The 227320-nt window shown below is 69.7% G+C and carries 220 protein-coding genes, 1 tRNA gene and 1 riboswitch (1 of these 222 only partly in view); of the genes, 99 read left to right on the top strand and 122 right to left on the bottom strand.

Annotated elements, in window-relative coordinates:
- Both DO944_RS15945 and DO944_RS11285 read left to right on the top strand, forming a co-directional pair.
- On the top strand, positions 1 to 632 hold a 632-nt coding region (locus DO944_RS15945), incomplete at its 5' end, for an HNH endonuclease signature motif containing protein (protein ID WP_258524690.1).
- Positions 633 to 739: 107 nt separating this feature from the next.
- Positions 740 to 1543, top strand: a complete 804-nt coding sequence (locus tag DO944_RS11285; RefSeq protein WP_378719934.1) for a lysophospholipid acyltransferase family protein — start codon at positions 740 to 742, stop codon at positions 1541 to 1543.
- Between the two features lie 9 nt (positions 1544 to 1552).
- Here DO944_RS11285 and DO944_RS11290 read toward each other — a convergent pair whose 3' ends face one another.
- Positions 1553 to 2032 carry an OsmC family protein gene (locus tag DO944_RS11290; protein ID WP_112617254.1) on the bottom strand — a complete coding sequence of 160 codons (480 nt, stop codon included), beginning with the start codon at positions 2030 to 2032 and terminating at the stop codon, positions 1553 to 1555.
- A gap of 52 nt (positions 2033 to 2084) precedes the next feature.
- Here DO944_RS11290 and DO944_RS11295 point away from each other — a divergent pair, with 52 nt between their 5' ends.
- Together DO944_RS11295 and ald are read left to right on the top strand one after the other, a co-directional pair.
- Complete coding sequence (locus DO944_RS11295; RefSeq protein ID WP_112617255.1) at positions 2085 to 3074, top strand: asparaginase; 990 nt, start codon at positions 2085 to 2087, stop codon at positions 3072 to 3074.
- A 34-nt stretch (positions 3075 to 3108) separates the two neighbouring features.
- Complete coding sequence (ald, locus tag DO944_RS11300) at positions 3109 to 4224, top strand: alanine dehydrogenase (RefSeq protein ID WP_112617256.1); 1116 nt, start codon at positions 3109 to 3111, stop codon at positions 4222 to 4224.
- Here the strand turns inward: ald and DO944_RS11305 are convergent.
- The 17 genes from DO944_RS11305 to prmC all read right to left on the bottom strand — a co-directional run bounded on the left by DO944_RS11305 (position 4190) and on the right by prmC (position 20864).
- A complete protein-coding gene (locus DO944_RS11305; RefSeq protein ID WP_112617257.1) occupies positions 4190 to 6931 on the bottom strand; it encodes an FtsK/SpoIIIE domain-containing protein in 2742 nt (913 codons plus the stop codon). The genes ald and DO944_RS11305 overlap by 35 nt on opposite strands.
- Positions 6932 to 6998: 67 nt before the next feature.
- Positions 6999 to 7799, bottom strand: a complete 801-nt coding sequence (locus DO944_RS11310; RefSeq protein WP_112617258.1) for a PP2C family serine/threonine-protein phosphatase — start codon at positions 7797 to 7799, stop codon at positions 6999 to 7001.
- A 72-nt stretch (positions 7800 to 7871) separates the two neighbouring features.
- On the bottom strand, positions 7872 to 8855 hold the full coding sequence (locus tag DO944_RS11315) for an aldo/keto reductase (RefSeq protein WP_112617259.1): 984 nt from the start codon (positions 8853 to 8855) through the stop codon (positions 7872 to 7874).
- Positions 8856 to 8939: 84 nt separating this feature from the next.
- On the bottom strand, positions 8940 to 9671 hold the full coding sequence (locus tag DO944_RS11320; protein WP_112617260.1) for a large exoprotein: 732 nt from the start codon (positions 9669 to 9671) through the stop codon (positions 8940 to 8942).
- Between the two features lie 113 nt (positions 9672 to 9784).
- Complete coding sequence (locus tag DO944_RS11325; RefSeq protein ID WP_112617261.1) at positions 9785 to 10537, bottom strand: YaaA family protein; 753 nt, start codon at positions 10535 to 10537, stop codon at positions 9785 to 9787.
- A 69-nt stretch (positions 10538 to 10606) separates the two neighbouring features.
- Complete coding sequence (locus tag DO944_RS11330; RefSeq protein WP_023955192.1) at positions 10607 to 10864, bottom strand: F0F1 ATP synthase subunit epsilon; 258 nt, start codon at positions 10862 to 10864, stop codon at positions 10607 to 10609.
- Between the two features lies 1 nt (position 10865).
- Positions 10866 to 12311, bottom strand: a complete 1446-nt coding sequence (atpD, locus tag DO944_RS11335; protein ID WP_091502862.1) for a F0F1 ATP synthase subunit beta — start codon at positions 12309 to 12311, stop codon at positions 10866 to 10868.
- 21 nt (positions 12312 to 12332) lie between these two features.
- The gene (locus DO944_RS11340; protein ID WP_112617262.1) at positions 12333 to 13235 is read right to left on the bottom strand and encodes a F0F1 ATP synthase subunit gamma; all 903 of its coding nucleotides are present in this window, start codon (positions 13233 to 13235) and stop codon (positions 12333 to 12335) included.
- A gap of 21 nt (positions 13236 to 13256) precedes the next feature.
- A complete protein-coding gene (gene atpA, locus DO944_RS11345; RefSeq protein WP_023955198.1) occupies positions 13257 to 14897 on the bottom strand; it encodes a F0F1 ATP synthase subunit alpha in 1641 nt (546 codons plus the stop codon).
- 73 nt (positions 14898 to 14970) lie between these two features.
- Entirely contained in the window at positions 14971 to 15759 is a 789-nt protein-coding gene (locus tag DO944_RS11350) for a F0F1 ATP synthase subunit delta (protein WP_112617263.1), read from the bottom strand.
- A complete protein-coding gene (locus tag DO944_RS11355) occupies positions 15759 to 16310 on the bottom strand; it encodes a F0F1 ATP synthase subunit B (RefSeq protein ID WP_112617572.1) in 552 nt (183 codons plus the stop codon). Before DO944_RS11355 ends, DO944_RS11350 begins: the two co-directional genes overlap by 1 nt.
- A 31-nt stretch (positions 16311 to 16341) precedes the next feature.
- On the bottom strand, positions 16342 to 16581 hold the full coding sequence (gene atpE, locus DO944_RS11360; RefSeq protein ID WP_091502856.1) for a F0F1 ATP synthase subunit C: 240 nt from the start codon (positions 16579 to 16581) through the stop codon (positions 16342 to 16344).
- Between the two features lie 43 nt (positions 16582 to 16624).
- Positions 16625 to 17401 carry a F0F1 ATP synthase subunit A gene (gene atpB, locus DO944_RS11365; protein WP_309300110.1) on the bottom strand — a complete coding sequence of 259 codons (777 nt, stop codon included), beginning with the start codon at positions 17399 to 17401 and terminating at the stop codon, positions 16625 to 16627.
- 182 nt (positions 17402 to 17583) lie between these two features.
- The gene (locus DO944_RS11370; RefSeq protein ID WP_112617265.1) at positions 17584 to 18042 is read right to left on the bottom strand and encodes a hypothetical protein; all 459 of its coding nucleotides are present in this window, start codon (positions 18040 to 18042) and stop codon (positions 17584 to 17586) included.
- Complete coding sequence (locus DO944_RS11375) at positions 18039 to 19190, bottom strand: MraY family glycosyltransferase (RefSeq protein ID WP_112617266.1); 1152 nt, start codon at positions 19188 to 19190, stop codon at positions 18039 to 18041. Before DO944_RS11375 ends, DO944_RS11370 begins: the two co-directional genes overlap by 4 nt.
- Positions 19187 to 19948, bottom strand: coding sequence for an L-threonylcarbamoyladenylate synthase (locus tag DO944_RS11380; RefSeq protein ID WP_112617267.1), 762 nt, complete (start codon positions 19946 to 19948; stop codon positions 19187 to 19189). The genes DO944_RS11375 and DO944_RS11380 overlap by 4 nt, the downstream gene beginning before the upstream one ends.
- A gap of 34 nt (positions 19949 to 19982) precedes the next feature.
- The gene (gene prmC, locus DO944_RS11385; RefSeq protein WP_112617268.1) at positions 19983 to 20864 is read right to left on the bottom strand and encodes a peptide chain release factor N(5)-glutamine methyltransferase; all 882 of its coding nucleotides are present in this window, start codon (positions 20862 to 20864) and stop codon (positions 19983 to 19985) included.
- Between the two features lie 126 nt (positions 20865 to 20990).
- Between prmC and cysK the strand changes: the two genes are divergently transcribed.
- Positions 20991 to 21944, top strand: coding sequence for a cysteine synthase A (cysK, locus tag DO944_RS11390; RefSeq protein ID WP_112617269.1), 954 nt, complete (start codon positions 20991 to 20993; stop codon positions 21942 to 21944).
- Positions 21944 to 22516 carry a serine O-acetyltransferase EpsC gene (gene epsC / locus DO944_RS11395; protein ID WP_112617270.1) on the top strand — a complete coding sequence of 191 codons (573 nt, stop codon included), beginning with the start codon at positions 21944 to 21946 and terminating at the stop codon, positions 22514 to 22516. Before cysK ends, epsC begins: the two co-directional genes overlap by 1 nt.
- Before the next feature lie 44 nt (positions 22517 to 22560).
- On the opposite strand, the gene prfA is transcribed toward epsC, so the two are convergent.
- The 7 genes from prfA to DO944_RS11430 all read right to left on the bottom strand — a co-directional run bounded on the left by prfA (position 22561) and on the right by DO944_RS11430 (position 31383).
- Positions 22561 to 23637, bottom strand: coding sequence for a peptide chain release factor 1 (gene prfA, locus DO944_RS11400; protein WP_112617271.1), 1077 nt, complete (start codon positions 23635 to 23637; stop codon positions 22561 to 22563).
- A gap of 2 nt (positions 23638 to 23639) precedes the next feature.
- Positions 23640 to 25769, bottom strand: a complete 2130-nt coding sequence (gene rho, locus DO944_RS11405; RefSeq protein WP_112617272.1) for a transcription termination factor Rho — start codon at positions 25767 to 25769, stop codon at positions 23640 to 23642.
- Positions 25770 to 25921: 152 nt separating this feature from the next.
- Positions 25922 to 26851, bottom strand: a complete 930-nt coding sequence (thrB, locus tag DO944_RS11410; protein ID WP_112617273.1) for a homoserine kinase — start codon at positions 26849 to 26851, stop codon at positions 25922 to 25924.
- Positions 26848 to 27933, bottom strand: coding sequence for a threonine synthase (gene thrC / locus DO944_RS11415; RefSeq protein ID WP_112617274.1), 1086 nt, complete (start codon positions 27931 to 27933; stop codon positions 26848 to 26850). The genes thrB and thrC overlap by 4 nt, the downstream gene beginning before the upstream one ends.
- A 1-nt stretch (position 27934) precedes the next feature.
- Positions 27935 to 29254, bottom strand: a complete 1320-nt coding sequence (locus DO944_RS11420) for a homoserine dehydrogenase (protein WP_112617275.1) — start codon at positions 29252 to 29254, stop codon at positions 27935 to 27937.
- Positions 29251 to 30660, bottom strand: a complete 1410-nt coding sequence (gene lysA / locus DO944_RS11425) for a diaminopimelate decarboxylase (RefSeq protein ID WP_112617276.1) — start codon at positions 30658 to 30660, stop codon at positions 29251 to 29253. The genes DO944_RS11420 and lysA overlap by 4 nt, the downstream gene beginning before the upstream one ends.
- A gap of 129 nt (positions 30661 to 30789) precedes the next feature.
- On the bottom strand, positions 30790 to 31383 hold the full coding sequence (locus DO944_RS11430; protein WP_112617573.1) for a YdeI family protein: 594 nt from the start codon (positions 31381 to 31383) through the stop codon (positions 30790 to 30792).
- A gap of 35 nt (positions 31384 to 31418) precedes the next feature.
- On the opposite strand from DO944_RS11430, the gene DO944_RS11435 reads away from it, so the two are divergent.
- Positions 31419 to 31934, top strand: a complete 516-nt coding sequence (locus DO944_RS11435) for a hypothetical protein (RefSeq protein WP_112617277.1) — start codon at positions 31419 to 31421, stop codon at positions 31932 to 31934.
- A 32-nt stretch (positions 31935 to 31966) separates the two neighbouring features.
- Here DO944_RS11435 and DO944_RS11440 read toward each other — a convergent pair whose 3' ends face one another.
- Genes DO944_RS11440 through DO944_RS11450 form a run of 3 tightly spaced genes read right to left on the bottom strand, consistent with a single transcriptional unit; the run spans position 31967 to position 35342 of the window.
- On the bottom strand, positions 31967 to 32782 hold the full coding sequence (locus tag DO944_RS11440; RefSeq protein WP_112617574.1) for a DUF2993 domain-containing protein: 816 nt from the start codon (positions 32780 to 32782) through the stop codon (positions 31967 to 31969).
- Between the two features lie 5 nt (positions 32783 to 32787).
- Positions 32788 to 34455 carry an arginine--tRNA ligase gene (locus tag DO944_RS11445; protein WP_112617278.1) on the bottom strand — a complete coding sequence of 556 codons (1668 nt, stop codon included), beginning with the start codon at positions 34453 to 34455 and terminating at the stop codon, positions 32788 to 32790.
- A 59-nt stretch (positions 34456 to 34514) separates the two neighbouring features.
- Positions 34515 to 35342, bottom strand: a complete 828-nt coding sequence (locus tag DO944_RS11450) for a transglutaminase family protein (protein ID WP_112617279.1) — start codon at positions 35340 to 35342, stop codon at positions 34515 to 34517.
- Positions 35343 to 35446: 104 nt separating this feature from the next.
- Here DO944_RS11450 and DO944_RS11455 point away from each other — a divergent pair, with 104 nt between their 5' ends.
- Together DO944_RS11455 and DO944_RS11460 are read left to right on the top strand one after the other, a co-directional pair.
- Positions 35447 to 35854, top strand: a complete 408-nt coding sequence (locus tag DO944_RS11455) for a RidA family protein (RefSeq protein ID WP_112617280.1) — start codon at positions 35447 to 35449, stop codon at positions 35852 to 35854.
- Positions 35855 to 35929: 75 nt separating this feature from the next.
- On the top strand, positions 35930 to 36736 hold the full coding sequence (locus DO944_RS11460; RefSeq protein ID WP_258524692.1) for an SGNH/GDSL hydrolase family protein: 807 nt from the start codon (positions 35930 to 35932) through the stop codon (positions 36734 to 36736).
- Between the two features lie 17 nt (positions 36737 to 36753).
- Here DO944_RS11460 and DO944_RS11465 read toward each other — a convergent pair whose 3' ends face one another.
- The 4 genes from DO944_RS11465 to DO944_RS11480 are packed head-to-tail and all read right to left on the bottom strand — an operon-like array spanning position 36754 to position 38505.
- A complete protein-coding gene (locus DO944_RS11465) occupies positions 36754 to 37137 on the bottom strand; it encodes a nuclear transport factor 2 family protein (protein ID WP_112617282.1) in 384 nt (127 codons plus the stop codon).
- The gene (locus DO944_RS11470; RefSeq protein ID WP_112617283.1) at positions 37134 to 37733 is read right to left on the bottom strand and encodes an N-acetyltransferase; all 600 of its coding nucleotides are present in this window, start codon (positions 37731 to 37733) and stop codon (positions 37134 to 37136) included. Before DO944_RS11470 ends, DO944_RS11465 begins: the two co-directional genes overlap by 4 nt.
- Positions 37730 to 38083, bottom strand: coding sequence for a transcriptional regulator (locus tag DO944_RS11475; protein WP_112617284.1), 354 nt, complete (start codon positions 38081 to 38083; stop codon positions 37730 to 37732). Before DO944_RS11475 ends, DO944_RS11470 begins: the two co-directional genes overlap by 4 nt.
- Positions 38080 to 38505: a hypothetical protein gene (locus DO944_RS11480; protein ID WP_181574223.1), complete on the bottom strand. Its 426-nt coding sequence runs from the start codon at positions 38503 to 38505 to the stop codon at positions 38080 to 38082. Before DO944_RS11480 ends, DO944_RS11475 begins: the two co-directional genes overlap by 4 nt.
- A gap of 88 nt (positions 38506 to 38593) precedes the next feature.
- Between DO944_RS11480 and DO944_RS11485 the strand changes: the two genes are divergently transcribed.
- A tRNA-Arg gene (locus DO944_RS11485) sits at positions 38594 to 38669 on the top strand.
- A gap of 77 nt (positions 38670 to 38746) precedes the next feature.
- Here DO944_RS11485 and DO944_RS11490 read toward each other — a convergent pair.
- From DO944_RS11490 to DO944_RS11505, 4 genes are all read right to left on the bottom strand, one after another.
- Positions 38747 to 39532: an NAD(P)H-dependent oxidoreductase gene (locus DO944_RS11490; RefSeq protein ID WP_112617285.1), complete on the bottom strand. Its 786-nt coding sequence runs from the start codon at positions 39530 to 39532 to the stop codon at positions 38747 to 38749.
- Positions 39529 to 40128 (bottom strand): TetR/AcrR family transcriptional regulator, encoded by a 600-nt coding sequence (locus DO944_RS11495; protein ID WP_220118339.1) that lies wholly within the window; start codon positions 40126 to 40128, stop codon positions 39529 to 39531. The genes DO944_RS11490 and DO944_RS11495 overlap by 4 nt, the downstream gene beginning before the upstream one ends.
- Before the next feature lie 134 nt (positions 40129 to 40262).
- The gene (locus tag DO944_RS11500; RefSeq protein WP_112617286.1) at positions 40263 to 41291 is read right to left on the bottom strand and encodes a CNNM domain-containing protein; all 1029 of its coding nucleotides are present in this window, start codon (positions 41289 to 41291) and stop codon (positions 40263 to 40265) included.
- Positions 41288 to 42715, bottom strand: a complete 1428-nt coding sequence (locus DO944_RS11505) for a hemolysin family protein (protein WP_112617287.1) — start codon at positions 42713 to 42715, stop codon at positions 41288 to 41290. Before DO944_RS11505 ends, DO944_RS11500 begins: the two co-directional genes overlap by 4 nt.
- Before the next feature lie 244 nt (positions 42716 to 42959).
- On the opposite strand from DO944_RS11505, the gene DO944_RS15680 reads away from it, so the two are divergent.
- Positions 42960 to 43562, top strand: coding sequence for a TetR/AcrR family transcriptional regulator (locus tag DO944_RS15680; protein ID WP_162815464.1), 603 nt, complete (start codon positions 42960 to 42962; stop codon positions 43560 to 43562).
- An 18-nt stretch (positions 43563 to 43580) separates the two neighbouring features.
- Here DO944_RS15680 and DO944_RS11515 read toward each other — a convergent pair whose 3' ends face one another.
- Positions 43581 to 44735, bottom strand: a complete 1155-nt coding sequence (locus DO944_RS11515) for a hypothetical protein (RefSeq protein WP_112617576.1) — start codon at positions 44733 to 44735, stop codon at positions 43581 to 43583.
- A gap of 105 nt (positions 44736 to 44840) precedes the next feature.
- On the opposite strand from DO944_RS11515, the gene DO944_RS15565 reads away from it, so the two are divergent.
- Together DO944_RS15565 and DO944_RS11520 are read left to right on the top strand one after the other, a co-directional pair.
- Positions 44841 to 45029: a hypothetical protein gene (locus tag DO944_RS15565; protein WP_146752037.1), complete on the top strand. Its 189-nt coding sequence runs from the start codon at positions 44841 to 44843 to the stop codon at positions 45027 to 45029.
- 70 nt (positions 45030 to 45099) lie between these two features.
- The gene (locus DO944_RS11520) at positions 45100 to 45612 is read left to right on the top strand and encodes a hypothetical protein (protein ID WP_112617288.1); all 513 of its coding nucleotides are present in this window, start codon (positions 45100 to 45102) and stop codon (positions 45610 to 45612) included.
- 87 nt (positions 45613 to 45699) lie between these two features.
- Here the strand turns inward: DO944_RS11520 and DO944_RS11525 are convergent, their stop codons facing one another.
- The 3 genes from DO944_RS11525 to DO944_RS11535 are packed head-to-tail and all read right to left on the bottom strand — an operon-like array spanning position 45700 to position 46688.
- On the bottom strand, positions 45700 to 45912 hold the full coding sequence (locus DO944_RS11525) for a hypothetical protein (protein WP_112617289.1): 213 nt from the start codon (positions 45910 to 45912) through the stop codon (positions 45700 to 45702).
- 42 nt (positions 45913 to 45954) lie between these two features.
- On the bottom strand, positions 45955 to 46305 hold the full coding sequence (locus tag DO944_RS11530; RefSeq protein WP_112617290.1) for a peptide ABC transporter permease: 351 nt from the start codon (positions 46303 to 46305) through the stop codon (positions 45955 to 45957).
- Positions 46302 to 46688 (bottom strand): hypothetical protein, encoded by a 387-nt coding sequence (locus DO944_RS11535; RefSeq protein ID WP_112617291.1) that lies wholly within the window; start codon positions 46686 to 46688, stop codon positions 46302 to 46304. The genes DO944_RS11530 and DO944_RS11535 overlap by 4 nt, the downstream gene beginning before the upstream one ends.
- Positions 46689 to 46807: 119 nt before the next feature.
- Between DO944_RS11535 and DO944_RS11540 the strand changes: the two genes are divergently transcribed.
- Entirely contained in the window at positions 46808 to 47320 is a 513-nt protein-coding gene (locus DO944_RS11540; RefSeq protein WP_112617292.1) for a MarR family winged helix-turn-helix transcriptional regulator, read from the top strand.
- Between the two features lie 4 nt (positions 47321 to 47324).
- Here the strand turns inward: DO944_RS11540 and DO944_RS11545 are convergent, their stop codons facing one another.
- On the bottom strand, positions 47325 to 48125 hold the full coding sequence (locus DO944_RS11545) for an Fpg/Nei family DNA glycosylase (RefSeq protein WP_112617293.1): 801 nt from the start codon (positions 48123 to 48125) through the stop codon (positions 47325 to 47327).
- Positions 48126 to 48242: 117 nt separating this feature from the next.
- Here DO944_RS11545 and DO944_RS11550 point away from each other — a divergent pair, with 117 nt between their 5' ends.
- Positions 48243 to 49079, top strand: a complete 837-nt coding sequence (locus DO944_RS11550; protein ID WP_112617294.1) for an alpha/beta fold hydrolase — start codon at positions 48243 to 48245, stop codon at positions 49077 to 49079.
- Positions 49080 to 49154: 75 nt separating this feature from the next.
- On the opposite strand, the gene DO944_RS11555 is transcribed toward DO944_RS11550, so the two are convergent.
- Positions 49155 to 49637, bottom strand: coding sequence for a pyridoxamine 5'-phosphate oxidase family protein (locus DO944_RS11555; protein WP_023955273.1), 483 nt, complete (start codon positions 49635 to 49637; stop codon positions 49155 to 49157).
- Positions 49638 to 49750: 113 nt separating this feature from the next.
- The gene (locus DO944_RS11560) at positions 49751 to 49942 is read right to left on the bottom strand and encodes a hypothetical protein (RefSeq protein ID WP_064955634.1); all 192 of its coding nucleotides are present in this window, start codon (positions 49940 to 49942) and stop codon (positions 49751 to 49753) included.
- A 159-nt stretch (positions 49943 to 50101) separates the two neighbouring features.
- Here DO944_RS11560 and DO944_RS11565 point away from each other — a divergent pair, with 159 nt between their 5' ends.
- Positions 50102 to 50281 carry a hypothetical protein gene (locus tag DO944_RS11565; RefSeq protein WP_112617295.1) on the top strand — a complete coding sequence of 60 codons (180 nt, stop codon included), beginning with the start codon at positions 50102 to 50104 and terminating at the stop codon, positions 50279 to 50281.
- Here DO944_RS11565 and DO944_RS11570 read toward each other — a convergent pair.
- The 5 genes from DO944_RS11570 to DO944_RS11590 form a co-directional block, all read right to left on the bottom strand.
- On the bottom strand, positions 50213 to 50626 hold the full coding sequence (locus DO944_RS11570) for a multidrug efflux SMR transporter (RefSeq protein ID WP_112617296.1): 414 nt from the start codon (positions 50624 to 50626) through the stop codon (positions 50213 to 50215). The genes DO944_RS11565 and DO944_RS11570 overlap by 69 nt on opposite strands.
- A gap of 1 nt (position 50627) precedes the next feature.
- The gene (locus DO944_RS11575; protein ID WP_112617297.1) at positions 50628 to 50942 is read right to left on the bottom strand and encodes a multidrug efflux SMR transporter; all 315 of its coding nucleotides are present in this window, start codon (positions 50940 to 50942) and stop codon (positions 50628 to 50630) included.
- A 10-nt stretch (positions 50943 to 50952) separates the two neighbouring features.
- A riboswitch (guanidine-III (ykkC-III) riboswitch) is annotated at positions 50953 to 51017 on the bottom strand.
- 19 nt (positions 51018 to 51036) lie between these two features.
- A complete protein-coding gene (locus tag DO944_RS11580; RefSeq protein WP_258524693.1) occupies positions 51037 to 51894 on the bottom strand; it encodes a CPBP family intramembrane glutamic endopeptidase in 858 nt (285 codons plus the stop codon).
- A gap of 15 nt (positions 51895 to 51909) precedes the next feature.
- The gene (trmB, locus tag DO944_RS11585) at positions 51910 to 52659 is read right to left on the bottom strand and encodes a tRNA (guanosine(46)-N7)-methyltransferase TrmB (RefSeq protein ID WP_112617298.1); all 750 of its coding nucleotides are present in this window, start codon (positions 52657 to 52659) and stop codon (positions 51910 to 51912) included.
- A 49-nt stretch (positions 52660 to 52708) separates the two neighbouring features.
- Positions 52709 to 53542: a DUF3097 domain-containing protein gene (locus DO944_RS11590; RefSeq protein WP_112617299.1), complete on the bottom strand. Its 834-nt coding sequence runs from the start codon at positions 53540 to 53542 to the stop codon at positions 52709 to 52711.
- Between the two features lie 181 nt (positions 53543 to 53723).
- Here DO944_RS11590 and DO944_RS11595 point away from each other — a divergent pair, with 181 nt between their 5' ends.
- From DO944_RS11595 to DO944_RS11610, 4 genes are all read left to right on the top strand, one after another.
- Entirely contained in the window at positions 53724 to 55751 is a 2028-nt protein-coding gene (locus DO944_RS11595) for a TPM domain-containing protein (RefSeq protein ID WP_112617300.1), read from the top strand.
- Between the two features lie 41 nt (positions 55752 to 55792).
- On the top strand, positions 55793 to 56527 hold the full coding sequence (locus DO944_RS11600) for a PspA/IM30 family protein (RefSeq protein WP_112617301.1): 735 nt from the start codon (positions 55793 to 55795) through the stop codon (positions 56525 to 56527).
- Between the two features lie 84 nt (positions 56528 to 56611).
- Positions 56612 to 57451, top strand: coding sequence for an arginase family protein (locus DO944_RS11605; protein ID WP_112617302.1), 840 nt, complete (start codon positions 56612 to 56614; stop codon positions 57449 to 57451).
- A gap of 11 nt (positions 57452 to 57462) precedes the next feature.
- Positions 57463 to 57912, top strand: coding sequence for a Fe-S oxidoreductase (locus DO944_RS11610; protein ID WP_112617578.1), 450 nt, complete (start codon positions 57463 to 57465; stop codon positions 57910 to 57912).
- A 6-nt stretch (positions 57913 to 57918) separates the two neighbouring features.
- Here DO944_RS11610 and DO944_RS11615 read toward each other — a convergent pair whose 3' ends face one another.
- From DO944_RS11615 to DO944_RS11625, 3 genes are all read right to left on the bottom strand, one after another.
- Positions 57919 to 58380 (bottom strand): SIP domain-containing protein, encoded by a 462-nt coding sequence (locus DO944_RS11615; RefSeq protein WP_112617303.1) that lies wholly within the window; start codon positions 58378 to 58380, stop codon positions 57919 to 57921.
- Between the two features lie 70 nt (positions 58381 to 58450).
- A complete protein-coding gene (locus DO944_RS11620; RefSeq protein ID WP_112617304.1) occupies positions 58451 to 59173 on the bottom strand; it encodes a tyrosine-protein phosphatase in 723 nt (240 codons plus the stop codon).
- A complete protein-coding gene (locus DO944_RS11625) occupies positions 59170 to 59646 on the bottom strand; it encodes a carboxymuconolactone decarboxylase family protein (RefSeq protein WP_112617305.1) in 477 nt (158 codons plus the stop codon). The genes DO944_RS11620 and DO944_RS11625 overlap by 4 nt, the downstream gene beginning before the upstream one ends.
- A gap of 53 nt (positions 59647 to 59699) precedes the next feature.
- On the opposite strand from DO944_RS11625, the gene DO944_RS11630 reads away from it, so the two are divergent.
- From DO944_RS11630 to DO944_RS11665, 8 genes are all read left to right on the top strand, one after another.
- Complete coding sequence (locus DO944_RS11630) at positions 59700 to 60647, top strand: alpha/beta fold hydrolase (protein WP_112617306.1); 948 nt, start codon at positions 59700 to 59702, stop codon at positions 60645 to 60647.
- 180 nt (positions 60648 to 60827) lie between these two features.
- Complete coding sequence (locus DO944_RS11635; RefSeq protein WP_112617307.1) at positions 60828 to 62339, top strand: ABC transporter substrate-binding protein; 1512 nt, start codon at positions 60828 to 60830, stop codon at positions 62337 to 62339.
- Complete coding sequence (locus tag DO944_RS11640) at positions 62336 to 63286, top strand: ABC transporter permease (protein ID WP_112617308.1); 951 nt, start codon at positions 62336 to 62338, stop codon at positions 63284 to 63286. The genes DO944_RS11635 and DO944_RS11640 overlap by 4 nt, the downstream gene beginning before the upstream one ends.
- On the top strand, positions 63283 to 64164 hold the full coding sequence (locus tag DO944_RS11645) for an ABC transporter permease (protein ID WP_112617309.1): 882 nt from the start codon (positions 63283 to 63285) through the stop codon (positions 64162 to 64164). The genes DO944_RS11640 and DO944_RS11645 overlap by 4 nt, the downstream gene beginning before the upstream one ends.
- Positions 64161 to 64943: an ABC transporter ATP-binding protein gene (locus DO944_RS11650; RefSeq protein WP_112617310.1), complete on the top strand. Its 783-nt coding sequence runs from the start codon at positions 64161 to 64163 to the stop codon at positions 64941 to 64943. Before DO944_RS11645 ends, DO944_RS11650 begins: the two co-directional genes overlap by 4 nt.
- Positions 64940 to 65749 carry an ABC transporter ATP-binding protein gene (locus DO944_RS11655; protein WP_112617311.1) on the top strand — a complete coding sequence of 270 codons (810 nt, stop codon included), beginning with the start codon at positions 64940 to 64942 and terminating at the stop codon, positions 65747 to 65749. Before DO944_RS11650 ends, DO944_RS11655 begins: the two co-directional genes overlap by 4 nt.
- A 48-nt stretch (positions 65750 to 65797) precedes the next feature.
- The gene (locus tag DO944_RS11660) at positions 65798 to 66850 is read left to right on the top strand and encodes a M4 family metallopeptidase (protein ID WP_112617312.1); all 1053 of its coding nucleotides are present in this window, start codon (positions 65798 to 65800) and stop codon (positions 66848 to 66850) included.
- Positions 66843 to 67196: a protealysin inhibitor emfourin gene (locus DO944_RS11665; RefSeq protein WP_112617313.1), complete on the top strand. Its 354-nt coding sequence runs from the start codon at positions 66843 to 66845 to the stop codon at positions 67194 to 67196. Before DO944_RS11660 ends, DO944_RS11665 begins: the two co-directional genes overlap by 8 nt.
- A 4-nt stretch (positions 67197 to 67200) precedes the next feature.
- On the opposite strand, the gene DO944_RS11670 is transcribed toward DO944_RS11665, so the two are convergent.
- Together DO944_RS11670 and DO944_RS11675 are read right to left on the bottom strand one after the other, a co-directional pair.
- A complete protein-coding gene (locus DO944_RS11670) occupies positions 67201 to 67827 on the bottom strand; it encodes a GNAT family N-acetyltransferase (protein WP_112617314.1) in 627 nt (208 codons plus the stop codon).
- 47 nt (positions 67828 to 67874) lie between these two features.
- Positions 67875 to 68573, bottom strand: coding sequence for a uracil-DNA glycosylase (locus DO944_RS11675; RefSeq protein WP_112617315.1), 699 nt, complete (start codon positions 68571 to 68573; stop codon positions 67875 to 67877).
- Positions 68574 to 68612: 39 nt separating this feature from the next.
- Here DO944_RS11675 and DO944_RS11680 point away from each other — a divergent pair, with 39 nt between their 5' ends.
- Positions 68613 to 70106, top strand: a complete 1494-nt coding sequence (locus tag DO944_RS11680) for an MFS transporter (protein WP_258524694.1) — start codon at positions 68613 to 68615, stop codon at positions 70104 to 70106.
- Between the two features lie 18 nt (positions 70107 to 70124).
- Here the strand turns inward: DO944_RS11680 and DO944_RS11685 are convergent, their stop codons facing one another.
- Complete coding sequence (locus tag DO944_RS11685) at positions 70125 to 70910, bottom strand: SDR family oxidoreductase (RefSeq protein WP_181574224.1); 786 nt, start codon at positions 70908 to 70910, stop codon at positions 70125 to 70127.
- A gap of 120 nt (positions 70911 to 71030) precedes the next feature.
- Between DO944_RS11685 and DO944_RS11690 the strand changes: the two genes are divergently transcribed.
- Positions 71031 to 72353 carry a bifunctional o-acetylhomoserine/o-acetylserine sulfhydrylase gene (locus DO944_RS11690; RefSeq protein WP_112617317.1) on the top strand — a complete coding sequence of 441 codons (1323 nt, stop codon included), beginning with the start codon at positions 71031 to 71033 and terminating at the stop codon, positions 72351 to 72353.
- Positions 72354 to 72431: 78 nt separating this feature from the next.
- On the opposite strand, the gene DO944_RS11695 is transcribed toward DO944_RS11690, so the two are convergent.
- Positions 72432 to 73463, bottom strand: a complete 1032-nt coding sequence (locus tag DO944_RS11695) for a TerC family protein (RefSeq protein ID WP_112617318.1) — start codon at positions 73461 to 73463, stop codon at positions 72432 to 72434.
- 180 nt (positions 73464 to 73643) lie between these two features.
- Here DO944_RS11695 and DO944_RS11700 point away from each other — a divergent pair, with 180 nt between their 5' ends.
- Together DO944_RS11700 and DO944_RS11705 are read left to right on the top strand one after the other, a co-directional pair.
- A complete protein-coding gene (locus tag DO944_RS11700) occupies positions 73644 to 74660 on the top strand; it encodes a DUF2332 domain-containing protein (RefSeq protein ID WP_112617319.1) in 1017 nt (338 codons plus the stop codon).
- A 45-nt stretch (positions 74661 to 74705) separates the two neighbouring features.
- Entirely contained in the window at positions 74706 to 75908 is a 1203-nt protein-coding gene (locus DO944_RS11705; protein ID WP_112617320.1) for a homoserine O-acetyltransferase, read from the top strand.
- Positions 75909 to 75912: 4 nt separating this feature from the next.
- Here DO944_RS11705 and DO944_RS11710 read toward each other — a convergent pair whose 3' ends face one another.
- The 4 genes from DO944_RS11710 to DO944_RS11725 are packed head-to-tail and all read right to left on the bottom strand — an operon-like array spanning position 75913 to position 79624.
- Positions 75913 to 77169: an MFS transporter gene (locus DO944_RS11710; RefSeq protein WP_258524696.1), complete on the bottom strand. Its 1257-nt coding sequence runs from the start codon at positions 77167 to 77169 to the stop codon at positions 75913 to 75915.
- Positions 77166 to 77510, bottom strand: a complete 345-nt coding sequence (locus tag DO944_RS11715) for a thiamine-binding protein (protein WP_112617321.1) — start codon at positions 77508 to 77510, stop codon at positions 77166 to 77168. Before DO944_RS11715 ends, DO944_RS11710 begins: the two co-directional genes overlap by 4 nt.
- Before the next feature lie 14 nt (positions 77511 to 77524).
- The gene (locus tag DO944_RS11720; RefSeq protein ID WP_258524697.1) at positions 77525 to 78730 is read right to left on the bottom strand and encodes a DUF2029 domain-containing protein; all 1206 of its coding nucleotides are present in this window, start codon (positions 78728 to 78730) and stop codon (positions 77525 to 77527) included.
- Between the two features lie 42 nt (positions 78731 to 78772).
- Entirely contained in the window at positions 78773 to 79624 is an 852-nt protein-coding gene (locus tag DO944_RS11725; protein ID WP_112617322.1) for an ADP/ATP-dependent (S)-NAD(P)H-hydrate dehydratase, read from the bottom strand.
- A gap of 35 nt (positions 79625 to 79659) precedes the next feature.
- Here DO944_RS11725 and DO944_RS11730 point away from each other — a divergent pair, with 35 nt between their 5' ends.
- Complete coding sequence (locus tag DO944_RS11730; RefSeq protein ID WP_112617323.1) at positions 79660 to 80727, top strand: NADH:flavin oxidoreductase/NADH oxidase; 1068 nt, start codon at positions 79660 to 79662, stop codon at positions 80725 to 80727.
- A gap of 24 nt (positions 80728 to 80751) precedes the next feature.
- Here the strand turns inward: DO944_RS11730 and DO944_RS11735 are convergent, their stop codons facing one another.
- Both DO944_RS11735 and DO944_RS11740 read right to left on the bottom strand, forming a co-directional pair.
- Positions 80752 to 81810 carry a hemolysin family protein gene (locus DO944_RS11735; RefSeq protein WP_112617324.1) on the bottom strand — a complete coding sequence of 353 codons (1059 nt, stop codon included), beginning with the start codon at positions 81808 to 81810 and terminating at the stop codon, positions 80752 to 80754.
- Positions 81807 to 83174, bottom strand: a complete 1368-nt coding sequence (locus tag DO944_RS11740) for a hemolysin family protein (protein ID WP_112617325.1) — start codon at positions 83172 to 83174, stop codon at positions 81807 to 81809. Before DO944_RS11740 ends, DO944_RS11735 begins: the two co-directional genes overlap by 4 nt.
- A 141-nt stretch (positions 83175 to 83315) precedes the next feature.
- Here DO944_RS11740 and DO944_RS15950 point away from each other — a divergent pair, with 141 nt between their 5' ends.
- Positions 83316 to 84386 (top strand): hypothetical protein, encoded by a 1071-nt coding sequence (locus DO944_RS15950; protein WP_258524699.1) that lies wholly within the window; start codon positions 83316 to 83318, stop codon positions 84384 to 84386.
- A 117-nt stretch (positions 84387 to 84503) separates the two neighbouring features.
- Here DO944_RS15950 and DO944_RS11750 read toward each other — a convergent pair whose 3' ends face one another.
- Entirely contained in the window at positions 84504 to 85961 is a 1458-nt protein-coding gene (locus DO944_RS11750) for a GuaB1 family IMP dehydrogenase-related protein (RefSeq protein ID WP_112617326.1), read from the bottom strand.
- A 198-nt stretch (positions 85962 to 86159) separates the two neighbouring features.
- Here DO944_RS11750 and DO944_RS11755 point away from each other — a divergent pair, with 198 nt between their 5' ends.
- A complete protein-coding gene (locus DO944_RS11755) occupies positions 86160 to 89879 on the top strand; it encodes a multifunctional oxoglutarate decarboxylase/oxoglutarate dehydrogenase thiamine pyrophosphate-binding subunit/dihydrolipoyllysine-residue succinyltransferase subunit (RefSeq protein ID WP_181574225.1) in 3720 nt (1239 codons plus the stop codon).
- A gap of 91 nt (positions 89880 to 89970) precedes the next feature.
- Here the strand turns inward: DO944_RS11755 and DO944_RS11760 are convergent, their stop codons facing one another.
- Positions 89971 to 90219 carry a zf-HC2 domain-containing protein gene (locus DO944_RS11760; protein WP_112617327.1) on the bottom strand — a complete coding sequence of 83 codons (249 nt, stop codon included), beginning with the start codon at positions 90217 to 90219 and terminating at the stop codon, positions 89971 to 89973.
- Positions 90216 to 90869, bottom strand: a complete 654-nt coding sequence (locus DO944_RS11765; protein WP_378719613.1) for a sigma-70 family RNA polymerase sigma factor — start codon at positions 90867 to 90869, stop codon at positions 90216 to 90218. Before DO944_RS11765 ends, DO944_RS11760 begins: the two co-directional genes overlap by 4 nt.
- A 67-nt stretch (positions 90870 to 90936) precedes the next feature.
- Between DO944_RS11765 and aroA the strand changes: the two genes are divergently transcribed.
- The 3 genes from aroA to bcp are packed head-to-tail and all read left to right on the top strand — an operon-like array spanning position 90937 to position 93820.
- Positions 90937 to 92280, top strand: a complete 1344-nt coding sequence (gene aroA / locus DO944_RS11770; RefSeq protein WP_112617328.1) for a 3-phosphoshikimate 1-carboxyvinyltransferase — start codon at positions 90937 to 90939, stop codon at positions 92278 to 92280.
- Positions 92277 to 93356: a ribosome small subunit-dependent GTPase A gene (gene rsgA, locus DO944_RS11775; RefSeq protein ID WP_112617329.1), complete on the top strand. Its 1080-nt coding sequence runs from the start codon at positions 92277 to 92279 to the stop codon at positions 93354 to 93356. The genes aroA and rsgA overlap by 4 nt, the downstream gene beginning before the upstream one ends.
- Entirely contained in the window at positions 93353 to 93820 is a 468-nt protein-coding gene (gene bcp, locus DO944_RS11780; RefSeq protein WP_112617330.1) for a thioredoxin-dependent thiol peroxidase, read from the top strand. The genes rsgA and bcp overlap by 4 nt, the downstream gene beginning before the upstream one ends.
- A 13-nt stretch (positions 93821 to 93833) precedes the next feature.
- Here the strand turns inward: bcp and DO944_RS11785 are convergent, their stop codons facing one another.
- Positions 93834 to 94220, bottom strand: coding sequence for a histidine kinase (locus tag DO944_RS11785; RefSeq protein WP_112617331.1), 387 nt, complete (start codon positions 94218 to 94220; stop codon positions 93834 to 93836).
- A 221-nt stretch (positions 94221 to 94441) separates the two neighbouring features.
- Here DO944_RS11785 and DO944_RS11790 point away from each other — a divergent pair, with 221 nt between their 5' ends.
- Positions 94442 to 94690 (top strand): WhiB family transcriptional regulator, encoded by a 249-nt coding sequence (locus DO944_RS11790; protein ID WP_023955350.1) that lies wholly within the window; start codon positions 94442 to 94444, stop codon positions 94688 to 94690.
- Positions 94691 to 94760: 70 nt separating this feature from the next.
- On the opposite strand, the gene DO944_RS11795 is transcribed toward DO944_RS11790, so the two are convergent.
- From DO944_RS11795 to DO944_RS11805, 3 genes are read right to left on the bottom strand one after another with little or no spacing between them, the layout of a single operon-like run.
- A complete protein-coding gene (locus tag DO944_RS11795) occupies positions 94761 to 96254 on the bottom strand; it encodes a sensor histidine kinase (protein WP_112617585.1) in 1494 nt (497 codons plus the stop codon).
- 9 nt (positions 96255 to 96263) lie between these two features.
- Positions 96264 to 97523: a hypothetical protein gene (locus DO944_RS11800; protein ID WP_112617332.1), complete on the bottom strand. Its 1260-nt coding sequence runs from the start codon at positions 97521 to 97523 to the stop codon at positions 96264 to 96266.
- Positions 97523 to 98149 carry an SAF domain-containing protein gene (locus tag DO944_RS11805; RefSeq protein WP_112617333.1) on the bottom strand — a complete coding sequence of 209 codons (627 nt, stop codon included), beginning with the start codon at positions 98147 to 98149 and terminating at the stop codon, positions 97523 to 97525. Before DO944_RS11805 ends, DO944_RS11800 begins: the two co-directional genes overlap by 1 nt.
- A gap of 98 nt (positions 98150 to 98247) precedes the next feature.
- On the opposite strand from DO944_RS11805, the gene DO944_RS11810 reads away from it, so the two are divergent.
- Positions 98248 to 98520 carry a helix-turn-helix domain-containing protein gene (locus DO944_RS11810; protein WP_112617334.1) on the top strand — a complete coding sequence of 91 codons (273 nt, stop codon included), beginning with the start codon at positions 98248 to 98250 and terminating at the stop codon, positions 98518 to 98520.
- A gap of 4 nt (positions 98521 to 98524) precedes the next feature.
- On the opposite strand, the gene DO944_RS11815 is transcribed toward DO944_RS11810, so the two are convergent.
- Positions 98525 to 99106 (bottom strand): hypothetical protein, encoded by a 582-nt coding sequence (locus DO944_RS11815; protein ID WP_112617335.1) that lies wholly within the window; start codon positions 99104 to 99106, stop codon positions 98525 to 98527.
- 141 nt (positions 99107 to 99247) lie between these two features.
- Here DO944_RS11815 and DO944_RS11820 point away from each other — a divergent pair, with 141 nt between their 5' ends.
- The gene (locus DO944_RS11820; protein ID WP_181574226.1) at positions 99248 to 99679 is read left to right on the top strand and encodes an Rv3235 family protein; all 432 of its coding nucleotides are present in this window, start codon (positions 99248 to 99250) and stop codon (positions 99677 to 99679) included.
- Between the two features lie 4 nt (positions 99680 to 99683).
- Here DO944_RS11820 and DO944_RS11825 read toward each other — a convergent pair whose 3' ends face one another.
- Positions 99684 to 100907, bottom strand: coding sequence for a pyridoxal phosphate-dependent aminotransferase (locus tag DO944_RS11825; protein ID WP_112617337.1), 1224 nt, complete (start codon positions 100905 to 100907; stop codon positions 99684 to 99686).
- A 60-nt stretch (positions 100908 to 100967) separates the two neighbouring features.
- Positions 100968 to 103757 (bottom strand): preprotein translocase subunit SecA, encoded by a 2790-nt coding sequence (gene secA, locus DO944_RS11830; RefSeq protein ID WP_112617338.1) that lies wholly within the window; start codon positions 103755 to 103757, stop codon positions 100968 to 100970.
- A gap of 160 nt (positions 103758 to 103917) precedes the next feature.
- On the opposite strand from secA, the gene DO944_RS11835 reads away from it, so the two are divergent.
- The gene (locus DO944_RS11835; protein WP_112617339.1) at positions 103918 to 105243 is read left to right on the top strand and encodes a hypothetical protein; all 1326 of its coding nucleotides are present in this window, start codon (positions 103918 to 103920) and stop codon (positions 105241 to 105243) included.
- A 72-nt stretch (positions 105244 to 105315) separates the two neighbouring features.
- Here the strand turns inward: DO944_RS11835 and hpf are convergent, their stop codons facing one another.
- The 5 genes from hpf to mtrA form a co-directional block, all read right to left on the bottom strand.
- On the bottom strand, positions 105316 to 105978 hold the full coding sequence (gene hpf, locus DO944_RS11840; RefSeq protein WP_112617340.1) for a ribosome hibernation-promoting factor, HPF/YfiA family: 663 nt from the start codon (positions 105976 to 105978) through the stop codon (positions 105316 to 105318).
- 93 nt (positions 105979 to 106071) lie between these two features.
- Entirely contained in the window at positions 106072 to 106737 is a 666-nt protein-coding gene (locus DO944_RS11845) for a ComF family protein (RefSeq protein WP_258524705.1), read from the bottom strand.
- Between the two features lie 89 nt (positions 106738 to 106826).
- Complete coding sequence (locus DO944_RS11850; RefSeq protein WP_112617341.1) at positions 106827 to 108500, bottom strand: LpqB family beta-propeller domain-containing protein; 1674 nt, start codon at positions 108498 to 108500, stop codon at positions 106827 to 106829.
- Positions 108500 to 110170 carry an MtrAB system histidine kinase MtrB gene (gene mtrB / locus DO944_RS11855; protein WP_112617342.1) on the bottom strand — a complete coding sequence of 557 codons (1671 nt, stop codon included), beginning with the start codon at positions 110168 to 110170 and terminating at the stop codon, positions 108500 to 108502. Before mtrB ends, DO944_RS11850 begins: the two co-directional genes overlap by 1 nt.
- Positions 110171 to 110177: 7 nt before the next feature.
- Positions 110178 to 110858 (bottom strand): MtrAB system response regulator MtrA, encoded by a 681-nt coding sequence (gene mtrA / locus DO944_RS11860; protein WP_112617343.1) that lies wholly within the window; start codon positions 110856 to 110858, stop codon positions 110178 to 110180.
- A gap of 142 nt (positions 110859 to 111000) precedes the next feature.
- Between mtrA and DO944_RS11865 the strand changes: the two genes are divergently transcribed.
- The 5 genes from DO944_RS11865 to DO944_RS11885 are packed head-to-tail and all read left to right on the top strand — an operon-like array spanning position 111001 to position 116316.
- Positions 111001 to 112251, top strand: coding sequence for a glycerophosphoryl diester phosphodiesterase membrane domain-containing protein (locus DO944_RS11865; protein WP_112617344.1), 1251 nt, complete (start codon positions 111001 to 111003; stop codon positions 112249 to 112251).
- Complete coding sequence (locus DO944_RS11870) at positions 112248 to 112880, top strand: DUF4129 domain-containing protein (RefSeq protein ID WP_112617345.1); 633 nt, start codon at positions 112248 to 112250, stop codon at positions 112878 to 112880. The genes DO944_RS11865 and DO944_RS11870 overlap by 4 nt, the downstream gene beginning before the upstream one ends.
- The gene (locus DO944_RS11875) at positions 112877 to 114046 is read left to right on the top strand and encodes a DUF4350 domain-containing protein (protein WP_112617346.1); all 1170 of its coding nucleotides are present in this window, start codon (positions 112877 to 112879) and stop codon (positions 114044 to 114046) included. Before DO944_RS11870 ends, DO944_RS11875 begins: the two co-directional genes overlap by 4 nt.
- Positions 114043 to 115008 carry a MoxR family ATPase gene (locus DO944_RS11880; protein ID WP_112617347.1) on the top strand — a complete coding sequence of 322 codons (966 nt, stop codon included), beginning with the start codon at positions 114043 to 114045 and terminating at the stop codon, positions 115006 to 115008. The genes DO944_RS11875 and DO944_RS11880 overlap by 4 nt, the downstream gene beginning before the upstream one ends.
- Before the next feature lie 6 nt (positions 115009 to 115014).
- A complete protein-coding gene (locus DO944_RS11885) occupies positions 115015 to 116316 on the top strand; it encodes a DUF58 domain-containing protein (protein WP_112617348.1) in 1302 nt (433 codons plus the stop codon).
- A 265-nt stretch (positions 116317 to 116581) separates the two neighbouring features.
- Here the strand turns inward: DO944_RS11885 and katG are convergent, their stop codons facing one another.
- Genes katG through DO944_RS11900 form a run of 3 tightly spaced genes read right to left on the bottom strand, consistent with a single transcriptional unit; the run spans position 116582 to position 120460 of the window.
- Positions 116582 to 118927: a catalase/peroxidase HPI gene (gene katG, locus DO944_RS11890; RefSeq protein WP_112617349.1), complete on the bottom strand. Its 2346-nt coding sequence runs from the start codon at positions 118925 to 118927 to the stop codon at positions 116582 to 116584.
- Between the two features lie 40 nt (positions 118928 to 118967).
- Positions 118968 to 119405, bottom strand: a complete 438-nt coding sequence (locus DO944_RS11895) for a Fur family transcriptional regulator (protein WP_112617350.1) — start codon at positions 119403 to 119405, stop codon at positions 118968 to 118970.
- A gap of 59 nt (positions 119406 to 119464) precedes the next feature.
- Complete coding sequence (locus DO944_RS11900; protein WP_112617351.1) at positions 119465 to 120460, bottom strand: stage II sporulation protein M; 996 nt, start codon at positions 120458 to 120460, stop codon at positions 119465 to 119467.
- 16 nt (positions 120461 to 120476) lie between these two features.
- Here DO944_RS11900 and DO944_RS11905 point away from each other — a divergent pair, with 16 nt between their 5' ends.
- The gene (locus DO944_RS11905) at positions 120477 to 121337 is read left to right on the top strand and encodes an RDD family protein (RefSeq protein WP_112617352.1); all 861 of its coding nucleotides are present in this window, start codon (positions 120477 to 120479) and stop codon (positions 121335 to 121337) included.
- Here DO944_RS11905 and DO944_RS11910 read toward each other — a convergent pair.
- Positions 121309 to 121515, bottom strand: coding sequence for a DUF3499 family protein (locus DO944_RS11910; protein ID WP_036305938.1), 207 nt, complete (start codon positions 121513 to 121515; stop codon positions 121309 to 121311). The genes DO944_RS11905 and DO944_RS11910 overlap by 29 nt on opposite strands.
- A gap of 80 nt (positions 121516 to 121595) precedes the next feature.
- Here DO944_RS11910 and DO944_RS11915 point away from each other — a divergent pair, with 80 nt between their 5' ends.
- Positions 121596 to 122036, top strand: a complete 441-nt coding sequence (locus tag DO944_RS11915; RefSeq protein WP_023955399.1) for a metallopeptidase family protein — start codon at positions 121596 to 121598, stop codon at positions 122034 to 122036.
- A gap of 7 nt (positions 122037 to 122043) precedes the next feature.
- On the opposite strand, the gene DO944_RS11920 is transcribed toward DO944_RS11915, so the two are convergent.
- The 4 genes from DO944_RS11920 to manA all read right to left on the bottom strand — a co-directional run bounded on the left by DO944_RS11920 (position 122044) and on the right by manA (position 127999).
- Positions 122044 to 123435 carry a DUF5719 family protein gene (locus DO944_RS11920; protein ID WP_112617354.1) on the bottom strand — a complete coding sequence of 464 codons (1392 nt, stop codon included), beginning with the start codon at positions 123433 to 123435 and terminating at the stop codon, positions 122044 to 122046.
- Positions 123432 to 126272 (bottom strand): glycosyltransferase family 2 protein, encoded by a 2841-nt coding sequence (locus DO944_RS11925; protein ID WP_112617355.1) that lies wholly within the window; start codon positions 126270 to 126272, stop codon positions 123432 to 123434. Before DO944_RS11925 ends, DO944_RS11920 begins: the two co-directional genes overlap by 4 nt.
- Positions 126273 to 126361: 89 nt before the next feature.
- Positions 126362 to 126682: a WhiB family transcriptional regulator gene (locus DO944_RS11930; RefSeq protein WP_023955405.1), complete on the bottom strand. Its 321-nt coding sequence runs from the start codon at positions 126680 to 126682 to the stop codon at positions 126362 to 126364.
- Between the two features lie 147 nt (positions 126683 to 126829).
- Positions 126830 to 127999, bottom strand: coding sequence for a mannose-6-phosphate isomerase, class I (gene manA, locus DO944_RS11935; RefSeq protein ID WP_112617356.1), 1170 nt, complete (start codon positions 127997 to 127999; stop codon positions 126830 to 126832).
- A gap of 71 nt (positions 128000 to 128070) precedes the next feature.
- Here manA and DO944_RS11940 point away from each other — a divergent pair, with 71 nt between their 5' ends.
- Genes DO944_RS11940 through DO944_RS11960 form a run of 5 tightly spaced genes read left to right on the top strand, consistent with a single transcriptional unit; the run spans position 128071 to position 135231 of the window.
- Positions 128071 to 129495, top strand: a complete 1425-nt coding sequence (locus DO944_RS11940) for an O-antigen ligase (protein WP_112617357.1) — start codon at positions 128071 to 128073, stop codon at positions 129493 to 129495.
- A gap of 35 nt (positions 129496 to 129530) precedes the next feature.
- The gene (locus DO944_RS11945; protein WP_112617358.1) at positions 129531 to 130979 is read left to right on the top strand and encodes an O-antigen ligase; all 1449 of its coding nucleotides are present in this window, start codon (positions 129531 to 129533) and stop codon (positions 130977 to 130979) included.
- A complete protein-coding gene (locus DO944_RS11950; RefSeq protein WP_258524706.1) occupies positions 130976 to 132322 on the top strand; it encodes an O-antigen ligase in 1347 nt (448 codons plus the stop codon). The genes DO944_RS11945 and DO944_RS11950 overlap by 4 nt, the downstream gene beginning before the upstream one ends.
- Positions 132323 to 132332: 10 nt before the next feature.
- Entirely contained in the window at positions 132333 to 133304 is a 972-nt protein-coding gene (locus DO944_RS11955; protein WP_258524707.1) for a glycosyltransferase, read from the top strand.
- Between the two features lie 13 nt (positions 133305 to 133317).
- A complete protein-coding gene (locus DO944_RS11960; RefSeq protein ID WP_112617360.1) occupies positions 133318 to 135231 on the top strand; it encodes a glycosyltransferase in 1914 nt (637 codons plus the stop codon).
- A gap of 3 nt (positions 135232 to 135234) precedes the next feature.
- Here the strand turns inward: DO944_RS11960 and DO944_RS11965 are convergent, their stop codons facing one another.
- From DO944_RS11965 to glf, 7 genes are all read right to left on the bottom strand, one after another.
- On the bottom strand, positions 135235 to 135978 hold the full coding sequence (locus tag DO944_RS11965; RefSeq protein ID WP_112617361.1) for an ABC transporter ATP-binding protein: 744 nt from the start codon (positions 135976 to 135978) through the stop codon (positions 135235 to 135237).
- Positions 135978 to 136769 carry an ABC transporter permease gene (locus tag DO944_RS11970; protein ID WP_112617362.1) on the bottom strand — a complete coding sequence of 264 codons (792 nt, stop codon included), beginning with the start codon at positions 136767 to 136769 and terminating at the stop codon, positions 135978 to 135980. Before DO944_RS11970 ends, DO944_RS11965 begins: the two co-directional genes overlap by 1 nt.
- A gap of 108 nt (positions 136770 to 136877) precedes the next feature.
- Positions 136878 to 138101 carry a glycosyltransferase family 2 protein gene (locus tag DO944_RS11975; protein ID WP_112617363.1) on the bottom strand — a complete coding sequence of 408 codons (1224 nt, stop codon included), beginning with the start codon at positions 138099 to 138101 and terminating at the stop codon, positions 136878 to 136880.
- Positions 138102 to 138150: 49 nt separating this feature from the next.
- Positions 138151 to 139380 carry an ABC transporter ATP-binding protein gene (locus DO944_RS11980; RefSeq protein WP_112617364.1) on the bottom strand — a complete coding sequence of 410 codons (1230 nt, stop codon included), beginning with the start codon at positions 139378 to 139380 and terminating at the stop codon, positions 138151 to 138153.
- Positions 139380 to 140285 carry an ABC transporter permease gene (locus DO944_RS11985; protein ID WP_112617365.1) on the bottom strand — a complete coding sequence of 302 codons (906 nt, stop codon included), beginning with the start codon at positions 140283 to 140285 and terminating at the stop codon, positions 139380 to 139382. The genes DO944_RS11980 and DO944_RS11985 overlap by 1 nt, the downstream gene beginning before the upstream one ends.
- Positions 140286 to 140365: 80 nt before the next feature.
- Positions 140366 to 142408, bottom strand: coding sequence for an acyltransferase family protein (locus DO944_RS11990; protein ID WP_181574227.1), 2043 nt, complete (start codon positions 142406 to 142408; stop codon positions 140366 to 140368).
- A 7-nt stretch (positions 142409 to 142415) separates the two neighbouring features.
- Positions 142416 to 143552 carry a UDP-galactopyranose mutase gene (gene glf, locus DO944_RS11995; RefSeq protein ID WP_112617367.1) on the bottom strand — a complete coding sequence of 379 codons (1137 nt, stop codon included), beginning with the start codon at positions 143550 to 143552 and terminating at the stop codon, positions 142416 to 142418.
- A gap of 166 nt (positions 143553 to 143718) precedes the next feature.
- Between glf and DO944_RS15685 the strand changes: the two genes are divergently transcribed.
- The 10 genes from DO944_RS15685 to DO944_RS12040 are packed head-to-tail and all read left to right on the top strand — an operon-like array spanning position 143719 to position 155856.
- Positions 143719 to 145635 (top strand): DUF6541 family protein, encoded by a 1917-nt coding sequence (locus DO944_RS15685; protein WP_181574228.1) that lies wholly within the window; start codon positions 143719 to 143721, stop codon positions 145633 to 145635.
- A gap of 2 nt (positions 145636 to 145637) precedes the next feature.
- Positions 145638 to 146834, top strand: coding sequence for a glycosyltransferase family 4 protein (locus DO944_RS12000; protein WP_181574229.1), 1197 nt, complete (start codon positions 145638 to 145640; stop codon positions 146832 to 146834).
- Positions 146831 to 148030, top strand: a complete 1200-nt coding sequence (locus DO944_RS12005) for a glycosyltransferase family 2 protein (protein ID WP_258524708.1) — start codon at positions 146831 to 146833, stop codon at positions 148028 to 148030. Before DO944_RS12000 ends, DO944_RS12005 begins: the two co-directional genes overlap by 4 nt.
- A gap of 6 nt (positions 148031 to 148036) precedes the next feature.
- Positions 148037 to 149170, top strand: a complete 1134-nt coding sequence (locus DO944_RS12010) for a glycosyltransferase family 1 protein (RefSeq protein WP_112617369.1) — start codon at positions 148037 to 148039, stop codon at positions 149168 to 149170.
- On the top strand, positions 149163 to 150401 hold the full coding sequence (locus DO944_RS12015) for a lipopolysaccharide biosynthesis protein (RefSeq protein WP_146752038.1): 1239 nt from the start codon (positions 149163 to 149165) through the stop codon (positions 150399 to 150401). Before DO944_RS12010 ends, DO944_RS12015 begins: the two co-directional genes overlap by 8 nt.
- Positions 150398 to 151297: a glycosyltransferase family 2 protein gene (locus DO944_RS12020; RefSeq protein ID WP_112617371.1), complete on the top strand. Its 900-nt coding sequence runs from the start codon at positions 150398 to 150400 to the stop codon at positions 151295 to 151297. The genes DO944_RS12015 and DO944_RS12020 overlap by 4 nt, the downstream gene beginning before the upstream one ends.
- A gap of 32 nt (positions 151298 to 151329) precedes the next feature.
- Positions 151330 to 152199 carry a glucose-1-phosphate thymidylyltransferase RfbA gene (rfbA, locus tag DO944_RS12025; protein WP_112617372.1) on the top strand — a complete coding sequence of 290 codons (870 nt, stop codon included), beginning with the start codon at positions 151330 to 151332 and terminating at the stop codon, positions 152197 to 152199.
- A complete protein-coding gene (locus tag DO944_RS12030) occupies positions 152196 to 154442 on the top strand; it encodes a glycosyltransferase (RefSeq protein ID WP_112617373.1) in 2247 nt (748 codons plus the stop codon). Before rfbA ends, DO944_RS12030 begins: the two co-directional genes overlap by 4 nt.
- An 18-nt stretch (positions 154443 to 154460) precedes the next feature.
- Entirely contained in the window at positions 154461 to 154901 is a 441-nt protein-coding gene (locus tag DO944_RS12035) for a GtrA family protein (protein ID WP_181574230.1), read from the top strand.
- 10 nt (positions 154902 to 154911) lie between these two features.
- A complete protein-coding gene (locus DO944_RS12040; protein WP_181574231.1) occupies positions 154912 to 155856 on the top strand; it encodes a glycosyltransferase family 2 protein in 945 nt (314 codons plus the stop codon).
- Positions 155857 to 155917: 61 nt separating this feature from the next.
- On the opposite strand, the gene DO944_RS12045 is transcribed toward DO944_RS12040, so the two are convergent.
- From DO944_RS12045 to DO944_RS12065, 5 genes are read right to left on the bottom strand one after another with little or no spacing between them, the layout of a single operon-like run.
- The gene (locus tag DO944_RS12045) at positions 155918 to 156934 is read right to left on the bottom strand and encodes a Gfo/Idh/MocA family protein (protein ID WP_112617376.1); all 1017 of its coding nucleotides are present in this window, start codon (positions 156932 to 156934) and stop codon (positions 155918 to 155920) included.
- Positions 156931 to 158028: a DegT/DnrJ/EryC1/StrS aminotransferase family protein gene (locus DO944_RS12050; RefSeq protein WP_112617377.1), complete on the bottom strand. Its 1098-nt coding sequence runs from the start codon at positions 158026 to 158028 to the stop codon at positions 156931 to 156933. The genes DO944_RS12045 and DO944_RS12050 overlap by 4 nt, the downstream gene beginning before the upstream one ends.
- A complete protein-coding gene (locus DO944_RS12055; RefSeq protein WP_112617378.1) occupies positions 158021 to 158644 on the bottom strand; it encodes an acyltransferase in 624 nt (207 codons plus the stop codon). Before DO944_RS12055 ends, DO944_RS12050 begins: the two co-directional genes overlap by 8 nt.
- A 58-nt stretch (positions 158645 to 158702) precedes the next feature.
- On the bottom strand, positions 158703 to 160637 hold the full coding sequence (locus tag DO944_RS12060; protein WP_181574232.1) for a rhamnan synthesis F family protein: 1935 nt from the start codon (positions 160635 to 160637) through the stop codon (positions 158703 to 158705).
- Positions 160634 to 162556, bottom strand: a complete 1923-nt coding sequence (locus tag DO944_RS12065; RefSeq protein WP_112617379.1) for a rhamnan synthesis F family protein — start codon at positions 162554 to 162556, stop codon at positions 160634 to 160636. The genes DO944_RS12060 and DO944_RS12065 overlap by 4 nt, the downstream gene beginning before the upstream one ends.
- Before the next feature lie 227 nt (positions 162557 to 162783).
- Here DO944_RS12065 and rfbB point away from each other — a divergent pair, with 227 nt between their 5' ends.
- Together rfbB and DO944_RS12075 are read left to right on the top strand one after the other, a co-directional pair.
- A complete protein-coding gene (gene rfbB / locus DO944_RS12070) occupies positions 162784 to 163782 on the top strand; it encodes a dTDP-glucose 4,6-dehydratase (protein WP_112617380.1) in 999 nt (332 codons plus the stop codon).
- A 3-nt stretch (positions 163783 to 163785) separates the two neighbouring features.
- Positions 163786 to 165198: a bifunctional dTDP-4-dehydrorhamnose 3,5-epimerase family protein/NAD(P)-dependent oxidoreductase gene (locus DO944_RS12075; RefSeq protein ID WP_112617381.1), complete on the top strand. Its 1413-nt coding sequence runs from the start codon at positions 163786 to 163788 to the stop codon at positions 165196 to 165198.
- 47 nt (positions 165199 to 165245) lie between these two features.
- Here the strand turns inward: DO944_RS12075 and DO944_RS12080 are convergent, their stop codons facing one another.
- From DO944_RS12080 to DO944_RS12125, 10 genes are all read right to left on the bottom strand, one after another.
- On the bottom strand, positions 165246 to 167294 hold the full coding sequence (locus DO944_RS12080; RefSeq protein ID WP_112617382.1) for a hypothetical protein: 2049 nt from the start codon (positions 167292 to 167294) through the stop codon (positions 165246 to 165248).
- A gap of 89 nt (positions 167295 to 167383) precedes the next feature.
- A complete protein-coding gene (locus DO944_RS12085; RefSeq protein WP_112617383.1) occupies positions 167384 to 169756 on the bottom strand; it encodes a VCBS repeat-containing protein in 2373 nt (790 codons plus the stop codon).
- Positions 169753 to 170286 carry a hypothetical protein gene (locus DO944_RS12090; RefSeq protein ID WP_146752040.1) on the bottom strand — a complete coding sequence of 178 codons (534 nt, stop codon included), beginning with the start codon at positions 170284 to 170286 and terminating at the stop codon, positions 169753 to 169755. Before DO944_RS12090 ends, DO944_RS12085 begins: the two co-directional genes overlap by 4 nt.
- Positions 170287 to 170360: 74 nt before the next feature.
- The gene (locus DO944_RS12095; protein ID WP_112617385.1) at positions 170361 to 171293 is read right to left on the bottom strand and encodes a glycosyltransferase family A protein; all 933 of its coding nucleotides are present in this window, start codon (positions 171291 to 171293) and stop codon (positions 170361 to 170363) included.
- 35 nt (positions 171294 to 171328) lie between these two features.
- Entirely contained in the window at positions 171329 to 172414 is a 1086-nt protein-coding gene (locus DO944_RS12100) for a glycosyltransferase (protein WP_112617386.1), read from the bottom strand.
- A 3-nt stretch (positions 172415 to 172417) separates the two neighbouring features.
- Positions 172418 to 173860, bottom strand: a complete 1443-nt coding sequence (locus DO944_RS12105; RefSeq protein WP_112617387.1) for an LCP family protein — start codon at positions 173858 to 173860, stop codon at positions 172418 to 172420.
- Positions 173857 to 174324, bottom strand: a complete 468-nt coding sequence (purE, locus tag DO944_RS12110) for a 5-(carboxyamino)imidazole ribonucleotide mutase (RefSeq protein WP_112617590.1) — start codon at positions 174322 to 174324, stop codon at positions 173857 to 173859. Before purE ends, DO944_RS12105 begins: the two co-directional genes overlap by 4 nt.
- 111 nt (positions 174325 to 174435) lie before the next feature.
- On the bottom strand, positions 174436 to 175563 hold the full coding sequence (locus DO944_RS12115) for a 5-(carboxyamino)imidazole ribonucleotide synthase (protein WP_112617388.1): 1128 nt from the start codon (positions 175561 to 175563) through the stop codon (positions 174436 to 174438).
- Positions 175564 to 175639: 76 nt separating this feature from the next.
- A complete protein-coding gene (locus tag DO944_RS12120; RefSeq protein ID WP_112617389.1) occupies positions 175640 to 176194 on the bottom strand; it encodes a PH domain-containing protein in 555 nt (184 codons plus the stop codon).
- A 62-nt stretch (positions 176195 to 176256) separates the two neighbouring features.
- Positions 176257 to 177045 carry a biotin--[acetyl-CoA-carboxylase] ligase gene (locus tag DO944_RS12125; RefSeq protein ID WP_112617390.1) on the bottom strand — a complete coding sequence of 263 codons (789 nt, stop codon included), beginning with the start codon at positions 177043 to 177045 and terminating at the stop codon, positions 176257 to 176259.
- 129 nt (positions 177046 to 177174) lie between these two features.
- Here DO944_RS12125 and DO944_RS12130 point away from each other — a divergent pair, with 129 nt between their 5' ends.
- Both DO944_RS12130 and DO944_RS12135 read left to right on the top strand, forming a co-directional pair.
- A complete protein-coding gene (locus DO944_RS12130; RefSeq protein ID WP_181574233.1) occupies positions 177175 to 178764 on the top strand; it encodes an acyl-CoA carboxylase subunit beta in 1590 nt (529 codons plus the stop codon).
- On the top strand, positions 178761 to 179012 hold the full coding sequence (locus DO944_RS12135; protein WP_181574234.1) for an acyl-CoA carboxylase subunit epsilon: 252 nt from the start codon (positions 178761 to 178763) through the stop codon (positions 179010 to 179012). Before DO944_RS12130 ends, DO944_RS12135 begins: the two co-directional genes overlap by 4 nt.
- 201 nt (positions 179013 to 179213) lie before the next feature.
- Here the strand turns inward: DO944_RS12135 and DO944_RS12140 are convergent, their stop codons facing one another.
- From DO944_RS12140 to DO944_RS12155, 4 genes are read right to left on the bottom strand one after another with little or no spacing between them, the layout of a single operon-like run.
- Positions 179214 to 180290, bottom strand: a complete 1077-nt coding sequence (locus tag DO944_RS12140) for a hypothetical protein (RefSeq protein ID WP_112617392.1) — start codon at positions 180288 to 180290, stop codon at positions 179214 to 179216.
- The gene (locus tag DO944_RS12145) at positions 180287 to 181525 is read right to left on the bottom strand and encodes a sensor histidine kinase (RefSeq protein WP_258524709.1); all 1239 of its coding nucleotides are present in this window, start codon (positions 181523 to 181525) and stop codon (positions 180287 to 180289) included. The genes DO944_RS12140 and DO944_RS12145 overlap by 4 nt, the downstream gene beginning before the upstream one ends.
- Positions 181515 to 182171, bottom strand: coding sequence for a response regulator transcription factor (locus DO944_RS12150; RefSeq protein ID WP_112617393.1), 657 nt, complete (start codon positions 182169 to 182171; stop codon positions 181515 to 181517). Before DO944_RS12150 ends, DO944_RS12145 begins: the two co-directional genes overlap by 11 nt.
- Before the next feature lie 9 nt (positions 182172 to 182180).
- A complete protein-coding gene (locus tag DO944_RS12155) occupies positions 182181 to 183473 on the bottom strand; it encodes a class I SAM-dependent RNA methyltransferase (RefSeq protein WP_112617394.1) in 1293 nt (430 codons plus the stop codon).
- A gap of 44 nt (positions 183474 to 183517) precedes the next feature.
- Between DO944_RS12155 and DO944_RS12160 the strand changes: the two genes are divergently transcribed.
- The 3 genes from DO944_RS12160 to DO944_RS12170 all read left to right on the top strand — a co-directional run bounded on the left by DO944_RS12160 (position 183518) and on the right by DO944_RS12170 (position 186508).
- Entirely contained in the window at positions 183518 to 184174 is a 657-nt protein-coding gene (locus DO944_RS12160) for a nucleoside triphosphate pyrophosphatase (protein ID WP_112617593.1), read from the top strand.
- A gap of 98 nt (positions 184175 to 184272) precedes the next feature.
- Positions 184273 to 186039: a biotin carboxylase N-terminal domain-containing protein gene (locus DO944_RS12165; RefSeq protein ID WP_112617395.1), complete on the top strand. Its 1767-nt coding sequence runs from the start codon at positions 184273 to 184275 to the stop codon at positions 186037 to 186039.
- A 16-nt stretch (positions 186040 to 186055) separates the two neighbouring features.
- Complete coding sequence (locus tag DO944_RS12170) at positions 186056 to 186508, top strand: hypothetical protein (protein ID WP_112617396.1); 453 nt, start codon at positions 186056 to 186058, stop codon at positions 186506 to 186508.
- Positions 186509 to 186617: 109 nt separating this feature from the next.
- On the opposite strand, the gene DO944_RS12175 is transcribed toward DO944_RS12170, so the two are convergent.
- A complete protein-coding gene (locus tag DO944_RS12175; protein WP_112617397.1) occupies positions 186618 to 188081 on the bottom strand; it encodes an NAD(P)H-quinone dehydrogenase in 1464 nt (487 codons plus the stop codon).
- A 68-nt stretch (positions 188082 to 188149) separates the two neighbouring features.
- On the opposite strand from DO944_RS12175, the gene DO944_RS12180 reads away from it, so the two are divergent.
- The 3 genes from DO944_RS12180 (at position 188150) to DO944_RS12190 (ending at position 191430) form a co-directional block, all read left to right on the top strand.
- Positions 188150 to 188983: a purine-nucleoside phosphorylase gene (locus tag DO944_RS12180; RefSeq protein WP_112617398.1), complete on the top strand. Its 834-nt coding sequence runs from the start codon at positions 188150 to 188152 to the stop codon at positions 188981 to 188983.
- A gap of 80 nt (positions 188984 to 189063) precedes the next feature.
- Complete coding sequence (locus DO944_RS12185) at positions 189064 to 190710, top strand: phospho-sugar mutase (protein ID WP_112617594.1); 1647 nt, start codon at positions 189064 to 189066, stop codon at positions 190708 to 190710.
- Between the two features lie 150 nt (positions 190711 to 190860).
- Positions 190861 to 191430 (top strand): GNAT family N-acetyltransferase, encoded by a 570-nt coding sequence (locus DO944_RS12190; RefSeq protein WP_112617399.1) that lies wholly within the window; start codon positions 190861 to 190863, stop codon positions 191428 to 191430.
- A 10-nt stretch (positions 191431 to 191440) separates the two neighbouring features.
- Here the strand turns inward: DO944_RS12190 and DO944_RS12195 are convergent, their stop codons facing one another.
- Entirely contained in the window at positions 191441 to 193360 is a 1920-nt protein-coding gene (locus tag DO944_RS12195; protein ID WP_112617400.1) for a transcription antiterminator, read from the bottom strand.
- A gap of 107 nt (positions 193361 to 193467) precedes the next feature.
- On the opposite strand from DO944_RS12195, the gene DO944_RS12200 reads away from it, so the two are divergent.
- The 8 genes from DO944_RS12200 to DO944_RS12235 all read left to right on the top strand — a co-directional run bounded on the left by DO944_RS12200 (position 193468) and on the right by DO944_RS12235 (position 200923).
- Positions 193468 to 193821, top strand: coding sequence for a PTS sugar transporter subunit IIB (locus tag DO944_RS12200; protein WP_112617401.1), 354 nt, complete (start codon positions 193468 to 193470; stop codon positions 193819 to 193821).
- Positions 193818 to 194090, top strand: a complete 273-nt coding sequence (locus DO944_RS12205) for an HPr family phosphocarrier protein (protein ID WP_023955516.1) — start codon at positions 193818 to 193820, stop codon at positions 194088 to 194090. Before DO944_RS12200 ends, DO944_RS12205 begins: the two co-directional genes overlap by 4 nt.
- A 50-nt stretch (positions 194091 to 194140) precedes the next feature.
- Positions 194141 to 195796, top strand: a complete 1656-nt coding sequence (ptsP, locus tag DO944_RS12210) for a phosphoenolpyruvate--protein phosphotransferase (protein ID WP_112617402.1) — start codon at positions 194141 to 194143, stop codon at positions 195794 to 195796.
- 48 nt (positions 195797 to 195844) lie between these two features.
- A complete protein-coding gene (locus DO944_RS12215; protein WP_112617403.1) occupies positions 195845 to 197428 on the top strand; it encodes a PTS mannitol transporter subunit IICB in 1584 nt (527 codons plus the stop codon).
- An 86-nt stretch (positions 197429 to 197514) separates the two neighbouring features.
- Positions 197515 to 197952, top strand: coding sequence for a PTS sugar transporter subunit IIA (locus DO944_RS12220; protein ID WP_112617404.1), 438 nt, complete (start codon positions 197515 to 197517; stop codon positions 197950 to 197952).
- Positions 197949 to 199115 carry a mannitol-1-phosphate 5-dehydrogenase gene (locus DO944_RS12225; protein WP_112617405.1) on the top strand — a complete coding sequence of 389 codons (1167 nt, stop codon included), beginning with the start codon at positions 197949 to 197951 and terminating at the stop codon, positions 199113 to 199115. Before DO944_RS12220 ends, DO944_RS12225 begins: the two co-directional genes overlap by 4 nt.
- Positions 199112 to 199912, top strand: coding sequence for an alpha/beta hydrolase (locus DO944_RS12230; protein WP_112617406.1), 801 nt, complete (start codon positions 199112 to 199114; stop codon positions 199910 to 199912). The genes DO944_RS12225 and DO944_RS12230 overlap by 4 nt, the downstream gene beginning before the upstream one ends.
- Before the next feature lie 207 nt (positions 199913 to 200119).
- Complete coding sequence (locus DO944_RS12235) at positions 200120 to 200923, top strand: endonuclease domain-containing protein (protein ID WP_112617407.1); 804 nt, start codon at positions 200120 to 200122, stop codon at positions 200921 to 200923.
- Between the two features lie 81 nt (positions 200924 to 201004).
- Here the strand turns inward: DO944_RS12235 and DO944_RS12240 are convergent, their stop codons facing one another.
- The 8 genes from DO944_RS12240 to DO944_RS12275 all read right to left on the bottom strand — a co-directional run bounded on the left by DO944_RS12240 (position 201005) and on the right by DO944_RS12275 (position 210455).
- The gene (locus DO944_RS12240; protein ID WP_112617408.1) at positions 201005 to 202120 is read right to left on the bottom strand and encodes an adenosine deaminase; all 1116 of its coding nucleotides are present in this window, start codon (positions 202118 to 202120) and stop codon (positions 201005 to 201007) included.
- A gap of 55 nt (positions 202121 to 202175) precedes the next feature.
- Positions 202176 to 203486: a thymidine phosphorylase gene (locus DO944_RS12245; RefSeq protein WP_112617409.1), complete on the bottom strand. Its 1311-nt coding sequence runs from the start codon at positions 203484 to 203486 to the stop codon at positions 202176 to 202178.
- A complete protein-coding gene (locus tag DO944_RS12250; RefSeq protein WP_023955526.1) occupies positions 203483 to 203884 on the bottom strand; it encodes a cytidine deaminase in 402 nt (133 codons plus the stop codon). The genes DO944_RS12245 and DO944_RS12250 overlap by 4 nt, the downstream gene beginning before the upstream one ends.
- A 7-nt stretch (positions 203885 to 203891) precedes the next feature.
- Positions 203892 to 205169 carry an ABC transporter permease gene (locus tag DO944_RS12255; RefSeq protein WP_112617410.1) on the bottom strand — a complete coding sequence of 426 codons (1278 nt, stop codon included), beginning with the start codon at positions 205167 to 205169 and terminating at the stop codon, positions 203892 to 203894.
- Positions 205169 to 206503, bottom strand: coding sequence for an ABC transporter permease (locus DO944_RS12260; protein ID WP_112617411.1), 1335 nt, complete (start codon positions 206501 to 206503; stop codon positions 205169 to 205171). Before DO944_RS12260 ends, DO944_RS12255 begins: the two co-directional genes overlap by 1 nt.
- Positions 206500 to 208014: an ABC transporter ATP-binding protein gene (locus DO944_RS12265; protein ID WP_112617412.1), complete on the bottom strand. Its 1515-nt coding sequence runs from the start codon at positions 208012 to 208014 to the stop codon at positions 206500 to 206502. The genes DO944_RS12260 and DO944_RS12265 overlap by 4 nt, the downstream gene beginning before the upstream one ends.
- Positions 208015 to 208099: 85 nt before the next feature.
- Positions 208100 to 209212, bottom strand: coding sequence for a BMP family protein (locus DO944_RS12270; RefSeq protein WP_112617413.1), 1113 nt, complete (start codon positions 209210 to 209212; stop codon positions 208100 to 208102).
- A gap of 127 nt (positions 209213 to 209339) precedes the next feature.
- On the bottom strand, positions 209340 to 210455 hold the full coding sequence (locus DO944_RS12275) for a mannose-1-phosphate guanylyltransferase (RefSeq protein ID WP_112617414.1): 1116 nt from the start codon (positions 210453 to 210455) through the stop codon (positions 209340 to 209342).
- A 189-nt stretch (positions 210456 to 210644) separates the two neighbouring features.
- Between DO944_RS12275 and sdhC the strand changes: the two genes are divergently transcribed.
- The 17 genes from sdhC (at position 210645) to DO944_RS12360 (ending at position 226285) form a co-directional block, all read left to right on the top strand.
- Positions 210645 to 211079, top strand: coding sequence for a succinate dehydrogenase, cytochrome b556 subunit (sdhC, locus tag DO944_RS12280; RefSeq protein ID WP_023955538.1), 435 nt, complete (start codon positions 210645 to 210647; stop codon positions 211077 to 211079).
- Positions 211079 to 211522: a succinate dehydrogenase hydrophobic membrane anchor subunit gene (locus DO944_RS12285; RefSeq protein ID WP_112617415.1), complete on the top strand. Its 444-nt coding sequence runs from the start codon at positions 211079 to 211081 to the stop codon at positions 211520 to 211522. Before sdhC ends, DO944_RS12285 begins: the two co-directional genes overlap by 1 nt.
- A 46-nt stretch (positions 211523 to 211568) precedes the next feature.
- Positions 211569 to 213395: a succinate dehydrogenase flavoprotein subunit gene (gene sdhA, locus DO944_RS12290; protein WP_112617416.1), complete on the top strand. Its 1827-nt coding sequence runs from the start codon at positions 211569 to 211571 to the stop codon at positions 213393 to 213395.
- Positions 213395 to 214165 carry a succinate dehydrogenase iron-sulfur subunit gene (locus DO944_RS12295; protein ID WP_094260201.1) on the top strand — a complete coding sequence of 257 codons (771 nt, stop codon included), beginning with the start codon at positions 213395 to 213397 and terminating at the stop codon, positions 214163 to 214165. Before sdhA ends, DO944_RS12295 begins: the two co-directional genes overlap by 1 nt.
- A 57-nt stretch (positions 214166 to 214222) precedes the next feature.
- Complete coding sequence (locus DO944_RS12300; protein WP_112617417.1) at positions 214223 to 215383, top strand: YihY/virulence factor BrkB family protein; 1161 nt, start codon at positions 214223 to 214225, stop codon at positions 215381 to 215383.
- Positions 215384 to 215416: 33 nt separating this feature from the next.
- Positions 215417 to 216256, top strand: coding sequence for an exodeoxyribonuclease III (locus DO944_RS12305; RefSeq protein WP_112617418.1), 840 nt, complete (start codon positions 215417 to 215419; stop codon positions 216254 to 216256).
- 50 nt (positions 216257 to 216306) lie between these two features.
- Positions 216307 to 217311, top strand: coding sequence for a tryptophan--tRNA ligase (gene trpS / locus DO944_RS12310; protein ID WP_112617419.1), 1005 nt, complete (start codon positions 216307 to 216309; stop codon positions 217309 to 217311).
- Positions 217304 to 217834 (top strand): hypothetical protein, encoded by a 531-nt coding sequence (locus DO944_RS12315; RefSeq protein ID WP_258524710.1) that lies wholly within the window; start codon positions 217304 to 217306, stop codon positions 217832 to 217834. Before trpS ends, DO944_RS12315 begins: the two co-directional genes overlap by 8 nt.
- A gap of 31 nt (positions 217835 to 217865) precedes the next feature.
- Positions 217866 to 218429, top strand: a complete 564-nt coding sequence (locus DO944_RS12320) for a GNAT family N-acetyltransferase (protein WP_112617420.1) — start codon at positions 217866 to 217868, stop codon at positions 218427 to 218429.
- Between the two features lie 74 nt (positions 218430 to 218503).
- Complete coding sequence (locus tag DO944_RS12325; protein WP_112617421.1) at positions 218504 to 219367, top strand: Fpg/Nei family DNA glycosylase; 864 nt, start codon at positions 218504 to 218506, stop codon at positions 219365 to 219367.
- A gap of 260 nt (positions 219368 to 219627) precedes the next feature.
- Positions 219628 to 220710 (top strand): bifunctional diaminohydroxyphosphoribosylaminopyrimidine deaminase/5-amino-6-(5-phosphoribosylamino)uracil reductase RibD, encoded by a 1083-nt coding sequence (gene ribD, locus DO944_RS12330; protein WP_112617422.1) that lies wholly within the window; start codon positions 219628 to 219630, stop codon positions 220708 to 220710.
- Positions 220710 to 221342, top strand: a complete 633-nt coding sequence (locus DO944_RS12335; protein WP_112617423.1) for a riboflavin synthase — start codon at positions 220710 to 220712, stop codon at positions 221340 to 221342. Before ribD ends, DO944_RS12335 begins: the two co-directional genes overlap by 1 nt.
- Positions 221339 to 222658, top strand: a complete 1320-nt coding sequence (ribA, locus tag DO944_RS12340; RefSeq protein WP_112617424.1) for a GTP cyclohydrolase II — start codon at positions 221339 to 221341, stop codon at positions 222656 to 222658. Before DO944_RS12335 ends, ribA begins: the two co-directional genes overlap by 4 nt.
- Positions 222655 to 223128, top strand: a complete 474-nt coding sequence (gene ribH / locus DO944_RS12345; RefSeq protein ID WP_112617425.1) for a 6,7-dimethyl-8-ribityllumazine synthase — start codon at positions 222655 to 222657, stop codon at positions 223126 to 223128. Before ribA ends, ribH begins: the two co-directional genes overlap by 4 nt.
- Positions 223129 to 223168: 40 nt before the next feature.
- Positions 223169 to 223519 (top strand): Fe-S protein, encoded by a 351-nt coding sequence (locus DO944_RS12350; RefSeq protein WP_112617426.1) that lies wholly within the window; start codon positions 223169 to 223171, stop codon positions 223517 to 223519.
- A 220-nt stretch (positions 223520 to 223739) separates the two neighbouring features.
- The gene (locus DO944_RS12355; RefSeq protein WP_112617427.1) at positions 223740 to 225182 is read left to right on the top strand and encodes an MFS transporter; all 1443 of its coding nucleotides are present in this window, start codon (positions 223740 to 223742) and stop codon (positions 225180 to 225182) included.
- A gap of 122 nt (positions 225183 to 225304) precedes the next feature.
- Positions 225305 to 226285: an NADP-dependent oxidoreductase gene (locus tag DO944_RS12360; RefSeq protein ID WP_112617428.1), complete on the top strand. Its 981-nt coding sequence runs from the start codon at positions 225305 to 225307 to the stop codon at positions 226283 to 226285.
- Between the two features lie 22 nt (positions 226286 to 226307).
- Here DO944_RS12360 and DO944_RS12365 read toward each other — a convergent pair whose 3' ends face one another.
- Together DO944_RS12365 and DO944_RS12370 are read right to left on the bottom strand one after the other, a co-directional pair.
- A complete protein-coding gene (locus tag DO944_RS12365) occupies positions 226308 to 227135 on the bottom strand; it encodes an ABC transporter permease (RefSeq protein WP_112617429.1) in 828 nt (275 codons plus the stop codon).
- Positions 227132 to 227320: the final stretch of an ABC transporter permease gene (locus tag DO944_RS12370; RefSeq protein ID WP_112617430.1), read on the bottom strand. The gene runs 672 nt beyond the window's last position; 189 of the gene's 861 nt are visible here — the last part of the coding sequence; the start codon falls outside the window, past its right edge — the gene reads right to left on this strand; it ends in the stop codon at positions 227132 to 227134. Before DO944_RS12370 ends, DO944_RS12365 begins: the two co-directional genes overlap by 4 nt.

Raw genomic sequence — 227320 nt, forward strand, 5'->3', positions numbered from 1 at the left:
GGGATGCGCGAACGATCGACCAGGTCCGCGCCGACGTGTTCTCCGACCTCCTCCTCGCTGCGTCGCCGGCGCTCGACCCGACCGGCACCGGTGACGGCGACGGAACGCTCGGGGCGATCCGGGCACACGTGCAGGTGGCCGTGTCGGCACTCACGCTGATGGGTCAAGATGAAGGGCCCGCGGATCTGGCGGGACGCTCGCCCATCGACGCCGCCACCGCACGCGAACTCGCGGGCAACGCAACCTCCTGGGACCGGCTGCTCACCCACCCCGTCACCGGAACCGTCCTCGAATGCGACAGCTACCGGCCCACCGCGGCGATGGTGCGGCTGCTGCGGGCACGGGACCGGCAGTGCCGGTTCCCCGGATGCCGGCAACCGACCATCCGCTGCGAACTCGACCACACCGTCGCCGCATCCGACGGCGGTGTAACCCATGTCTGCAACCTCGCCAACCTCTGCAAGAGACACCACGACGTCAAACACCACACCCGATGGCATGTCCGACAACTCCCGGGCGGAAGGCTGATCTGGACATCACCGACGGGGCGGATCTACCGCGAAGACGCACCACCACCGCTCGTCGCATTCACCATCACCGACCCACCCGATCCCGGGGCCCCGCCATTCTGACGAGTCCACCCTTCGACGCGCGCTCCGCGAGTTCGGCGCGCGCGCTCGGCGGGTGCGCGCGCTGGGGCAACATGTCCACGGAGTTATGCGTTCCGCAGTAGCCTCGTCTGGTGAACGCTGACGCAACCGAGCCGCAGTCCGGCGAGCCCGGCGAGCACGAAGAAGCCGCAGCCGCCGTCGAAGCCGTCCCCGGAATCGGTCTCACCTACGTGATCGGCCGCTGGGTGCTCGCACCGCTGGCGCGCATGCTCTACCGCCCGCGCATCGAGGGCCGCGAGAACTTCCCTCGCAAGGGCGCCGTCATCCTCGCGAGCAACCATCTCTCGTTCATCGACTCCTTCGTCATCCCGATGGCCTCGCCGCGTCCGGTGCGGTTCCTCGCGAAGTCGAGCTACTTCGACGGCACCGGTTTCCGCGGGTGGCTCTCGCGCGAGTTCTTCTACGCCGCCGGCGCGTTCCCGGTCCGGCGCGGTGCCGGCCAGGCTGCGCTGGATGCCCTGGATCAGCAGAAGAAGATGCTCGACGCGGGATGGTCGACGGCTCTCTACCCGGAAGGCACGCGGTCACTCGACGGCCGCCTGTACAAGGGCCGCACCGGGGTCGCCTTCCTGGCTCTGCAGACCGGCGCACCGGTCATCCCCGTCGGACTGATCGGCACGAGCGAGATCATGCCCGTCGGCGCGAAGTTCCCGCGGTTGCGCCCACGCGTCACCGTTCGATTCGGCGAGCCGCTCGACCTCAGCCACCACGGGTCGGCGGATTCCGGTCGCGCGCGCCGCAATGCCACCGACGAGATCATGGCCGCGATCCACGCCCTGTCGGGTCAGGAGCTCGCCGGCGCCTACAACGAGGCCCCGCCGCAGAACGCCGTCGAACGGATCAAGCAGGCCCTGCCCCACGAGCGCCGCTGACGCAGCGAATCATCCCTCGCCCGACACGACGATCGTCGGCTCGTGCCGGACCGGGAAGTTCACCGAGTTCGCGATGAAGCACCATTCGTTCGCCTGCGCGTGCGCCGCGATGGCTGCTTCGCGCATCGACTCCTCAGCGACGACGACGCGGGGCCGCAGAACGACCTCCGTGAACGCACCGCCGCCACGCCCGTCTTCGCGCATCATCCCGGTGGCGTCGTCCGTGTACTCGACGACGACGACGCCGGTCGTCACGCAGGCGTGCAGATACGACAGCAGGTGGCACTCGGAGAGCGCCGAGAGCAGAAGATCCTCCGGATTCCACCGGCTCGGGTCTCCGCGGAAGGGCTTGTCGCTCGACGCGGCGAGGGGCGGCTTGCCCTCGATGCTCAACGTCACGGCCCGGTCATAGTCCCGGTAGCCGCTCGTCCCGGTGCCGCGGTTGCCGGTCCACTCAGCCCGCACGGAGTAGTGATGCTCACCCAACATGCGGACAGTCTGGCACGCGGCATCGCGGGGTCCGCGACGGTAGGCTGTCGGGGTGCCGCAGACCTTCGCCGTTCCCGCCGCTGTCGAGCTCGCGGTCGTCGAGCGCAGCGGTTTCATCGAGTCGCGACATGCCGGTGCAGCGGTCGTCCTGGGCGCCGACGGCGCCCCGATCCGCACCCTCGGCGACGTCGACGCCCCGATCCTGCCGCGCTCGACGCTCAAGCCCCTCCAAGCCCTCGCCAGCCTGACCGCCGGGGCCTCTCTCGAGGGTGAGCGACTCGGCCTGGCGACGGCCAGCCACTCCGGCACCGACCGGCATGTCTCCGTCGTCCGCGGCATCCTCAACGACGTCGGGCTGGGCGAGGACGACCTCGGCTGCCCTCCCGCCTGGCCGGGCGACACCGCGACGCGCGACGAGATGGTCCGCGAGCTCGGCTCCCCCACCCGCATCCGGATGAACTGCTCCGGCAAGCACGCCGCGATGCTGGCTGCCTGCGTCGCGAGCGGATGGGACACCACCACCTACCTCGACCCCGACCACCCGCTTCAGGTTCACACCCGCGAGGTCATCGAGCGACTCACCGGCACCAAGGCGTCGGCGATGGCGATCGACGGCTGCGGCGCCCCCGTCTACGCGATGAGCCTCATCGCGCTCGGACGCGCTATCCAGCGCATCGGCACCGCGAGCGAGCGGTCGCCCTTCGCGCTGCACCGCATGGCCGGCGCCCTCGTCCGGGCCGTTCGCGAGAATCCGTGGACGATCGACGGCCCCGGCCGGCCCGACACCGTCGCGATCGAGCGCCTCGGCGTCTTCGCGAAGACCGGTGCCGAGGGTGTGCTCGTGATGGTGGCCCCCGACGGGACCACCGTGGCGCTGAAGGTGCTCGACGGCAACGGGAGAGCCGCGACGGCGATCGCACTCACGCTCCTCGTGAAGGCCGGTGCGCTGGAAGCGGCGCCGGTGGCCCGCGTGATCTCTCATCTTCCGCTGACCGTGCTCGGCGGCGGACAGAACGTCGGCATCATCCGGCCGACGGTGTAGCGGCTCCTCACGAGGGAGCGCAGAAAGGACTGCCATGCGCATCAGCGTTCCCACCGAGGTCAAGAACAACGAGTACCGCGTCGCCCTCACCCCGGCAGGCGTGCACGACCTGGTCGTCGCAGGCCATGAGGTCTTCGTCCAGCGCGGGGCCGGCGAAGGATCGTCGCTTCCCGACTCCGAGTACGCCGACGCCGGCGCGGTGCTCCTCGACGACCCCGACGAGGTCTGGGCACGCGCGGAGCTGCTGCTGAAGGTCAAGGAGCCGATCGCGAGCGAGTACCACCGATTCCGCGACGACCTCGTGCTGTTCACCTACCTGCATCTTGCAGCCGACCGTCCGCTCACCGACCGGCTCCTGGAAAGCGGCATGACCGCCATCGCCTACGAGACGGTGCAGCTGCCCGGCGGGGGCCTGCCGCTCCTCGCCCCGATGAGCGAAGTGGCCGGCCGCCTCGCCCCGATGGTGGGAGCCTCAACCTTGCTGCGCTCCGCCGGGGGCCTCGGACTGCTGATGTCCGGCGTTCCCGGAACCCGGCCCGCCGCGGTGACGGTCATCGGCGGCGGGGTCGCCGGGGCCAACGCGGCGTACATCGCGGCGGGTCTCGGGTCGGACGTCACGATCTTCGACACCAACATCCAGCGTCTCCGCTTCCTCGACGATCACTTCCAGGGGCGCGTCAAGACCGCGGCATCCAACCCGCTCGATCTCGAACGCGCGGTCGTGGCATCCGATCTCGTGATCGGCTCGGTGCTCATCCCGGGGGCGAAGGCTCCCAAACTGGTGCGCAACGAGACCGTCGCACGGATGCGGCCGGGCTCGGTGCTCGTCGACATCGCGGTCGACCAGGGAGGCTGCTTCGAGGACACGCGACCGACGACCCACGCCGACCCGACTTTCCGCGTGCACGACACCGTGTTCTACTGCGTCGCCAACATGCCGGGCGCCGTGCCGAACACCTCGACATCGGCGCTCACCAACGCGACGCTGCCCTACGTCCGGCAGATCGCCCGCCACGGCTGGCGCGCCGCCCTGCGGGCAGACGGCGCCCTGGCGGCCGGCTTGAACACCGCCGGAGGCCACGTCGTCAACGCCGGCGTCGCGGCGGCGCACGGCATCACCGCGGGGTCGTTGGATGACGCGCTGAGCTGAGGGGCAGCACCACCCGCCGGACCCGATCCGTCCGCGTATCGATGACCCAGGCGCGGCCGCGCCCGGGAGCGGCGTACGGCAGAAGATCTCTGTTGCCGGTCAGAAGCCGCACCTCCCCCGCGCACGAGGCATCGATGACGAGCTGGCATCGGGTCTGCGCGGCGGCCGCCGCTGCGCGCCACCGACCGATCCAGGCGTCCGGGGTGCCCCAAATCACCCTCCTCGACCGCAGCGACGTCGTCTGCTCCACGGTCGCGATCTCGAAGCCCCGACGATTCCAATGCTCCAGCGCGGCATGCGTGGCGGCGGTGGGCGGCGCGACGAACGCCGTGGCGTGGCGCGGCTCGAACACGTCGGGCGGCCGGGCCCGCTCCCGCGCGGGGTCGAACGCTCCGGCGTCCGCGAACTGCACGAGTATGCCGCGCCACCTCCCGCGGCCCGCTGGGGCCGTCGGGTCATGGTGAGCCCCCTCACCGCCGAAGGCGACATGCTCCGACCGGGACACGGCGGCGAGCACGGCGCGATCGGGAAGCTGGTCGAGGATCCTGCCGACGGCGCCGGTCATCCGCTGTGCAGAGCAGATGAACTGGACGCCACGCGACCGCGAGTCGCGCGCCACACGTTCCAGGATCGCCGCGGCGGCGGCGCTGTAGTCATCCGGCAGCCTCGCCAGCACACGGTCGAGATCGTCGACGACGATGAGCCACCCCGGCGGGATGTCGTCGAACCCGACGATGACGTCCCACGCGGCCTCGAGATCGTCGGGCAGCCAGCACACCCGATCGTGGGGCACCTGGGCAGCGATGGTCCGGAGCACCGTCGTGCGCCCGGCTCCGGCTCGTCCGAGCACCGCCACTCCCGGCGCTCCAGGGTCCAGCGTCACCGCACGTTGACGCTGCGCATCCGGCTCGTCGGCCAGACCGAGCACCACGGACCCCTCGCCCCGCAGGTCGGCGAGCGCGACGCGATCCGGCAAGGGCGGCAACCAGGGTCGACGCGCGGGGGCCGCACCCGCCGCGGCTCGCGCGATCGACTCGATGGCCGGCAACGGGCACCGGCTCACCCGGATCACGTGCGGATGGACATCAGCCGGACGCATCACCAGCGCGGTCCCGCGCTCGTCGCGACCGCCGGGAAGCATGGCGGCGTCGCCCGAACCGAGCACGGCGCGCGAATCCGCGACGTCGGTCACGCGAAGCGCGACCCGCAACGGTGCGTTCGCGAGCACCGCCTCACGGAAGCCCGCAGCACGCTGGGTCGCGAGCACGAGGTGCATCCCGAGTGCGCGGCCTCGAGCGGCGATGTCGGCGAAGACATCGTGCATCGCGGGGTGTGTCGAGGTGAGCGCGGCGTATTCGTCGACGACGACGACCAATCGCGGCAGAGCGTCCGGCACATCCGCGATGTCGCGGGCCCGGAGGCCGGCGAGAACGCGCTCGCGACGGCGCACCTCCGCGGTGAGGCTCTCGATCGCGCGCACCGCGTTGCGCTCGTCGAGATCCGTCACGACGCCGGTCACGTGGGGCAGCGACGCGAGGGCATCGAAAGCCCGACCTCCCTTGAAGTCGATGAGCAGGAAGTTCACCCGCTCGGGCGGCAGACTCCGCGCGAGCGCGGCGATCCACGTCACGAGCAGTTCGCTCTTGCCGCTGCCCGTGACCCCCACCACGACGGCGTGCGGCCCGTCGTCGACCAGGTCGATCGCCAGCGGGCCGTCGGGCCCCGCCCCGAGGACGGCAGCGAGGCCGGCCCCTCCGACGACGGGGAGATCATCGAATGACGGAGGTGCCGCCGCGTCACCACCCATCGCCTCCGCGCGCTCCCGCAGCAGGGCGGTCACCGCAGCAGCCTGCTCCCGTCCGAGCGGCTCCGGACGGATCGGCCGCGACGAACCGCTGTACGCGAGCACCGCCGCGTCGGCGTCCCCCACGCGGAGCACGGCCGCACACTGCGGCGGCGGTGCACCGGAGCCCGCGGAGACGATGACGATGTCGGCATCGGCAGGCGGCACCCCGGTCCCCCACCACAGGCGCCGGCCGCCCGGAGTCGATGCGTGCGGGAGGTCACGGGCCCAGTCCTCAGCGGCGCCGACCACCCACACCTCACCGGGCGGGTGGACGAGGCAGGTCTGCATCACGAGAGCGCGCGCGATCGCCGCGGCCGCCGCAGCCGGTCCGACGACGGCTACTCCTGCAGTCAGTGGGATCGTGACCGGTGCATCTCGGAGCACCGCTGCGGCGTGCCGGAGCTCCGGCGTCGGCTCGCCCTCGATCCGCACACACGACCGCGCATCGCCCGCTCCCATCACGAGCACATCGCGTACCGCCCTCGGGCGCCACAGCTCGTCGGGGTCGTCGAGCAGCCACGCGACATCCGGCGTGGCACGCCAGAGCTCCGCGCGCTCGAGCGCGTGCCGCTCGTCGACCTCGAGGCGCGCTCTGTTCATGCCCGTCGCTGCGTGCTTCGCGGCCCGCCGCCGCTCCCGCCGCGCGACGCGTGCAGAATCGAGCATGGTGGCGGTGGTTACGAGAGGACCGAGCGCAGCGAACCAGAGCACTGTCGGCGAGCCGGTCACCTGCCACAGGATCACCGCCCCGGCGATGGGGACCACCACCGCCCACAGCGGAAAGGATGATCGCCGCGCCTGCGTCTGCGTCAGCGACGTGGACAGCCGGATGGGGTCGTCGAGTCGGGCTGAGGAGTGCACGCACCTCAGTCAAGCGATAACGAGACGCCGCCGAAGAGGCGCCACGGCCCGCGGTGGAGGATCGGGCTCAGCCCTGGTTCGGGGAGGAGTCGTCGTTCGAAGCACGCACGTGCGCGTCGAGCACGATGACCGTGACGTTGTCACGGCCCCCGTTCTCCAGCGCCGCCGTCATCATCGCCGACACGGCCGCCGCAGGATCGGCGTTCTCGAGCAGGAAGTGCAGGATGCCGTAGTCGGTGAGCTCTTTCGTGAGCCCGTCGCTGCAGATCACGAAGCGATCGCCATCGACGACATCGAGGCGAACGTAGTCGGGGGTGACTCCGTCGCTCGGTCCGACCGCGCGGGTGATGACGTTCCCGTAGGGGTGCTGCTCCGCCTCTTCGGGGCTGAGCCGGCCAGCCGCCACGAGCTCCTGCACCACGGAGTGATCCGTCGTGACCTGGGCGATCGCCTGGTCGCGCAACAGGTACACCCGCGAGTCGCCGATGTTCAACGTCGTCCACTGCGGTTCGCCGTCGACGATGTCGAGGTACACGCCGGTGACGGTCGTTCCCGTTCCGTCATCCGTCGTCTCGGGGTGATCCGCGATGTCTCCGACGGCGCGCTCGAGGGCCTCTTCGATGTCTTCGGGAGTCACCACTCCGCGCTCGGCGACACGACGGAGCCGGTCGACGGCGCTCGCGCTCGCGATCTCGCCGCCGATATGTCCGCCCATGCCGTCTGCGACGATGAACAGCGGATACTGCGCGAGGACGGCGTCCTGGTTGCTGTCGCGGCGGCGTCCGGTGTCGGTCGCGGCGGCCCACCGGAGTTCGATCGCACCGGACGGGACGTCCACGATCCGGGATTGGGTCGTGGGGTCGGGCACGCTGTCACTCTTCTTTCGTCGACGGATGGGCGTGTCACACTCTAGTGGACGCACCCGCTGAGCGTGATTTCTTCACCCCGCGGCGGGGTCGGATGGCAGCGGGAAGAGCGCGTCGATCGCGGCCAGCTCGGCAGCATCGGGGTGCCACGCCGAGGCGGCTGCCGCATTCGAGTGAACCTGCTCGGGTGAGGTCGCGCCGGCGATCACGCTGCTCAGGGCCGGCTGCGCCAGGAGCCAGCCGAAGGTCGCCTGCACCATCGTGATGCCGCGCTCGTCGCAGAAGGTCCGGTACGCCTCGATGGCGTCCCAGGGAGCGTTCTCCCACAGATGACGCCGTTCCCTCGCGACCCGCGAGTCGGCGGGGATGTGGTCGCGGGTGAACTTCCCGGTGAGCAAGCCGTTGTGCAGCGGGAAGTACGGCAGGAAACCCCTCCCGAAATGCCGAACGGCCGGCAGGACCTCACGCTCGGCGGCGCGTGCGAGCAGGCTGTAATGGTTCTGCGCGGAGACGAACGGCACATCACCGCGTGCACGCGCCACGGCCTCGGCCTCGGCGATCTGCCAACCCGCGAAGTTGGAGTGTCCGATGTAGCGGACCTTGCCCTCCCGTACGAGCTCCGACAGCGCGTCGAGCGTCTCTTCGATAGGCGTCTCGGGGTCGGGGGTGTGCAGCTGGTAGAGGTCGATCCAGTCGGTCTGCAGGCGCTCGAGCGAGGCCTCCACCGCACGTCGGATGTAGGCGCGAGATCCTTTCGCGCCCGGCAGCCCGAGGTCCACGGCGCTGTGACCGAACTTCGTGGCGACCACGACGCGGTCGCGACGTCCCCGCAGGGCCTCACCCATCAGCGTCTCGGACAGACCGGGCTCGCCGCCGTAGATGTCGGCGGTGTCGAAGAAGGTGATGCCGGCGTCGAAAGCGGCGTCGAGCACCGCGACCGTGCCGTCGAGAGTCTGCGTGGGAGTTCCCCGCCGCCCGAAGTTGTTGCATCCCAGCCCGACGGCCGAGACGAGCAGGCCGGAGGTTCCGAGTCGGCGGGTGTGCACTGCGTCGTCCATCCCTCCACGCTAGACCCGAATCCGTGGGGTCGGCGCCCACTACGGCGAGGAACCCCCGTCATGCGACGAGGGTTCCTCGGGTGTTCACTGCCGCGGGGCGTCCGGCGCGGGGGGCTCGGTGGTCGGAGGCGTCACGGGCGGCTGTGCCGCCGGCGGCGGGTAGGCACCAGCCGGGGGCGCCGGCGGCGTGGCCGGCGGCGGGTACGAACCCGCCGGCGGAGCGGCGGGAGCGGAGGAAGATGCATAGCCGGCACCGGTGGAGCCGTACGCGCCCGGTGCGGGTGCCGCGCCGCCGTCGGGCTGGACCGGGATGCCCTGCCAGACCGTCGTGTCGCGCAGGAACGAGGTGCGCCACGGCGAGGGCTGCACGTGGGGGTTCCACGGCGAGCTCGAGAACGCGGCGATACCGAGCCAGATCAGCCCGCCGATGCCGGGGATGATGTACAGCAGCACGAGCGGCCAGTCCTTGCCGAGCTTCTGACCGACGCGAACGCTGGCCAGAGCCAGCGCGACGATCGCGAGGTAGCTGAAGATGAACCCGATGGCCGGGATGTTGCTCAGCACCGCCGTCGCGACGAGCGCGCCCAGCATGACCCAGGGAGAGATGTCACCGAGCTTCGCGAAGACCATCTCGCGGTAGACCGGAACCCAGGCGCGCCATTTTCCCTGCACGCCGGCCTTCTCGAAGATCTTCATGTAGAAGAACGAGCTGATGATGTAGCCCGCGAGCACGATGATCAGGATGATGGGAAGAATCAGCAGGATGAGGGCGAGGAAAGCGCCCGCGCCCGCACCATCGTCGTAGTAACCCGACATGTACGACCTCCTCAGTCGCGACCCGGCGCGAAGCGCTCGCGCCGTGGGTCGCCGCTCATGCTAGCGAAACACCGGACCCGGCGTGCGACCTCGACAGCACCGGGCATGGGGCATCAGACGACGAGCTCGAGCTCGGACGATCCAGCCGTCTCGCGCAGCACCCATCCGTGTGACGCGGCCCACGCGAGAAGGTCGTCTCGAGAGCTCACGGTCGCAGCCGAACGGGCGAGCGAACGCGTGAACTCGCCCTTCGCGTGCTTGTTGAAGTGGTTGAGGGCGCGCACTGTTCCGTCGGCGCCGGCGGAGACCACGCGGACGAACGCGGAGGGCATCGCCGCGGGGACCGGAGCCAGGGCCACGTAGGCCTCCGAGCGCAGATCGAGCACGAACGGCGCCCCGGTCTCCGTCAAGGCGGCCGAGCTCGCCGCAGCCCAATGCCGGCGGAGCGGCGCGATGCCCGGAAGCGCCGTGCCCGCCGCCAGCCGATACGCCGGGATGGGATCGAGCGCGGCGACAGGACCGAAGGGCGCCGACTGAATGAGCACATGCTCGCCGAGCCAGCCCCGCGCCCCGGCGTCGAGCGCGGCCGCATCGAGAGCATCGAAGAGGACGCCGGTGTACCGGTCGACGGCGGGCATCGTCGGAGAGGTCATGAGCGCGGAGTTCACCGCCACCTCGCCCAGCTGACGCGCGCTGAGCTTGAGCACCCGCGCCGCGGCGTCCGGATCCGCCGACAACGCGACGAGCGCGTCCACGGCCGCGCGGCGCTCCGACGCCAGCTGCGGCAGGGCCAGGGCGTCGATGTCGAGCGGCGCACCGGTACCCCCGGCGCGTTTGGTCTCGGACGGCGGCAGCAGGAGCAGCATCCGGAAATCTCCCTTCAACGCGAGAGACCGCACCCCGGAGGGTGCGGTCTCTCGTAGACGCAGTGCGGGTCAGGCCAGCGCGGCGTTACCCGCCACGATGGTGAGCTCGTCGCCCTCCATCGACAGGAAGCCGTCCTGCGCATTGGCGACGATCTTCTCGCCGCCGGGCTGCGTGATACGCACCTGACCTTCGGCGAGGATCGCGAGCACCGGCTCGTGACCCGCCATGAAGCCGATCTCGCCCTCGACGGTCTTGGCCACGACGAGGGACGCCTCGCCCGACCAGACCTCCGCCTCGGCGGAGACGAGCGTGACCGTCAGAGCCATGTCAGCTGTTCTCCTTCTGGATCTTCGCCCACTTCTCTTCGACGTCGCCGATACCGCCGACGTTGAAGAAGGCCTGCTCGGCCACGTGGTCGAAGTCGCCCTTGACGATCGCGTCGAACGACTCGATGGTCTCCTTGATCGGGACCGTAGAGCCCTCGACGCCGGTGAACTTCTTCGCCATGTAGGTGTTCTGCGAGAGGAACTGCTGGATGCGGCGTGCACGCGACACGACGATCTTGTCCTCTTCGGAGAGCTCGTCGACACCGAGGATCGCGATGATCTCCTGCAGCTCCTTGTTCTTCTGCAGGATCTGCTTCACGGCGGTGGCCACGCGGTAGTGGTCCTCACCGATGTAGCGCGGGTCGAGGATGCGGCTCGTCGAGCTCAGCGGGTCGACGGCCGGGTACAGACCCTTCGACGCGATCTCGCGCGAGAGCTCGGTCGTGGCGTCGAGGTGCGCGAAGGTCGTCGCCGGGGCCGGGTCGGTGTAGTCGTCGGCGGGGACGTAGATCGCCTGCAGCGAGGTGATCGAGTGACCGCGCGTCGAGGTGATGCGCTCCTGGAGAACACCCATCTCGTCGGCGAGGTTGGGCTGGTAGCCCACGGCCGAGGGCATACGGCCCAGCAGCGTCGAGACCTCGGAACCGGCCTGCGTGAAGCGGAAGATGTTGTCGATGAAGAGCAGCACGTCCTGCTTCTGCACGTCGCGGAAGTACTCCGCCATCGTCAGGGCCGACAGGGCGACGCGCAGACGCGTCCCCGGCGGCTCGTCCATCTGGCCGAAGACGAGGGCGGTCTTGTCGAAGACGCCCGCCTCCTCCATCTCGTGGATGAGGTCGTTGCCCTCACGGGTGCGCTCACCGACACCGGCGAACACCGACACACCACCGTGGTCCTGCGCGACGCGCTGGATCATCTCCTGGATGAGGACGGTCTTGCCGACGCCGGCACCACCGAAGAGGCCGATCTTTCCACCCTGGACGTACGGGGTGAGGAGGTCGATGACCTTGATGCCGGTCTCGAACATCTGGGTCTTCGACTCGAGCTGGTCGAAGCTCGGCGCCTGGCGGTGGATGCCCCAGCGCTCGGTGACCTCGACGGTCTCGCCCTCGGCGGCGTTGAGAACGTCGCCCGTGACGTTGAAGACCTTGCCCTTGGTGACGTCGCCGACGGGGACCGTGATGGGGCCGCCGGTGTCGCGCACCTCCTGGCCGCGGACCATGCCGTCGGTCGGCTTCAGCGAGATGGCGCGCACGAGGTCGTCGCCGAGGTGCTGAGCGACCTCGAGGGTGATCTCGGTCGACTCGCCGTCGATCGTGATCGTGGTCTTCAGCGCGTTGTAGATGTCGGGAATCGAGTCGTGCGGGAACTCGATGTCGACGACGGGGCCGGTGACGCGCGCAACGCGGCCGACGACCGACGTGGCTTCGGCAGTGACGGTAGTCATGTCTGTCTCTTTCGGTTGGTCTTACTTGCCCGACGCCAGAGCGTCGGCGCCGCCGACGATCTCGGCGATCTGCTGAGTGATCTCGGCCTGGCGAGCGTTGTTGCGCAGGCGGGTGTAGTCGGTGATGAGCTTGTCGGCGTTGTCGCTCGCCGACTTCATCGCCTTCTGCGTCGCGGCGTGCTTCGCGGCGGACGACTGGAGCAGCGCGTTGAACACGCGGCTCTGAACGTACACCGGCAGCAGCGCGTCGAGCACCGTCTCGGGGTCGGGCTCGAACTCGTACAGCGGATAGACCGGAGCCTGGTCCGCCGTCGCCGCATCGGCCTCGACGACTTCGAGGGGCAGCAGACGGACTGATTCAGGCGTCTGCGTCATCATGCTGACGAAACGGTTGTACACGAGGTGGATCTCGTCGACGCCCCCGTCTTCGCCGCCCTGAGCGTAGGCGTCGAGGAGAGCCCCGGCGACCTGCTCGGCCGTGCTGAAGTGCGGCGTGTCGGTGTCACCCGTCCACTCGCCCGCAGCCCGCATCCGGCGGAACTGGAAATACCCGACGGCCTTGCGACCGATGAGGTAGTAGTCCACTTCCTTGCCCTGCGACCGCAGCAGCTCGGCCAGCTCGAGACCCTCGCGGAGGATCTGCGAGTTGAACGCGCCGGCGAGGCCGCGGTCGGAGGCGAAGATGACGACCGCGGAACGACGGATCGTCTCGCGCTCGGTCGTCAGCGGGTGCTCGACGTCGGAGTGGGTCGCCACCGCGGAGACGGCACGCGTCACAGCTCGCGCGAAGGGAGAGGATGCGCGGACGCGTCCCATCGCCTTCTGAATGCGCGAAGCCGCGATGAGCTCCATCGCCTTCGTGATCTTCTTGGTCGTCTGAGCAGAACTGATCTTCTGCTTGTAGACCCGGAGTTGTGCGCCCATAAGTGTGTGTCGTCCTCCGCGTCAGCCGCGGCGGCCCTTGACGATCTGCTCCTGGTTCACGTCGTCGGCCTCGGCGGCAGCGGTCTCCTCGTGGCCCGGCTTGTTGATGGCCTGGCCCTTTCCGCCCTGGAACTCGAGCACGAACTCGTCGACGACCTTCTCGAGCTCGGCGACGGTGTCATCGCCCAGCACGTTCGTCTCACGCAGCGTGTCGAGGATCGACGTGTTGCGCTTGAGGTAGTCGAGCAGCTCGCGCTCGAAGGTCAGGACGTCCTCGACCTCGATCGTGTCGAGCTTGCCGTTGGTGCCGGCCCAGATCGAGACGACCTGCTCCTCGACGGGGTACGGCGAGTACTGCGGCTGCTTGAGCAGCTCGGTCAGACGCGCACCGCGAGCCAGCTGACGACGCGACGCGGCGTCGAGGTCCGACGCGAACATCGCGAACGCCTCGAGCGAGCGGTACTGAGCGAGCTCGAGCTTCAGCGTTCCCGAGACCTTCTTGATCGACTTGACCTGAGCGTCACCGCCGACGCGCGACACCGAGATGCCCACGTCGACCGCCGGACGCTGGTTGGCGTTGAACAGGTCGGACTGCAGGAAGATCTGGCCGTCGGTGATCGAGATCACGTTGGTCGGGATGTACGCCGAGACGTCGTTGGCCTTGGTCTCGATGATGGGCAGACCCGTCATCGATCCGGCACCCAGGTCGTCGGAGAGCTTCGCGCAACGCTCGAGCAGACGCGAGTGCAGGTAGAAGACGTCACCGGGGTACGCCTCGCGGCCCGGCGGACGGCGCAGCAGCAGCGAGACCGCACGGTAGGCCTCGGCCTGCTTCGACAGGTCGTCGAAGATGATCAGGACGTGCTTGCCCTCGTACATCCAGTGCTGGCCGATGGCCGAGCCGGTGTACGGAGCGAGGTACTTGAAGCCGGCGGGGTCGGATGCGGGAGCCGCGACGATCGTCGTGTACTCCATGGCACCGGCGTCCTCGAGCGCGCCCTTCACCGAAGCGATGGTCGAGCCCTTCTGGCCGATCGCGACGTAGATGCAGCGGACCTGCTTGTTGACGTCGCCCGACTCCCAGTTGGCCTTCTGGTTGATGATCGTGTCGATCGCGATGGCCGTCTTGCCGGTCTGGCGGTCGCCGATGATCAGCTGACGCTGACCGCGGCCGACGGGGATCATGGCGTCGATGGCCTTGATGCCGGTCTGCATCGGCTCGTGGACCGACTTGCGCTGCATGACGCCGGGCGCCTGCAGCTCGAGCGCGCGACGACCGGTCGTGGCGATCTCGCCGAGACCGTCGATCGGGTTGCCGAGCGGGTCCACGACGCGGCCGAGGTAACCCTCGCCGACGCCGACGGAGAGCACCTCGCCGGTGCGGGTGACCTTCTGGCCCGCCTCGATGCCGGCGAAGTCGCCGAGGATGACGACACCGATCTCGTGCTCGTCGAGGTTCTGCGCGAGACCCTCCACGCCGTTGTCGAAGCGGACGAGCTCGTTCGCCATGACGCCGGGCAGTCCCTCGACGTGGGCGATGCCGTCGGCCGCGTCGACGACGGTGCCGACCTCGGTCGCGGCGGCCCCGGTGGGCTCGTACGCGGCGACGAAGTCTTTCAGCGCGTCACGGATGACATCCGGGCTGATGGACAGTTCTGCCATGGTGTTCCTTCGGTCCTGAGTCTGAGGGTCCGGATGCATCCGGCCGGTGCGCCCCTGCGGGCGGTGAGGTGGGTCAGCCCGCCAGTCGCTGGCGGAGATCGGAGAGGCGAGAGGCGACGGTCGCGTCGATCACGTCGTCGCCGATCTCGATGCGCAGCCCCCCGACGACCGCGGGGTCGACGACGAGGTTGAGCGCGACGGGCGTGCCGTAGCGGTTCGAGAGGGTCTCGGCGAGGCGGGCGCGCTGCTGATCGCTGAGAGCGGTCGCCGTGCGAACGCTCGCGACGACGCGGCCGCGCTGGTCCGAGACGATGCGGATCGCCCGCTCGAGCAGCTGCCGCACACGGCGCTCACGCGGACGCTGCACGATCGACGAAGCGATGAGACGCGTTGCTGCACCGAAACGCCCGTCGAGAAGGCGCTCGATGAGAGCCCCCTTGGCCGAGGCCTCCCCCAGCCTGCTGCCGAGAGCGAGCTCGAGCTCGGGGTTCGCCGACACCGTGTGCAGCACACCGAACAGCTCGTTCTCGAGATCGCCCTGATCGGCGACGGCGGCGGCGCGGATCGCCAGTTCCTCGACGGCGTCGACGAAGTCGTCGACCGAGGACCAGCGCTGCGCGACGGCTGTGCGCAGCAGCGACACGGTCTGCGCCGCGAAGGCCGGACCGAACACGTCGCCGACGACCTTGTCGCGAGCCTGCGGCGAAGCCGCGTTGTCCGTCAGCGCGCCGCTCAGCTGCGGCGAGTCCGCCAGAGCCCGCGCGGCGACGAACAGCTCACCGGACACGTCGAGCGTGAGCCCGGGGGTCTCGGCGATGGCCGCCGTCGTCGCGACGAGTGCCTGAGTGGTCGCGCTGCCCATCAGTTCGACGCCTTCTCAGAGGCCTCGAGCTCGCTGAGGAAGCGGTCGACGACGGCCTGCGCCTTCTGGTCGTCGGACAGGGTCTCGCCGATGACGCCGCCGGCCAGGTCGAGAGCGAGCGTGCCGACCTCGCTGCGCAGCGAGACCACGGCAGCCTGGCGCTCGGCCTCGATCTGCGTGTGCGCGGCAGCGGTGAGACGCTCGGCCTCGGCCGATGCGTTCTGCTTCGCCTCGCTGACGATCTTGCGACCGTCCTCGCGGGCGGCGTCGCGGATCTCACCGGCCTCCTTGCGGGCCTCGGCCAGCTGAGCGGTGTACTCCTCGAGCGCTGCCTCCGCCTTGCGCTGCGCCTCGTCAGCCTTGGCGATGTTGCCCTCGATGGCCGCGCTGCGCGCGTCGAGCACCGTGGTGACACGGGGCAGCGCGTAGAAGACGACGACGAGAACGATGATGACGAAGCAGACGCCCGACCAGATGATGTCGTAGTAGGCGGGCAGCAGCGGGTTGCCGGAGCCCTCTTCGGCGGCGACGGTGAGCAGTGCGTCGACCATCATGCCTCCCTCTTGGTGAATGACGAGCGGATCAGAGCGCGTTGAAGATGAACGGCGTGGCGATGCCGATCAGCGCGAGGATCTCGATGAGGCCGATACCGATGAACATCGTCACCTGGAGGCGACCGGCGAGCTCGGGCTGACGGGCCGTCGACTCGATGGTCTTGCCGATCATGATGCCGAGGCCGATGGCCGGACCGATGGCGGCGAGGCCGTAGCCGACGGTTGCGATGTTTCCGGTGACGGCGGCAAGGATCGTCGTAGCGTCCACTGGATTTTTCCTTTCGTAGGGCGAGCAGCCGGGTGGCTGATCGTCAGTGCTCTTCGGCGACAGCGAGCTGGATGTAGACCGCGGTCAGGATGGTGAAGATGTATGCCTGCAGGGCGGCAACGAAGATCTCGAACAGGGTGAAGGCGAAACCCATCGCGAGGGTACCGGCCGACAGGATCGAGAACCAGTTGAAGCTCATCAGGAAGAACTGGGTGGCTGCGAAGAACAGCACGAGCATGAGGTGGCCGACCATCATGTTGGCGAGCAGTCGCAGGAACAGCGAGAAGGGCCGCGCGACGAAGATCGAGATGAGCTCGATCAGGGCGATCAGCGGCACGATCACGATCGGCACACCGCTCGGCACGAGCGAGTTCTTCAGGAAGCGGCCGAGGCCGTGCTTCTTGAGGCCGGCGTAGACGAAGACGACGTATGCGACCAGCGCGAACATCAGCGGCGCGCCCGCGACCGCGGTGCCCGCGATGTTGAGGAACGGGATGATGCCCGTGAGGTTCAGGAAGAGGATCCCGAAGAACAGCGACGTCAGGATCGGAAGGAACCGCTTGCCGTCCTTCTCGCCCAGGACCTGATAGGCGACCTGCTCGCGCACGAAGCCGAAGCCCAGCTCGAGCACGCTCTGGAAGCGTCCCGGCACCACGGTCATGCGCCGTGCGCCGATCACGAGGATGAGCACCAGCACCGCGGTCGCGATCAACTGCACCATCGAGATCCGCGTGAACGCGAACGGAGTGCCTTCGAAGAGCAGGACCTCAGGGAAGAAGTCGCTGATGGAGGGCGGGTGGAATTCGTTGTCGGCCGCCATGGCGATCATTGCCGCTTGAGTCAACGGGTTGGCTCCAGCTTCTCGTGCCAGCGTGAACCAGCTCGGTAAGTATGAGAAGAGATCTCCACGGGGCCTCAGCGTCGCCGCTGCCCACCATCCGTGAAGTGCTGTGTCAGCCTATCAAACAACCGGGCACTGCCCGTCATCCGAATGCCTGGACGTCAGACTTCGGGGTTCGTCTCCGGCAGCGTCGTGTCCGACACGTGCGGCAGTCGCATCCGCGCCATCACGACGAGATCGACGGTGATCGCGCCGATCGCCGCAGCCACCAGGGCGAAGAAGAACATCGGCGACACGATCCACTCGATGCGGCTGATGACCAGGAGCGCCACGAGCACGAGGGCGAACTTGACCACCCAGCCGCCCATCACGATGCCGAAGTAGATCGGCAGGAACGTGTCCTGCCCGTACCACCGGTTGGCGATCAGGATGCTGAGCGCGGTGAGTGCGGGGAAGATGACTCCCACCGCCGCACCGATCACTCCGCTCCACGCACCCTCGGGTCCGGCGACGACCGCGCCCGCGACGGCGGCGACGACAGCGACGACGGCACCGACGATGAGGCCCCAGGTGAGCGCGGCACGCAGGATCGGCGTGCTCGAGAGGGTCTTCTGATTCATGAGTTCTCCACGGGTGAGGCATCCCGCGCGGACCGGGCGGGGATCAGGGTGACGACGAGGCACGCGGCGACGCCGAGGATGAGGAAGCCGAGGCCGAAGAGGTAGTCCCCCGGCCAGGCGGCTGTCGTGCCGATGTACATCAGCAGCACCGAGAGGCTGACGACCGTGGTCCAGGCGTAGAAGATCAGGACGGCGTCGCGGTCGCTGTGACCCATGTCGAGCATGCGGTGATGGAGATGCTTGCGGTCGGGCGAGAACGGCGACTTGCCCCGGGACATGCGGCGGATGACCGCCATCCCGAAGTCGAGCAGCGGCAGGAGGACCACGACGACCGGCAGCAGGATGGGGATGAACGCACCCAGCAGCTGCGAGCGGCCGAACACGTCGTTGTCACCCGTGGCCGGGACGAGGGTGCCCGTGACGAGGATGGCCGAGCAGCTCATGAGCAACCCGATCATGAGCGCTCCGGAGTCGCCCATGAACAGCTTCGCAGGGTTCCAGTTCAGCGGCAGGAAGCCCGCGCAGACCCCGAGCAGCACCACGGCGAGGAAGGAGGCGAGGTTCGCGTAGCTGCTCGCACCGAAGTCGCGACCGAGCAGGTAGGTGTAAGTGAAGAACACCCCGTTCGCGATCAGTGCCACGCCCGCCACGAGGCCGTCGAGACCGTCGATGAAGTTGACGGCGTTCATCACGACGACGATCGAGAAGACCGTGATCGTGAAGCTCGCGGCGCTCGAGACGACAGTCTGCCCGCCGAGCGGGATCGTGTACATCTGCACGCCCCCGAACCCGACCACGATCGCTGCGGCGCCGAACTGCGCGCCGAGCTTGATGAGCCAGTCGAGGTCCCACAGGTCGTCGGCGACGCCGACGACGACGATGAGGGCGGTCGCCGCCAGGATGGCCCAGATGGGCTCGGGTCTGGCCCAGAAGATCGAGAAGAAGGGAATCTGCGACGAAGTCAGGATGACGGCGGTGGCGCCGAGGAACATCCCGACGCCGCCGAGCCTCGGTGTCGGTGTCTTGTGGACGTCGCGCTCGCGGATCTCCGGATAGAGCTTGTAGCGCAGACTCACCCTCAGCACGAGCCAGGTCAGCCCGAAGGTGACGAGGGCCGTGACCACGAAGGTGGCCAGGTAGAGCCTCACGCGACGCTGCCGCCGGCGGTCTCTCCGCCGGTGACACCGGCCGAGCCCGACTCCATGGGCGTGCGATTCGCCGCCTCGGCATGCTCCGGCTCGACGTCGGGCTCGAGCAGGTCGCCGAGGACGTCGCGCAGAGCCTCACGTGTGACCGCCCCGTCACGCAGCACCCGCACCGGGGCGGGGTCGGGGCCGACGAGGGGCGTCGCGTCGATGATCGTCGATGCGACGCCGGTCGCCGCGGGGCCGCCGTCGAGATAGACCGACACGCTGTCGCCCAGCATCCGCACCGCGTCGTCGATCGTGACGGCGGCGTTCATCTTGGTGAGGTTCGCACTCGAGACCGCCAAGGGGCCGCACTCCTCCAGGAGCTCCAGGGCGAACCTGTCGGCGGGCATGCGCACGGCGACGGTCCCTCGGGTCTCCCCCAGATCCCACGACAGCGACGGCTGTGCCGGGAGGACGATCGTCAGGCCGCCGGGCCAGAAGGCCTCGACGAGCCGTTCGACGGGCTCGGGGACCTCGGCCACGAGCGCGCGCATCGTCGCGATGCCGGCGACGAGCACCGGGGGCGGCGACTGACGACCCCGTCCCTTCGCGGCGAGCAGCTTGGCGACGGCCGAGGCACTGAAGGCGTCGGCGGCGACACCGTAGACGGTGTCGGTGGGCAGGACGATGAGATCGCCGCGACCGATGGCCTGGCGCGCCTGGCGCATGCCGGGGAGGACCTGGGTCTCGTCGCGGCAGTCGAAAACGGGAGACATGACCGCTCCAGTGTACGGCGGACCCCGGCCGCACTCAGGAGCGGACGGCCGTCGTGGTGCGGTCGCGCATCGTGAGGTCGGGATGCGTCGCGGTCGCCGACCACCCGTCGGAGGCCAGGATGCCGCGGATCGCGGCCCCCTGCAGCTCGCCATGCTCGATGACGATGCTGCCCCCGGGGTGCACCAGGCGGAGCCCGACGCGCGACAGGGTCCGCACGACGTCCAGGCCGTCCGCGCCGCCGTAGAGCGCCGCCGGCGGGTCCCACAGCCGCACTTCGGGATCGCGCGGGATCGCGTCGTCGGGCACGTACGGCGGGTTCGACACGAGCACCGAGACGGTGCCGTCGAGCTCCGGGAACGCGCGCTCGAGGTCGATGAAGGCGAGGCGGGCGTTCGGAGCCCCGACGAGGGCGAAGTTCTCCTTCGTCCAGATGAACGCGTCGACGGAGTTCTCGGCGGCGTAGACGCGTGCGTGCGGCACCTCTGTCGCCAGTGCCAGGGCGATCGCTCCCGAACCGGTGCCCAGGTCGACCGCGACAGGCTCGGGGCCGGCCGCCGCGCGCAGCAGGTCGATCGCGATCTGAGCGACCGACTCCGTCTCGGGGCGCGGCACGAACACACCGGGGCCGACGCGAAGCTCGAGGTGGCGGAACGGCGCGATGCCGGTCAGATGCTGCAGGGGCTCGCGCGACGCGCGACGCGCGACCAGTTCGGCCAGTCGCGCGGCATCCTCGGCGCCGATCGCATCGCCGCGGAAGACGGCGGCCGACAGCTCGCCGCGGCCGACTCCCAGGACGTGTGCGGCGAGGAGCTCGGCGTCGACCTGCGGGGTCGGGACGAAGGCGGCCTCGAGCTCGGCGGTCGCGGCACGCAGGACCTCGGTCAGGGTCGGTGCGGGAAGGGGCGCGGTGCTCATGGCGCCGACAAGCCTAATCACGAGTGCGGATTCGTCACATTCGGCTCCCGTGGCGAAGGGCGACAATAGGCTGGGGCGACGATCCCGCCGCGACGCGGCATCCGCTCGAAAACCCGAAAGGCAGACATGTCCGACCCGGTCACTCACGGCATCCACCCCGACATCACCACCGCGTACGGCAACACGCCTCTCGTGCGGTTGAACCGCGTCAGCGAGGGCCTGCCGGGCACGGTTCTCGCGAAGCTCGAGTTCTACAACCCCGCGTCATCCGTCAAGGACCGTCTCGGCATCGCCATCGTCGATGCGGCCGAGAAGGCCGGTGCCCTGCAGCCCGGCGGCACGATCGTCGAGGGCACGAGCGGCAACACCGGCATCGCCCTGGCGATGGTCGGCGCGGCGCGGGGCTACCGCGTCATCCTCACGATGCCTTCCTCCATGTCGATCGAGCGTCGCCTCCTGCTCAAGGCCTACGGCGCCGAGCTCGTGCTCACCGACCCGTCGCTGGGCATGAAGGGCGCCGTGTCGGAGGCGGAGAAGATCGCCGCCGAGACGCCGGGCGCCGTCCTCGCGAAGCAGTTCGCCAACGAGGCCAACCCCGACATCCACCGCCGCACGACCGCGGAGGAGATCCTTCGCGACACCGATGGCCAGGTGGGCTACTTCGTCGCCGGCATCGGCACGGGCGGCACCATCACCGGCGTCGGCCAGGTGCTCAAGGAGCGCGTCGCCGATGTGAAGGTCGTCGCGGTCGAGCCGAAGGACTCGCCCCTCCTGACGGAGGGAAAGCCCGGCCCCCACAAGATCCAGGGCATCGGGCCCAACTTCATCCCGCCGATCCTCGACCAGGGCGTCATCGACGAGGTGCAGGACGTCACCTTCGACGACGCTGTCCGCGTCGCGCGCGAGGTGGCGCGGAAGGAGGGCATCCTCGTCGGCATCTCGTCGGGAGCCGCCGTCTGGGCCGCGCTCCAGGTCGCGGCACGTCCCGAGTCCGAGGGCAAGAACATCGTCGTGATCATCCCCTCGTTCGGTGAGCGCTACCTCTCGACCCCGCTGTTCGAGGACCTGCGCGAAGACTGATGGGAACGCTCCGAGCACGCATCCGCGAAGACCTGGCCGCCGCGAAGCTCCGCGATCCCGCGGCTCGCAGCGGCATCGAGATCGCGCTGCTGTACCCGGGGCTGCACGCGGTCTGGTCGTACCGCATCACGCATCGGCTGTGGCTCCGGCGCGCGCGATTCCTCGCGCGCGCCGGGTCGCAGCTGACCCGCTGGCTCACGGGGATCGAGATCCACCCGGGGGCGCGCATCGGCCGCCGGTTCTTCATCGACCACGGCATGGGCGTCGTGATCGGCGAGACCGCCGTCATCGGTGACGACGTCATGCTCTACCACGGGGTCACCCTCGGCGGCCGCACCCGTCATGCCGGCAAGCGGCATCCCACCCTCCAGGACGGCGTCGCCGTCGGCGCCGGCGCGAAGATCCTCGGTCCGATCACGATCGGCGCGCGAAGCGTCGTCGGCGCCAATGCGGTCGTCACGAAGGATGCCCCGGCCGACTCGGTGCTCGTCGGCGTCCCCGCCCGGCCGCGTGCCCGCCGCGAGGGCGAGGACACCCGCGCCGTCCTGACCGCCCCCGAGTACCACATCTGACTCCCCTCCCCTGTCCGCCCTGTCGACGGGAGGAGGAACGGGGCTCAGTCGTCGGCAAGAGCCGCGAGGCGGGCCTCTTCGTCGGCGGCGATGCAGCTGTCGATGACCGGCGCGAGGGCGCCGTCCATCACCTGATCGAGGTTGTACGCCTTGTACCCGGTCCGATGATCGGCGATCCGGTTCTCGGGGAAGTTGTACGTGCGGATGCGCTCGGACCGGTCCATCCCGCGGATCTGCGAGCGTCGGGCGTCGGATGCCGCGGCATCCCGCTCCTCCTGCTGCTTCGCGAGCAGCCGGGCGCGCAGTACGCGCATGCCGGCCTCGCGGTTCTGCAGCTGGCTCTTCTCGTTCTGCATCGAGACGACGATGCCCGTCGGCACGTGGGTGATGCGGACGGCCGAGTCGGTCGTGTTGACCGACTGCCCGCCCGGGCCGGACGAACGGAAGACGTCGATCTTCAGGTCGTTCGGGTCGATGGTGATCTCTTCGGGCTCATCGACCTCGGGGAACACGAGCACGCCGGTCGTCGAGGTGTGGATGCGCCCCTGCGACTCGGTGGCCGGCACACGCTGCACGCGGTGCACCCCGCCCTCGTACTTCAGGTGGGCCCACACCCCCTGCGACGGGTCGGACGACGAGCCCTTGATGGCGACCTGGACGTCCTTATACCCGCCGAGGTCGGACTCGTTGCGCTCGAGCAGCTCGGTCTTCCATCCGCGCGAGGCGGCGTACTGCATGTACATCCGCAGCAGGTCGGCGGCGAAGAGAGCGGACTCCGCTCCCCCTTCGCCCTGCTTGATCTCCATGATGACGTCGCGGGCGTCGTCGGGATCGCGCGGGATGAGCAGACGGCGAAGCCGCTCCTGCGCCTCGCGCAGCCCCTCCTCGAGCGCGGGCACCTCCGCGGCGAAGGCCTCGTCCTCGCGGGCGAGCTCGCGAGCCGCCGCGAGATCGTCGGATGCCGCGACCCACGCGTCGTGAGCCGCGACGATCCGCGACAGCTCGGCGTACCGCCGGTTCACGCGCTTCGCGCGCGCAGCGTCGGCGTGCACCGCGGGGTCGGAGAGCTCCTCCTGAACCGCGCGGTGCTCGTCGAGCAGCCCCCGGACCGACTCGAACACGATCAGCGGATGCTGTTGTCGTGCCCGCCGGAGTGCGTGGTCGGCGCCGGGATCGACTTCTGCATCTGCACGAGGAACTCGACGTTGGACTGCGTCTCCTTGAGCTTGTCGAGGATGACGCCCAGCGCGTGCTGCTGGTCGAGACCCGCGAGCGCACGTCGCAGCTTCCACGTGATCTTGACCTCGTCGGCGGAGAGGAGCATCTCTTCACGTCGCGTCGAGGAGGCGTTGACGTCGACGGCGGGGAAGATGCGCTTGTCGGCCAGCTGACGCGACAGGCGCAGCTCGCTGTTGCCCGTGCCCTTGAACTCTTCGAAGATGACCTCGTCCATCTTGGAGCCGGTCTCCACCAGCGCCGTCGCGAGAATCGTGAGCGAGCCGCCGTTCTCGATGTTGCGCGCTGCACCGAAGAAGCGCTTCGGCGGGTACAGCGCCGAAGCGTCGACACCACCGGTCAGGACGCGGCCCGACGTCGGGGCCGACAGGTTGTAGGCGCGACCGAGGCGCGTGATCGAGTCGAGCAGCACGACCACGTCGCGGCCGAGCTCGACGAGACGCTTGGCGCGCTCGATCGCGAGCTCGGCGACGGTCGTGTGGTCCTCGGCGGGACGGTCGAAGGTCGAGGCGATGACCTCGCCCTTCACCGTGCGCTGCATGTCGGTGACCTCTTCGGGCCGCTCGTCGACCAGCACGACCATGAGGTGGACCTCGGGGTTGTTCTGCGCGATCGCGCCGGCGATCTGCTGCAGCACGATCGTCTTGCCGGCCTTGGGCGGTGCGACGATGAGACCGCGCTGGCCCTTGCCGATGGGAGCGACGAGGTCGATGATGCGCTGGGTCAGCTTCTCGGGGCCGGTCTCGAGGCGCAGACGCTCCTGCGGGTACAGCGGCGTCAGCTTGCCGAACTCGACCCGGTCGGCGGCGTCCTCGACGGACAGGCCGTTGATCGAGTCGACCTTGACCAGCGCGTTGTACTTCTGACGGCTCGACTGCTCGCCCTCGCGCGGCTGCTTGATCGCGCCGACGACCGCGTCACCCTTGCGCAGGTTGTACTTCTTCACCTGTCCGAGCGAGACGTAGACATCCTGCGTACCGGGGAGGTAGCCGGTCGTGCGCACGAAGGCGTAGTTGTCGAGCACGTCGAGCACGCCGGCGATCGGGATGAGGACGTCGTCCTCGTTGATCTCGGTCTCGAACTCGTCGCCGCTGCCCTGGCCGCGGCGCTTGTTGCGCTGACGGCCCCGACCGTTCTGTCCCGAGGCGTCGTCATCATCGGCGGCGTTGTTGTTGCCGCCCTGGCCGTTGCCACCCTGGTTCTGGTTGCCGCCCTGGTTCTGGCCGGCCTGGCCCTGGCTGCCCTGCGCGTTGTCCTTGTTGCGGTTGCGGTTGCGGCTGCGCGAACGGCTGCGCGAACGGCCGGTCGACTCGCCTTCGCCCTCGCCGGAGTCGGACTTCGACGAGTCGTCGGAGGAGGCGTCGGCGTCCGGCGCCTGCTCGGCGGGAGCGTCGACGGCACCCTCCGCAGACGGAGCGTCAGCGGATTCGGTGGCCGCATCGCCCGCGGGGGCTGCTTCAGCCTCGGCCTCGGCCTCCTTCTTGGCATTGCGTCCGCGGCCACGGCCTCGCGCCGGCTTCTTCGGCGCCTCCGCGGGCTCCGCCTCGACGGCCTCCGCCGTGGCGTCAGACGCGCTCTCATCCGCGGCCGGCTGCGCGTCGGCGGCGACGGCGTCGGCTGCGGGAGCATCGGCGGTGGCCGGCGCATCGGTGGCGGCGGAGAGCTCCGCTGCTGCCTCGGAGGCGGCGGCCGGGGTCTCGTCAGCGGCCGCCGCAGGCGCGGCATCCGTGCTCTTCGCGCGACGGGGTGCTCGCTTGCGCGGCGCCTTCGCCGGCTTCTCGGCGGGCTCAGCCGCCTCAGCGGGCTCGGCCACCTCGGCGGGGGCGGCCACCTCGGCGGGCGCCTGCTCGACGGGCGCCTCTTCGACGGGGGCGGCCTCCTCAGCGGGGGCAGCGTCCTCGACGGGGGCGGCCTCCTCAGCGGGCGTCTCGACGACGGCATCCTGCTGCTCGGTCGCCTCTTCGGCTGGGGCGTCGACGGTCTCGTCGATCGTCGGGTTCTCGGAGTTGGACTCCACGAGTGCTCCTCTTAAACGGTGGATATGACAGAACCGCGTCCAGCGCCGTCCACGGCGGGCGCCATCCACCTGCCACACGCGTCCGGCCGACGGCACGGGGTATGGATCAGGGGTGTTCGCGGTGATTCGCAGAATTGCGACGGAGGCTCAGATCACAAAGGTGTGGAACCCTCCGTATGGTCCCTCACCATACCACCGCGCACATCGACCGCCAGCATCCGCGCGTCCCACGGGGTGTCTGTGGTATGCGCGGCCACCTCGGCGGCCGCAAGACGCTGCCCCGGCCCGTCGGCGAGGACCAGGACGCTGGGGCCGGCACCCGACACGACCGCCGCGAACCCCTCGGCACGCAGAGCCCGGACGAGCTTGTCGGTCTCGACCATCGCCTGGGCGCGATACGACTGATGGAGCTTGTCCTCGGTGGCCGCGAACAGCAGGTCAGGGCTCTGCGTGAGAGCCGCGACGAGCAGCGCCGAACGCGAGAGATTGAAGATCGCGTCTTCGCGCGTGACCTGCAGAGGGTCGAACCCCCGCGCCACCGAGGTCGACATCGTGAAGTCGGGCACGAACACCAGCGGCGCGACGCCGCGGTGCACGAGCAGCTTCTTGTGCTGCGGGCCGTGCTCGTCGACCCAGGCGATCGTGAGGCCGCCGAACAGGGCCGGCGCGACGTTGTCCGGGTGGCCCTCGAGCTCTGTCGCGAGGCGCAGCAGCGCGTCGGCACCGATCTCCACGTCGCCCGCGAGGAGGCCCTTCGCCGCGAGGAGTCCCGATACGACTGCGGCGCCCGACGAGCCCATCCCCCGCCCGTGCGGGATCGCGTTGACCGCTTCGAGGCGCACGCCGGGCATCGTCCGCCCGAACGCCTCGTACGCGTAGGCCATCGCCCGCACGACGAGGTGCGAGGCGTCCGTCGGGACGTCGGCGGCTCCCTCGCCGGAGACGGTGATCTCGAGGCCGGGTGCCGGCAGCTCCGTGACGATCAGTTCGTCGTAGACGCTGAGCGCGAGACCCAGGGTGTCGAAGCCGGGACCGAGGTTGGCGCTGGTCGCGGGAACACGCACCTGAACCGAGCGGGTCATGCCGTCGCCTCCGGCGCGAGATCGAGCACGGATGCCACTTCCGACGTCGCCGCGTCGACGACGATCGGCTCGGCCTGAGTGCCGTCCGCGTTGCGGAGGGCCCATTGCGGGTCCTTCAGGCCGTGACCGGTGACGGTCAGCACGACGGTCGAGCCCGCGGGGATGACGCCCGCCTCGGCCCGGTCGAGCAGGCCGGCGACGGTGATCGCGGACGCGGGTTCGACGAACACGCCGGCCGTGCTCGCGAGGAGCTTCTGCGCCGCGAGGATGCGGTCGTCGTCGATGGCGCCGAACCAGCCCTGCGTCGCGTCACGGGCCTCGAGGGCGAGGTGCCACGAGGCCGGGTTGCCGATGCGGATCGCGGTCGCGATGGTGTCGGGGTCTCTCACGACCTCGCCGCGGACGAGCGGCGCCGATCCGGCGGCCTGGAAGCCGAACATTCGCGGAACGCGCGTCGCCGCCCCGCGGGCCGCCTCCTCGCGGTAGCCGCGAGCATGGGCCGTGTAGTTGCCGGCGTTGCCGACGGGCACGAAGTGGAAGTCCGGCGCGTCGCCCAGCTGCGACACGATCTCGTACGCCGCGGTCTTCTGCCCGTCGATGCGATCGGGATTGACGGAGTTGACCAGGTGCACCGGATAGTGATCGGCCAGTTCGCGCGCGATCTCGAGGCAATCGTCGAAGTTGCCGCGGATCTGGATGAGACGGCCGCCGTGCGCGACCGCCTGACTCAGCTTGCCCATCGCGATTTTGCCCTCGGGGACGAGGACGGCAGCTGTGATGCCGGCGTGGGCGGCGTAGGCCGCAGCGGAGGCCGACGTGTTGCCCGTCGAGGCGCAGATGACGGCCTTCGCCCCGTGCTCGACGGCGCGCGAGAGCGCGACCGTCATCCCGCGGTCCTTGAACGACCCCGTCGGGTTCATGCCCTCGAACTTCACCCAGACGTCGGCGCTGGTGCGCCGCGAGAGCTCGCGAGCGGGCACGAGCGGCGTACCGCCCTCGCCGAGCGTCACGATCGTCGACGATTCGGTGACGTCGAGACGGTCGGCGAACTCGCGCAGGACCCCCTGCCACACGTGTGCCATGTCAGTCTCCCTCGACCCGGAGCACCGAGACGACGCGCTTGACGACGCCGCTCTCGCCGAGCGAGGCGACAGCGTCGCTGAGGTCCTGCTCGCGGGCGGTGTGCGTGCCGATGACCAGGCGGGCCGTCTGCACGTCGCCGTCGGCGACGATCGTCTGCTCGAGCGTCGCCACCGAGACGTTGCCGTCGCTGAGCAGCCCCGCCACCGCGGCGAGGACGCCCGAGCGGTCGTCGACCTCGAGGGTGATCTGGTAGCGCGTGGTGACGTGACCGATCGGGACGACCGGCAGGTTCGCCCGCGTCGACTCCCCCACGCCCACACCGCCCGCGATGTGGCGGCGGGCCGCCGATACAACGTCGCCCAGCACAGCCGACGCGGTCTGCACCCCGCCCGCGCCCGCGCCGTAGAACATGAGGTCGCCGGCGGCCTCCGCCTGGACGAACACGGCGTTGTTGGCTCCGTGCACGCTCGCGAGCGGGTGCTCGCGCGGCACGAGCGCGGGGTAGACGCGCACCGAGATCGTCTCGCCCGACGGCGACACCTCGGCATCGGCGAGGCGCTCGCACACGGCGAGGAGCTTGATGACGTAGCCGGCCTTGCGCGCGGCGTCCATCATGTCGGCGTCGATCTGGGTGATGCCCTCGCGGTGGACCGCATTCAGCGGCACGGCGGTGTGGAAGGCGAGCGACGCGAGGATCGCGGCCTTCTGGGCAGCGTCGTACCCCTCGACATCGGCGGTCGGGTCGGCCTCGGCGTACCCGAGCGCCTGCGCGTCGGCCAAGACGTCGGCGAAGTCCGATCCCTCGCGGTCCATGCGATCGAGGATGTAGTTCGTCGTTCCGTTGACGATGCCCATGATGCGCTGCACCCGGTCGCCGGCGAGCGAGTCGCGCAGCGGGCGGATGATCGGGATGGCGCCGGCGGCCGCGGCCTCGTAGTAGATCGACGCGCCCACCTGGTCGGCCGCTTCGAACAGCTCGGGTCCGTGCGTGGCGAGCAGCGCCTTGTTCGCCGTGACGATGTCGGCTCCGGCGCCGATGGCCTTCAGGATGCTCGTGCGCGCGGGCTCGATCCCGCCCATCAGCTCGATGACGATGTCGGAGCCGACGAGGAGCGGCTCAGGATCGGTGGTCAGCAGCTCGCGCGGCAGCTCGACGTCTCGCGGCGCGTCGATGTCGCGCACCGAGATGCCGACGAGGTCGAGGGCGGCTCCGGCGCGATCGGCCAGTTCGTCTCCGTGCTTGAGCAACAGCGCGGCGACCTGCGAGCCGACGGCGCCGGCTCCGAGCAGGGCCACGCGCAGGCGGCGGTAGTCCGTCATTCGGCTCCTTCTGTGGGGATGCCCGCGTCGCGGGCGAGCAGGTCGTCGATCGTCTCGCCGCGGACGATCACCCGGGCTACGCCGTTCGAGACGGCGACGACGGGCGGGCGCGGGACGTAGTTGTAGTTGCTGGCGAGCGAGTAGCAGTAGGCACCCGTCGCCGGGACAGCCAGCAGATCGCCCGGAGTGACGTCGGCGGGCAGGTATTCGGCGTCGACGACGATGTCGCCCGATTCGCAGTGCCGACCCACGACACGCGAGAGCGCGGCGGGCGCGTCGCTGCGACGGTTCGCGACTCGTGCCGAATAGGCCGCGCCGTACAGGGCGGGCCGTGCGTTGTCGCTCATGCCGCCGTCGACGCTGACGTACAGGCGCTCGAGCTCGTCGCTGACGCGGACCGGCTTGGTGGTGCCGACCTCGTACAGGGTCACCCCGGCGCGGCCGACGATGGCCCGACCGGGCTCGAAGGCGAGCATCGGCAGCGGGATGCCGTGGGCCTCGCACTCGCGAGCGACGGCCGCGACGATGCCGTCGGCCAGCTCTTCGATCGGGGTCGGGTCGTCGACGCTCGTATAGGCGATGCCGAAGCCGCCGCCGAGATTGAGCACCGGAACCTCGCCGCCGCCGAGAAGGCGGGCGTGGACGGCCACGAGCCGTGACGCCGACTCGGCGAAGCCCGCCGTACCGAAGATCTGCGATCCGATGTGGCAGTGGAGCCCCACGAAACGCAGCGAGGGCAGCTCGCGGATGCGAGCGACCACGGCCTCGGCATCCGTGAGCGCGAAGCCGAACTTCTGGTCCTCGTGGGCCGTCGCGAGGAAGTCGTGGGTCTCGGCGTGCACGCCGCTGTTGACCCGGACCAGCACGGGCTGGACCGCCCCGCGTGCGGCGGCGATCTCGGCGAGCCGGTCGATCTCGACGAGGCTGTCGACGATGATGGACCCGACTCCGAGTTCGACGGCGCGCGCGAGCTCGAGGCGCGACTTGTTGTTGCCGTGCAGTCCGATGCGCGCCGGATCCGCTCCCGCAGCCAGGGCGACGGCGAGCTCACCGCCGGTCGCGACGTCGACCGCGAGCCCTTCCGCCGTCACCCAGCGCACGATCTCGGTGCTCAAGAACGCCTTGCCTGCGTAGTACACCCGAGCGCTCGTGCCGTGGCGTGCGGCGGCGTCGTCGAATGCCTGACGGACGCGACGCGCCTGCGCCACGACGGCATCCTGGTCGAGCACGTAGAGCGGCGTGCCGAACTGCGCGGCGAGGTCGGTGGTCGCGATGCCGCCGATGGCCAGCGCACCGAGGTCGTCGCGCTCGGCGCGGGGCGGCCAGACGGCTTCGACCAGCTCGTTGACGTCAGCGGGAGGGAGCAGCCATTCCGGTACGGCAGGGCGGACGTCGGACGCGGACACGGGAACACCAATCGGGAGAGACGCTGACCGTCCGGCAGACGGGGCCGCGACGGTGCCGCCAGTCTAGGACACCCGCCGCGCGGGCTCCGCCGGTGTGACCGCCCGCGACAGACGCGGCCGTGAGCCCGCTCACGAGAGCGACGAGGGCGCGTCCTCCTCCGCGAGCCGGGCGACGGCCCGGCGGATCCGCGCGGCCCGCGCAGCATCCGACGGCGCGCTCAGGACGGGGTGCAGGACGGAGTACCGCTCGGCGGCGCGAAGCGCGGCGAACCGGCGGGATGCCGCGGGCGAGGCCGCGAGCGCAGCCTCGAGGTCGGCCGGCACCGCGGCCCCGGCCTGGCCTGCGTAAGCGCGTTCCCAGCGCCCGTCGGCCTGCGCACGCTCGACCTCCATCCGGCCGCGGGGACGCATGCGCCCCTCCGCGACCAGCCGCTCGATGATCCCCACATTGCGGAGCGACCAGATCGAACGGGCGCGGCGCGGTGTGAAGAGCTGCAGGAAGGTGGAGTCGTCTCGGGAGTTGCGCCGCCCGTCGATCCAGCCGCTGCAGAGCGCCTCGTCGAGCGCCTCGGCGTACGTCAGCGACGTCGGGTCCGTCACGTTCTTCTTCGCAAGCACCAGCCGCACACCGTCGGAGTCGGACTCGTGCGCGTCGAGCCAGGCTCGCCACGCGGCCGCGTCCGCGACGACGAGAAGAGGCGGGCCGCCGGCATCCGCTGTCATGAGCACCCCACGCTTGTAGCCTGGCGCAGGAGGCGATGATGGGCAATGACACGCACGAACCGGCCGGACTCGATGAGCGCATCGGGGCGCTGAAGGAACGCATCTACGCCACCGTCACCGGTCTGGCGATCCTGGCGGGACTCTTGACCGCCGAGCACGTCACGGTCACCGAGTCGATCTTCGCCCTCGCGGTCGGCATCTTCGCGATCGCGGCCGCCGGCTTCGTCGCCGAAGTCATCGCCCATCAGATCGGGCATCGCCAGTTCCCGAGCGCACGAGAGCTGGCGGTCATGGCGCGCACGGCCGTGGTCGCCCTCGGAACCGCGTCGCTCCCGCTGCTCGCGCTGCTGCTCGCCCTGCTCGACCTCATCGACCTCGACACGGCGCTGATGATCGGGATCATCGCCGACGCGGCGGTGCTGGTCGGCGTCGTGCTGCTCGCCAGTGCACGCACGGGCCTGACCGCGCTGCAGCGCCTGGTCGCATCCGCGCTGCTGCTCGGGCTGGTCGCGGCGGTCGCCGTCGCGCTTCTCCTCGCTCACGGCCACTGAGCCGGGGCAGGCGTCCGGGTGGGGCGGCCGGCTCAGGCGCAGGTGCCGTCGGCCTGAAGCGCCGGATCGCGGATGATCGCTCCGTCGACATCGACCTCGGCCACCAGCGCGCCGGGTTCCACGCGCACCTCGCGCAGCGTCAGCCCGGCGGGAAGGCGATCGCGGATGCAGATCGGGTAGTCGCGCAGCACGCCGTCGGCGACTGAGCCGAATCGCTGGCGAAGATCGTCGCCGGTCAGCGCCGCGCCACCGAGCCGGACAGCAGTGGGCGTCAGGACGATGTCGCCGTCTGCAGCGCTCGGCGTCAGGTCGAGCCCGAGCGGAACCGAGAGGGCGAACAGCGGCATCTCGACGTCGACCGTCACGTTCGGCGGATCCAGCGTGACCCCCGCGCCTGAGACGCCGGAGACCTGCGATAGCAGGGTCTCGAGCTGGTCCTCCGCGAAGACCACCGTCGCCTCCGCCGATCCGATGTCGCCTCCGTCGGCTCGAATGGGAACATCGGTCGCGCGCACCGACACGTCGGCCACGACGTCGCCGAGCGGGATCCCGTCGCTCGCCACATCGAGACGGTCGAGCCGGCCCCCGATGACCTGGGGCAGCACCGGCTCGTCGAAACCGACGTCGATCTGCTGGTCCTCGGGCAGTGCGAGCCGGGTGATCACCTGCTCGCGCACGGTGTTCGTGAGGATGCTGCGCGTGATGCTCTCAGCGACGAACCACGCGGCGATCGCAAGGCCGACGACCACGACGAGAGCGATGATCCACGGCAGCGCCCGGCGCCGTCGCTTCGGCGGCACCGGGGCCGCCTCGGGCAGCGGGAGGGTGGGCTGCGTGGCACCGCTCACGTCGGTCACATCCGTTCGGGGGCGCTGACGCCCAGGAGGTCGAGCCCGTTGCGCAGCACCTGGCCGGTGGCGTCGTTGAGCCAGAGGCGAGTGCGGTGGAGGTCGGTGACCTCTTCGTCTCCGAGCGGCGTGACACGGCAGGTGTCGTACCAGCGGTGGTAGAGGCTCGCGAGCTCCTCGAGGTAGCGGGCGACCCGGTGCGGCTCGCGCAGTTCGGCGGCGAATGCCACGATGCGCGGGAACTCCTGGAGCGCGCCGAGCAGAGCCGACTCGGTCTCGTGGTCGAGCAGTTCCGGGGCGAAGGCGTCGCGGGTGACGCCGGAGTCCGCGGCGTTGCGCGCGACGTTGTGCGTGCGGGCGTGCGCGTACTGCACGTAGAACACGGGGTTGTCGTTCGTGCGCTTCTGCAGGATCTCGGGATCGAGGGTCAGCGGCGAGTCGGCGGGGTAACGCGCGAGCGAGTAGCGCAGCGCGTCGGTCCCGAGCCAGTCGCGCAGGTCGTCGAGCTCGATGATGTTGCCCGCACGCTTGGACAGACGCGCACCGTTGACCGAGACGAGCTGGCCGATCAGCACCTCGATGTCCTTCTCGGGGTCGTCACCGGCCGCGCCTGCGAGGGCCTTCAGACGGTGGACGTAGCCGTGGTGATCAGCGCCCAGCAGGTAGATCTTGTGCGCGAAACCGCGGTCGCCCTTGTTCAGGTAGTAGGCGGCATCGGCGGCGAAGTAGGTGTACTCGCCGTTGGAACGACGGATGACGCGGTCCTTGTCGTCACCGAAGTCGGTCGTCCGCACCCAGACGGCGTCGTCCTGATCGAAGACGTGTCCCTGCGCACGCAGCCGGTCCACGGCCTGGTCGACGAGACTCGGTCCGCCGTCGGCGGGGGTCGCGTGCAGCAGCCGCTCGCTGAAGAAGACGTCGAAGTGCACGTTGAACTTCTCGAGCGAGTCCTTGAGGTCGGCCATCTGGAGCTCGTAGCCGAGGTCGAGAGCGACCTGCTCCTGCTCCTCGGGGGCGAGGGTCAGCAGATCCGGGCGCGCCGACAGCACCCGCTGGGCGAGGTCGTCGATGTACGCGCCGGGGTAGCCGTCCTCGGGCGTGGGCTCTCCCTTGGCGCTCGCGAGCACGGAGCGGCCGAACCGCTGCATCTGCGCTCCCGCGTCGTTGATGTAGAACTCGCGGACGAGCTCGGCCCCACTGGCGAGCAGGAGACGGGCGATCGCGTCGCCGAGCGCCGCCCAGCGCGTGTGCCCGATGTGCATCGGACCGGTGGGGTTCGCGCTCACGAACTCGAGATTGATCGAGTTTCCGGCCTGGCTGTCGTTGCGGCCGAACGCGGCCCCCGCCTCGACGATCTCGCGGGCGAGCGCGCCGGCGGCGGCGGCATCCAGGCGGATGTTGATGAACCCGGGGCCGGCGACCTCGACGGATGCCACACCCGGCGTCTCGGCGAGCGCCGCGGCGATCTCGGCGGCGAACTCACGCGGGTTCGCACCGACACGCTTGGCCAGCTTCATCGCCGCGTTGGACGCCCAGTCGCCGTGGTCCCGGTTCTTGGGGCGCTCGAACACGAAGTCGGCGGCGGTGAGACCATCGCTCGAGCCGGGGCGTCGCGCCTCGGCGAGCGGGGCGACGACGGACAGGAGGGCTTCGGCAAGAGCATCGGGATTCATAGCCCTCCGATTCTAGGCGGGCGGCCACGGGCCCGATGCTGAACGTCTCGCGGACGGCATCACGCGAGGGTGATGAAAGCCTCGTGATCGTCTCGGGCGGGATCGTCGACGGCGGCGTCTCCCCCGGCGACCTCGGCATCGACGCGCAGATGCGTGAGCGCGACGTTGCCGCCGTAGTAGCTGAGGAACGCGCAGTCGGCGGCGTCCCGGCCGGTCGCAATCCGGACGAGACCGCGGCGGTTCGACAGCCGGGTCGCGTCGATGACGTGCCAGGCCCCGTCGACGTACGCCTCGGCGACCGCGTGGAAATCCATCGGGCGCAGCCCCGGTGCGTAGCAGGCCGCATAGCGCGCGGGAACGTCCATCGCGCGCAGCAGCGCGATGACGAGGTGGGCGTAGTCGCGGCACACCCCCTGTCCGGTCGCGAGGGTCGTGACCGCGGAGTCGGTGCCGAGGCTGAGACCCGGCGCGTAGGTCGTGTTCGTGGCCACGAAGTCGCTGATGGCCGAGACCAGTTCGCGCCCCTGCAGGCCGCGGAACTGCCGACGCGCGTGCGCGAACACCTCGTCGGACTGCGCATAGCGACTCGGCCGCAGGTACGCGATGGTCTCGAGCTCGCTGGTCGGCGCCGGGGCGGCGGAGCCGTCGACGACCGCCCGGTAGCGGACCGCGATCGTCCCTGCCTCGCCCGAGACGCGGTGGATACGCGTGCCCGCGGGAGACGCGGGCGGGTCGACGATCTCGGAGACGGACAGCGAGCGGCCGGCGAGCGTGACGCTCAGCTCTTCGTTGCGGAAAGACGCCGCGCGCGACGCGGCGATCTGCAGGATGACGTCGACGGGACCGGTCAGCTGGAGGTCGAGTTCGGCCGTCAGGATGCGCTGCACCGGGTAATCCTCGCACGCAGCGAAGCGCCGTCGGGCCGCTCCCGGCGGTGATCGGATCGGCCGCGATGAGAGGCTGGTGGTCGGCCATGATACGAGGAGCCCTCATGTCGCAGACCGTCACCCTCATCCGCGCGTCATCCCTCTCGGATGCCGCTGAGTACGCGTACGCCGCCACCGCGCCCGCCGACGCGCGCCTCATCTTCCTGGCCGGTTCGTGCCCGCTCGCCGCCGACGGGTCGACGGTCGGCGTCGGCGACTACGCCGCCCAGGCGGCATCCTGCATCGAGAATATGAAGGTCGCCCTGGCGGCCGCCGGCGCGGGGATCGAGAACGTCATCAGCACGCGTGTGCTCGTCGCGTCGAGCTCGCAGGCCGACCTCGTCACCGCCTGGGAGGTGGTGCGCGACGCCTTCGGAGACCACGACGTGCCCAGCACGCTGATGGGCGTGACGGTGCTCGGCTACGACGATCAGCTCGTCGAGATCGAAGCCGTCGCCGCCGTCCGCGACTGAGGGGTCAGGCCTCGGGCCGCGCGGTCTTGCCACGCAGGCGTCCCGGCACCCCATCCGATGACGTACCCTCAGCGTGTGCAGACCCGAATCGCCCGACCCCGCCGCAGAACCGTGTGGGCTGTCTCGGCGATCTCGGCCGCCGTCGTCGCGCTGGCGCTGACGGCGTTACTGCGCCCCTGGGCGGCGCCGACGGCGGCGCCGGTGGCGGCCGGACCCGGCGCGGTCGCGAGGATCGAGGCGCCGCCGCTCGCGCTTCCCACGGGGGCTCGCGTTCTGATCTTCGGCGACTCGTGGACCTACGGCTCCGCGGCATCCGATCCGACCCTCGGATACGCCTATGTCGTCGCCCAGCGAACCGGGTGGACGACGATCGTGGACGGCGTCCGCGGCAGCGGCTACCTCAAGCCGGGCATCGACGGTCCCTCGTTCGGCGAGCGAATCGCCGCGCTCGACCCCGCACTCGATCCCGACCTCGTGATCATCCAGGGGTCGATCAACGACCGCAAGCAAGGTGCCGCCGGGTACCGCGACGCCGTGAACGCGGCGTGGGACGATCTCGCGGCGACCTACCCCGAAGCGCGCATCGTCGTGCTGGGCCCCGCACCGCAGGTGCTCCCGGTCGAGAGTGAGACGGCCCGCATCGACCGGGATCTCGCCGAGCTCGCCGGCGCCCGCGGCTGGTGGTACCTCTCCCCCATCGCCGAGGGTTGGATCACCGACGCCAACTACAGCGACGTCATCGACACCAGTGCCACGGGGCGCGACCACCCATCGACAGCGGGGCACGCGTATCTCGCCGATCGCCTCGCAGCCGACGTCGCGGCGATCACGGATGCACCGGCCGTCGCCGCCGAGCCCGTTCCCGAGCCGCTCGTCCCCTGACCCGCTGGTCTCGCCGCCTAAGCGCCGCTGTGGGGCGAAGGCCCCGCGCTGAGGTGCTCGTGCACGAGGCGCCAGCCCGAGCCGGTGCGGTGGAAGACGTTGGTCGCCCGACCGCGACCGCTTCGCGCCTGTCCGTCGATGTGTCCGCTCCACCGATACGTGTAGACGGCCACCGCCGCGTCGGCGGCATCGACGACCCACTCGACGTCCTCCGCCCCGTAGACCTCATCGGGAATGAGCGCCCACGTCCGCTCGAAGTAAGCACGGACCGCCGCGAGGCCGACGCAGGTGGCATCGCCGAAGTAGTACACGGCGCTCGGATCGAGCACCTGTTCGACCTCGTGGAAGTCGTGCGTGTTGGTCGCGGCGATGTAGCGCGCGAACGTCTCGAAAGCGGTCATGCCCTGGTCCTTTCGTTCATCGCAGCGGCGTGGTCGACGACGAGGCTCATGCTCCATACCGGTGGCGCGTCCGGCGGTTCGACTCGCGAGACGACCGAGAAGCCGTGTCGTTCGTAGAGCCGCACATTGCGCTCGTCCGACGTGTCGAGCGCGAAGCGGTCGGCGCCCCGCCGCGCGCCCTCGGCCAACGCGAACCGAATGAGGTCGGATGCGAGACCTTGCCCCTGACGGGCGGGCACGACGCCGACCGTCTCGATCCGCCACGAGTCCGGCTCGGACGGCGTGTCAGCGGTGTCGCCGAGCCGTCCGAGCCGGTCGCCGTGCAGCTGGAAGATGCGATCGACGACGACCGGTGCCAGGTCCGGCACATCCGGCGGGAGCACGGCGATCACTCCGTCAGCGGGCCCCGTGACCCCGACCAAGCCGTGGGCGTGCGCGTGCCGCAGGTAGACGAGCTGCAGCTCACGGAGCCGCCACGCGTAGTCATCGTCGGGGATGACATGGCGTGTCCACGCGTAATGCTCGAACGCCTCCGCGAGAGCGTCGGCGGCGGCATCCAGTTCGTTCTCGGCGGCGAGACGAGTGCGAGGTGTCATGCGGGTGCGTCCTTGGGTTGCTTGCGGTCGGATGCCGGTGCTGTCGGCGTCGCCGACCCGGATTCGACGATCGCCTGCAGCGTCGCCAGGTGACGGGCGAACGCCTCGCGACCCGCATCGGTGATGCCGACCCACGTCCGCGTCCGCCGGCCGACGGCCTCTTTCCGCACCTCGACGAGCCCCGCGTCGGCCAGCACGGTGAGCGTCTGCGACAGGGTCGAGTCGCTCACCTCGAGCAGGTCGGCGAGGAAGCGGAAGTCGACGTCCTCGAGATTGCAGAGGGCAGCCAGCAGCGAGAACCGCACGGGCGAGTGGATGAGGGCGTCGATGTCCTTGCGCGGGTGACTCATCGGCGTGAGCTCGGGAAGAGGCAGGCGAGGATCGGAGAGATCGACACGACTCCCGCGAGAACCCACCACCACGGCGACGAGAGCTGGAGCAGTTGGAGCGCCGGGTCGAGCATCAGCGTGTAGAGCGCGAACCAGGTCGCGACCGCGATCCCCATGTTCCGCAGTCCGTTGCGGGGCACCGACCGCTGGTAGCGGAACGCGATGGTCCAGATACAGAGCGTGGCGAGGAGGAAGGGTGCGAAGGCCTTCCAGTAGCCGACGCCGGCGACGTCGATCGACAGGGTGAACGCGAGCGCGTACGCGGCCTGCGCCACGACGAAGATCCGGAACCAGCGCGTCGCGCGACGCGCATCCCTCTCGGCCTTCGCCCCGACGGCGACCATGCGGGCTGCGTCATCGTATGCGAAGCTGTTTTGCGCCATGCAATGACTTTAACAGTTGTAAAGCTAATGCTGCCACCTCTCCCGCGGTCGTTCCGGTCGCCTCCGCGGTGATAGTCTCGATCGGCACGCCTCCGTAGCTCAGGGGATAGAGCGTTGGTTTCCGGTACCAAAGGTCGCAGGTTCGATTCCTGTCGGGGGCACCAGTGAGCAGAAGGGCAGTCGAGGATTCGACTGCCCTTCTGTGTACCCAGAGGTGTACCCATCGTGGGCACGGGCGGGTTCAGTCGGCGAGGTGGATGCCGAAATCGGTCCTGCCCGGATGGATGTCGCTGCGGAGCGACCGGGTGCCGCGGTAATCACCGTCGCGGAGCGCCCGGTATCGGCGCGGCGTCTCGCTGTCGAGCCCGGCGACGCGGGCACGCAGGCGCTCGGCCTCGCGGTCGACGCCCGCGGCATCCAGCCCGTCGGCGTCGTAGACGACGTGAAGGTCGAGGGTTTCGATCCCGACGTACCAGAGCGCGCCGTGCGTCAGCGGGAACAGGAGCGAGTCGAGGTCGCCGCTGATTCCGCGCTCCCCGATCGAGCGCTCGTCCTCTCCCACCGTCACGACGACGAGCGCACGCCGGCCGGCCAGCCCGCCGTCGCCGTAGCGCCGCGGGACACCGAGCTCCGGGTCCATGTCGCCATAGGCGAAGCCGTTGGTGAGCACGCGGTCGATCCACCCCTTGAGGATCGCGGGCGGCCCGTACCACCACAGCGGGAACTGCAGCACGAGCAGCTCCGCAGCGGCGAGCTTGCGCTGTTCCTCGAGCACATCGTCCGGGAAGGGGACGCGGCCGTACTCGCCTCCGGCAAGGCCCGACACCCGCCCGATCGTCACGTCGAGCTCGCTGTCGGGGAACACCGGATTGAACCGCTGCGCGTACAGATCGGATGTCTCGACACTGCGCGTTCGCGACAGCTCGGCGACCCCGTCACGGAAGAGCCGGGCGTTGAGAGAGGTCGATCGCGGATGGGCGAGCACCCAGTGGGCGACGCCCGCCGTGGGCTCGTGCGAGATGGTCATGATTCCTCCGGTTCGGTGGCTGATGTCACGAGGGCGCGCAGGGCGCGCGTGAGAGTGGAGCGCGCGGCCGCGGGACTCACGCGTTCGTCCAGCGCCGCCCGCGAGAGTGCGTCGCCGGCACCGACGAGAGCCTGCGCGCCGGCGTCATCGAGACGAACGCCGCACGAGGCGAGCACGTCGTCGCACAACGCGAGGTAGGCGCCTTCCGCCTCGCGCCGCACCTCGACGAGCATCGCGGATCCATCGAGCGCCGAGACGACGTCCGCCAGCTCGCGCCCCTCGGCCAGCGAGCAGTCGATGTAGGCTCCCGCGACGGCGCGGCACACGGCATCGAGCGCGAGCGGCTCGTCGGCGAGCGCCGCGGTGAGAGCCGCCCGCTGCTGCTCCTCGAACTCCCGGTAGAGCTCGGCCAGGGCGCCCGCGCGATCGCCGAAGTGGTCGTACACGACGGGCTTGGTCACCCCCGCGCGCTCGGCGAGCCGACCCAGCGTGAACTCGTCGGTCCCGCGCTCGCGGATCAGCTCGCGAGCGACCGCCAGCAGCTGCGCGCGCCGCTCGCGCCGCGGCATCCGCCGCTGTCGCGCACCGTCGCTCATCACGCCTCCCGCTAAGTTACTACCAGTAGCTTAGCGGGAGTCTCGGCACGATGGGCGCTCACCTGGCAGTTCCCGCCGCCACATCGAGCGGGATGGGGCGGGACCTGCCAACTGAACGAGCTCGCGCCGTCGGGTCAACTCGCGGGCGCCACCAACTCCGCCTCAGCGGCGCCAGGCAGCACCTCGCGCAGCAGGTCGTCCAGTGTGACGACGCCGAGCAGCCGGTCACCGTCGACGACTGTCGCGAGCTGCACGTGTCCGCGGCGCATACGCGCGAGCGCGTCGTAAGCCGACGCATCGGGCGCGAGCACGAGCGCGTCACGGGCGATCTCGAGCGCCGGCGTCTCGGGAGCCACCGCGAGCGTGTCGCGAACGTGCGCGACGCGGCTCGAAGGCCCCTCCCCCACGAGGATGCGCAGGTGCGCGGAGGATGCGGCGGCCGCCTGCACATCGGCGGCACTGGCCGTCGCCGGCACCGCGGTGGGCACTCGGTCGGTACGGACAATGTCGCCGACCGTCAGCGACCCGAGGGCGATGGCGCGTGCGATCGGCTCGGAGTACTGCTCCTCGAGCGTTCCCGCGGCGCGCGAGTGCGCGACGATCTCGCGGATGGTGTCGGCGTCCTGACCGCCTGCGGCAGCCTTCTCGACGGGCTCGACACCCGAGGCCTTCACGAGCCGGTTGGCGATGTGATTGATCCACAGCAGGAAGGGACGCAGCGGCCAGGTCAGCGCACGGGCGGTGATGCCCGTCGCCTTCGCGGCCACCTCGGGGTGGGCGATTGCCCACGACTTGGGCGCCATCTCGCCGATGACGAGGTGCAGGAACGTCACCACGATGAGCGCCAGCATGAACGCGATGATGTCGGCGAGCACGTAAGGAAGTCCCCACTGCTCGAACACCGGAGCGAGCGCGTAGTCGATCGCGGGCTTGGTGATGGCACCGAGCAGGAACGTGCACGCCGTGATGCCGAGCTGGGCGAACGCGAGCATGACGGTCAGCTCGTTGACGCCGCGGAGAGCGGCACGCGCCGACGCGCTGCGGTCGGCCTCCTCTTCCAGGCGGTGGCGCCGAGCCGCGAGCAGCGCGAACTCAACGATGACGAAGAACGCGCTCGCCAGGATGAGCGCGATCGTGATGATCGTGACGACCCACCAGCTCATCGGGTGACCTCCTCGGTCGCGCCAGCCGCGACGACGGCATCGACGCCGACCTCGGGGCCGGCTTCAACGGCATCCAGATCCACCTCGTGCAGACGCACGACGAGCTCGGAGGGCACGAGACGGGCGACCTCGGCGACCTCGACATCCAGCCAGCGCTGCATCCGCAGCCCCTGCACCGTCTCGGACGCCCGCTCGGGCAGGTCGATGCGCACGACCGCGCCCTCGGGCGGCAGGTCACCGTGCTCGCTGATGATGAGACCTGCGATAGTCTCGGCGTCGTCGCGCGGCAGGTCGAAGCCGATCAGGCGCTCGACCTCGTCGAGATGGACGTCGCCGGGCAGACGCCAATGGTCCTCGCCGACGTTCACGATCTCGTGGACCTCGAGGTCGTGTTCGTCGGAGATCTCGCCGATGACCTCCTCGGTCAGATCCTCGATGGTGAGGATGCCGTCGAAGTTGCCGTACTCGTCGACGACGCAGGCGAGCTCGTTGCGCGTCTGCCGCATGCGGTCGAGGGCGACCGGCAGCTGCATCGTCGTCGGCAGCACCACCGCCTCGCGCATCATCGTCGAGACGGGCGCGTCGTCGTCGTGGCGGCCGCGGAGCAGGTCGATGAGCTCGACGACACCGACCGGGTCGTCCTCCTCGCCGATGACGGGATAGCGGGTGTGGCCGGTCGCCATGAGCGCGCGCACCTCTCCGACGGTCGTGTCGGGCGAGATCGAGTCGATGCGCGAGCGCGGGACCATCGCGTGCTCGACGTCGCGCTGCGGGAAGTCGAGGATGCGGTCGATGATCATCGACAGATCGTCGGGCAGATCGCCGCTCGCGCGGGACTCCTCGATGATCGCTTCGAGGTCGCGCGCGGTCGCGCTCTCGTCGACGTCTTCGAGCGGCTCGATGCGCAGCAGCCGCAGCAGGGCGTTCGCGGCGACATCGAACACCGTGATGAGCCAGCCGAAGAGCAACAGGTAGATGCGGGTCGGAACCGCGAGGGCGCGGGCCAGGGGCTCCGGGCTGGCGATGGCGAGGTTCTTGGGATACAGCTCGCCGAAGATCATCGTCACGATGGTGGCCAGCAGCAGCGCGCCCACCGTTCCGATGAGCACCGAGACAGCCGGATCGATGCCGACGCCGCCCAGCAGCGTGCCGATGGACTCGCCGATGAGGGGCTCCGCGACGTAACCGATCAGCAGACCGGTGACCGTGATGCCGAGCTGCGCGCCCGAGAGCATGAACGACGTGCGCTTGGTGATCGCGAGCACACGTGCCGCCTGGGCATCGCCCTTCTCGGCACGGGCGGCCATGCGCGACCGGTCGACGGACATGTACGCGAACTCCTGCGCGACGAAGAAGCCGCAGGCGGCGATGATCGCCAGTGTCAGCAGGATTCCCAACAGCAGCGTCAGGACTGCTTCGATCATTCGGATTCACCCCCTCTCTCAGCGAGGGGGTACGAAGATCGACCCTCCTGGTCGGTGGAGGAATGGCGATTGCTCACGGGTGTTCTTTCTCGATAGGGCACGGGTGGGCACTCACAGGATAGCGGGCCGTCGGCGAGACCGGGCCGAGGCCTGCGCGGCACGGGGCACCGGAACCCGCGCCGAACGATCCGCACCACGAAGCGTCGCGGGCATGCGCGAAGAGGCCGCAGCTACAGTGACGGGCATGTCCGGGAAAAGGGTCGGTCGCCCGCGCGTCGAGGACATCACCGAGGAACTTCTCCGGGAAGGCGAGCGGGTCCTCGCCGAGGAGGGCTTCTGCGCTCTCACGGTCGACGGCCTCGTGAGCCGGGCCGGGTCGACGCGCCCCACCTTCTATCGGCGGTTTCGAAGCACGGCCCACCTCGCCGTCGCCGTCTTGTCTCGCCGATTCGAACCGGGGCCGCTGCCCGATACCGGCTCGCTTGCCGGCGACCTTCGGGCGGTCCAGCGGGAGGGGATCGCTGTGCTCTCCGATCCGGTCGCTCGAAACAGCGTGGTCGACCTTGTGGGGGTCGCAAGGGCGGACGAAGATCTCTCGGCGCTGCTCGACGCGGAGTTCATCCGCCCGCGCCGCGCCCGCGTGAAGCAGGTGATCGATGCCGCCTTCGCGCGACGAGAGACCGAGCCCCCGGACGTGGATGCCGATCAGGTCTACGACATGCTGATGGGCCCCCTCATCACACGCATGTTCTTGCCGCCGTACGCCCCGCCCGACGACGCTCTCGCCGAGAGCAGCGTTCGTTCCGCGCTCACTCGGCTCGGGTCGGACGACCTCGCCCGCCCGTGAGTCGCGCCGGCCTGGGGGTCAGTCGCGGGTGAGCCCGCTGCCGTCAGCCGACATCCGGAACGACGCGGTCTCGTAGTCGTCCTCGAGTGAGAAGTTGATCTCGATGGGCCCCGACTTCTCTCCGGATGACACCGCTTCGGCGCCACCCCACGTGCGCATGACCGTCGCCCCCGCGTCATCGACGGGGAGCCCGCTCTGGGACGCAGCCTCTTCCATGGCCGGAAGAATGCCTGCAAGATCGACGTCTTCCCATGAGAACGCTTCCGTGGCCGACTTCGGTTGAATCGACACGGCGCCGGAATGCTCCACCTGACCGCCGCGGTACATCCACCTGTCGGTATGCGTGGTGCCGGCGGTGACGGGAGCCTCGACGATGACGAATTCCGGGGTGACGTAGATCGAGCTCACGCGGTCGTGGCCGATCTCGCGTTCGAGGGCGGCCTGGGCCTGGGCGAGCGGCCCGGGCTGACGCATGTCGACGTGCGCCCTGCCGTCGAGCACCGCCTCGACGGTCTGTGCCACGGCCTCCCGATAGGGCGCGACGACAGCGACGGCCACCGCGACGGCGACAGCCGTGAACACGAGCAGGCGCAGCGGCCGGCCGCGTCTGCCCACGCCGATCAGCGGCCCCTTGCGGCGCCCGCCGGAGATGCGGGTGTGGCTCGCGATGGGGACGAACCCAACCGACGACCGATCGGGGACCGTGAGGTTGCGGACCTCAGACGGTGAGAGCTCACCGTCGACGAAGGCGACCTCGGGTCCGCCGTCGAGAAGGATGGCGACCTGGCGCTGAACTCCGGGCTGGAACGCGGGAAGCTCCGTCAGGGCGACGACGGTGCGCAGAGTGGTCGCGTACGCCTCCCCCTGGATCGGCCGCACGGTCAGGTCGATCTCGCACAACGGCTGATCGTTGATCTGGGTACCGGTCTGCCGGATCGCATCGACGCGGGCGAGGCCGAGCCGCCGCGAGTCGAGAGCGCGACGGAGATCGTCCTTCGATACCGCCACTCCCCCGGCCATCGATCGGCCGATGAGGATGAACGTCCCGCTGATGATCGCGACCGGAAGCGCGATGCTGATGATCGCCCAGCCGGCATCCGGCGGTCCGACGTACTCGACCACCGCGCCACCGAGGAGCGCGCCGACAGCTGCGAAGAAGATCAGGCGGAGCACCATCCGACCCTATCGGCGGGGCGCGAGCCGCGGAGAAACGTCCCAGCGGCGGGAGGGGGGAGACCGAACCTCGGCAGGATCTCAGCCTCCTGTTAGGTTCTTCTCGTGTCGACGGACGAGAACGAGACCCCGCGAGCGCTCAGCCGCCGGGCGGTGCTGCTCGGATCCGTCGCGGCTGGCTCTTTGGTGCTCGCCTCTGCGACGCCCGCCCGAGCCCTGACCTACAGCGTGAAGACGCCTGCCGAGCATGCCGCGCGCGGAGGAGCGCGACGGCGTGATCGCGCGCTGGCCTGACATCTGGCAGTACGAGGGAGACAGCTTCCGCGTGCCCGCAAGCGTCGAGAACTGAGAACGAGGAGTACCCATGACCGGCATCGTCCTTCGGCGTCGCATCAGCGTGCCAGCCATCCTCGCATTCGCGCTGCTCACCGCGGGGTGCGCCACCCCGGGCATCGGCGGCGCGGCAGCACCCTCGCCATCGCCGACCCCGAGCGAGACCCTGTCACCGACGACTCAGCCGGAACCGTCCGCGAAGCCGGACTCGACGACGCCCCCGGTCTCCTCGCCGGCACCGTCCCTGTCGACATCCGATCTGCTCGATGCGTGCCTCGTCGCGGTCAGAGACGGAAACGCTCCGGCGTCCGAGCAACTCGATCGTTCCACGGTCGAGAGCGGTAGTGCCCGATCCGCGCTCCGCCCGGATGGCCTCTGGTACGTCGTCGTCCCCGTCACCGATCCCACGGTCGATGCGCCGCTCGAATACGCGTGCCTGCTGAACGCCGACATGACCGTCGATGCGAGCTGGGGTCGAATCGCCCCGGACGCGGATGACTTCGATCAGTGGTCCACGGCTACGGAGCCTGCTGACGGCTTGTGACTCTGTGAACGTCGCGTCGTCCAGGCAAGAGCACCCCGGTTGACGCGAAAATGCCCGGAGAGCAGGTCTCCGGGCACATCGATCGGGTCAGGACTTCTCGTCTTCTTCCGGTTCGAAAGTCGAGGCGGTTCCGGTGTGTCCGGCCGCGACGCCGTCCGGGTTGCTCGGGATGGTGCCGTCCTTGCCGAGACCTCCCGGCTCGCGCGTACCGTCGCCGTCGGTGTCGGCCGTGGAGACCTCGACGTCGGGTCCCTCGTACGCGTTCTCGTCGGTGTCACGACGGGTGTCATCGTTGCTCATGGCGTTCTCCTTCTCTTCGGCGACGGCCGATGCCGTCCGGTCTCAGATGAACGGAGCCAGTGCTCCGGCGGTCAGGGCGAGTGCACCGGCGACAGCGCCCGAGGCGGTGGCCGTCATCCGCAGATGACGACGTGCGCGGGACTTCCGGGCCCGGTTTCCCGGCGCCTCGGTCGTCAGAAGCGAGTGCTGCGCTTCCTTCAGCGTCGCGAAGCGGCCGATGGGAGTGGCCTGACCGTCGAACGCGATGAAGTGCCCATCGGGAGAGGTGTCGACGGATCCGACGAACTCGCCGTCGGTGGAGGCGACGTAGAAACCGGGGGCGACCGTCGACCAGGTGATCGTGCGCGCAGTGAGGATGCGCGGCGCTTCGGGGGCGCGCTCGAGCAGGCTCATGCTGCGGTCGCCAGCTCGCTCGGAGTGGCCGCGATGGTCTCGGCAGCGGCGGGAGCAGCGGCGATCGGTGTCGCCGGAGCGACGTCGAACTCCGCGAAGTCGACGACGAGGCCGGTCGACGAGGTCGCCGCGCGTGCCATCTCGGTCAGGAGCGCCGAGTCGAGCTTCTCCATCTCCGCCCCGCCGAAGACGAAGCGAAGCGGGATCGCGGGCTGCAGCCAGATGGTCTGACGTCCCGCGGCGATGTCGGCGCCGTGACGCCAGGTGAGCGTGAAGCTCTCGGAGCGACGGAGCTTCGTCGCGGTCAGCACCTTGAGGTGCGCGAGCAGGCGGTCCGGGATCTCGATCGACTCGGTCGCGTTGCCGTAGAACAGCTGGCCCATTGTTGCTCCTCACAGATGCTGGATGACTTGTTCGGAACGCTACTAGGTGGACAAGTATCTCGTCAAGTTAGATATCTGGTAAGGTAAAACTCACCGGCCACGAACGCGGAGGTGTGCAAATGAGCGGCTTCTTCTACAACGACGAGCGTCAGCGCGCGACCAGCGCGCTCGAAGCGTTGCGCCTTTACCAGGCAGCCGAGGCGGCGATGCGACGCCGCACGCGCGAGTCGATGTCGATGGGCGAGAACGAGCTGCTGGTCATCCGGCAGCTCCTGCGCGCGCAGTCGCGCAACGTTCCCGTGAAGCCGGGCGACGTCGCGAAATACCTCGGCATCTCGTCGGCCAGCACGACGAGCCTCCTCGACCGCCTCGAGTCCGCCGGCTACCTCCGTCGCGTGCCGCATCCGAGCGACCGGCGCAGCGTCTACCTCGAACCGACGGAACGCGCAGACGACGAGGTCCGTTCCACGCTGTCGGCCATGCACGACCGTATGCATCAGGTGGCCGACGAGACCACACCCGAGGCGACCGCGGCCGTGATCGACTTTCTCTCGCGGATGCAGGATGCGGTCGACTCCGTCGAGCCGGCGCCGAGTCTGCAGCGCCAGCGCGGAGCAGCGCCCACCGGCTGATCCGTCAGCTTCGACGCGGCTGGCAGGCGGGGCACCACCACGTGCGTCGTCGTTCCGGATCACCCGCGACCTCGGCCCGCACGAGGATGCGGGTCCCGCACCTGAGGCACGGTTTGCCGGCGCGGCCGGCCACCCAATGCGAGATCCCCCGGCGCGCGGCGCCGGTGGTCACCTGATACATGCCGGGCGCAGTCGCCGAGAGGCGCAGAGCGCGCGCGGCACGTGCGACGAGCGACTCGATGTCAGCGGCGGCGATGGGGTCGAACGGGTGGACGCCCGAGAGGAAGGCCAGTTCGTTCACCCAGAGGTTGCCCAGACCCGCCATGTTGCGCTGGTCGAGCAGAGCGCCGACGAACGTGCGATCCGGACGGGCGCCGAGCCGCCGAACGGCCTCGGCGGCATCCCAGTCGTCGCGCAGCGGGTCCGGCCCCAGGTGACCGAGCGCCGTCGCGACGCCGTTCGCGCGCAGCAGTTCGACGACGGGCATGTCGATGCCCCACAGCGTCGCGCCGTCGTCCAACTCGGCTCGCACACGCACGGCCGGCTGCACGCGCACGGGAACGACGCGCCCCGAACGGGTGACCGTCCACGACCCCTGCATCAGAAGATGCGTGTGGAGTGCGAAACCGGGATCGAGCCAGGTGATCAGATGTTTGCCCCGGGTCTCGAGCCCCGCGATCCGCCAACCGGCCAGAGATGTCCCGGCCGCCGGGCCGGAGCGCAGCTCTCCGGACGAGATCGTCCGACCCACAACCTGAGGCCGGAGCCGGGCTGCCATGCGGAAGACGCTGTCACCTTCCGGCACGGGCTCCCCCGGACATCATGCGGACCTCATTCCTCCAGTCTGCCGCGGGCGCCTAGCCTCAGCTCCGGGAACCGTCAACTGCTCGAAAAACGCCTCGGATGCGATGACGATGTGGTCATGACTGAGATCACCGCACACAAGGGCCTCTTCAACGACATCGAGCTGCACGTCGACGACACCGGCGGATCGGGTCGCCCGGTCGTGCTGATTCACGGTTGGCCGCTGTCGGCCGAATCATGGTCCGAGCAGATCCCCGCGCTCACCGCCGCCGGGTACCGCGTCGTCGCCTACGACCGCCGCGGCTTCGGTCGCAGCGACAAGCCGCGCTCCGGCTACGACTACAACACGTTCGCTCAGGATCTCGCATCCGTCCTCGACACTCTCGACCTGCGCGACGTGACGCTGGTCGGCTTCTCGATGGGAGGCGGCGAGGTCGCCCGCTACATCGCGAACCACGGTCAGGATCGGCTGCGGAGCGTCGTGTTCGCCGCCGCGGTGCCGCCGTACCTGGCGCAGACGACCGACAACCCCGAGGGTCCGCTCACGCAGGAGGCCGCCGAGGAGATGGAGAACGGCCTCCGCGCGGATGAAGCGACCTTCTACGACGGCTTCACGACCGGCTTCTTCTCCGTCGACGGCGAGCTCAAGGTCACGGAGGAGCAGCGCCAGGAGGCACTCGCGCTCGCGCGCCAGGCCGACCACCACGCGGCACTGAAGTCGATGGAGGCGTGGGCGACGACCGACTTCCGCCGCGATCTGGCCGCGGTGACCGTGCCCGCGCTGATCATCCACGGCGACGGCGACGGCACCGTCCCCTTCGAAGGCTCGGGCAAGCGAACCCATGAGCAGCTTCCGGGCAGCGAGCTGGCGCTCATCGAAGATGCGCCTCACGGCCTCAACGTGAGCCACGCCCGCGAGTTCAACGACGCCCTGCTCGCCTTCCTCGCGAAGTAGGACTGCTCCGCACGACGACGATGGGCCGTCCCGCAGCAGCGGCGACGGCCCATCGTGGCGTAGAGGCCCGAAGGCTCAGAGGTCCAGCTTCTCGTTGCGGCCCTCGTAGGTCTCACCGGTGATCTTCGACTTGATCAGGCCGATGGCGGTCGCGATGCGTCCGCCGGCGCTGCTCCAGTACTCCCCCGAGATCGCGTCGACCCGCAGCAGCGTGATGCGAGGGTCGTCCGGGCCGTCGGGGAACCAGGCCTCGAGAGTGCTCGACCAGTAGTGTTCGAGGCGAGCGCGGTCGTCGACGATGGTCGCCTCACCGGCGAGCGAGACCCACGCGTCGTCCTTGCTGAGGGCGACCCCGACGGCGGGCCGCGAGGCCACGTGCGTCGCGACGGACGATCCGCGGTCGACGACGAACCAGAGGTCTCCGTCGAACTCGGCCTCCTGCACCGTCAGCGGGCGCGCTGTGAGCTTCCCCGATTCGTCGACCGTCGTCACCATGGCGAACCGGAACTCGGGCAGCAGCTCCGCCAGGATCGCGCGGGGGTCTTCGTTGTCACTCATCGTTTCTCCTTCGATCTGGCGTGGTCGTCATCCGTGGGTCCAGGCTCGCACCGGGACCAGCCCTCGGTCGCCGTCTTGACAGCCGACTCGATGCGCGACAGTCGCGCGACCCCTCAACCGCCCGAGGGGTTGTCGAGCGGCTGACCGTCGCCATCGGTCGTCGTGTCGGCATCTCCGCCATGGCCCTCCGGTGCGGGCTCGTCGGGGGCCGCGCTCGGAGCCCCCGGAAAGGCCGATGCCCCGCCTGTGGCGGTTCCGGTCTCGATGTCGTCGCCGGGGATGTCGGGACGCTCTCGGTCGCTCATGTGTTCGTCCTCTCGTCGTTGCGTGACCGCGACGCTACGCACCGAGCCGGCGCGGACCGAGGGTATTGACACACGTGAGGCACGGATCATCCCGCAGGGGGATGCTTCTCAGCCGATCGACCGACGCGACGCAGGGCCACCGCTTCGTAGCGTCGAACTGTGACCGCCGCTCCCCTCTCTCCCCTCGACCGCATCCACCTCGCCGCCGGCCGCGGTCGCGCCCTGCTCGGCTCGATCCTGGGCAACATCGCCATCCTCGGCATCATCGCCCTAGCCGCGCTCGTCGTGCCGATCGCCGCCGCTCTCGTCTTCGGTCCCGCGCTCCTCGCTCGGCTGTGACCCCCGCGCCGCAGTCCTGCTCGTGGCCGGAACGAGCTTCAAGCCGATGACAGCGACCACGATGCCGGCGATGAAGACCACCTTGCCCGGAGCGAACGCCTCAGCGCCCGTCGCGATCGACCAGGTTACGGTCAGCGCCGCACCCACCCCCACCCAGACCGCGTAGGCCGTACCGATCGGAATGTGCTTCATCGCGCGTCCGAGCCCGAGCATGCTGAGCAGCAGACCGATGGCGAACACGACACTCGGCACGGGGTGGCGTAGCCCGTCCGATTCGCCCAGGGCCGTCGCCCAGACAGCCTCGCAGACCGCGCTGGCGAGCAGGATCGTCCATGCACGCGTCATGTCAGCTCACCACCTTGAGGCCGACGACGCAGGCGACCAGGAGCAGAAGCAGGACGATGCGCGCGGTCGACGCGCGCTCGCGACGGGTGACCATCGCCCACACGACAGTGAGCGTCGCTCCGACGCCGACCCAGACGGCGTAGGCGGTGCCGGTCGGCAGCTCGGTCATCGCGTATGCGAGGCCTGCCATGCTCGCGGCGAGCGCGACGACGAAGAGCGACGCGGGCCGTTTGCGGCGGAATCCCTCGGATGCCGCGAGCGCGGCAGCCCATACCGCCTCGAGGACGCCGGCTGCGATCAGGATCACCCATGCCATGACAGACCTGTCCGAGTCAGTCTTGTCCGTTGCGGGTACTGCTCCCTCGTCCGCGGGCCCCGCGTCGGGCCCCGCGACCCAGCGTAGCCGCGGGTCAGGGCGCCGGGACGAGGAACAGCGCGTCGAGGAGACCCGGATTGTGCGCGTGGACGAGCACGCCGAAGACGACCGCGTCGAAGAGAAGGTGCACCGTCACGACGTAGGTGAGCGACCGCGTACGCAGGAAGATGTAGCCCTGCAGGAGCGCGAACGGGATGGTCAGCACGGGTCCCCAGGCGCGGTACCCGAGCTCCCAGAGGAATGAGACGAACACGATCATCTGCAGGACGTTGGCCGAGACATCGGCGAAGTGCCGCCGCAGCAGCGCGAAGCAGGTGCAGATGAAGAACAGCTCGTCCCAGATGCCCACGGCGCCGACGCCGACGAAGAGGCGCGCGATGAGGTCGGGGGTGTCGACGACGGGCCAGTTCGTGTAGACGCCCGAGGTGATGAAGTAGAAGGGCAGGATCAGCCAGCCGAGCACGAGGACCGCGGCGAGCCAGACCCACTGGAAGGTGGTCCAGCGCCCTCCGCCGCGCCAGGGGAAGCGAATGGCGTGATCGCGATACACGAAGCGCGAGACGAGGTACGGCAGCAGCACCGCCCCGCCCAGCGCGAGGGTGAAGCGCAGCATCGCGAGGTTGTCGAGCTCGGCCTTCAGGTCGATGAGGCTCACGACGACGAGACCGAGGGCGATCAGGGAGAGATCGCGCGCCAGCGAGGGCCGCGTCTCCTCACCCACCCGCCAGCGGTCGACGCCGAGAGCCGAGATGAGCCCCAGGATCAGCAGCGTCCACCCGAGCCAGGGCTGCAGCACCACGAAGAACGCTGGCGCCGCCAGACAGACCAGAAGGGCGGGCACGGTGCTCGCCGAGACGACGGGGCGGGCAGCCAGTCCCGGGTGCGTCTTCACGGCGTCCGTCCTCCGTCAGACCGCGTCGGTGCGGCGATAGGCGAGATCGCGGATGTCGCGCCCCTTGGCGATGCCCTTCCGCTCGAACGCCGTCATCACGCGACCCTCGAAGCGCGGCGCCCAGTCGTCCTCGAAGTCCGGGACGAAGCCCGCGGCATCCCCCATCACCTCGCGCATCTGGCGCGCGTAGTCCTCCCAGTCGGTCGCGAGTCGGAGCACGCCGCCGGGCTTGAGCGCCCGCGCCGCCAGCGGCGTGAAGTCGGGCGAGATGAGGCGCCGCTTCGTGTGACGCGTCTTGTGCCACGGGTCGGAGAAGAAGATCCAGAGCTCGTCGACGGATGCCGCGGGCAGCAGGTGTTCGAGCACCTCGGGCGCGTTCGCCTCGACGAGGCGGAGGTTCCGGACGCCCGCACGATCGGCGTCGAGCATGGTGCGGGCGAGCCCCGCCCGGAACACCTCGACTGCCAGGAAGTCCGTCTCCGGCGCGGCCTGCGCAGCCGCGACGATCGCGTGCCCCTGGCCCGAGCCGATCTCGACCACGAGCGGCGCGCTGCGACCGAACAGCGCGGCGGGGTCGACCTCCGAGCCCGGCCGGACGCTCAGCACAGCCTGATCCCGTTCGACGGGGACGTTGTAGAAGTCGCCGAGCTGGTTCCAGGCGCGCTCCTGTCCGTCGCTCATCCGCCCGCTGCGGCGGGCGAACGACACGGGCCGCTCGCGGTAGCGGGGTTCGTCACCGGTGTCGGGCGCGTCGGTCTGCGGCATGAGTCCAGGGTATCGAGCGACGGGAGGTGCGCCGAGCGGACCTGGGGCGTCAGGCCGTGACGAAATCGATGAGCTCCTCGACCCGGCCCAGCAGCGCAGGATCCAGATCGCGGTACGTCCGAACCGATCCGAGAATGCGCTGCCAGGCATGCGCGATGTCGGCCTGGTCCTCGGCGGGCCAGCCGAGCGCCCGGCAGACGCCGGTCTTCCACTCGATGCCGCGCGGCACCTGCGGCCACGCGCGGATGCCGACGGCCTCGGGGCGCACGCACTGCCAGACGTCGATGTGGGGGTGCCCGACGATCCTGAGGTGGGCACCGTGCGGACCACGCAGGATCTGCTCCGCGATGCGGCTCTCCTTCGAGCCCGCGACCAGATGGTCCACGAGCACCCCGTAGCGACGCTCGGGAGAGGGCGGCTCGTCTCGGAGGAGGTCCTCCAGCAGGTCGATCCCCTGCAGGTACTCGACCACGACGCCCTCGACGCGGAGGTCGGCGCCCCAGACCTTCTCGACGAGTTCGGCGTCGTGTCGTCCTTCGACCAGGATGCGCGACGCGCGTGCCACGCGCGCCCGTTGCTGCGGCGCGACGAACGACCCCGAAGCGGTACGCAGCCGACCCGCGGGCTGTGCGGCCTTCGGAGCGACGAGCTTGACGGGCTCGCCGTCGACGAGGAAGCCGCCCCCGAGCGGGAACAGACGCACCTTGCCGAGGCGGTCCTCGAGTTCCACGTTCCCGCCGCGGACTGCCACGACCGCTCCGCAGTAGCCGTCGGCCGCCACCTCGACGACGAGATCGGGATCGGCGGGCACCTCCGGCACCACCTTGCGTCCGGCATCGCGCCATCCGGCTGCGAGCACATCGGTGCCGTATCTGTCGTCCATGGTTCCTCCCGCCTCGCGCCCCGTCGGGCCGCGGGTCAGCGTAACCGCGGCCGTTCCCGTCGCCGGGTATCCGCGCCGCGATTCCGCTGGCCGCTGATTCACAGTCCCGGCATAGGCTCAGGCACGACGCCCTCAATAGAGTGGAGACGAGGCCGGTCCTCCGACCTCGGAAGGGGAACGGATGCGCGTGCTCCGAGCGGTGACGCTCTCGATCCTGGCGAGCCTGATGTTCGTCGCGGGCGGCTCCGCCGCGGCCTGGGCGACCGACCCGGTCGACCTCGGCTCGGGACGCGTCGTCGATCAGGCCGATGCACTGACATCGGGCGAAGAGCGTGCCGTGGACGAGAGGCTCACCGCGCTGAGCTCGGAGGCGGGCATCGACCTGTGGGTCGTTTACGTCGACGCGTTCACCAGCCCGTCCGATACCGAGGGCTGGGCCAACGCGGTCGCCGAACGCGGCGGCCTCGGCGTGAACCAGTACGTGCTGGCGATCGCGACCGAGCAGCGCAACTTCTACCTGTCGGGCGACACCAACGGCCCCGTCGACGGCGAGACGCTCGGCGACATCGAGACGCGCGACATCCTTCCGGAACTGCGGTCGGAGGACTGGGGCGGCGCCGCGTTCGCCGCCGCCGGCGGACTCGCGGCGGCGGTCGGTGGATCCGGCGGCGGATCCGGCGGCGCGACGGGCGGCTCGGGCATCTCGGGCCTGACGATCGTCCTCGGAATCCTCGCGGTCGGTGCCGTGATCGCCGTCATCGTCGTCCTGGTGCGCCGTCGTCGGGCGGGCGCCGGCACCGGCTCCGCCCGTGGCGCGGCCGCCGAGCCGATCGAGGAGCTCGCCCGGCGCTCCGCCAGCGCGCTCGTGGCAGCCGACGACGCCATCCGGACGAGCGAGCAGGAGCTCGGCTTCGCGACGGCGCAGTTCGGCGACGAGGCGGCAGCCGCTTTCGCCGAGACCCTGGCGCAGGCACGCCGGGACCTCGACGAGGCGTTCACGCTGCAGCAGCGCCTCGACGACGATCAGCCCGACACCGAGGCGGACGTCCGCGCGATCCACACCCGCATCCTCGAGCTGTGCGCGCACGCCGACTCCGAGCTCGACGCGCGCGCCGAGGAGTTCGACCGTCTGCGCGACCTCGAGCAGAACGCACCCGAAGCGCTCGTTCGCATCCAGCAGGAACGCGGCGCCGCCGGAACCGGGCTCGACGGGGCGGTCGCCTCTCTCGAGCGGCTTCGATCGGAGTACGCCCCCGAGGAACTCGCGACCATCGGCGACAACCCCGAGCAGGTGCGCAGCCGCCTCGACTACGCCGACGAGCAGCTCGCGACGGCGCAGCGTGCGATCGCCGCGGGCGACGGCGCTGCGGCGGCCGTGTCATTGCGTGCCGCCGAAGGAGCCGTCGCGCAGGCCGCTCAGCTGGAGGCCGCGGTCGAGAAGGTCGCCGCGGATCTCGCCACCGCCGAGCGCGACGCTGCGGCGCTCATCACGGACCTCGAACAGGACGTTGCGGCAGCGGTCGGCGTACCCGACCCCGACGGCACGCTCGCCGCGGTCGCCTCCGCCACCCGGCAGCACATCGACGCCGCGCGCTCCCAGCTGACCGGCGAGCACCGTCGCCCGCAGGCCGCGCTGTCCACGCTGCTGGGCGCGAACTCGGCGATCGACGCCGCGCTGGCCGGCGCCCGGGATGCCGCGCAGCGAGCCGCCCGCGCGCGACAGACGCTCGAACAGCAGCTGCAGCAGGCCCGGGCGCAGGTATCGGCCGCCGAGGATTACATCGGCACGCGACGCGGAGCCGTCGGTGCGACGGCCCGCACGCGAGTCGCCGAAGCTCGCGCGTCGCTCGACCGGGCGGAGGCGACCGCGCAGATCGACCCCGAGCGCGCGCTGGCCGACGCGACGCGTGCGACGCAGCTGAGCGGACTCGCGATCGACGCGGCACGCACCGATGTCGGCGGCTTCGCAACCGGCTCCCCCGGCTCGAACTCGAACGGCATGATGGGTGCCATGATCGGCGGCATGGTGCTGAACTCGCTCCTCGGGGGCGGGTCGTCCGGACGCCGCTCGTCGGGCTTCGGCGGCAGCGGCTTCGGCGGCGGCTTCAGCGGCTCGCGCGGCGGGTTCGGCGGCGGTTCACGCGGTCGCAGCGGCGGCGGCGGGTTCGGCGGCGGCGGCCGCTCTCGGCGCGGCGGCGGCCGCTTCTGACGACTTCTCCCTCTTCCCGACCACCCACGAAAGGAACCCCGATGGCAAAGCAGTCCATCTTCGGTCGCATCTCGACGCTCGTGAAGGCGAACATCAACGCCCTCCTCGACCAGGCCGAGGACCCGCAGAAGATGCTCGACCAGCTCGTGCGGGACTACACCAACTCGATCGCCGACGCGGAGTCGGCGATCGCCGAGACGATCGGCAACCTGCGCCTTCTCGAACGCGACCACCAGGAAGACGTCCAGGCCGCGGCCGAGTGGGGCAACAAGGCCCTCGCCGCGAGCCGGAAGGCCGACGAGCTGCGCGCGGTGGGCAACACCGCCGACGCCGACAAGTTCGACAACCTCGCGAAGGTCGCGCTGCAGCGTCAGATCAGCGAGGAGAACGAGGCCCGGACCATCGCGCCGACGATCGCGACCCAGACCGAGGTCGTCGAGAAGCTCAAGGACGGCCTCAACGGCATGAAGGTCAAGCTCGACCAGCTCCGCGCGAAGCGCTCCGAGCTGCTCGCGCGCGCCAAGACGGCCGAGGCGCAGAACCGCGTCCACGACGCCGTCAAGTCGATCGACGTGCTCGACCCGACGAGCGAGCTCGGACGCTTCGAGGACAAGGTCCGCCGCCAGGAGGCTCTCGCCGCCGGCAAGCAGGAGCTCGCCGCCTCGAGCCTGGACGCGCAGTTCGAGAGCCTCGAGGACGTGGGCCAGCTCACCGAGGTGGAGGCGCGACTCGCCGCGCTGAAGACGGGCGGAGCCGCCGGCGCCATCGAGCGCTGAATGCCGATGTCGACGCCCGGGCCGGCGCTGCCACCCGGGCGTCGACGCTCGACCCGCTGAGAACGCCCGACGAAGGACGAAGGAATGACCCGATTCATCGTGGTCCCGCAATGGCAGGGCTCGCCCTCGACCCGGTCGATGACGCTGATCGACGGTGCTGACGCGATCGCGGGCGACCTCCCGCGCAGCGCGACCGTCCGGGTCGATGTGCCCGTCGAGGCCGGCGAGGCGCTCGGCAGCGGCATCCGGCGGTTCAGCTCGCTCCAGCGCACTCGAGACCTGGTCACGGCCGCGCTCACCGACGCCGACGGCGCCGCGGACGGCGCGAGCCCGAGCGGTCACGTGCTGGTCGTCGGCGGCGACTGCGGAGTGGCCGTGCCGGCGATCACGCACGCGGCCGCGCTGCATCCGGACATGGCCGTCGTCTGGTTCGACGCGCACGCCGACCTGCATACCCCCGAATCGTCCGCCTCGGGTGCGTTCGCGGGGATGGCCCTGCGCGCGGTGTTCGAGACGACCCCGTTGTCAACGGATGCCGCGGTGCCCGCCGATCGCATCGTCCTTGCGGGCGCCCGCGAGTTCGACGATGCAGAGACCGATGCGGTGAAGATCGCGGGTCTGACGCATCTCGGCGTTGACGACCTGGCCGATCCCGCCCGTCTGGCCGACGCGGTCGCTGCCACCGGCGCCGGCTCGGTCTACGTCCACGTCGATCTCGACGTCCTCGACCCCGCGGCGATCACGGGCGTGAGCGCGGCCGTCCCGTTCGGGCTCGACATCCCGACCCTCACCAACGCGATCGGCATCCTGCGCGGGCGGTTCTCGCTCGCCGGGGCGTCCGTGTCCGGGTTCGCTCCGCCGCACCCGGAGGCCGTCGTGGACGACATGGGCTCCGTGCTCCGGGTCGTCGGAGCGCTGGCGTGAGCGGCGTCCGGATGCCGCCCGGCGGATGGCGGCAGCGAGCCGACGCGGCGGTCGCGCGAGGCGCGGCGGTGGACCGGCTCATCCCCCGGATGCTGCTGGACTCCCCCATCAGCGAGTTCGGCGCCCGGGCGGGCACCGCCTTCGGCTTCGTCTGGGGCACGCTGTGGTCGACCGGCCGCGTCGAACGACGTCAGGGGCTGTGGGTCTTCCGCGGGATGCCGGAATGGACGTTCGGCCGCGGGGGCGTCTGCGTCGGGTCGTGCTTCCTCACCGGCGACCGTGAACCGAGCGAGCGGATCCTCACGCACGAGGCCGTGCACGCTCGGCAGTGGCGGCGATACGGACTGCTCATGCCGTTGCTCTACCTGATCGCGGGCCGCGATCCCCTGCGCAACCGATTCGAGATAGACGCGGGACTGGCCGACGGCAACTACATCCCACGGCGCGCCGAGAGCCGCTGACGGACCTCAGCGGGCGGTCGCGAGCCCGAAGCGCTCGGGCGTGTGGATCGACGCGGCGGTCATTCCGCAGCGCGCGGTGAGGTGATCGACGATGTCGGCCGTTCCGAGGAACCCGCCCAGCAGGTGCACGCGCGTCGCCTTCGCGGCATCTGTGCACAGCATCTCGTCGGCCCACGCGGTGACGGCGCGAGAGAGCGCCTCGCCCGACCCGCAGCCCCGGCCGGAACCCGGAGCACCGGTTCGGCGTGAACGGTCGAGCCAGGTCACGACCATGCGGGCCGGCGCCGACACGGTGCCGATCCAGGCGGCGTCGGGCACCTCGATGAAGACCCGGCCGGTCGAGCACAGCGGCAGGGTGGCGAGGAGCGCCTCGAGCTCGGTGAGCGAGTGCTCGTCGGCCGTCACCAGGTGCTGCACCCGGACGTGCTTCGAGGCGCGGCAGGCGGCGGCGCTGTGGAGCTCGGTCATGATGACTCCACTATACCCGCGGTGTAGGCATGCCTTACCTACGTAGCCGAACCGGATGGCCCCCAAAGTCTCACATCAGGATGATGCGGCGCAGCTCGGCGAGCTCGTCGTCGGCGAGTCCCTGCGACCGCAGGTAGTCGGCCGGGGAACCGAAACGCTCGCGCAGGTCGGCCAGGAGCGCGCGCATCACCGGCGCGGGCGACCGCGTGGCCAGGTCGACCAGCTGCGGGGCGTCGGGATGGTGCGCGCGGAGATACGCGAGGATGGGCGCGTTACGCTCGGCCGGCAGCAACGTCTCCGTGCGGGCGTAGTCGTCGACGACGGCATCCTCGTCCACTCCCGCTGCCGCGAGGATCATCGCGATCGTCACTCCGGTGCGGTCCTTGCCGATCGTGCAGTGCACGAGCACCGGCTGATCGGCGATGACCCCGCGGACGACCTCGAGCACTCGCGGAGCCGAGTCGTCGACGAGCGAGCGATACATCGACTCGAGCGACATATCGGCGCGGAACAGCGAGGCGACCGACCCCAGGAACAGCGGCACCCGCTGGGTCTCGATGGAGAGATCTCCGAGGGCCGTGGGCTCGGAGCGCACCTCGTCGTCGTCGCGCAGGTCGATGATGCGACGCAGCCCGAGCTCGCCGAGAGCGCGGCGCCCGGCGTCGTCGACGCGGAAGAGGTTGCCCGAACGGTAGAGCACGCCCGACCGGGTCGAGGTGCTTCCCGCCCGCAGCCCGCCGGTGTCGCGGAAGTTCAAGGCTCCCGGCACCGACAGCGATGCCGCGCCGCTCATCCGGCGGGACGCGGGAGCGGCGGCACGGGGTACCGGCCCGCGATCGTCAGGCGATTGAACGCGTTGATCGAGATGAATAGCCAGCTCAGCGCGACGTACTCCGCCTCGGAGAAGACCCCGCCCACACGGTCGTACAGCTCGTCCGAGACGCCCTCGTCGGCGATGTGCACATACGCCTCGGCGAGCTCGAGAGCCGTACGCTCGCGGTCGTCGAAGACCCCCGACTCGCGCCACGTGGCGAGCTGGGCGATCTCGTCGGCCGTCACGCCGGCGGCCACCGCCCGCCCCACATGCACGCGCACGCAGTACGCGCAGCCGTTGAGCTGCGAGCTGTGGACGAGCGCGAGCTCTTTCAGACGCTCGTCGATGCCGGCATCCTGCGCGATGGTCCCGACCGTGCGGGCGAACGCGTCGAGCGCGTCGTAGGCCGGACGAGCCGCCTTGGCGAGATGGATGCGCCGCTCCGGATTCATGCGTCAACCCTATCCACCGCACTCCCCCGTCGCGCGAGAATGGTCCCTCCCCGATGCGAAGGATCACCGTGCACGACGACACGTTCGACGAGTTCTCGTTCCTGCCCGTCCAGGCCGCCGAGGCCGGCGTTCCGACACCCGCGGCCGAGCGGCTGTTCACCTTCGCCCCTGACGGGCGACCGGTCAGCGCGCTCCGACTCGGCGACGGCGAGCCCGAGGTCACCCTTCTCCACGGGGCCGGCCTCAACGCCCATACGTGGGATCGCACCGTCCTCGCGCTCGGGCGGCCGGCGCTGGCGATCGACCTGCCGGGACACGGTGACTCCGCGTGGCGCGACGACGCCGACTACACGGGACGGACGCTCGCGGTCGACATCGCTCCGGCGCTCGCGCAGTGGACGACGACGCCGCAGGTCGTGGTCGGGCAGTCGCTCGGCGGCCTCACGGCCGCGGCGCTCGCTGCTACGCACCCCGAGCTCGTGCGTGCCCTCGTGATCGTCGACATCGCGCCCGGGCTCGACCCCGCCGGAGCGGCGTCGCAGATCCGGCGGTTCTTCGCCGGACCGACGAGCTGGGCCTCCCGCGCGGAGATGGTCGAGCGTGCACTGTCGTTCGGCCTCGGCGGAGACCGCACCGCGGCCGAGCGCGGCGTCTTCCTCAACTCGCGCGTGCGCGACGACGGCCGCGTGGAGTGGAAGCACCACTTCGCACGCATCGCCAACGGACTCGCCGCCGACCCCGGCGCCGCGGCCGCGGCATCCGAGCGGCAGGATGCGCTGGCGCCCGCCCTCGCGGCATCCGGCTGGGATGACTTCGCCGCCGTGGCGGCGCCCATCACGCTCGTACGCGGCACACGGGGCTATCTGACCGACGCCGACGTCGATCGGTTCGGCGAGCGCCTTCCCGCAGCGCGCATCGTCACGGTGGAATCGGGCCACAACGTGCAGGAGGAGCTCCCGACCGAGCTCGCCCGCATCATCCGCGACGCCGCCACCGCCTGACTCCGCTGAGCCTGCGCACGGCCCGCTCTCGATGAAATAGGGAGTCGCCGTGCGACGCTGGACGTCGGTGAATGCGTCTCGCGGTCGTGGCGGACCCTAGGCTGTATGCCGCACTGAGTTCGCGGACGCGCATCGGACAGCAACGATGCCACCGCCCTTGCGAAAGGAACCCTCCTCCACATGCTCCGCCGCACCACCGTGACCGCCACCGCGCTGCTGGCCGCAAGCACGCTCCTCCTCGCCGGCTGCACCGGGTCGACCGAGCCCGGTCCGTCCGCCACCATGGGCGTCCCCGATCCCGACGCCAGCGTCAACATCCGCCTCGTGCTCGAGCCCTCGAACCTCGACATCCGGCAGACCGCGGGCATCTCGCTCGAGCAGATCCTGATCGACAACGTGTATCAGGGGCTTGTCGCCCGCACGATCGATGGTGAGGTCGTCGACGGGCTCGCGTCATCTCACGAGGTATCCGCGGACGGGCTGACGTACACGTTCACCCTCCGCGAGGGGATCGTCTTCCATGATGGGCAGCCGCTTACCCCGCAGGATGTCGTGTGGTCGCTGACGACGCACCGTGACACGGCCGAGTTCGCCGACTCGGAACGCCTCGCGAATGTCGCATCCATCACCGCCGACGGCCAGACCATCACCCTCATCCTCAACCAGCCTGACTCGTCGTTGCTGTGGAATCTGACAGGCCGCGCGGGCCTGATCATGAAAGAGGGCGACACGGTCGACTACAGCACGAAGGCCAACGGAACGGGGCCCTATCGGTTGGGCGATTGGCGCCAGGGCGCGAGCCTGACCCTCGAACGCAACGACGCCTATTGGGGTGACGCAGCCAAGGTCGCCGAGGTCTCGTTCGTTTTCATCCCCGACACCCAGGCCGCCATCAACGCCGCCCTAACCGGCGAGGTCGACGTTCTCACTGGATTCGACGCGAACCTCGCCGAGCAGGTCGAAGCCAACGGTGATTTCGTCGTCGACACGGGCGTCTCAACGGGCAAGAGCGTGCTCGCGATGAACAGCACGACCGGTCCCCTGGCCGACGTGCGCGTTCGTGAGGCGATCCGCTCGGCGATCGACCACGATGCCATCGTCGAGGCGGTTGGCGCGGGCCAGACGTTGTTCGGTCCGATTCCCGAGCTCGACCCCGGCTATGAAGATCTGTCCGACGTCGTGTCATACGACCCCGAAGCGGCTCGCGCCCTGCTCAGCGACGCGGGAGTTTCCGACCTGTCGCTGACTCTGACGATCCCGTCGGATTACGGGACGACGGTCCCCCAGATCCTGGTCTCCAACTTCAACGACGTCGGGATCGACCTCAGGGTCAACCCCGTCGACTTCGGCACCTGGCTCAGCGACGTGTACACGAATAAGGACTACGAGCTCAGCGTCGTCAACCACGCCGAGCCGCGCGACTTCGAGAACTGGGCGAACCCAGACTATTACTTCACCTACGACAACGCCGAGGTGCAGGATCTCTACGCGCAGTCGCTGCTCGCAACGGACGAGCAGTCTGCCGATGACCTCTTGAAGAAGGCTGCGCGGATCGTGTCCGAGGACCACGCCGCCGATTGGCTCTACAACTGGGCTTCGGTGGTCGCGGTCGCCACGAACGTCTCGGGCATGCCCATCGACAACGTGAACGCCCGCATCAACCTCGCCGAGATCGCCAAGAGCGACGGGTGATCCGTTACGCGCTGACGCGACTGGCCCTGCTGTTGCTGGGTCTGGTCGTCGCCAGCGTGCTGATCTTCGTGACGTTGCGGGTTCTGCCCGGCGATGTCGCGCAGCAGATCGCCGGAACCAACTCCACGCCGGAGCAGGTCGCGGCGCTGCGTGAGCGCCTCGGCCTCGACGTGCCGTTGCCGGAGCAGTATCTCGAGTGGATGTCGGGGCTGCTGCGCGGCGACCTCGGCACGTCGCTGGTGACGGGCTCGCCCGTCGCGGCGGAGCTCGCCGCCAAGGCTCAGGTCACCGTCCCCCTCGGGCTGATGTCGATGGTGGTGGCGCTGATCATCGCACTCCCGTTCGGTGTGATGGCAGCCATCCGTCGCGGCCGCGCCGACGGCACGGCGCTCTCGTTCGGCGCGCAGGCGATCGCCGCCGTACCCGTGGTCTGGGCGGGCATGATGCTGGTCGTCGTGTTCGCGATCTGGCTTGGCTGGCTGCCCGCGCAGGGCTTCCCGCGCGGCGGGTGGGGCGACCCGGCGCGGGCCTTCGCCGCACTGATCCTTCCCGCGGTCACCATCGGCGTCGTCGAGGGCGCGATGCTGATGCGGTTCGTCCGCAGCGCCACGCTCTCGGCGATGGGGCAGGATTTCGTCCGCACCGCAGCTGCCAAGGGACTCACGCGCCGTGCCGCGCTGCTTCGCCACGGCCTGCCGACGGTCGGCCTGTCGATCATCAGCGTCCTGGGCCTGCAGGTCGCGGGCATCGTCGTGGGAGCGGTCGTGATCGAGCAGCTGTTCACCCTGCCGGGTATCGGCCGGATGCTGGTCTCGGATGTCGGCCTGCGCGATCTGCCGAAGGTCCAGGGCGAGCTCCTCGCGCTCACGGCGGTCGTTCTCGTCGTCGGTTTCATCGTCGACCTCGTGCATCGCGGTCTGGATCCGAGACAGCGGGAGGCCTCATGAACGACCGGATGCCGTGGCTGCGGCGACTGTGGTCGCTTCCTGCCGGCCGTTTCGGGCTCATCGTGGTCGTCACCATCGGGGTCGTGGCCGCGGTCTCGCTCGTCTGGACCCCGTTCGACCCCCAGCGGGTGGACATCCCGGCGCGGTGGAGCCCGCCGAGCTGGCCGCATCTGCTCGGCACCGACGCGTCGGGTCGCGACATCCTCTCACTGCTGATCGCGGGGGCGCGCACGACGGTCCTCGTCGCCGCAGGCGCGGGCGTCGTCGCCACGCTGATCGGCATCGCACTCGCCTGCCTCGGCGCGCTCACCCGCCGCTGGACCCGCGAGATCGTCGCAGTGCTCGTCGACATCCTGATCGCCTTTCCCGTGCTGCTGATCGCGATGATGATCTCGGCGGTGTGGGGCGGCTCGCTGTGGGTCGTCGTCATCTCCGTCGGCATCGGCTTCGGCGTCAACATCGCGCGCGTCACCCGGCCAGAGCTGCGCCGCACGCTGCACAGCGACTTCGTGCTCGCGGCGCGCGCCAACGGCCTCACACCGTCGCAGATCGCCCTGCGCCACCTGCTCCCCAACGTCGCGCCCGTCTTCATCGTGCAGCTGTCGTGGGGCATGGCGGTCGCGGTCCTCGCCGAGGCGGGCCTGAGCTACCTCGGTTTCGGCGCTCCCCCCACGCAGCCCTCGTGGGGGCTGCTGCTGAGCGAGCTGCAGACGTACCTGACGGCGCATCCGCTGAGCGTCGTGTGGCCGGGGCTCGCGATCACGATCACCGTGCTGGGACTCAATCTTCTCGGCGACGGTCTGCGTGAGGCGACCGACCCGACGCTCGCCCGACGCCGCTCCCCCGCCGCATCGCACACGCCGGCGGTGGTCGCATGAGTCTCGAGGTCGAGGGCCTGTCTATCGTGCTCGACGGCCGCCGCGTAGTCGACGACGTGTCGTTCGGCGTCGCCGACGGCGCGCGGGTCGGGCTCATCGGGGAATCGGGGTCGGGCAAGTCGCTGACCGCCCTGGCTGTGCTCGGGCTGCTTCCCGACGGCGCCGAGGTCGAGGGCAGCATCCGGTGGAACGGGCGGGAGTTGATCGGCCTGCCGGACCGCGAGCTGGCCGCTCTCCGCGGCGACCAGATCGGCATCGTCTTCCAGGAGCCTCAGACCGCGCTGAACCCGCTGCGGACGGTGGGCCGGCAGGTCGCGGAGCCCCTGCGCATCCACGGCCGCGCCGGCCGGCGTGAGGCTCTCGCACGAGCTCAGGCCGACGCTGATCGGGTGCGGCTGCCCGAGGGCGCGCTGCGCCGCTACCCGCATCAGCTCTCGGGCGGCCAGCGCCAGCGGGTGGCGATCGCCATGGCCCTGGCCGCTCGGCCGCGCCTGCTCATCGCCGACGAGCCGACGACCGCGCTCGACGTGACGATCCAGGCCGAGATCCTCTCGCTCCTGGGAGAGTTGGTCGAGAACGACGGGATGTCGCTGCTGTTCATCACCCACGACCTCGCCGTGCTGTCACAGGTCGCGTCGGAGGCGGTCGTGCTCGAGCATGGTCGCGTCGTCGAGGCCGGCACGGTCGCCGATCTGCTCACCGCTCCGCAGTCGGAGGTCACCCGTGGCCTGCTGCGCGACGCGACGGCCACGGTGTGGCGGCCGGAGGGAGACGTATGACCGGCGAGGTGCTCATCTCGGCGCGCGGCCTGAGCAAGCGCTATCGGGTGCGCGCCGGCGGTGCGGGTGCGCCACGACGCGAGACCGTCGCGCTCGACGACGTGGACGTCGATGCCCGCTCGGGCTCGGCGCTGGGGATCATCGGCGAATCGGGGTCGGGCAAGTCGACGCTCGTGCGGCTCCTCCTGGGGCTCGACACGCCCTCGACGGGAACGGTGACGATCGACGGGCGTCCCGTGGACGCCCGCGCGTCGGCTCGCAGCCTGCACTGGCTCCGCCGACGCACCGGCATCGTCTTCCAGGACCCTTACGCCTCGCTCGATCCCCGCATGAGCGTCGGCCGCATCATCGCTGAGCCCCTGTGGGCGCTCGACATTCCCGGCGACCGCCGCGCGCGCGTCCACGAGGTGCTGTCGGACGTCGGATTGGATGCCGACGCGGCGGAGCGCTACCCGCACGAGTTCTCGGGGGGTCAGCGCCAGCGCATCGCGCTCGCCCGCGCGATCGCGCACCGCCCGGCGATCCTCGTCGGCGACGAGCCGCTGTCGGCGCTCGACGTGACGGTGCGGGCGCAGATCCTCGAGGTCTTGCGCCGTCTGCGTGCGGAACAGGGGATGACGCTGCTGCTGGTCTCGCATGACATCGGCGTCGTCCAGAACCTCTGCGACGAGGTCATCGTGATGACCGAGGGACGCATCGTCGAGGAGGGCCCCACCGAGAAGGTGCTGCTCCAGCCGCAGGCGGCCTACACGCGTCGCCTCCTCGCCTCGGTGCCCGTGATCGACCCGCATCGCGCGCAGGACTGAACGTCCCCTTCCTCACCCGGTGTCGGTGACCGCCGCTACCGTAAGGCCATGCGCGCGATCATCCCCCCGTACCTCCTCGCCCGCGTCGCCTCCGCTCGCGAGCCCCACCTCGCGCGGGCCGCGGTCGCCGCGAGGACCACCCTCGCCGCGCGTCCGTCCGATCTGGCCGGACGTTCGCAGCTGCGTCTCTCCGCCGAGCCGGGCGGCACTCTCGTCGCCGAGCGCATCGCCGCAGCCGACCGGGCCGTATCCGACGCGCAGGGCCGCGAAGAGCTTCCGGGCGTCCTCGTCCGCCGCGAAGACGACCCGCCCACCGGCAATCGCGCGGTCGACGAGGCCTTCGACGGGCTCGGCGCGACGTTCTCGTTCTTCCGCGACGCCTACGGCCGCGATTCGCTCGACGGGCGAGGCGGTGTGCTCGCGGCCACCGTCCACTACGGCGAGGCGTACGACAACGCGTTCTGGAACGGCGAGCGCATGGTCTTCGGCGACGGCGACGGCGAGGTTTTCACCGGGTTCACCGGGTCGCTGACCGTCATCGCCCACGAGCTGGCCCACGGCATCACCGAGTTCTCGGGAGGCCTGACGTACGCGGGTCAGTCCGGCGCTCTCAACGAGTCGCTGTCCGATGTGTTCGGCGCGCTCACCGAGCAGCACCGACTCGGCCAGAGCGCCGAGCAGGCGTCGTGGCTCATCGGCGCGGGCATATTCACGGATGCCGTCCAGGGGCGCGCCCTCCGGTCGCTGGCCGAACCCGGGTCGGCCTACGACGACGATGTTCTCGGACGCGACCCGCAGCCCGGGCACATGCGCGACTACGTCGTGACGACCAGCGACAACGGCGGGGTTCACATCAACTCGGGCATTCCCAACCGAGCGTTCCACCTCGTCGCAGCGCGGCTGGGCGGCTACGCCTGGGAACGCGCGGGACTCATCTGGTATCGCACACTCACCTCGGGAGCGCTCTCCCCCGATTCCGACTTCGCTGCCTTCGCCGCCGCCACGATCGCCCAGGCCGTCGACGAGTACGGTGAGGAGACGGAGGAGGTCGCCGCCGTGCGTGCCGGATGGCAGGGCGTCGGCGTGCTGGAGGATGCCTGACACCCGTGACGACGGTTCCGCGGCGCAGCTGCGGATCGTCGTGGAGCGCACCGGCGGTTTCGCCGGCCTGACCAGGACGTGGCGCGTCGAGCCGGCTCCGGCTGACCGCGACGGGTGGCGCGAGCTGGTGGGGCGGTGCCCCTGGCAGGAGATCGACGCGTCGGCGCCGGCCGGCAAGACCGGATCGGTCGGGGCCGACCGCTTCCACTGGCGGATCGCGGTCACCGATAGCGAGACGACGCGTCAGGCAGAGTTGAACGACGACCTCGACGAACCGTGGCGTTCGCTCGTCGAGGCCGTCCGGGCCGGACGCTCGGCCACGCCGGGGGCCGTTGCCGAGGAGTGACGCCTCAGCCGGACTTCTGAGTGAAAAGCCCGCGCAGCCCCTTCTTCGGCTGCTCCAGCGACTTCTGCAAGTAGATCGTGCCCAGCCACCGGCCGAACTTGTGACCCACGCGCCCCATCCGGCCGACCTCGACGAACCCGAAACGCTCGTGCAGGGCGATCGACGCCTCGGCGCCCTTGTCGCTCACGACCGCGACGATCTCGCGCAGTCCCAGCTGCTGGCATGCGTCGATGAGTGCCTCGAGCAGCGCACGCCCGAGGCCCTTCCCGGTGGCCGCCTGACCGAGGTAGATGGACGTTTCGGCGGTGTAGCGGAATCCGGTCTTGCCGTTCCACGGCGACGCGAGTGCGTATCCCAGGATCTGCCCCGTCGGCGATACCGCGACGAGGAACGGCAGCTTGAGCTTCGTCAGATAGTCGTACTTCTCACGCCACTGCGCGAGCGACCACTTCTTCTCGTCGAAGGTCACGACCGAGTTGGTGACGTAGTAGTTGTAGATCTCACGGATGTCGGGAAGGTCGCCGGGCTGCGCCGGTCGGATCTCGTACGAGAAGGGCCGTTCGGCTTCGGCCGGACGGCGCAGGTGCCGCGGCAGGCGTCGGCGGTCGCGGTTGGAGTCCTCCTCGAGCATGCAGCAACTCTACGGCGCAGACGTTTCGCGCCGATGACGACGGCGGTTCAGGCCTCCGGAATGCGCCAGTCGATCGGCTCGCCACCCCGCGCGACGAGCAGTTCGTTCACGCGCGAGAAGGGGCGCGACCCGAAGAAGCCACGGTTCGCCGAGAGCGGTGAGGGATGCGGCGACGCCACGATCGCCGTGTCGCCGAGCAGCGGCCGCAGGGTCGCGGCATCCTTCCCCCAGAGAACCGCCACGAGGGGGCGCTCCCGCGCTACCAGCGTGCGGATGGCGTGCTCCGTCACGCGTTCCCAGCCCCACCCCCGGTGGGACGCCGGTGCCCCGGGGGCGACCGTCAGCACACGGTTCAGCAGCAGCACGCCCTGATCGCTCCAGGCGGAGAGGTCGCCGTGCGGCGCGGGGGCGATGCCGAGGTCCGACTCGAGCTCCCGGTAGATGTTGCCCAGGCTGCGCGGCAGCGGTCGCACATCGGCGTCGACGGCGAACGACAGGCCGATCGGGTGGCCCGGGGTCGGGTAGGGATCCTGTCCGACGATCAGGACGCGGACGTCGGCCATCGGCCGTTGGAAGGCGCGCAGCACGCGGTCGCCCGCCGGCAGGTACCCGCGACCGGCGGCGGTCTCGGCACGCAGCCGATCGCCGAGCGCGGCGATGTCGGCCGCGACGGGCTGCAGCTCCTCGGCCCAGTCGGGTGCCACCAGTCCGTCGGCGGCCAGGTCGGTGAGGGAGCGCGGCGTCACTCTCCCAGGGTAGGCCGGTCGTGCCGGTATGCTCGCCCCGTGTCGACGACGCTGCGCACCTCCGCTCTGGGCGTCACCGCGGGTCTGATCGGGTGGTTCATCCTGGTCGAGATCGTCAGCGGCATCCTGCAGGGCTATTACGTTCCGCTCTTCAGCGACATCGTCGCCGAGCTCGGGATCCACGACTCGGACGTGAACTGGTTCGAGGCGGCGCAGCTCCTGCTCTCAGCGCTCGTCGTACCGGTGCTGGCCAAGCTCGGCGACATGTACGGGCACAAGAAGATCCTGCTGGTCGCAGCCGTCCTGACCGCCGCGGCGACCTGGTGGCTCGCGTTCGCGGCATCCTTCTGGACCTTCCTCATCGCCTGGGCGCTGCAGGGCTTCTACGTCGTCTGGCTCCCCCTCGAGATCGCGCTCATCTTCGAACGGGGCAGGCGGCAGAGCCGGGGCGTCTCGCTCACCCGGCGCGCGGCGGGGCTCCTGGTCGTCGGGCTTCAGGCCGGCGCGATCATGGGCGCATTGGCCGCGGGCCGGATCTACGCCGCCACAGCCGGCGACATGACGGTGACGCTGATCGTGCCGGCGGTGGCGGTGACCCTCGTCGCGATCGTCATCTGGCTCTGGGTGCCCGAGTCGAAGCCGGAGCCGGGCCGGCGGCAGCTGGACTCACGTGGCTTCGTGCTCCTCGCGGTCTCGTTGCTGTTCGTCACCAGCGCCCTGACGTTCCTCCGCTTGAACGGCCCCGCGGCCTTCTGGGTGTGGGCGCTGCTCCTCGCGGGAATCGTGGGATTCGTCGTCTTCGGACGGTTCGAACTGCGCCAGCCCGACCCCGCCGTCGATGTCCGGATGCTCGCGCGCCCGGAGATGTGGCCGGTACAGGCCACCGCGTTCCTCGTCGGCATCAGTCTGCTCGGAGCCCAGGGCCCGCTGTCGACCTATGCGGGTACCGACCCCGCGCTCGGTTACGGTCTCGGGCTCGACGCCACCGACCGGTCGAACATCATCGGGGTCTACCTCGTGTCGCTCATCGTCGGCGCCGTACTGTTCGCCGTCACGTCTCGCCGCGCGAGCCCCCGGGTCGTCCTCATCGGCGCGGCACTGCTCGTCGGCATCGGGTACGCCCTCTTCCTGCCGTTCCACCAGGAGCTCTGGCAGGTTCTGCTCAACCTCTGCATCGCCGGCTTGGGCTGCGGCGCGCTCGTCGGCGCGATGCCGGCAGCAGCGGCAGCGGCCGCCCCGCGCGGGCAGACCGGAGTGGCGTCGGCCATGACCAACACGACCAAGACCATCGGCGGAACGTTCTCCTCGGCGATCTTCGGTGTCGTGCTGGCCGCCGGCGCGGGTGTCGTCGCGAGCGAGACCGCCGCCTCCCTCGGCGGTTACCTCACGGTGTGGGCCATCTGCGCCGCCGGCGGCTTCGTCGCAGCGGTCCTGCTGTTCGTGGTGCCTCGCGTGGCGTTCGCCGACGCCGAGGATGCCGCTCCCCAGCCCGCGGGCGACACGGACGGAACCGTCATCCAACCCCACGGCTGAGAAGACTCATCCCGCCTGTCAGGCTTCCGTCGCCCGCGGACGCAACGGTCCCCGCGCCAGCAGGTGCTGCGCGGACTGCGCGACGGGACGCATCGTCACGAGGTCGAGGTTGACGTGCCCCGGCGCGTTCAGCGCGTACGCGACGACATCCGCCACGTCTTCGGCGACGAGAGGCTGCTCGACGCCCTCGTACAGGCGGTCCGCCGCTTCCTGGTCGCCGCCGAGACGGTTCAGCGTGAACTCCTCGGTGCGCACCATGCCGGGCGCGATCTCGACCACGCGGATCGGCTCGCCGTTCAGCTCCAGCCGCAGCGCGTGGACGAGCATCGACTCCCCCGCCTTCGCCGCGTTGTAGCCGGCGCCTCCCGGGTAGGCCGTCTGAGCGGCGGTCGAGGTGACGTAGACGGTGTCGGCATGGCCGGAGCCCGCCGCGACGGCGCGTCGCAGCAGCGGGAGGAGAGCCGCGGTCAGCCGCTGCGCCGACAGGACGTTCGCCTCGAACATCCACTGCCAGTCCTCGGCCGCGCCGTCTTCGACGCGGTCGGTGCCGCGGGCACCGCCGGCGACGTGGACGATGGCGTGGACATCGCCGGAGGCGGCGAGGTGCTCGGTGAGGGCGGCGACGTCCCCCTCGCGGGTCAGATCCGCGGCGAATGAGGCGGAGCCGACCTCGGCGTCGAGCGCCTCGAGGCGCTCCGCCCGCCGGGCGACGCCGACGACCTCCCACGCCGACGCCCGCAGCGCGCGGACGACCGCCTCGCCGATTCCCGAACTCGCACCGGTGACCACTGCACGTCGCGTCATGCTCCCACCGTAGCCGTCAGGTTACGCAGCGTGTCCCGCGCATTGTCGGGCATACCCGGTTTCCGTACGCTCGACCCAGGCCGGCGACCGTCGCCGCTTCCCGACCCGATGGAGCCACGCATGTCCGCATCCGAGAACTGGCGCTTCGAGACGAAGCAGATCCACACCGGAGCCGCACCGGACCCGGTCACCAAGGCACGGGCGACGCCGATCTACCAGACGACCTCGTACGTGTTCGACAACTCCGACCACGCCGCGAACCTGTTCTCGCTCGCGGAGTTCGGCAACATCTACACGCGCATCCAGAACCCCACGCAGGATGTCGTCGAGCAGCGCCTCGCCGCACTCGAGGGTGGCACCGGCGCCCTCCTCGTCGCGTCGGGTCAGGCCGCCGAGACGTTCGCGATCCTCAACATCGCCGAAGCCGGAGACCACTTCGTCGCCTCGAGCTCGATCTACGGCGGCACCTACAACCTGTTCAAGTACACGCTCGCCAAGCTCGGCATCGAGGTCACGTTCGTCGAGAACCAGGACGACCTCGAGGAGTGGCGCCGCGCGGTGCGCCCCAACACCAAGCTGTTCTTCGCCGAGACGATCGGCAACCCGCAGATCAACGTCCTCGACATCCGCGGCGTCTCCGACGTCGCCCACGAGGCCGGCGTGCCGCTGATCGTCGACAACACGATCGCCACGCCCTACCTCATCCGTCCCTTCGAGCACGGCGCCGACATCGTCGTGCACTCCGCCACCAAGTTCCTCGGCGGCCACGGCACGGTCATCGGCGGCGTCATCGTCGACGGCGGCAGCTTCCCCTGGACGGAGCACTCCGAGCGCTTCCCGGGGCTCACGACGCCCGACCCCTCGTACCACGGCGCCGTCTACACGCAGGCTGTCGGCGACGGCCTCGCCTACGTCATCAAGGCCCGCGTCCAGCTGCTGCGCGACCTCGGCGCGGCGATCTCACCCCAGAGCGCATGGCTGCTCATCCAGGGCATCGAGACGCTCTCCCTGCGCATCGAGCGCCACGTGCAGAACGCACAGGAGATCGCCGAGTGGCTCGAGAACCACGACGACATCGCCTCGGTCAACTACTCGGGCCTGCCGACCTCGCCCTGGTACGCCGCCGCCAACCGCTACGCGCCGAAGGGCGTCGGGGCGGTGCTGTCGTTCGAGCTGAAGGGCGGCGTCGCCGCGGGACGGGCGTTCGTCGACTCTCTGCAGCTGTTCAGCCACCTCGCGAACATCGGTGACGTGCGGTCGCTCGTCATCCACCCCGCGTCGACGACGCACTCGCAGCTGACCCCGGAGCAGCAGCTCACGACGGGCGTCACCCCCGGCCTCGTCCGCCTGTCCGTGGGGCTGGAGAACATCGACGACCTCAAGGCCGACCTCGAGCAGGCCCTCGCGACCGCGCGCAACGTCGCCGAAGCGGCGCGCGCCTGATCGTTCCTCCTCAGAACGACCGGATGCCCCGGACCACCGCGAGCGGTGGGGCCGGGGCATCCGTCGTTTGCGGCGCCGTCAGTCGGCGTCGGTGGCCGTCGTGATCTGCTCGCCCTGAACCTGCTCGCGATCGTTCTTCGCCTTGTCCCCGCGCGTCTTGGCGAGGCTCGCGACGGTGGCGACCGCGACGGTAGCGGCGATGAACAGCAGCGAGAACCAGATCGGGATCTCGGGAACCCACAACAGCGGCTCGCCGCCGTTGATGAAGGGCAGCTCGTTGACGTGGAGCGCGTGGAACACGAGCTTCACGCCGATGAAGGCGAGGATGACCGCCAGGCCCTGCGCGAGGTAGACCAGACGCTCCAGCAGACCGCCGATGAGGAAGAACAGCTGGCGCAGGCCCATCAGGGCGAAGGCGTTCGCCGTGAAGACGATGTAGGCCTCGTTGGTCAGACCGTAGATCGCCGGGATCGAGTCGACCGCGAAGACGAGGTCGATGAAGCCGATCGCGATGATGACGAGGAGCATCGGCGTGACGAAGCGCTTGCCGTCCTTCTGCACCGTCAGCTTGTCGCTGTTGTACTCGTCGGTCACGGGAAGGTGGCGGCGGACGAACGTCATGAACTTGCCGTTGGCCGGGTCGGAGTCACCGTGCGAGAACGCCTGACGGTAGGCGAGGAAGAGCAGCAGCGCACCGAAGATGTAGAAGATCCATGAGAAGTTGTCGATGAGCGCCGCGCCGATGGCGATGAACGCGCCGCGCATGATGAGCGCGATCACGATGCCGATCATCAGCACCTTCTGCTGGTACTTCTTCGGCACCGCGAAGCCGGTCATGATGATCAGGAAGACGAAGAGGTTGTCGATCGACAGGGCCTTCTCGGTCAGGTAACCGGCGAAGTACTCGCCCGCGAACACCCAGCCCCAGCCCGGCACGAAGCCGATGACCACGCCGAAGATGAGCGCGAGGCCGATGTAGAACGCCGACCAGCGCGCCGATTCGGCGATCGTCGGCTCGTGCGGAGTGCGCACGTGCGCGAAGAACTCGTACACGAAGAAGGCGATGGTCACCGCGATGGTGATGATCCACACGAGCGGAGTGATGTCCACGAAGGCTCCAAGGGGTCGACAGTAGCGAACGGCCAGGTCTCCTTCATCCCCGGAGGGACCGGCGTCCCGGAATCCGACGTCGGATCCGTAATGACGAGAGCGCCGCAGGCGGAAGTACTCCCCTTGCTTCGCGGTATCTTACGCGACGATCGTGACGCTCAGCGCATCTACCCTGAAGCGATGGACGCCGACACCTCCCGCCGCTACCATGCGTTCGCCGACTGGGCCCGGGGCAGCTCGCCGCTCTACGCCGAATGGGCCGAGGGCATCGCCGGCGACGACGAGCTCACCGAGCGGATCGCGCTCCTGGGCGAGCGGCGCGGCCAGCCGAATCTCGTCTTCGCCGCGGCGCGATGGGCCGGCTGCGGACTCGGGCCGTTCGCCGCTTGGCGCGAGCGGCTGATCTCGGAGTGGGACCGGGTCGCCGCCATCACCGCGGAGCGCCGCACGCAGACCAACGAGGTCGGACGCTGCGCCACCCTCCTGCCTCTCCTCTCCCGCATCGACGGACCGATCGCTCTCCTCGAGACCGGCACAGCCGCGGGCCTCTGCCTCTATCCCGACCGGTACGCGTACGAGTACGCGTCGCCCGGCGGCGAGCCGCTGCCGGCGATCGTTCCTGAGGGGTCGGATGCCGCCCATCGCCCGCTGTTGCGCTGCCGCATCGACGACCCCGGCGCCGTGCCCGAGTCCCTTCCCGACATCGTCTGGCGCGCCGGCATCGACCTCGCCCCGATCGACGTGCGCGACGCCGGCGCGATCGCCTGGCTCGAGACGCTCATCTGGCCCGGCCCCGTCCATGACGAGCGCATCGGGCGACTCCGCGCTGCCGTCGAGGTGGCGCGGGCCGACCCACCGCACATCGTCGCCGGCGACATCCTCGAACTCCTTCCCGAGGTCGCAGCCGAGAGCCCGCCCGAGGCGACGCTCGTGGTCTTCCACAGCGCGGTGCTCCTCTACCTCGATGCCGACGAACGTCGCCGCTTCGCCGACCTCGTGAGCGCGCTCGGCGAACGGGTGAACCGCCGCGTCGTCTGGATCTCGAACGAGACGGTGGGCACCCTGCCGGAGATCGACGGACGGATGCCGCACGGCGTCGACCCCACCGGCAGCTTCGTCCAGACGATCGACGGAATGCCCGTCGCACTCGCGGGCCAGCACGGCGCGACCTACGAGGTGTCTCCGTTCCGGTCGTGACGTAACACGCGAGCAGCGTGCGCCACGACCCGGGAGAATGGCGACATGGACTGGCAGACCTCCGAGGACACGGTGCCGAGCGCGCCGATCACGGAGGCCGATGCGCGCCTGCTGCGCGGACGCCCGCCCGCCACGGGCGCCTGGCGCGACGGCGACCCTGTCGGCCATCGGAGCTTCGGTGCGTTCGGTCCGCTCATCACCGAGAGCGGCGAGCAGCTGCCGAGCTTCCGCCTCGCCTACGAGACGTGGGGCGAGCTCTCACCCGAACGCGACAACGCCGTGCTCGTGCTCCACGCCCTCACCGGCGACAGCCACCTGCGCGGCGAGGCAAGCCCGGGGCACCCGACGGCCGGCTGGTGGGAGGACATCGTCGGTCCCGGTCTGGCGATCGACACCGACCGCTGGTTCGTGGTCGCCCCGAACATGCTGGGCGGCTGCCAGGGGTCGACGGGCCCCTCGTCGATCTCGTCCGACGGCTACGAATGGGCGGCTCGGTTCCCGTACCTCACGATCCGCGATCAGGTCGCCGCGCAGGTCCGGCTGGCCGACGCCCTCGGGATCGAGGTGTGGGCCGCGGTCGTGGGCGGATCGATGGGCGGCATGCACGCGCTCGAGTGGGGTATCGGGCACCCCGACCGCCTGGAGCGACTCGCGATCCTCGCCGCCCCGCCCGTGAACACCGCCGACCAGATCGCGCTGAACTCGGTCCAGCTCGAAGCCATCCGCATCGACCCCAGGTTCCAGGACGGCGAGTACTACGACGCGGCAGACGGCGACGGCCCGCACCGCGGTCTCGCGCTCGCGCGCCGCATGGCTCTGCTGAACTACCGCAGCCCGACCGAGCTGAACCTGCGCTTCCAGCGCACGTGGCAGTCAGGCAAGAGCCCGCTCGGTCTCGGCGGACGCTTCGCGGTGGAGAGCTACCTCGACTTCCACGGCAACAAGTTCACGCGACGCTTCGACGCGAACAGCTACATCACGCTCGTCGAGGCGATGAACTCGCACGACGTCGGCCGTGACCGCGGCGGGATCGACGACGCCCTGGCACGCGTCACCGCGCGCACCCTCGTGCTGGGCATCGACTCCGACCGGCTGTTCCCCGTCGAGGGCCAGCACCGCATCGCCCGCGGCATCCGATCGACGATCGACGAGGCGGCGGTGGTGATCTCGAGCGATTTCGGGCACGACGCCTTCCTGATCGAGACGCCCATCGTCGGCGCTCACCTGCGACGGCTGCTCGAAAGCTGACGTCTCAGCGTGTCGGCGCAGGCGCGTCGGATCGGTCGGTCAGCGAAGACGAGCGACGCCGGGCGCGCGCCTCGACGGCGAAGCTCGCGCACGCGACCCCGAACCCGGCGAGGGCGAGGACGACCCCTACCCAGACCGGCGCGACGAACCCGAGTCCGGCGGCGATGACGACTCCGCCCAGTGCCGCACCCAACGCGTTGCCCATGTTGAGCGCCGAGTGGTTGAGCGCCGCCGCGATCGACTGGTTGTCGCCCGCGACATCCATCAGCCGCGTCTGGATGGTCGGGCTCAACGCCGACGAGAAGAACCCGACCAGGAAGACGAACAGGCCGACCGCCACGATCCAGCCGGCCGTCAGTGCGAGCAGCGCTTGAACCGCCGCAAGAGCGAGCAGGCCGCCCAGAAGGCTGCGCCGCAGATCGTGGTCGGCGAGCCTGCCTCCGACGAGGTTCCCGACGGTCATGCCGAGACCGGCGACGACGAGCACGATCGGCACCGCCCACTGCGGTGAGCCGGCCGCCTCGGTGACGAGGGTCGCGACGTAGCTGTAGACCGCGAAGAAGCCGCCGAAGCCGATCGCCCCGATGCCGAGCGCGAACCACACCTGGCCGATGCCGAAGACCCGCAGTTCGGCGCGCAGGGTGCGCGACGGCTCCCCTGCGTGATGCGGGACGGTCAGTGCGATCGCCACGGTGGCCAGCGCGAAGATCGCCGCGACGACGAGGAACGCGGCCCGCCAACCGAACTGCTGGCCGAGGAAGGTGCCGAGCGGAACACCCACGACGTTGGCGATCGTGAGGCCGGTCAGCACGAACGCGACGCCCTGCGCACGCTTGCCCGGACCCAGGACGTCGGCGGCGACGAGAGCGCCGATGCCGAAGTAGGCACCGTGTGGCAGGGCCGCGAGGAACCGGGATGCCGCGACGAGCTCGAACGTCGGCAGCACGAGCGTCAGCGCGTTGCCGAGGGTGAGGGCGAGGGCGAGGAAGACCATGACCCGGTGCCGCGGGTACTTCGCCACGACTCCTGCGATGGTCGGCGCCCCCACGACGACGCCGGCGGCGTAGAGCGTGATGAGCCACCCCGCCTGGGCGATCGCGGCTTCCGGATCGCTCGCGTAGACGGAGGGCAGCAGCTCGCCGGCGATCTCCGGCAGAAGGCCCATGACGACGAACTCCGTCATCCCGATGCCGAAGCTGCCGATCGCGAGCGAGAGCAGGGCCCGGCGGGCGGTCGGGCGAGGAATGGCGGGCGTCGTCACTCCGGGAGCGTAGCGCCGCGCTCCCCCTCATGTCGAATCGATTCGAGCGCGCCCTCGAGCCGCTCGATCTTGCCGTCGAGCTCGCCGCTGTAGCCCGGCCGGATGTCGGCCTTGAGCACGAGCGATACGCGCGACCCGAACGGCATGACCGCCTCGGTCGCGTGCTTGACGACGGCCATCACCTCGTCCCACTCCCCCTCGACCTCGGTGAACATCGACGTGGTGCGGTGCGGCAGGCCGGATGCCCGCACGACGGCCACGGCTGCGGCGACGGCATCGTGCACCGAGCCGTCGGGATTGCTGCCGGTGCCGCTGGGAGCGACGGAGAAGGCGATGAGCATGATGGACCTCCGGATCAGGCGGGGATGGATGTCGGCGTCCGGACCGGCACCCGGACGAGGCGCACCACTATCCAGACACCCAGGACGATGAGCAGGGCGTTGCGCACGGTGAGGATGCCGACGCCGAGGGGATGCGCCGCGAGGACCTCGCCGTAGAACACCGGGTAAACGAGCTGGGTGAGCGCGCTGAGCACGAGGACGAGGATCGCCGGTCGCACCCAGGCGCGGCGCGCGACGACCAGTCCGAGCACGACGGGCGGGACGAGCCAGCACAGGTACTGCGGCGAACCGACCTTGTTGAGCACGATGAAGACGGTGACGATCGCGAGCGCCGCGACGGGCAGAAGGTCGCGCACCGCAGCGCCACGGCGCACCTTGAGGGCGGCGACGGCCGCCACGGCCCCCACTCCGATCACGAGGATCGGAGTCATCGCCGCGATGACCGGATCGATGTCGGTGCCGGTCACCTGGAACGTCAGGATCTCGGTCGAGTAGTAGACGAAGAAGCCCGGGACGCCGAGCATCTGCCCCCACAGGTAGAACATGCTCACGGGCGCCTCGACCTGAAGACCGCGCCCCGTCTGATCTCCGATGAACCCGAGCGCATGGTCGAGGCCACCGGCGGCGACGACGGCCGCGAGCGTCGCGACCGAGACGACGAGCCCGGCACCGACGAGCGCCCACCGCCGCCGGATCGCGATGACCGCGGCGGCGATGATCGCCGCGGGCCAGACCTTGATCCATGTCGCCACGGCCAGCAGGATGCCGGCCAACCAGGGCCGTCCGCGAAGCCACAGGCCGCCCATGACGGCGAGCGCGACGGTGACGGCGTCGAGCCGGTAGAGGCCGACCGGGCCGAGGAGCAGGATCGCCGCGAGCCAGAACCATGCCGCCGTCACACGTCCGCGTGACCGCGCGCGGCCCACGAGGACCGCGAAGGCGACGGCGTCCAGAGCCGTGACGAAGATGGCCCAACCCACCGTGTAGCCGGCTATCCACGCGAACCCGTGGGCGAGCACGAGCGGGACGAGGGCGAGCTGCGGGTACACCCAGTCTTCGTCGATCCCCACGATGCCCTCACCGGCGAGCGCTCGCTGCGACCAGGGTTCGTAGACGAGGTAGACATCCCCCATCGGCTGATTCGGGAGCACGAATCCGAGCACCGAGACCACGACGTGGACGAGCGCGAACGCGACCCACAGCGTTCCCCGTCTCGACACCGTCACATCCTACGGTGAGGCCGTCGCGGCCCACCGGTGGTGTCAGCGGGCGGCCGGGTCGCCGCCGGAGAGCAGCACGTCGATCACGGCGGGCACGGCCTCCGCGACGTCCAGCGCCGTGATGGGACCGGGACCGGCACCGCGACCGGCATGTCCGTGGATGTACGCCGCCGCCGCGGCCAGCGGTGCCAGCGCCGCGGCATCCAGATCGTGCTGCGCACCCCGGGCCGCCACGACCGCACCCAGGATGCCGCCGAGCACGTCACCGGTGCCCGCGGTGGCGAGCCACCCGGTGCCGGCCCGCACGACGGCGGTCCATCCGTCGGGGGCCGCGACGACGGTCTCGGCCCCCTTGAGCAGCACGGCGATGCCCGCCGCGGCCGCAGTCTCGCGGGCGGCCTCGATGCGGTCGGTCAGTGACGTCGGCGTCACGTCGTCGAGGCCGAGCAGCCCGCGCAGGCGCGCGTGCTCGCTCTGGTGCGGCGTGACGACGAGCGGGGCGGTCGCGCCCGGGACCAGGTCGAGGGCCCCAGCGTCGACGACGACGGGGAGGTCGCCCTGCAGCAGCTCCCCCAGCCGTGCGGTCTCGGCTGCGGGCCGGGTCGCGGCATCCGTCCCCGATCCGATCAGCCACGCCTGCACGCGTCCGGGCGCGGTCACGGTCTCGGGTCGGCGCTGCAGCACGAGGTCGGCCGGACGCTCCGGGCCGAGGTAGCGGACCATCCCGATGCCGGTCCGCCACGCGGCCTCGACACCGAGCACGGCGGCTCCCGGATACTCCTGCGATCCGGTTCGCACACCGAGCACCCCGCGGGAATACTTGTGGTCGTCGGCAGTTGGCTTGCGCAGGAGCGCGACCGTGTCGCGCGCATCCCATTCGTGGATCTCGACCATGGCGCCACCCTATCGGCGCCCCGAAGGAGCCCGGCGTGAGCCAGTTGTTCAGCCCCCTGACCATCCGAACCGTCGAGGTGCGCAACCGCCTCTGGGTCGCCCCCATGTGCCAGTACTCGGCCCGGGACGGCATGCCGAACGACTGGCATCACGTCCACCTCGCGCAGTTCGCCTCGGGCGGCGCCGGACTCGTGATGGCCGAGGCGACCGCGGTCGTGCCCGAGGGACGCATCACCCCCGAAGACACCGGCATCTGGAACGACGAGCAGCGCGACGCCTGGCGCCCCATCGTGACGGCGATCCACGACCGCGGTGCCGTGGCCGCGATCCAGCTCGCGCACGCGGGCCGCAAGGCGTCGACCTACTCGCCGTTCGCCGCCGAGCGTGGGACCGTGCCGGAGGCGGAGGGCGGCTGGCAGGCACTCGCCCCCTCGGCCGTCGCCTTCGACGGCTACGCCCGGCCCGACGAGCTCGAGCGTTCTGAGATCGACGCCCTCGTGACCGCGTTCGCCGATGGGGCACGCCGTTCACGCGAAGCCGGCTTCGACGTGCTCGAGATCCACGCGGCCCACGGCTATCTGCTGCACGAGTTCCTGTCGCCGTTGTCGAACCAGCGCACCGATGAGTACGGCGGCTCGCTCGAGAACCGCGCCCGGCTCCTGCTGCTCATCGTCGAGGCGGTTCGCGCCGCCGCTCCCGACGCCCCGCTGTTCGTGCGCTTCTCGGCGACCGACTGGGCCGAGGGCGGCTGGGATGTCGCCGAGACGGCGACGGTCTCGGCCTGGGCTCACGAGCGCGGCGCCGACCTCATCGACGTCTCGAGCGGCGGCCTCGTCGCGCACCAGCGCATCACGACGGGCCCCGGCTACCAGGTGCCGTTCGCTCGCGAGATCCGCAGGACGACCGGCCTGCCGGTCAGCGCGGTCGGCGAGATCACGACCGGCGCGCAGGCCGAGGAGATCCTCGCCGCCGAGGACGCCGACGCGATCATGGCCGGCCGCGAGTGGCTGCGCGACCCCCACTTCGGGCTCCGCGCGGCCGACGAGCTGGGCGAGGACGCCTCGGTCTGGCCGCCGCAGTACGTCCGCGCGCGGCGTCGCTGAGCGAGCGTCGTCACCCGGCCAGGCTCAGGCCCAGCGAGGTGCGCGGCGCGTGGCGTCGTGCACCTCGCCGATGAGCTCCTCGATGATGTCCTCGAGAAAGAGCACCGCGGTCGTCCGCCCCTCGGCATCCCGAACCTGGGCGAGGTGACGGCTCGATCGGCGCATCAGAGCGAGCGCGTCCTCGAGATCGGTCGTCTCGGCGACCGGCACCATGAGATGGATGCGCTTGGACTTGATCGGACGCGATGCCGCGCCGTCGGCATCCTCTGCCTCCCGCAGCACGTCCTTGAGGTGCACGTACCCGACCGGCTGATCGGTGTCATCGACGATGACGTAGCGCGAGAAGCCGTGCCGCGCGACGGCGCGCTCGACGTCCTCGGGGGTCGCGGTCTCGGGCAGCGTGACCAGTTCGCCGAACGGCACGGCGACATCCGCCGCCTTCTTGTCGGTGAACTCCACGACGGCCGCGACCGTTCCCGATGCATCGTCGAGCACGCCCTCGATGCGGGACGTCGCAACGATGGTCGCGACCTCGTCGAGCGTGTAGGTCGAGGTCGCCTCGTCCTTCGGTTCGACCCGGAACAGGCGCACCGCATGGTTGGCGATCCAGTTCAGGGCCACGATGATCGGGTAGAAGAGCCGCGAGACCCAGCGCAGGGGCGTGGCCAGCAGCAGCACGGCACGGTCGGGCAGCGAGAAGGCCAGGTTCTTCGGAACCATCTCGCCGAACACGACGTGCAAGTACGACACGACGATGAGCGCCACGGCGAAGGCGACGACATCGACGACGGCCTCGCCCCACCCGGTGAGCCCGAGCGGCACGGCCAGCAGGTGGTGGATCGCCGGCTCGGAGACGTTCAGGATCACCAGCGAGCAGATCGTGATGCCCAGCTGGCACGTCGCGAGCATGAGGGTCGCGTGCTCCATCGCCCACAGCGCGGTCTTCGCCGAGCGCGACCCCTTGTCGGCGAGGGGCTCGATCTGCGATCGGCGCGCGGAGATGACGGCGAACTCGCTCGCGACGAAGAACGCGTTGAAGGCCAGCAGCACGACGAGCCAGGCCAGTCCCGCCCAGTCGTTCATCGACGATCACCGTCCTCGCGGCGCGGCGCCGGTCGCATCGGCTCGACCGGGGACGCGGTCGGTGCCTCCTCGGGCACCGGGGTGGGCTCGAAACGCACGCGGTCGACCCGCCTGCCGTCCATCCGCTGCACGGTGAGCGTGCCGTCCTCGATCTCGACGGTGTCGCCGACGACCGGGATGCGCTCCAGCACACTCATCACGAACCCTCCGACGGTGTCGTAGACGTCGCCCTCGGGAACCCGGATGCCGGTGCGGTCGAGCACCTCGTCGGGACGCAGCTCCGCGGGGAAGACGATGCCGCCGGCGACCCTCAGCACCCCGGCGCGGTTGCGATCGTGCTCGTCGAGCACCTCGCCGACGATCTCCTCCACGAGATCCTCGAGCGTCACGACACCGGCGGTGCCGCCGTACTCGTCCACGACGATGGCCATCTGATACCCCCGGGCGCGCAGTTCGCTGAGCACGGCGTCGAGGTGCACGGCCTCGGGCACCCGCAGCGGCTCCTCCGCGATGGCGGCGGCGGGGACGTCTGCGCGGCGCTCGCGCGGGACGCTGACCGCCTGCTTGACGTGGACGATTCCGGTGATGTCGTCCATCGAGTCACCGAAAACCGGGAACCGGCTGTGGCCCGTGCGCCGCGCGAGCTGGATGACGTCCTCGACGCTGTCGCCCGCAGCGACCGCGTGCAGGCTCGGGCGCGGCGTCATGACGTCGGCCGTGGTCAGCCGAGCGAAGGTGAGCGAACGGTCCAGCAGCGATGCGGTGTCCTTCTCGAGCACGCCCGCGCTCGCGGACCGGCGCACGAGGCTCGACAGCTCCTCCGCCGAACGGGCCCCCGACAGCTCCTCCTTGGGCTCGACGCCCATCGAGCGGAGCACTCCGTTCGCGCTGCCGTTGAGCACCGTGACGGCCGGCCGGAACACGGTCGTGAAGAGGGTCTGGAACGGGATGACGAGCTTCGCCGTCTGACGAGGGATCGCCAGAGCGAAGTTCTTCGGGACGAGCTCGCCGAGGATCATCGAGAAGATCGTCGCGATCGACACGCCCACGACGGCGGCGACGGGCCGCGACACGGTCTCGGCCCAGCCCCACGCCTCGAAGACCGGCGACAGCAGGTTCGAGATCGCCGGCTCCATCGTGTAACCGGTGAGCAGCGTCGTCAGCGTGATGCCGAGCTGCGCGCTCGACAGATGCGTCGAGGTGATCCGCAGCGCCGCGATCGTCATCGAGAGGCGCGATTCGCCCGCCGCCTGGCGGGCCTCGAGGTCCGCGCGATCGAGATTGACGAGCGCGAACTCACTCGCGACGAACAGACCGGTGCCGACGGTCAGCAGGAGCCCCACGCCCAGCATGATGAAATCCATCAGGCGTCACCCCCGATCGGTCGGGGTCGGCGGGGCGAGGGTCGGCAACTAGGAGGGTCGTCCATCGTGCGCCCGATCTTACGCCTGTCCTCCGCTCGCTTGGGTCGCACTTCCGAGCGTCAGGCGCGGTTCGAGCCGCGCTTGACCTCGAGAACTGCGCTTCACATCGGTTCCTCCCCCGGTCGCCTCGGGATGCCGGAGTGCACGGGGACGGATGCCGCGGGCTCGGCGCGCGACCTGCCGGAGCACGCTTTCCGCATGAGCTGGGTGATCCGACCACCGCTGGACGTCGTCTTCCGCCGACGCGAGGCGGATGAGGCCACCGCGCGGCTCCTCGATCGAGCCCGCCGAACCGGGGCCGCGTCTCCCATCGCACGGGGGTCGTATGCCGCGTCCGAGGCTTGGGCGACGCTGAACCCGAGCGACGCCCACGCGCAACGCGTGTGGGAGGCTGCGGCTCGCCTGCGACCCGGCACGGTCTTCTCGCATCACGCGGCCGCTGCGGTACTCGGAATCGATCTGATCGACGCGTGGCCTCGAGCGATCGACGTGACCACTGCCACCTCTGCGGGGTCGTCCGGCGTCATCCGCCGCCATCATCGTCCGCTGGAGAGGGACGAGGTGATGCCGTGGGGGGAACATTTCCTGACCACGCCCGCGCGCACGGTCGTCGACCTCGCCTCGGTTCTGCCCTTCGTCGGCGGCGTGGTCGCCGCGGACCAGGCACTGTGGCAGCGGCGCCCGAGCGGCGCGCTCTGCACCCGACACGAGCTGGAAGCGGCGGCATCCCGATACCGCGGGCGGGCGCATGCCCGCGTCGCGGCCGTGAGCACGTTCGCCACCGGTCTCTCCGACAGCGTTCGCGAATCGGAGAGCCGCGTTCTGATCGACCGGCTGGGTTTTCCCACACCGACACTGCAGCAGCGCTTCGTCCTGCCCGACGGACGCGACGCGTTCGCCGACTTCTGGTGGCCCGACCACGACCACATCGGCGAGTTCGACGGCACCGGCAAGTATCTCGACCCGGTGATGCGGCGGGGCCGCACCCCCGAGCAAGCGCTCATCGCCGAGAAGGATCGGGGCGACGCGCTGCGGCGCCAGGTTCGGGCGCTCTCACGGTGGCGCGCCCCGCACCTCCGCAGCCCCCGGCTGTTGTACGACATCCTGCGCACCGACGGGCTCCCCTCCACCCGTCCTCGCCCCGGGCGGTGACCCACACGCCGCGGCGGCCTTGCCATCGGGCGCACTTTCGGTCATCGGTCGCAGTATGAACCGCGTGCTATCTGGCGAACTGCGCCCAAAGCACAGTCGACGCGTGGGCGGCGAGCTCTACCAGCTGACGGGAAGCGCCTTGCCCTCTTCGTAGCCGGCGGCCGACTGGAGGCCGACCGTCGCGCGCTCATGGAACTCTGCCACCGTCGCGGCTCCCGCGTAGGTGAACGACGAGCGCACACCCGAAGTGATCATGTCGAGCAGATCCTCGACGCCCGGGCGCAGCGGGTCGAGGTAGATCCGCGACGACGAGATGCCCTCGGCGAACAACTCCTTGCGGGCTCGCTCGTAGGCGTCGAGGCGCCCGAACCGGCCGACGACGGCCTTCGTCGAAGCCATGCCCCACGACTCCTTGAACGCACGCCCCTCGTCGTCGAGCTGGACCTCGCCGGGCGACTCGATCGTGCCCGCGAACCAGGAGCCGATCATGACGGACGCCGCGCCCGCGGCGAGCGCAAGCGCCACGTCCCGGGGATAGCGGACTCCCCCGTCGGCCCAGACGTGCGCCCCGCGCTCCGCCGCCGCCTGCGCGGTCTCGAGCACGGCGGAGAACTGCGGCCGCCCGACGGCCGTCATCATGCGCGTCGTGCACATCGCGCCCGGGCCGACGCCGACCTTGAGGATCGTGGCTCCCGCCTCGACGAGGTCTGCGACGCCGTCAGCCGTGACGATGTTCCCCGCGACGATCGGCAGACCGAGATCGAGCGCCGCGACCTCGCGCAGCGCGCGCAGCATCCCCTCCTGGTGCCCGTGGGCGGTGTCGACGACGAGCACATCGACGCCCGCGGCGGCGAGCGCCCGCGCCTTGGCCGCCGCGTCGCCGTTGATCCCGATCGCTGCCGCGACGATGAGACGCCCGTCGCCGTCGACGGCCGGGCGGTAGATCGCGGTGCGCAGCGCACTGCGACGCGACAGCGTGCCGACGAGCGCACCCTGATGGAGCATCGCGACGACCGGTACATCGGCCGCGTCGATGAGGTCGAAGGCGGCGCGAGGACCGGAGACGTCATCGGCGTCGATCGCGGTCGCACGGTCGCGTACGAGGTCGCCCAGGCGGGCGTCCGGCAGGGCGGTGGCCAGGCGGGCCGCGGGAACGATCCCGGTGATGTCGTCGATACGCAGCGTCGGCGCCGACGGGTCCGCGACCACGATGCCGTGTCCGTCCAGCGCGGGAAGGATGCGGGATGCCTCGGCGACCGTGGCATCCGGTGAGAGCACGATGGGGGTGTCCCATGCGACCGGCTGGTCCTTGACCCACCGGATGGCGGCGTCGAGGTCCTGCAGCGGCATGTCCTGCGGCAGCACGCCGAGTCCGCCGCGGCGGGCGAGCGTGGCGGCCAGACGCGGGCCGGTGACGGAGTTCATGTTCGCCGAGACGATCGGCAGCGTGGCCGCCGTGCCGTCGCCGGGGGCGAGGTCGACATCGAGCCGACTCGTGATCGCCGATCGGCGGGGCACGAGGAAGACGTCGGAGTACGTCAGGTCGACCGTGGGCTCAGCACCGGAGAAACGCATGCTCCATACGCTACGCCGCGGACCCGACAGACAGCCGGGCGTGCGGCGAGAGGGCCGGGCGGGCTCCATCACGATGCGATACCACGGGTGTCGCCGCGGCATCCGGCCGGTTGATCTGGGCTACCCTAGGAGACTGTGCGCGGCGGCGGACGACCGCCGTGAGAACCGATCTTCACCGATGAAAGCAGGCGATCTGCCGTGTCCAGCCAGGCGACCGGAATCGGAACCTCGAACGACGGCGAGTTCGGGGCGAACGAATGGCTCGTCGCGGAACTGTACGAACAGTTCCGCGAAGACAAGAACTCGGTGGACAAGGAGTGGTGGCCGACGCTCGAGGCCTACGCCGCTCACGTGAACGGCGGCGCTTCCCAGCCCGCCGGGTCCGCCCCGGCGCAGCCCGCCGGCACCGCTCCCGCGCAACCCGCCCCCGCGCAGCCCGCGGCGGCGTCGCACCCCGTGACGGCCCCCGTGCCGACGGTCGGCTCGCAGCCGGTCGCTCGCACGACGGCTCGGCCCGCCGCCGCGCAGCCGGTGCCCGCGCAGGCCCCGACGACCCCCGCCGCCGAGGTCGAGCAGCGCGAGGATGTCGTCACCCCGCTGCGCGGCATGCCGAAGACCCTCGCGGCGAACATGGACGACTCGCTCACGGTGCCCACCGCGACGAGTGTGCGCACCATCCCCGCCAAGCTGATGATCGACAACCGCATCGTCATCAACAACCACATGTCGCGCACGCGCGGCGGCAAGATCAGCTTCACCCACCTCATCGGCTGGGCGCTCATCCAGGCGCTCAAGGCCTTCCCGAGCCAGAACGTCTCGTACGCAGAGGTCGACGGCAAGCCGTCGGTCATCGCGCACGCGCACGTCGGCCTCGGCATCGCGATCGACCTCCCCAAGCCCGACGGCACGCGCGCGCTCATGGTGCCGAGCATCAAGCGCGCCGAGTCGCTCAGCTTCGGCGAGTACCTGGCCGCCTACGAAGACCTGGTCAGCCGCGCTCGCAAGAACAAGCTCACCGCTGCCGACTTCCAGGGCACGACGATCTCGCTGACCAACCCCGGCGGCATCGGCACGGTGCACTCGGTTCCGCGACTCATGCGCGGCCAGGGAAGCATCATCGGCGCCGGCGCGCTCGACTACCCGGCCGAGTTCCAGGGCTCGAGCGAGAAGACGCTCGTCAACCTCGGCATCGGCAAGACCATCACTCTCACCAGCACCTACGACCACCGGGTCATCCAGGGTGCCGGCTCGGGCGAGTTCCTCAAGACCGTCCACGAGCTGCTGATCGGCAAGAACGGCTTCTACGACGAGATCTTCGCCGCCCTGCGCATCCCCTACGCGCCCATCCAGTGGTCGACCGACATCAACGTCGACCTCGCCGAGCGCGTCGACAAGACGGCCCGCGTGCAGGAGCTCATCAACTCGTACCGGGTGCGCGGCCACCTCATGGCCGACATCGACCCGCTCGAGTACCGCCAGCGCACGCACCCCGACCTCGAGATCGAGCAGCACGGCTTGACCTTCTGGGACCTCGACCGCGAGTTCGTCACCGGCGGGTTCGGCAGCAAGCGCGTCATGAAGCTCCGCGAGATCCTCGGCGTTCTGCGCGACTCGTACTGCCGCACGATCGGCATCGAGTACATGCACATCCAGGATCCCGACCAGCGCAAGTGGTTCCAGGACAACGTCGAGGTCAAGTACCAGAAGCCCGGCCACGACGAGCAGCTCCGCATCCTCGGCAAGCTGAACCAGGCCGAGGCATTCGAGACCTTCCTGCAGACGAAGTTTGTGGGGCAGAAGCGGTTCAGCCTCGAGGGCGGCGAGTCGCTGATCCCGCTGCTCGACGAGGTGCTCCAGGGCGCGGCGCGCACCGGGCTCGAGGGCGCCGCCATCGGCATGGCCCACCGCGGCCGCCTCAACGTCCTGACCAACATCGCCGGCAAGACCTACGGCCAGGTCTTCCGCGAGTTCGAGGGCTCCGTCGCGATCGGTTCGAAGAGCGGCTCGGGCGACGTGAAGTACCACCTCGGCACCGAGGGCACCTTCGTCGGCGATGAGGGCGACGAACTGCCGGTGTACCTCGCCGCGAACCCGTCGCACCTCGAGACCGTCGACGGCGTTCTCGAGGGCATCGTGCGCGCCAAGCAGGACCGCGGCCCGATCGGCTCGTTCTCGTGGCTGCCGATCCTCGTCCACGGCGACGCCGCGTTCGCCGGTCAGGGCGTCGTCGTCGAGACGCTGCAGATGTCGCAGCTGCGCGGGTATCGGACCGGCGGCACGGTTCACGTCGTGGTCAACAACCAGGTCGGCTTCACGACGCTCCCCCTCGACGCCCGCAGCTCGGTCTACGCGACGGACGTGGCCAAGACCATCCAGGCGCCGATCTTCCACGTCAACGGCGACGACCCCGAGGCCGTCGTCCACGTCGCGCAGCTCGCGTTCCGCTACCGCCAGGAGTTCAAGCGCGACGTCGTGATCGACCTCGTCTGCTACCGCCGTCGCGGTCACAACGAGGGCGACGATCCGTCGATGACCCAGCCCCTCATGACGAACCTCATCGAGGCCAAGCGCTCGGTCCGCCGGCTCTACACCGAGTCGCTGGTCGGACGCGGCGACATCACCGAGGAAGAGTACGAGCAGGCCAAGCGCGACTTCCAGGACCGCCTCGAGGTCGCGTTCGCCGAGACGCACGCCGCCGAGACCGGCGCGTCCGGCCCGGTGGGCCTGTCGGGACCGATCGATCAGGCCGTCGGCGCCCCCGAGACGACGGGTGTCGGTGAAGACGTCATCCATCAGATCGGCGACGCGTTCGTCAACGCCCCCGAGAACTTCACGGTGCACGGCAAGCTCAAGCAGCTGCTCGACAAGCGCCACGATATGAGCCGCAACGGCAACATCGACTGGGCGATGGGCGAGCTCTTCGCGTTCGGCTCGCTGCTCATGGAGGGCACGAACGTCCGCCTCGCCGGTCAGGACGCACGTCGCGGAACGTTCGTGCAGCGTCACGCCGTCCTCCACGACCGCTCGAACGGCCAGGAGTGGCTGCCGCTCGCGAACCTGTCCGAGAACCAGGGCCGCTTCTACGTCTACGACTCGCTGCTGAGCGAGTACGCGGCCATGGCGTTCGAGTACGGCTATTCGGTAGAGCGCGCGGACTCGCTCGTGCTCTGGGAGGCCCAGTTCGGCGACTTCGCCAACGGCGCGCAGTCGGTCATCGACGAGTTCATCTCGTCGGCCGAGCAGAAGTGGGCCCAGCAGTCGGGCGTCGTCCTGCTGCTCCCCCACGGCTACGAGGGCCAGGGACCGGATCACTCGTCGGCCCGCATCGAGCGCTACCTGCAGATGTGCGCGCAGGACAACATGACGGTCGCACGGCCCTCCACGCCCGCGTCGTACTTCCACCTGCTGCGCCGCCAGGCCTACGCACGTCCGCGCCGCCCCCTCGTGGTGTTCACGCCGAAGGCGATGCTGCGCCTGCGCGGTGCGACGAGCCCGGTCGAGGACTTCCAGCGCGGCAAGTTCGAGCCCGTGATCGACGACAGCGCGATCACCGACAAGAGCGCGGTCAAGCGTGTGCTGCTGCACTCGGGCAAGATCCACTGGGACCTGAAGTCCGAGCTCGACAAGAAGCCGAACCCGGCAATCGCGCTCGTGCGTCTCGAGCAGTTCTACCCGGCACCGATCGACGAGCTGAACGCGGTCCTCGCGGGCTACCCGAACGCCGAGGTCGTGTGGGTCCAGGACGAGCCCGAGAACCAGGGCGCTTGGCCGTTCATCGCGCTCGAAGCCGCCGCCAAGCTCGACGGCCGCTCGGTGCGCGGCATCACGCGTCCCGCAGCGGCGTCGACGGCGACCGGCTCGCCGAAGGTCCACGCCGTGGAGCAGGCGAAGCTCATCGAGCAGGCGCTCACGCTTTGAGCCAGCGGTAGCGAAAGGGGCGGACGTGCGAACGTCCGCCCCTTTCTGCTCTCACGGTCGAGCTCAGGCCGTCATCGGGCGCGGAGCGCGCTCACGCGTGAGCGGCCTCCTGGGCCTCCCGCAGACGCGCCAGAACCTGGTCGCGCAGCTCTTCGGGGGCCGATTCCCGGCACGCTCGGGCGACGACCTCGGTGAGCGTGCGCGACACCAGGGCCTCGTCGCGACAAGCCGGGCATGACTCGAGGTGCTCCCGGATGTCGGCGTGCTCGGTCTTGCAGACCTCGTTGCGCAGGTACTCTTCCAGATCGCGTCGCGCCTTCTCGCAGCCGCAGTCACTCATTTCTTGCTCCTCGTGGGGGGCATCTCGATGCCCCGCTCCTTCGCATAGTCGGCCAGCAGGTCACGCAACAGGCGTCTGCCACGGTGCAGACGGCTCATGACCGTGCCGATCGGGGTTTTCATGATGTCGGCGATTTCCTGGTAGGCGAAGCCCTCGACGTCCGCGAGGTACACCGCCAACCGGAAATCCTCGGGGATCGACTGCAGCGCGTCCTTGACCGCGGACGCCGGCATGTGGTCGATCGCTTCAGCCTCGGCGGAGCGGCTCCGGGATGCGGTGGTGGATTCCGCTCCTCCCAGCTGCCAGTCCTCGAGGTCGTCGATGGTGCCCTGGTAGGGCTCCCGCTGCTTCTTGCGGTAGGTGTTGATGTAGGTGTTGGTCAGGATCCGGTACAGCCACGCCTTGAGGTTGGTCCCCTGCGTGAAGGACGACCACGAGGCGAACGCCTTGACGAACGTCTCTTGCACGAGGTCCGCTGCGTCAGCGGGATTGCGGGTCATCCGCATGGCGGCGGCGTAAAGCTGGTCCATGAACGGGAGCGCCTGCTCCTCGAACTGGGCGCTCGGATCGGTGACCGCTTGCTCTTCCATCAGCGGCCAGTCTACGTGGGCGTCCCACGGCGCGACCGCAGGATCGGCGAGTGCGATCATGGGCTCCTCTCACTCGGTAGGACCAACGACCTCGACAGCACGAGGGCGTTCGATACTGTGGAAACCCATGAGCACAGCCGCGTATTCCCCCCGTCCCGCCGACGTCGGCGCGCCGTGGCGCGCGCCCGTCGCCGATGCCCCCGTCCGAGCCGAGGTCGCCGTGCCCGGATCGAAGTCGCTCACCAATCGCGAGCTGGTGCTCTCGGCCCTCGCCGAGACCCCCTCCCGCCTGATCGCGCCGCTGCATTCCGACGATTCCGCGCGCATGATCGACGCGCTGCGAGCTCTCGGCGCCCAGATCGAAGCCGTGCCCGGCGAGGGCCGTTTCGGCCCCGACCTCGTCGTGACGCCGCTCGGGGCGGAACCGGCCGATGCCGTGGTCGACTGCGGGCAAGCCGGCACCGTCATGCGCTTCGTCACTCCCCTCGCCGGACTCGCGCGCGGCGAGGTCACCGTCACGGCCCACGAGAGCGCCCTGCACCGACCCATGGCGGAGATGATCCGGAGCCTCCGCGAGCTCGGCGTCGACATCGACGACGGCGGCCGGTGGACGCTGCCGTTCCTCGTGCACGGGCACGGCCACGTTCGCGGCGGCGAGGTCACGATCGACGCCAGCGCCTCGAGCCAGTTCGTCTCGGGGCTCCTGCTGGCGGCGCCCCGGTTCGATGTTGGGCTCCGCCTCGTGCACGACGGTCACCGCCTGCCGAGCCTGCCGCACATCGACATGACGGTCGAGGCCCTCGGCCACCGCGGCGTGAACGTCGAGCGTCCGAGCGACAGCGAGTGGCTCGTCCCCGCCGGTCCGCTCCGCGGCAAAGAGCTCACGATCGAGCCCGACCTGTCCAACGCGGCCCCCTTCCTGGCCGCGGCCGCGCTGACCGGCGGACGGGTGACCATCCCGCACTGGCCCGTGCACTCGACCCAGCCGGGTGCGCTGCTCGTCGACATCCTGACCGAGATGGGCGCCCGCGTGACGCGACGCAGCGGTGTTCTCGCGGTCTCCGGAACCGGCGAGCTGCGCGGCGTCGACCTCGACCTGTCGGCGGCGAGCGAGCTGACCCCGTCGCTCTTCGCGCTCGCGGCGTTCGCCGACTCGCCGAGCACACTGCACGGCATCGGCCACATCCGCGGCCATGAGACCGACCGCATCGCCGCTCTCGTGGGCAACCTCCGAGCGCTCGGCGGCTCGGCCGAAGAGCTCGAGGACGGCATCCGCATCACGCCCACGCCGCTGCGCGGCGGGCTCTGGCGGGCGCACCACGACCACCGGATGGCGACGGCGGGGGCGATCATCGGCCTGCGCGTCCCGGGCGTCGAGGTCGATGACATCGGCACGACCGCGAAGACGATGCCCGAGTTCCCCCAGTTGTGGGCAGAGATGCTCGGATCCGACGCGCAGGTCGCCGGGTGAGCTGGCTCGGCGGCGACGACGACTTCGACGAGGAGTACGACGAGTCCGACATCCGGATGCGTCCGAACCCGAAGGCGAATCGGCCGCGCACCAAGCGGCGACCCGCCCACAGTGACGCCCAGGTGGCGCGCGTGGTGGGTGTCGACCGCGGCCGCTACACCGTGCTCATCGACGAGGACGGCGACGACGAGCACACCACGCTCGCGGTGCGCGCTCGCGAGCTGCGGAAGCAGCCCATCGTCAGCGGCGACCGGGCACGCGTGGTCGGGGACGTGTCGGGAGACGAAGGCACTCTCGGACGCATCGTCGGCATCGAACCACGCACGACGCTGCTTCGCCGCAGCGCCGACGACACCGACCAGGTGGAGCGGATCGTCGTGGCCAACGCCGATCAGATGGTCATCGTCGTCGCCGCAGCCGACCCTGAGCCCCGCCCGCGCCTGGTCGACCGCTACCTCATCGCGGCGCTCGACGCCGGCATCCATCCCCTGCTCGTGGTGACCAAGACCGATCTCGCCGACCCGGCCGCGTTCCTCGCGCATTTCGAGGGGGTGGACGACCTCGAAGTGCTCACGAGCGGGCGGGGACGGATGCCGGTCGACGAGCTCGGCGCGAAGCTCGTGGGCCACGCCACGGTGTTCGTCGGTCACTCCGGCGTCGGCAAGTCCACCCTCGTGAACGCCCTGGTGCCGACAGCCGCACGGGCGACCGGACACGTCAACGAAGTCACCGGTCGAGGTCGCCACACGTCGAGCTCGACGGTATCGCTTCGTTATCTCGGCCCCGAGGGGCGCGGTTGGGTCATCGACACGCCCGGGGTCCGCTCGTTCGGCCTCGGGCACGTCGACCCCGCCAACATCCTCGCCGCGTTCACCGACCTCGCCGCTGTCGCCGAGGAGTGCCCGCGGGGCTGCACGCATCTTCCCGATGCGCCCGACTGCGCGATCGTCGAGGCGGTCGGGCAGGGCCGGCTGGGAGAACGTGGCCCGGCGCGACTCGACTCGCTTCAGCGCCTGCTCGGCACCTTCTCGGCCGGGGTCGACCCGGCGGTTCGCCGTTCTAGGCTGGAATCATGACGCGTCTGCAACCGGGCGACCTCGCCCCCGAATTCTCCCTCGATGACCAGGACGGCTCGACGCTCTCGCTGTCGGACCTGCGCGGACGCCGCACGGTCGTGTTCTTCTACCCGGCGGCCATGACTCCCGGCTGCACGCGGGAAGCCTGCGATTTCCGCGACAGCGTCGAGTCGCTGCGCGCAGCGGGCATCGAGGTCATCGGAATCTCGCGCGATGACGAGGCGAAGCTGCGCCGTTTCCGCGAGCAGGAGCAGCTCACTTATCCGCTTCTCAGCGATCCCGACCACGCCGTGCACGAGGCGTACGGCGCATGGGGCGAGAAGATGAACTACGGCAAGACCGTCGAAGGCGTCATCCGATCCACCTTCGTCATCGACGCCGACGGCCGGATCGAGCACGCGCTCTACAACGTCAAGGCGACGGGTCACGTCGCGCGAGTCCGCGCGCTGCTCGGTCTCGACTGAGAGCCTCGACGACTCAGGCGTCGCCGCGGCCGCGTGCTGCACGCCGGGTCGCGGCCACCAGCAGTATGAAGCCGACCGCGCCCGGCACCGCGATGAGCACAGCGGTGCCGGCGTCGGCGTACTGACCCGTGGCAGCGCCGAGGGCGACCGCCAGGATCAGGAGCTGCGCGACGATGCCGCCCGAACGGCCCCACGACACCCGGCGCCAGACCGACACGGCGAATGCTGCGAGGGCTACGGCACCGATGGCGGTCAGCACGATGAGGGCGACGGAGCTGGGAACGTCGATGGTGTCGCCGCCGACCAGCGCGACGATCTCCCAGCCGACGACCGCGAGCAACGCGACGGCTTCTGCGGCGAGCACGGCTCCCGCGAGACGTTCGACAGCAGTGGGGGCCATGGCATCCGACCTTCGATCAGAGCCGCGCGATACCGGTATTCACGGCCCGGCGGCGAGCAAATCCGCAGTTCACCCTTGATTCATCTGTCCGGGCTATGGGACGATAGATCAAGCCGTGTGCTCCCACAGCGAAGTGGGGCGAGCATCCGCTCGCACACTTAACCAGGGTACCGGACTACCCGAGTCCGGCCCGACAGAATCACCACCCCAAGGAGCACCACATGGATTGGCGCGACAAGTCTGCCTGCCTGACCGTCGACCCCGAACTCTTCTTCCCCGTCGGCAACACGGGCCCTGCCGTCGACCAGATCGAGAAGGCGAAGGCCGTCTGCGCCCGCTGCACCGTGACGGAGATCTGCCTGCAGTACGCCCTCGAGACCGGCCAGGACTCGGGCGTCTGGGGCGGCCTGTCCGAGGACGAGCGTCGCGCACTGAAGCGCCGCGCTGCACGCGCTCGCCGCGCGTCCTGACCCACTCCCCGACCCCGCTGCCGACACGTCGGCGCGGGGTCCGCGCGTTGACGGGGACCCCGCGACGCGCTCAGCCCGCGTCGCGCTCGATGTAGCGCAACGGGATCTCGATGGTCACCTCGGTTCCGCTGCCGACGAGCGTGTGCCAGTCGATCGTGCCGCTGAGCTCGCCCTGGATCAGAGTGCGGACGATCTGCGTGCCGAGGCCGCGCCCGACCTGCCCCTCCGGCAAGCCGCTGCCGGAATCGCGCACCTTCACCTCGAGGCGCTCCGCGGAACGCTCCGCGACGATCTCGACATCGCCCTCCGTGCCCGCGAGCCCATGCTCGACGGCATTCGTGACGAGTTCGGTGAGCGCGAGCGCGAGCGGTGTCGCGTACTCGCTCGGCAGGGTGCCGAAGCGCCCCGACGACCGCGTGCGAGCGCGGGTGTTCGGCGCGGCCGCCACCTCGGCGACGAGCTTGAGGACGCGCGCGAACACCTCGTCGAAGTCGACGTTCTGTGCCAGCCCCTCCGACAGGGTGTCGTGCACCACCGCGATCGCCGACACCCGGCGCATCGCCTGGGTGAGAGCGTCGCGCGCCTCCTCGGAGTGCGTCCGGCGGGCCTGGATACGCAGCAGCGAGGCGACGGTCTGCAGGTTGTTCTTCACGCGATGGTGGATCTCGCGGATCGTCGCGTCCTTCGTGATGAGCTCCTGCTCCTGGTGCCGGATCTCACTGACGTCGCGGCATAGGACGATCGCGCCGATGCGGGTGCCGTGGTCGCGCAGCGGGATGGTGCGCAGCGACACCGTGACGCCGCGGGCCTCGATGTCGGCGCGCCAGGGTGCACGGCCGGCCATCACGATCGGCAGCGACTCGTCGAACTCGCGCTTGCTGGGAAGGATCGCCGTTGCCACCTCGATCAGCGGCTCGCCCTCGAGCTCGTCCTCGAAGCCCAACCGGTTGAAGGCCGAGAGAGCGTTCGGGCTGGCGAAGGTGGTCATGCCGTCGACATCGAGCCGGATGAGCCCGTCGGATGCGCGCGGAGCGCCGCGACGCGGAGCCGTCGGGGCGTTCAGATCGGGGAAGTCGGACGAGGCGACCATCCCGAACAGGTCGTCGGCGCAGTCGTTGAACGTGATCTGCTGACGCGAGGGAGTCCGTGCCTCGCCGAGGTTCGTGTGTCGTGTGAGGACACCGACCACGTGCGCGGCGCGCCCCTCGGTCGCCCGTTCCCGGACGATCGGCACCGCGCGCACGCGGGTGGGCGTCTCCTCGAACCAGTCGGGCGAGGCCGAGTCGACGATGCGCGCCTGGGTGAAGGCATCCTTCACCTGCGTGCGCCACTGCGGGCGCACGCGATCGCCGACGATGTCGCGATAGAAGAGGGTCGCGGCTCCCCCGGGCCGGGTGTGCGCGACGGCGATGAACGAGTCGTCCGCGGTAGGCACCCAGATGACGATGTCGGCGAAGGCGAGATCGGCCAGCAGCTGACCGTCACCGGCGAGGCGGTGGAGCCACTCGACATCGGCGTCGGTGGACAGTCCTTGAGCATGGACGAGATCGCTGAGGGTCGACACCATCCCAGACTAGGGGGCCGATCCCGCCGACGCGGCGTGCGCCGTCACACGATGGCGGCGCGACGCCGCGACCGCGCGCATCGGGGGCGAGATCGCTTCGCCGACGAGTCGGCGGACGGCTGCCGGGATGGGGCCCCGGCCGTTCCCCTCGCCGACGGGCCGGGCCGCCAGCAGAGCCGCATCGGTGGCGCGCGGGTCCCACGGGACGAACCAGCATCGCTCGATCCCGGCGTACCGCTCGAAGCTGCGGCGGATCTGGCCTCGTGGATCGATCCCGAGCGGGCCGCCCCGGAGCTTGTTGACGACGACGTGGACGGGCACGGCCCCGACGGTCGCGCGCAGCTCGGGGTAAGCCCGCAGGAACCGCGAGAGCCCCACGGGGTCGGCGGCAGCGACCGCGACGACCAGGTCGGCCGACTCGAGCGCGGCGAGGGTCGCGGCATTGCGCCGGGGCCCGTCGAGATCGCTGACGATCGCCTCATCCCGTTCGAGCGATGCCGAGACGTCGACGACGACATCGTCGACCCAGTCACGACAGGTCTCGAGGACGCGCGTGACACGCTCGAACCCGAGTTCCGGCCAGCGCGCCGGCCGGTTGATGCCGACGAGGACATCGACGGCGCCCGCAGGCTCCGCGATGCGAGCCAGTTCCGCCGGTGTCAGTTCGCCGCGCGACGCACGTCGGCACGCGCCGGCCAGGCCCGGCCCCTCGTCGGGAACGCCCAGCGCGAAGGCGACGGCGGGCGCGTGTGCGTCCGCGTCCGCGAGCGCGACGCTGCGCCCATCGCGCGCCGTCTCGCGAGCGATCTCGATCGACATCGTCGTGCGACCGGGCGCGCCCGAGGCGCCCCACACGACGATCACCCTCCCCCGCGACCGAACGGGCGGAGTCGATGCGGGAACGGCGGTTACGGCGTCCAAGGCATCAGTGGTCGAATCGACGACCGCGACCCCGACGATCTCGGCCGCTCGATGCTCGGCCGCGCCCCGGCTCCACGCGACGATCCTGGTCGCAGTGCGGTCGCACAACTCGACGACGTCGCGCGTGAGCCACGAACGGGATGCTGCGAGAAGGAGCACGTCCGCGCCTGCGATCACGGCAGCGGTACCGGATAGCTCGCGCGCCTGTGGAGCGGACCATGCGAAGGTCGCGTCGTGCGCCGCGGCGGCCACATCCTCGGGCGCGAGCGCGGTGACCTCGGTGAAACCTCCGGCGCGCAGTCGCTCGGTGAACGGCGCGGCATCGGGAATCGCCACGACGATACGCATCAGCGCGTCCCGCCCGCGGCCGGGATCACCGACACCGCGTCACCGGCCGCGACAGCGGCGAGCGCGGCCGAGACGTCCGTGCGCGCCACCACCAGCTCCACAGCGGCGGAACGTTGCTGTGCCATGAGCCCGTCGCCGGCCTGCACGGCGCGCACCGTGGCTTCTCGGACGAGGATGCGCGGCTCGCCGAAGACCCCTCGCTCGCGCTGCGGCGCACTCCACACCTCGACGCGGGTCCCCGGCGACACGGAGCCGGGCACGGCACCGGCTGTCTGCACGACGACGGTCGTCACCTCGACGTCGTCCGGTGATGCGACTGCGGCGCGCGGCACGAACTCGCCGGCGGGGATCGTCCGCGTCGCGACACCGCCCGGCTCGAGCGCACCCGGTGCGGCATAGATGTCGTCAGCCGATCCGAGCGCCACCTCCACGACGCGCAGATCGGCAGCCTCGACGGTCTCGCCGACGACGATGGTCCGCGCCGCGGTCAGGACCGCCGACGTCTGCCGCGCCGCTGACACCACGGCCCAGACCCCCGCGACGGAGATCGACACGAGGACGACGCCGATGATGACGCGCGCGTCGGCGCGACGGATGCGGTTACGGAACGAGGTACGTGCGACCATGCCACCATCGTGGGCGAGGCGGTGCCACGGGCGTGCTGGTTGTCCACAGGGCTGTCAAGAGCCGAGCGGGCGAACATTCGCCCGCGGATAATGGGACCATGCCCGCCACGCCCGACAGCGCGCGCTTCCTGACGCCTTCCCAGGTCGCGGAGATGCTGCAGATCGAGGTCGACGAAGTGGTCGCGCTCGCCGTCGAGGGTCGTCTCGTCGGAGCGAAGGTCGGAACACCGCCCCGCTGGCGGATCGAGTCGTCCAGCGTCGAGGACTACCTCGACGCGCAAGTCGAAGACGCCCGCCGCGCCGCCCTGTGGCAGCAGTCGCAGGTCGCCAGCTTCCCCGAGCTGTGGGGACGGCGGAACCGCAGCGACTGACTTCTCAGCCGTGGCCGCTCTGCAGGTGCAGGACCCGCAGAGCCGAGTAGACGACCATCCGGTGCCCCGTGACAGCGCTCGGTCGCCGCGGCTCAGCTGCGTCGTGCAGCGCGAGATCGAGGTGGTCGGCGCCCGCGCGATCGATCGTCCCCGCCCAGGTCTTTCCGCCGGCGACCACGATGTGCACGGGGACGCGACGGCGCGCCAGGTCACGCAGCACGAACCCGAGCGTCATCCGTTCCGACAGCGCCGAGCCGCGTCCCGCGGGACGCGCGCTGCGGAGCAGATCAGGTTCCGCGAGGACGACCGACGACGCAGCGGTGAAGGGCACGACGGCGGCACCGGGGCCGTCCGCGCGGTCCAGGCCCGCCCAGTCGGCTCCCACCCCCGTCAGGCGGCCGCGGATCGGATCACCGGCGTCCACATCGACGGTCACCTCTGCGCCGATCGATTCCTGAAGCCGCTCGCGCAGAGTCAGCCGCGAGAGTCGCAACCGCTCGGCCTCGGTGTCGAGCGCCGCTCGCTCGGCCTCCCACTCGGAGTCGAGCTGGTGTTCGAGATCCTCGAAGAACCGCTGCCATCGCACCCCGTGAGGCTAGCGGTGACGCGGCGCACCCCGAGGGCGCTCTCCACAGGTTGGAGGATTCTCATCCGGCCAGATTCGGCGGTGTGCTGTACTCGTCGGCGTTGACACAGCCGATGGAAGGAGGTGCGTGCGATGACGTCGATGAGCGCGAACCAACCCCGCCGGTACCCCCGCATCGGGTCCTCGCTCGACGTCGCCGAGTACTTCGCAGCGCAGCCGACGTCGACGGCAGATCTGCCCGATCCCGAGCCGCTGATCCGCAACCTGACCCGCGGGGTCCTCGAGGTGCTGGCGGGAGTGCGCGAGGTCGAGCAGCTCGCTCGGTGGCTGAGCGAGGACTCTTTCCGCGTTCTCGTCACGCGCGCGAATCTCGCGGCGCGTGCGCGCAGTGCCCGACAGGTGACGCCGGCGCGGCCCGTCCACTCGATCGTCTCGGTCCGCACGTGCGAGCCGGCGGACGGCGTCGTCGAGGGCACGGTGGTCGTCACCACCCCGCATCGGACGCGGGCCGTCGCGCTCCGGCTCGAAGGCCTCGACGGGCGGTGGCGCGCGACGTCGCTCGCCCTGCTGTGACGGGCTACTGCTTGTACGACGAGAGGAAGTTGCCCAGCCGCTCGATCGCCTCGGTCAGCACGCGCGCCTCGGGCAGCGTGACGATGCGCAGGTGATCCGGATCGGGCCAGTTGAAGCCGGTTCCCTGCACCAGCAGCACGTGTTCCGCGACGAGGAAGTCGTAGACGAGCTTGCCGTCGTCATGGATGTCGTAGACCTCGGGGTCGAGGCGCGGGAAGGCGTACAGCGCACCCTCGGGCTTGTGACAGGTCACGCCGGGGATGCTCTCGAGACCCTTCCATGCGGCATCCCGCTGCTCGTGCAACCGCCCCGACGGGGCGATGAGCACCTCGATCGACTGCACGCCCGACAGCGCCGCCTGGACCGCGAACTGCGCCGGCACGTTCGGGCACAGCCGCGTGGATGCGAGCAGCTGGATGCCCTCGAGGAAGCCCTTCGCGTGCGCCTTGGGCCCGGTGATGACGAGCCAGCCCGACCGGTATCCGGCGACGCGGTACGTCTTGGAGAGGCCGTTGAAGGTCAGGCAGAGGAGATCGGGAGCGAGCGTCGCCAGCGGGATGTGGGTCGCCTCGTCGTAGAGGATCCGGTCGTAGATCTCGTCTGAGAGCAGAAGGAGCGAGTTCTCACGGGCGATCTGCACGATGCCTTCGAGTACCTCGCGGCTGTAGACCGCACCCGTGGGGTTGTTCGGGTTGATGACGACGATCGCCTTCGTCTGCGGGGTCACCTTCGAGCGGATGTCGTCGAGGTCGGGCTCCCAGCCCTGTGTCGCGTCGCACAGGTAGTGCACGGGCTTGCCGCCGCCGAGGCTCGTCATGGCGGTCCACAGCGGATAATCGGGCGCTGGGATCAGCACCTCGTCGCCCTCGTCGAGGAGAGCCTGCATCGTCATCGTGATGAGCTCGGAGACGCCGTTCCCGAGGTAGACATCGTCGGGATCGACGTGCGGGAACCCGGGAACCTCCTCGTACCGCGAGACGACGGCGCGCCGCGCGGAGAGGATGCCGCGGCTGTCGCTGTAGCCGTGCGCGTTGGGCACCGACTCGATCATGTCGCGGACGATCTGGAAGGGGGCCTCGAACCCGAAGATGGCGGGGTTACCGGTGTTGAGCTTGAGCACCCTGTGGCCGTCGGCCTCGAGTCGGTCGGCCTCGGCCAGGGCGCTGCCGCGAATCTCGTACAGGACGTCCTTGAGCTTCGATGACTGATCGAGGATTCGGCGGTTCATCCGATCAGGATATCCGGGGGTCGAGCGGGCCGATCGACGATGCGTGGCCCGCTCGCCGGATCACTTCTTCTTTCCTGCGGCGCGTCGTGCGGCGCGGTTGCCCGCGTCGCCGGCGTCCTCGGCCGTGCCTGTCTTCTGGCCGAACGCGCCGCGCGGTGCGTCGGCGGGCGCCTCCTGCTCCGCGGCGTGCTGACGGGCCTTCGCCGTGGCGCTCTTCTGCACCTGACCGCGGTCGTTGCGTACCTCGACCTCGCCCGATCCGGTGTCGCTCGGGGCGGAGTATTCGAGCTTCTGCGTCTCGACGGGCGTCGGGGTGAGCCCCTTGGCGTCGACCTCGCCGCTCTCGGCGGAGCGCACCTCGACCTCGAGGTTGTAGAGGAAGCCGACCGACTCCTCCTTGATCTGGCTCATCATCGACTGGAACATCTCGTAGCCTTCGCGCTGATACTCGATGAGCGGGTCGCGCTGAGCCATGGCCCGCAGGCCGATGCCGTCCTTGAGGTAGTCCATCTCGTAGAGGTGGTCGCGCCAGCGGCGGTCGAGCACCTGCAGCACGACGCGCCGCTCGAGCTCACGCATAGCGGGTTCGCCGAGCGCCTCCTCGCGGTTCTGGTAGGCGATCTTCGCGTCGGAGAGCAGCTCCCGCTTGAGCACCTCGGCGGTGATCCGCCCCTTGTTCCCCGCTTCCGCGACGACCTCGTCGATCGTGACACCCACGGGGTAGAGCGTCTTCAGCTCGGTCCACAGAGCGTCGAAGTCCCAGCTCTCGGTGTGGCCCGACGACGTGTGGTCGTCGATGACGGCACTGATGGCGTCTTCGATGAAGTGCTGCACGCGCTCCGACAGGTCGTCGCCGTGGAGCACCTGGCGGCGGTCGGCGTAGATCGCCTCACGCTGACGGTTGAGCACGTCGTCGTACTTGAGGACGTTCTTGCGGATCTCGGCGTTGCGCGCCTCGACCTGCGCCTGCGCGCTCTTGATCGCCCGCGAGACCATCGACGACTCGATCGCGACGTCCTCGGGGAAATTCGTCCGCGCGAGGATCGCCTCGGCCGCGCCCGACTGGAACAGACGCATCAGGTCGTCCGTCAGCGACAGGTAGAACCGGCTCTCACCGGGGTCGCCCTGACGGCCCGAACGACCGCGCAGCTGGTTGTCGATTCGGCGCGACTCGTGACGCTCCGTGCCGAGGACGTACAGACCACCGGCTGCGACGACCTTCTCGGCCTCTTCGGCGACGGTCTCGCGGACCGACGCGAAGACCTCGTCCCACGCGGCCTCGTACTCCTCCGGGGTCTCGACGGGGTCGAGCCCGCGCGACTTCATCTCCTGGACGGCGAGGAACTCCGCGTTGCCGCCGAGCATGACGTCGGTACCGCGACCGGCCATGTTGGTCGCGACCGTGACGGCACCCAGGCGGCCGGCGCGAGCGACGACCTCGGCCTCACGGGCGTGGTTCTTGGCGTTGAGGACCTCGTGCTTGACGCCCTTCTTCGCGAGCAGGCGCGAGAGGTACTCGCTCTTCTCGACGCTCGTCGTGCCCACGAGCACCGGCTGACCCGTCGCGTGACGCTCGACGATGTCCTCGACTACCTGCGCGAACTTCGCGGTCTCGTTCTTATAGACGAGATCGGGCTGGTCCTTGCGGATCATCGGCTTGTTCGTCGGGATCGGGACGACGCCGAGCTTGTAGGTCGACATGAACTCGGCCGCCTCGGTCTCGGCGGTACCGGTCATGCCCGAGAGCTTGTCGTAGAGGCGGAAGTAGTTCTGCAGCGTGACGGTGGCCAGCGTCTGGTTCTCGGCCTTGACCGGAACGCCTTCCTTCGCCTCGATGGCCTGGTGGATGCCCTCGTTGTAGCGACGGCCGACGAGGATACGACCCGTGTGCTCGTCGACGATCATGACCTCGCCGTTCATCACGACGTAATCGGTGTCGCGCTTGAACAGGGCACGCGCCTTGATCGAGTTGTTCAGGAACGAGATGAGCGGGGTGTTCGCCGACTCGTAGAGGTTGTCGATGCCGAGGTAGTCCTCGACCTTCTCGATACCGGGCTCGAGCACTCCGACGGTGCGCTTCTTCTCGTCGACCTCGTAGTCGACACCCGGTTCGAGGGTGAGGGCGACGCGCGCGAACTCCACGAACCAGCGGTTCGCCTCCCCCGACGACGGCCCCGAGATGATGAGCGGGGTCCGGGCCTCGTCGATGAGGATGGAGTCGACCTCGTCGACGACCGCGAAGAAGTGGCCGCGCTGCACGAGGTCTTCGCGGCGCCACGCCATGTTGTCGCGCAGGTAGTCGAACCCGAACTCGTTGTTGGTGCCGTACGTGATGTCGGCCGCGTACTGCTCACGTCGGACCTCGGGGGTCTGACCCGAGACGATCGTCCCCGTCGTCATGCCGAGCGCGCGATAGACGCGACCCATGAGCTCGGACTGGTACGAGGCGAGGAAGTCGTTGACGGTGATGACGTGGACGCCCTTGCCCGCGATGGCGTTCAGGTAGGCCGCGAAGGTGGCCGTCAGCGTCTTGCCCTCACCGGTCTTCATCTCGGCGATGTTCCCGAGGTGGAGGGCCGCACCGCCCATGACCTGCACGTCGTAGGGGCGCTGACCCAGCGTGCGCTTGGCGGCCTCGCGGACCGCGGCGAACGCCTCCGGCATCAGCCGGTCGAGCGTCTCGCCGGCCTCGTGACGCGTGCGGAGCTCGGCGGTCTCGTTCCGCAGCTCGTCGTCGGTGAGGCGGGCGTAGTCCTCTTCGAGCGCGCCCACGGCCTTGACGATCTGCTGCAGGCGGCGCAGCACACGGCCCTCACCGGCGCGGAGCAGTTTCTCGAGAGGGTTGGCCACAGCGGATCTCCATCTGTCGGGTGCGCCGACGCCACGTCGGCCGCGCCCGCGCGTACGCACGGGCATATGGAGCCATGTTATCGGCCCGTGACCTTGGCGTCGCCTGCGAGAGACGACGACATCCCCTCCTCCGCCGACCGCCGAGACCTAGGATCGGAACATGGCTGGATTCTGGGGCAGACGCAAGCGGGAACAGCAGGACGTCGCGGACGCGGACGCGAACCTGGCACGCGAGGCCGACATCGCCCTCGTCGGGGCGGACGAGCGCCTGCGCGTCACGAGCGACGAGATGGTCTTCGCCGAGGCCGAGCTCGGCGAGGAGGCCACGGCTCCTCTGCGCGAGGCCATCGCCGCCGTGCGCCACCACCTCGGTGAGGCGTTCCACCTCAAGCAGCTCAACCACGACGAGATCCCCGACACGCCGGAAGAGGTGCGCACGCGCAACGCGCGCATCGTCCAGCTGTGCGAGTGGGCTCAGGATCTGCTCGACGACCGTGTATCGGCCCTGTCGGAGGCGATCGAGCGCGCGCGGCGGGCGCCCGAGATCCTCGCCGGCATCCGCGCCGACGTCACCACTCTGCGCGAGCGCATCGACCCCGCACGCGCCGTCATCGACCGGGTCTCGAGCCGCTATCACCCCGACGCGCTCAACCGGGTCAGCGGGAACGCGGACGAGGCCGCCGGACTCCTCGAGTTCGCCGAGCACGGGGCGGATGTCGCCGAGCGCCGGCGCGCTGCCGGCGAGCGCGGGCCGGCCAACATCGCGCTGGAGACGGCGACCGAAGCGGTGCGCCGCGCGCGCACGCTGCTCGACGCGGTCGACGACTTCGAGGTCGAAGCGCTGCGAGCGCAGTCGACGCTCGCCGATGTCGTGGCCGACTCGCGTGACGACCTCGTCGCCGCGCGGACGGCACCGCAGACCCCGGCGGTCACCACCGCGATGGCGGAGCTCCAGCAGGCGCTGACCCGCGTGAGCCCCGCCGGTTCGAAGGGCGATCCGTTCGCCGAGCTGTCGATGCTCCGCGAGAAGAACGCCGCGCTGGACGTCGCCGTCGACACCGCCCGCGAGCGGGCGGCCCGCCCGATCCCGCCCGAGAGCCACGTGCGACACGCCATCGACGACGCCGACCGACAGTTGTCCGTCGCGCGCAGCGTCATCGCCGGACACCGCGGCTGGATCGGTGCGGACGCGCGCACGCGACTGGCCGAGGCCGAGAGCCTGCGACTCGGGCTCGCCCCGGTCGGTCCGATCCCCGAGGACGATCGCGAGAAGGCGCTGGCCGACGCGCGGCGCTGCGCCGCTCTCGCCGGCGAAGCCCTGCAGCTCGCCCAGCGCGACATCGACGGCTCGCGCCCGAACGACGGCTGGGGCGGCCCCGGAGGATACGGCGGCGGCTGGGGCGGTCGCGGCAGCGGCGGCAACATGGTCGGCGGCATCCTGGGCGGTCTCGTGATCGGCAGCATGCTCGACGGCATGTTCGACTGACGGCGCGGTTTCGACCGGCACACGACGGGGGCGGATGCCGTGATGGCACCCGCCCCCGTCGTCGTCCTCAGGTCAGGACGCCAGCTCGGCCTCCGGCGGGGCGGCTGCGGTCAGCGAGATGACACCGTAGTCCCAGCCCTTGCGGCGATACACGACGCTCGGGTGGTCGGTGCGCGCGTTGATGAACAGGAAGAAGTCGTGGCCCACGAGCTCCATTCGGTCGACGGCTTCCTCGACGGTCATCCATTCAGCACCGAACTCTTTCGTGCGGATGACGACGGGCGTGTAGTCCTCTTCCTCCGCCGAGTCGCCGATGACGGGCACCTCGCCCGTCGCCACGGCACGCAGGACGTCGACCGACGCCGGTTCGACGTCGATGCCTTCCAGGGCTCCGGTTCCCTTGTCGAGCTTGGCCCCGCGGGGGTGGTTCCGCGCGTCGACCCGCTTGTCCTTGGCGCGACGCACCTGCTCGACGAGCTTGTCGACCGCGAGGTCGAGGGCGACGAACTTGTCGCCGTCCGTGGCCTCGGCCCGAACGATCGGTCCCTTTCCGGTGAGGGTCAGTTCGACGGTCTCATCATCCATGCGCCCGTTGCGGTAGGCGTGATGCGTGACCTTGATGTCGAGGCGCTGCGCACGGGGTGCGAGCGTCTCGATGCGACTGGACTTCTCTTCAGCCACCGTGCGGAAGCGATCCGTGATCCCGACTCCCACGCCGACGATGCTGGTTTCCATCCTGACCTCCTTGCTCCGGTCCGCCCGGTTCAAGGGCGGACCTTCGTTCGCCTTGGTCTCCCCCACGCTAGTGCGGCGAGCGAGCAATGTCACTCATGAACCGCCAGGAATATCTCCGACCGTCATCCGCAAGGGCGTGTCCGCGAGCACGACGGCGCCGACGACGCGTGAGCCGGCCTCGCGGAGCGCACGCTGAGCCTCGCGCAGCGTCGCCCCGGTGGTCATGACGTCGTCGACGATGACAGCGGCCGTCGTCCCGGGCCGTGCCACGAACGAGCCCGCGACATTCCGCTGCCGCTCGGCGCGGTCGAGGCGGCGCTGATCGAGGACGCGGCCGCGCACGCGGAGCCGACGTGCCGTGCGGACGTCGCCGTGCCGTGCGATCATCTCGGGCACGGCGTACCCCCGTCGTCGTAGGGCGGCCCGAGACGGCGGAACGGGAACGAGCACGGCGTCCTCCCACCCCGCATCGCGGACGAGGCCTGCCACCAGACGGCCGAGGGGGCGGCACAATCCGGTGCGGCCGTCTTCCTTGAGCGCTCGGATGATGCGTGCCGCAGCGCCCTCGTACCGCGCGAGGCTCCGGACGTCGAGACCGTCGGCATCGCGCCGGCGCGGCCGCGGCAGCTCCGCGACGCACGTCGCGCAGAGCGCGCGTCCCGGTGCGTCGCATCCGGCGCACCAGACGGGCATCAGGAGGTCGAGCGCGTCCGCGAGGTGTTCTCGCCAGGACTCGGGACGGGAGGCGATCGGCTGCACGCTTCCATGCTGTCGAGGCGCTCGCGTCGCCCCTGGCACCGAACCTCCCCGTTGTGGAAGAGACCGCCGACACGGCCGGTGGGGAGGAGTCAGCGCGGCGAACCCTGTTGGCTGGCGAGCACCCGGATGCCGCCCGCGACCGTCGGCCAGGCCTGGCCCTTCTGCGCGTAGAGCACGCCCTCGCCGTCGAGCAGCCGCACGGCGCGCAACTGATTCGTCGCTGCGATGGCGACCGGCCCCGCCGGCGCCGTGATCCGCTCGCCGAACCCGCCCACCGACTGCGAGATGACGACATCGGCGTCGCCGTCCTCGGCGAGGACCGCGATGGTCGAACCGTCGACCCAGCTCGCGTCGATGCCCGTACCCGGCAGCTGGGTCACGGTCTCACGATCGCCGAGCCCGACGGGCGAGCCGTCGTCGTCGCGGAGGATGCCGGCGATCCACAGCGCCGGGCGCGAGCCGTCGCGAACCAGGGCGGCGATGCGCGTTCCGTCCCGTGACACCTCGATGCTCGAGATCTGCGATGCGCCCGGCCAGGCGTTCGCGATGGAGACGACCGTTCCGTCCGCCCCGGTCGCCGTCAGTCCCGACGGCGCACTGGCGGGAACGCTCCAGATGAATCCCTGCGGATCGATCGTGGGGTCGATCAGGCCCGCCCGCTCGTCGACGATCTCGAAGGTGGCGTCATCGCGCGCGCGCACGACGGCACCGGCGGCCGTGCGCACAGCGGCCGCACTCCGGTCGGTCCCCACCTGGATCGACTCGGGGTCGAGGTCGGGGATGACGGTCGACAGCCCGGGCAGCGGCTCGATCTCGGAGCCGGAGAGGAACCCGAAAGCGTCTTCGGTGAGCACGGCGGGTCGGACGTCGACGCGGATAGGACGGACGTCGACCGCCTGCGCAGCGACGGGCTCACCGTCGACCGACATCTGGGCGCCGCGGATGCCGGCGGACTGGAGGCTCGCGTCGAGCTGCGCCTGCATCCGGTTGCGGGTCTCGGGCACGATCGCGAGCGCAGACTGCGACAACGGCACCTGCGCAACGCCCCCCTCGAGCGGAACCGCGCGGGTCGCGAGCTCGAGGCTCTCGGGGAACGCCGAGTACACCGCGCCGGACAGCCACGGGCTCGGGTCGCCGTCGATGAGGGCCTCGGTGATGTGGGTGGCCGCGTTGGTCGCCGGAAACCAGCGACGATCGGGCACGAGATACGTCCACGAGCGATCGAAGTACATCACGGAGTATTCGCGGAAGACCGCTTGGAACCGGGCACGGTCGAGCACGACGCCGTCGGGGGCGTCCGAGATGCGCCACTCGCCGTCCACCTCGACGAGAGCGAAGTCGAGCGGCATGGATCCGCCGTCGGTCACCGACAGCGCGCCGGACGCGTCGACCGCGGCCTCAGGGGTGATGGAGACCGTGACGGTCCCGTCGCCGGCGACGGTGTACACCCGTTCGCCGGGAAGGTCGATCGTGGCGCGCGCGGTCGGCTGCCACGACGATCGGAAGTCCGGTGCGAGGAACTGCCGGGCGGTCCCCCAGTCATCCCGAGGCCCCGACCCGGCCGCGAGGAAGCCCGCGACGATCTGCTGCGGCGTTGCTCCCGGGGGCGGATCGTCGGGCAGGAACGAGAAGTCGACCGAGCCGGCTTCCTGATCGATCGGGGCGCCCGCGACGACCGGACCGGAGGTCGGCAGCCCCGTGCAGCCCGCGAGCAGCAGCACGAACAGTATCCCCAGGACGGCGGCGACCGGGCGCAGACGCATCACGACGAGCCTTTCGCGGAACGAGGAAGGGAGATCGGCTGGGTCAGGCCCAGGTCGTCGAAGGGTACGCCATCCTCACCGGGATCGACCGGGAGCGGGGAGTGCCCGTCGAGCGGCTCGCTGCGTCGAGGGATGGTGAGCACGAAATTCGTTCCGCGCCCCAGCTCGGACCACACCGCCAGGGTGCCGCCGTGGAGCCGCGCGTCGCCGAGGGCGATCGAGAGCCCCAGGCCGGTGCCCCCGATGGTGCGCTTGCGTGACGGATCGGCGCGCCAGAAACGGTCGAAGACGCGCTCGGCGTCGGCCGGGCGCATCCCGAGGCCGTAGTCGCGCACGCCGATCGCGACCGCTCGGGCATCGCTGTCGACGCTGACGACGATCGGTCGGCCTTCGCCGTGCTCGATCGCGTTGCCCAGCAGGTTGCGGACGATCCTGCGCACGCGTCGCGGGTCCATCTCCACGGGCGAGTAGCCCCCGGGTGCCACGAGGCGCACGTCGCTGCCGTGCTGCTCCGCGAGCTGCGCCATCGATGCGATGACATCCTCCGCGAGCTGCGTCATGCTCGTCGGCTCGCTCTCGAGCTGCACCGAGCCCGCGTCGTAACGGCTGATCTCGAGCAGATCGGTCAGCAGCACCTCGAACCGGTGCACCTGGTCGTGCAGCAGCTCCGCGGCGCGCGCCGCCACCGGATCGAACTCCTCGCGCCGATCGTTCAGCATGTCGGAGGCCAGCCGGATCGTCGTCAGCGGCGTGCGCAACTCGTGCGAGACATCCGATACGAAGCGCTGCTGAACCTGCGAGAGCTCCGCCAGCTCCTTGATCTGGGACTCGATGCTGTCGGCCATCGCGTTGAAGGACCGTCCGAGGGTCGCGAACTCGTCCTCGCCGCGCACCTGCAGCCGCACCGCGAGGTCTCCCGCCGCCAGTCGCGAGCTGCTCTCGGCGGCCTGGGCGATCGGCTCGGTGACCGAGCGCAGCACGATCCACGAGATCGCGCCGATGAGGACGACCAGCCCCACGCCGACGATCCACAGCGTGATCTGGACGAAGCCGAGCGTCTGGGCCTCGCTGGCGAGGTCGTACCCGAGATACAGCTCGTAGGCGCCTACCTCCGGCAGCACGATCTGCTGCCCGACGACGATGCCCGGCACCTGCCCGCCGCCGGAGACGGCGAAGCCGACGGGCTGCCACCACTGCAGCTCGTCGTCGCTCTGCACCTGTGCGCGAAGCGCGTCGCTGATGCGGTCGGCCGGGAGACCCGCCGAGTCGAAGTCCTGCGGCGCGATGGCGGACGGTTCCGAGGAGATCCGGAAGGCGGCGATGCGATCGGTCGAGGACTGCCGCTGGATGGACGTGCGCACGCTCTCCATCAGGTTGTCGACCGCGACGACATCGCCCCCGACCTCGGCGGCATCCAGGGTCGCCTGCGCCGACTGGGTCGCGCGCTGAGCCTCTCCGAGGAGTTGCGAGGTGCGCGACTCGAAGAGGTCGTTTTGAATCGCCAGCGACATCCACACCAGCGCCACGGTGATCGTCAGCGCCGTGGCACCCAGCGTGATCGCGACGGTGCGGAACCGCAGCGATCGTCGCCAGGTCCGGGCGAGCCGCCGCCCCCAGGACCGCCAGCCGTGCGTCGCGACCGTCGCCGTCGTGACGGTGCGGATGGGCATCGGCGCGTCAGATGACGGCGCCGGCGCGATAGCCGACACCGCGGACGGTCGTCACGATGCGCGGGTTGTCGGGGTCGATCTCGACCTTCGCCCGCAGCCGCTGCACGTGCACGTTCACGAGCCGCGTGTCGGCCTTGTAGTGGTAGCCCCACACCTGCTCGAGGAGCATCTCGCGCGAGAAGACCTGCTGCGGCTTCGAGGCAAGCGCGACGAGCAGCTCGAACTCCAGCGGCGTCAGCGCGATGGCGTCGCTGCCGCGCCGCACCTCGTGGCCCTCGACGTCGACGACGAGGTCGCCGATGCGCAGCGACTCGGAGGCCGACGCGACGGCGGGGCGCAGGCGCGTGCGGATGCGGGCGACGAGTTCCTTGGGATTGAACGGCTTGACGATGTAGTCGTCGGCGCCCGACTCGAGCCCGCGCACGACGTCGGCCGTGTCGGTGCGCGCGGTCAGCATGATGATCGGCACGCCCGACTCCGCACGCACCTGCGTGCAGATCTCAATGCCGTCCACGCCGGGGAGCATGAGGTCGAGGAGGATGAGGTCGGGTTTCTCGGTGCGCCAGGTCTCGACAGCCGCCGCGCCGTCGGCGCAGAAGACGGTGTCGAACCCCTCGGTGCGCAGCACGATGCCGATCATCTCCGCCAGTGCGGTGTCGTCATCGACCACCAGGATGCGAGAAGTCATGGGCGGCGTTCGTCTTTCGGCTCGGGCTCGCGCGCGACGTGCGCGTATTCACCGTACCCGACCCACGGACCCGCGACTCCGGATGCCGCGCCCTCGTGTGACACGATGGGTTCGACCGAGCCGACTGTTCCAGGAGTGCATCGTGACGTCATACCCCGCGTGGACGCCGGCGCCGCGTCCCGGCATCATCCCGCTTCATCCGCTCTCGTTCGGGGTGATCCTGGGCCGTTCGTTCTCCGCCCTGCGGCAGAACCCCAAGGTGCTGCTGGGCTTCGCGCTGGTCGTGCAGACGGTCGCGATCCTCGTCGCCACTGCCGGCATCGTCGCGGTGGGCTTCGCGACGTTCGGCCGACTCGCGTCGCTGCGCCCCGGCACCGACGAGTTCGAGACGGTCCTGGCTGGGTCCATCGCGATCAGCGGGGCGACGGCGCTGGTGCTGTCGCTGGCCTCCGGCGCGCTCGGCGTGCTCGTGCAAGGCGTCGTGGTCAGCGAGGTGGCCCATGCCGTCGTCGCCGAGAAGCACACGCTCGGCGCGCTGTGGCAGCGGGTGAAGCCGGTGGCGTGGCGACTGATCGGATACTCGGCTCTGGTCTTCCTCATCGTGGCCGTCGTCATCGGCGTCCTCGCCGCGGGCGTCATCGGGCTCGCCGTGAGCGTGGGGCCGGCGGCGATCGTCCTCGCCATCCTCCTGGCCTTGTCGGCGATACCGCTCAGCCTGTGGCTGAGCACGAAGCTGCTGCTGGTGCCCTCGGTCATCGTCCTCGAGCAGGCGAGCGTCTTCGGGGCGATCGGGCGATCCTGGCGGCTCACCCGCGGCCGGTTCTGGCCGACCCTCGGGATCATCGTCATCATCTCGACGAGCTTCGGCATCCTCGCGCAGGTCATCAGCGTGCCCTTCTCGTTCGTCACGATGGGGCTGACATCGGTCATCACTCCCACCGGCGACCCCGAACCCGGCCAGATCATCGCCCTGCTCGTCGGCACGCTGTTCGCCCAGGCGTTCGTCACTCTCATCCAGACCATCGCGGTCATCGTCCAGTCGACCGCCGGCGCGCTCGTCTACATCGACTGCCGGATGCGCCGCGAGGGACTCGACCTCGATCTGTCGGCGTACATCGATCAGCGCGATGCCGGCACCCCCGCGCCCGATCCGTATCGCCGGAACGTGGGACGCACGATGGACGGACGCTGGCAGCAGCCCGCGGCCTATGCCGGCACGCAGCCCGGCTACCCGCCGCCGCCCGCGCAGTACCCCGGCTATCAGCCCGTTCAGTCCCCGCCCGCTGGATCGCCCGCGCCGCAACAGCCCGCCACGGCCGCCGAGCCCGCCGTCGCACCGGCGGACCGCCCGTCGTCGACCGACTGGACCGCTCCGGGCGCTGACCGCGCATGAGGCTCTTCGCCACCCCGATCGCGCCCGACCCGGACGAAGCCCGTCGATGGGCGGAAGAGGAATTGTCGAAGACCGCGTACCAGGAGGCCGAGCCCACCCCGATCGACCGCTTCGCGCGCGGCGTCATCGACTTCTTCGCGGCTCTCTTCAGCGGGCAGGTACCCGCGACGCTCGGCCCGTGGCTCGCGGTCGGCGCGATCGTGGTGCTGCTGGTGCTGGTCGCCGCGGCGATCCTCATCTGGGGGCGCCCCCGCGCAGTCGTCCGCTCGCGGTCGAGCGTGCCGCTCTTCGGCGAGGACGAGACGAGAAGCGCCGCTCAGCTGCGCTCGGACGCCGAGGATGCCGCGCGCCGCAGCGCGTGGGACGAGGCCATCGTGCTGCGCATGCGCGCGCTCGCCCGCGGACTCGCCGAGCGGACCATCGTCGACCCGGCCCCGGGCACGACCGTGCATCGCTTCGCTGCGGAGGCGGGGCGCGCCTTCCCGGCAGAGACCGTGGAGCTCGAAGCGGTGGCCCGGACCTTCGACGACGTTCGCTACCTCCGACGCCCGGGAACAGCCGAGGGCTACGCCGCCGTGCGCGCCCTCGATGAGCGACTGGCCGGCGCGCGGGTCGAGGTGCCCGTATGAGCGCGGGGGTCGCGACGCCGCCCGTCGGCCGTCGATCGCGCTCGGTGCTCGGCTGGGCGGCGGTGACCACCGGCCTTCTCGTCGCCGGCATCGCCGTCGCCGCCATCGCCGGCATCAACACCATGCCGGCACAGGGCCTCCTCGATCCGGAGGCCGCGGGGCCGGAGGGCTCGCGCGCACTGGCCGAACTGCTGCGCGATCGCGGCGTCGAGGTCGAGATCGCCCGCGACCGCACGGCCGCCCTCCAGGCGCTCGAGGGCGGCGACGCGACGCTCGCGATAGCCGACACCGCACCCCTCGATGACGACGACCTCCGGGAGCTGCGGGATGCCGCGTCCGGCGTCGTCCTGCTCGAGCCGCGCACCCGCGATCTGCGTGTGCTCCTCGGAGACCCGCGCAGCGCCGGCTTCGGCGACGGCTCAGCCGCCGCACCCTCGTGCGACCTGCCCGCCGCCGCCGTCAGCGGACCGGTCCGGCCGGGCGAGGTGTTCACCGGAGAGGGAGCAGACCGGACCTGTTACGCGGCCGGCGACGGCTACGGCCTCATCGTCTCAGGCCGCGGCGCCGACACCGTCGTCGCTCTGGACGCGACCGCGCTGCTGGTCAACGAACGGCTCGCCGAAGCGGGCAACGCCGCGCTCGGCCTGAATCTGCTGGGCGGCACCGGCACCGTCGTGTGGTACCTGCCGTCGATCGGTGACGGTTCTCTCACAGCCGCGCCGTCGCTGGGTGAGCTCACGCCTCCCTGGGTGACACCGTCGATTCTCCTGCTCGTCGCCTCCGCCGTGGCGGCCGCCATCTGGCGGGGCCGGCGCTTCGGCCCGCTCGTGGCGGAGAATCTGCCCGTCACCGTCCGCGCGTCCGAGACCACCGAGGGGCGGGCACGCCTGTACGCCGCGTCAGCCGACCCCGTGCACGCGCTCGACCAGCTCCGCCGCGAGACGTTGCGCCGCATCGCGCGCCTGCTGGGACTCGGCGCCGCAGACGCCGGCGCGATCGCCGATGCCGCGGCGAGCCGCATCGGAGACGATCGCGCGCGCGTCCGCGGCATCCTGCTCGATGACCTCCCCCGTAACGATCGCGACCTCGTCGACGCCGCCGACCGTCTGCGCGAGGTGGAAGCAGCAGTCCTCCGATCCGTCCGTCCCGAAAGGAACACCCCATGAGCGAGACCGCACCCGGCGACCTGCGCGAGGCGATGAACCGCGTCCGGCTCGAGGTCGGCAAGGCCGTCGTCGGACAGGACGGGGCCGTCACGGGCCTCCTGATCGCGCTTCTCGGCCGCGGACACGTGCTGCTCGAGGGCGTGCCCGGCGTCGCCAAGACGCTGCTCGTGCGCACCTTCAGCCGAGCGGTCGGCCTCGACACCGCCCGCATCCAGTTCACCCCCGACCTCATGCCGGGCGACGTCACCGGGTCGCTCGTCTACGACGCCCGCGCCGGGGAGTTCGAGTTCCGTTCCGGACCCGTCTTCACCAATGTGCTCCTCGCCGACGAGATCAACCGCACGCCGCCGAAGACGCAGGCCGCGTTGCTCGAGGCCATGGAGGAGCGCCAGGTCTCGGCCGACGGCGTCTCGCGTCCGCTGCCCGATCCGTTCCTCGTCGCCGCGACGCAGAACCCGGTTGAGCACGAGGGCACCTACACCCTGCCCGAGGCCCAGCTCGACCGCTTCCTGCTCAAGCTCGTGATCGACCTGCCCGCGCGCGACGACGAGATCACCGTGCTGCGCCGCCACGCCGACGGCTTCCGACCCGGATCCCTCGAGAGCGCGGGTGTGTCGGCGGTCGTCACCGCCGCCGAGATCCGCGCCGCCCAGCAGGCCGCGGCCGCGGTGGCGGTTTCCGACGACGTCCTCGGCTACGTCGTGGATCTCGCCCGGGCGACCCGGCAGTCCCCGTCCGTCCAGCTGGGCGCGAGCCCGCGTGCCGCGACCGCGCTGCTCGCCGCCGCCAAGGCGTGGGCCTGGCTGGGCGGCTACCCGGCGATCACGCCGGACCACGTGCAGACGATGCTCGTTCCCGCGTGGCGCCACCGGCTGCAGCTGCGCCCGGATGCCGAGATCGAGGGCGTCTCCGCGGACACGATCCTCAGCTCCGTGCTGCAGCAGACCCGCGTACCGATCTGAGGCGTCGTGTACCTCTCCGGCCTGTTCGTGCTGCTCGTCGCCGCCGGCGTCGTGCCCGTCGTGCTCGCCCCCGCGGCGGGGCTCGATGCGGCGTGGGCGGCGCTCGCGTGGATCGGACTGTGCCTCGTCCTCGCCACCGTCGACGTCATAGCCGCCGGACCGCTGCGCACCGTTGAGATCGAGCGTCGCATCCCCTCACGCGCGCGGGCGGGCGAGCCCGTCGAGACGAGCATCCTGTTGCGCAATCGCGGGGCCCGCGGCATCCGTGGTCTCCTTCGCGACGGCTGGCAGCCGACTGCCGGTGCCGGCGACGCGCGCGCCGCCGTCGACCTTCCTGCGGGTGAGCGCAGAGCTGTCGCCATGCCGCTCCTCCCCCAGCGCCGGGGCGAGCTGCGCTCGGCGTTCGTCGCGCTGCGCAGCCGCGGCCCGCTGGGGCTCGCGGGGCGGCAGCGGGTGATCGCGGCACCGGGTGCGCTGCGCGTGCTTCCCCCGTTCGCCTCGCGTCGGCATCTGCCGTCGCGGCTCGCCCGGCTGCGCGAGCTCGACGGCAACACGAGCGTCCAGGTGCGCGGGCGCGGCACGGAGTTCGACAGCCTGCGCGAATACGTGCGAGGGGACGACGTCCGCTCCATCGACTGGCGCGCGACCGCCCGCGCCGGGACGACGATGCTGCGCACCTGGCGTCCGGAACGCGATCGACACGTCGTGATCGTCATCGACACGGGCCGCACCAGCGCATCGCGCGTGGGTGACGGTGTCCGTCTGGATGCCGCGATGGAGTCGGCGCTGCTGCTCAGCGCCCTCGCCCAACGTGCCGGCGACCATGTCCATCTGCTCATGTTCGACCGTGCTCGGCGCGCGCGAGTCACCGGCATCGACGGCCCGCGGTTGCTGCCTGCCCTCGTGGACGCGATGGCACCGGTCGAGCCGACGCTCATCGACACCGACTGGAACGCCGTCCTCACGGAGGTGCGTGCGCTGACGTCGCGGCCCTCTCTCGTGGTGCTGCTGACCGCGCAGGATGCCCCCGATGCCGCCCGGGGTTTCCTCGGAGCCCTGCCATCGTTGACGGAGCGCGCCACCGTCCTCGTCGGGTCGGCACAGGATGCACCCGAGCCTGCGCCGGCTGAGCGTACCGCCGAGGACGTCTACCGAGAAGCCGCGATCGCGCACGCCACGCGTGATTCGGAGTCGGTCGCGGCGGCGATCCGTCGCGCCGGCGGCGCCGCCCTCAGCGCGACGCCCGACGTGCTGCCCCCCGCGATCGCCGACCACTACCTCGCACTGAAAGCCGCCGGCCGCCTCTGACCCGAACCCGCAGCCGTGCTCTACCCCGGGCCCCGCGTTGCGGCATCCCCTTCACCTGGCAGCTCGCGCCCTCTCGCGCCTCAAGTTTGGGCACCAACTGCCAACCCAAACCCGCAGCCCCTGCTCACCTGGCAGCTCGCGCCCCCTCCCGAGCCGGGTTCGGGCACCAACTGCCAACCCAAACCCCAACCCGAACCAGCGCGAGCAGCGACGACGAAGGCCCGCCCCGGGGAATCGGGACGGGCCTTCGCAGGGATGCTGCGGGTCAGCGCAGGTCGAACCGGTCGAGCTCGGTGACCTTGGTCCAGGCGGCGACGAAGTCGCGCACGAACTTCTCGCTCGCGTCATCCGAGGCGTACACCTCGGCGATGGCGCGCAACTCCGAGTTGGAGCTGAACAGCAGGTCGACACGCGTGCCGATGCCGATCTCCGAACCGTCGGCGTTCACGCCGCGGAAGGCGTGCGAGCCGGGGTCGAGCGGCTTCCAGGTGGCGCCGAGGTCGAGCAGCTTCACGAACACGTCGTTCGTCAGCACGCCCGGACGCTCGGTGAACACGCCGAACGACGATCCGTCGTAGTTGGCTCCCAGCGCGCGAAGGCCACCGACGAGCACGGTCATCTCCGGAGCGCTCAGCGTCAGCAGGTTCGCCTTGTCGATCAGGTGGTGCTCCGCCGGCAGGAACGCGTTCGGGCCGTAGTAGTTGCGGAACCCGTCGGCGACCGGCTCGAGGTGACTGAACGACAGCTCGTCGGTCTGCTCCGCGGTGGCGTCGGTGCGTCCGGGACGGAAGGGAACCGTCACCTCGACGCCGCCGTCGCGCGCGGCCTTCTCGACACCGGCGTTGCCCGCCAGCACGAGGAGGTCGGCCAGCGAGACCTTCTTGCCGCCGGCACGGCCGTCGTTGAACGACGCCTGCACGCTCTCGAGCACGCCGAGCACGCGCTGCAGCTGGGCCGGGTTGTTGGCCTCCCAGTCCTTCTGCGGGGCGAGACGGATGCGGGCGCCGTTGACGCCGCCGCGCTTGTCGCTGCCTCGGAACGTCGAAGCCGCGGCCCACGTCGTCGAGACGAGCTCGCTCACGGTCAGGTCGGTCGCGAGGATGCGCGCCTTGAGGTCGGCGGCATCCGCGTCATCGATCAGCTCGTGGTCGACGGCGGGCAGCGGGTCCTGCCAGATGAGCTCCTCCTGGGGCACCTCGGGTCCGAGGTAGCGGGCGATGGGGCCCATGTCGCGGTGCGTGAGCTTGAACCAGGCGCGGGCGAACGCGTCGCCGAAGGCCACCGGGTCGTCCTTGAAGCGACGCGAGACCTCGTCGTAGGCGGGGTCCATGCGCAGCGCGAGGTCGCTCGTGAGCATGCGCGGCTCGCGGCGGCCGTCGGAGTGCGCGAGCGGCACCATGTCGGCACCGGCACCGTTGACGGGACGCCACTGGTGTCCGCCGCCGGGGCTGCGCATGAGCTCCCAGTCGTAGGCGTAGAGGATGTGGAAGAACTCGTTGTCCCAGCGGGTGGGGTGATACGTCCAGGTGACCTCGAGGCCCGACGTGATCGTGTCGTCGCCGTGGCCGGTGCCGAAGTTGTTCTTCCAGCCCAGGCCCTGCATCTCGACGCCCGCGGCCTCGGGGTTGTCCTCGAGGTTCGAGTCGGGGGCCGCGCCGTGGGTCTTGCCGAAGGTGTGGCCACCGGCGATGAGGGCGACGGTCTCCTCGTCGTTCATGCCCATGCGGCCGAACGTCTCACGGATGTCGCGGGCCGACTTCAGCGGGTCGGGCTCGCCGTTCGGACCCTCGGGGTTGACGTAGATGAGGCCCATCTGCACGGCGGCGAGGGGCTTCTCGAGGTCACGGTCGCCGGAGTAGCGCTCGTCGGCGAGCCACGTCGTCTCGGGGCCCCAGTACACGTCGTCGTCCGGCTCCCAGACGTCGGGACGGCCGCCGGCGTAGCCGAAGGTCGAGAAGCCCATGGACTCCAGCGCGACGTTGCCGGCGAGGATCATGAGGTCAGCCCACGAGATCGACTGGCCGTACTTCTTCTTGACGGGCCACAGCAGGCGCCGAGCCTTGTCGAGGTTGACGTTGTCGGGCCAGCTGTTCAGGGGGGCGAAGCGCTGCTGGCCGGCCCCACCGCCGCCGCGGCCGTCGGTGACGCGGTACGTGCCGGCCGAGTGCCAGGCCATACGGATCATGAGCGGGCCGTAGTGACCGAAGTCGGCCGGCCACCAGTCCTGCGACGTGGTCAGGACCTCTTCGATGTCCTTCTTCACGGCGGCGAGGTCGAGCGACTCGAACGCGGCCTTGTAGTCGAAGTCCTCACCGACGGGGTTGGCCACGGCGGGGTTCTTCTTCAGGATGCGCAGGTTGAGCTGGTTCGGCCACCAGACGTGGTTGGCGTTGCCGACCGTCGGGTGAGGCTGTCCGCCGTGCGATCCGTGGCCGTGCCCCTGTCCCTGCTCGCCGCCGTGGATGACGGGGCAGCCGCCGGCGTCGTTGGAACGCGGCCGGGTCTCGCCGTCGGCGCGCTCGTCTTCGGGTGTGTCGATGGGGGTGACCGCCTGGTCGGTGTCGGTCACGTCCTCGCCGATGGGCGCGGACTGCTGGTCGCGATCGCTCATGGGGATCCTTCCGTTGGGGGTTTTCGGGAGAGAGAGAAGATCAGGATGCTGCCGGGGGCGCGGATGCGGCGCACGCCGCACACCGACCCCAGTAGGTCACCTCGGCCGAGGCGACTTCGAACCCGTGGTCGTCGGACGGCTGCAGGCACGGCGTGTGCCCGACGGCGCAGTCGACGTCTTCGACCCGGCCGCACTCGGTGCACACGAGGTGGTGGTGGTTGTCGCCGACGCGCAGCTCGAACAGCATGGAGCGGCCGGCGGGCTCGATGCGCCGAGCGAGACCGGCGTCGGCGAAGTCATTGAGGGCGTTGTACACCGACTGCCGACTGGTCTGCGGCATCCGCTGGACGACGGCCGCATAGACCTCGTCGGCACTGGCGTGGGGGCTCGCATGCAGAGCGTCGTAGACGGCGGAGCGGGACTCGGTCACACGCAGACCGAAGGCGCGGATGGCCTCGGGAGCGGTCGCGATCGTCATGCCCCGATCGTATCCGGCATTTTTGATCAGATCAAATTAAGCCGCGGTGAACGCGCTCGTCAGCCCGCGACGAGACGCGGGGTGCCGGCCTCGTATTCGGTGAGATCACCGGTCTCGCCCCGACGAGCCGCGACGCGGCCCAGGCCCAGCATGTATGCGAGGAACACGGCGAGGGCCAGTGCACCGATGCCGATCTTGATCGGCCACGGCCAGGGCTGACGTGTCACGAAGCCCTCGACGAGCCCGGAGAGCGCGAGGGCGATGATCAGTCCGATCGCCACCGTCGCGAGGGATCTGCCGGCGGCTGCGAGCGCCTCGCCGCGGCTGCGCCGGCCGGGCGCGACCCACGCCCAGAAGATGTGCAGCCCCGTCGCCCCGGCCACGAAGATGCAGGTCAGCTCGAGCAGGCCGTGCGGTGCGATGTGCAGCAGGAAGACGTCACCGCGGTCGAACGAGATGAGGATCGCCGCTGCCTGACCGATGCTGACGGCGTTCTGCATGAGCACCATGACCGGCCACAGGCCGGTGATCCCGAACAGCACGCATTGGGCGGCGATCCACGCATTGTTCGTCCACACGGTTCCCGCGAACACCGCGGCGGGGTTCTCGCTGTAATAGGCGGTGAAGTCGTTCTCCGCATACTGCTCGAGCTGCGCCTGCGAGCCGAGGGCGGCGACCGCGGCCGGATCGCCCGAGACCCAGAAGGCGACGAGGGCACTGATCACGACGAAGCCGACGGCGACCGCCAGCGTGGTCCAGCGCACGCGGTACAGCGCGGCCGGCAGCTGCTGCAGGAAGAAGCGGGGCAGCTGCCGGAGCACGTTCTCGGGGGCTCCGGTCAGCCGCAGACGTGCGCGCGACAGGATCATCGAGAGCCGATCGCCCTCGACGCTGCGACCCGCCGAGGTCTTGATGTCGGCGAGATCGGCCGACGCCGCGCGATAGCGGGTGACCAGCTCGTCGACCTCGTCGCTCGACAAGCGGCGGGCGCGGCCGAGCGCGTCGAGCCGATCCCATTCGGCGCGACGCGCGGCGACGAGGGCGTCGAGGTCCATTTGCTTAACTGTACCCATGACCACGCCCGCTCCCCCGGTGCAGATCGCCCAGGACGAGATCCTCACCGGCGAGGCGGTCGCACTCGACGTTCAGCCCCTCGGCTTCTTCCTCCGCGCGCTCGGAGCTCTCATCGACGTCCTCTGCGGCGTCGCGCTGCTGCTGCTGTCCTACTTCGTCGGAGGCTTCGTTGTCGGGGGCCTCGGCCTCGAGAACCTGTCCGGAATCCTCGTCGTCTCGGCGCTCGTCCTCGTGCTCGTCGTCATCCCGACGGCGATCGAGACGCTCGCGCGCGGCCGCAGCCTCGGGAAGCTGGCGGTCGGCGGTCGCATCGTCCGCACCGACGGTGGCGCCACCGGATTCCGACAGGCCTTCATCCGCGCCCTCGTCGGTGTGCTGGAGATCTGGTTCACCTTCGGCGCCCTCGCGGGGATCGTCGCGACGTTCACCCCGCGATCGACCCGCCTCGGCGACATGGTCGCGGGAACGTACTGCGAACGCACGCGCGCGCCCCGCCTCCCGACCCCCGCCGGGCCCGTCCCCGGTCAGCTGCAGGAATGGGCGGAGGTGGCCGATGTGGGAAGACTGCCCGACCGCATCGCCCGACGGGCGACTCAGTTCGCACGCTCGGCCGAGGGCATGGAACCGGGGGCGCGCTCGCGCTCGGCGGAGATGATCGCCGCCGAGATCGCACCTTTCGTCTCACCCCTGCCGCACTCGGACCCGGAGACGCTCGTGCGAGCGGTCGTGGCGGTGCGACGCGACCGCGAGTACGCCGCGATCATGCGAACCGACGAGCGCGCAGCGGCGCTCGTCGGCGCGGCCCAGGAGACGCCGCGCGGATTCCCGGTCAGACCCGCAGGGTCTCGTGCCGGATGACGACCCAGCCCTTCGGCACCGACAGGCGCTCGGTGTGGATCGCGCAGAGGTCGTGCGCGTGCGGGTCCGTTCCGCCGCCGAGCGGACCCAGCGCGGCCATCTGGTCGCCGTAGTCGAAGGTGAGGGTCGTCACGGCCTCGCGGGCGCAGCCCACCTTCGAACACAGTCTCTCGCGCATCGCATCCACGGTAACGCCGTCTACCCCGTACGTCCGGATGCCGCGCCGAGCCCCCGCCCCTCGCGGCATAGGATGGCCTCATGATCCGGCGTCGTTCCCGACCCGTCCCGCCGCGGCGGAACCGGCCGTCGCGGCACGGCCGTCATGGCCGCGATGACCGGAGCCCCGTCGTGCGGCCGCCACTCCCTCCCCTCGAGACGCGCTCCGAGCGATTCGATCTGTCGGTGGGCACCGCTGCTGAGTTCCTGCGCAGCGCCTGGCCCGAGCTGCGGGAGGTCCGCTTCGAGGTCGCCGGGATGCCCGCGGCGAGCGACGAAGACGGCATCCCTCGCTGGCAGGTCTTCGCCGCCGAGAAACGGATCGTGCTGTACCGCCTGCCGATAGAGCGCTTGAACCGACTGCACCGGAACGACGACCTGCACCGCCGGATGATGGTCGAGAGCTGCGTCTTCCGCGCTGCGGCCGAGTACCTCGATCGCGACCCGTGGGATCTCGGGCCCGATCGCTTCCGCTTCCTCTGACCGACGCCTAGGGATAGACGGTGAGTTCGGCCGCCGCTGCGGCGGAACCGGCCACCGGGTAGGTTCCGAGCTGTCCGTCGCCCGAGAAGCCGATGGAACCGCGGATGCCGCCGGCCCCGGGATCGATCCGGTAGATCGTTCCGGCTTCGACCTCGATCGTCCGCGACTGCCCGGCGGCGAGTTCGACCGTCCGGGGCGTTCCGCCGCTCACCGGCGTCACCGTCGCGACGGTCTCGCGCTCGGCCGTCAGCGTGAGCGTCGGCCCGGGGGCCGGCGCGACGGCGACGAGAGTGGGGGCCTCGACGAGCGGCGCTGCCACCGCCCAGGCGAAGTCGGCAGGGGCCGCCAGATCGGTCGATGTCCATGCCGCCGCCACGAGAGGCGCATCCGCGGTCGCGGTCACCGTGTAGTCGCCGACGGGCATCCCCGTCACCTCGAGCTCGACCGGTCGGCCAGCCGTGAGGGCGATGTCATCCTGCTGGGACACCACGCCGCCGTCCGCGACGGAACGCACCGTGACGCTCGCGCCTGCGTCGGCCGCTGTGGCCATCAGGCGCACCGAGAGCCCTCCGGCCGAAGCGCCGGAGTCGGGTGCGACCGTCACGTTCACGGCCGGGATCACCTGCTGGGGAGCGGGGAGCGCGCTCGCGCCGATCTGGTCCACTCCGCCGGCGATGAGCGTGCGGGTCAGTGTCGACTGCAGCGAGGCCCGGACGGGCGCGCCTTGGGCCGTGACCTGCACGACCGGGCTCTGCTCGCCGCGACGGAGAGCCGCGAGGGGGATGGCCCGCTGCGAGCGAGCCCCGACGACGACGCCTTGTCCCGCGACGGGTTCCTGCATACCGTCGGCGCCGAACACGCGGAGGTCGACGGTCGCGGCGACATCGCCCGGGTTCGTCAGGAGGACCAGGTCGCTGGCTCCCGTCGCCGCCGATCCGCCGACCAGCCACGACTCCATCGCGGGACGCGTGCAGGCCGAGACGGCGAGCCCGCGCAGGTCGGCCTCGTCGAGCGATGCGGCCGACGCCGCGCCGAGATCCGTCGGGCGGCCTCCCGTCGGCTCTGCCGAGAAGGCCGCCGGCGGTGCGCCGTCATCGGCGCGGTCGGGAGCGGCGAGGGTGTACTCGGTGGGTTCGGCGCCGTCGGCAGCCGCGACGACGGTCGACGATGCGGCGCTGGTAATCGCGCTCGCGACCGTCGCGTCACGGCCGAGCGCGAGCAGGGGCCCATCGCACGCCGCAACCGAGCGCGCCGCCTCGGGCACCACGTCGAGCGACATCGGCTCGCGCGTGAGGGTCGGCCACGGCGCGGCAGCGGCAGCGATCACGCCGCCGCCGATGACGACAGCGGTCACGGCTCCCGCCACGAGACGGGTCACGAGTGCAGTTCGCGTGGTCATCGGTCCCTCCTGCGGAGCGCGCGTATCCCCACGAGACGCGGAGCGGCTCGAGATGCCGATCGGCTGCCCCGCGTGGGCAGGGCCAGCAGCAGGGCGATGGCGAAGACCGCGGCGATGCCGCTCCACGCTGCGGCGGCGAATGCGCGCGCGGATGCCGGCGCGTCTGCCCGGGGAGCCACCTCACCGGACAGGCGCCACAGCTCGCCCTTGTCCGTCGAGCCGACGGCGTCCAAGCCGTCGCGGCTGCCCAGCGCCGTCGCCGCCGCGAGGCGTGTGCTGCGGGCCGCCGCGGATTCGTCGTCGCCGTTCGAGGCGAGCAGGATGAACGCGACACCGTGGTCGCGCAGCTCGCCGACGACGTCGTTCGCGGTATCGGCGACGAGGTCGGCGGCGACCTGCGCCGCTTCCCGATCGGCATCGGTCAGCTCCGTGCGCGCGGTGACGAGTGAGGACTGGCCGCCGAGGGTCGCGCTGCCGCCCCAGACGACATCGACCGCGACACCGTCGTCGGTGGGAGTCAGCACGATGGTTCCGAGTCCCGGCGTGTTCGCCCCCTCGGCCGCCACGAACGCGGGAAGGGTGCTCGTCTCGCCGCGGCCGACGGCCGCGGCATCCCGCGCGTGAGCGGTCAGCGTCGGGACGGCTGCGACGACCAGACCGGCGACGGCGATCGCGGCGGCGACCGTCCGGACCGCTCGAACCGGCACCACGCTGTCGAGCGTCAACAGCGCCGCGCCGACGACTCCGATCCACGCGAGGCTGAGGGCGGCGCCCGGCCAGAGCGGGATCGCGGTCGTCCCGTCGATGGCGACGGCCAGACCTGCCGCGGCGAAGGCGGTCGCGACTCCGAGACCCGCGACGGCCAGGAGCACGATTCCGACGAAGCGACGCGTCGACGCGGCAGCGGCGAGCGCGAGCGCGAGCAGAGGCGCGGTGAACAGCAGCAACCACCACACCGGGCCGGAGGCTCCCGTGAAGGCCGCCCACCCCGCATCCGCAGGGAACCCGGCGGCGAACAGGAATCTCCCGACGACATCATCGGCGAATCGCGGGCCGCTCCACGGCACCCCCGGGTCGGCCAGCAGCGACCACAGGTCTCCGGCGCGGAGCCGGGCGAGAACGAGCGGTGCCGACAGCGCGAGCGACGGGACGATGATCCACAGCCACCGGAACGCCGCGCGCCGGCCCCGGAGCACCATCGACAGCACGACGGCGAAGACCCAGATGATCACGACGGGAGCGGACAGAACCGGGGAGCAGGCCAAGACGACGGCGAGGAGGATCGAAGCCGTACCGGCATTGCCCCACGAACGGTGAGCGCCGGCAGCGGTGAACGCCAGCCACGGCAGCACGAGGTGGACGATGACGGATGCCGGGCGCCCGTCGCCCAGTGCCACGAGGAACATCGGCGCCAGTGCCCAGATCGCGGCACCGACGATGCGCAGCGCCGCACGCTCGGTGACGCGCGTGGCAGCGAACCATCCACCGAGCACCGCGAGCGGGAGGGCGAGGAGCCACAGCACCACGAGCGCGCGCGACGGGTCCGTCGGCGAGAACGATGCGAGCACAGCGAGAACGGCGCTGAACGGGTCAGCGGGGCCCACCGCTTCCCACCCGAGCGGTCGTTGCGCACCCGTCGCCTCGGACCAGGCGCGGGCCGCGTTGGCGGCGAGCGGAGCGAGGGCTCCGCCGCCGATGGAGGGCCAGCTCAATGCCGCGGGCATCGCCGCGATCGAGACGACGAGGGCTGCGAGGACTGCCCACGCACCACCGCCGGAGAAGAAGCCGAGCTCGGTCCGACGCGGACCGTCGCCGGCGGGCTGATCCTCGATGAGACGCTGCCGCATGACCCGCGAGCTGACTCGCAGCGACGCCAGTTGCGACCAGGATGCGCGCCGGTGACGAGCGATCCGACGTCGGGCGCGGGCGACGGCACGCAACCGGACCAGCACGGTCACGGCGGCCGACCATTCCGGGCCGATCCGCGCGGGACGTTTGCCGACGAGGTCGACGACGCTGCGCCAGAGCGCCAGTGGCAGGAGCGTGAGCCAGTGCAGTACGACAACGGGCGGCGGGGCGTAAACCAGTCGCCGGTGCAGCTGCGCGACGCGTGCGGCATGCGTGACGCGGGCGCGGGCGCCCATGGTCCGCGGTGCTGGGGGGCCGGCCACGCCGTCGTGCGCGACGGCGATGCGCGCCCCGGGCGCGAGGACCACGCGGCCGCCGGCCAGACGCACGCGCACGCCGAGATCGAGCCCCTCGTCGGCACCGGCGAGGGCATCGTCGAGCCCGTCGAGCTCCCGCCACGCGGCGGTGTGGACGAGGATGCCGCGCACATCACCGCCGAGGACGTCGTCCGTACCGTCGTGCTGGCCCTGGTCGTGCTCACCGTCAGCGAGACCGACCGCAGCGCCGAACCTCGTCATCGAGCGTCCCAGCGAGACGATGCGCGTGTTGTCATCCCACTCGACGAGCTTCGGAACGGCGATCGCGACGGACGGCGCCGTCTCGAGGGCGGCGGCCAGCCGCTGCAGCGCCTGCGGCTCGGGCGCGACGTCCTGCGCCAGCAGCCACACCGCGTCACCGTCGAGACGTCGTGACGCCAGCCGGAGCGCGGCAGCGAAGCCCGTTCGGGACGGCGCGGCGATCACCACCTCGGCACCCGACTCCTCCGCGAGAGCGCGCAGACGGTCGTCGCCGCCGCACAGCACGATCGTCAATGCGTCGACGGCGCGCGTCTGATCGCGCAGCGCGGCGAGCGTGCGCGTGAGGTGGAAGGCCGCCGGTGCGCGTCCATCGGGACGCACGACCAGGAGCGCATGAACACGGGCGGGCATGACGGAGCAAGCCTAGGTGGCGATTCTGAGCGAGCTCGACAGCGGCGAGGCGGTTCGCCGATATCAGCGACCCCGGCCGCCGGAGCTCGTCAGACTGCGCGACGCTTCAGCTTGCGGCGCTCGCGCTCGCTGAGGCCGCCCCAGATGCCGAAGCGCTCGTCGTTCTGCAGGGCGTACTCGAGGCATTCCCCGCGGACGTCGCACGACGTGCAGATGCGCTTGGCGTCGCGGGTGGAGCCGCCCTTCTCGGGGAAGAACGCCTCGGGGTCGGTCTGCGCGCAGAGCGCGTCGGTCTGCCAGGCGAGCGCATTGTCGTCACCGTCGGTGTCGACGCGGCGAACACCGGGCACGCCCAGGTTGACCGGATCGACGAACCAGTTGTCGGGAACGCCCGAACGGTATGCCGTCATATCGTGTCCCCTCCTCGCCGGCCGGCACGCGAGCCGCGTGTCTCGCATTAATTACACCCGTGTGATTCCTCTGGGTCAAGTCGCGGATCGTAAACCCTCAAGCCCATGTTTAAGCTTCGCGACGCTCCATCGGCGTGTCGCGACTCGCTAGGCGCCGGGCTGCGCGACGAACGCCTCCCCCGCGCCGCCGATCGCGACGGACTCCGCCGCGACGACGGCCGCCGTGCCGGGCACGAGCTCCACGCGCTTACCGTCCGCTTCGACGACGACGTCGCCGCGCGTCGCGAGGACGATCGCCGTGCCGGCGAGCGCGATCTCGGTGACCGCCTCGAAGGTCGTCTCGACGCGCGCGAGACGGAAGTCCGGCACGCCGACGTCATAGCCGAACACCCCGGGCGCGACCTCGATGGGCTCGACGATCGGCGCGGGACCGCTGTCGGTGCTGACGATCTGCAGCAGCTCGGTCACGTCGACGTGCTTGGGCGTGAGGCCACCGCGGAGCACGTTGTCGCTGGCGGCCATCAGTTCGACTCCGAGGCCCTCCTGATAAGCGTGGAGCACACCCGCCGGCGCGAAGAGCGCCTCGCCTCGTCGCAGCTCGACGAGATTCATGAGGGTCGCCACGATGAGCCCCGGGTCGCCGGGGAATGCACCCGCGATCTCGCTGAGCACGGCCGTCTCGGCGGCGAAGTCCGAGTCCGAGCGGCCCGCCCCCACGGATCGATCGAGCGCAGCGGCGAGGTCGGTCACGACATCCGATGCCTCGCCCGAGAGCGCCCATCCGATGACGCGGCGGAGCGCCGCAGACTCGTCCTCAGCGTCGGTCGGCGTGAGCGCAGCGGCCAACGCGACGACGCCCGCACGCTCGCCCAGAGCGGCGAGCAGACGCTGGGTGTCGGCGATCGGCCGCAATCCGACCAGCGCGCGGAATGAATCCGAGAGGGCGACGATGATCTCGGGCTTGTGATTCTCGTCGCGGTAGAGGCGGCCCCCGGCATCCCGCGGGATGCCCGCCGCCTCTTCGCGCGCGAATCCCGCGGCTGCCTGCTCTCGGGAAGGGTGCGCTTGGATCGACAGCGACGTCGCCGCCGCGAGGATCTTCAGCAGGTAGGGAAGCGGCGCGAGCCCGGCCTCGGACAGGGCGAGGTCGAGCGGGCGTCCCGTGCCGTCGTCGACGCGCGACGGGCTGCCCGGATGATCACCGAACCAGATCTCCGCTTCGGGCTCCCCCGAAGGCTCGCGACCCTGCAGCTCGGCGATGAGCGTCTGGGAGCCCCATGCGTAGTCTCTGGCGATGTTCGAGATCGGAATCAGCACGAGCCCAGCCTAGAGCGCGGGCACCGTCGGATCGGGTGCCGGACGCGCCGCCGCGATAGCCTGTCTGCACCATGGCCGTCTACTCCCGCCACCCCGTCTCGGCGCCTCCCGCGGCGCCCGCGCGAGAGACCACCGGGCATCTCCTCCTGCGGGCGTGGTGCGTCTTCGTCATCGCCGCGTCGATGGCCGGCACGAGCTGGCTGATGGCGTTCGGCCCGGCGGTCGCAGGCGTCGTCGTCGTCGCGACCGGACTCGTGTCGACGGTCCTCTGGGTCTCGCTGCGGCCGCGGGTGCAGTGGCGCCGCCTGCCGTGGTTCGCGCTGGCCTACGTCGCGTGGGCCGTGATGTCGATGCTGTGGTCCGCGTGGCTGGGCGCCACCGAGCTCACGCTGCTGCTGCTCGTATCGACGACCGTGCAGGCGATGTTCGTCGGCGCGGTGCTGACCTGGCGCGAGATCCTGCGCGCGGTCGCGGCGGCGCTGAAGTGGATGCTGGCACTGTCCATCCTGTTCGAACTGTGGGTCGCCCTCATCTGGCGCGGTGACATCCTCCCGGGCTTCGTCCGACCGGATGCCGACTACGCCGGCCACCCCATCACCCTCTGGTCACGCGACAACCTCTTCAACGGCGGCCGCCTGCAGGGGATCTTCGGCAACGCCAACCCCCTCGCCTACATCGCCCTCCTGGCGATCATCGTCTTCATCGTGCGGATCGCATCGGGCGCGCCGCGCAGGTTCCTGCTCGGGCTCTGGACGGCGCTCGCTGTCTTCCTCTTCTGGCGGGCGGCCTCGGCCACCGCGCTCCTGTGCGCCATCGCTGTGGCGGTCGTGCTCGTGACGATCCTGCTGATGCGCACCGCACGCCGCCCCGGCGAGCGCACGCGTTTCTACGTCATGTACCTCGTCGTCGCCGGCCTCGGCGGCGCCGTCGTGTGGCTCGCGCGCGACACGGTGTTCGATCTGCTCGGCCGCTCGTCCGATCTGACGGGACGTCAGCGGATCTGGGACGCCGTCGGCGAGCGCATCGCCGAGCGGCCGCTGATCGGGTGGGGCTACTCGACCCCCTGGGTTCCGTCGGACCCGGCGTTCGACGGCTGGATCGTCGACCACGGCGTCAGCGTCATGCAGGCGCACAACATGTGGCTCGACGTCGCGCTCCAGCTCGGCTTCATCGGCGTCGCTCTCATCGCGCTCGCCCTGCTGGCGTTCGTCTGGCGGTCCTGGTTCTTCGCCGTCGATCGGCCCCGGTGGGACCTCGTGGCCGATCGCCCGTATACGGCTCTGACGCTCGTTCCCTCCCTCGTCGCGACCATCCTGCTCGTCCAGGGGCTCGCCGAGTCGGCACCGCTGCTGAACTGGGGATGGTTCCTCATCATCCTGTTCGCCTTCAAGATCAAGCAGGCCCCGCTCGTCGGGCGCGGTCCGGCCGAGCAACGTCTCGACGCGGAGCAGGGCGACCGCCTTCCCGAGCAGCCGGAGGCGCTCCGGGGTACGTGATGGCTCTCAGCCCCTGCGGCTAATCTGAGAGCATCATGGCCAGTCATACGCGCGGGGAATCCGGAACGGATGCGGCGACGACCTCATCGCCGCGGCTCCTCCCGCTCCGGCTCGTGCGAGCCTGGTGCACCCTGATCATCGCCTCCTCGATGGCGGGCACGGCCTGGCTCATGGCGATCGGGGTCGGCGGCTCGGCCGTCGTGGTCGCCGTCACGACCACCGTGTCAGCGGCGATCTGGCTGATTCAGCGACCCCGCCGCCGCTGGCGCCGCCTGCCGTGGTTCGCCCTGGCCTACGTCGGGTGGGCGGTGCTCTCGCTGCTGTGGACGGAATGGCCACGCGCGACCGCCATGACGCTGGCGCTGCTGCTCGCGACCACCGCGCAGGCCATCTTCGTCGCGTCCGTCCTCACGGGACGTCAGATCATCGAGGCGATCGCTGCGGCGGTGAAGTGGATGCTGGCGCTCTCCCTGGCCTTCGAGCTGTGGGTCTCGCTCATCTGGCGCGGGCCGATCCTCCCGGGCTTCGTCCGCCCGGGGCCCGATTTCACGGGCGACCCGATCATGTTCTGGTCTCGCGACAAGCTCTTCACGGATGACCGCATCCAGGGGATCTTCGGCAACGCGAACTCGCTCGCCTACATCGCGCTGCTCGGACTCGTCGTCTTCGGGTTGCAGATCAACACCCGCGCCGGCCGCCGGGGCCCGCTGGTGGTGTGGACGCTGCTGGCGGCCTTCTGCTTCTGGCGCGGCTCGTCGGCCACTGCCGCGATGTGCGCGATCGCCATCGCGATCGTCATCGTGGTCGTCCTGCTCATGCGACGCGCGCGCACAGCGCGCACCCGCCGCATCCTCTACATCGTCTTCACCGTCACGGGCGTCGCCCTCATCACGACCCTGTGGCTCGTCCGCGAAGCTCTGTTCGAGATGCTCGGGCGCTCCTCCGACCTCAGCGGTCGGAAGGAGATCTGGGCGACGGTGGGCGAGCGATTCGCCGAGAGCCCGATCATCGGCTGGGGCTACTCGGTGCCGTGGGTGCCCACGGATCCCTTCTTCGACGGCTGGATCGTCGACCGCGGCGTTACGGTGATGCAAGCGCACAGCACCTGGTTCGACGTCGCCATGCAGCTCGGGGTGGTGGGCGTGGTGCTGTTCGCCGTCGCCCTCGGCGCCTTCACCTGGCGCGCATGGTTCCTGGCGCTCGGCCGCATCCCCCGCCCCGGCGCCCAGCGGGAACCGCGGTCGCGCCTCCTGCTGATCCCCGCGCTCGTGGCGACGATCCTTCTCGTCCAGAGCATCACCGAGTCGTCGCCTCTGCTGAACTGGGGATGGTTCCTGCTCGTGATGCTCGCCTTCGCCATCAAGCAGGCCCCCGCCTCCGTTCGCGGCACACCCGTCCGGCGTCGCTCGACACTCGCTGCCGCGTGGCCCCTCGAGGGCGGTGCTCCGATCGAGCGCGGCACGCCCGTCGAAGGCGTGGCGTGACGACTCCGCCCGGACTGTCCGCCTCCTGGGTCGTCCGCACGCTCGACTCCGCGGCGTTCGCGCAGGCATTCGCACACACGGCGATCGCCGCGGTGTTCGCTCAGCACCTCGTCGACCGCACCGCGGGCCGGGTCACCTGGTTCACCGTGATCGCGGGGTTGTGCGCGGTCGGCGCGGCCGTGCTGCTGGTCCGCCGTCGCGAGTTCACCCTCGTGCGCCTCATCCCATCGACCCTCGTGCTGTTCCTCGGCTGGGCCCTCGCGAGTGTCACGTGGACGACAGACACCTCCGGGACCGTCAGCGGCTGGCTCGCGCTCGCGGCGATCGCGTTCCTCGCCGTCGTCATCGCGAACACGCGCGACACCCTGCAGACGGTCCGCGCACTGGCCGACGTCTTCCGGGTGCTGCTGGTGCTGTCGCTCCTGCTCGAGCTGCTCTCGGGTGTCTTTTTCGACATGCCGTTCACCTTCCTCGGCATCGAAGGGGACATCGCCGCTCTCGGCCCGGTTCAGGGCATCTTCGGCACCCGCAACTCGCTCGGATTCATCGCGGTCCTGGCACTGATCACCTTCTACATCGAGTGGCGCACGGTGTCGGTGCGAACCGGTGTCTCGCTGTTCTCGGCCGTGCTGGCCGCGCTCCTCGCGGCTCTCTCCGACTCGCCCACCGTCCTCGTCCTCGCCGTCGCCACGGCCGTCGCGACGGCGGCACTCGGCCTCGTGCGTCGCACCCGACGCGCGTTGCGACGCACCGTCCAGTCCGTGCTCGGCGCGACCGTGATCGTCGGCGCCATGGTCGGATATCTGCTGCGCGAGCGCATCATCGCGTGGATCGGGGCCGGGACGGACTTCTCGATCCGGGCCGAGCTCTGGGACCAGGTCGCCTCGTTCGTCCGCGTCGAGCCGGTGCGCGGGTGGGGCTGGTTCGGGCCGTGGTCGCGCACCGATTTCCCCTTCAACGCGATCAACTTCGCCCTCGGGGACCGACACAGCTCGGCCTTGAACGCGTACGTCGACGTCGTGCTCCAGCTCGGGTGGGTCGGTCTGCTCATCTTCATCGCCTTCGCGGGACTGGCCCTGGGACGCGCGTGGCTCGTCGCGAGTGAACGCCGGTCGATTCTCTACGCCTGGACTCCCCTCATCCTCGTGACGGTCCTCGTCGACGCCCTCTTCGAGAGCTTCCCCCTCCACGGGTACGGCTGGCTGATGCTCGTCCTCTGCGCGCTGCGAGCCGGGCAGTCGAAGTCGTGGCGCGAGAACATCCGGGACGCCGCGCGGCCGGGATCGCCCGCCGCCGGGCTGCCCGACGACACCTCGACGGGAACGCACGGCATCGCACGGTAGGATCGGGCCGGTGAGCGCGCAGGTTTTCGACCCGACATCGGCGACCATCGCCGTCGTCACTTTCAACCGCTCCGCGCTTCTGTCGCGGCTGCTCGAGAGCGTCGTCCGGATGGACCCGAAGCCCGGGCGCGTGGTGATCATCGACAACGCCTCGACAGACGACACGACCGCGGTCGTCGAGTCGTTCCGGGATCGACTGGGCACAGAGCTCGTGTACCGGCGCCTCGAGACGAACACCGGCGGATCCGGCGGATTCAGCGAAGGTGTGCGCGTGGCCTATGAGTTGGGGTCCGAGTGGATCTGGCTCATGGACGACGACGTCGAGGTGCTGCCCGACGGGCTCGCCAAGATGGGACGCTGGGCGCCGCGGTTCCGCAGCATCCAGGGTCGCCGCTACGACTACGACGGCAGCGAGTTCTACTGGCAGTACCGCATCGCCGAACGCATGGGCATCCCCATCCCCTTCGCGCCCGCCGGTTTCGGCGAGTCCGGGTACAAAGAGATGAACTCCGGCTGCTTCGAGGGCATGTTCATCCACCGCGACATCGTCGCCCGCATCGGACTGCCCGACCCGCGCTTCTTCATCTACTGGGACGACCAGCTCTACGGCTGGCTCGCCTCGCGAATCACGACGTCGGTCATCGTCGACGAATTCGTCCTGCGCCGCACGCGCGAGATCCGCCAGTGGGACATGGGCATCCGCCACATGAACGCCTCGAGCGACGCCTACCGGTACTACATCATGCGCAACCGGGCGCACATCAAGCAGTACTACCGGACGAAGGGCGTCTACAACCCGGTGCTGTTCGGCCTCGGGACGACGCTGACCTTCGGCAAGGAGCTCATCCGGCTCTTCCTCGTCGAGCGCACCGTGCGAGGCACCTCGAATCTCTTCCGCGGCCTCCGCGACGGGCGGCGCATCGCGCGCGACCGCACGTGGCGGCCGATGCAGCCGCTGGTTGATCAGCCGGCCCGTCCCTGACGAAAGACAGACCATGACTCACCTGCTGCAGCGCGCCGTGCTCCCGCTCGAGCACGACCCCGACCTCCTTCCCCTCTACGTCGACCCCGAGACGTGGACCGAGATCGACGAGGAGCCGGTGCGCGTCTCGTCGCGGGCCCAGCTGTCGAACATCCTCGGCCGCTCGGAGGCGCGCATCGTGGGCGGGCGGCGGGTGTCGTTCGGCACCTACTTCAACGCCTTCCCGGCCTCGTACTGGCAGCACTGGACCCCGGTCCGCGACGTGACGCTGACGGTGCGCACCGAGGGGCCGGCCACCGTCCTCGTCTACCGTTCCAACGGCGGCGGCACCCGCCAGCGCCTGGAGACCCGCGAGGTCACCGGGGAGGCGACGAGCACCTTCGACCTCACCCTCAACCAGTACAGCGACGGCGGGTGGATCTGGTTCGACATCGCCGCCGACCGCGAGGACGCCCGGTTCCTCGGGGCGGAATGGACGACCGAGCAGGAACCGGCCCGGACGGGCAAGGCCTCGCTCGGCATCACGACGTACAACAAGCCCGACTACTGCGTCGCGACCCTCCGCGCCCTCGACGAGGCGCCCGACGTGCTCGAGCTGGTCGATCGCATCTTCCTCATCGACCAGGGAACGGACCGCGTCGACGCTCAGCACGACTTCTCCGACGTCGCCGACAGTCTCGGCGAGACGCTTCAGATCATCACACAGCCAAACCTCGGCGGCTCGGGCGGCTTTGCTCGCGCAATGCACGAGACCCTGCAGCGGCCGGACAGCGACTTCGTGCAGCTTCTCGACGACGACGTCCGCATCGAGCCCGAGTCGCTCCGCCGGTCGATCGTTTTCGGCCGGTACGCGACGACGCCGACGATCGTCGGCGCCCACATGTTCGACCTGCTCGATCGCCCGAAGCTCCACGCCTGGGCCGAGGTCGTCGACGACGTGCCGTTCATGTGGCGCACGCTGCAGCAGGAGAAGATGCCGCACGACTTCTCCGTGGCGAACCTGCGGCAGTCCCCCGAGCTGCACATGCGGCTCGACGCCGACTACAACGGTTGGTGGATGTGCCTCATCCCGGTCGAGGTCATCCGTCAGGTCGGGCTCTCCTTGCCCGCCTTCATCAAGTGGGACGACGCCGAATACTGCCTGCGAGCCCGCGACGCCGGGTTCCCGACCGTCTCGATGCCCGGGGTCGCGCTCTGGCACGTGTCGTGGGTCGGCAAGGACGACTCCATCGACTGGCAGGCCTACTTCCACGCCCGCAACCGGATCGTCGCCGCGCTGCTGCACTCGAACAGCCCGCGAGGCGGAACCCTGCTGCGACACAGCCGACGGCTCGACCTCAAGCACCTCATGATGATGCAGTACTACCCGGTCGAGCTGCGTCATCGCGCACTGCGCGACATCCTCTCGGGGCCTGAGCACATGGCGGCGGGGATCGCGACGGCCATGCCCGCCGCGCGGGCTCTCCAGAAAGATTTCCCTGAGACGATCGTGCATCGCGACACGGGCGTGCCGCTCCGCTCGCGCAAGGGCCGCCAGGTCTTCAAGCGTCTGCCCCGTCACACCTTCGACAGCCCGACGGGCCTCAAGCTCCGGTGGTTCACCGTGTCGACGCTCGCCTCGCACTGGCTCCACACGCCTCGACCCGAGAACGTCGCGCAGCCCGAGGTCGAGTTCGGCAAGGGCGACGCGAACTGGTGGCGGGTGCCGCGCTACGACAGCGCCCTCGTGAGCGCAGCCGACGGGTCCGGCAAGACCATCTACACGCGCGATCGGGCAACCTTCCGACGTATGCTGCGTGAGAGCCTGCGACTGCACGCGCAGCTCAAGCGCGACTGGCCGAAGCTGTCACGGCGCTACCGTCGCGCGATGGGGCAGCTGACGTCCCCCGAGTCGTGGGAGCGGATCTTCGACCCGGCGGAGGGCTGAGCCTCAGGCTCCGCCGTTGTGGTCCTCGTTGTACCGGTCGAGCACGTCGCCGATAGGCCCGTCGAGGACCAGTGACCCCTTGTCGAGGTAGAGGCCCCGCGTGCAGAAACGTCGCAGGTCCTTCTCGTTGTGGCTGACGAAGAAGAGCGTCCGGCCCTCGGCGAGCAGTTCGTCGATGCGCTTGTAGCACTTCGCACGGAACGCACGGTCGCCGACGGCGAGCACCTCGTCGACGAGGAGGATCGGCTCGTCCAGCTGCGACACCACCGAGAACGCCAGGCGCACCTTCATGCCGTTCGAGAGGTGCTTGTAGGGGGTGTCGACGAAATCACCGATCTCAGCGAATTCGATGATGTCATCGAAGCGGCGGTTGACCTCGGCCTTCGACATTCCGTGCAGACCCGCCGTCAGGCGCACATTCTCCCGCACGGTGAGATCGCCGACGAAACCGCCCGTAATCTCGATGAGCGGCGCCACCCCACCGTTCACATCGACGCGGCCCTCATCCGGCAGCAGAACCCCGGCGACGAGCTTGAGGAGCGTCGACTTACCCTGTCCGTTGCGTCCGACCACGCCGATCGACTCCCCCGATTCGACCGAGAATGAGACGTTGCGAAGCGCCCAGAACTCGCCGGGACGGCTGCGGCGTGACGCACCTCCGAACAAGTCTTTGAGGTTGCGTCGTCCGCGGCGGTTACGGCGGAAGCGGACGCCGAGGTCGCGCACCTCGATCGCGGGTCCCGTCATCACAGCTCCTTCAGCACCGGACGCTCGAGGCGCGAGAAGACGAGGAGGCCGAGGCCGAAGATCAGGATGCTGGCGGCGGCCCCCACGATCACGGACAGCGTGTCCCACTGGTCGGGGAAGAACCCGACGCGGTAGAGCGTGAAGATGCCGGCCAGGGGGTTGAATGCGCCGATCTCTTTGAACACGCCCGGCAGGTCGGCCACGCCGTAGATGATCGGAGACGCGTAGAACAGTGCCCGCAGGACGAGGCGAGTGGTGCGCTCAAGGTCACCCCAGAGGACGCAGAGCGGCGCAACGATGAGCCCGAGGCCGAGCAGCAGGATCACCTGCAGAACGACGGCCACGGGGAAGAGCAGAAGCGCCGCGTCGACCGTCGCTCCCCCGAAGATCGCGAACACCGCGAGCACCGGGAGCGAGAAGAGGAACTCGATGCCCTTGCTCAGGACGATGCGTCCCACCCAGATCGAGCGCGGAATGGAGGTCGATCGCACCAGCCTCGCGTCCTTATTGAAGGCGCGTGTGAAGTCGGTGACCGCCGAGTTGAACCACACCCACGGCAGCAGGGCAGTGATGAGAAACACGATGTAGGGGTTCTCGCCGACATCGCGGTGGAAGACCTGCGTGAAGACGAACCAGTAGATCCCGCTCATTACGAGCGGGTCCAGGACCGACCAGAAGTAACCGAGCGCGCTCGTGGAGTAACGCACGCGGAGGTCGCGCGCCGACAGCAACCACAGGGAGTGGAGGTAGCGCCGCGGCGATCCGGGGGCGCCGACGACGGCGGGACTCACGCGTTCGATCCTACGCGGCGTAAATGCGCGACGGCGCTTCGCCTTCACCCTCTCACACCGCGCGTAGGGCGTCGCGGGAACGCGATACTCCGAGTAAACGAAACAGCCCTAACCGACGCCGGCACGGTTGGTGTGTCTTCGGAACCAATCGAGCGGGGCGGCAGCTAGCCGCACGGCTCGAAAGGTGCGGCTAGCTCGCACGCTCTCCAGCGCGCGTCGCGCGACCTCAGCATCAGCGACAGCCTCGGCCGCTTCAAGCCGTAGACGGCCAATCTCATGTTGTGCGGCCGTCAGGCGGTCCTCAAGCTCGGAAGCCCGCCCCTGGGTGAGAGCGACTTCGTTCCTCGCGTCCTGCGCTTCTGCTGCCGCTCGCGACCGCTCCTCCTCGATTAGCAGGACAGCGCGAGCCACAGCCGTGGCTGCCTCCCGCTCTGCAGCGTGATAGACGTGATCTTCGGTCGAGACGAGGGCAGCACGAATGAGGTCGGGTCGGCGGGTGGACGGACGATTCGCGAGTTCCGTCAGCGCCGACATGAGCCAATCATCACACCGAAGACGTTGCCCGGGGCGCTCGGAGCGCGGGTGTCGATAGAGATAGATCTCTTCCAGCACACCAGCGCGGAAGAAGCGGTAATCCCTCATTCCATGGTGCCTCGGGCTCGGCGTGAGCCCCGGGTTGGAGTCGTAAGCGCGCCCAGCATTGATCACCTTCTTCGAGAACTGGTCATAGGAGCGCCACGGAAAGTGAAGGCTCTCTAACTCCAGCCCGGGGGGGAGCTCACCTCGGCTAGGAATACTGACGAAGTGATTACCCTGCGAGACGGTGACGTCAGGCGCGCCTACGTGCACCGCGTCAGGAGTCGCGTGGGCATGCAGCCCCGCTTGCCAGTAGAGATCATCCTCAGGACGCTCATCCCGCAGCGTTAGCCGCGCGAGGCCCGCGCCGGATCTCGCCGGGGCCCCGGTCATATCGATGACCGGTACGACAACAGACCCGAGAGAGCTGGGCATCCGCGAGAACAGTGTTCTGAGGTCCAGCGAGCGGTCGACGGGAACAAAGAACTCGTCCGCGTCGGCATTGATCACCCAATCGGCTGAAAACTCGGAGTACGCGCGCCTCGCCATCTCCGTGACACGTGCCGACTGATTCTTGTCGTGATCAGGGTGATCGATGACGACGATGCGAGTATCTTCCTCGTACTCGGCGAGCACCTCTCGCGTACCATCGATGGACCCGTTGTCAGTGATGATGAGGACGTCGACACCAGCGCTCAGGTGATACTCGATCATCGGAGCGATGATGTCTACTTCGTCGCGCACCATCAGGGTCATAGCAAGAACCACGGAACTAGCCTAGGCGAACGTACGTCACGTTGAACCGCTACCTCACCTGCGAGATGAGACGCGCATCCGCGTGCAAGGTCCCCGTCCTGCGCTCATCCATCGGCACGAAGAACTGAGCGCCCTGCCACAGGACATCCAGACGACGATTGTTGGCATCGAGGACGTCCGCGTTGACGAAGTATTGGCCGCCCCCGAAGGTACTGTTCGGGATCAAGTACTCGACCGTCGCCTCGCCGGACCCGATCTCGGAGTGATATGAGCCGAGGCGTTTGACGCCCGTACCGAAGACCTGCTGACCCGACGGGGTGTCGATGCTGAAGGTCGTGTACCAGCGAGAGTGAGCGTCCGTATGCGAGACGACTATCCGGATGATCATGTCCTCACCCGGCTTGACATCCTTCAGCGGTTGCCTGGCGGAGTTCAGGACCTCGATGGAACGGACTACGGAGGCCTTGACTTGCTCCTCCTCGACGACCGTTTCCGCCACGTTTGCTTTGCGTCTCCCCTCGAGAATGTCGCGATGCACCCGTGTCGCATCCGCGGCGGTACCGACATAGGCGACGGTCCCGTCATGGAGAACCACCCCGCGGTCACAAACCTCCATGACCTGCGACGCCGAGTGGGACACGAGAATGATCGTGCGTCCTTCGTTCTGGAACTGACGGATCTTGTCCATGCACTTGCGCTGGAACGCCTCGTCGCCGACGGCGAGGACCTCATCGACGAGCAGGAGGTCGGGGTCGGTGTGAACGGCGACGGCGAACGCCAGTCGTACGTACATCCCCGATGAGTAGAACTTCACCTGGGTGTCGATGAAGTCGCCGATCTCGGCGAACGCGACGATGCTGTCGAACTGCGCGTCAGTCTCCGCCTTGGACAGGCCGAGGATAGAGGCATTGAGATACACATTGTCCCGGCCCGATAGATCCGGGTGGAAGCCGGCTCCGAGTTCGAGAAGGGCAGCCATACGACCGCGACGTCGCACCGACCCGGACGAGGGGTCGATGATTCCTCCGATGATCTTGAGCAGCGTGCTCTTGCCCGAACCGTTCGGCCCCATCAAACCGATGGACGTGCCCGCCGGAATCGAGAACGACACGTTCTTCAGCGAGTCGAACTTCTCGCGATGGATACGACCCTGTCTCCCGAAGGTGACAACCCGCTCTTTGAGCGAGTTGTCACGACGCATGATGAAGTGCTTGGAGACGTCATCCACGACGACGATCTCGGGGTGTCCCGTACCAGGTTCCACATCAATGACGTTCATCACAGCTCCTGAGCGAAGTTGCCCTGCAGACGCGAGAAGACACGCTGACAGAGCCAGAGAACAACGAGACCGATCCCGAACGCGATCAGCATTCGGATTCCAAGGTGGGCAGGGTAATCGGCCGGGGTGCCGGACACCCAGAAGGCGCGATGGAACCCCAGCACCGCGAGGGTCAGCGGACTGTTGGTGTAGACCTCGAGAAGCCATCCCGGGAAGCGGAACTGCTCGAAGACCGAGTTGACCATCGTCCAGCCGTAGACGATCGGTGAAGCCCACATCGCCAGCATCAGCACGACCTGGGTCAGGTACTGCACGTCGCGGAGGTAGACGTTCAGGGCGGACAGCAGGATGCCGGCCGCGAGCCCGTACACCACCACGAGGGCGATGGCAGGCAGCGCGTAGACCAGGCCCCCTGAGAGCGGCGGAGCTCCCAGGACGATGCAGGCAGTCAAGAGGACCAGGAGCTGCACGCAGAATGTGAACGAGGCAGAGCCGACGCTCGCCAGTGGGAAGATCTCGCGCGGTACATAGACCTTCTTGACCAGTCCAGCATTTTGCACCACCGACGCGGTCGAGCCCGAGAGCATCTCCGAGAAGAACGCGTAGATCGTCAGTCCCGAGAAAACGTAGATGGCGAAGTCCGGGATACCTCGGGCGGCACCGAGGAACTGTCCCATCACAACGTAGTAGACGGTGAGCTGAACAATGGGATTGATGAGAACCCAGAGGAGCCCCAGCACGCTGTCCTTGTATCGCGCCTTGATGTCCCGACGCACGAGAAGCCCGAGGAGCTGACGGTGCGCGATCACTGCGCGCAGAGAGGGCAAGAAGCCGGATCCAGCGGTGATCGGAGCCAGGGGTAGGGTCGCGAGGCGACGGTAGCGTGAGTCAGCGTTTTCAGTCACGAGGGTTGTTCCATTCTGTACGCCGAGCACACCGGCAAAGGATACAGGCGGGCGTCTGTGAGTCGACCCAGCCCGGGACTTCAGCCACGTGTCAACTCCCCCAGCTGGGTCTCCAGCACCGGCGCGAGAGTCCGTGCGTAGGAGCTGGAGAGGTGGTTGTCGTCGCGGTAGACGGCGACATTGCCGACGACGGCGGGGCAGACGTCATCCGGACAGATCCACTCCGTCAGGTCGACATGCGTGATGCTGTCGCGCTGCAGGATGCGCGCCGGATTGGCCGCCGCCAGCGAGCTACCGCGCGGCATGGAGCACCGCTCCGGGTCGTCAGATTCGATGACGCAGCCGAACATGTCGTATCCGAACCTGGGGTTGTCGCGCACGGCGATGATCGGGATGTCGGCTGCGTCCATGCGGTCGAGGAACCGCTCGATTCCCGGCCGGAGGCGCTCGTCCTCGTCGCTCGCATCAGCGGCGGTGACGATGGTCATGACCGCCGACGGTTTGATCGCCTCCACGTGACGGATCGCCGCTTCGCGCCACTGCGGGCAGAACTCGGGATCGAACCCGGGGTCATCGAGGCCCATGGCGCAGCCACCACGCACGAGAGTGATGACGCCCCAGCCGCGCTGCTCCGCGATCGGCACGAGCGCCGCCGTCATCTGCTGCGCGTGCGAGTCGCCGATCACCGCGATGAGCTCGCTCGCTCGCTGAGTGCCCGGCCTCTCGAAGCAGGAGCCGTGCAGGATGTCGTCGGTGATTGCGCGCACCCCGCTGCACTCAAGTTCGAGCTGCACCCATTCGTCCTCGATCGCCGTCGCGAGCGGGATCATCGGCAGCTCCGGGTCAGGTTCGGAGACCTCATCGTCGAAGAGCACGTGCGCCCCGGGGTTCGCGCTCAGCTGCTGCTCCGCGATCCGCTGCTCGCGGTACGCGGTCACACCCTGCCATGTGCCGACGGGGACCAGGACGACCAAAGCGGCGACCGCGACGACCGCGACGGAGGGCATGACGCCGCGTTCCGAGCGTCGCCACTGTCGTACGGGGTGGTCCACCGCGAACGTCAGCAATCGCGCGCCTGCCAGCGAGGCCAAGACGATCGCCACGCCGCCCAACGCTCCGACCTCCGTGCGCTCGCGCACGACGAGCCACGTGACGAGGACCGGCCAGTGCACGAGGTAGAGGGCGTAAGCGTCGCGACCGGCGAGTCGAAGCGGGCGCGACGCGAGGAATCGGGCGGGGCCGCGCCCCGCGTCACCGGTTCCCGAGATCACGATCATCGCGGCGCAGACGACGGGCCAGAGGGCGAGGTACCCGGGGAACCCACCCTCGACGTCGAGCAGCACGCCGCAGGCGAGGAGTCCACCGATACCAACCCACCCGAGGACGGCGCTCACCGTAGGCCCGGGCCGCAGGTACGGGAGCGCGACGACCAGCAACGACCCTGCAGCGAACTCCCACAGCCGAGCGCCCGTGTCGAAGTACGCCAGCTGCTGGGCGGCATCCGTGCGCACGACGGAGTATCCCAGCGAGACCACGAAGACCGCGCCGAAGACCACGGCGACGACCGCGTCCGGAGGCCGCCGGAATCGCCGGATGATCAGCAGGCAGAGCGCGAACAGCACAGCCCACAGCACGAACGCCTGACCCTGCACGGAGAGAGACCAGAAATGCTGGAGCGGGCTAGGCGCCTCCCCGCGGTTGTAGTAGTCCACCGCGTCGGCCGCGAGGATCCAGTTCTGAACGTAGAGCAACGACGCCCACGTCTGTTCCCAGAGCGACCGCCACGTCGTCGCCGGATAGAACAGGCGCGCCAGCAGCAGGACGAGCAGGAGCGTGACCGCGGCGGCGGGCAGGAGACGCCGGAACGTCCCGATCAGCCGGCGGGCGATGTCCGGCGGCGCCCCGGTGTGGATGCGGTGCAGGAAGGTGCGCGTCAGGAAGAACGCGGACAGCATCAGAAAGACGTCAACCCCGCCCGACACGCGCCCAAACCAGACGTGGTACGTCACGACCAGCAGGATGGCGACGGCGCGGAGACCGTCGATGTCGGCGCGGTATCCCCAGCGGTCCGCATCCACCCTCGGTCCGGCGCTACCGCTCACCCGGCCCGTCAGTGAACCCACGACATCCTCATGCGAGGTGGTTGTTCCACATCGACAGCGCCGAGCCGATGGCCATGTGCATGTCGAGGTACTGGTAGGTGCCCAGACGTCCGCCGAAGTGGACGTCCTGCTCACCCTTGGCGAGCTCGCGATAGGCGAGGAGACCCGCGCGGTCGTCGGCCGTGTTGACCGGGTAATAGGGCTCGTCCGCACGAGTCGCGAAGCGGGAGTACTCCCGGACGATCACGGTCTTGTCGGTCGGGTATCGATCAGCACGCTCGGGGTGGAAGTGCTTGAACTCGTGGATGCGCGTGTACGGCGCATCGGCGTCGGCGTAGTTCATGACGCTCGTGCCCTGGAAGTCGGGGATGTCGAGGACGTCCTGCTCGAAGTCGAGCGTGCGCCACGACAGCTCACCCTCGGTGTAGTCGAAGTAGCGATCCACGGGACCGGTGTAGACGATCGGCACCTGACCAACGGTGGACTTCTTGTTGAGCTGCTGCGACTCGTCGAAGAAGTCGGTGCTCAGCTTCACCTCGATGTTGGGGTGATCCGCCATGCGCTCGAGCCAGGCGGTGTAGCCGTCGACCGGGAGACCTTCCCAGGTGTCGTTGAAGTAGCGGTTGTCGTAGGTGTAGCGGACCGGCAGACGCGAGATGATCTCCGCGGGCAGCTCCTTGGGATCGGTCTGCCACTGCTTCGCGGTGTAGTCGCGGATGAACGCCTCGTACAGCGGACGGCCGATCAGGCCGATGGCGCGCTCCTCGAGGTTGTTCGCCTGCTTGGGGTCGAACTCGCCCGCGAGCTCCTGGATGAGGTCGCGTGCTTCACCGGGTGTGTACGCCGCCTGGAAGAACTGGTTGATCGTGCCGAGGTTGATCGGAAGCGGGTACACGACGCCCTTGTGAGTCGTGTAGACGCGGTGGACGTAGCTCGTGAACTGCGTGAACCGGTTGACGTACTCCCACACCGTCGCGTTCGAGGTGTGGAACAGGTGGGCCCCGTACTTGTGTACCTCGATGCCGGTGGTCGGCTCGTTCTCGGTGTAGGCGTTGCCACCGATGTGGTGGCGGCGGTCGATGACCGTCACCTTGCGACCGGATGCCGCGGCACGCTCGGCGATGGTGAGGCCGAAGAAGCCGGAGCCGACGATGAGGAGGTCCATGGGGCGAACGCTTTCGTTTCGGGGCAAGCGAATGGGCGCCCCCGGGCGGGGCGTCACCGATCCTACGCGACGCTTTCCACGGGCCTGAGGAAAGCGTGGGAAAGCCCGATGAAGGCGTCGGCTACGATGGCATGTCGAATTGTCGCAGTGACGGAGTCGGGATCGAATGGACAGCTGGATCAGCATATTTCCGTCGATCCTCGTCGCTGCGCTCCTCCTGATCACCCCGGGCGGCGTCGTGATGGCGGCCGGCTGGGGCGTGCGCAACCCCTCACGCTGGCTCCTCGCTCCGGCTGTCTCGGTCACGATCGCCGCCGTCGCCGCGACGGTCGCCCCGCTCGTCGGTCTGCGTTGGGGTCTGATCCCGCTCGCGATCATCACGGCGGTCGTCGCGGGCATCGGTCTCGTGCTGCGCCGTTTCGCGGGGAGTGACGACGCACCCTCGTCCCGCGGCACACTGCTTGCCGCGGCCGGCGCGCTGGCGGCATCGGCCGGCGGACTGGGCATCCTGTTCGCACGCGCCTTCGGCGGCCCGGAGAACATCGCGCAGCGGTTCGACAACATCGTCCATCTCAACGCGATCGGCCTCGCGGTGAAGAACGGCAGTGCCTCGCCGTTCCAGATCGGCGCAACCTCGGACATCGGCGGCTACCCCAACGCGTGGCACGCCATCACGACGCTCGTCGTCGAGCTGACGGGCGTCTCGGTTCCGGCGGGGATCAACGCCGCGAACCTCGGCGTCGTCGCTATCCTGTGGCCCGCCTCGATCATGGCGCTCGTCGGGGCGATGTTCCATCGTCGCAGAGCCGCCTACGTCGCCGCGGCGGCCCTGTCGGCGGGGTTCGGCGCGTTCCCCGCGCTCTTCCTCAACTGGGGAGTGCTCTACCCCAACCTCGTCGGTTACGCCATGGCTCCCGCCGGGCTCGCCGCCGTGGTCCTCGCGCTCGGCGAGCGCAAGCCCGCTGGGGTCGTTCGGGCGGTGCTCCTCGTGGCTCTCCTCGCCGGCGGCGTCTTCCTCGGACACCCGAACGCCTTCCTGGCCCTCCTCGCCTTCTCCGCCGCGACGGTCCTGAGCACCCTCCTGGCACGCGCGATCACGTCACGGTCACGGCGCGGGTGGTGGACGCTCGCGGCGAGCACGGTGGGCTTCGCGCTGGTCTGCGTCGCGACGTGGTCGGTCTTCCGCACCTCTGCTGAGCACTCGGGATGGAAGCCCTGGCAGAACCTCGCGCAGGCGTTCGGTGAGGCAGCGCTGGCCTCACCTCGGGGATACACGCCGACCATCGTGATCGCCGTTCTCCTCGTGACCGGAGCGGTCGTGGCGGCGCGACGGCCGACGTCGCTCCCTCTGCTCGCGCCATTCGCGGTGGCCGTGCTCTTGTTTGTCGTCGCCTCGGGTCTGCGCATCGACCACCCGGTCCGCGAGTTCCTCACGAACCCCTGGTACAACGACTCGAACCGTCTCGCGGCTCTGCTGCCGATGGCCGCCATCCCGGTCGCCGTCCTCGGCGCACTCGGGATCTACGACGCGGGGCGCCGAGCCCTCGCGCGGCTCTCTGCGCCGAGCTGGGCCCGCGTCCTTGCCCTCGTCGTCGCTGTGATCGCAGTTTTCTCCGTGGCCGTCGGCCCCAACACCCGCATCGCGCTCTCGCAGGTTCGTGAGGCCTACGCCTACACAGACGACTCCGTCCTCCTCACCTCGGACGAACGAGCTCTGCTCGATCGGGTCCCGGAGGAGACCAGCGAGGACGCGCTCATCATCGGAAGCCCGCGGACCGGCGCGTCGCTCGCGCTCGCGCTGTCCGATCGCGAAGTGACCCAGCGGCACATCTTCGGATCTCCCTCCCCCGAACTCGTCTACCTCAACTCGCACCTGCGGAACATCGACACCGACCCGACCGTCTGCTCAACGGTCGACGACCTCGGAATCGACTACGTCCTGGACTTCGGACGGCAGGACGTCATGGACCAGTCGCAGGCCGTGATCTACGACGGCATCCAGGACCTCGCGCCGGGTCGCCACCTCGTGCTCGTGGATTCGGAAGGTCCCGAAGCGCGCCTGTTCCGCATCGAAGGCTGCTGATCGTGGCGTCGCGTCGTCGTCTCGCGGTCGCCTACGACTGCCTCTTCCCCTTCACCACCGGCGGCGGGGAGCGGCAATACCGCGCCTTCGCGGACGAGCTGGCGACGCTCGGGTACGAGGTCGACTACCTCACGTCGCGACAGTGGGAAGATGATGCCGAGCTGCCCGAAGCTTTCACCGTTGTTCCTATCACCGGCCGCCTCTCTCTGTACTCCGGCGATGGGGTCCGGCGCATCCCTGCGGCACTGCGATTCGCCGCCGGCCTGTTCGGGGCCCTCGTGCGTCGGCGTCGTCGATACAGCGCGGTCATCGTGAGCGGACTGCCGATCTTCAACGTGTTCGCCGCCCGCCTCGCTCTGCTCGGATCGCGCACCAGCCTGGTCATTGACTACCTCGAGGTCTGGCCGCGGCGCCAATGGCTCGAATACTCCGGCACCGTCACCGGCACCATCGCCTGGGTGCTCCAACGCGCCGCCATTGCGATCACCCCGCTCGCGACGTGCCACTCGCGACTCAGCGCGACACGGCTACGAAACGAAGGATTGCGCTCCACTCCGATCATCAGCCCGGGCCTCATCGACGCCACGGTGGAAGCGGGCCCGGTCACCTCGGCATCAGAGCCACCGTACGTTCTTTACGTGGGACGTCACATCCCCGACAAGCGGGTCGAAACGCTCCCCGCTGCCGTGGCCGCGGCACGCCGGCAGATACCCGGCCTGCGCCTCGTCGTGCTTGGGCGCGGACCGAGCGGCGACGCCGTGCGCGCCGCCGTCGCGGAGTCCGGTGGCGAGGAGTGGACCGAGTTCCCCGGATTCGTCGACGAGGAGCGACTCGCCCAGCTGATGCACGGGGCCCTCTGCGTCGTCAATCCGTCTCGCCGCGAGGGCTACGGCCTCGTGGTGGTCGAGGCGAACGCGCACGGCACGCCCGTCGTCCTCGTCGCCGACCCCGGCAATGCCGCCACCGAGCTGGTCGAGACCGGAATCAACGGCGTCGTCGCCGATTCCGCGTCGGCTGACGACCTGGCGGCCGCGATCAGCGCCGTCGCCGACGGCGGCGACACTCTTCGTCGCACCGCGCGCGCCTGGTACGACTCCGCCATCGAGACCCGCACAATCCGCCGTACCGTCGAGGGAATCCTCGAAGCCCTCGAAACACCGCGGCGCATCGCCCGGAACACGAAAGAAGACACTCTGTGACTGCTGCATCCCCGTCCACCGAGGTCGAACTGACGATTCTCATGCCGTGCCTCAATGAGGCCGAGACACTCGAAGTCTGCATCCGCAAGGCGCAGGGCTTCCTCGCCCGCACCGGAATCTCAGGTGAAGTCCTCATCTCCGACAACGGCAGCACCGACGGCTCGCAGGAGATCGCGCTCCGCCTGGGCGCACGCGTAGCCGCGGCCAGCCGCCGCGGGTACGGCGCCGCACTGATCAACGGCATCGACAACGCCCGCGGACGCTACATCATCATGGGCGACGCCGACGACAGCTACGACTTCGAGAACCTCGAGCCATTCGTCGAGCGCCTGCGAGCGGGCGCCGACCTCGTGATGGGCAATCGCTTCGCCGGCGGCATCGAGCCCGGTGCCATGCCGCCGCTGCACAAGTACCTGGGCAACCCGGTGCTGTCGACCATCGGTCAGCTCTTCTTCCGCCCCAACGTCCGCGACTTCCACTGCGGTCTTCGCGGATTCAACCGCGATCGGATGCGCGCGCTCGACCTGCAGACCACCGGTATGGAGTTCGCCTCCGAGATGGTGGTGAAGTCCTCCCTCGCGAAGTACCGGATCGAGGAAGTCCCCACCACGCTGAAGAAGGACGGTCGGTCGCGCCCACCGCACCTGCGCAGCTGGCACGACGGCTGGCGCCACCTGCGTTTCCTCCTCCTGTTCGCACCGCGCTGGCTCTTCGTCTACCCCGGCCTCGTGGCGTTCTTCCTCGGCGCCATCGCGGTCGCGGTGCTCGCCTTCGGCGGCGTGGAGATCGGCGGGATCGGCTTCGACGTCACGACGATGGTCTACGCGAGCGCGCTGTGCGTCACGGGCTTCCAAGCCCTTCTGTTCTTCTGGTTGACGAAGCTGTACGCGACGCAGGAGGGCTTCCTGCCGACCAGCGAACGGTATCGGCGCATCGTCGCGAAATGGTCCGCCGAGCGCGGCCTGCTCGCAGGCGTCGCGCTGTTCCTCCTCGGCATCGTCATCGGGATCGTGCAGGTCAGCGTGTGGGGAAGCGCCGACTTCGGCCAGCAGGATGCCGCGCAGGCGGTCCGGATCGCCGTGCCGAGCGCGCTCACCATCATCCTCGGATTCCAGACCATGATGATGAGCTTCTTCTCCGGCGTGCTCACCACCCCGCGCCGAGAGCAGAAACCCGAAGCCGTCATCGAAAGCTGATCGCGGATGCGTATCCTCGTCGACCTTCTGGGGTACAACGGCGGCCGAGGCGGCACTGAGACGTACGTGCGGGAGCTTCTCCCGCGGCTCGCCGGCGTCATGCCCGACGTCGAGTTCGTGGCCCTGACCGGCCGCTCCGGGGCGGCGGCAGTCGCACGCTTCTTCCCCGGGCGGGTTGACACGATCCGGTGGGTCGGCGCGGACCGGGCCACGTGGGCCCTCGGTGAGATCCTCGCCGTCGGTCGACGGGCTCGCCATGCCCGCGCCGACCTTGTCTGGTCGCCCGCGAACTTCGGACCGCTTTCGCGCGGCGCCGTCCCGCGCGTCGTCTCGATCCACGACGTGATCTATCACGAGGTGCCCGGCACAGGCATCGCGCGCCTCCCCCGATCCATCACCGCGTCGCTGATGGATCGGGCAGCAAAAACCGCGGACCGTGTCCTGACCGTCTCGGATGCCGCAGCCGCCGCCATCTCGCATCACCTCGGGCTCGCCGCCGACCGGATCACCGTCGTCCACAACGGGACCGCGCCCTCACGACGCATCGCCGACCCCGAGCCGGCGTTGCGTTCCCTCGGTCTCGACACCGAACGTCCGCTCCTCCTCAGTGCAGGCAACCGTATGCCGCACAAGAACTTCGCGGGGCTGCTCGCCGCGATCGCAACGATCGAGCCGGGCCTGCGGCCCCGAACGGTCGTGGTCGGCGGCGGCGAGCACGACCCCCTCGATGAGACCGTCGCCGCGCTCGGTCTCGAGTCCGACGTCGTGCTCCCAGGCTGGGTGAGCGACGAGCAGCTCGGAGCGCTTTACGCTGCGGCCACGGTCTATGCCTGTCCATCACTAACCGAGGGTTTCGGTCTGCCCGTCGTGGATGCTCTCGGCGCCGGCTGCCTGGTCGTCGCCAACGATGTGCCCGTCCTGCGGGAAGTCGGGGGCGAGCACGCGTTCTACGCCGACGCTCGGAGCCCGCAGCAGTTCGGCCGAGAGATCTCGCGCGTGCTCGAGCTCGAGGCCGGGGAGCGAGAGGAACGCCGCACCGCCGGACGCGCTTGGGCGGAGCGCTTCACCTGGGATGCGTCGGCGCTCGGCGTGGCCGACGTGCTGCGCGCTGCCGCCGGAGCGAGGCACCCGCGTGGCTGAGATCAGCTCGCTGCGGGCACGCCTCTTCGGCTTCACGCTCATTCCAGCGATCGCCGCTGTGTCACCCCTCGTCGTACTGCCGGCGGTGTCTCGCTCCGCGGGCGACGACGGCTGGGCCAGCGCCATCGCCGGCGAATCGGTGGGCACGTTCGCGGCGATCGCCGTCGCGTACGGCTGGACCACCGTCGGCCCCGCGCTCATCGCCGGCACCATTGACTCGGTCAGACGGGGGCGCCTGTATCGGGACGCCGTGGTGGTGCGACTGGCCATGTCCCTGGTGGCGCTGCCGCTGCTCGTCATCCTGTGTGCCGCGGTGGCGGCGCCGGGTCACGCTCTGCTCGCGTCGCTCATGGGGCTGCAAGGCGCCCTGATCGGGCTGTCCTTCACGTGGTTCGCGGTCGGCGTCGGCGACCCACGCTCGATCCTGTTCTACGACGCGATCCCGCGCCTGCTGGTCGCCGTAGCGGCGATGCTCGCGATCGTCAACGGCGTGCCGGTCGAGGTATACCCGATCGTCGGTATCCTCGTCACGCTGGTCGGTACAACGGCATACACCCTGCGACTTCTCCGGCGGTACCCGTCGCCTTGGCCGCCGTTGCGCGAGATACCGGGACTGTTCCGTCTGGGAGCGCCCGTCGCCCTGAACGACGGGGCGCTCGGCGCGTATTCCTCGGTGCCGATGCCGCTCGTCAACACGATCGCGTCGGGCTCGTCCGCCGCCGGTTTCGCGTCAGCCGACAAGCTCGCCAAGCTCGGGCAGTTCCTGCCCCTGACGCTCGCCAACGCCCTGCAGTCCTGGACAGCGGAGGTATCCGGCTTCGAGCGAGGCAAACGACTGCGCGTCGCGCTGCTGATGCACGGCGGCTTCGGGGCTCTCGGCGCCATCGTGCTGGGCTTGGCCGGACCGCCCGTTACCGCCCTGATTTTCGGCGGACGCGCCGGCGCCGCGATGGGCGTCTGCTTCGCGTTGGGGATCGGGTTCGCCATGTACTCGCTCCGCACCTCCATGACGCGCCACGTCCTTTTTCCAGCCGGAGCTCAGAAGAGCGTCATGTGGGCGACGGTCACTGCAACGATCGTGGGCGTGCCGGCCATGCTCGTCGGCGCATGGCTCGCGGGCCCCCTCGGGGTGGCGGTCGGGTTCGCCGTGACGGAGTCCCTGTCGACCGTGCTCCTGGCGCGACGGACGCGTCGTTGCTTCATCGCTCTGGTCGAAGGCGGCGGGGAATGAAAGATCCTCGGCTCCTCCTCGTAGTCTCCACGCTCGGCCGGATCGAATCGCTCGAGCGGCTACTCGAGAGCGTCGCCGGGCAGCTGGCGACAGGCGATCGGCTGGTCATCGTGGCGCAGCGTCGGCTCGATGATGTTGCCGCCAGGGCGTCATACTGGCGGGCGCGATCATCGGGCGACATCCGTGTCGTGACTTCGCCGCTCGGGGCATCCTTAGGTCGCAATACCGGCGTCTGGGAGGGCGCGGACGACATCGATGATGCGTTGGTCATGTTCCCCAACGACACCACGACGTTTCCGGCTGGGAGCGTCATCGCGATTCGTCGGGCGCTCGCGAGCTCCACCGCGGGGGCCGTTCATGTCAAAACTCCCTCGGGCGCACGATTCGATCTGCCGCCCGTGGGCACGCCGCTGGACAACCGCAACGTCTGGTCCGTCATCGAGATGGGGCTCGTGATCCGGCTGCCCGTCTTCCGCGATCTGCGCGGCTTCGACGAGAGCATCGGCACCGGCGCTGCGACGCCCTGGCAGGCAGGCGAAGTAACGGACCTGTTGATGCGGCTGCGAGCTCGACGCCCGGACATCGACACCGCATTCGGCTGGGTGCACGACGCCGAGGCCGAGGTCGGGGGCATCGACGAGACCGCCGGATTGACACGGGCCGAGAGCCGCCGCAAGCTGCGTGCCTATGGGCGCGGGGTCGGGTACGTGTATCGCTGCCACCCGTTTCCGGCGTGGCAGCGATGGGCATTCGTTCTGGCCGGCCTCGCGATCGGTGTGCGTCGCGCCAATGACTACCGGATCACAGACGGATGGACGGCATTCGCCGGCCGGTGGGAGGGCGTTCGCGGCCGCGTCCGACGCGGGGCGGCGGACTCCCGGGCCGTCTCACGCTGACCCGGCGACGGCGTCTGGCAGGATTGAGCATCATGAAGGGCATCATTCTCGCCGGCGGTTCGGGCACGCGTCTGCACCCGATCACGCTGGGCGTCTCGAAGCAGTTGATCCCGGTGTACGACAAGCCGATGGTCTATTACCCCTTGTCGACGCTGATGCTCGCGGGCATCCGCGACATCCTGATCATCACGACGCTGCACGACGCGCCGTTCTTCGAGCGGCTCCTGGGCGACGGATCCCAGTTCGGCATCTCGCTGACGTTCGCGCAGCAGCCGTCCCCCGATGGGCTGGCACAGGCGTTCACGATCGGCGCAGACTTCATCGGCGACGACAAGGTGGCCCTCGTCCTCGGCGACAACCTCCTCTACGGACCGGGCCTCGGTTCACAGCTCAAGCGCTACGCCGACGTCGACGGCGGGGCTGTCTTCGCGTACTGGGTAGGCGAGCCTTCCGCGTACGGCGTGGTCGAGTTCGATGACGATGGTCGCGCCGTGTCGCTGGAGGAGAAGCCCCGCGAGCCGAAGAGCAACTTCGCGGTGCCGGGCCTGTACTTCTACGACAACGATGTGATCGACATCGCCCGCAACCTCCAGCCCTCGCCCCGCGGCGAGTACGAGATCACCGACATCAACAGCGCCTACCTCGAACGGGGCAAGCTGCAGGTCGAGGTCCTCCCCCGCGGCACCGCCTGGCTCGACACCGGCACCTTCGATCAGATGACCGACGCCGCCGATTACGTGCGCACGATGGAGCGACGGACGGGTCTGCGGATCGGCGTTCCCGAGGAGGTGGCCTGGCGTCAGGGGTTCCTCTCCGACGACGAACTGCGCAACCGCGCGGCGAAGCTCGTGAAGTCCGGATACGGAACGTACCTGCTCGAGGTCCTCGAGCGCGGTCGGTGACGCCCCGCGCCGCGTCGCCCGGCACCATCGTCCGGACGACCATCCGGCGCGCGGCCGCGGTCGCCCGCTCGCGCGTGCGAGACGTCCGGGGCTCCTGGTGGGGCGGCCCCATCATCCGCCGCATCGACCGGGTCTGGTGGGCGCGGACCATCAACCGTGCCGACATCGTCGACCCGGTCGCCGTCTCCGCCCAGCGGCCAGGCCTGAGCCCGCGCGCCGCCGTGCGGCATTATGTCCGCCGGGGCTTCCGCGACGGTTTCGTCCTGAACCCGCTGTTCTCGGAACAGATGGTGTCGATGCAGCTCTCCGATGCGGGGAGGGTCCCGGCCCTGTACGCGTACCTGGTGAACGACCGCCGACGCATCCGGACGAGCCTGCTGTGGGACGCCCCCGGCTACGCCCTCGCCCACCCCGAGTCCTCCGACGATCCTGCCGGCCCGCTCGGCCACGCCTGGCGCGGCCTGCAGGCGGGGTCAGCCCTGGCCTTCGGCTTTCCGGGCGATCGTGCGCAGATGCGCGCGGACCGGATCTCGGCTCTTGCGACCCGAGCGCTCTCCCCGGCAGGGCGGACCGCCGCGGAGAGCGACCTGGCCGAACTCGCCTCCAACCACGTCGTGCTCCTGTGGCGCCTCGCCGGGCACGAGCGCGACTTCAGCCTCACGATGGACACGGCCGCGCAGGCGAGTCGCCGCATCGGTGCCCGTCTCGTCCTCGCTGTCAACGGCGAACGACCGGATGCCTGGGTGCCGGCCGTGGCCGCGTCGGCGGGCACCACCGGAACACTCGTCATCGCCGATGAGCCGTTGTCTTCCGTCGTCGGCAGCGTCACGGATCGGCTCGGTTCCGGCTCTCGCCTGATCGTCCGCGGGGCCGGTGACGAGATCACGACCGAGAGCGTCGTCGCCCTCGCCGAGACGGATGCAGGCATCACGTCGCCCCTCGTCCTCGATATCGACGGCGTCGTGATCAACTGCGGGCTGGTGCGGCGCGGACCTCGGCTGCATCCGCTCCTGCTCGGGCACCCCGCGGAGGACGCGCGCGGTCTCGGCCAGCGCGTGTCCGTCGACGGCATCGCCTCGTCGACGTTCGCCGTAACCGTGGGCACCTCGGCGATGCCGGACACCGCCCAGGTCCGCACCGACGCGTGGGTCATCTCCCCTGAGCGTCATCTCCCGGCGCATGCGCGGGTCGAGGCGGCCCGGGGCATGACCGACGACCTCGACCACCTGGTCGCCCGCATCGGTCTGGCCGCGGTCCACGACGACGACGCGCGACTCGGACGGCGATCGCCCGCGGCTCGATCCGCGGCGCCTCGGCTGCGGTGGGCGCTCAAGACCGCTGCTCCAGCCGGGCTCGGTGCGGAGTGGTGGGGCGACACGCACTTCGCGCGCGGGCTCGCCGATGCGCTCCGGCGCCTGGGGCAGGATGTCGTCATCGACTCCATCGGGGCCCGTAATCGACCGTCCCACCATCTCGATGACGTCGAAGTGGTCCTGCGCGGACCGGAGCGGATCGATCCCCACCGATCGGCGATCTCGCTGCTGTGGATCATCAGCCACCCCGACCAGCTGACGCGCGACGAGACCGCCGCGTTCGACCACGTCTTCGCCGCCTCCGAGAAGTGGATCCGGTCGACGGCCGGATCGCTCGGGCCGATCGAGCCGCTGCTGCAATGCACCGACGTGCACCGCTTCCACCCCACGGGTGCAGAGCGCACGGATCGGATCGTCTTCGTCGGCACGGCCCGCGGCATCCCGCGTCCCTCCGTCATCGAGCCGATCCGCGCCGGCTTCCAGGTCGACGTCTACGGCCCCGACTGGACCGGCTGGATCCCCGCGTCGTCTGTCGTCGCGGCGGGGGTGCCGAACGCCGAACTGCCCGCCCTATACGAAGGCGCGCGCCTCGTCCTCAACGACCATTGGCCGGCCATGCAAGCATCCGGATTCATCTCGAACCGGCTCTTCGACGTCGTCGCCGCGGGCGGACGCGCGATCAGCGACGACGTCGAGGGAATCGACGAGCTGTTCGGCGGCATGGTGCGCACGTACCGCACCGTTCCCGAGCTTCTGGACCTGCTCCGGCAGCCTGCTGATGAGGTGTTCCCCGACGCAGACGACGCCGAGGTGATCGGGAACGCCGTCCGCGCCCGGCATTCGTTCGACAGCCGCGCGGCTACGTTGCTCTCGGCTGCGCTGCGGGCCCGGGCCGGTCGAGCTGAGAAGCGTCCGGGTCAACACGGCTGAACTGGCAGAATGGAATCCATGCCATCGGAGACTTCTGTGCCGCGTAGCGGCGGTCTTCACCGAATCTGGTCGTCGAGTCTCGTGCGCTACCTCGTGATGGGGGGCCTCGCGTTCGCCTTCGACGTCGGTCTGCTCGCTTTGCTCCATGACGTCGCCGGTGTCCCGCTCGCCGTCGCAACGCCCACCGCGTTCCTTGCGAGCTTCGTCGTCACGTACACGCTCCAGCGTCTGTTCGCGTTCCGCGCGACGGACGCGGTTGCTCCCAGTGTCGTGCGGTACGCACTGCTCGTGGCACTCAACACCGCCCTCACGACCGGCATCGTCGCCTCGGCCGACGCCCTCGGCTGGCCGTGGCTCGCAGGAAAGGTCATCGCGGTAGCGGTGACCACGGTGGGCAACTACTTCGCATACCGCTACTGGGTCTTCGCCCGTCCGAAAGGTTCTTCCACGCATGTATAAAGGCGCCGTTGTGGCCGCAGTCGTCCCGGCATACAAAGAGGAACTGATGATCGCCAAGGTCATCGAGACCATGCCCGAGTTCGTCGATCACATCGTGATCGTCGACGACTGCAGTCCCGATGACACGAGCGGAGCCGCCGAGCGGGTGGGCGACCCACGGGTCACCCTCATCCGCCACGAGGTGAATCAGGGAGTGGGCGGTGCGATCATCACCGGGCACCGTGCCGCCCTGGACCTCGGCAGCGACGTCAACGTGATCATGGCGGGCGACGCTCAGATGGATCCGGAGTACCTGCCTAACCTCCTCGACCGCGTGGTCGAAGACGGATACGGCTTCGCCAAGGCGAATCGTTTCTACTCTCCCGAGTCGTTCAGCGGGATGCCGGGGTACCGTGTCTTCGGCAACATCGTCCTGTCGTTCATCACGAAGCTCTCGTCGGGTTACTGGAATCTCTTCGACCCGCAGAACGGATACACTGCGATCCGGTCCGAGGCACTCCGACGGGTGCCCCTCGACCGCGTGGCCAAACGCTACAGCTTCGAGAACGATCTGCTGATCCACCTGAACATCCTCCAGGTGTCGGCCGTCGATGTCCCCATTCCAGCTGTCTACGGCGATGAGGTCTCGAGCATCAAGCTCGGCAAAGTCGTTCCCGAGCTCATGCACCGGCTCACGGTCGGCTTCTGGCACCGTATCTGGTACCGCTATGTGCTCTGGTCCTTCTCGCCGATCGCTCTGCTACTGTTCCTCGGCCTCATCTTCCTCGGATTCGGGCTCGTCGTCACCGTCTGGCTCTTCTTCCAGATCCTCGGTTCCGTCATCGCCACGGCCGCGACCGTCATGCTGGCGGCACTCCCATTGATGTTGGGGACACAGCTCCTGATAAGCGCTCTACAGCTCGACATCCAGGCGACGCCCTCGACTCCCGAACACACACCTTTCGTCGCGCGCTGATTATGGAAGCCAGGGCTCCACGCCCTGAAAGCGCGGAGCCCTGCGGACCGGTGGCCTCGGATCATGCGGTGGTCGCGGCTTTGTCCCCGGTGTGGATGAGGCGCCCGTCGTCCGCCGCAGACTGGAGAGACGCCTCGACGACCCCGAGGACGTGAACAGCCTCGCGCATCGTGGACAGAGCGGTGTGCTGCCCGTTGACAGCGTCCCGGAATGCCTCGAGTTCGGCGCGCAAGGGCTCACGCTTCGGGAACGCGAAACGTGTGACATCTCCCTCGGAGACGCCTCGGAACGTCGAGACGGACTCCCACTCGAGGGCGGCCGTACCGTTGCGATACAGCGTCAGGTCAGCGGTGGCGGTGTCTGCGATGAAAGTCCCTCTCTCGCCGGTCACAACCGTGACGCGTTCTTTCATCGGGCTCAGCCAGTTGATCAAGTGGTTGACGACGGCACCGTCCGCGAGCCGACCGGCGATGGCGATCATGTCTTCGAAAGACCGCCCGCTCTGGAACGCGGTCTGCGCGGAAACCGCGGCATAGGACGACTGAGCGACCCACGCAGTGAGATCGATGTCATGCGTGGCCAGGTCCTTCGCCACTCCCACATCTCCGATGCGTGCCGGGAAGGTGCTCTGGCGGCGCGTCGCGATCTGGTAGACGTCGCCGATCTCGCCGCCCGCCAACCGATCTCGCAGTTGCTGCAGGGCAGGGTTGAACCGCTCCACGTGCCCCACAGCTCCGACGAGGCCGCGCGAGTCGAACAGGTCCGCGAGCGCGCGGCCCTGCTCCGAGCTGTCAGCGATGGGCTTCTCCACCAGTACGTGCACATCGGCTTCGGCCAGAACGCTGGCGGAAGCGGCGTGGAAGCGGGTGGGTACCGCGACGACAGCGATATCGATTCCCGCAGACGCCAACGCCTCGACGTCTGGGAGGACAGAGAGGTCCCCTGCGACCCCGTGTGGGTCGCCGGCTGGGTCGGCGACCGCCACCAGCTCGACGCCGTCGATCTCGCGCAGCAAGCGTGCGTGGTGGCGCCCCATCATGCCCAGGCCGAGGAGCCCTGCCTTCAACGGGGCGCTCATGCGCCGGCTCGCATAACGTGAGTGACAGCCTCGACGATGCGTGCCAAGTCATCGTGGTCGAGCGCCGGATGCACGGGCAGCGACACGACCTCTCGCGCAGCGGCCTCGGTTTGCGGGAGTTCGACCCCGGGGGCGAAGCCCGCGAGAGAGGGGAGACGGTGGTTCGGGATGGGATAGTAGACACCGCTGCCGATCTGATGCTCCTCGCGAAGCGCCGTGACGAACCCGTCACGATCCTCCGGAACCCGGATGGTGTATTGGTGATAGACATGGTGCGCCCCGTCGGCCACGATCGGGGTGCGGATGCCTCGAAGGTGAGCGTCGAGGTACGAAGCGTTCTCCCGCCGCTTCGCGGTCCATGCGTCGACCTTCTCGAGTTGAACCCGTCCGATGGCCGCGTGCAGGTCGGTCATCCGCGCGTTGAAGCCGACGACCTCGTTCTCGTACTGGCGTTCCATTCCTTGGTTACGCAAGAGGCGAAGCATGCGCGCGATCTCGGGGGTCGCAGCTGTGACCATTCCCCCCTCACCGCTGGTCATGTTCTTCGTCGGGTACAGCGAGAACATGGCGAACGCGCCGAAGGTTCCGACCGGCTGCCCATGCAAGCTCGCCCCATGGGCCTGGGCCGCGTCCTCGACCAGCATCAGCTCGTGGCGCGCAGCAAGGCCCTCGAGCGCCACCATGTCAGCGGGGTGTCCGTACAGGTGTACAGGCATGATCGCCCGCGTACGCGGTGTGATCGCTGCCTCTACGCTCGACGGATCGAGCGTGAAGCTGATCGGATCGATGTCAGCGAAAACCGGAGTCGCGCCGGTCAGCGCAACCGAATTACCCGTCGCGGCGAACGTGAACGACGGGACGATCACTTCGTCTCCGGGTCCGATGCCGCAGGCGAGCAACCCGAGGTGGAGCCCCGAGGTGCCAGAGTTGACCGCGACCGTCTCGCGCCCGCCGACGAAGTGGTCAGCAAACTCCCGCTCGAATGAGGCGACCTCGGGCCCTTGGGCGATCATTCCGCTGCGAAGCACACGGTCTACGGCAGCACGCTCCTCGTCCCCGATCTGAGGCTTGGCCGCAGGGATGAATTCAAGCACGAGTTTCCTCCTCTAGTACACCTTCAGACTCGACGAAGCGGGCTCCGGTGCGGGGACACACCCACCGCTCGCCGATTTGCTCGAGTGGCAAGCCAGCTGGTCCCACCCAACCGATGCGTCTGGCTGGAACACCCGCGACGAGAGCGTAATCGGGCACGTCCTTGACGACTACGGCACCAGCGGCGATGGTGGCCCACCGACCGATGACGACAGGAGCAACGCACGTCGCACGGGCGCCGATGGAAGCTCCTTCGCGCACCGTCACGCCAACAGGGGTCCAGTCGGAAGCGGACTTGGGCGACCCGTCGGGGTTGATTGCTCGGGGATAAGTATCGTTCGTCAGAACAACAGCGGGCCCCACGAAGACGCCTCTGCCCAGATCAGCTGGCTCGTACACGAGCGCGTAGTTCTGAATCTTGCAGTTGTCGCCGACAGAGACACCGGCGCCGATGTACACACCTCGACCGATCACGCAGTTCTCGCCGATCACCGCCCCCTCCCGCACCTGCGCGAGGTGCCAGACTGAGGAGCCCGAGCCGATGGAAGCTCCGCTCACCTCTGCTGAAGGCTCTACCCTTGGCGCTCGGGAGGAAGATGGGACTGTTGTGTCTGTCACGGGAGATCAGCCTAGCCCGTGACCAGCGCGCTCCTCGGGCCGCCACCCGGGAGAACACCTACTCAGCGGATTCCCCCTCTCGGCCCTTCAGGAGTCGGTTGGCGACATTGTGGATCCATCGGCCGGGGCGCCGACCCGGGTCCATCATCCGACGCAGGCGATGCACAACACCCATGTGGTTCACGCGCATGTACATGCGTAAGAAATCTCTCGCCGATCCTGCTCCGACGTACCCGAGCGCGCGAAGCCGATCGATCTTCTCGTCGACGTAGCCCGGAACCGTCGCCGACATCTCGTCGAGCTTGTAGTCGAGGGCGGTGTGACTGACGGCGGCGTAATCGGGCGTGACGATGGTTCGCGCGTGGTACCCGAGCTCCCCCGCGGCATACGCGGGCATGCGTTCCAGAATGTGTGCCAGGCCGCCGTCCTGATACGCCTCCGCGCCGCCGAAGTCCGCGTACTGCCACGGATGCTGCACGAGGATACGCAAAGCTGCCGGTCGTGCGATGAACATCGAGCCGTACGGTGCGAGGGGAGACACGTCGTCGAGCGGAACTCGAATCCCCAACTCCTCAGCGAGGACGGCGAACCCGGGCTTGTTGGCCCACCAGGCCCGGCCCAGGGTGGGGTACCCAATGTGAATCATCGGCGGGAACACGAGCCCCAGACCGGCTTCACGCTGGAAAAGTGCAATCACCCGCGAGCTATGCTCGGCGTCATTGAGAAGGTTCAGGAACTGTTGCTGCCTGAAGTGCGTCCCGACGTTGTAGCCGTCCTGGGGGGTCTTCTTGCTGTGGAGCTTCACGACAATGTCGTAGTCGTCGGATAGCAGTACATCACGACAGCCGATCAAGAATGCACTCTGGTCTCTGCCGTCATTGGAGTCCACGACGCGCACCGACACGGCGCCGCGTTCGCCCGGTAAGGCCGCGAGGCGCTGCTCGATGTCTCGTGCTCGATCCGCGTCGGGAGTGGTGACGATGAGGTCATATGCGAGAGGCAGCGTATTCGCACGTTCGATCAACTCGCCGGTCATCTCGGCGTAGAAGATGTGAGCTATGACGACGATCCGCAACGGCGCCGCGGGGTCGTACGGCGGATGGTCGACATTCACGATGTCCATGAGCCCGGCGTCGGCATTCAGAACTTTGGGGGGGACATTGCGTGCGAGATTCGCCAGCGCCATCTCTATCGGGTATCCAGCATCAGCTGCGGCGTCCAGCAGCCATCGCCCGACAACCGCGTGCCGGTCGAGGAACGGAGGCGAATGGAAGAACGGTCGCTTCTTGAGCAGAGGACAGCCATCCTGCATGAGCGCGAGCGGCGCCAGAAGCGAGGCATTGACGCTGCCGTACTCGTCGGATGCGAAAGCCACATCACCCGTGTAGCCGCTCTCACGGAAAGCAGAAGTGAAGACGATCTCGTGATTCTTGACAGCGTCGGCGTACGACCCTATCTCAGGCAGTTCGTCCCAATAACGGGCCCATCGTTCACTCGTGAACATTTCGCGTCGCACGGCGATCCAGAACGATTGAAAGTGGTAAGGAACATTCTTGCCCGCCACAGGATTGTGCTGCTCGGGCGCATGATCGGTCATCCCCCAGAAGTGGAGCGCGCGCGATGCCATCCGGTCGAAAACTGGTGCGAAGGGACGCACCGGGCCGAACCACGTGTCGTTGGTCAGAACAAGCTCGTCGAATTCTTCTATGCTGCGCCCGAGATGCCGAAGCGCGTAGCGTTGCGCCTCGATATCAAAGCCCGTGTTCTCACGTTCCAGGATCACATCGGCAACCCGCTCGAGCCGCGCCCGCGCGACAGGCGTCAACGAACCGTTGACGACGGCGACTATGTGTTCGCTGTGCGGTCGCAGTGCCTCGAGCGCGTGCACCACGTAGTCATCGACACCGCCTCTGCGGTCGTAGACCGTGTAAATGACCAACCGACGTGCGTGCGCGTGCAGCGCGACGGCCGGGACAACATTCGGATTGTTCACGAGCGGCCCCCTGTGATGATCCGACGCCCCTTCGCGACACCCTCCTTCGCGGTCCGGAGCACGGCGCGGGCACCGCGACCGACAGGCTGCATGACCGGGTCCAGCTTCCGAACCACTTCGTTGTGGTTGGTCTTCATGTACATGCGGAAGAACGCCACGGCACCGGCCGTGCCGATCCACCCGGCGCGATGCAGGAACTGAATCTGCTCGACGGGATACCCCGGGAGGTTCACCGCGAGTTGGTCGAGCTTGTACTCGAGCGAGAGATGGGTCGAGCTCGCATGCTCCCCGTCTAGCACGGTGCGACAGTGCATGCCTTCCTCCCCTGCTGCGGCGGAGACGAGCCGCTCGAGTAGGCGCTGGAGGTCCGGCACCTTCTCCGCCGACCGGTCCCGGAAGTCGCGGTATGTCCAGCGAGCAGACAGGTACGGGCGCAGCGCTGCAGGCCTGCCGACCCACATGCCGCCAAGGGGAGCGAGGGGGGTCACACCGTCGAGAGGTACTCGGATTCCGAGTCGATCGGCCATGTCGTGGGCAGCGCCGCGGTACCAGGACCAACCGGCTCCCACTGTCGCGTAGCCTGCTTGAATGACAGGCGGGAACACAGCGCCGAGACCCGGCTCGCGGACGAAGAGCCCGAGGAGGTTGGCGATGTACTCAGGACTGCCGATGAGGTTGTCGCGGGTGTAACGCCGGAAGTACTCCGCGACCGTGCGACCGCGTCGCGATGGGACGCGGTCATGGAGCTTGACGAACACGTCGAAAGTCGAGCTCAGCAGCTCGTCGCGGCATCCGATGAGGAACGCGCTCATGTCGCGCCCGTCGACCGACGGGACCACTCGCACCTCTGCTGACGAGAGATGCGCCCCTTGCGCGGCGAGGAGGGGCTCGACTGCCGGCACCAGGCCCGCATCGGACGTCGTGACTATGACGTGCACCGTGGTCGGGAACCACGACAGCCGCTCCAGCAAGGGAGCGACAGCCTCTGCAGAGGTCGCGTGGATGACCACCAGTACACGAAGTGAGGACAGATTCTCCGAAGCCGTGACTGCAGAACGGGGCAACACCTCGAGCATCGCAAGGTTCGTGTTGATCACCTTCGGCGGAACAGTACGCGCCAGGTTGTTGAGGATGAGAGCCGTCGGATAACCCTCCGAGGCGACCCGTTCCAGAACCGTACGGCCGATGACGGCATGGCGGTCGAGGAACGGAGGCCAATGAAAGAACGGTCGGCGTTTCACCAGAGGGCAGCCGTCGTCGATGAGCAACGTCGGATTGAACAGCGCCGGGTGGTCGGTCGGATAGTCACTTGATGCGTATGCGACTGCGGAGCGGAAGCCTGCCTGCACGAACGTCTCCGTGAAGACCGTCTCATGCTTCAGGACAGCATCGAAGTAGGACGGCATCTGCGGCAGGTCGCGCCAGTACCGCTCCCACCGTTCCGAAGTGAACATCGTCCGTCGAACGGCGATCCAGAACGACTGCAGATGGTAGGGCAGGACGCCCTCGCCGGTGAACGGGTTCGGCTCTTCCCGAGCATGATCCGTCATACCCCAGAAGTCGGCGTCGATGACATCCATGCGGCCGAAGACGGGACCGTAGGGCTTCACCGGGCCGAACCACGTGTCGTTCGTGAGTAGGACCTCATCGAACTCGTCGAGCGCGGAGCCCACGTGACCGAGCGCCTCTTTATGCGCCCAGATGTCGAACCCGACGTTGTCTCGAACGAGTATGTCGTCGCAGAGTGGCTCCAGTCGTCGCCGAGCGTCCGCTGTGAGTGATCCGTTGACAACCGCGAGAATGTGAGCGGCATGGTCCCGCATGCCCGCGAGGGCATGAAGGACGTAATCGTCGACTTCTCCACGCCGGTCGTAGATGACGTAGATGACGAGCCGACGCCCATCGGAGGGGAAGATCACCGCGCGCTCCTATTCGCCCCTGTCACGGTACCCCATGTGTCCTCGACGCATACGGCAGGGAGCTCAACCGCACACGGACCACGGGCGAGCTTAGATCGAGCAGTCGACGATTGCCTGTGTGCGGGCTCGGAGCCAGAACCGGAGACAACGCCGCTGGGCTCCGACATGGCAGCGACGCTGACCATGCACCTCGGTCGTCGCCGCCGCCTGCCGGTAGCCTTGATGACATGAGTCATCTTCTCGTGACGGGCGGCGCCGGGTTCATCGGTTCGAATTTCGTTCACCACGTCGTCGGCAACACCGATGACTCGGTGATCGTGCTCGACAAGCTCACCTATGCGGGCAACGCTGCATCCCTTGCGGGCCTGCCGGAGGATCGGGTGCGCCTGGTGCAGGGCGACATCGCCGACGCCGCGCTCGTAGACGAGCTGTTCGGCCAGGTCGACGCCGTCGTGCACTACGCAGCCGAGTCGCACAACGACAACTCCCTCCACGACCCCCGCCCGTTCCTCGACACGAACATCGTGGGGACCTACACCCTGCTCGAGGCAGCGCGGAAGCACGACAAGCGCTTCCACCACATCTCCACGGACGAGGTGTACGGCGACCTCGAGCTCGACGACCCGGCACGGTTCACCGAGTCCACGCCGTACAACCCGTCCTCGCCCTACAGCAGCACCAAGGCCGGCTCCGACCTGCTCGTGCGCGCATGGGTGCGTTCGTTCGGGGTGAAGGCGACGATCAGCAACTGCTCGAACAACTACGGGCCGTATCAGCACGTCGAGAAGTTCATCCCCCGCCAGATCACCAACGTCCTGCGCGGCATCCGCCCCAAGCTCTACGGCAAGGGCGAGAACGTGCGCGACTGGATTCACGCCGACGACCACTCCTCCGCCGTGCTGACGATCCTCGATAAGGGCGTCATCGGCGAGACGTACCTCATCGGCGCCGACGGCGAGAAGGACAACAAGACCGTCGTCGAACTCATCCTCGCCCTCACCGGCAACCCCACCGACGCGTACGACCACGTCACCGACCGCCCCGGACACGACCTCCGCTACGCGATCGACTCCACGAAGCTCCGCACCGAGCTCGGCTGGACGCCGCGCTACCAGGACTTCGAAGCCGGCCTGAAAGCGACCATCGACTGGTACCGCGACAACGAGGACTGGTGGGCGCCCGCGAAGGACGGCGTCGAAGCTTTCTACGCCTCGAAGGGGCAGTGACGCGTGGCCATCGAGTTCGGCAAGACGCTCACGGTCACCGAGACCGCCATCCCGGGGCTGATCGTCCTCGATCTTCCCGTGCACGGCGACTCCCGGGGTTGGTTCAAGGAGAACTGGCAACGCGAGAAGATGACCGCGGCCGGCATCGATCTGCCCGACTTCGGCCCGGTGCAGAACAACATCTCGTTCAACGACGCGGTGGGCACGACCCGCGGTATCCACGCCGAGCCCTGGGACAAGTACGTCTCGGTCGCCACGGGCCGCATCTTCGGCGCTTGGGTCGACCTTCGTGAGGGGCCGACCTTCGGGGCCGTCTACACCGCTGAGCTCGACCCCTCGCGAGCGATCTTCGTCCCGCGCGGCGTCGGGAACTCGTATCAGACGCTCGAGCCCGACACCGCGTACACGTACCTCGTGAACGACCACTGGTCGCCCGATGCGACCTACACCTTCCTGAATCTCGCCGACGAGACCGCCGCGATCGAGTGGCCGATCCCGCTCGATCAGGTCGAGATCAGTGAGAAGGACAAGAACCACCCGCGTCTTTCCGATGTGGTTCCGATGCCGCCCAAGCGCATCCTGGTGACCGGCGCGAACGGCCAGCTCGGCCGGGCTCTGCGCGCCGAGTTCGGCGATCACCCCTGGATGGAGTACGCGGGGCGGGACGAGCTCGACCTGACGTCGCCCGACCTGGCCTCCGCGCGCCGGTGGCGCGACTACAGCACGATCATCAACGCGGCCGCGTACACGAAGGTCGACCTCGCCGAGACCCCCGAGGGGCGCGTCGAAGCCTGGGCTGCCAACGTCACCGCGGTCGCCGCGCTGGCGCGCCTCGCGACGGCGAACGGAATCACGCTCGTGCACGTCTCGAGCGACTACGTGTTCGATGGAACGAAGGACGGCGCGTACACCGAGAACGACCCCGTGTCGCCGCTCGGCGTGTACGGGCAGACGAAGGCCGCCGGGGATGCCGTCGTGTCCGTGGTTCCCCGTCACTACATCGTCCGCACCAGCTGGGTGATCGGAGACGGCAACAACTTCGTCCGCACGATGGCTTCGCTCGCCGAGCGAGGGATCGATCCGAAGGTGGTCGACGACCAGATCGGGCGTCTGACGTTCACCGACGACATCGCGCGGGCGATACGGCACCTGCTCGACGGCGGCGCGGCCTACGGCGTCCACAACGTGACCTCACACGGCGAACCAACGACCTGGTATGAGATCGCGCGCGACGTCTTCCATATCGGCGGCCACGACCCTGACCGAGTGACGGGGGTCTCGACCGCGGAATACTTCGCCGGGTCAGAACGCGCTGTAGCCGCGCGACCGCGCAACAGCATGCTTCGCCTCGATCCCGCCAGCGGTCTGCACCCCGGGCTCGCGCACGAACGACTCCGCGCATACCTCGCGGATTGAGACAGCACGCGCGCACCCGATCGACGGGTGCGCGCGGCAGCTCTCCGTTACCCCGCCACCTGATAGATACGCATCGTGGTGGGACCCTCGAGGATCTCCTCGGCGAGCGTGACGCAGGCCGACTCGATGGGCACCTCACTCAGGACCCAGGTGACGTTCTCCTGCGCGAACGACGCGCAAGGATCAAATGTCATCTGTACCTGATCCGGGTAGGGATTGCGCGGCGCCGGGTCGCCCTCCCCGAGGACCCAGGAGACCATCCCCAAGCGGTTCCAATACTCCTCCGAAGCTCCGGTGGGGTCGATCTGAGCCCACATCTCGAGGGAAGGGGCGCCTTGGAAACCATTCAATGCGGTGACGCCGGACTCCACCAGCATCATGGTCGGAAGCGATGTCGAAGTGATGCCCACCCAGGTGCCGGGCTCCTCCTCATCGATGGTCTGAACGGCCTGGACAGTCTTCGTCTCTCGCAGATCGAGCACGCCGCGGTACAGGGGGTTTACCCCCACCGTTGAGACGACGGACACGACGAGCACAGCGATCGCGCCCCCGGTGGTCCTTCCGCGGGCAAAGAGTCCGACCGAAGCCACGAAGAGAACCGCGACGATCACGAGAACTACGGTCGCTCGGGGTTCTATACCTGCCAGGTAACCCTGGATGCCTGTCATCTGACGAATACGCCACGCCACCATGGCAATGGAGCCGGCTGCAAGTACCGCCGCGCACGCCGATACCCACCACGGAGGCCGTCCCGCTCCGTCGCGGACTCTGTCATCGACGGCGCGCCCCACGACAACGACGAGAACGAAGCTGAGCACGCCGAAACCGATGCGCATGCGTGCCGACGTCGTACGGTCGAGCATCAGCACGTGAGCTACTGCGTCCCACCCGGGGATGACCAGGAAGGCGAACATCACCGCGCCGGCTGACAGAAGTGCCACGAAGAGCGGATCGACGCGCCGGACTTCTCGCCACCGGATTACCAGAATCCAGACGACGACGACGATCAGAAACAGGCCAGGCAGGAAGAACGTGGACGCCTCGGACATGTTCATCGCGAATGGCCGGCCCTGAGTGCGGTCAAGGTCGAAGGACAAGAAAGCACCGAAAAGCTGACCGAGTTCCCGCCAGCCGCCCTGACCGACTTCCTGCAGCCTCTCACCCGGATAGACAGTCGAGGTGAACCCCTGGATCGTCGACCACCGGGTAATCAACCAGCCCACCATCACCAGGGCCGCGGCAGCGCCCGCTGCCAGAAGCGGCAAGAGTCTCACGACACGTCGCGCGAAGGGAAGCGCTGGGGGCACACGTTGCAAGACCACTCCGACGACGAACGATGCGGAGACCAGTACGACGGGGACGATGAACGGCACATAGACACCAACGGCCATCGCTGCTGTCAGCCAGGCTGTGAGCCCCGACAGAATCCACGCACCGCGTCGTCGCGCCGACCGAAGGCACCACACCGCCGTTGCCATCACGAGCAAAGCCCACGCGGCCGGATAGAGCGTCGTCGACAGATACCACCACTGGAAGAAGGGCGCGAAGAAGAATCCGACGGACAACGCCGCTCCCGCGATTGGCCGGCGCGGCATCAAAACGACCGACAGCAGATACCCCGCGGCGATGATGGCGAAGCCAGGCAGCCACCACTTCAGTGCCATGGCTTGGTCGAGCGGGAAGAAGAAGAACCCCCAGAGGTGGGGCCGCAAAGCGGTCGACCAGTCCGTCGTCGGCAGATCGTTCTGAACCGTCGCATCCATCCCGCCGGGAAACGTCTCGTTGCGTGCAGGCAGCTCCTGTTCAACCTGCGAGATCACCCACGACGTTTGAACCAGCCACTCGTCGCTGCGGACAGGCTCCGGCTCGCCGACGATGAGAGCAGGGTCGTCCCCTTCACTGATGAGACTGTGGACGATGCCTGTCGAGGAGCCCGTCAAACCCAACGCGACGAACGCGACCAGGACAGCTGCTAGCAACGCCAGCGGCCACCCGATAACGCGGCGGTTGGGGAGACCGTCCGGCCGCGGAGCCGTCCATCGCGCGTAGCCGGCGCTCAAGGACGGCCAGGACCAGGTTGCCAAAGGGTTCGTCACGGAGCGGGTCTCATTTCTGAAAGGGCCGACCCTCCAGTGTCGACCATCGCGGAGAAAAATCCGAACCGAGGAGCTCTGCCGTCCCCGGGTCAGCGGATCTGCGTCATCACGTCCCAGCCGATGCCTACCACGCCCTGCCCAAGCCAGCCGCCGCTGCCGTTGCCTCGGTACAGATGCAGATCACCGTTCTCACCTCGGCCCATCACATCAGGGCCGCCTACGCCGTCGAAATTTCCGGGGCTGAACACCGTTGGGAAGACCTGCCATCCGACGCCGATCTGTCGGATGGATCCCCAGCCGCCACGTCCGCTGGTGCCGTACAGCCAAAGGGTTCCATCGGTTCGGCGTCCGATCAGATCGTTGACGCCGTCACCGTCGACATCGCCGGCAGCCGACAGCGAGTTGATGATCTGCCACCCCACACCGACGAGTTCGCCCTTGCCCGTGAGCCAGCCTCCCATCCCGTCGCCTCGATAGAGCATCAAGTTACCTGCGGCGTCTCGCGCCAGGACATCGACGCGACGATCGCCGTCGAAATCGATACCGCCGGTGACGAGTCCGAAGCCGTTCCACCCACTCCCGATAGTCTTTGGTGCCTCGAAGGTGCCGTCACCACGGCCACGCAGCAGTTGGAACGTTCCGTCAGGAGTGATACGCCCGAGGTCCGCTCGTCCGTCACCGGTGAAGTCCCCGAGCGGCACGATCGTCGCCTGCCCCCATCGCGAGTCCACCTCAATGGGGCTAAGCCAACTACCCGTTCCATCGCCGCGGTAGATACTGGCTACGCCCTTCGCGGACACGGCGACGACATCCGCCGCGCCATCACCCGTGAAGTCGCCGGCTCCGCCGGGAAAGGACTTCTTCCAGCCGGGTTTCGGGCCCTCCGAGGTAACGACGCTCATGATTGACCAGCCGCTTCCGACAGGAGCTGTCTGACGCGCGAAGGCTCCCTTACCGTTGCCTTCGTACGCCCAGAGCAGTCCCGCGCCGTCGACGGCGAGGATGTCACCGCTCCCGTTCCCGGTGAAGTCGCCGGGCATGAGGATCGAGCGCATGCCCTCCCACCCTCCGCCCAGATACTCACGGCCGTCGCGGAACCCGCCGTTGCCATCGCCACGGTAGAGCCAGAGCGCCCCCGACGAATCGCGAGCGAGCAAGTCGGACGCACCGTCTCCGGTGAGATCTGCGCCGCTTACGAAAGCGGTATAGCCGACCCACCCACTTCCGACCTGCTTAGGCGCGGCGAAGGTGCCGTACCCGGTGCCCTTCCAGAAGAGCAACAGTCCTGTCTTGGTCGTTGTGTAGACATCGGGAATACCGTCACCGTCGGCATCGCCGGCCGCCGAAATGAAGGTCGACTCGGACCAGTCCACGTCGATGCGCTTCTGCGGCAGGTCGCCCGCTCTCGCTTCGAGCGGGCGCAGCCATACCCTCATTGAGGAGTCGACGACGATCATGTCGCGCCGCTGGTCGCCGTCGAAATCGCCAACCGCGAGCACCCGATCTGTGCTCGCGATGCCCCCGGCAGTCTGAACCCGATCACCCCACGTAGCACTCTTGAACGGATAAGAGATAACGGCCCCCGCATTGTCAACGGCGACCACGGACGAGTCGACCCCGTACTTGGGTGCCGGCGCAGGCGGCTGCGTCGACCCGAACCAGTCGGTGTAGAGCCGCCAGAAGTTGCGGTTTCCATACGAGGAGCACGAGTCGCCCGTGCCGTACAGGTTGTTGAGTGCGGCATGGTTGGGGACGTACGGGGTGTAGATGTACAGACCCGCCGTCGCCTGGTTCTCGATGTAGACGCGCTGGGTGCCGCAGTTGTTGTACGGGTGGTACAGGATGTTGTTCCACCGGCCGGCCTGGTAGCCGAAGTCCCGGGGGAACGCCTTGTAGATCTTGTACTGCCGGGCCGCGTAGTAGACCTGGTAGAAGAAGCCCAGCGTCGCCGAATCGCAGGGAGCCGTGTCGGGGCATCCCTGTCCGGTCGCCGCCGCGTAGGCGCGCGCGGTCGGGGAGGTCGACGTGACCAGCGACTGCTCCTTTTCGAGCAGCACGAGGATGACCTTCTGGCTGATGCCGCACGAGCGGGCGACGCGATCGATGATCGTGGACGCACTCTCGTTGCCGCGCCCCTCGTACCCGTTGCAGTAACGGTCGGACGGGCGGTTGTCGGTGTTCTGGCGGTAGTCCTTCAGACACGTGTAACCCGACGAGCAGGAGCGCACCTGGCGCTCCATGAATGCTTGGATCTCGGGCGAGCCCATCGCGTTCGAGTCGTAGAAGGCGGCATCGCTGATGATGTTGCCCGGGTTGAAGTCCGACCCCGAAGCCGCGGCTGCGGCCGGCGCCGGCGCGATCGACGACGACAGCGCGACCGGAGCCGCGACGAGCAGCGCGACGGCGCACACCCATGCGGCGAGGACCGCGACGGACGAACGGATGGTACGGCGCGCGCTCACTGGCTCGACTCGACGCTCGAGTCGGCGGAACGCGCCCGCGTCGATGAGGACTCGTACTGCACGTCGAAGCGTGTCGCGGCCGAGTCGGATGCGACGTCCGCCGACATGAGACCGCAGTAGGTGACCCCGTTGCCGGCCGTGCTGGTGATGGTCGCCACCCCGACGCCGTCGACGCGGAGCGTGCAGGTACCGTCATCCTCGCTGACGCCCGGGATCATCGCGGTGACCTCGAGGGTCGCACCGCGCTGCTCGGCGGTGATGATCAGCACCTCGCCGTTGTAGGGCGTGTCTACCTCGACCGTCTCGGTCGGAGCCGGCATGTCCGGAGTCGCGGAGCCCTCGGGCGTCGGCGTCGGCTCCGGCGTCGGACTTTCGAGCGTCGGAGTCGGAGTCGGAGACGGAGTCATCGCACCGCCGACGGGCGTGGCGCAAGCGCTCAGGGCCAGCATCCCGACGACGAGTCCGCCGAAAAGCCGGAAGCTCGTCGCGGTCACCGAGGTCGTTGTTCTGCGCACACGGGGAGAGGTCACGCAATCATTCTGCGGCTATCGCCTCGTTCACACAGCATCCACGCCGAACCGTCATCCGTCCGTTACTGCGCCGGTCAGCGCGACATCCGGCGGCGCAGACGGCGCAGCCGCGACCAGATCGGCTGATGCGCGTCGATGTCGGCGCGGATGGCGGCGCGTTGCTCGCGAAGTTCTCGCCGTAGCGACTCGGTTTCGTTTCTCAGCTCCGCGACGATACGGCGCTCCATAGCGCCCAGGTAGAGCGGCAGCCCAGCACCGTTGTCCGCCACCCAGGCACGGAGCTCGCGATCGCGAACGATCATGTCATCGCGGTCATGGAGGTGCTCGAGCGCGAACATGCTGTTGCCCTCCGCACCCGACGCGCCGGGGCGTTGGGTCCAGAACGCCAGCGGCGCTCCCCCGATGAAGCCGAGCGTCCCGATCGCGAGGACGCGCAGGTAGAACTCCCAGTCTTCGACGGCTTCGAGCGACTCGTCGTAGGGACCGACGCGCTCGTGCAGCGCGCGACGGTAGAGCAGCGAGATGGGAACCGCGCGATTCACCTCGAGCAGATCGATGAATCGCAACGCCGTCAGATCCGCCCAGAACGGCACGCGGTCCGTCTCGGCCCAGCGCCCTGCGCGCTTCTCCTCGTACACGATCGCCGTCGCGACCCCGACCCCCGAGTCGTCCGGGTGGTCGTCGAGGAAGGCGACGGTGCGGGCGAGGAACTCCGGCGCCCAGAGGTCGTCGTCATCGTGAATGACGACGAACTCGGTGTCGAGAGCCTCAACGCCCGTGTTCGCCGCGGCGCATCGGCCGCCCGGGGCCCGCGAGTCGAGCACCGTCACGGTGTCGGCGACGGCGGAGGCCGAGACCACGGCCTCGACAGCGGCCCGATCGCTGCCATCGTTGACCACGACGATCCGTCGGTCGCCGAAGGTCTGAGCGGCGACATCGGCGAGGGCCCGGGCGAGGAACTCGGGTCGATCGGCCGTGCGGATGACGACTCCTACGCGTGCGGGCATACGTCCACCCTAGGAGGAGAGAACCGAGGCCTGCGTCACAGCTCGGCGTGGAGGGCCCACACCCGCTCGGCGTGATCGCGCCACGAGAACGCGCGGCCACGATCCCCGGCGCGCACGGCCCACCGGTGCAGTTCGTCCGGCGACGAGAGCACCTCCCCCGCCGCATCCCGCAGTTCGTCGAACGGCGCGATCCGTGCCCCGTCGAGCAGCACCTCGCGATGCACGGGCGAGTCGCAGGCCACGACGGGCACCCCGAGCACCATCGCCTCCACGGCACGCCAGGGGAACCCAGATCCGACCGACAGCGCGATCAGCAGGACGGCCGCGTCGAGCACGGCAGCGCGGTCGGCGGCATCCAGCCGGCCGGGCACGATGACCCGGTCGCGGTCGATCCCGGACTCGGCGATGGCGCTCGCGACGTCGGCCGGCTCGTCGAACACGACGATGCTGGAGGTCTGCTCCCCGGCGATGGAGGCCAGCACGGCCCGGAGCTGTTCTTCCGTGCCGCCCGCGACGACCGCCGCCCGGTCGGGCACGCCGAGCTCGCGCCGCCGCCCGATGGCGTCGGTGGGAACACGGAAGTCGGCGGGCGCAGCCCCGGGGATGACGCGGATCCGGCCGCTGAGCTTGGGGGCGATCTCCGCGAGGCGATGCGCGGTGGCATGAGCGGGGACGATGACGGCGTCCGCGTGCTTCTCGGCGCGCTTGAGCAGCGCGCGGTGCGCGAGCACCGTCGCGCGGGGGAACAGTGCGGGCGTGTCCCAGACCGCGAGGTCCCACAGCGTGACGACGGTCTGCTCGTTGTCATGAGCCCGATCATGCTTGACGAGCGGCGCGAGCAGGGTCGGCGCATGCAGCAGCCCTCCCGCGACGCCTCCCGGGATTCCCATCGGCCAGGAGGCCAGCAGACCGGTCCGCGGGAACGGGGCTCGGACGGTCTGGGCCAGGCCGCCGACCCCAGCAGCCGCCTCCGCGGCGTCCGAGGGGACGACCGCAGCGACCTCGCATCGCGCCGGCGCCGTCGCGACCAGCGCGCGCGCCACTTCGAGGGACGCCTCGGCGGAATCGGCGTCGACGACATCGACCAGCTGGTCGAGCACGACCCGCAGAACCGTGGTCATCGCTCAGCCCTCCGGCGCGGGGGTCGGGGTCTGCGGGTGGAGCGCGTCCTGCACCATCTGCCGGACGAGAGCCCAATCCGGGTCGGCCTCCTCGATACCGTTCTCGGGCGTGAGCTCGATCGTGGTGACCGGCTGTTCCTTGGCCTTCATCGCGATATCGGCGAGGAACGGCAGCAGATCGGCGGGGATGTCGGTCTGGACGAGCACCTGCCCGGCATCCGCGATCTCGGTGAAGCGGTCGAGCACGTTCTGCGGTGTCATCTGCGCGAGGATCGCCTGCTGCAGCTCGCGCTGGCGACGCATCCGGTCGAAGTCGCTCGTCGTGTAGCGCGACCGGGCATACCACTGGGCGGTGTCACCGTCCATGTGCTGCTGGCCCGCCTCGATCCATCCCTCGGCCCAGTCGTCGGCCGGCTGCCCCTCGTACTGGGGCCCGCCGCCCTTGGGCAGGCGCTCGACGACGTTGATGTCGACACCGCCGAGCGCGTCGACGAGGTCGGCGAAGCCCTTCATGTCGATGAAGACGTAGTAGGGGATCGTGATTCCGAGGATGCCTTCGACGGCGTCCTTTGTCGCCTCCACCCCCGGCGACGATCCGTCGTCATGTGCGTCCGGATAGAGGGCGTTGCCGTCGCGGCAGATCTCCACCTCGGTCTGCAGCTGGTTGATGCCGCTGCTCCACCCGCAGTTCGGGTCGACGCGTCCCTCGTGGACGTCGGGATACAGATCCTTCATCGGCCCCGGAGCGAACGGGAAGTGCCCCATGTCGCGCGGGACACCGGTGATCGTGGTCGCCCCGGTCTCCGCGTTCACGGACACGACGGAGATCGAGTCGAAGCGCATGGAGTCGCGGCCTTCACCGCTGTCGGCACCGAGCAGGAGGACGTTGTAGTAGCCGTCCGACGGCGGAACGCTCGGCCCACTCGCACCGAACACGGTGCTGAGCGTCTCGCGAACGGAGTTCACGCGGTCGAACGTCCACGCGGCGGCCGACGTCGACGCGACGGCGAGCAGAATGGCCAGGAGCGGGACGCCGATGCGGGCCACCGTGCCCGCGCGCACGAGCTTCACCAAACGCAACGTGTCGACCGTCAGCACGATCCACAGCACCGCGTAGAACGCGATCACCACCTGGACGATCAGCAGGACGAGCCAGTTGGTGGCGAGCGAGAGCAGCAGCGGGCGCCACAGCAGACCGGTCAGCACGGTCAGGAGTGCGATGACCCACATCGTGATCGTTGCGGCGAGACCGAAACGCCCCAGTCGGCGATTCCCGGCGAGCACCTGGGCAGAGCCGGGCAGGAGGAAGTTGAGCACGACGAGCCACCACCCGCGACGACCCATGACCTCGGGCGAGGTAGTGTCGGGATGCCGCAGCGGCCGCTCTTCGATGAGGCTTCCGCGTCGCGGCCGTGCGGAGTTGCGCGGCGGAGCGGTGACGGTCACAGGGATTCCTTGAGTCGGAGGTTCTTCTCCTCGACCTGCTGTTCGAGGCTGCGGGCGTACTCCTCCAGCCGATCGGCGAGCTCAGCGTCGCCCGCGCCGATGATGCGCGCAGCGAGGAGGCCGGCGTTCTTCGCGCCGTTGATCGACACGGTGGCCACGGGGATGCCGCCGGGCATCTGGACGATGCTCAGCAGCGAGTCGAGTCCGTCGAGGGTCGCGAGCTGCACCGGCACGCCGACGACCGGCAGCGGCGTCAGCGACGCGAGCATGCCCGGGAGGTGCGCCGCTCCCCCCGCGCCGGCGACGATGACGCGCAGCCCTCGCGCGCGTGCCTCACGACCGTAGCGGAGCAGCTTGTCGGGGGTGCGGTGGGCCGAGACGACTTCGACCTCGTGCGCGACACCGAGGTCGGTGAGCGCCTGCGATGCGTCGCTCATGACGCGCCAATCGGAGTCCGAACCCATGACGACTCCGACGAGCGGAGCGTCCGACGAATGCAGCGGCGAGGATGTCACCGACCCAGGTTAGGCGGGCCACCTGTGGAATCCCCGGAGCGGCGCGGTACCCCCGAGGGCTCAGTCGTCGAAGTTCGCCGCCACCACGCGGGCGTCGCCGACGACGGCGTCGAGGTCGTCGCCCGACAGGTTGACGTGTCCGACCTTGCGCCCGGGACGCGGGGCCTTGCCGTAGGTGTGGACCTTCGCACCCGGGTGGGCTTCGAGAGCGGCGGGGATGCGCGCGGCGAGCGAGTCGGAGACGGGACCGCCCAGGATGTTGATCATGACCGACCACGGCGCTCGCGGAGCCGTGTCGCCGAGGGGCAGATCGAGCACCGCGCGGAGATGCTGCTCGAACTGTCCGGTCACGGCGCCGTCCTGACTCCAGTGACCGCTGTTGTGCGGGCGCATCGCGAGCTCGTTCACGAGGAGCCGGTCATCGGCCGTCTCGAAGAGTTCCACCGCGAGCATGCCGGTGACACCCAGCCCTTCCGCGATCGCGACCCCGATGTTCTCGGCGACCTCGATCAGGCGCTGCCCCGCCCGCGGAGCCGGGGCGATGACCTCCGCGCACACCCCGTCGCGCTGCACGGTCTCGACCACGGGGTACGAACGCCACGCCCCGGAGGGCCGCCGCGCCACCTGCTGCGCGAGTTCGCGCGTGAACTCGACGAGCTCCTCGACGAGCAGCTGTCCCCCCGGCTGGAGGGCGTCGAGCCAGTCAGCGGCGTCGTCGGCGGAACGGACGACACGAACGCCTTTGCCGTCGTATCCACCGCGCGGCGTCTTCACGACCGCGCGCCCGCCGTTGTCGTCGAGGAAGGCTTGCAGGCCGGCGGCATCGGAGATCGCGGCCCACTCGGGCTGCGGCATCCCGAGCTCGGCGAGCCTCGCGCGCATGCGCAGCTTGTCCTGTGCATAGAAAAGAGCGTCGGGACCGGGGTGCACGGCGACGCCGTCATCGACGAGCGCCCGGAGCACCTCCTGCGGAACGTGCTCGTGATCGAAGGTGATGACATCGACATCGCGAGCGAAGGCCCGAACCGTTTCGAGGTCGCGGTAGTCGCCCGTCGCGGTCGCCGCGATGGCTGCAGACATGCCCGGCTCCTCGGCCAGGACGCGCACATCGAGTCCCAGCTCGACGGCCGGCGCGATCATCATGCGGGCCAGCTGCCCTCCGCCGACGATTCCTACTCGCAACGACATGGCGCCTCCTCCGGTTTCGCATCCATCATCCCGCACACGGAGACGGGGTCGCACGCGCGAGCGGGCGCGATCATGCTCAGGCGTCGGAGCCGATGATCGGCATGCTGTGCGAGTCGCGATGCGCCAGAATCTGGCTCACCTCGACCTGGTCTGCCAGCACCTCGTGGACGAGGGCGACGGCCGGGATGCTCCGCAGCCGCATGGCGGGGTCGACGCCGTTCGAGAGCGTCAGCGTTCCCGTCCCGTTCAGGCGCTGGATCGGGCCGCGCGACTCGTCGATGCCGTAACCACGGATATGGCTGAGCTCCGACCGGCGACGGACGATGAGTCCCGAGGTCTCGATGACCCGACGGGTCGTGATCGTGTACGAATGCGCGAGCCAGCGTAGGTACGGCAGCACGACGAGGAGCACGACCACCAGCCCCGCGGCCGACCAGAGCATCACGTCGGTGAAGGGGTCGGGCACGTTCCCGGTGAAGTATCCCGTGACACCCGCGATGACGATGAGCAGCAGCGCCGGCCAGAGGAGCGGCCCGGCGTGCGGGCGCAAGCGCGCGACACGAAGCTCGGGGGCCGCGGCACCCAGCGCTGGCGCGACGGGGCGACCGAACGAGGCTGCTGGCTGTGTCACAGCACCATCATGGCCCGCGGGTGCGACAACGCCTCGGCGGCACGCCCGGATGCCGCGAGGCCTCAGCCGACTCCGCGGACATGCACGACGTCGCCGGCTCCGACGACGCTCTCGACAGCCCCCGTCCGCACGACCAGGCGCCCGTCCTCATCGAGGCGCTCCGCCGTCCCCGTCAGCGTCTCGCCGCCGGGCAGCGAGACGACGATGTCCTCGCCGATCGTGACGCACGCCGCGCCGACCCGCTCCCGGAGGGCGTCGTCGGCGCCGCTCACCGCGAGGTGGGCGATGTGGTCGCGCAGGCCCCTGAGGTAGTCCGCGAGCAGTCGGTCCTCGTCGACCTCCACCCCCAGCACGGCGAAGGAGGTCGCCGTGGCGACCGGCAGGTCGACCTCGGCCATCGTGGTGTTGACCCCGGCACCCAGGATCACGTCGCCGGCCTCGCCCGGCAGGACCTCGGCGAGGATGCCGCTGATCTTCCGCCCGTCGACGAGGACGTCGTTGGGCCATTTCACTCCGACCTGCCGGTCGTGCAGCTGCGCGGAGACGGCGTCGCTCATCGCGAGACCGGCGACCAGGGGGATCCAGCCGCGCGAGTGCACCGGCACAGCGCCCACGCGCAGGAGCACCGAGATCGCGAGCGCGGTGCCCGCGGGAGCCGTCCAGCTGCGATCGAGCCGGCCGCGACCGGCGCGCTGGTCGGTCGTCAGGAGCACCGAGAGGTGCGGGTGGGCATCGGGGTCGGCCTCGACCTCGCGGCGCAGGTGGGCGTTGGTCGAATCGGTGTGCTCGACGACGTGCACGCGGGGCGAGACCGCGGCCGCGCGGGGATAGCCGTTCTCGGGGATCGTCATGGCGTCACCCTACGATGCCGGATCGCGGCTCGGCGAGGGGTTGCGCCCGAGGGTTTCCACAGGCGATCGCCGTCGTCGTTGTGGGTGTGCTCCAACGGCTGCGGGGCCGCGCTGGATAGGGTGGAACGCGTGACCGACCAGCCCGACCTGTCCACGACCGCCGGCAAGATCGCCGACCTCCGCGCCCGCTACCAGACGGCCGTCGTCGACGCCGAGACCGCGGCACGCGAGAAGCAGCACAAGAAGGGCAAGCTCACCGCCCGCGAGCGCATCGAGATGCTCGTGGACCCGGGTTCGTTCGTGGAGCTCGACGAGTACGTGCGCCATCGCACCACCGCGTTCGGCATGGACCGGTCCCGCCCCTACGGCGACTCCGTCGTCTCGGGCGTCGGCACGATCCACGGCCGCACTGTCGCGGTCTACTCGCAGGACTTCACGACGTTCGGCGGCTCGCTCGGCGAGTCCGCTGGCGAGAAGATCATCAAGGTCATGGAGCTCGCGCTGCGCGGCGGGATGCCGATCATCGGCATCCTCGACTCGGGCGGCGCCCGAATCCAGGAGGGCGTCGTGGCGCTCGGCAAGTACGGCGAGATCTTCCGCCTGAACACCGCGGCGTCGGGAGTGATCCCCCAGATCTCGCTGATCATGGGGCCCGCCGCGGGCGGCGCGGTCTACTCCCCCGCCCTCACGGACTTCGTCATCATGGTCGACAAGACGAGCCAGATGTTCGTCACCGGCCCCGATGTCATCAAGACCGTCACCGGCGAGGACGTCGGCATGGAGGAGCTCGGCGGCGCCCACACTCACAACACGCGTTCGGGTGTCGCGCACTACCTGGCCCAGGACGAGGACGACGCGATCGACTACGCCCGGTCGCTCCTGAGCTTCCTGCCCGACAACAACATGTCGGACGCCCCGGTGTACGAGACCGGCTTCGAGTGGGAGACCACTGACGACGACCGTGCCCTGAACGTCGTCATCCCCGATTCGCCCAACCAGCCCTACGACATCCACCAGGTCATCTCGGGGATCGTCGACGAGGGCGACTTCCTCGAGGTGCAGCCGCTGTTCGCACCGAACATCGTCGTCGGCTTCGGCCGGGTCGAGGGACGGACGGTCGGCATCATCGCCAACCAGCCCTCGCAGATGGCGGGCACTCTGAACATCGATGCCGGCGAGAAGGCGAGCCGGTTCGTTCGGTTCTGCGACGCCTTCTCGGTGCCGATCGTCACCCTCGTCGACGTTCCGGGCTATCTTCCCGGCACGGATCAGGAATGGACCGGCGTCATCCGCCGCGGCGCCAAGCTGCTCTACGCCTACGCCGAGGCGACGGTTCCGCTCGTGACGGTCATCCTCCGGAAGGCCTACGGCGGCGCCTACATCGTGATGGGCTCCAAGCAGCTGGGCGCCGACGTGAACGTCGCCTGGCCGACGGCGGAGATCGCTGTGATGGGCGGCCAGGGCGCGGTCAACATCCTCTACCGCGGTGAGATCAAGCGCGCCGAAGAGGCAGGCGAGGATGTCGCCGCGGTGCGGTCGCGCCTGGCCTCCGAGTACACCTACAACGTGGCCTCCCCCTTCCTGGCCGCCGAGCGGGGCGAGCTCGACGGCATCATCGAGCCGGCGCAGACGCGCGTCTACATCGCGAAGTCGCTGCGCGCGCTCCGGGGGAAGCGGGCCGAGCTGCCCGCGAAGAAGCACGGGAACATCCCGCTGTGAGCGGTCGAGAGGATTCCCGGGACGAGGCGGGCCACGACGAGCGACCCCTGCGCATCGAGGTGCGGCGCGGCGATCCGACCCCGGAGGAGCTGGCCGCCGTCATCGCCGTCGTGAGCGAGTCGTACGCCCAGGAAGCCGCGGAGGCGATCGCGCCCGAGCCCGCCCCCGAGTCCGCCTGGCGGCGCTCGGCACGCGCGCTGCGGACGCCGCTGCGGCGCGGCTTCGGCTGGGGGCGTTTCACCGGTTGACGGGCGAAACTGATTTTGTCCCCCGAAATACCTACAGACAGATCTGGCACGCTGCCGCAGACTGAATGTGCTGGAACGCTACTGCGTTCGGTCACCCGAGCTTCTAGCCGGTGACTGCTGCGAGTCGGTTTTCGGGTAACCACTCGCATGGCGAGGGGCGGGCGGCTTCGCCGCCCCTCGCCCCCAGCACCTTCCGTTCGGTCAGAGACGCGGGCGGGGCCGCGCGATCTCGCGCCAGAGATCGACCGTCTCATCGGCGTCGTCGTCATGACGCGAGCGACCGACGACCGTGACCGCCGTGTCGGGATGCGTCGAGGTGCGGATGTAGAGCCGCTCCGACCGTGCCCCGTCGAGCACGTCGGCGAGCTCGGCGCGGATGGCGGCGAGTTCGCGCTCATCGAGGCCGTCGAGGCCGCCCTCGTCGAGGAAAGTGACGTGGGATCCGGCTCGCCGGACGTCTTCGAGCACGCGGCGCACCGCGTCGTCGAGCAGCCGCGGACCGCGCAGCTCATCGCGCAGACGCCCTTCCGCGAGCCGCGCCTGCAGGCGCTCGTCGTCGTCGAGGTCGCCGCCCGCGTTGATGGTGCGCGAGAGCACCGGCCCCGCAACGGCGAGCGCGCGCTGCACGCGGACCCGGCGCTCGCGACGGCGGCCCTCCTGTGTGGCGAGCCATTCGGACGCCTCGCGTTGAAGCGCCGTGAGCTGCGCGGTTTCCACGGCCGCGCGGTCGATCAGCAGGACGATGATCTGCGCTCCGCCCACCCAGATCGCCGAACCGACGGCTCCCAGCGAGAGCGTCGGCTCCGGGCCGATCCACACGACCGACTGCAGGAACAGGACGACGATGCCCGACCAGGCCACGATCGAGCGCCGGCGCACGACGAGGACGGCCATCAAGGCACCGAGCCCGCCGAGGCTCCAGGTCGCGAACGGCTGCAGCCGCCCCTCTTCGCCCGCGGCCCACCAGGTGGCTGACGGGATCACGACGGTGACCGCGAGGGCGAGGAGCGCGATCCACAGGGGCAGCGGCGCCGGACGGCTCATGCCCGCCGTCACGGCGCTCATCGCCGGAACCTCCGCGGCCGGCTTCGCCGCCGCATCCATCGGCCGCGTGGGCCAGAAGATGCACAGGCCCGTGACGGCGAGGTAGACGACGAGATTCAGGATCAGCACGACGGGGACATCGACGGGGCGCGTCCAGAACATGCCGCCGACCGCCAAGTACGCCGTGAAGGCGACCCCGAGTGCCGACAGCACCCAGCGGACCGAGCGGTTCATGAGCTCTCCTGCCAGCTGATGGACACGGTCGTCCCTGATGCGTCGGAGTCGACCCTGGCGGCCCCGGCCACAGCGGCCACCCGCGCGATGATCGAGGCACGGATCCCGAGGCGATCCTCGGCGACGCGCGTCGCCTCGAAACCGGGTCCGTCGTCGGCGACGGTGATCGCAAGCCCAGCCCTGTCGGCGTGGAACGACACGCGCAGATTCGCAGCGCCGGCATGCTCGACCGAGTTCGTCACCGCCTGCGCCGCCGCGAGGTGCAGCGCTCGGGCGACACGGCCCGGCACAGACCGCGCATCGGGTTCGATCCGCTGCGACACCGCGGCGTCCGGAGACAGTCGGTGAACCGTCGCTTCGAGCTCGCCACCGATGACGCCCGCCGGGATGGGGGCGTCGGGGCCCTCGCCCACCTCCTGGTCGACGTTCGCCAGTCGCGTGAGCGCCTCGCGGGCCATGGCGACCGCGAGAGTTCGCTCCCGGTCGGTCTCGGCGCGTTCGGCCGCGATCAGTGCTGCCAGCACGCTGTCGTGCATGAGTGCCGCGACGGCGACCCGCTCCTTCTCGACCGCGTCTGCTGCGGCCGCCTGCGCGAAGGAGCGGACCGCGCCCTCCCGTCCGCTGTCGATGCTCGCCGCGAGGGACCGGAGGATCCAGCCGACGACGATCAGGACGCTCGCGAGGATGATCGCGAACGCCGAGTCGAGCGCGACGTCGAGCACGGTGGCGGGCGTGAGAGGCAGAAGTGTGAGCCGCATCGCGCCGTACAGCAACGGCAGAAGGAACGCCCAGACGATCTGTCCGGCGAGCGGCATGCAGAAGACGGCCGCGACGGTCCCCACGTTGATGAGGAACCACAACCAGGGCTGCTCGTCGACGGTGGTCGACCGGTCGGCCGCCAGCGGCCAGAGGACCGTTGCGACCGGGAAGACGCCGGCGAAGATCGCGGCGAACACGCGGACGGCCCGCGAGGTGATCAACGCGACGCACATCATCAGCAGCGTGCCCAGGACCACGATCAGCAGGATCGTGTGCCAGGCGGAATGTCCGGCGGGGGTGCTGAGCGCTCCCACGAGCGCCTGGATGCCGATGACGGCGCTTCCGGTGCCGACGACGATGCCCAGGATGCGGTCGATGCGCGACTGGGTGAAGCGCTGAGTCTGGGCCAGGGCCTCGCGGAACTCCGCGGGACGACGCGGGCGGGTCGTGCCGGTGCCCAGGGTCTCAGCGGGCATCGGAGGCTTCGCCGACGAGACCGTCTTCCATCGCACGGCGGAGGAGGTCGACCTTGGTGGGTGCGGGACGGCCGACCTCGACGTACTTCACGCGCACCCGGGTGATGTTCTCTTTCGCGGTGGAGTAGGCGATCCCGAGCCGCTCGGCCACCGCTTTGAGGGGCAGTCCGGCGGCGTACAGGCGGAGCACGTCGCGCTCGCGTGCGGAGAGCTGGGCATCGGCGAACGCCCGGTCGCCGTCGACCGCGCTGGCCCACTCGACGTTGTCCAGGTGTTCGCCCCGCGCCACCGTCCGAACCGCCGCGACGACGTCGTCGGTGCGCGCCGACTTGCTGATGACGCCCAACGCGCCCGCAGAGAGGGCTTCACGCACCGCCGCCGGCCGGTCGGCGACGCTGTGGATGATGACCTGCGAGCCGTCCCAGACGAGCTGAGCGACGTTCTCCGCCACGGTGGCGCCGTCGCCGAGCATGAGGTCGAGCACGACGACATCCGCCGGCGACTCCCCCGTGTCCCTCCGCCATCGCAGATACTCGGCGACGGTGCTGCCGGTGAAGACGACCTCCCCGACTCCCGCTCGGGAGCAGGCGGCGGCGAGCCCGAGCCGGACCGACTCGTGATCGTCGATGAGTGCCACCCGTGTCATGGGCTCAGCCTAGGACAGGGGGCCCTCGTCGGTGAGTACCGCAACCGCCTCCATGTGGTGCGAATGGGGGAACAGGTCCAGGCCCTGCAACGACACCGGCGCGTAGCCGCCCGCGCGCAGCATGCCGAGATCGCGCGCGAGCGCGACCGGATCGCACGCGACGTAGACGAGGGTCGCAGGCCGAAGCCGCAGCAGCGAATCGACGACGTCTCGTCCCGCTCCCGACCGCGGCGGGTCGAGAACCGTCACCCCGGCGCGCAGCCGGGCGCGTTCGGCAGCCGATGCGGTCTCCTCGACCTGCGCCAGCCAGCGGTCGACCCGGCCGGTCTCGGCGCGGGCACCCACCCACTCGGCCAGGTTCTCCCCGGCGTGGTCGGTGGCGCGGGTGTCGGACTCGACGCTCGTGATGCGGGTGGCCGTGCCTCCCAGTTCGGCGACGGCGGCCGCGAGGAGACCGACCCCGCCGTACAGGTCGAGGTGCCATGCGTCGGGATCGACGGTGCGGCCGGCGGATCGCAGGCCGCTGTGGACCGCATCGCGCAGCGCGACCGGCGCGAGCCGGTGGACCTGCCAGAACCCTCCGGCGTCGACGCGGAACTCCCGGTCGCCGACCCTCTCGATCACGGTTTCGCGCAGCGCCGGGTCGGCCGCCGGACGCGGACCGCCCCGACCTCGACGGCGGGGCGTCTCCGGGCGGGCCAGGGCTCGCACGCGCCCGTCGGAGGGCTGCACGAGGTCGAGGCGGCCGGGAGCGGCCGACCGGCCGCGGGCTACCGATTCGGCGATCGCCGGGGTGGCGAGCGGCAGGTCGTCGACCTCGACGACGCGGTGCGAGCGCGCGGCGAAGGGCCCGATGCGTCCATCCCCGTCGACGTGGAGGCTCACGCGGGTGCGCCATCCCGTGCCGTCCGGCGTCTCGTCGGCGCCGGCTGCCGCGACGACGACGTCGCTGTCGACACCGCCGAAGCGCTTCAGAGCGTCGCGGAGGACGCGCTGCTTGAGCTCGCGCTGGTGTTCGAGGTCGATGTGCCCGAAGTCGGCCCCGCCCGGGCGGTTCTCCGGCGCGGTGCCGATGTCGGCGGGCGACCAGACGTGCGGTCGCCGATGCCGCGACGCCTCGAGCACTTCGAGCGCCTCGGCACGCCAGAACGACGACTTCGCGGTGTCGGTCAGCCGCGCGCGCACCCTCTCACCGGGGATCGCGTCGGGGACGAAGACGACGCGGCCTTCGTGTCGTGCGACGAAGACGCCGCCGTGGGCGACGTCGGTGACGTCGAGATCGAGGAGGTCGCCGGACTGCATCCCTCGATGCTCGCACACGCGCGCCCGCAGGTAGCGTGAACGGCATGCGCGTGTGCCTCGCCTCGACCTCCCCCGCCCGCCTCATGCTGCTGCGTCAGGCGGGCATCGAACCCGCGACCCGTGCCCCCGAGGTCGACGAGGAGGCCGTCGTCGCCGCCCTCGAAGCCGAGGAGGGTCGCGTGCTGCCGCCGGACGAGCACGTCCTGCTGCTGGCGCGACGCAAGGCGGCCGACGTGGTCGCGACGCTCGCGCGACTCGAACCCGACTTCGACGGCATCGTCATCGGGGGCGACTCGATGTTCGCCTTCGACGGCGAGGTCCTCGGCAAGCCGCTCCGACCCGACGTGGCGACCGCGAGGTGGGAGAGGATGCGCGGGGGCACCGGCATCCTCCACTCGGGGCACTCGGTGTTCCGCGTGCGCCCGGGGACCGTTGCGCAGGAGGCGTACGCCGTCGCGGACGCCGCGGTGACCTTCGCCGACGACATCACCGCCGACGAGATCGCGGCGTACGTCGGCACCGGCGAACCTCTGCAGGTGGCGGGAGCCTTCACTGTCGACAGCCTCGGCGGCCCCTTCATCACGCGGGTCGACGGCGATCCCTCCACGGTCGTCGGGATGTCCTTATCGACGTTGCGCCGCCTCGTCCGTGAGCTCGGCGTGGCCTGGCCCGACCTCTGGACCACGCGGCTGACATCATGAACGGCGGGCCCGCTTCGTAGGCATCCACTCACGTTCGGCCGGTCACTTTGTGCGAGTGATCCAAAAGACGGGGCCGCGTGCTCGCTAGGCTGGCATTCATGCCTGAGATCGCCAAGGTCCTGATCGCGAACCGCGGCGAGATCGCCGTCCGTATCGTGCGCGCCGCCCGTGACAGCGGGAAGGCGTCCGTCGCCGTCTACGCCGACCAGGACCGCGACGCGCTCCACGCCCGCCTCGCCGACGAGGCGTACGCCCTCGAGGGGTCCACGAGCGCCGAGACCTATCTCTCCATCGAGAAGATCCTCTCCGTCGCGCGACGTTCCGGCGCCGACGCCGTGCACCCCGGCTACGGCTTCCTCGCGGAGAACGCCGAGTTCGCCCGCGCCGTCATCGGCGCGGGACTCACCTGGATCGGCCCCTCCCCCGAAGCCATCGAGGCTCTCGGCGACAAGGTCACCGCGCGGCACGTCGCCGAGAAGGTCGGCGCTCCGCTCGCGCCCGGCACCCCCGGGCCCGTCGACGGTGCCGACGAGGTCATCGCCTTTGCGAACGAGTACGGCCTGCCGATCGCCATCAAAGCCGCCTACGGCGGCGGCGGGCGTGGTCTGAAGGTCGCGCGCGAGCTCGACGAGGTCGCCGAGCTGTTCGAGTCGGCCACTCGTGAGGCGATCGCCGCGTTCGGCCGAGGCGAGTGCTTCGTCGAGAAGTACCTCGACAAGCCGCGCCACGTCGAGACGCAGTGCCTCGCCGACGCAGCCGGCAACGTGGTCGTCGTCTCCACGCGCGACTGCTCGCTGCAGCGGCGCCACCAGAAGCTCGTCGAAGAAGCGCCCGCGCCCTTCCTCACGGACGAGCAGAACGACATCCTCTACTCCGCCTCGAAGGCCATCCTGCGCGAGGTCGGCTATGTCGGGGCGGGAACCTGCGAGTTCCTCATCGGCGCCGACGGCACGATCTCGTTCCTCGAGGTCAACACGCGCCTCCAGGTCGAGCACCCCGTGTCCGAAGAGGTGACCGGGATCGACCTCGTCCGCGAGCAGTTCCGCATCGCCGAGGGCGGCACGCTGGACTACGACGATCCTGCACCGGTCGGACACTCGATCGAGTTCCGCATCAACGGCGAAGACCCGGGACGCAACTTCCTCCCGCAGCCCGGCCGCATCCACGTCTTCAAGACGTTCGGCGGTCCCGGCATCCGTCTCGATTCCGGTGTCACGGCCGGCGACTCGGTCTCCGGCGCGTTCGACTCGATGCTCGGAAAGATCATCGTCACGGGTCGCACCCGCGAGGAGGCACTCGAGCGCTCGCGCCGCGCGCTCGACGAGTTCGAGGTCGCCGGTATGCCCACCGTCCTGCCGTTCCACCGCCGCGTGGTGCGCGAGCCCGCCTTCACGGCGGAGAACGGCACGTTCGGCGTGTTCACGCGGTGGATCGAGACCGAGTTCGTCAACGACATCCCGGCGTGGGACGGCGAGCTCGAGGCTCCCGCCGAGCCCAGCGGCCGCCACACGGTCGTCGTGGAGGTCGCCGGCAAGCGCCTCGAAGTGAGCCTCCCCGACCGGGTCGCCTCCCCTCCGGTCGCGGTGGGCCGCCCCGCCCAGGTGCCGCCCTCGCGGCGCTCGCACGCGGCCAACGCCAGCGCCGCGGCATCCGGCGACGCCGTGAAGTCACCGATGCAGGCGACGATCGTCAAGGTCGCGGTCGAAGCCGGCCAGCAGGTCGTCAAGGGCGACCTCGTCGTGGTGCTCGAGGCGATGAAGATGGAGCAGCCCATCCAGGCCCACAAGGACGGCGTCGTCGGCTCCATCGACGCGACGCCGGGCACCACCGTGGGCGCAGGTCACCCCCTGCTCACCATCTCCTGACCCCTAGGGTGGGGACATGCGCCGCCCTGCACGTGTTCTTCCCATCGTCTGCCTGCTGGGGCTCGCTCTCGGGCTGAGCGCCTGCGCTTCCGACACGGTCGACCTCGCGGCGGCCGACGGGTGGCTCGCCGCGGTCGCGGCCGAACAAGCCGGCGCGGATGTCGGCATCGGCACGGCGAGCGGCCGTACGATGCCGTTCGAGAATTCCGGTGACGGGAGCGCAGGGGTCATCCTGTCGCTCGCCGAGCCGGCGCCGGCGAGTGTGGTCGAGGTGCGGTGCTTCGGCGGTCACACCGCGACGGTGTTCGTCGAGGCTTCGACGACGTCCGGCTCGCGTGGCGTGGAGACGAGCATCGACTGCGACGAGAAGCCGCACGCTCTCGAGCTCGTTGATGCTACCCGCACGACCGCCGTCAGGATTGCCGTCCGCGCCGAGCCGGAGACGCGCTACTACGCCGATGTGAGGTGACACGGCGCCGCATGATCGCGCGTGAGCGTCGGAGAGAGGCGCGTACATCGGAGCGATCGCCAGGATCACTCCGACTTACGCGCGATTCTCCGACGCTCGTGCGCTCGGCTCAGGAGAGCGGATCCTCGTCGCGCTGGACGAGGTGCATCGCGCGAGCGGCATCCGTGATGCTGCCCGTGAGCGAGGGGTACACCGCGAAGACCCGCGAGACCTGGTCGACCGTGAGACGGCGCTCGACGGCGATCGCGATCGGGTAGATGAGCTCCGAGGCGCGGGGCGCCACGATGACACCGCCGATGACGGTTCCCGAGCCCTCGCGCGCGATGATCTTCACGAAGCCGTCCTTGACGCCCATCATCTTGGCGCGCGGGTTCGCGGCGAGCGGGAGCTTGTGCACGTACCCGTTGACCAGGCCCGACTCGATGTCCTTCTGCTGCTGGCCCACCGTCGCGATCTCGGGCGCGGTGAAGATGTTCGCGGTGATGCGGCGGCGCTCGAGCGGGATGACGGTGTCGCCGAGCGCGTGGAAAACGGCTTGACGCCCCTGCATCGCAGCGACCGAGGCGAGCGGCACGAAGGTGGTGCAGTCACCCGCGGCGTAGATGTTCGGCACGGATGTGCGCGCGACGCGGTTGACCTGGATGTGGCCCGAATTCGTGAGCTGGACGCCCGCCTCTTCGAGACCGATGCCGGCGGTGTTGGGGATCGAGCCGACCGCCATGAGACAGTGGCTCCCCTCGACCGTGCGCCCGTCCGCGAGGGTCGCCACGACGCCGTTCTCGGTGCGCTCGACCTTCTCGGCGCGAGACTTCGACAGCACCGTCATCCCGCCGCGCTTGAACACCTTCTCGATGACCGCGGCCGCGTCGACGTCCTCGCCCGGGAGCACCTGGTCGCGGCTGGAGATCAGCGTCACCTTCGCCCCGAGGTTCATGTAGGCCGAGGCGAACTCCGCTCCCGTCACACCGGATCCCACGACGATGAGGTGCTCGGGCAGCGACTTCATGTCGTAGAGCTGCGTCCAGGTGAGGATGCGCTCCCCGTCGGGCTTCGCACTGGGCAGTTCGCGCGGCGACGCCCCCACGGAGACGACGAGGGTGTCGGCTTCCACGCGGTCGAAGTCGGTGCCACCGGGGCCTGTCGCCGCGATCAGGGCGTGCGTGCCGTCGAGGCGCCCGTGGCCGGAGATGATGCGCACGCCCGCTTCGACGAGCTGCGCGCGCATGTCGTCGGACTGCTGACGAGCGAGAGAGAGCAGCCGGCGGTTGACGGCCGCGAGATTGATGGCGACCTCCGGCTTGAGCGGAGTGCCGGAGTCGGACCGCGCGAACAGCTGCACGCCCAGATCGGATGCCTCGCTGATGGCGACGGCCGCATCAGCCGTGGCGATCAGCGACTTCGAGGGGACGACGTCGGTGATGACGGCCGAGCCGCCCACGCCGGCGCGTTCGACCAGCGTCACCTCCGCACCCTGCTGGGCGGCGGCCAGGGCCGCCTCGTATCCGCCGGGGCCGCCGCCGAGGACGGCGACGCTTTGGGTGCGCTCGAAGCTGAGAGGCGACATGGTCTCCATTCTTCCTCAGCCGCGGAGTCGGTCGCGCACGCCTGCGTCTGGAGGGTCGCGAGTCTTAGAGTGGGGGGATGCTTGACTCCTCCGCGCACCCGCTCGACGATCCCGCTGTCGACCCGCTCGATGTGGCCCGCGAGGCTGCGGCCGACATCGCCCGTATCAGCGGCGTCGAGCGCCACGACATCGCGCTCACCCTCGGCAGCGGCTGGGGTCGCGCAGCCGAGCTCATCGGCGAGACCACGGCGACCATCCCCGCCACCGACGTCACCGGCTTCAGCAAACCCGCACTCGAGGGGCACGTCGGGACGCTGCGCAGCATCCTGACCCCCGAGGGCAAGCGCATCCTCGTCATCGGCGCCCGCACCCACTACTACGAGGGGCACGGCGTCCGCCGGGTCGTGCACAGCGTGCGCACCGCCGCCGCCACCGGCGCGAAGATCATGGTGCTGACCAACGGCGCGGGCGGCATCAAGCCGACGTGGCGGCCCGGCCAGCCGGTGCTCATCAGCGACCACCTGAACCTCACCGCCGACTCGCCCCTCGAGGGCGCGACGTTCGTCGACCTGACCGACCTGTACTCCTCGCGACTGCGCGACATCGCGCGCTCGATCGATCCCACGCTCGACGAGGGCGTGTACACGCAGTTCCGCGGCCCGCACTACGAGACGCCGGCCGAGGTACGCATGGCTCGCACGCTCGGCGGCGACATCGTGGGCATGTCGACGGCGCTCGAGGCCATCGCCGCCCGCGAGGCCGGCATGGAGATCCTCGGGTTCTCGCTCATCACGAACCTCGCCGCCGGCATCCAGGAGACCCCGCTCAGCCACGCCGAGGTGATCGAGGCCGGGCGCGAGGCCGAGCCGGTGATCTCGGCGCTCCTCGCCCGCGTGATCGAGGCGCTGTGACCGGCGCGGACGAGCCGGTCACGGGCGTGAATGTCGACGCGACGACGCCGGCGGTTCCCTGGGAAGCTGCGCGCGCCTGGATGGCCCAGGACCCCGACTCCGAGACCCGCGATGAGCTGGCCGCCGTCATCGCCGCAGCCGAGTCAGGCGACGAAGCGGCCGCGGCCGACCTCGTCGACCGCTTCAGCACGCGCCTGGCCTTCGGCACCGCGGGACTCCGCGGCCGCCTCGGCGCCGGCAGCAACCGCATGAACCGCGTGCTCGTCACGCAGGCAGCCGCGGGGCTCGCGGCGTATCTGCTCGAGAAGGCCGGACCGGATGCTCCCCCCGTCGTCGTCATCGGCTACGACGGCCGCCGGGGCTCAGCGCGGTTCGCGCGAGACTCGGCCGAGATCTTCGCGGGGGCGGGGCTGCGCGCCATCCTGCTGCCGCGGCTGCTCCCGACGCCGGTTCTCGCGTTCGCGGTGCGGCACCTGGGCGCCGACGCCGGTGTGATGGTCACGGCGAGCCACAACCCGCCCGACGACAACGGCTACAAGGTGTACCTCGGCGGGGCCGACGACGGCTCGCAGATCGTCCCGCCCGCCGACGGCGAGATCGCCGCGCACATCCAGCGGGTGGCGGACGCCGGCGACATCTCGGTCCTCCCCCGCTCCGAGCAGTACGAGACCGCCGACGACACCGTCGTCGAGGCGTACGTCGCCGCGACGGCGACCGTCGCCCCGGCGCCCGCGGGCGCGAACGGGATGCGCTGGGTCTACACCGCCATGCACGGTGTCGGAACCGAGACCATGCTGCGCATCCTCGACGCTGCGGGCTACCCGCACCCCGTCCCGGTCGCCGAGCAGGCCGAGCCGGACGGCCGATTCCCGACCGTCGCGTTCCCGAATCCCGAGGAACCGGGCGCGATGGATCTGGCACTCGAGACCGCCCGCGCGAACGACGCGGAGTTCATCCTCGCGAACGACCCCGACGCCGATCGCCTCGCCGTCGCCATTCCGGATGCTGTCGCCGCGGGCGGCTGGCGGCGACTGACCGGCAACCAGATCGGGCTGCTGCTCGGCTGGCGCGCGGCACGTCGAGCCGCGGAGGGCGGCGTCGCCGAGGGCGCGTCGCTGGCCTGCTCGCTCGTATCCTCGCCGGCGCTCCAGGTCGTCGCCGAGCGCCACGGCCTCGGCTTCCACGCCACCCTCACCGGCTTCAAGTGGATCTCGCGCGCCCCCGGACTCGTCTTCGGGTTCGAAGAGGCACTCGGCTATCTTGTGAACCCCGAGACCGTGAAGGACAAGGACGGCATCTCGGCCGCCATCGCGATCCTCGGCCTCGCCGCCGAGGCGCGGGAACAGGGTCGGACGCTGGGCGATCTCCTCGCCGAGTTCGACGCCGAGTTCGGCAGCTTCGCGAGCGGGCAGGTGTCGGTCCGGGTCGACGATCTCGCGGTCATCGGACGCATCACCGCAGCGCTCCGCGCGGCACCGCCGACGCGCATCGGCGACGCGGCAGTCGTGTCGTTCGAGGATCTCGCCGCTCCGGTGTCGGGTCCGCCGCTCGGCGACATCCTGCGCCTCTGGCTCGAGGGCGACGCCCGTATCCTCGTGCGCCCGAGCGGCACAGAGCCGAAGCTCAAGCTGTACCTCGATGTTCGCGGAGACTCGGCCGCCGACGCGGCATCCCGGCTCGCCGCGCTCGAGGCCGGCGTGCGCGAGCTGCTCGCGGCCATCGGCTGATCGCCGCCCTCCGGCCTGCGCGGTCCCGCGCTTCTGGCGATACATTCGTCGGACGCGCGGGGCTGATGTCGCCTCGAGCGACCCCGGACACCCCACCAGCACCACCCGTCCGACGTCTGTATCGCGTATCCGCGCCGCTAGGCTTCGGGAGTGCTGCTGACGGAACCTGTGGAGCTCGCTGACGACCACGTGAGACTCGTCCCGCTCGACCTCGACCACGCCGACGACCTCGCGCGAGCCACGGCCGGCCTCGAGTACGCCTGGTACACCTCGGTTCCCGCATCCGTTCCGGCCGACATCGCGCAGCGTCTCGCCTGGCGCGACGAGGGCCACATGAACCCGTTCGCCGTGCTGCGCGACGATGTCGCGGTGGGGATGACGACGTTCTGCAACATCGACCAGCTCAACCGCCGTGTCGAGATCGGCCACACCTGGCTCTCGCCGTCCGTGCAGCGAACAGCCGTCAACACGGCCGCGAAGCGTCTGCTGCTCGGCCACGCGTTCGAGAGCTGCGACGCCATCGCAGTGGAGTTCCGCACGTCGTGGCACAACCGCCAGTCGCGCGCGGCGATCGAGCGTCTCGGCGCGAAGCAGGACGGTGTGCTCCGCAACCACCGGCTAGGCCCGCAGGGGACGCTCCGCGACACGGTCGTGTACTCCCTGCTCCCGCACGAGTGGCCTGCGGTGAAGCTGGGGCTCGAAGCGCGACTCGCCCGCTGAGCGCGAGCGATCAGCCGTCGACGACCGCGACGAGCTCGTCGAGGAAGGCGCTGAAGGTGGTCCCCCGTCGCACGATGCGCTGCACGCTCTCGCGCTCGCTGAACACCTCGACCAGCTGCTCGAAGACCGTCTGGAACGCGGCGCGGTCCGACTCCGAGAAGGCGACCATCGCGACGACCTGCACGCGGCCGTCACCCCATGCGATCGAAGGGTCGGCGATCCCGAGCGAGATGGCCGTACGCGTCGCGGTCATCCCGATGGCGTGCGGGACGGCGAGCGCGTCGGTGAAGGCTGTGGACGAGAGCCGCTCGCGCTCGATCGTGCGCTCGATGTAGTCGTCGTCGATGACGCCTTGATCGACCAGCAGTGAGCCCAGCCGGCGGATCGCGGCCTCTTCTCCCCCGTCGCCGTCGAGCCCGCGGATGAACGCGGACGGGTCGAAGTAGCGCTCCAGCTCGGCGCGCAAGCGCGTCAGGCGCCGGGCCCGGCGGAGCCGCGCGGCGGCGGTCTGCACCCGATCGATGTCGGCGTCGGTGAGGAAGGGCTGGATGTGGACGATCCGGTCGCTCATGACCGGAGGCGCGATGGTCGACAGGATGAGGTCGGTGTCGATGGAGGCCCAGTCCGGGTCGACGCGCGTCTCGACGCCCACCACGTCGAGTGCCTGTCCCAGCGAACGGTCGACGCTCGAGCGCAACAGCTCATGCAGCTCGTAGTACCCGGGGCACACGATCGTCGCTGTCAGCGCCTGCGCCGAGAGCCGGCTGCGTTCGAGGCGCCCGCCGACGTGCATCGCGATGTAGGCGATCTCGTCGTCGAGGAGCGGGATGCCGAGGAGACCCCGCAGTGCGTCGGCGATGTACACGGCGACCTCGAAGATCATCGGATACGTCGTCTTCAGCGATCGTGTGAGCGGGTTGCGCGACCACGCCTGCTCGCGTGCCCGGTGCTTGAGGTTCTGCACGTGCAGCGACAGGCGCAGCACGAAGTCCTCCTGGTCGATGTCGACGAGGAACTCCGCGGCCGCCCGCCGCACGACGTCCCGGACGGCGGTCGCGACGTCCGGGTCGATGCGCTCGCGGATGAGCGCCGCCGGCTCGGTCGCACCGGGCGCCACGACGCGCGTGAGCACGAGGGCGGCGAGATGCTGACGATCGCCCGACCCGAGCACGACGCCGAGGTGCCGGCGCGTGAGGCGGTCGAGGATGTCGCCGACCTCCGCGCGGAACGCGGCGTCGTCGGCCTCCGCCACTTCGAGAGCCCGACCCCGCGTGATCCGGTCGGCGGCGATGGCGATGTGCATGACGACATCCCCGATTCCGAACTCGTTGACGAAGTAGCCGAGCTCGGTCAGCTCGGTGACCAGGTCGTCCTTGAAGGGGCCGAAGGCGACCGCCCCGACGGACCGTTCGCCGAGAGTGCGACGGAGGCTGTCGAGGTCGAAGGAGCCGTCATCGGTCTCCTCGTGGGCGAGCCTGCTGAGCAGCCGTCGCTGGGCCATCTCGGTGCCGCGCAGCCGTGCCCGCGACGACGTGCGTTCCAGGCTGAGCTCGGTGCCGCCGAGCAGCCCGCGCACCCGGCTGAGATCGGCATCGATCGTGGCGGGGCTGACGAAGAAGGCCTCGGCCGTCTCGAAGACGTCGATTCCGTCCGGGGAATCGAGCAGCGCGCGCACCAGACGGTGCAGCCGATCGCGCGGGGTGCCGGCGTCGCCCACGTGCACCGCCGCGGCGCTCTCCGGCCCCGCGCGGTAGCCCTGCGGTCCGGACTCGACCACGACGCCATCCGGCACCCGGGCGTTCAGGGCCGTGACGTAGCTGCGGATCGAGCGCGGCGTGACCCCGATCGCATCCGCGAGCGCGGCTGCGGTCACCCAGTCGCCGTCGCGCGCGAGAATCGCGAGGACGCGGTCCTGCCGGCTCCTGGTCACGCTCCCATTCCATCATGGCCCGGCCGACCTTCCGCCCCTGCGGAAGCAGGAAGACCTTGTCGCCTCTCAGGGGTCTCACAACAATGGGGAGAGGAGGAGGCGGGTCGATGAGGATCCTGGTCGTATGCGGCGCGGGCGCGTCGAGTACTTTCGTCGCACAGCGAGTGCGCCACGCGGCGCAGACGCGCGGCCTGGACATCACCGCCACCGCCGGAACCGAGCAGTCACTGCCGATCGATCTCGACGCGGCGGACATCGTCCTCGTCGGCCCCCAGCTCATCCCGAAGCTGGACCGGATCACCGAGGCCGCGGCTGCCCGCGGAACGCGCGTCATCCTGATGCCCGCCGACATCTTCCGAGATCTCGACGGGAGCCGGACGCTCGCGCTGATCACCGCTCCGGCCACCACCACGACACGTTCCAGCACCGACATCCCTTCAACGGAGAGGACCCCCTCATGAGCGAGGCATCGCGTACCGTCCGCATCGGATCGTCCAACGGGCTTCACGCCCGTCCCGCGAAGCTGTTCGCCCAGGCGGTCAAGCAGTCGGGTGCCAACGTCACGATCGCGAAGGGCTCGGGCTCTCCCGTGAACGCCGCGAGCATCCTCGGAGTCATCGCGCTCGGCGTCGAGTACGGCGATTACGTCACCCTCACGGCCGACGGCGACAGCGCCGAGAGCGTCCTGGACGAACTCGCCGACCTGCTCGCCACCGATCACGACGAGTGACCACGAACGACCATCGATACGAACACGGACGATACGAAGGAGATCGAGCAATGAGTGAGCTTCGCGGAGTGGGCATCGGCCTGGGAGTCGCGCAGGGACCGATCGCACGGATGGCGGAGCCGCTTCCCGCGCCGAAGGACGAGAAGTCGGAGCTGTCGCTCGACGAGGAGACGGCGCGCGTGAAGGATGCCGTCGCCGCTGTCGCGCGCGAGCTCGAACAGCGTGGCGCACAGGCGGGCGGCGCCGCCCGCGACGTGCTCGAAGCGCAGGCCATGATGGCCGAGGACCCGAGCCTCGAGGCCGAGGTCTCGACCCGCCTGCAGGCCGGCAAGACCGGCGAGTTCGCCGTATACGACGCCTTCGCCTCGTTCCGCGACCAGCTGTCCGCGATGGGCGGCTATCTCGGCGAGCGCGCCGCCGACCTCGACGACGTCGCGCAGCGCGTCATCGCTCACCTCCGCGGCGTCCCCGCACCGGGTGTCCCCGAGCCGGGCCACCCCTTCGTGCTGGTCGCCAAGGACCTCGCCCCCGCCGACACCGCGCTGCTCGACCTCGACATGGTCCTGGCGCTGGTGACCTCCGAGGGCGGGCCCACCTCGCACACCGCGATCCTCGCCCGCGAGAAGTCGATCGTCGCCGTCGTCGGCGTCACGGACGCCGCCAGCCTCTCCGAGGGCGAGACGGTCATCGTCGACGCCGCGAAGGGCGTCGTCACGACCGACCCGAGCGAGGACGAGCTCGCACAGGCGCAGAACCGTGCCGACGAGCGCAAGTCGGCGGCATCCGCCCCGATCACCCCCGGCGCGCTCGCCGACGGCACCGCCATCCCGCTGCTGGCGAACCTCGGCAAGCCCGAGGGCGCGGCACAGGCCGTCGAGCTGGGCGCCGAGGGCGTCGGCCTCTTCCGCACCGAGTTCCTCTTCCTCAGCTCATCGCAGGCGCCCACCGTCGCCCAGCAGCGCGAGGCCTACACGAAGCTGCTGCAGGCGTTCCCGGGCCAGAAGGTCGTCGTCCGCGCACTGGATGCCGGCGCCGACAAGCCGCTCGCGTTCCTCAACGACGCGCACGAGGAGAACCCGGCGCTCGGCCTCCGCGGTCTCCGCGCCCTGCGCGCCAGCGAGGACATCCTGCGCGAACAGCTCACCGCTCTCGCCGAGGCGGATGCCGCGACCGAGGCCGACCTGTGGGTCATGGCGCCGATGGTCTCGACCGTCGAGGAGACCGAGTACTTCGTCGGCATCGCCCGCGAGTACGGCATCAAGACCGCGGGTGTCATGGTCGAGGTGCCGTCGTCGGCGCTGCTCGCTGACCACGTCCTCAAGGTCGCCGACTTCGCCTCGATCGGCACCAACGACCTCACCCAGTACACGCTCGCCGCCGACCGCCTGCTCGGTTCGGTGTCGTCGTTCCAGGACCCCTGGCACCCGGCTGTGCTGCGTCTCATCCACGAGACCGGCAAGGCGGGCCAGGCCAACGGCAAGCCCGTGGGCATCTGCGGCGAGGCCGCAGCCGACCCGCTGCTGGCCGTCGTGCTCGTGGGCCTCGGCGCCACGAGCCTGTCGATGGCGCCCACCGCGCTCGCCGACGTTCGCGCCACCCTGCTCAACCACACCCTCGACGACGCCCGCCGCATCGCCGAGGCCGCCCTGACCGCGACCGACGCGGCCTCGGCACGTGCCGCCGCCCAGACCGCCGCCGGCATCTGATCAGCACCAGCACCCGCACCACACACTGCACCAGAAGGAGAACCAGAAATGACAACGACGTCAACACCACCCGCGGGAGGTGGGGTCCGGGTCCGCGTCCAGCGCTTCGGAACCTTCCTCTCGGGAATGGTCATGCCCAACATCGCGGCCTTCATCGCGTGGGGTCTGATCACCGCTCTGTTCATCGACACGGGATGGGTCGGACAGGACGGACCGATCGAGGCCTGGCAGTGGGCCGACTCCCGCATGCTCGGCGGCGGGGTCACCCCTGACGGCACCGAGTGGACCGGCCTGGTCGGTCCCATCATCACCTACCTGCTGCCCACCCTGATCGCCTACACCGGTGGCCGCATGGTCTTCGGTGTCCGCGGCGGTGTCGTCGGCGCCGTCGCGGCGATGGGCGTCATCGTGGGCGCCTCGGGGACCATCATGTTCCTCGGTGCCATGGTCGCCGGTCCCCTGACCGCCCTGGCACTCAAGTGGATCGAGAAGCTGTGGGCGGGCAAGGTCCGCGCCGGATTCGAGATGCTCGTCGACAACTTCAGCGCCGGCTTCGTCGCATTCTTCGCCGCGCTCGCAGCCTTCTTCTGGCTCGCCCCGGTGATGAAGTTCGTGACCGACGTGCTCGGTGGCGCCGTCGGCTTCCTCGTCGACCGCGGCCTGATCCCGCTGGCGAGCATCATCGTCGAGCCCGCGAAGGTTCTGTTCCTCAACAACGCCATCAACCACGGCGTGTTCACCCCGCTCGGAACCCAGGAGTCGCTCGAGACCGGGAAGAGCCTGCTCTTCCTCGTCGAGGCGAACCCCGGCCCGGGTGCCGGCCTCCTGCTCGCGATCTCCGTCTTCGGGGTCGGCATCGCGCGCGGTACCGCACCGGGTGCGTTCATCATCCAGTTCTTCGGCGGCATCCACGAGGTGTACTTCCCGTACGTGCTGGCGAAGCCCCTCCTGATCGTCGCGCTCATCGCCGGCGGCGCCAGTGGTGTTGCCACGAACGCCATCTTCAACTCCGGCCTGGTCGCCGCGGCCTCGCCGGGTTCCATCTTCGCGGTGCTCATCCAGACCGCCCCGGGCAGCCACCTCGGCGTCATCCTCTCGGTGATCATCTCGGCCGGTGTGACGTTCGCGGTCTCGGCGGCGATCCTGCTGGCGAGCCGCAAGCGCGACCTCGCTCGCGAGCAGGCCGGTGAGGGCACCTTCGAGGACGCGATCGCACGCACCGAGGCCAACAAGGGCAAGAGCTCGGAGGCCCTGTCGGGTCTGCGCGCATCGGGTGCTGCCGCCGCCACCGGTGCAGCAGCCGAGACCGGCGCTGCCACCGCGACGGCGACGAAGCCGATCCAGTCGGTCGTGTTCGCCTGCGACGCCGGCATGGGCTCGTCCGCGATGGGCGCGAGCGTCCTGCGCAACAAGTTCAAGAAGGCCGGCATCGAGGACGTCACGGTCGTCAACAAGGCGATCGCGAACCTCGACGGCACCGCCGACCTGGTCATCACGCAGCAGCAGCTGACCGACCGCGCCAAGGCGCAGAACCCCGACGCGGTTCACGTGTCGGTGGACAACTTCATGAACTCGCCGAAGTACGACGAGGTCGTGGAGATGGTCCGCAAGCAGCACGACGCCGACGCGTAGGCTCGAAACCCAGACCCGGGGCCGGGGCGGTCCATCCGCCCCGGCCCCGGGTCATCCCCCAGCAACATCATTCGAAGGAGACAGACATGGCACGTGAGGTCCTGAACATCGGTCAGATCCGCATCCACTCCGGAAGCGCCACCCGCGAAGAGGCGATGAAGGAGGCCGCTGACCTGCTCGAGTCCGCAGGTGCCGTGACCTCCGCGTACTTCGACGCCATGCAGCAGCGCGAGCAGACCGTGTCGACGTACATGGGCAACGAGCTCGCCATCCCCCACGGCACCAACGAGACCAAGGACGCGATCCTCGACTCGGCGCTGTCGTTCGTCCGCTACGACGGCGGTGTCGACTGGGGCGGGGAGCCGGTCTCGTTCGTCGTCGGCATCGCCGGCAAGGGCGACGAGCACCTCGACATCCTGTCTCAGATCGCCCTGCTCTTCTCCGAGGAGGAGGACGTCGCTCGCCTGAAGGCCGCGCAGACCCCCGATGAGCTCTACGCCCTGCTCGCTTCGGTGAACCAGTGAGCACCGCGGTCCACTTCGGAGCCGGCAACATCGGCCGCGGCTTCGTCGGCCTCCTCTTGAACGAAGGCGGCTACGAGCTCGTCTTCTCCGACGTCGCCGCTCCCCTGGTCGACGCCATCAACGCCGCCTCCGAGTACACCGTCCACGAGGTCGGCGAGGGCGGTGTCGACCGCACCGTCACCGGTTTCCGTGCGCTCAACAGCGCGGAGGACCCGCAGGCCGTCGCGGATGCCGTCGCGACCGCGGACGTCGTCACGACCGCGGTGGGTCCGACCGTTCTGAAGTTCATCGCGCCCCACATCCTCGCCGGCCTCGCCCTGCGCGACCCGGCCGCGGCACCGCTGGCCGTGATGGCGTGCGAGAACGCGATCGGTGCGACCGACCTGCTGCGCGACGAGATCCGCGCCCAGGCGGGCGACGCGTGGGAGGCCGTCTCGGGCCGAGCGATCTTCGCCAACACCGCCGTCGACCGCATCGTGCCCGCGCAGCCCGCCGGTGCCGGCGTCGACGTCACGGTCGAGCCGTTCTACGAGTGGGCGATCGAGTCCGGCCCGTTCGGCGGCGAACTGCCGAACATCCCCGGCGCGCACTTCGTCGAGGACCTCGAGCCGTACATCGAGCGCAAGCTCTTCACGGTCAACACCGGTCATGCCACGACCGCCTACTTCGGCGCGCAGGCCGGCACCCCGACCGTGGCCGAAGCCCTCGCCGTGCCGGAGATCGCCGCGAGCGTCTCGGCCGCGCTCGAAGAGACCTCGGCGCTCCTCGTCCACAAGCACGGTCTCGACGCCGGCGAGCTCGCGGACTACCGTGCCACGATCCTGCGGCGCTTCGCCAACCCCGAGCTGCCCGACACCGTCGGACGTGTGGGGCGTCAGCCACTGCGCAAGCTCTCCCGGCACGAGCGCTTCGTCGGCCCGGCCGCGGAAGCAGCCGAGGCCGGCCTGTCGGTCGATGCGCTGGTCGCGGCGATCGGTGCCACCCTCGCGTTCGACGACCCGGAGGACCCGCAGTCCGTCGAGCTGCAGCAGCGCCTGCGTGCCGAGGACGCGGCATCCTTCACGGCATCCGTTACCGGACTCGAGCCCTCGCACCCGCTGTACCCGCGGGTCGAGCGCGCCGTCTCCGAACGTCAGGCGGCGATCGGCTCCGACGCTCGATGAGCGACGCGGCAGCGGTGCGGGCGACGGGTGACGAGCCCGCTCGCCCGCACCGTCGCTCGCGACGGCGTCGGATCGTCCTCATCGTCGTTCTGTCGGTCGTCGGGATCGTCGTGGCCGCGGTGATCGGCATGCTGGTCTGGAGCCAGGTCGGAGTCATGGACGCCGAGGCCGAGCCGCTCGACGCCGTCCGCGCCGACGAGCGCATCGTCATGTCGGAGGCAGGCGGCAGTCTCGTGCTCGAACCGGCTGCGGGACCGGCAGAGGTCGGACTCGTCTTCGTGCCGGGTGCGAAGGTGCAGGCCGAGGCATACGCCGCGATCCTGGCCGATGTCGTCGCCGACGACGACGTCACCGTGGTGATCACCCGGCCGTGGCTGAACCTCGCCTTCTTCGACCCTCGCCCGCTCTCGTCGTTCACCGACCTCGTCCCCGGTGTGGACACCTGGCTGGTCGGTGGGCATTCGCTCGGCGGCGTACGGGCCTGTCAGCTGGCCGCGGATGCCGACGGGCTCGTCCTGTTCGCGTCGTACTGCGCGACCGATCTGTCGGCGTCGGCGCTGCCGGTGCTCAGCCTGTCCGGCTCGGAGGACGGCCTGACGACCCCGCAGAAGGTCGACGACAACCGCCGCCTCCTCCCCGCGGATACGACCTTCGTCGAGATCGACGGCGCCAGCCACGCATCCTTCGGCGACTACGGCCCGCAGGCCGGCGACGGGACGCCCACCATCTCCGCCCCCGACATGCGCGCCGAGGTTGCTGCGGCTCTGTCGGACCTCGCGGCCTCTCTCCCGCGCTGACGCGGTGGCCCGGCGAGCCCGGGCGGAGTAACTCCTCAGATGCGGACGCCGGAGACGCCTGAGACTGCCGCAGGTCCCGCGGAGGTTGGAAAACTGAGGAGTTGACGCCGGGGCCGCTGGTACTCCCCAAAGCTGATTCCGAGGTCTGTCTCTCCACAGCAGCCCACTACGCCCCCGCGGTAGGCACGGAGTTCGCATACTGCCGGAGTGCTGCCGACGGATTGGAAGAGCGCGACAGACCTCGGTCTTCGCCGTTCAGAGGTCGATCGCGCGCTCGCGGAGGGAACGCTGGTCCGCGTTCGCCGCGGCCGCTATCTTCCCGCCTCGACCCATCCCGATCTCCTGGCCGCGGCACGGCTGGGCTGCCGTCTCGACTGCGTGTCACTGCTGAAAGCTGTCGGCGTGTTCGTCTTGGATCGACACTCGCTGCATGTGAACGCCCGCGTCGGGTCCAGCAGGCTGCCGGCAGCCCCCGACGGCGTCATCCGGCACTGGCGAATCGACGACGATCCGCCGACTTCAGTCGCCGCCGATCTCGTGTCGGCCCTTGCGCAGGCCTGCCGCTGCCAAGATCCGCGGGCAGCAGTCGCCACTCTCGACAGCGCCTGGCACCAGCACATGATCGACGCGGAGGACATCGAGGACATCTTTCAGAGATTGCCCCGCCGCTACCGGCGCCTCCGTCCACTGCTCGACCCCTCAGCAGAATCTGGTCCCGAGTCGCTCCTCCGCCTCATTCTCCGGTCGATCGGGTGCCGCTTCGAGAGCCAGGTCGTCATCCCCGGGGTAGGTCGCGTCGACTTCCTCGTCGAGGGGTGGCTGATCATCGAATGCGACAGTGAGACCCACCACTCGGGCTGGGATGCCCAGAAGCGCGACAAGCGACGAGATCTTGCAGCCGCGGCCCAGGGGTACACGACCATTCGCCCCCTCGCCGAGGACATCTTTCACCACCGCGACCGGCTGGCGCACCAGCTCCGAGCTGTGGTGGCGAACCGTCCGGCGCGCTAACTCCTCAGATCAAGCCTCCGGGCCTCGGTGGAACGCGCAAACCTCGCGCAACCGGCACAGACTCGAGGAGTTAGGACGGGGTCAGGCTCCGAAGCCCTCGGCGATGACCTCGATCAGCTCCTCGCGCTCCTCGACCGAGAGGAAAGCACCGGCGGCGGCGTTCAGCTGGAAGGCCTGGAGGTCGTCGAGGTCGTAGTCGAAGGTCTGCGCCAGAGTCGCGAGTTCGCGCGTGAGCGAGGTGCGGCTCTGCGTGCGGTTGTCGACGTTCACGGTGACCGAGAAGCCCAGCTGGTACAGCAGGTCGAAGGGGTGGTCCTCCCACTGCGTGCCCCATCCGGCGATAGCTCCGGTCTGCAGGTTGGACGAGGGCGACAGCTCGAGCGGGATCTCGCGGTCGCGCACCCACCGGGCGAGGTCGCCGAACTGGACGAGCACCTCTTCGCCCTCACGCGAGACGACGTTGAGGTCCGACGCGATGCGCACGCCGTGACCGAGGCGCAGCGCCCGGCCGTCGATGAGCGCCGATCGGATCGAGTCGAGTCCCGCAGCCTCGCCCGCGTGCACCGTCACCGGGAAGAACTCCGAGGCGAGGTAGTCGAACGCCTCGCGGTGCTGTGCGGGGAGGAAGCCGTCCTCGGGTCCCGCGATGTCGAAGCCGGCGACTCCGCGACCGCGGTTGTCGACCGCCAGACGCGCGATCTCGAGCGAGCGATCGGCCTGACGCATCGCGGAGAGGATCTGACCGACGCGGATGTCGTGACCCTTCGCCTCGGCAGCATCCTCGCCCTCCTCGATGCCTTCCTGCACGGCGTCCACGGCCTCCTGGAGCGACAGTCCGCCGCGCAGGTGCTGTTCGGGCGCCCACCGCACCTCGCCGTACACCACGCCGTCGGCGGCGAGGTCGGTGACGAACTCGCGTGCGATGCGGCGCAGTCCCTCGCCGGTCTGCATGACCCCGAGCGTGACCTCGAAGGTCTTGATGTAGTCGACGAGCGAACCCGAGTCGCTCTGCTCCTCGAACCAGTCGGCGAGGTCGTCGGCGTCGGTCTCGGGCACGTCGAGCCCGAGTTCGTCCGCCAGCTCGACGATGGTCGCGGGGCGGACACCGCCGTCGAGGTGGTCGTGCAGCGAGACCTTCGGCAGCGACCGGACGGAAACGCCCTGCAGTTTGACGTCGGCGTGCTGTTCGATCGGCATGACGGGCTCCTCCGGACGGAACGGGCGGGTGGACGGACGGGGTGCGCCGGCGGGCTCAGGCTGTGATGCGCTCGAGGACGAGCGGCCCCGCGGGCGGGGCGTCGTCGTCGATCTCCCACGCGCCGTGCAGCGCGTCGAGAGCGCGGTCGAACCGCGCACCATCATCGGCCAGCAGGGTGAACAGCGGCTGACCGGCTGCCACCTCGTCGCCCGGCTTGACGTGCAGGTCGATGCCCGCGGCGTGGATGACGGGGTCCTGGGCACGCGCACGGCCGGCACCGAGACGCCAGGCGGCGATGCCGAAGGGCAGCGCCTCGAGGCGAGAGACGACGCCGGCCGTCGGCGCGGTGATCGTGTGCGTCTCGCGGGGCGTCGGGAGTGCGGCATCCGGGTCGCCGCCCTGCGCCTGGATCATGCGGCGCCAGACGTCCATGGCCCGGCCGTCGGCGAGGGCGGCCTCCACGTCGGCGTCGGGCTGACCCGCGAGCGCGAGCATCTCGCGCGCGAGCGCGACGGTCAGTTCGACGACGTCGGCGGGGCCGCCGCCGGCGAGCACCTCCACCGATTCGCGGACCTCGTTCGCGTTTCCGATCGCGAGACCGAGCGGGGCGTTCATGTCGGTGAGCAGCGCGGTCGTCGCGACCCCCGAGTCTGCGCCGAGCGCGACCATCGTGCGGGCGAGCTCGCGAGCCTTGTCGACGTCCTTCATGAAGGCGCCGGAGCCGAACTTCACATCGAGCACGAGCGACTCGGTGCCCTCGGCGATCTTCTTCGACATGATGCTCGAGGCGATGAGCGGAATCGCCTCGACCGTGCCGGTGACGTCGCGGAGCGCGTACAGCCGCTTGTCGGCGGGCGCGAGGCCCGATCCCGCAGCGCAGATCACGGCGCCGACGTCGCGAAGCTGCGCGGACATCTCGTCGTTCGACAGCGCGGCACGCCAGCCGGGGATGGACTCGAGCTTGTCGAGCGTGCCGCCGGTGTGGCCGAGGCCGCGGCCCGACAGCTGCGGCACGGCGACGCCGAACGCGGCGACGAGCGGCGCGAGCGGCAGAGTGATCTTGTCGCCGACACCGCCGGTGGAGTGCTTGTCGACCGTGCGCTTGCCGAGACCGGCGAAGCTCATGCGCTCGCCCGAAGCGATCATCGCGTCGGTCATGACGCGGATCTCGTCGCGCTGCATCCCATTGAGCAGCACGGCCATCGCGAAAGCCGCCATCTGCGAGTCGGCGACGTACTCGCGCGTGTACGCGTCGATCATCCAGCGGAGCGCGTCCTCAGGGACGGCACCCCCGTCACGCTTGGTGCGGATGACGTCTACGGCGTCGAACGCCTCGACAGCGGATGCGGTGGACTCGGCGCTCATCGGGCGGCCTCCTCGAGGTCGCGGGGCCCGAACGCATCGGGCAGCACCTCGTCGATCGTGCGGATGCCCGAGACGGTCTCGAGCAGCATTCCGGGCAGGGCGAACTCGTTCAGCAGCTGGCGGCACCGACCGCACGGCATGATCGTCTGCCCGTCGTTGTTGACGCACACGAAGGCGACGAGCTGTCCGCCGCCCGACATGTGCAGGTCGCCGACGAGGGCGCACTCGGCGCACAGCCCGACGCCGTACGACGCGTTCTCGACGTTGCATCCCGAGACGATGCGTCCGTCGCTGACGAGCGCTGCCGCGCCCACCCGGTAGCGCGAGTACGGCGCGTAGGCGCGCGTCATGGCTTCGGTCGCGACGGCGCGCAGCTCGTCCCAATCGATGTCTGTCACAGCGGTGTCACCCCTTGATGTACGGCTTGCCGGCGGCGGCCGGCCCACGGATGTGCCCCGCGAACCCGGCGACCGCGAGGATCGTCACGAGGTAGGGCAGCATGAGCATGAACTCGCTGGGGATCGGCGTCCGCAGCACCGTCAGGAGGTTCTGCAGGTTCGTCGCGAACCCGAACAGCAGCGCCGCGAGGGTGGCGCGGATCGGGTCCCAGCGTCCGAAGATCACGGCGGCGAGGGCGATGAAGCCCAGGCCCGCGGTCATCTCCTTGGTGAAGGTCGGCACCGACACCAGCGTGAAGTACGCACCGCCGGCGCCGGCGATCGCGCCGGCGAGGCTGACGTTCCAGAACCGGGTCGGGTTCACCTTGATGCCGACGGTGTCCGCCGCCTGCGGGTGCTCGCCGACGGCGCGCAGCCGGAGTCCCCAGCGGGTGCGGTACAGGCCCCACGCGACGACACCGACCGTGACGTACATCAGGTAGACGATGAACGTCTGGTTGAACAGCACGGGTCCGATGACGGGGATGTCGCTGAGCAGCGGGATCGGCAGGCGCTGGAAGGTCGTCGCCCGGTTGAGCGTCGCCTCGTTCGGTGCGAGGAGCGCTCCGAAGAGGAAGCCGGTGAGGCCGGTCACCAGCACGTTCAGCACGACGCCGACGATGACCTGGTCGACGAGGTAACGGATCGAGAAGACCGCGAGGACGAGGCTGACCAGGACGCCGCCGACCATGGCGGCGACCAGTCCGATGAATGGGTTGCCGGTGATGCTGCCGACGAGCACCGCGCCGAAGGCGCCGAACAGGAACTGGCCCTCGATGGCGACGTTCACGACGCCGACCCGTTCACCGATGACGCCGCCGAGGGCGCCGAAGATGAGCGGGACCGACAACGACACCGCACCGAACAGCAGACCGATGACGGGCACGAGCCCCTCGGCCGCGGCCCAGACGAGGAAGGCGAATACCCCCACGAAACCGGCCACCGCGATCAGCCAGGTGCGAGGGCGGCGATAGGCGAGGGCGTCCCACGCCGCGACGGCCGTGATGACGGCCATCAGGGCGAGCAGCGTCCAGCTGGTCGGCCCCGTCGGGAGGGCGACGTCCGGGATCGGGATCGTCGAGCCGCCGTCGGCGAGACGGAACGTGCTCGTGCCGCCTCGCGGGACCAGGGCGAACAGCAGTGCCAGCAGCAGGGTGGCGACGCCCAGGGCGATGGCCGGCTTGAGGTGGCGGACCTTCACCGCGGCGGGGGCCACGGCGGCGGAGGTCAGATCGGTCGTTGCCATCAGGCACCCGCCTTCACAGCGGCGCGGCGCGACGAGTTCTTCGTGCGGCCCGACGCGCGCTTCTCAGCTTCGGTCTTGGGAAGGAAGAAGATCGTCCGCACGAGCGGCGGGGCCGCGATGAACAGGACGATGAGCGCCTGCACCACGAGCACGATCTCGACGGGGATGCCCTCGGAGCCCTGCATCGTGAAGCTGCCCGCCTTGAGCGCGCCGAGCAGGATGCCGGCGGCGAAGACGCCCCACGGACGCGACCGGCCGAGCAGGGCGACGGTGATCGCGTCGAAGCCGATGCCCGCATCGATCGATGCGGTGAAGCCGGTGGTGACCTGGCCCTGCACCTGGTTCATGGCCGCGAGGCCCGCGAGACCGCCTGCGAAGAGCATCGCGTAGATGTACATGCGCTCGACGGAGATGCCCGCGGCGCGTGCCGCGTGCGGGTTCTCGCCGACGGCGCGCAGGCGCAGCCCGAGGCTGGAGCGCTCGATGACCCACCACACGACGATCGTCGCGATGATGACGACGATGAAGCCCCAGTCCAGCAGCGGATACTGCGGGCCGAGCAGCTCGGGGAACTGCGCGGAGTCCGGGGTACGCAGCGAGATCGACTGCGTCGTGCCGGTCTGCTGCAGCAGCGAGGGGGTGCGCACCATCCAGCTGACGAGGTAGTAGGCGATGTAGTTGAGCATGATCGTGAGGATCACCTCGTGCGCGCCGGTGCGCGCCTTCAGCAGTCCCACGAGCCCGCCCCACAAGGCCCCGCCCACGATGCCGGCGATCAGGGTCAGCGGCAGGTGGATGAACATCGGCAGGTCGAGGTTGAACGTCACGAGGGCCGCGAACGCAGCGCCGATGAGGATCTGGCCGCGGCCGCCGATGTTGAACAGACCGGCTCGGAAGGCCAGCGCGACACCGAGACCCGCCGCGATGAGCGGCGCTGCGAAGCCGAGGGTGTTCGTGAGCGGACGGATCTGCGTCGCGAAGCCGTCGACGCGCGTGTTGAACACGGCGCCGCGGAACAGGGCGTCGTATCCGCCCGACACCGACTGCCAGATCGCGACCAGCGTGTCGCCCGGGCGGGCAAAGAAGTAGCCGGATGCCGCGGCCACGCGCTCGTCCGTGACGGCCATCATGATGCCGCCGACGATGAGCGCGAGCACGATGGCGAGCACGGTGATGACGCCGCTGCTGCGCATCACCTCGCTGATGATGCGGTTCGTCGTCGGTGGCGGGGCCACCTCGGGCTTGCCGGTCAGGGGTCCGCCGACGGGGGGCAGTTGCGAGTCCGCGGGCTCGACGGGGAGGTCGGGGCCGGGACCGGGGGTGGGGGTGGTCATGCTGCTGACTCCTCGGGGACCTCGCCGGCCATCATCAGGCCGAGCACGTCGCGCGGCGTCGTCGCCGGGACGACGCCGACGATGCGACCGCGGTACATCACCGCGATGCGGTCGGCCAGGGCGACCACCTCGTCGAGCTCGGTCGAGACGACGAGGACGGCGACGCCGGAGTCCCGGGCCTCGATGATGCGCTTGTGGATGAACTCGATGCTGCCCACGTCGACGCCGCGCGTGGGCTGCGCCGCGACGAGCAGACGCAGCGGGCGGGCCATCTCGCGTGCAATGACGACCTTCTGCTGGTTGCCGCCCGACAGGGTGCCGACCGCCGTGTCGGGGCCCTGCGTGCGGATGTCGTACTCGGCGATGCGCTCACGCGCGAACGCCTCGAGGGCGCGGCGGTCGATCGTGCCCGCACGAGTGAAGGCGCGGTCGTCCGAGCGGTCGAGGATGAGGTTCTCCTGCACGGAGAACGCTCCGACGAGACCGTCCTCCTTGCGATCTTCGGGCACGAAGCCGACACCGCGGTCGAGGATCGCGCGCACGCTGCGCCCGCCCAGCTCGTCGCCGTCGAGGCGGATCGAGCCGTGGTCGATCGGCAGCAGCCCGAGGATCGCTTCGACGATCTCGGTCTGGCCGTTGCCCTGGACGCCCGCGATCGCGACGACCTCGCCCGACTGCACCTGAAGGTCGACGTCGTCGACGACGACGATCCCCGAGGGCGTGACGACGCGGATGCCGTCGAGCACGAGGCCGCCCTCCCCCACGTTCGGGGCCCCCTTGGCGACGACCATCTCGACGGGGCGGCCGACCATGAGCGCCGCCAGTTCGGCGTTGCTCGCCGTCGGCGATGCCTCGCCGACGACCTTGCCCAGCCGGATGACGGTGATGCGGTCCGCGACCTCGCGGACCTCGCGCAGCTTGTGGGTGATGAAGACGATCGAGGTGCCCTCGTCGCGCAGCTGGCGCATGATCGCCATGAGCTCGTCGGTCTCCTGCGGCGTGAGCACCGCGGTGGGCTCGTCGAAGACGAGCACCTTGGCCTCGCGCGAGAGCGCCTTGATGATCTCGACGCGCTGCTGCACGCCGACGGGCAGATCGCCGACGACGGCGTCGGGGTCGATCTGGAAGCCGAAGCGGTCGGCCACGGCACGCACGTGTGCGCGGGCCGCGGCGAGGTCGAGGACGCCGAGGCCCTTGGTGTTCTCGTGACCGAGCATGACGTTCTCGGCGACGGTGAAGACCGGGACGAGCATGAAGTGCTGGTGCACCATGCCGATGCCCGCGCTCATGGCGTCGCCGGGTCCGCGGAAGTCCTGGACGACGTCGTCGAGGAGGATGTGGCCCTCATCGGCCTGATAGAGGCCGTAGAGGACGTTCATGAGCGTCGACTTGCCGGCGCCGTTCTCCCCGAGGAGAGCGTGGATCTCGCCCGGCCTGACGACGAGGTCGATGTGGTCGTTGGCGACCAGGGTGCCGAAGCGCTTGGTGATGCCCCGGAGTTCGAGCTTCATGTCGGCCAATCTATGCGACGGATGGTGGGTGGACAGCGGTCGGGGCCGGGGAACTTCCGTCCCCCGGCCCCGACGACTCATGAGCTCACGGAGAGTTCGGCGAGTCCACGGTGATGTCACCGGCGACGATCGCCTCCTGCAGGGCGGTCAGCTCGTCGGCGAGACCGGCCGGCAGACGCGACTCGAAGTCGTGGAAGCTCGACAGCTTGACACCCTCGTTCTTCAGCGTGCCGACGTACGGGTCGGTCGTGAAGTCGCCGCCCTGCGCCGCGACGGTGGCGTCGTAGACGGAGACGTCGATCGCCTTCTGGATCGACACGAGCGTCAGGTCGGCGACCGTGTCGTCCGAGACGGCGAGGTCGCTGTCGACGCCGAGCATGACGACGTCGCGGTTGCCCTCGCGGATGGCCTGCGCGGCGCTCTGGTAGATCGGGCCGCCGACGGGCAGGATCACGTCGACACCCTGGTCGAGGATGCCCTGAGCGACCTGCTTCGCGGTGTCGTTGGCGGTGAAGCCGCCGGTGAAGTTGCCGTCCTGGGCGGTGATGTCCCAGCCGACGACGCCGACGTTCGCGCCCTTGTCCTCGTTGTACTTCTCGACACCGAGCTGGAAGCCGTCCATGAAGACGGTGACCGAGTTGAACTTGTCGCCACCGAAGGTGCCGACCTTGTTCACGCCGGCCTCAGCCGACCACGAGGCCGCCGCGTAGCCGCCGAGGTAGGCGGCCTCCGCGGTGTTGAACACCAGCGGCTTGATGTTGGGGGCGTCGGTCTTGCCGTCGAAATCGGTGTCGGCGTAGTCGTCGATGATGGCGTAGTTGATGTCGGGGTTCGCGGTGGCCGACGCGACGGTGGCCGGGGCGAGCTTGTAGCCGACGGCGACGATCAGGTCGCAGCCCTCCGAGACGAGCGTCTCGAGGTTCGGCGCGTAGTCGTTCTCGGTGGTGGACTCGACCTCGATCGATTCGACGCCGAGCTCCTTCGCCGCGCGGTCCATGCCCTCCTTCGCCGACTGGTTGAACGAACGGTCGTTCCAGCCGCCCTCGTCGGAGACCAGGCAGGGGGTGAAGTCCGAGCCCGCCTCGGGTGCGGCGGATCCGCCAGCCTCATCGGGTGCGGCTCCGCAACCGGCGAGGGCAACGAGAAGGCCCGCGGCAGCTGTGATGCCGACGAGCTTCTGGGGGGTCGAGAGTGTCAATGCAGCCTCCACATTGAAGGCGCCGCGGACTTCGCGGCGGCTGGAAAGAAGTTACCTACTGTTTCGTCCGGGTTGCACCCCGGACGCACCCTGCCCCGCGAATGGTTACAAAGACGCAATGTGCGCGTCACAGAACGTCGCCGCGTCCCGTCAGCTTGAGGGCGTCGACCACGTGCTTGACGCGCTGCGCGTTCTCGCTGGTGGTCACCAGAAGCGCGTCAGGAGTGTCGACGACGACGATGTCCTTCACTCCGATCAGGCTGATGACCCGCGAGGTGTGGCTGACCACGATGCCGCTGGCCGCGTCCGAGAGGATGCGGGCGTTCTCGCCGAGGATGGCCAGGTCGTTCTTGCGCCCGTTGGAGTTGAGCTTCGCGAGGCTCGCGAAGTCGCCGACGTCGTCCCAGTCGAAGTGCCCCGGCACGACGGCGAGCTTGCCCTTCTCGGCGGCGGGCTCGGCGACGACGTAGTCGATCGCGATCTTCTTCAGCTGTGGCCAGATGCGGTCGACGGCGGGACCGCGCCGGTCGCGATCGTCCCAGGCCTCGGCGAGCTCGAGCAGGCCCGCGTGCAGTTCGGGGCTGTTCGCCTCGATCTCGGCCAGGAGGACATCGGCCCGCGAGATGAACATGCCCGCGTTCCAGAGGTACGACCGGTCGGAGACATAGGCTCGCGCCGTCTCGAGGTCGGGCTTCTCGACGAAACGCTCGACGAGAGAGGCGTCGCGAGCGCCCTCGACGATGAGCTCGCCTCCGCGCTTGATGTAGCCGAAGCCGACCGCGGGCTCGGAGGGGGTGATCCCGATCGTGCAGATGTAGCCCTCGCGTGCGACCTCGACCGCGTCGCGGACCGCGAACTCGAAGACCCGGCTGCCGCGGATGACGTGGTCGGCGGCGAACGAGCCGATGATGACGTCGGGATGCCGGCGGTGCAGGATCGCGGCTGCCAGACCGATCGCGGCCGCCGAGTCGCGCGGCTCCGATTCGAGGAAGACGTTCTTGTCGGGGATGCCGGGGAGCTGAGCCTCGACGGCCGCACGGTGCGCGCGACCGGTGACGACCGCGATCCGGTCGGGACCGGAGAGCGGCGCGAGCCGGTCCCACGTGTCGCGCAGCAGCGAGTGCCCCGACCCCGTGAGGTCGTGCAGGAACTTCGGCGCGTCGGCACGCGACAGCGGCCACAGCCTGCTGCCCACGCCTCCCGCGGGGATGACGGCGTAGAAGTCCGGGATCTCGTCGACCATGCTCCGAGCGTACCGGGGCGCAGACGCCCGCCCCGGCGCAAGAACCCCGTTTCTTTAGGGTGCCCTTCGTCGCCCCGCGTCATTTTCCCGGCCTAGAATCGTTGTGCGCCCATGTGACGCCGGGGGTCAACCACCCCACCGGGGCATCGATCGCCCCCACGAACCGTGTTCGATCCAGGGAGGACGACCGTGTCTGCACCAGCACGCGTCACACCGTCGGTAGCCCAGACCACTTCAAAGACCCCGCGCGGCACGCTGTACCGCGGCAACGAGGGCATGTGGTCGTGGGTGCTTCACCGCATCACCGGCGTGGCCATCTTCTTCTTCCTCTTGGTCCACGTGCTCGACACCGCGCTGATCCGCGTGTCGCCCGAGGCCTACGACGCCGTCATCGGCACCTACAAGAACCCGATCATGGGTCTCGGCGAGGTCGCCCTCGTCGCCGCGATCGTCTACCACGCCTTCAACGGTCTGCGCATCATCGCCGTCGACCTGTGGCCGTGGGCGACGCGCCACCAGCGCCAGCTGTGGTGGGGTGTCCTCGCGGTCTGGGCCGTCACCATCATCGGTTTCGCGGCTCGTCACGTGCCCATCGTTCTCTCCGAGATTGGAGGGGGTCACTGATGACCGCCGACACCCTTGCCGCTCCCCGCAGCCCGCAGGTCCGCAAGAAGGGCGCCAACCTCGAGAAGTGGGGTTGGGTCTACATGCGCGCCTCCGGCGTGCTGCTGGTCGTCCTGATCTTCGGCCACCTCTTCGTCAACCTCATGCTCGGCGAGGGCATCAAGGGCATCGACTTCGCTTTCGTGGCCGGAAAGTTCGCCAGCCCGTTCTGGCAGTGGTGGGACGTGCTGATGCTCTGGCTCGCCCTGATCCACGGCGCGAACGGCATGCGCACGATCGTGAACGACTACGTCACGGGCGCGACGGCGCGAAAGGTCCTCGTGTGGGCCACCTGGCTCTCGGCAGGTCTGCTGATCCTGCTCGGCACCCTGGTCGTGTTCACCTTCGACCCCTGCCTCGGAGTGACGGCGGACAGCATGCTCTGGGAGACCTGCCAGGGCTGACCCTGCGCTCCGACGACGTGAATCACAGCAACGAAAGGCTCGCCCCGTGAGCACCCAGACCGAAGAGGTCGTCGTCAAGGACGGCATCCACTACCACCAGTTCGACATCGTCATCGTCGGCGCCGGCGGCGCCGGCATGCGGGCGGCGATCGAAGCCGGTCCGGGTGCCCGCACCGCGGTGATCTCGAAGCTGTACCCGACCCGCTCGCACACCGGTGCGGCGCAGGGCGGCATGGCGGCGGCGCTCGCCAACGTCGAAGAGGACTCGTGGGAGTGGCACACTTTCGACACCGTCAAGGGCGGCGACTACCTCGTCGACCAGGACGCGGCGGAGATCCTCGCCAAGGAGGCCATCGACGCGGTCATCGACCTCGAGAACATGGGCCTGCCCTTCAACCGCACCCCCGAGGGCAAGATCGACCAGCGCCGCTTCGGCGGCCACACCGCCGACCACGGCAAGTCGCCGGTGCGCCGCGCCTGCTACGCCGCCGACCGCACGGGCCACATGATCCTGCAGACGCTGTTTCAGAACTGCGTCAAGCTCGGCATCAACTTCTTCAACGAGTACTACGTGCTCGACCTCATCACGGTGACCGCGCCCGACGGCTCGACCCAGACGGCGGGCGTCGTCGCCTACGACCTGGCGACCGGTGACCTGCACGTCTTCCACTCGAAGGCCGTCATCTTCGCCACCGGCGGCTTCGGCAAGATCTACAAGACGACCTCGAACGCCCACACCCTCACGGGCGACGGCGTCGGCATCGTCTGGCGCAAGGGCCTGCCGCTCGAGGACATGGAGTTCTTCCAGTTCCACCCGACCGGCCTCGCCGGTCTCGGCATCCTGCTCACGGAAGGCGCACGCGGCGAGGGCGCGATCCTCCGCAACGCGTCGGGCGAGCGGTTCATGGAGCGCTACGCGCCCACCATCAAGGACCTCGCTCCCCGCGACATCGTCTCGCGATGCATGCAGCAGGAAGTCGCCGAAGGCCGCGGCGCCGGTCCCCACCGCGACTACGTGCTGCTCGACTGCACGCACCTGGGCGCCGAAGTCCTCGAGACCAAGCTCCCCGACATCACGGAGTTCGCCCGCACCTACCTCGGCGTCGACCCCGTCGTCGAGCCGGTGCCCGTCATGCCCACGGCGCACTACGCGATGGGCGGCATCCCCACGAACGTCGAGGCCGAGGTGCTCGCCGACAACACCACCGTCGTGCCGGGCCTCTACGCCGCCGGCGAGTGCGCGTGCGTCTCGGTGCACGGCTCGAACCGCCTCGGCACCAACTCGCTGCTCGACATCAACGTCTTCGGCAAGCGCGCCGGCCGCAACGCCGTCGAGTACGTCAAGACCGCCGACTTCGTGCCGCTGCCCGCGGACCCCGCCAAGGACGTGCGCGAACTCATCGAAGGCGTGCGCAACAACCCCGGCACCGAGCGCATCGCGGTCCTGCGCAAGACGCTCCAGGACGAGATGGACAAGGGCGCCCAGGTGTTCCGCACCGAGGAGTCGCTCCTGCACGTCATGGACGTCATCGCCGACCTGCGCGAGCGGTTCAAGAACATCCACGTCGACGACAAGGGCAAGCGGTTCAACACCGATCTGCTCGAGGCGGTCGAGCTGGGCTTCCTGCTCGACATCGCCGAGGTCGTCGTGGTCGCCGCTCGCAACCGCAAGGAGAGTCGCGGTGGACACATGCGCGATGACTTCCCGACGCGTGACGACGAGAACTACATGAAGCACACGATGGCCTATCTGTCGGGCGACCCCCACTCGTCGCACGCCGAGGACCACATCCGGCTCGACTGGAAGCCCGTCGTGTTCACCAAGAACGAGAACGGCGAACTGCGGTACCCGCCGCTGGAGAGGAAGTACTGATGACGATCGTCGAAACCGATGCCGCGGCCCCTGCCGAGGCGGCGAACGACACCGGCATCCAGTCGTTCCTGGTCACCTTCATCATCCGGCGCTTCGACCCCGAGGTCGACAGCGAGCCGAGGTGGGTCGACTACGACGTCGAGCTCTACTCGACCGACCGCGTCCTCGACGCCCTCCATAAGATCAAGTGGGATGTCGACGGGTCGCTGACCTTCCGCCGCTCGTGCGCGCACGGCATCTGCGGGTCCGACGCGATGCGCATCAACGGGCGCAACCGCCTGGCCTGCAAGACGCTGATCAAGGACCTCGACATCTCGCAGCCGATCTACGTCGAGGCGATCAAGGGCCTGCCGCTGGAGAAGGACCTCGTCGTCGACATGGAGCCGTTCTTCGCCTCCTACCGCGACGTGCAGCCCTTCCTCATCGCCAACTCGAAGCCCGAGGCCGGCAAGGAGCGCATCCAGTCGATCGCCGACCGCGAGATCTTCGACGACACCACCAAGTGCATCCTCTGCGCCGCGTGCACCTCGTCGTGCCCCGTGTTCTGGACCGACGGCCAGTACTTCGGCCCCGCCGCGATCGTCAACGCGCACCGCTTCATCTTCGACTCGCGCGACGACGCGGGCGACGTGCGCCTCGACATCCTCAACGACAAGGAAGGCGTGTGGCGCTGCCGCACGACCTTCAACTGCACCGAGGCCTGCCCGCGCGGCATCGAGGTCACCAAGGCGATCGCCGAGGTCAAGCAGGCGGTTCTCCGCGGGCGTTGAGCCGGCCGGGCTCGCGCCCGATCAGCTCGCGCCGCCGCTGCCGATAGATTCGACGACGTGGATCCCGACCCTTCCGCGACAGATGCGCTGCGCGAACGGTGGGATGCGTCTCGGCTGCGCGAGCGGCTCGACCAGCCCATCGAGCGTGCGACGACGATCACGCGTCGCACGCTCGGCTGGTTCCCGATCCGGGTATGGCGCCACTTCCTGCGGCACAACGGATTCCTCCTCGCCGCGAGCATCAGTTACCAGTCGCTCTTCGCCCTCTTCGCCACCATCTACACGGCGTTCGCCGTCGTCGGGCTGTGGCTCGGGGGATCGCGCATGGCGATCGACGCCCTCATCGACGTCGTCAACAGCTACATCCCGGGGCTGATCTCCGGCAGCGGTCCGGTCTCCCCCGCCGACGTCGCCGACATCGCCCGCAACAGCGGCGGCGTCCTGGCGGTGACGGGTGCCGTCGCCCTGGCGGTCGCGATCTGGACGGCCATCGGGTTCGTGACGTTCACGCGCCGCGCGGTGCGGGATATCTTCGGCCTGCCCTTCGACACGCGCAACTACCTGCTCCTGAAGCTGCGCGACTTCGGCGCCGCCCTGCTGTTCGGCCTCGCGCTCGTGCTCGGCGCCGCACTGGGTCTGGTGGCGGGCGGCGTCGTTCGGCAGCTGTTCGACCTCTTCGAGATCCCGTACGAGTCGACCACGATCGACGTGCTCAGCCGACTCGCGTCTGTGCTGGTCGCGATCGTGATCAACGCGGCCGCCCTCACCGCGCTCATCCGGTTCCTGACCGGGACCGCGCTGCCCTGGCGCAAGATCATCCCCGGATCGATCTTCGGCGGCGTCGCGCTGAGCGTGCTGCAGCTCGGCGCCGGCTTCCTCGCCGTCTACTCCCCCACCAACCCGCTCCTCGCGACGTTCTCGGTGCTCATCGGATTCCTCCTCTGGCTGCGCCTCGCGGGCATCGTCATCCTCGTCGCGGCGTCGTGGGTGGCCGTGTCGGCGGCGGATGACGGCATCCCGCTCGAGGTGAGGACCGAGGAAGAGAGGCGCGAGGACGAGCGGCGCGCCCTGCGTGTGGTCACCGAGGCACAGCTGCGCGACGCCGAGCACGCCCTCGCCGAAGCCGGATGGTGGCGGCGAGTTCCCGCCCGCCGGGATGTGAAGCGGGCGCGCGAGCTGCTGCGACGTCTCGACGCGGAGCAGCGCGCCGCGCGGTGAGCCCTGTCGGAGGTCGCGGTTACGCTGGCAGACGTGTCACGTCGTCTTCGCATCGCCTCCGTCAACGTCAACGGCATCCGCGCCGCCGCCCGCAAGGGGATGCACGAGTGGCTCGAGACCGCCGACGTCGACATCCTGACCCTCCAAGAGGTCCGTGCCCAGGCCTCCGATCTCGCCGCTGCTCTGCCGAACTGGCACTTCGTCTCCGACGAGGCGCTCGCCAAGGGGCGCGCAGGTGTCGCTATCGCCGCCCGTGAGCCCCTCGACGTCTGGCGCATCGAGCTGGGCGACGACGATCTCGACTCGAAGGGACGCTGGGTCGAGGCCGACATCGAGGTCGCGGGCGAGCACCTCACGGTCGTCAGCGCGTACGTCTTCACCGGCGAGGCCGACACCGAGAAGCAGGTCGCGAAGTACGCCTTCCTCGATGCGATGGAGAAGCGGATGCCGCAGCTCGGCGAACTCGCTGTCATCACCGGCGACCTGAACGTCGGCCACCGTGAGTTCGACATCCGCAACTGGCGCGGCAATCGCAAGAAGGCCGGCTTCCTCCCGCGCGAGCGGGCCTATTTCGACCGGTTCACCGCGCCCGCCGGCGTCGAGATCGACACCGTCGACGGCGAGCGGGGCACCGGCCTCGGGTGGGTCGACGTGGGACGTCGGTTCGCCGGCGAGGTCGACGGTCCCTACACGTGGTGGTCCAACCGCGGAAAGGCGTTCGACACCGACACCGGGTGGCGAATCGACTACCACCTCGCCACGCCGCAGCTCGCGGAGCGCGTCACCGACTACCGTGTCGTGCGCGCGCCGTCGTGGGACACCCGGTGGAGCGACCACGCCCCCGTCGTCGCCGACTACGTCTTCCCGGGCTGATCGAGGCGACGGGGCGACGGCCCGCGGGGCGACGCCCGTAGACTCTTCTGGTGACCAAGCCCCGCCTGTACTCCGGAATGCAGCCGTCCGCCGATTCGCTCCAGATCGGCAACTACATCGGGGCTCTCATGCAGTGGCGCGACCTGCAGGAGACCTACGACGCGTTCTTCTCCGTCGTCGACCTGCACGCCCTCACTCAGCCGAATGACCCCGCCGAGCTGCGGGCGAAGACCCGGCGCACCGCGGCGCAGTACATCGCGGCGGGCATCGAACCATCGCGCTCGACGCTGTACGTGCAGTCGCACGTCCGCGCGCACGCCGAGCTCGCCTGGGTGCTCTCGACCATCACCGGGTTCGGCGAAGCCGGCCGGATGACGCAGTTCAAAGACAAGTCGCAGCGCTACGGCGCCGACGCCACCAACGTGGGGCTCTTCACCTACCCGGTGCTCATGGCCGCCGACATCCTGCTCTACCAGACCGACATCGTGCCCGTCGGCGACGACCAGAAGCAGCACGTCGAGCTGACGCGCACCCTGGCCGAGCGGTTCAACTCGCGCTACGGCGAGACGTTCCGCGTGCCGATGCCGGTCATCCAGCAGGACACCGCGCGCATCTACGACCTGCAGAACCCGACCTCGAAGATGTCGAAGTCCGCCGAGTCGGATGCCGGCGTGCTGTGGCTGCTCGACGACCCGAAGGTGTCGGCGAAGAAGGTCATGCGGGCTGTCACCGACTCCGAGGGCTCGGTTCGCTACGACCGCGAGAACAAGCCCGGCGTCTCGAACCTGCTCGTCATCTACGCCGCGCTGACGGGCCGCCAGATCCCCTCGATCGAGGACGAGTACGCCGGTCGCGGCTACGGCGACTTCAAGAAGGGACTGGCCGAGGTCGTCGTCTCCGAGTTCGGACCGGTCCGCGAGCGTGCCCTCGAGCTGCTCGACGACCCGGCCGAGCTCGACCGGGTGCTCGCGTCGAACGCCGCGCGCGCCGACGAGGTCGCCGACCGCACGCTCGCTGACGTCTACGACAAGTTGGGACTGCTGCGTCGTGTCTGACAACGAATCGACCGCGCCCGACGCCGGACTGTCCGCTGCGACCGACGGCAACCAGAACGCCGCGCCGGCGACCGCCGCACCGGAGATGCCGGTCGAGCCCGCGCCCGAGCTGATCGAGGCGCTCGACGAGGCGGCGGCCGCGTCGAAGGCCTCCCCCGCCGACGCCGCCGTGCAGGAGCGACTCTGGCGCGCCGCCTTCGCGCTCGACCGCTGGCTCTTCATCGCCCGCGGCTCCGACGACGAGCCCACCCCGTTCGCGCTGCGCTCGGACGAGGGCGCCGTGATCTTCGCGTTCTCCACCGCCGACCGCGCCCATGAAGCCGCCCTCGGTTTCGGCCTGCCCGAAGAGGAGGCATCGCGCCTCCTCGCCGTGCCGCTCCCGTCGGCCGCGGCGTGGGTCGCGTCCTACGCCGAGGCCGGCGTCGAAGCGATGGTCTTCGACGCACCCGGCAACGGTGCAATGGCTCCCCTGACGAACCTCGCCGCGATGGCGGTCTACATCTCGCAGAACCCCTCTGCCTGATCCGCCCACCCGACCTCGGTAGGGTCGGGGGATGGAACCGGTGACCCTCCGAACCGCGCGGCTCGAGCTGTCGATGCCCACTCTCGACGACGTCGACGCGATCACCGCTGCGGCGCAGGATCCCGAGGTCCCGCGCTGGACCACCGTGCCCTCTCCCTACACGCGCGAGCACGCCGAGGAGTTCATCGCGAAGGCTGCGGCCTGGTGGGACGAGCAGTCCGAGCTGACGTGGGGCATCCGCCGGGACGGCCAGTGGATCGGCATGATCGGCCTGCACCGCGTGAGCCCGGAAGGTGCCGCGGAGATCGGGTTCTGGATGAGCGTATCGGCGCGCGGGCACGGCTACCTGAGCGAGGCAGCCCGCGCGGTCATCGACTTCGGCTTCGCCGAGCCGCTGTCGCTCGCGCGCATCGAATGGCGGGCGATCGTCGGCAACGTCGCATCGGCGCGCACCGCGCGCAGCCTCGGCTTCCGGTACGAAGGGATGCTGCGGCGCGGGCTCCCGCACCGCGACGCCCGCCACGACGGCTGGATCGCCGGCATCCTGCCCGACGACGACCGCGCGCCGCAGCCCTGGCCGATCCTCGCCGACTGAACCACGCCTGAACCAGGCCGCGGTCCGGGCGCAAGCCCGTGCCGCGTGGGGGTGGTGCGTGCCAGGATGACGCCATGCCCGAGATGCCGGAAGTGCAGGGACTCGTCGACTACCTCGGCGGTCGCCTCGCCGGACGCCGCATCACGAAAGCCCGGGTCAGCGCGATCTCCGCGCTGAAGACGTACGACCCGCCGATCGAGACGCTCGAGGGCGCGACGGTGACCGCTGCATCCCGTCACGGCAAGTTCGTCGACCTGGCCACCGACGGCGGCACGCACCTGGTCTTCCACCTCGCCAAGGCGGGGTGGCTGCGCTGGTACGACGCGCTGCCGTCGACCATCATCCGTCCCGGCAAGACCCCGATCGCGCTCCGCGTCGGCTTCGACGACGACTCGGGGTTCGATCTGACCGAGGCCGGCACGAAGAAGTCGCTCGCGGTCTACGTCGTCCGCGATCCGGCCGAGGTGCCGGGCATCGCCCGGCTCGGTCCCGACCCGCTGGATCCCTCGTTCGACCGCGACACCCTGGCGGGCCTGCTGGCGGGCCGCCGCACCCAGATCAAGGGTGTGCTGCGCGATCAGTCCATCGTCGCGGGGATCGGCAACGCCTACTCCGACGAGATCCTCCACGCGGCGAAGATGTCGCCCTACGCGCTGGCCGCGAATCTGGACGACGCGGAGGTCGACCGGCTCTACACCGCACTAAGCGCGACGCTGGCCGAGGCCGTCGCCGCAGCATCGGGCAAGCCTCCTGCCGACCTGAAGGACGCCAAACGCCGCGGGATGCGGGTGCATGGGCGCCGCGGCGAGGCGTGCCCGGTCTGCGGCGATGAGGTGCGCAGCGTCTTCTTCGCCGACAACAGCCTGGAGTACTGCCCGACGTGCCAGACCGGCGGCAAGCTGCTCGCGGATCGCCGACTCTCCCGCCTGCTCAAGTGACGGCGGAAGTCGGGAATGCCGCAGGCAGCGCCGCGTTGAGTACGATCGGAGTATTGAACGTGCTCCGGGGTCGGTGAGAATCCGAACCGGCGGTGAGAGTCCGCGACCCTCGAGGCCCTCGGGCCGAGAGGTTGATCCGGTGGAATTCCGGGACCGACGGTGATGCGACGCGAGTCGCTAGTCCGGATGAGAGGAAGCACGGCAGCGTTCGCGCTGCGCGCGCCCGCCCGCGTCCCCGGAGACTGACCGAAGGACGAAGGATGCCGGGCACCACCGACCGCGAGATCGCCGCGATGCGTCGCGCTTTCGAGCTCGCCGGCAACGGTCCGCGCGGGCTGAACCCGCAGGTCGGCGCCGTGCTCCTAGCACCCGACGGGTCCGTGCTCGCCGAGGGCTGGCACCGCGGCGCGGGCACTCCCCACGCCGAGGTCGACGCACTCACTCAGCTCTCCGCCGGCGCGGTCCGCGGCGCCACCGCCGTGGTGAGCCTCGAGCCCTGCAACCACACCGGCCGCACCGGCCCGTGCGCGCTCGCGCTCATCGAGGCCGGCGTGGCGCGAGTGGTCTACTCCGCGTCCGACCCGGGCGACGCATCGGCCGGCGGCGCGCAGCGCCTGCGTGCTGCCGGGGTCGACGTCGTCGGCGGGGTGCTCGCCGACGAGGGTCACGCGCTCATCCACGACTGGCTCACCGTGCAGCGCCTCGGCCGGCCGCACGTCACCGTGAAGTGGGCGCAGTCGCTCGACGGTCGCGCCGCGGCCCCCGACGGCACGAGCCAGTGGATCACCGGCCCCGCCGCACGAGCAGACGTCCACCGCCGGCGCAGCGAGGCCGACGCCATCGTCGTGGGCACCGGCACCCTGCTCTCCGACGATCCCGCCCTGACGGCGCGGCGTCCCGACTGCACTCTCTACGAGCGGCAGCCGATGCCCGTCGTCCTCGGTCAGCGTGCCGTGCCCGACGACGCGCTCGTGCGTCGACACCCGCTGCCCCTCCTGCACCGCGACGGCGAGAACCTCGGCGGCGAGAGCGCGAACGAGCCCTCGCTGATGACGCAGTTGCGTGAGCTCGGGGTGCAGCGCGTCTTCGTCGAGGGCGGCCCGACCATTGCCAGCGCCTTCATTCGGGCAGGGCTCGCCGACGAGATCCTCGCCTACATCGCCCCGACCCTCATCGGCTCCGGCACGGCCGGCGACGATCGCCCGGCGCTGCGTTCGCTCGGCGTCGAGACGATCACCGACCAGCGACGTCTGCGCGTGCGCTCGGTCGAGACCCTGGGCGACGACCTGCTGATCGTCGCCTCCCCCGCGCCCCCGACATCCCCGTCCGAAGGAGACGCCTGATGTTCACCGGAATCATCGAAGAGATCGGCGAGGTCGTCGCCGTCGAGCCGTCGGGCGACGGCGTGCGGATCACCGTGCGCGCGCCGAAGGCGGTGTCGGATGCCGGCCACGGCGACTCGATCGCCGTCAGCGGTGTCTGCCTCACGGTGGTCGACCAGGGCGACGACTGGTTCACGGCAGACGTCATGCGCCAGACCCTCGACGTGTCGAGCCTCACCGGGATCGAGCCGGGCCGGGCCGTCAACCTCGAACGCGCGCTCGCGGCGCACACCCGGCTGGGCGGGCACATCGTGCAGGGACACGTCGATGGACTCGGCCACGTCCTGGAGGTGCGCCCCGGCGAGCAGTGGCGAGTCCTGCGCATCTCCGTGCCCGCCGACCTCGCCCCGCTCGTCGTGGACAAGGGGTCGATCACGGTCGACGGCGTCTCCCTGACCGTCAGCGCCGTGAGCGCCGCCCACGTCGCGGAGGCCTGGCTCGAGGTCTCCCTCATCCCTGAGACGCTCGCCGCGACGACCCTCGGCGACCGGATCGCCGGCGACGCGGTCAACCTCGAGACCGACATCCTCGCCCGACACGTCCAGCGGCTGCTGGCATTCACCACCCTCTCGAACGAAGGAGGCTCCCGATGAGCCTTTCTCCCCTCTCCGAGGCGCTCGACGCGCTGCGGGCCGGAAAGCCGATCATCGTCGCCGACGATGAGAACCGCGAGAACGAAGGCGACGTCATCCTGTCGGCCGCGCTCGCCACACCCGAGTGGATCGCGTGGACGGTCCGTCACTCGAGCGGTTTCATCTGCGCGCCCATGCCCGCCGAGTGGGCCGACCGGCTGGATCTCCCGCCGATGGTCGAGACGAACGAGGATGCCCGCGGCACCGCCTACACCGTCTCGGTCGACGCGGCCGAGGGCGTGACGACCGGCATCAGCGCGGCGGACCGCGCCCGCACCCTGACGGTGCTGGCCGACCCCGCGTCGACGCCGGGCAGCGTCATCCGGCCGGGCCACATCCTGCCCCTGCGCGCCGTCGAGGGCGGTGTGCGCGAGCGGAGCGGTCACACCGAGGCCGCCGTCGAGCTCATGCAGCTCGCCGGTCTCGAGCCGGTCGGCGCGATCGCCGAGATCGTCGCCGACGACGGTTCGATGATGCGGATGCCGGGCCTGCTCGAGCTGGGCGAGCGCGACGGCATCCCGGTCATCACGATCGAGCAGCTCATCGCGCACCTCGACGAGACCGACCCGCGTCCCGCCGGGGGCGCCGCTTCGAACCGGCGCCGCGTGAGCCTGCGTGCCGAGGCGCAGGTGCCGACATCGCACGGCACGTTCCGCTTCCTCGCGTACAAGGACCGCGTCACCGGCACCGACCACATCGCCGTCGTCTCGGGCGACCTCGCAGATGCCGCCCCACTCGTGCGTGTGCACTCGGAGTGCCTCACGGGCGAGGCGTTCGGCTCGCTCAAGTGCGAGTGCGGCCCGCAACTCGATGCCGCCCTCGACGCGATCGACCGCGACGGCGGGATCGTCATCTACATGCGCGGTCATGAGGGTCGCGGCATCGGGCTGATCAACAAGCTCCGCGCCTACCAGCTGCAGGAGCGCGGGCTCGACACCCTCGACGCGAATCTCGCGCTCGGGCTTCCCGCCGACGCCCGCGACTACGCCGCGGCTGCCGGCATCCTCGCCGATCTCGGCGTGGGCAGCATCCGCCTGCTGACGAACAACTCCGATAAGGTGTCGCAGCTGCGCGCGCTCGGCCTCGACATCGCCGAGCAGGTTCCGCTGCTCGTCGGCGTGGGCGCCAACAACCACCAGTACCTCGCCACGAAGCGCGACCGCATGGGCCACATCATCGACGACGCCGAGCTGAGCGCGGCGCTCGCCCGCGGCACCGTGGCGGCCCCCGCGGACGAGACCACCGACCCTCGACAGAACTCGGAGAACATCGCATGAGCGGACACGGCGCTCCCGAACGCCAGAAGATCGACGCGGGCGACCTGAAGGTCGTCGTCGTCGCCGGCCAGTGGCACGACGTCATCACCGACGGACTCATCGCCGGCGCCGAGCGCGTGCTCGAGGAGTCGGGTGCGGCCTGGCGGCTCGTGCGCGTGCCGGGATCGTTCGAGCTCCCGGTCGTGGCGAAGGCCGCGCTCGATTCCGGAGCGGATGCCGTCGTCGCCCTCGGCGTCATCATCCGCGGCGGAACGCCCCACTTCGACTTCGTGTCGTCGGCGGCCACCGACGGGCTGACGCGCGTCGCGATCGACACGGGCAAGCCGGTCGGTTTCGGCGTGCTCACCCTCGACGACGAGCAGCAGGGCATCGACCGGGCGGGTCTGCCCGGCTCGAAGGAGGACAAGGGCGCGGAGGCGGCGGATGCTGCACTGCGCACGGCGCTGACGCTGCGCTCGCTTCGCGGCTGACGCTGTGTCGGCACCCCATACCTTCAGCTAGGCTGAGGGTATGGAAACCCTCCGCGGAATCGTCCTCGTCGTCCACCTCATCGGTTTCGCCACGCTCTTCGGCGCCTGGCTCGTCGAAGCCCTCGGCGCCCGCCGCATCACGCGGGTCATGAGCTACGGTCTCCTCGTCGCCGGTGTCGCCGGGCTCGCCCTGGCAGCACCGTGGGGAACCGACCACGAGTTCAACTACACGAAGATCGCCGTCAAGCTCGTCATCCTGCTCGTGATCGGCGCGCTGCTCGGCATCGGCTCGGCCCGCCAGAAGCGCACCCAGACGGTTCCCGCGGCCATCTTCTGGCTGATCGGAATCGGCACGGTGGCCAACGTCGCGATCGCGGTGCTCTGGCGATAACACCCCGGACTGCGGTCCACCACGCGCGGATGCCGCGACTCGGAACACCGGGTCGCGGCATCCGCCGTAGAATGGACGATCGTGCGTCGCCGACACCGTCGACGCCGCCGGTGATCCCCGCGTCGAACGTCCGCCGCACCACCCCGCCTCGGACGTCCGCCCACCGGCACGCTCCCACGAGGGCGCTCACCCGTTCTCCCAGACAGGCATCACACCGCACATGTCATCCGCCACCGCGGCTCCCACCGCGCCCGCGAACCCCCGTTCCCGCGTCATCACCGCCAGCCTCGTCGGCACCACGATCGAGTTCTACGACTTCTACGTCTACGCGACCGCGGCCGTCCTCGTCTTCCCGATCCTCTTCTTCCCGAGCGACGACGACACCGCGTCTCTCCTCGCCTCGTTCGCGGTCTTCGGCGCCGCGATGATCGCGCGACCCATCGGCGCCGTCGTCTTCGGCCACTTCGGCGACAAGTTCGGCCGCAAGGCGACCCTCGTCGCCTCGCTCCTCACGATGGGCATCGCGACGATCCTCATCGGATGCCTCCCCACCTTCAACGACATCGGCTGGTGGGCGGCCCTGCTGCTCCTCGTGCTGCGTCTCGCGCAGGGCTTCGCCCTCGGCGGCGAGTGGTCGGGAGCGGCGCTCGTCGCCACCGAGAACGCCCCGAAGGGCAAGCGCGCCTGGTACGGCACCTTCCCCCAGCTGGGCGCCCCGATCGGTTTCATCATCGCGAACTCGGTCTTCCTCGTGATCTACTTCGCGCTGCCGCACCCCGACGGCCCGGCCCAGCGTTCCGAGGAGTTCCTCGCCTGGGGCTGGCGCGTGCCGTTCCTGTTCTCGGCCGTCATGGTCATCGTCGGCCTGTGGGTGCGCCTCAAGCTCGTCGAGAGCGAGACGTTCTCGAAGGCGGAGAAGACCGGCGCCATCCGCAAGTTCCCGCTCGGATCCGTCATCCGCGGACACTGGCGCGCACTGATCCTCGGCACGTTCATCATGCTCGCGACCTACGTGCTCTTCTACCTGATGACGAGCTTCACCCTCGCGTACGGCACGAAGCCGACCCTCGAGACCGCGCAGGCGACCGCCGAGGCATCGGGCGCGGCCTTCGACGCGGCGGCCTACGTTCCGGGCCTCGGGTTCGGGTTCACCGACTTCGTCATCATGCAGATCGTCGGCGTGATCTTCTTCGGCATCTTCACGCTGCTGTCGGGCCCCGTCGCCGACTCGATCGGCCGCCGCAAGCTGCTGCTGTGGGTCACCGGCGTCATCGCGGTGTTCGGTCTGCTGTTCGCGGTCTTCCTGGCCCCGCAGCTCGACCCGAAGTTCACCGGGGCGCTCGTCCAGGCGTTCCTCGTGCTCGGCTTCATGCTCATGGGCGCGACGTTCGGCCCGATGGGCGCGCTGCTCCCCGAGCTGTTCCCGACCAACGTCCGCTACACCGGCTCGGCCATCTCGTACAACGTGGCGTCGATCCTCGGTGCCGCCGTCGCGCCCAGCATCGCGACGACCCTGTGGGCGCTCGCGGGCGGCTCGACCTGGCTCGTCGGCGTGTACCTCACGGCCTCCGCCGTGCTCACCTTCATCGCCCTGTGGCTGTCGAAGGAGACCAAGGACTCCGAGTACGACGCGAACATCGGCGAGGCGGCAGCCGCGCGCTGATCCCCGCCTCGAACGAGCGGATGCCGCGGGCCCTCGGGCTCGCGGCATCCGTCATTGTCAAGGTCTCCCTGCGTCTGCATGCGCGGTCTACTGTCTGATTCACATTCAGGTGAGGAGCCGTCATGAAGAAGGTCACCGAGGCGTCCGTCGTCGAATACGAGCAAGCCGGCGGGCCCGAGGTCCTGCGTCTCGTGAAACGCCCGCTCCCCGCTCCCGAGGCAGGAGAGGTGACGGTCGAGGTCATCACGATGGGCCTCAACCACATCGACGGATTCGTGCGATCCGGGACCGAGAAGGAGTGGGATGATCCGTACCCACGCCGCTCGGGCAGCTGCTTCGCCGGCACCGTCATCGCAGCGGGCCCCGGCACCAGCGGGTTCCCCGTCGGCGCCGATGTCGTAGGTCACCTGCGGTCGGGGGCGCACGCGAGCCACGTCACGGTCGCGGTGGACCGGCTGGTGCGCAAGCCTCGCGGCGTGACCTTCGAGACGGCCGGCGGGCTGTATCTCGCAGGCACCACGGCGCTCGACATCCTCGACGAGCTCAAGATCGGCGCCGACGACACCGTCGTCATCTCGGCGGCCGCCGGTGGGGTCGGCAGCATCGAGGCGCAGATCGCCATGCACCGCGGTGCCCGCGTCATCGGCACGTGCGGCGAGCGGAACTTCGACTACCTGCGCCAGCTCGGCGTCAAGCCGGTTCGGTATGGCGAAGGGATCGTCGAGCGCATCCGCGGACTCGCGCCCGGGGGCGTGACGGCGTACATCGACAACTTCGGTCAGGACGGGCACGACATGGCGGAGGCTCTCGGCGTGCCCGCGGGACGGTTCCGTTCGAGCGCCGACCGGCGCGACCGCGAGGTCGCCCTGCTCTCCGACAGCCCCGATGCCGTCGCCCACGGCACGACACAGCTGCGGAAGGTGGTCGAGCTCGCCGAGAAGCGGGTCGTCTCGCCGCTCGTATCGGGCTTCTACCCGCTCGCCGATGTCGCCGAGGCGTACGACGACCTTCAGAAGCTGCACTCGCGGGGGAAGGTCGTGCTCGCGACGCATCCGGTCAATCCGCGGCGCATCCGCAAAGCGCGCGAGGTCATCGAGTCGTAACGCCGACCATGCTCCCGCTCGGTCAATCGAGGAAGAGGGCGCGCAGGCGTTTGGTCGTGAACACGAGACCGAGCGCGATCATCACGACGAAGTAGAGCACGTGCCACAGCATTCCGGCGGAGAGGATGCCGGTCGTCAGCCCGCGGATCAGCTCGACGCCGTGCCACAGCGGCAGCGCCTGCACGATCACCTGCACCCACTCGGGATAGACCGTGATCGGGTAGAAGGTCGCCGAGAACAGGAACATCGGCAGCAGCACGAAGTTGATCCAGTCCATGTGCTGGAACGTCTTCATGTAGCTGGTGACGGCCATGCCGATGCTCGCGAACCCGAAGGCGATGAGCAGCACCGCCGGAAGGGCGAGCACGGCGGTCCATGCGAGGTTCAGCCCCAGCACCTGCATGATGATCATGAAGCCGGTGGCGTAGACGAGACCGCGAAGCAGCGCGTACAGGATCTCGCCGAGGGCGACGTCGAGCGGCCCGAGGGAGGTCGACAGCATTCCCTCGTAGAGCTTTCCGTAGTTGAGCTTGAAGAAGACGTTCCACGTCGAGTCGTACACGGCGCCGTTCATCGCCGAGACCGCGAGCAGCGCGGGCGCGATGTAGGCGGCGTAGGGAACCTCGGCTCCCGACGAGGTCTCGACCTCGCCGATGAGGGCGCCGAGCCCGATGCCGAGCGACGCGAGATAGAACACGGGCTCGAAGAAGCCCGAGAGCACGACGATCCAGCTTGACGAACGAGCCGCGATGAGACCGCGCTGCACGACCGCGCCCGGGTTGCCGGCCCACAGTGCGCGTACGCCCCCGCGGCGGCCCGTCGGCGTATCCGGCGCGATCACGGCGCTCATTTCGCGAGCCTCTCGGTGAAGACACGGCGGCCCCAGAGGTAGCCGACGGCGGCGAGTGCGAGCAGGTAGAGCACGTGCACGGCGATCATCCCGACGCCGATGTCGGCTCCGTAGGTCGCCGCGCGCCCCAGCTCGGCGCCGTGCCACAGGGGCGAGATCCACGCGATCCACTGCAGGCCGACCGG

It is taken from the genome of Microbacterium sp. SMR1 (genome assembly GCF_003289625.1).
GTDB lineage: Bacteria > Actinomycetota > Actinomycetes > Actinomycetales > Microbacteriaceae > Microbacterium > Microbacterium plantarum.

Excerpts from the sequence above, each read along its gene's own strand:
- DO944_RS11750 (WP_112617326.1), bottom strand. The coding sequence starts at position 85,961 with ATGCGTTTCTCCGGTGCTGAGCCCACGGTCGACCTGACGTACTCCGAC.
- prmC (WP_112617268.1), bottom strand. The coding sequence starts at position 20,864 with ATGAGCACCGCGCCCCTTCCCGCACCGACCCTGACCGAGGTCCTGCGT.
- DO944_RS11735 (WP_112617324.1), bottom strand. The coding sequence starts at position 81,810 with ATGAACGACTGGGCGGGACTGGCCTGGCTCGTCGTGCTGCTGGCCTTC.
- DO944_RS11945 (WP_112617358.1), top strand. The coding sequence starts at position 129,531 with ATGGCCAGTCATACGCGCGGGGAATCCGGAACGGATGCGGCGACGACC.
- DO944_RS12170 (WP_112617396.1), top strand. The coding sequence starts at position 186,056 with ATGCGCCGCCCTGCACGTGTTCTTCCCATCGTCTGCCTGCTGGGGCTC.
- DO944_RS12275 (WP_112617414.1), bottom strand. The coding sequence starts at position 210,455 with ATGGTCGACGAGATCCCGGACTTCTACGCCGTCATCCCCGCGGGAGGC.
- DO944_RS11570 (WP_112617296.1), bottom strand. The coding sequence starts at position 50,626 with ATGACGCGTGCATGGACGATCCTGCTCGCCAGCGCGGTCTGCGAGGCT.
- DO944_RS11920 (WP_112617354.1), bottom strand. The coding sequence starts at position 123,435 with ATGACCACGCGAACTGCACTCGTGACCCGTCTCGTGGCGGGAGCCGTG.
- DO944_RS11350 (WP_112617263.1), bottom strand. The coding sequence starts at position 15,759 with ATGGGCAGCGCGACCACTCAGGCACTCGTCGCGACGACGGCGGCCATC.
- DO944_RS11535 (WP_112617291.1), bottom strand. The coding sequence starts at position 46,688 with ATGGGCCAGCTGTTCTACGGCAACGCGACCGAGTCGATCGAGATCCCG.
- DO944_RS11630 (WP_112617306.1), top strand. The coding sequence starts at position 59,700 with ATGCGAAGGATCACCGTGCACGACGACACGTTCGACGAGTTCTCGTTC.
- DO944_RS12320 (WP_112617420.1), top strand. The coding sequence starts at position 217,866 with ATGGAACCGGTGACCCTCCGAACCGCGCGGCTCGAGCTGTCGATGCCC.
- glf (WP_112617367.1), bottom strand. The coding sequence starts at position 143,552 with ATGGACCTCCTCATCGTCGGCTCCGGCTTCTTCGGCCTCACCATCGCC.
- DO944_RS11530 (WP_112617290.1), bottom strand. The coding sequence starts at position 46,305 with ATGAGCCTGCTCGAGCGCGCCCCCGAAGCGCCGCGCATCCTCACTGCG.
- mtrB (WP_112617342.1), bottom strand. The coding sequence starts at position 110,170 with ATGCCCATCCGCACCGTCACGACGGCGACGGTCGCGACGCACGGCTGG.
- DO944_RS11355 (WP_112617572.1), bottom strand. The coding sequence starts at position 16,310 with ATGGTCGACGCACTGCTCACCGTCGCCGCCGAAGAGGGCTCCGGCAAC.
- DO944_RS11600 (WP_112617301.1), top strand. The coding sequence starts at position 55,793 with ATGGCAAAGCAGTCCATCTTCGGTCGCATCTCGACGCTCGTGAAGGCG.
- ptsP (WP_112617402.1), top strand. The coding sequence starts at position 194,141 with ATGAGTGAGCTTCGCGGAGTGGGCATCGGCCTGGGAGTCGCGCAGGGA.
- DO944_RS11625 (WP_112617305.1), bottom strand. The coding sequence starts at position 59,646 with ATGAATCCGGAGCGGCGCATCCATCTCGCCAAGGCGGCTCGTCCGGCC.
- DO944_RS11505 (WP_112617287.1), bottom strand. The coding sequence starts at position 42,715 with ATGATCGAAGCAGTCCTGACGCTGCTGTTGGGAATCCTGCTGACACTG.
- DO944_RS11495 (WP_220118339.1), bottom strand. The coding sequence starts at position 40,128 with ATGAGCGACGGTGCGCGACAGCGGCGGATGCCGCGGCGCGAGCGGCGC.
- DO944_RS11665 (WP_112617313.1), top strand. The coding sequence starts at position 66,843 with ATGCCTGACACCCGTGACGACGGTTCCGCGGCGCAGCTGCGGATCGTC.
- DO944_RS12215 (WP_112617403.1), top strand. The coding sequence starts at position 195,845 with ATGACAACGACGTCAACACCACCCGCGGGAGGTGGGGTCCGGGTCCGC.
- DO944_RS11320 (WP_112617260.1), bottom strand. The coding sequence starts at position 9,671 with ATGTCGGGTTACTACGACGATGGTGCGGGCGCGGGCGCTTTCCTCGCC.
- DO944_RS11805 (WP_112617333.1), bottom strand. The coding sequence starts at position 98,149 with ATGGTCGCACGTACCTCGTTCCGTAACCGCATCCGTCGCGCCGACGCG.
- DO944_RS12295 (WP_094260201.1), top strand. The coding sequence starts at position 213,395 with ATGACGATCGTCGAAACCGATGCCGCGGCCCCTGCCGAGGCGGCGAAC.
- DO944_RS11980 (WP_112617364.1), bottom strand. The coding sequence starts at position 139,380 with ATGAACGTCATTGATGTGGAACCTGGTACGGGACACCCCGAGATCGTC.
- DO944_RS11325 (WP_112617261.1), bottom strand. The coding sequence starts at position 10,537 with ATGCTGCTCCTGCTGCCGCCGTCCGAGACCAAACGCGCCGGGGGTACC.
- DO944_RS12365 (WP_112617429.1), bottom strand. The coding sequence starts at position 227,135 with ATGAGCGCCGTGATCGCGCCGGATACGCCGACGGGCCGCCGCGGGGGC.
- ribA (WP_112617424.1), top strand. The coding sequence starts at position 221,339 with ATGAGCCTTTCTCCCCTCTCCGAGGCGCTCGACGCGCTGCGGGCCGGA.
- DO944_RS11560 (WP_064955634.1), bottom strand. The coding sequence starts at position 49,942 with ATGAGCGACCGAGAGCGTCCCGACATCCCCGGCGACGACATCGAGACC.
- DO944_RS12155 (WP_112617394.1), bottom strand. The coding sequence starts at position 183,473 with ATGCAGTCCGGCGACCTCCTCGATCTCGACGTCACCGACGTCGCCCAC.
- DO944_RS11315 (WP_112617259.1), bottom strand. The coding sequence starts at position 8,855 with ATGGACGACGCAGTGCACACCCGCCGACTCGGAACCTCCGGCCTGCTC.
- DO944_RS11725 (WP_112617322.1), bottom strand. The coding sequence starts at position 79,624 with ATGGTCGAGATCCACGAATGGGATGCGCGCGACACGGTCGCGCTCCTG.
- katG (WP_112617349.1), bottom strand. The coding sequence starts at position 118,927 with ATGAGCGATCGCGACCAGCAGTCCGCGCCCATCGGCGAGGACGTGACC.
- DO944_RS12020 (WP_112617371.1), top strand. The coding sequence starts at position 150,398 with ATGAAAGATCCTCGGCTCCTCCTCGTAGTCTCCACGCTCGGCCGGATC.
- DO944_RS12240 (WP_112617408.1), bottom strand. The coding sequence starts at position 202,120 with ATGCCGATCGAACAGCACGCCGACGTCAAACTGCAGGGCGTTTCCGTC.
- DO944_RS11870 (WP_112617345.1), top strand. The coding sequence starts at position 112,248 with ATGAGGCTCTTCGCCACCCCGATCGCGCCCGACCCGGACGAAGCCCGT.
- DO944_RS11895 (WP_112617350.1), bottom strand. The coding sequence starts at position 119,405 with ATGACGATCGCGACCGCTCCCGAGGCCATCCGCGCCTTCGGTCTGCGT.
- DO944_RS12140 (WP_112617392.1), bottom strand. The coding sequence starts at position 180,290 with ATGAACCGCTCGGTCCGCTGGGTGCTGTCGGCACTCGGGGTCGCCTTC.
- DO944_RS12175 (WP_112617397.1), bottom strand. The coding sequence starts at position 188,081 with ATGGAGACCATGTCGCCTCTCAGCTTCGAGCGCACCCAAAGCGTCGCC.
- DO944_RS12100 (WP_112617386.1), bottom strand. The coding sequence starts at position 172,414 with ATGACCACGGTTCTGCGGGTCGTGCTCGACCAGCTGGTCGATGTCGTC.
- DO944_RS11650 (WP_112617310.1), top strand. The coding sequence starts at position 64,161 with ATGAGTCTCGAGGTCGAGGGCCTGTCTATCGTGCTCGACGGCCGCCGC.
- DO944_RS12355 (WP_112617427.1), top strand. The coding sequence starts at position 223,740 with ATGTCATCCGCCACCGCGGCTCCCACCGCGCCCGCGAACCCCCGTTCC.
- atpB (WP_309300110.1), bottom strand. The coding sequence starts at position 17,401 with ATGGCGGCCGACAACGAATTCCACCCGCCCTCCATCAGCGACTTCTTC.
- DO944_RS12045 (WP_112617376.1), bottom strand. The coding sequence starts at position 156,934 with ATGAGCGCCCCGTTGAAGGCAGGGCTCCTCGGCCTGGGCATGATGGGG.
- DO944_RS12245 (WP_112617409.1), bottom strand. The coding sequence starts at position 203,486 with ATGAGCGCCGAGTCCACCGCATCCGCTGTCGAGGCGTTCGACGCCGTA.
- atpA (WP_023955198.1), bottom strand. The coding sequence starts at position 14,897 with ATGGCAGAACTGTCCATCAGCCCGGATGTCATCCGTGACGCGCTGAAA.
- DO944_RS11940 (WP_112617357.1), top strand. The coding sequence starts at position 128,071 with ATGGCCGTCTACTCCCGCCACCCCGTCTCGGCGCCTCCCGCGGCGCCC.
- DO944_RS12145 (WP_258524709.1), bottom strand. The coding sequence starts at position 181,525 with ATGCCCGCTGAGACCCTGGGCACCGGCACGACCCGCCCGCGTCGTCCC.
- DO944_RS12180 (WP_112617398.1), top strand. The coding sequence starts at position 188,150 with ATGCTTGACTCCTCCGCGCACCCGCTCGACGATCCCGCTGTCGACCCG.
- trmB (WP_112617298.1), bottom strand. The coding sequence starts at position 52,659 with ATGCCGCAGACCGACGCGCCCGACACCGGTGACGAACCCCGCTACCGC.
- DO944_RS11445 (WP_112617278.1), bottom strand. The coding sequence starts at position 34,455 with ATGAATCCCGATGCTCTTGCCGAAGCCCTCCTGTCCGTCGTCGCCCCG.
- DO944_RS12010 (WP_112617369.1), top strand. The coding sequence starts at position 148,037 with ATGCGTATCCTCGTCGACCTTCTGGGGTACAACGGCGGCCGAGGCGGC.
- DO944_RS11960 (WP_112617360.1), top strand. The coding sequence starts at position 133,318 with ATGACTCACCTGCTGCAGCGCGCCGTGCTCCCGCTCGAGCACGACCCC.
- DO944_RS12165 (WP_112617395.1), top strand. The coding sequence starts at position 184,273 with ATGCCTGAGATCGCCAAGGTCCTGATCGCGAACCGCGGCGAGATCGCC.
- DO944_RS11740 (WP_112617325.1), bottom strand. The coding sequence starts at position 83,174 with ATGGATTTCATCATGCTGGGCGTGGGGCTCCTGCTGACCGTCGGCACC.
- DO944_RS12095 (WP_112617385.1), bottom strand. The coding sequence starts at position 171,293 with ATGCCCGCACGCGTAGGAGTCGTCATCCGCACGGCCGATCGACCCGAG.
- DO944_RS11480 (WP_181574223.1), bottom strand. The coding sequence starts at position 38,505 with ATGGCGCAAAACAGCTTCGCATACGATGACGCAGCCCGCATGGTCGCC.
- DO944_RS12230 (WP_112617406.1), top strand. The coding sequence starts at position 199,112 with ATGAGCGACGCGGCAGCGGTGCGGGCGACGGGTGACGAGCCCGCTCGC.
- DO944_RS12160 (WP_112617593.1), top strand. The coding sequence starts at position 183,518 with ATGCGCGTGTGCCTCGCCTCGACCTCCCCCGCCCGCCTCATGCTGCTG.
- DO944_RS11490 (WP_112617285.1), bottom strand. The coding sequence starts at position 39,532 with ATGACCATCTCGCACGAGCCCACGGCGGGCGTCGCCCACTGGGTGCTC.
- ribH (WP_112617425.1), top strand. The coding sequence starts at position 222,655 with ATGAGCGGACACGGCGCTCCCGAACGCCAGAAGATCGACGCGGGCGAC.
- DO944_RS12335 (WP_112617423.1), top strand. The coding sequence starts at position 220,710 with ATGTTCACCGGAATCATCGAAGAGATCGGCGAGGTCGTCGCCGTCGAG.
- DO944_RS15685 (WP_181574228.1), top strand. The coding sequence starts at position 143,719 with ATGGACAGCTGGATCAGCATATTTCCGTCGATCCTCGTCGCTGCGCTC.
- DO944_RS11465 (WP_112617282.1), bottom strand. The coding sequence starts at position 37,137 with ATGACCGCTTTCGAGACGTTCGCGCGCTACATCGCCGCGACCAACACG.
- DO944_RS11915 (WP_023955399.1), top strand. The coding sequence starts at position 121,596 with ATGATCCGGCGTCGTTCCCGACCCGTCCCGCCGCGGCGGAACCGGCCG.
- DO944_RS11705 (WP_112617320.1), top strand. The coding sequence starts at position 74,706 with ATGGACTGGCAGACCTCCGAGGACACGGTGCCGAGCGCGCCGATCACG.
- DO944_RS11820 (WP_181574226.1), top strand. The coding sequence starts at position 99,248 with ATGAGCGCGAACCAACCCCGCCGGTACCCCCGCATCGGGTCCTCGCTC.
- DO944_RS11825 (WP_112617337.1), bottom strand. The coding sequence starts at position 100,907 with ATGAACCGCCGAATCCTCGATCAGTCATCGAAGCTCAAGGACGTCCTG.
- DO944_RS11555 (WP_023955273.1), bottom strand. The coding sequence starts at position 49,637 with ATGAGTGACAACGAAGACCCCCGCGCGATCCTGGCGGAGCTGCTGCCC.
- DO944_RS11500 (WP_112617286.1), bottom strand. The coding sequence starts at position 41,291 with ATGAGCTGGTGGGTCGTCACGATCATCACGATCGCGCTCATCCTGGCG.
- DO944_RS12260 (WP_112617411.1), bottom strand. The coding sequence starts at position 206,503 with ATGACCACCCCCACCCCCGGTCCCGGCCCCGACCTCCCCGTCGAGCCC.
- DO944_RS11875 (WP_112617346.1), top strand. The coding sequence starts at position 112,877 with ATGAGCGCGGGGGTCGCGACGCCGCCCGTCGGCCGTCGATCGCGCTCG.
- rfbB (WP_112617380.1), top strand. The coding sequence starts at position 162,784 with ATGAGTCATCTTCTCGTGACGGGCGGCGCCGGGTTCATCGGTTCGAAT.
- DO944_RS11520 (WP_112617288.1), top strand. The coding sequence starts at position 45,100 with ATGACCGGCATCGTCCTTCGGCGTCGCATCAGCGTGCCAGCCATCCTC.
- DO944_RS11975 (WP_112617363.1), bottom strand. The coding sequence starts at position 138,101 with ATGACCCTGATGGTGCGCGACGAAGTAGACATCATCGCTCCGATGATC.
- DO944_RS12350 (WP_112617426.1), top strand. The coding sequence starts at position 223,169 with ATGGAAACCCTCCGCGGAATCGTCCTCGTCGTCCACCTCATCGGTTTC.
- DO944_RS11595 (WP_112617300.1), top strand. The coding sequence starts at position 53,724 with ATGCGCGTGCTCCGAGCGGTGACGCTCTCGATCCTGGCGAGCCTGATG.
- purE (WP_112617590.1), bottom strand. The coding sequence starts at position 174,324 with ATGGGTTCGGACTCCGATTGGCGCGTCATGAGCGACGCATCGCAGGCG.
- DO944_RS12150 (WP_112617393.1), bottom strand. The coding sequence starts at position 182,171 with ATGACACGGGTGGCACTCATCGACGATCACGAGTCGGTCCGGCTCGGG.
- mtrA (WP_112617343.1), bottom strand. The coding sequence starts at position 110,858 with ATGACTTCTCGCATCCTGGTGGTCGATGACGACACCGCACTGGCGGAG.
- DO944_RS11900 (WP_112617351.1), bottom strand. The coding sequence starts at position 120,460 with ATGGACCTCGACGCCCTCGTCGCCGCGCGTCGCGCCGAATGGGATCGG.
- DO944_RS11835 (WP_112617339.1), top strand. The coding sequence starts at position 103,918 with ATGGCTGGATTCTGGGGCAGACGCAAGCGGGAACAGCAGGACGTCGCG.
- DO944_RS12185 (WP_112617594.1), top strand. The coding sequence starts at position 189,064 with ATGGCCCAGGACCCCGACTCCGAGACCCGCGATGAGCTGGCCGCCGTC.
- cysK (WP_112617269.1), top strand. The coding sequence starts at position 20,991 with ATGTCCGACCCGGTCACTCACGGCATCCACCCCGACATCACCACCGCG.
- DO944_RS11685 (WP_181574224.1), bottom strand. The coding sequence starts at position 70,910 with ATGACGCGACGTGCAGTGGTCACCGGTGCGAGTTCGGGAATCGGCGAG.
- DO944_RS11910 (WP_036305938.1), bottom strand. The coding sequence starts at position 121,515 with ATGCGCGAGAGACTGTGTTCGAAGGTGGGCTGCGCCCGCGAGGCCGTG.
- DO944_RS11785 (WP_112617331.1), bottom strand. The coding sequence starts at position 94,220 with ATGGCCCCCACTGCTGTCGAACGTCTCGCGGGAGCCGTGCTCGCCGCA.
- rfbA (WP_112617372.1), top strand. The coding sequence starts at position 151,330 with ATGAAGGGCATCATTCTCGCCGGCGGTTCGGGCACGCGTCTGCACCCG.
- DO944_RS11290 (WP_112617254.1), bottom strand. The coding sequence starts at position 2,032 with ATGTTGGGTGAGCATCACTACTCCGTGCGGGCTGAGTGGACCGGCAAC.
- DO944_RS11525 (WP_112617289.1), bottom strand. The coding sequence starts at position 45,912 with ATGAGCAACGATGACACCCGTCGTGACACCGACGAGAACGCGTACGAG.
- DO944_RS12360 (WP_112617428.1), top strand. The coding sequence starts at position 225,305 with ATGAAGAAGGTCACCGAGGCGTCCGTCGTCGAATACGAGCAAGCCGGC.
- DO944_RS12265 (WP_112617412.1), bottom strand. The coding sequence starts at position 208,014 with ATGAAGCTCGAACTCCGGGGCATCACCAAGCGCTTCGGCACCCTGGTC.
- DO944_RS11930 (WP_023955405.1), bottom strand. The coding sequence starts at position 126,682 with ATGACGGCATACCGTTCGGGCGTTCCCGACAACTGGTTCGTCGATCCG.
- DO944_RS11590 (WP_112617299.1), bottom strand. The coding sequence starts at position 53,542 with ATGGACGACAGATACGGCACCGATGTGCTCGCAGCCGGATGGCGCGAT.
- DO944_RS11760 (WP_112617327.1), bottom strand. The coding sequence starts at position 90,219 with ATGAGTGACTGCGGCTGCGAGAAGGCGCGACGCGATCTGGAAGAGTAC.
- DO944_RS11655 (WP_112617311.1), top strand. The coding sequence starts at position 64,940 with ATGACCGGCGAGGTGCTCATCTCGGCGCGCGGCCTGAGCAAGCGCTAT.
- epsC (WP_112617270.1), top strand. The coding sequence starts at position 21,944 with ATGGGAACGCTCCGAGCACGCATCCGCGAAGACCTGGCCGCCGCGAAG.
- DO944_RS15680 (WP_162815464.1), top strand. The coding sequence starts at position 42,960 with ATGTCCGGGAAAAGGGTCGGTCGCCCGCGCGTCGAGGACATCACCGAG.
- DO944_RS12220 (WP_112617404.1), top strand. The coding sequence starts at position 197,515 with ATGGCACGTGAGGTCCTGAACATCGGTCAGATCCGCATCCACTCCGGA.
- DO944_RS11615 (WP_112617303.1), bottom strand. The coding sequence starts at position 58,380 with ATGACCGAGCTCCACAGCGCCGCCGCCTGCCGCGCCTCGAAGCACGTC.
- DO944_RS12285 (WP_112617415.1), top strand. The coding sequence starts at position 211,079 with ATGACCGCCGACACCCTTGCCGCTCCCCGCAGCCCGCAGGTCCGCAAG.
- DO944_RS11455 (WP_112617280.1), top strand. The coding sequence starts at position 35,447 with ATGTCGCAGACCGTCACCCTCATCCGCGCGTCATCCCTCTCGGATGCC.
- ribD (WP_112617422.1), top strand. The coding sequence starts at position 219,628 with ATGCCGGGCACCACCGACCGCGAGATCGCCGCGATGCGTCGCGCTTTC.
- DO944_RS11610 (WP_112617578.1), top strand. The coding sequence starts at position 57,463 with ATGCCGCCCGGCGGATGGCGGCAGCGAGCCGACGCGGCGGTCGCGCGA.
- ald (WP_112617256.1), top strand. The coding sequence starts at position 3,109 with ATGCGCATCAGCGTTCCCACCGAGGTCAAGAACAACGAGTACCGCGTC.
- DO944_RS11660 (WP_112617312.1), top strand. The coding sequence starts at position 65,798 with ATGCGCGCGATCATCCCCCCGTACCTCCTCGCCCGCGTCGCCTCCGCT.
- DO944_RS11330 (WP_023955192.1), bottom strand. The coding sequence starts at position 10,864 with ATGGCTCTGACGGTCACGCTCGTCTCCGCCGAGGCGGAGGTCTGGTCG.
- DO944_RS11850 (WP_112617341.1), bottom strand. The coding sequence starts at position 108,500 with ATGCGTCTGCGCCCGGTCGCCGCCGTCCTGGGGATACTGTTCGTGCTG.
- DO944_RS11435 (WP_112617277.1), top strand. The coding sequence starts at position 31,419 with ATGATGGGCAATGACACGCACGAACCGGCCGGACTCGATGAGCGCATC.
- DO944_RS12125 (WP_112617390.1), bottom strand. The coding sequence starts at position 177,045 with ATGACGATCCCCGAGAACGGCTATCCCCGCGCGGCCGCGGTCTCGCCC.
- DO944_RS12200 (WP_112617401.1), top strand. The coding sequence starts at position 193,468 with ATGAGGATCCTGGTCGTATGCGGCGCGGGCGCGTCGAGTACTTTCGTC.
- DO944_RS11550 (WP_112617294.1), top strand. The coding sequence starts at position 48,243 with ATGACTGAGATCACCGCACACAAGGGCCTCTTCAACGACATCGAGCTG.
- DO944_RS11800 (WP_112617332.1), bottom strand. The coding sequence starts at position 97,523 with ATGCGTATCGTCGTGGCGATTCCCGATGCCGCGCCGTTCACCGAGCGA.
- DO944_RS11670 (WP_112617314.1), bottom strand. The coding sequence starts at position 67,827 with ATGCTCGAGGAGGACTCCAACCGCGACCGCCGACGCCTGCCGCGGCAC.
- DO944_RS11575 (WP_112617297.1), bottom strand. The coding sequence starts at position 50,942 with ATGGCATGGGTGATCCTGATCGCAGCCGGCGTCCTCGAGGCGGTATGG.
- DO944_RS11370 (WP_112617265.1), bottom strand. The coding sequence starts at position 18,042 with ATGAATCAGAAGACCCTCTCGAGCACGCCGATCCTGCGTGCCGCGCTC.
- DO944_RS11430 (WP_112617573.1), bottom strand. The coding sequence starts at position 31,383 with ATGACAGCGGATGCCGGCGGCCCGCCTCTTCTCGTCGTCGCGGACGCG.
- DO944_RS11475 (WP_112617284.1), bottom strand. The coding sequence starts at position 38,083 with ATGAGTCACCCGCGCAAGGACATCGACGCCCTCATCCACTCGCCCGTG.
- aroA (WP_112617328.1), top strand. The coding sequence starts at position 90,937 with ATGAGCACAGCCGCGTATTCCCCCCGTCCCGCCGACGTCGGCGCGCCG.
- thrB (WP_112617273.1), bottom strand. The coding sequence starts at position 26,851 with ATGACCCGCTCGGTTCAGGTGCGTGTTCCCGCGACCAGCGCCAACCTC.
- DO944_RS11880 (WP_112617347.1), top strand. The coding sequence starts at position 114,043 with ATGAGCGAGACCGCACCCGGCGACCTGCGCGAGGCGATGAACCGCGTC.
- DO944_RS11380 (WP_112617267.1), bottom strand. The coding sequence starts at position 19,948 with ATGTCTCCCGTTTTCGACTGCCGCGACGAGACCCAGGTCCTCCCCGGC.
- atpD (WP_091502862.1), bottom strand. The coding sequence starts at position 12,311 with ATGACTACCGTCACTGCCGAAGCCACGTCGGTCGTCGGCCGCGTTGCG.
- DO944_RS12325 (WP_112617421.1), top strand. The coding sequence starts at position 218,504 with ATGCCCGAGATGCCGGAAGTGCAGGGACTCGTCGACTACCTCGGCGGT.
- DO944_RS11470 (WP_112617283.1), bottom strand. The coding sequence starts at position 37,733 with ATGACACCTCGCACTCGTCTCGCCGCCGAGAACGAACTGGATGCCGCC.
- DO944_RS11905 (WP_112617352.1), top strand. The coding sequence starts at position 120,477 with ATGACCACGCCCGCTCCCCCGGTGCAGATCGCCCAGGACGAGATCCTC.
- DO944_RS11925 (WP_112617355.1), bottom strand. The coding sequence starts at position 126,272 with ATGCCCGCCCGTGTTCATGCGCTCCTGGTCGTGCGTCCCGATGGACGC.
- DO944_RS11765 (WP_378719613.1), bottom strand. The coding sequence starts at position 90,869 with ATGATCGCACTCGCCGATCCTGCGGTCGCGCCGTGGGACGCCCACGTA.
- DO944_RS12255 (WP_112617410.1), bottom strand. The coding sequence starts at position 205,169 with ATGGCAACGACCGATCTGACCTCCGCCGCCGTGGCCCCCGCCGCGGTG.
- DO944_RS11620 (WP_112617304.1), bottom strand. The coding sequence starts at position 59,173 with ATGAGCGGCGCGGCATCGCTGTCGGTGCCGGGAGCCTTGAACTTCCGC.
- DO944_RS11690 (WP_112617317.1), top strand. The coding sequence starts at position 71,031 with ATGTCCGCATCCGAGAACTGGCGCTTCGAGACGAAGCAGATCCACACC.
- DO944_RS11420 (WP_112617275.1), bottom strand. The coding sequence starts at position 29,254 with ATGACGGACTACCGCCGCCTGCGCGTGGCCCTGCTCGGAGCCGGCGCC.
- DO944_RS11810 (WP_112617334.1), top strand. The coding sequence starts at position 98,248 with ATGCCCGCCACGCCCGACAGCGCGCGCTTCCTGACGCCTTCCCAGGTC.
- DO944_RS11635 (WP_112617307.1), top strand. The coding sequence starts at position 60,828 with ATGCTCCGCCGCACCACCGTGACCGCCACCGCGCTGCTGGCCGCAAGC.
- DO944_RS12205 (WP_023955516.1), top strand. The coding sequence starts at position 193,818 with ATGAGCGAGGCATCGCGTACCGTCCGCATCGGATCGTCCAACGGGCTT.
- thrC (WP_112617274.1), bottom strand. The coding sequence starts at position 27,933 with ATGGCACACGTGTGGCAGGGGGTCCTGCGCGAGTTCGCCGACCGTCTC.
- DO944_RS11645 (WP_112617309.1), top strand. The coding sequence starts at position 63,283 with ATGAACGACCGGATGCCGTGGCTGCGGCGACTGTGGTCGCTTCCTGCC.
- bcp (WP_112617330.1), top strand. The coding sequence starts at position 93,353 with ATGACGCGTCTGCAACCGGGCGACCTCGCCCCCGAATTCTCCCTCGAT.
- DO944_RS12115 (WP_112617388.1), bottom strand. The coding sequence starts at position 175,563 with ATGTCGTTGCGAGTAGGAATCGTCGGCGGAGGGCAGCTGGCCCGCATG.
- DO944_RS11790 (WP_023955350.1), top strand. The coding sequence starts at position 94,442 with ATGGATTGGCGCGACAAGTCTGCCTGCCTGACCGTCGACCCCGAACTC.
- DO944_RS11340 (WP_112617262.1), bottom strand. The coding sequence starts at position 13,235 with ATGGGCGCACAACTCCGGGTCTACAAGCAGAAGATCAGTTCTGCTCAG.
- DO944_RS11965 (WP_112617361.1), bottom strand. The coding sequence starts at position 135,978 with ATGACGGGACCCGCGATCGAGGTGCGCGACCTCGGCGTCCGCTTCCGC.
- DO944_RS11540 (WP_112617292.1), top strand. The coding sequence starts at position 46,808 with ATGAGCGGCTTCTTCTACAACGACGAGCGTCAGCGCGCGACCAGCGCG.
- DO944_RS12035 (WP_181574230.1), top strand. The coding sequence starts at position 154,461 with ATGCCATCGGAGACTTCTGTGCCGCGTAGCGGCGGTCTTCACCGAATC.
- hpf (WP_112617340.1), bottom strand. The coding sequence starts at position 105,978 with ATGGAAACCAGCATCGTCGGCGTGGGAGTCGGGATCACGGATCGCTTC.
- DO944_RS11605 (WP_112617302.1), top strand. The coding sequence starts at position 56,612 with ATGACCCGATTCATCGTGGTCCCGCAATGGCAGGGCTCGCCCTCGACC.
- DO944_RS11715 (WP_112617321.1), bottom strand. The coding sequence starts at position 77,510 with ATGCTCATCGCCTTCTCCGTCGCTCCCAGCGGCACCGGCAGCAATCCC.
- DO944_RS11700 (WP_112617319.1), top strand. The coding sequence starts at position 73,644 with ATGGACGCCGACACCTCCCGCCGCTACCATGCGTTCGCCGACTGGGCC.